This window comes from Thainema salinarum CENA647 (assembly GCF_057732415.1).
Genome location: NZ_JBYJZJ010000022.1, coordinates 3,853,365 through 4,084,050 on the forward strand (window position 1 = coordinate 3,853,365; position 230,686 = coordinate 4,084,050).

Sequence of the window (230,686 nt, forward strand, 5' to 3'; positions counted from 1 at the left end):
AACGATGCCGTACACAATTGCAGTGTGGATATTTTCCTCAGTGACCAAGAAGTCTGCCGCTTGAGGAATAGCATCACGGTCGTCATACCGGAGATAGCCAACGCCTGCAATTGAGTAACTATTTTGAATGATGCGATTGCGCAGAGACCGCTCTATAACATCCATCACCCGCCGCGATCGCGATGCTTGCAGCACAGCGCTCAGTAACTGGGTATCACAGTACTGACTGAGATAGGCAGCAGCCAAGAAATCCTCTTGGCGAGCCTGCATTAACCGATTCGTGTCCGTGCGTAAACCATGCATCAAGGCAGTAGCACATTTAATATGCTCGCGATTGTTGGGGTCTAGTGTCAGTAGACCAACTTCTAAATACTGCGTCAGGATTGTAGCTGTAGCGCGAACATCTGGACGCAGATCGATAAATTCGGGTTCTAAATTACCCTGGGGAGCATGGTGGTCAATAATTGCGACGACAGGCAAACCGCGATCGCGAATCGGAGCCGTCAACTGGCTGGTCGTGCCCTGATTGTCAATAAACACACAGCCACGGTACATGGAAAAATCGCGCTCAGCCAGCGATGGAACCGACCATCGCTGGACAGGCAGCGCCGTCAGTTTAACCAGCGCAATATTTTCCTGATGGCTTAGGGTTCCGGCATAGACAATATCACACTGAATATCGTACTGCTGAGCAATCAGGCGATAGGCCCAAGCGCTAGATAACGCATCTGGGTCAGGAAAATCCTGCAGAATAACAATCTGGCGCTCCCCAGCATGATTTTCCATCATGTTTTCTAGGGCTTTCGCCTTTTGTATAGTTGGTGGAATACCATTACCACCATTTTGCTCATTCGATTGAGAGCGAAATTGCTCAATAAGAGGATTGTCAGTTGGCATTAGATCCAAAAATAGTGATCAGCGAAGGATCGTGTTGAATTAACAATATAGAGGCAATCAGGGGTTAGATGGAAGTACGGGTACCTGGAGTAAAATTTGGGCAGCGTTGGTTACGTTCACTTCAGCTTACTCAGCCCAGTTACCGATGCCTCTCATATCAAATTTTGACTCAGTGGAACTGGATTGCACTCCACACTTTAAATTGTCGCAAAAATTTTCGAAATGTACCTGCCCTTGCGAGGGAGTTTACCCACCCAACTATTTACGGATCATGACATCTTCAATTTAAATACAGCCAGAAGTTAGATCCAGCTAGTTAAACGCAGCCACAATGAAGCGAGAACTGGACAAGGGGCTCTATGTTGCAGAACCCCTCGTTTAATTCGGCTGAAACGATTTCGATTGAAATTACTTCGATGCCATACCACGAGTTGTGCGGAAGGTGACGTTTACCCCTTCATTGGACTGTTCTAATACCAAAAGCGGTGTCGGCTTGGCCTTTTGGTCCCAGTGCATGGAGGCAATGCGCCCTTGAATCGTTGGTTGCCAGGTGTCGTGATCGGCATTGGGGCTGAGGTACGTTTCAATGCAGTCTACAATCTGGCTGATTGTAGTGGAAGTCGCCTGAGTCGGTAGCTTCATCAGTCGAATTTGAATCCGGAATAGAATACGCTTGGTGCCCTTTGGCATATCGCCCGGTTCGTATTCCACATCAAAAGTTTCGTCAATTTGTCGCCCTGTGCTGGCAATTCCAACAATTCCGCCAGAGGAAGGACTGGCACGCAGCGCCACGCTGATCCGCTGTTTTACCTTCATCTTGAGCTGATTCAGGATATAGAAGTGGAAAACTTCTTCATCCATTCGCATTCGCAAGTAATCGAGGTTGAACTCCCGTGAGTGGATCAGGTCGGGGTTCGTTTCCATCTTGGTGATGGTTCTCAATGCCAGCTTCAGCTTCTTTTTCAGCTCACGGTTTTTGAACTCTTCGAAGCGTGCCTGCTTTTTCACCTTCTTCATTTGAATATTGGAGAAGATCGCCAAGCCAACCAGCACCAGAAACAGTAGACCAGTACTGGCCATCCAAATCTGTGCGGATGAACCACCGGGTTCAGCGGCTGTTGCTTCAGGGGTTTGCGCAAGCTGTGGAGAAATCGAAACGATTGAGTTGGACATGGTTCTTTTGATAGCTCAATCTAATTAAGAAGGGATTGACAGCAGAAGGTTGATTAAACGCGATCGCAGTTTATATTGCCAACGTATCATTTTGGCCATTCAAATCAGGTTTAAATCAGAACAAAACGCAGAATAAGTTATAAAATCTGCATCACTTTAGGGAGTATCTGGCAATTACAAGAACTGTCAGCTTTGTCTGTCCTGTTTCTGTTGTTCTATTTATAGAGTTCCCACTTCCTGGAACAAATTCATCATTTACTCTGAGAGTCGTAATGTACGCTCAGAGATAAAGACCCAAAGCCAACGTACTTCCAGAGCCATAATGCGATCGCACCTGGAGTGAGATAGCTTATTATCTTGAAGCCGATAGTGGTCAATCCAGTTGATTCTGAGTCAAACTTTACATAGTCCGCACAAATAGCGTCTAGTCTTCTAGCTTTATTACTTTGGGAAGAAGCTTGAAGATTTACGTTGGTAACAACCACCCGATGGGTTAGGGCATCACCATTGAAGTGAGCTGACGTGAAATTGATGTGGAGTAGCTCTGCCTCATCCCCAACGTCCCAACCCTCAACGGCTAGCACCGTAACTGGCACGATTAACTGGCACTATAAGTCCACTGGCAGGCTAAAAAAGATGCCAGACTCAAAATGGTTGTGGTTAACCCCCATAATGCGAGGATCTACCTGTGACGCTGCACAATCCAGAGGGGCAATCTAAATTGAACCCAATACAGGACAATAATGCACGTCACACCTATCAGGTGCTCGAACAACTGACCGTTGGCGTTTACCATACCGATGCATCGGGTCACCTGATCTATGCTAATCCAGCCTTTTGCCGCTTTGTTGGCCTGGATTGGCCGCATCTATCTGGGCAGCTCGTTCAATCGTTTATTGATGCCAACTATCGAACCCAGTATGTGCAGCAGGTCAAATCACTCATTGCAGGGCTTATCTCAGATCCCCCTACCGGCCTACCCGCAGAACAGGCAGCAGAAATTCACTTAGAGCAACAATATGTGCGACAGGATAGTCAGCGCTGCTGGGCCAATGTTGTATTGTCTGCAGCTTGGCTGGAAACCTCATCAACCACCACTGATCGGCAGCATTGGGACAAAAGCCAATCAAGTCATCAAACCAGGCATGGCCAAACCGCCAGTATTTTAGTAGTGGTTCTGCCAAAGCACCAAAGTGTCGAAACAAGCCACAACTCAGAACTACGTCGTTCTGAAGAAAAATTTGCTAAAACATTTCGCTCAAATCCCGATGCTATTTCGATTTCCAAACTGTCTGACGGACGTTACATCGATATCAACGATAGCTTTCTCCACATGTTCGGCTATCAGCGCCATCAGGTGATTGGTCGTAGCTGTTTTGAACTGAACATTTGGTCTCATCCCGCCGATGCAGAAACCGTCCGTCAACTCTTAATTTCAAATCAAGTCATTCGCAGTCAAGAGTATCAATGTTGCACCCGTTCAGGTCACCAAATTCTAGTTCTTTATTCAGCCGAGCTGATTACTCTAGACGATCAGCCTTGTATTCTGGCGTTTCGCAAAGATATTACAGAATATCGGCGGACTGAGCGACTGATGGTGCAGCAGGCTGAACGCGATCGACTGTTAACTCAGATGACGCAGCGGATCCGTCAATCCCTTGATCTCGATGAGATTTTGAACACCGCCGTGTTAGAAATTCGGCAAATTCTGAAAACGGATCGGGTAATTGTATATTGCATACCGGATCAGGGAGATGGAGAGGTAATTGTCGAGTCAGTAGACCCGCAGTGGCCGTCTATGATGGGACAAATGATTGTTGACCCAGCGGGGATGGCAGATCAGAGCGCCTTAGCCATTGACCAAGAGGAACTGTACGGGAATGAGCTAGCAAGTTTAGGCAGTGAGCTGCCGGAACTGGAATATACCCATTTACTAGAGCAGTTTGATGTCCAGTCCAATCTAGTGATTCCCATCTTTGCTGGTGATGTTTCCTGGGGCTTTCTAGAAGTTCATCACTGTTCGGCGCGGCGACAGTGGCAGCCTTGGGAAGTCAACTTACTCACTCAGCTTTCCGATCAGCTTTCGATCGCCATTCAGCAGTCTCAGCTTTACATGAAGCTGAGGGAGGCAAACCATGAACTCCAGCGGATTGCACTGCTGGATGGCTTAACCCGTATTGCCAATCGCCGCTGTTTCAACACTCAACTAGAACAGGAATGGCGACGGTCAGCCCGTGAGCAGCAGCCGCTCTCACTTTTGTTGTGCGATATTGATTATTTCAAGCCTTATAACGACCACTATGGACATCCTGCTGGAGATCAGTGTTTGATTGATGTAGCACAGGCACTGGTTCGGGCTTCGCGGCGGCCAGCAGATTTGGTCGCTCGGTATGGAGGAGAGGAGTTTGCGGTCATCTTACCAAATACCAATCAATCTGGAGCGATTCGGGTGGCGCAGGCCATGAAAGCACAGATCAAACGGCTCAATATTCCCCATAAGTTTTCTCAGGTTTCGTCGCAAATCACGATGAGCATGGGCATTGCTACGATCATCCCACAACCGAACAGTTCTTACGAACCGCTGATTAAAGCAGCCGATGAGGCGCTCTACACGGCCAAACTACAGGGTCGCGATCGCATTTCTTGCTATCGCTGGCATAAAACAAAAAATGCGCTTACATCTGAATAGTTCGCCATAGTCCACCAGAATTTGCCATAATTCGTCCCAATTCCCATCAAAATTCGCCAAATCACGTGCAGCAGCCCGAATCATCCTGAACTTTGTCATGGCGTTGCGTAGTGTGATGCGTATCGGGCAATATATTTCCGGCGTACAGTCCCCATGACTTTAATCACCCAACTGAGAAGCAGGGCTGATTTATTGATGAGAGAAAAAAGATAATGAGATAGGTAACCATTTTTGCACAACAACTAAACCATGAGCCTCATCAGCCATCTCAAGCAAATTCCAGACTTTCGAACTCAACCGCGATATCCCCTGTGGGTCGTGCTGCTTTTGATCATCATGGCAACGATGAGTGGGTGCTTGGGTTACCGAGCGATTGAAGATTTCGTCGAACGGCATCAAACGGTGTTGCTGGACTGTTTAGAGCTGCCTCACACCCGACTGCCCGCCTACTCAACGATCCGCAAGGTGATCGTGCGAACCAACTTTGAACACCTGAGTCAAGCCTTCAATGACTGGGCAACAACGGCATTTGCGCCCCAAACCGGAGAACAACTGGCCACCGATGGCAAGAGTATCAAGGCAACCGTCACAGACTATGACCAAAGTTATCAAGACTTCGTCAGTGTCGTCTCTGCCTTCAGTGTGCAACAAGGGGTCGTGGTTGGACTCCAATCGATGCGAAACCAACAGCAAAGTGAGATTGTCACCGTGCAGACCTTGTTAGATGTCTTGCAATTCAAAGGAGTTTGCTTCAGTTTTGATGCGTTGCACACTCAAAAAAACGGTTGAGCAGATTATTGCCAGTGGCAATGACTACCTGATGGCCGTCAAGCCGAACCAACCTAAGCTGTTTGAGCATCTGCGAACCCAGTTTGAGCAATCGTTACCCACCAGTTCAGATTGCCAAGTTGAACGAACGCGTGAGCGCCAAACAAGTCGTACCGTCAGTGTTTTGGAATCAGTCGCAGGGATAGACCCCGGTTGGGTTGGAGTCGAGCGCATGGTTCGAGTCGAACGAGTCGGAACTCGTGACAACCAGCCTTACACTCAGACCATGTTCTACATCAGTTCACTCCCGTTGGATGCCGTAGGCTTTGCTCAGCACATTCGCTCTCATTGGCACATTGAGAATCGATTGCATTGGCCAAAGGATGTCGTGCTTCATGAAGATCACGCCCCTTTGTGTGATGGTCATGCACCGACCAATTTTGCGATTGTGCGAACGATTGCGGTCAATCTGTTTCGCCAAGCCGGATTTGCCTCCATCACCAAGGGACTGCGGCATTTAGCCCACGATATCCCCCGTCTATTTTCCTTTTTTCAATAAATCAGCCCTGCAACTGAGAAGGGGGATTGCCATATCATGTGTACTGTACGCAACCTGCGCAACCTGCTTTCGCAATCGGGTATTCAACCTCTATCAAGACGCACATGGAATTGATTAAATCGGCTCTCATCCTCCTTATCAAAACTGGAATCGGGATGAGTGGAATTGCCCTCCTCGGGTATTTAGGTATTTGTGGCTATTTGTACATTAGACAGGCACATTTCATCTTTTTCCCAACAGTTGGTCTTGCTGAAACTCCAGCCGATCGTAATTTGGCCTATCAAGATGTTTGGCTAACACCAGTTGAAGAACTAACTTCAGCAACTGGCTCCCGCTTGGGCTCTAAATTTAACTTGCCGGGTTGGGCAACTGCTCAAACTGCCAAACGCGATCGCATTCACGGCTGGTGGATACCAACCTCAACATCTGCCGATTCCCCATCACGCATCACCCAAACAGCTCCCGATGTTTTGCTCTATCTGCACGGCAATAGCGGCGGTGTCGATGTCAATTTGAACCATGCTGCCCGATTTCAGCGTTGGGGACTCTCAGTGCTGCTGATTGACTATCGTGGCTATGGACTCAGCACAGGCGCATTTCCATCCGAACAGCAGGTTTACCAGGATGCCGAAACGGCTTGGCATTATTTAGTACATACGCAAAATATTGCGCCCCACCGTATCATTATCTACGGGCATTCTTTAGGTGGTGCGATCGCAACTGAACTGGCTAGTCGTCATCCAGATGCCGCCGGGTTGATTGTTGAAAGCTCATTCACCTCAATCGAAGCGATGGCAACTGTGCGAGGACGGTACAGTCTAATTCCGGTTAATCTGATTCTGCACCAGCGGTTTGACTCGATCCAAAAAGCGCCAGCGTTAGAAATGCCGAGCTTATTCATTCATGGCCTACAAGATAGCGAAATTCCTTATCAAATGAGTGAACAGCTCTATCAATCAGCTCCAGAACCGAAACAGCTTTGGTTAGTGCCAGGGGCAGGGCATGCTGACACAGCATCGCTCTACGAAATGGCCTATCGCGATCGCATTCGCCAGTTCATTCACCTGATCCAGCAGCACCAAGCTCAACCGTTTGAATCTACCCCATTAGCTCAATAGCAATTCAATAGCAATAACGTCCACCCTTATCTGGACTTCCTTGGTTCTTGGCATCTCGCAGTGCTCCGAGCAAGGTTGACACAAAGACGCATCGTTTCAAACGTCCACCGTTATGCCCCGTAAACGTTAGCCGTCCTAGTTGCCCGTTCACATGTCCCTGATAATTGAAGCGCATACGGTAAACTCCACTTGCTTTTGGAAACGTTGTTTCCGCCGTATCGATCTTCACAACAGACGTTAACGGTTGCCAAGTTGCCTCTGCTGGAGGCAATGTAACAGCATGGCTGGCCCACTCCACCTGATCACCGACCTGCCGAAAACTTGCTTGCCAGGGTGTGCGGCGATGGATAGCTTCGAGTTGGGCTTGACGAATAATCTGATGGGCATCACTTTGCGCCACATTGAGCTGCTGACGTGTCAATAAGCCATTCCAGCTTGGAGCCACAATCAGCATCAAAATCCCCACAATGAACAAGACAATCAGGATCTCAAGCAGTGTAAAACCCGATGCCTGCGGCGCAGGACCAGGTGTACCATCAGCAACCCGATCAGACCAGAACCTACGAGACGAACGATTTCCGCACCAGCCCAACAGACGACGGCCTCCTTGCAGCCGCATCCTCCACTGCCGTTTCAACATAAAGTACTACACCCTTGATTCTGAAAAATTCACTGTGTATTCAACTGTTGAACAACAGTTGAGCCCAACACATTTCGCTTAACAGGCACGCTGCGGACACATTGCTTCGCGCAGCTGCGATATACCTGTTCTGAATGGGGACAAAAATTTGGACAAAACCAAACTTAGAACTGTTGATGTGGTGTTGCGATCGCAATTCAGCTAAACGATGGTCAGCCTGTTGAGATCTCGTTCAACGCACTCAGTCTATTTTTAAAATGCCCGTCTCTGAATTGCAGTTAACGTCTGACCATCGTCATAAGACAATTTTTTTGGCAGAGCATCTGAGTCTACGGAGTCTCAAACCGATAAACCCAGTAGCATTCACTACTCAGTCTTTCAATTAGCTGCATGATATTGCGCAAAAAACTCTTGCAGTTTTTCCCAGAATGGCGGTAGCTGATCCGCGATCGCGCAATTTTCGAAAAAATTTTCCGTCTTTTCCTGAATTCTTGAAAGCCTTACTAGTCAAAGGATTTAGAGGTATCGCAGCTTGACCTCTACTCGATTTTCTGGAAAAAATTGGTTGGGGGTGATCGATCTGGCTGAAAAGGTGGGCAAGTTATTCTCAGGAGTTAGAAATCAGCTATCCCACCTCTCAAGGAGATTAATTAAATGAACAGCGTATTTGCAGCAAAGTACATCGGCCAACTACTCAACAAGAAGCGTAACAACGAGGGTTTCACCCTAATCGAACTGTTGGTTGTTATCATCATCATCGGTATTCTGGCCGCAATCGCACTTCCTTCCTTCCTCAACCAAGCTAACAAAGCTCGTCAATCCGAAGCTCAAACCTACGTTGGTTCCATCAACCGCGCCCACCAGGCTTATTTTCTGGAGAACAACGAATTTGGCCCAGATCTAGGTGCGTTGGAGCTTGGTATTTCCGACTCTGATAACTATGCATATGAAACAGCAGGAGATGAGGATTCTGCTTATACAGAAGCAACCCCTGCAAATGATGTACTGAGGGGTTATGCAGGTACTAATGCAGTCGGTGATGCTGGCGATGGTAGTGCAACTACTTTCGCAAGAGTTTGTGCCGGAGAGCCGGGTGAAGTACCCGCTGAAGGTGATTGTCCTGCTGCTGAAGTTGTAGAATAATTGGTTAAAAGTTATTCATTTGGGAATAACTACTTAACTTTTGGCTCTATATAAGCTGGAATTACTTTGAGAAGGCTATGAAAATTTTCATAGCCTTCTTTGCTATTCAAACTCAGAAACGCCTTAATATTGAAGTACAGTTACCTTCTGTGAATTCATCTCAAGAATTGAGTTTGGATTCTGTCTAGCAACTTTTTCAGTTTATTAGACCTCCGAAAACAATAATTTCAGGTAGTGTAGGCACTATCTAAAATTGTTACCTCTTTACCATTACCTTTCATTTTTAGACATCAAAGATCTTTTTCTAGATGAAGCGAAAAACACTTCCCAACATTAGAATTGGCACCATGTTTGTGATCAGTATGATAGGTCTTTGGTTTCTCCAAAGACCTCAACTGAATAGTTTAATGTATCGAGACCAGGCTTTATCCGATGCTGAATATTCTGAGCAAGTTGCGCGCGAGGCAGCCCAGATTTCTCTACTAAGGAAGGTTCCTGTTTTTGGCTTCGAGAATTTATTTGCAGATTGGGTGTTTTTGCAGTTTGTTCAATATTTTGGCGATAAACCTGCTCGGCAAGCAACTGGATTTCACTTGAGTCCAGAGTATTTTGATGTTGTCTTAGAGCGCGATCCTCGGTTTTTACAGGCTTACTTTTTTCTATCTAGTGCCGGGTCTCTTTATGCGGGTATGCCAGAGCGCTCCGTCGAGATTATGAATCAACATTTGCCAAAGCTTGAGCCAACTGTTCCCAATCAGGCATATTATGTTTGGCGCTACAAAGGCATTGATGAGTTATTATTTTTAGGAGATACAAGTGCGGCCCAGGAATCATTTTTAACTGCAGCCGATTGGGCAAGTGTATACGATGATCCTGAAAGTCAATCGATTGCCAATTCAGCTCGTCAAACTGCACAGTTTCTAGCGCAAAATCCAGATAGTCGCTCAGCTCGGATTTCAACTTGGGTCATGGTGTATAACAACGCCTTCGATCCAACAACACAGCAATTTGCTATTCAACAAATTGAAGCATTGGGTGCCAGCATTTCTATTGATGAAAATGGCAATCCTACGGTTCGATTTTCTAATCAAGATTCTGCAAGCCAACCATAAAAAATAAGTAGAAAACAGCTTTTTATTGACTTAGCTGAGAATATAGTGGTCTTACGCAGGATCTGAACACAGATAAAGCTGAAACCCTTATCCAGCAGCAGTCTTGTTGCCAAATTTGTTCATATTCAGACTGTGACCGCTATATTACTCAAATGTTTAGCAAAAAGATGTGTATTGGTCGATAATTGTGAATATTCTTGCAGTTTACCTAGCACGATTGGCTGCGATAGGGAGAATTGCCCTAATAGTTACTTTAGAACGGTTCTAAGGAAAAAATTTGGGTAATGGTATTCAGGTAATGATTTTTGGATGTGTGGGCACCGCCCACACATCCAAAAATCATTACCTTTTGAGGACTATCGGAATTTGTAGTTTTCAGACTGCACTGTGAGACCTTGAGTTGGCGATCGCAGATCTAACGGCATGATCTTTCCTGAACGATATCGTATGATTGAGCTGCTTTACGAAGGCAGCAAGGTGATTGTCTATCGTGCGTATGACACTGAAACTCAGGAAACAGTGGTGCTGAAAACGCTGCGATCGCACCATCCTAGCCTGCACGATGTAGCCAAGTTAAAGCATCAGTATGAAATTCTGGTTCGTCTGGATACTCCCGGCGTGATCCGGGTTTATCGCTTGGACGAATATCAGCGGCGACACTGGCTGGTGCTGGAGGATTTTTGCGGTCAGCCACTGGATCAGTTGATTGCTCAGTGTCAAGAAAGTATCGCGTTTTTCCTCAATCTGGCCTGTCCGCTGGCGCAATCAGTTGGGGAAATCCATCGCGCTGGCATTATCCATCGTGATCTAAAGCCGCAGAATATTTTGTTTGATCCTAGCAGCGGTCAGGTCAAGCTCATTGACTTTGAGCTATCGCTCCCGTTCGATCAGGAAATACCAGCCGCGCAGGCAATCAATCAGTTAGAAGGAACGCCGCTCTACATGGCTCCTGAGCAAACAGGGCGCATGAATCGGGCAATTGACTATCGCTGTGATTTTTATACGCTGGGTGCGACATTTTACCATCTGCTGACGGGTCAGCCTCCCTTTAAGGCTCAAGATCCAATGGAGCTGGTTCACTGCCATATTGCCAAGCTACCACTGCCGCCTATGGTGCTAAATGCCCAAGTGCCAGCGGTTTTGTCGGATATCGTGCTCAAGCTGCTGGCTAAAATGGCGGAGGATCGCTATCAAAGCGCAACCGGTTTAGCGGCTGATTTAGAACACTGTCGGCAAATGATGGTTGAGCAAAGTGCGATCGCATCTTTTCCCCTCGCTCAACATGACCAGTGCGATCGCTTTGAGATCCCGCAAAAGCTTTATGGACGAGAAACCGAAGTTCAAACCCTACTGCACGCCTTTGAACGGGTGAGTGCTGGAGCGATTGAGCTGATGCTGGTATCGGGCTTTTCGGGGATTGGCAAAACAGCGCTGATTCATGAGATTCATAAGCCGATCGTGCGGCAGCGGGGCTACTTTATTTCTGGCAAATTCGATCAGCTTCAACGCAGTGTTCCGTATGCTTCGCTAATTCAGGCATTTCGGGGACTGATTCGCCAACTGTTAGCCGAATCAGATAGCCAAATTGCCCACTGGCAGACTAAGCTACAGGATGCCCTAGGTGCCAATCGTAAAGTGATGGCCGATGTTATTCCCGAAGTGGAATGCATCATTGGTGCATCCCCCGACGTACCGACACTTGGCCCAACGGAAGCCCGAAATCGTTTTAACCAGGTGTTTCAGCAGTTCGTCGAAGTGTTTGCTCAGCCAGAGCATCCGCTGGTGATATTTTTGGACGATTTGCAGTGGACAGATTCGGCTTCGCTGCAACTGATGCAAAACCTACTCACCTCTAGGCAAGGCAGTCACTTGCTGCTGATCGGAGCCTACCGAGACAGCGAGGTATCAGCCGCGCATCAGCTGATGACCACCCTAGAGGAACTAGAGCAAGCTTGGGTCAGGATAACTGAATTGCGGCTCAGTCCGCTGTCCCTAGAGGACATTCAGCGTTTAGTGGCAGAGACGGTACAGCATTCAGAATCAGCCGTATATAATCTGGCCCACTTGCTACAGGCCAAAACCCACGGCAACCCATTTTTTATCAAGCAGCTGCTGACGTATCTGCATGACGAACGGCATATCACCTTTTACTGGCCGACGGGTCAATGGCAGTGGTCACTACCGGAAATTGAGCAAGTACCTATCACAGATAATGTGGTGGATTTGATGATTACTCGGTTGGAACGGTTGGCGAAATCAACCCAGCAGTTACTCCAGTTGGCCGCCTACATCGGCAACCAGTTTGATTTGTTGACCCTGGCTGTGGTCGCAGAACAGCCTCCACTTGCGATCGCACAAGTTCTCATCCACGCCATTCAGCAAAAGTTTATTGTCACTCAGGGTAACGCGCATCAGCTATTGGTAGCGCTGGATACCCACGAAGCCGTTCAATTTCTACAACGCGGGGACTTTGAGCTTGCCTATCGGTTTGTGCATGACCGGGTTCATCAAGCCGCTTACGAATTGATTCCAGAGGGAGATCAGCAGGCCGTTCACTTGAAGATTGGCCGTCTCCTGCAGCGCAACCTAGCCCAAACAGCATTTGCTCAAGCGACTGATGATCGGATTTTTGAGCGGGTTAATCAGTTTAACCAGGCATTGCCGCTCCTAGTCAGCCCTGCAGAACGGCTGCAAGTAGCAGAATTAAATTTGATCGCTGGTCAAAAAGCCAAAGCAGCGGTGGCCTATGAAGTAGCCGTCCGCTATTTGCGACTAGGGCGGCAGCTCTTACCCACCGACAGCTGGGCAACACAGTACAAACTGACCTTTGACCTCTATCGAGCAGGACTAGAATGCGAATATTTAGGCGGCAACTTTGAGCAGTCAGAGGAACTGTTTCACGTGCTGATGCTGCGATCGCAATCGGTGATCGAAAAAGCGGAAATCTACAGTTTGCAGCTGGTGCTTTACACCAGTTTGGGAAAATTTGCCGAAGTGATTGCACTGGGTAAGGATGGCTTAGCATTACTGGGTTGGCAAGTGCCCCCAACACCAGCTGCCGTCAAGCGAGCGGTCAAGCTTACGGCAGCAGACATCCGGCTCAGACTGCTGCTGACTCGAATTCCCGATTTAGTTGATTTGCCCGTTTTGACTGATCCGCTTAAGCTGGCGCAGCTTAACCTGATGGCTCAGGTGATTCCGGCCCTCTACTATACGGATATCAATCTATCCAACCTGTTCTACTTGCAGATGTCGCTGCTGTCGCTAAAACACGGGAATGCACCCGCTTCGGCAGTTGCCTATCTAGGATTGGGCCGCTTTTTAGGCGAATACCATCGGGATTCAATCGCCCGCTATGACTTGGGCAAGCTAGCGCTGGCACTTGTGGAAAAGTTTAATTACCAGCCGCTGTTGTGTAAAACCCACTTCCTCTTTGGCGGATTTATCAACCACTGGACCCGCCACTCCCGCACCGATATTCATCATCTCCGAATGGCCTATCAGGCTGGCGTTGAACACGGCGACTTGAACTGGGCCTGCTATGCCAACAACGTTATGGGAATGCGCAGCTTTAGCTTGGGATTGCCGTTGCCCCAGCTAGAGCAGATGGCACAGCAGCATTTAAACTATGCCCAACAGGTAAAAGAGCAGTATACGCCCTGCTTTTTTGTCATAACTCGCCAGCTGGCGCACTGCTTGATGGGGAATACTCTCTCACCCTGTAGCTTAAGTGATGCTGAGTTTGATGCGGAGCAGCACTACCAAACCCTAGCGGCTCATCCGGGACTGGTAGGGCCACTGAACTGGTACACTGTCACGCAAACGTTCATTCACTATCTACATGGCGAGTGCGATCGCGCATTAGAGTTTGCTCGCCAGTCGGATGCAACCATTTATGCTGCCATTGGTTTAGTGCGAGTGGTTGAGCATACCTTTTACTACGCACTCTGTTTAGCAGCGGTCTATCCCAGCCTGGAGGAAACTGAGCAAAAAAAGTGCTGGTCGCAGTTGCAGGATCACGTTCAGCAACTACAGCGGTGGGCCAAAGACTGTCCCGATAACTACGACCATAAATGGCGACTGGTGCAGGCCGAAATCGCCCAACTGTGCGGGCGATCGGCGCAGGCCCAGCAGCGGTACGAACAGGCAATTGAATCGGCGCATCAGCACGGTTTTATTCACTATGAAGCTCTGGCCAATGAGCGCCTGGCTCACCATTACACCCAACGGGGAAATCAGGTCATCGCTCGGGCTTATTTAGCTGAGGCCCGTTATGCCTACCTCCAGTGGGGTGCGATCGCAAAAGTGAAAGCGCTAGAAACAGAGTATCCCTACTTGGTAACTGGGGGATCTACCTATCAAGCCATCAGTGAGCGCTCGACGGCCCAACAGGGATTAGGTAGTTCAACCATTGAACGCAAGGCAAATCGGCTCGACCTCTACAGCGTGATCAAAGCGTCTCATGCTATCACTCGTGAGATTCAGCTGGAGCAGTTGGTTAAGACACTGATGCAGGTGATCATTGAAAATGCAGGGGCACAACGGGGCTGCTTGCTGCTGCCAGAGGGCGAACAGTGGATCATCAAAGCCTGTGGCAGCACTGGTGAGGCCACCATTCCGGCAGCGCAAATTGGCACCATTCCCCTGCGGGAACAGGTGCCGCAAAGCGTTGTGAACTATGTGGCTCGGACAGCGGAAAGCCTGCTGCTCAATCAGCCTCATTTGGAAGACGGGTACGCCAATGACCCCTATATTCAGCAGCATCAGCCGCAGTCGCTCCTATGCTGTCCACTGATTCACCAAGGGATGGCGGCGGGTATTATCTACCTGGAACATGACACAGCAGCACATGTATTTACACCAGAGCGATTGGAGCTAATCCAACTCCTGTCGGCCCAAGCTGCGATCGCACTCACCAACGCTCGCCTCTACGCGCAGCTCCAGGCCAGTGAAAATCAGCTCACCCAGTTTTTAGAAGCGATGCCCATTGCAGTAGGTATCCTCGATCAATCGGGCAATCCTTACTATGCCAACCGTCGCGCCGTGGAGCTGCTTGGCAAAGGCGCTCTCCCAAGCGTGCCATCGGCTGATATTGCTCAGGCATATCAGATTTATCACACCCAGCAGCAGCGAATCTGCGAACCCCATGAGATGCCGATAATTCAAGCGCTGTCAGGGCAGACGAGTACAACCGATGCACTAGAGATTCGCCATCAGCAAAAACGGATTCCGATTGAAACCTGGGCTGCACCCATTTTTGACGAGCAGGGCAATGTTATCTATGCGCTGACGGCGTTTCAGGACATCACCGAGCGTAAACGAGCGGAGCAGATTTTGGCGGATTATAATCGCGTGTTAGAAACGCAAATTGCTGAGCGAACCGCCGCCCTACGAGAAAGTGAAGCGCTGCAGCGGGCGATGTTGAATGCAATTCCCGATTTGCTGATTGTGGTACGAGCAGATGGTACCTATTTGGACTGTCTGAGCCGTGGTCACTCAGAACTCTTAAGCCATGACTGTTCGGTGGTCGGTCGCCACGTGACTGATGTCCTGCCTGCGGCTTTAGCCCAACAGCGGATGTACCACGTTCAAGCCGCCCTGAGTTCCGGCCAGCTTCAGGTATACGAGCATCAAATTTTAATCTCTGTGGGTCTAATTCCCCGTGGCTTGCCACGTTAGTGGTAGCGCGGGAGTGCGTCCCGAAGGGCAAATTCCGTAATGCCCCGTCCGCTTGCGGCGGGGATAGGAATTTGAGCGCCCCGCGAGATTTACTTGACGATCAGCTCCACTATGAAGAAACTCGAATCGTTAAGCTAGCGGACAACCAGGCGTTGGTGATTGTGCGAGACATTAGCGATCGCAAATCGGCAGAGCTGTCTCTCCAGCAGGCCAACAAAGAGCTAGAACGACTGGCCAGCGTTGATGGGCTGACTCAAATTGCGAATCGTCGCCGCTTTGATGCCTATCTGGCGCAAGAGTGGAAACGGCTTCAGCGCGAACATCGACCGCTGTGCCTGATTCTGTGCGACATTGACTATTTCAAGCTCTATAACGACTACTATGGTCATCCGGCAGGCGATGCTTGCTTGGTACAGGTTGCTCAAGTGCTGCGGCAGTCACTGAAGCGTCCAGCAGATTTGGCAACCCGTTACGGTGGGGAAGAGTTCGCGCTGATTTTGCCCAATACCAGTGCAGCAGGGGGAATCACGATCGCGCAAACCATTCAGCAAGCGCTCTACGAGCTGCATCTGCCCCACGTTTACTCAACCGCGAGTCACCAAGTTACCCTCAGCCTGGGGATTGCCAGTTGGATTCCCCAACCGGATCAGTCTCCTGCCAATCTGATTGCAGCAGCAGATGCAGCGCTTTATCAGGCAAAACAGCAGGGCCGTAATCAATATGCGATCGCAGATGCCACCGAGTCCACCAACTAAAATAGACTTTATCGGAAATTGTTTTGTAGCGCGGCGGAGCCGCGCTACAAAACAATTTCCAACCCCAAAAACTTTATTTCCAATAAAGTCTAATCAACAAAATGGTTTAATTGTACTTTTACCTCAGCATATACTGCTAAAATCTCGCCAGGGTTACGCCGATTTTAGGGTTGGGATAAGTCATGGATTTTCTAACACGTTGCGATCGCAGTTCCCTCGGCAAGGTGGTCAAATCAAACTCCCACTGTGACTACGTCGTGCAGTTGCACGATGTCTATGACGTTGAGAATCCGCCAGCTCCTGAGGATTATGGCTTTGGTCAGTTTGTCAAGCTGGAAAAAGACGGTCGTCACTGGGCCGTAGGCTTGATCTACAACTCACAGTTGTTTAATCCGCTGTTTCTCAACAGCGGCCCTCGCCTATCTAGCGAACCCGATCCCGTCTTTACGCCCGATTTGATTAGCGAAGTGCGCACCATGCTCGGCACCGTCCTGGTCGGCAGCTTGGAAACCGATCGTGAATCGGCTCAATCTTATGGTCTGCAAGGAATTCCGCGCGTTGTCGTACCTGTCGATACGCCCGTCTACGCCATGACCCACGAAGAAATTTACCATTTTCACCTCAACCGGGCGGGGCGTCCCCAGTTTTGCTATTACAGCCATATCCTGCGCAGCGGCGGCGTCTTTGCTGCACAGCTAACGCAGCAGGTTTTGGATGAGCTGATCGACAGTAAGGTCTTTGATGGAGCAGACCAGCGGGCCTTAGAAATTCTCTGTAAAGAGCTGTCCTGGAAAAATACGATGGGCGCAATCCGATAGTTCAAACCTAGTTGCGCAAGGATTGGGCTCCTTGTGCAACTAGGTTGTATAGGGGTTCTAGATAAGAACGAGAGAAGAGAGTGCCTCATCCTGAGGCGCTCTCCTCTCTCGTTCTCTCACTCTTAACTGGAATCACTATATGACCAGACTAGAGAAAAATCACGACTGGAGAGGAATTACCAAATTCGCACTTGCGTGACGGCGATGTTGCCCGAAAAGCACACATCAACGTCTGCCCCCGGATCGCGATCGCGGTTGCCATATTCCCCGACATAGCGAAAGTTGCCGTCTTCAAATGAAAACTCTACAGGCAGAGGCTGGGTACAGGGTGAACAGAAAATCATCTCTGGATCCGGCTGATCGGGAGCTATATGGGGCAGATTGACGTTCCAAAATGACCCAGTAGGCAAAGACTTATCCAGCAGTACCGTCAAAACCTGAGCCGTTAAACGAGCTGCCACCGACCAGTCAATGGTTCGCCCCCGCTGAATATAATGGGATACCGCAATACCGGCTTTGCGTAGAATAGCCGCTTCCCGTACGGCTGCCACTGTACCCGAAACATGAATATCGGAACCGAGGTTACCTCCCGCATTAATTCCAGACAAGACAATTTTGGCGTCTGGACAAATCGGCCCAAGCCCCACCCGCGTACAGTCTACTGGCATGCCACTAACCGCATAGGCATTGTGCGATCGCGCTTCAACTGCGATCGGTGATTTGGTCATAAACTGATGGCTACAGCCCGAACGATGACTATCCGGGGCAACAATAATGCCGGATTCACCTGTTACCTGCTGCAAGGCCTCACGCATTGCCCAGATCCCAGGCGCATCAATGCCATCATCATTCGTCAAAATAAAAGACATGCCAGGTATGAAATCAATTAAGGTTTACAAGCCTAAGGTTTAGAGTGCAAAAGAGGTTAGAGAAACGAACACCGTTCGTTTCTCTAACCTCTTTCAGTCGGTTTATTGATGACTGGATAATGCGTGCGAGAGATACTCAGCAGTTGCTTCTACAACCGGAATCGCGCTGTCGTAAATCATCCGCGTCGGCCCCAGCACCCCCACACTCCCCACAGGCAGCGTTCCCCGGTAATAAGGCGACGACACAATAGCACAGGACTGCATCGGCTCTAGCGGATTTTCGGCCCCAATACGCACCGTCACCCGCCGCGTCAGCTGATTAATCTGCATTTCATCAAAAATCAGAGGCCAAAGCTGATCAGGCTCCTCTTCTAGAAGCTGAAGAATCGCTTGAAACTGCTGGGTTTCTGAAAATTCTGGCTGCCGCAGTACTTCTGATAGACCACTGATGAAAATTTGGGTCGTACTCGGAGTTTGCGTGCGGCGATTGAGCGCCTGTACGGCAACTTTGATCAAATCGGCGTAGCGCTGAAACTCCTGATCTAACTCCTGCCAGTCCAAATTAGCTACGTCCGATAGAGAGCGCCCTCGTAGTTGATGATTGAGGAAATTGGACAGCAACTGAAGTTCGCTATCAACCAATTCAGCAGACTCCAATTCTTCCCCATCCAGTTTGGGTAACTGCACCAGATTGGAATAGGACTCATAGGAATCCAAAACGACGATTAACAGCACCTGACCTGGGTTCACCTGCACGAGCTGAATATGCCGCACCTGAGACATTTTGAGCTGAGGCATCGTGATCAACGTGACATAACCACTCAGAGCTGCCAGCAGCTGAGCAGCACCTCGCAGGATGGCTTCCAAGCTCCAGTCAATCCAGTTCAATCGCCCTTCCAATAGTGGATCTACCTGACGCGCCAGAATATCAGATGGCTGCATCAGGCGATCCACATAAATCCGATATCCCGAATCAGATGGTACACGCCCAGCAGAAGTATGGGGCTGAAACAACAGGCCAGCCCGCTCTAAATAGCTCATAGCATTGCGAACGGTCGCTGGGCTTACGTCTAATCCGTACTCATCAGCTAAGGACTTAGAGCCAACGGGTTCAGCCGTGGCAATATAGTGGCGGATAGTCGCCCAGAGAATATGCTGTTGGCGATGACTAAGTTTCATAGCGATGAACGTTGACGCAGAATCATGCTGTATTCTCAGTTTGGTTGGCTAATTGCAACTAAGATAGCAGATCCAGATGGAGTATGAGGTCACTCCCAATAGCGTCAACCAATGTTGAGTCAGTGGGTTTCGGTAGTTAAGTATCACCCATCTGTTATATGCAGAGCTATTCTAGCCTACCAGTTCAGCCACACTTAGTTCGGCTTGCAGTACCTGAGCATTAAGCTGATCACTAATGCTGATCACTAATCAGGACTAACCGTGTCTGACGCGGTTCATCCGCTTGCTAAGCCCGTTCATAGAAATAATCAAAGCGATCGTCTATACCTTGAATCACCAGCCGCATCGCTCTATCGGGCACGGCAATGCGTCGTCCTTGATTATTTTGTAGCAGTGTAGCAGGTTACGCTCGTCTTACAGCGTGCAGAAAGCGTGGGCAAAAGGGCAGGCTCTATTGCTGTAACTGAATTAAGTTTTGCTGAACTTGGTTAGCCAGGGCTGGATTGTTTTGCACTTCTTGCGTCATCAGATTGAAGGTCGTAATCGACAGGCCATAGCGCTCAACAATCTCGACGGACTGGTTGCAATAGCGAACTGCGATCGCACGGGCTTGGCGATTCAGTCGAGACAAGCTGTTCGGTTGATGGCAGGCAATCGAGGGCACCTCATTTGAACCCAGCGCTACCTTGATTTCTTGATACGCTGATTGGCGCAGCGGCTCAATTTCTAGCACAGCTCGGGAATAGTTCATCAGTTGCTGAGCACTGAAATTTTGGGCAAATGCCGCAGTCTCAAAACTTGGCTGCCAAGAACTAGTCTGAAAGCTGGGTGCTAGCCCAGACACCACACCGGCCAGAGATAAGGCTCCGATCATCAGCGAGCGAGTAAAAGCAGACTTGATCATAGAACGGTGAGAATGAAAACGAATGCGGCTCATAATCAGTGTGTTCAATTGAACCCAGTAGGATAATGTTAAACAGACTCCAAATGAAGCTTGCCGTTTCTCATAGATAGAGCTGACTGGATGAAGTAGCTCATAGGGTAGCTCATGAAATGACCAGTTTGGGTCATCCAGCACTCAGTTGCCACTGTCAGAAATGAGATCTGGAAGTTTCAATGGACACATGGAAGAGGTAGAATTCTGGTCAACCGGCCCTGGGCAGATTGACACGCTACCCGATATACTGTCTGAACCCAATCAGGGATGAAAAGTTCCAGACTTCGCTGAAGATATCGCAAATCACAGGTGGTCTATTGTCACATTGCCACTTGTCTTCCACCTCCATACTTCTATAGATCTTGTATAGATTTCGATTAGATGCTGATAAACCCCACCTGGTCAGCCTTGATTGTATAAAATCCGGGCGCGAAATTTAGTTATGAGGGAGTAATACGGGAATTTGCGCAAAAGGCATGTAGCCAGTACTACAGCTATTTAGTTTGGCTTAAAAAATGAGCACTGTAAACAAAAATCAAGATTTGGTGTAGAGCAGCGTAGCCACCACGGAATGTCTTTCCCGCCTGACGAGTCAATCAATCCACCGCCATAACCAAGCGTCGAGACTCAGTTATCGCCTGCGCGTCGATATCTGCTGGGGCTGGCAAACCTGGCACAGCTCAATCACTTTGGTTTGTAAAGTGGCTTCTGGTTCACCGCCAAACTTAAGGCTAAATTCAAGTTCTAGCAAAATCGGTAACGTAGCCTGTAGCTGCTGCGATGTGAGAGACTGCACTTCTTTCCGCAGAAAATAGACCCGCTTGGGATTAGGAATTTCCGCCGCCTGTGCGATCGCACGTTCATCCCGCTCACCACTTTCCACCATCAGCTTTATCCAAAGCCAGGTGCGGAACTGGCGTACTAGAGTCGCAACAATCCGCAACGGCTGCTCATTTTGACTCAGCAGATCGGCCACTAAACCCAAGGCATCAGGGGTTTTACCATCGCGAATTGCCGCCGCAAGCTGAAGGCTGTTTTGATTCGTGGCTGTCACCAGCGTGGCAACGACATCGGCACCCAAGGGAGCAGTGGGTTGATCTGTGCTGCCTCGCAGAGAACCGCAGGCATACAAGCGCAACTTTTCCAGCTCGCTCCAGAGCTGGCGCGTATCGTTACCCACGGCTTCAGCTAATTGCTCAGTGGCTTCTGAAGTCAGAGCAACACCGACGGATTTGGCAGTGCGCTCCACCTGCTGAATCAACTGATCCGTATTCCAGGGCGGGATCGGCGAGAACTCACGCACTTCGGCGTATTTTTTCAGTAGCTTGGTAGACTTCAGCCGTCCATCCGGTTTATTGCGGCTGGTCATTAGGAAAACCGTTGTATCGGGGATCTCCGGTAGCGTTCGCTCCAGTTCAGCCAGTAGCGCCTCCGAACAGCGCTGAGCAATCGTCGCGTCCACCAGCCAAACCAACCGTTTACCCATGCCAAACGGTGGCGTCATCGCCTGATTCAGCGCTTGAATGGGGGCTTCAGCCGTTTCGGACGGGATCTTATCATAGTTAAAACTGGCCCATTGGGGATCAAGCGTGCGATCGCGCAGAGTTGTTACGGCCTGATTCAGGCTAAACTCGTCTTCTCCCCAATAAAAGTAAACTGGCATAAGGTCTTTTCCAAAGGAGCGTTAGGTTTGGACGACACCTATCAAGTGTATGTGAATCGATTGGCAGGAATGATATCTCGCGATGCCTATTACAGCCAAGCGCAGAATATTCAGTCCTCTAGCAAATATCAGCAAACTGACTCGGGACGGTGGCAAGCCGCTAGCTTTCCCGGTTACACCGTCATGACGCCAACTTGGCAGGATACGCCCGCCAATACCAATCAAGCGGTGTATCAACGGCTACAGGATCATCAAATTCGCTTAGTGGAAGCCGTTCCACCGAATCTATTCGTACCCGTGCCAGCCGAGAGCTTCCATATCACCATTGCTGACCTGATTTGGGACGATGCCTACCGCCATGCTAGCCAGGATGACAACTTTGCGACGCAGCTTAAAGAACGGATTACCGATTCGTTTCTAAAAAGCCAATCCCTCCGCAGCACCGAGCCAGTTGAATGGCAGATTCTGGGCTTGACGTTGAGGCAGCGTGCGATCGCAGTTGGCCTGGTTCCCACAAACGAAGCCTCCTATAACCGAGTCTGTACCCTACGTCGTCAGATTTATCAGAACCCCGATCTGGTTGCGCTGGGAATTGAGCAGCAGTACCATTTCACCGCGCACATTACACTGGGCTACTTTGCCGACGTTGAGGGCGCAAAAGCCTTCTGGTCAAAGAACGGGGCAGCGGGTGCCGGGGAAGAAGTGCAATCCCATCCCTTTGCGGCTGAGATGAGCCAGATTTTAAGCCAGTTCAATGACGAGTGGCTGAATCCCGACAATCCTGCCGTAATGACCATCAATCAAGCTCAGCTCTATCAGTTTGACAGCATGACTCAGTATCATCACCCGTCTGATTGGCCCGCGTTTGCATTCATGCAGGGGGTATAGTATCTCCCATGTCCGCACCGCCGCTGCTGCATCCCATTCTTCAGCAAAGTTTTGCCGTGATTGATCACGAAATTGGCGATCACAATTTTGACCCCCAAACCTATGCCATTGTGCAACGGGTAATTCACAGCACGGCAGATTTTGACTTCAAGCATCTGCTCTATGTCAGCTCAACCGCGATCGCAGATGGTCTGTTGGCTCTCACTCAGGGCGCACCGATCATCACCGACGTGACAATGGTGAAACAGGGCATTGTCGGCATGGCCTCCCGCACCTTTAGCAATCCCGTGCTCGCTGCCATCGACTATGCCCAGGAACCCGAACCGGATCAGACCCGTTCGGCCAACGGCATGATCCGCTGCTGGGAACAGCATCCTAACGGGATTTTCGTGATTGGCAATGCGCCGACTGCTTTGCTGGCATTGTGCGATCGCATTCAGCAGTCCCATATCAAACCTCCGTTAGTGATTGGCGCACCCGTGGGATTTATTGCCGTTGAAGAGTCCAAGCAGGTACTGGCTCAAACCGACGTGGCTCAAATTCGGCTAGATGGGCGCAAAGGCGGATCAGCGGCGGCAGCGGCGATTGTGAATGCGCTGTTGGTTTTAGGAGTAAGGAGTGAGGCGTGAGGAGAGAGGCGTAAAGAGAGTTGAGACTGTGAAAGGCTGTAGAGGAAATTGAGGTAGGGGCGAATGGCATTCACCCTACGCAAATGTGAAATGAGAATCACAAGTAGAGTGTGTTGAGTGAAACAAAACGTACTAATTAAAAATTTTGCCTCACGCCTCACTTCCTTACTCCTCACACCTCACCATTAGTAATGGAGTGAGCAAATTTTGAGTACTACGCAAGTGCAAACAACGCCGATCCAGGTTATTGGCATGGGTTTAGACGGCATGGCGGGGTTGCCGTTGAGTTTGCATGGGCGGATTGCTGAAGCGACGGTGCTGGTCGGGCATGAGCGGTATTTAGCTGGCATTGAGCAGTCCAAGGCGCAGCGGATTTGGCTGGATAGTTTTACAGAAGGGATACGTCAACTGCGCCAAATCTGCGATTCTCTGCGAGGTAACACAGCCGAACGCGCCGCTTCTAACTCTGGGCAAACGGATGATCAAGTTGATCAGATGGATGGCCAAACGAAGCTTCTGTCTGAACGAATTGTTGTCATTGCGTCCGGCGATCCCTTGTTTTTTGGTATTGGTCGCTTACTCCTCCAGCATTTTCCTGCCGAGTGGATCACGTTTCATCCCCATCCCAGCTCGATTCAGCTAGCGTTTAGTCGGATCAAACTACCGTGGCAGGATGCCCACATCGTCAGCGCTCACGGACGGTCGCTGGATGTATTGGTGCAAACGCTGCAAAAAGGAGCCGACAAAATTGCGGTACTGACCGACCCCACTCATACGCCGCGTGCGATCGCAAAACTCGTCCAATCGCTCCAGCTACCCAACCGCTATCGGCTGTGGGTCTGTGAAAACTTAGGCGGTGAAGCGGAGCAGGTGCAGGCATTTTGGCCAGAGGAACTTATCGCCCTGCCGGACGCGGCCTCTCTGAACGTGGTAATTCTGCACCGTCAAGCCCAAGCCGTTCAGCCCGTTGATCCAGCCCAGCTACCGCTGTTCGGTATTCCCGATCCGCTGTTTCTCAGCTTTCCAGACCGACCGGGTTTAATGACCAAGCGAGAAATTCGCCTGATGATTTTGGGCGAACTGGCGCTCCAGCCACAGCTGACAATTTGGGACATTGGCGCGGGTACAGGATCGGTGTCGATTGAAATGGCGCGACTGTCCCCTTCTTCCCAAATTTATGCCGTCGAGAAAACGGCGATTGGCCAATCTCTGATTCAGCAAAACTGCCAGCGTTTTCAAGTTGAAAATGTTGCGATCGCATCGGGTCACGCCCCGGATGCGCTAGTAACTTTACCCAATCCCGACCGAATTTTTATTGGTGGCAGCGGCGGTCAGCTAGCGGAAATTTTAGATCACTGCGGTGCGGCACTATCGGCCAACGGCATTATTGTGCTGGCATTGGCTACATTTGAGCACTTCAGTACGGCGATCCACTGGTTTGATCAGCAAACTGAGATACACTGGCAAACCCATCACACCCAACTGCAAATCGCCCGCTCAGTTGCTGTCCAGTCCCTCACCCGCTGGTCGCCGCTCAATCCGGTCACGTTAATTACAGCCCAAAAATTGCCCCCAAACTGATCCCCGTTCCAAGCAGCAACACCAGCGGCATCAGCCCAAACAGCGGCTGTTCTAGCGTTCCCGTCAACCAGGCTGGCCCTTTACCCGTCAATTGGTAAAGCTGCGCTGTGTCTAAACAGGCCAAGCTCCAGATCCAGCCGCTATGCAGTCCCCACGCTAGTCCAATACTGCCACCGTCTACCCAGCGAGCGGCGACTAGCACCATACCCATTAGCCACAGCCCTAGAAGCTGCGGCACTTGCTGTCGTCCTTCCCATAGGACATGGGACACTGCGAAAATGACGCTTGCGATCGCAGCCGCCCAGCCAACTGCAAACTGGCTTTGCAGATGAGTTTGCATATAACCACGGAAGATGAGTTCTTCTGTAAAGCCAATCCAACTGGCCAGGAGAAAAAGTGGAATAATAATTGCTCTCAACTGAGGGTGTGGTGCAGTGCTGGCCAAAGATGCTACATTACTGCCCTCAGATTGATCATAAGATTGTGCTTCAAACTGATCGCGAAACTCACTTTGATTTTCTAGATCGCTTTCTGTAGAACTCTGCGCTAAACGTTCAGTCGAATTTTCTGTCAGCAACGAGATAGAAGTTCTTTGCGCTCTCCAACCTAGCCCAACTTGTAAGCCGACCAAAGCCGCAATACCGATGACACCAAATCCCAAACCTTGACCAAACGATACAAAAAATTGCATCGTCCAGCTTAATCCATTTTGCTGAAAAGAACTATTCTCTACAGCTATAAATCCCCACAGTAAAAATGGCGCAATAATATAGAGCGAGGTTAACAGTGGGAGCTTTTGCTGAGGGGTAGCAGGTTGGAATGGTCGCCACTTTACTCGTCCCGCAATTGCGATCGCAATTGGCAACCATAAACCAAGCCAGCTCAGCAAAAAAAGAATCACCTGAACAAAAGCCGGTGATTCTTTCCAAAGATTAATTAAAAAATTCAATCTTGTCACAGCAACAAGCCGAAGTCACGATTTAACGTCAATTTGCACATCTACGATAGTATATCGTTGCAAATCGCCGTTGCAAATCATTATCCCTTGCCGTTTTCTTCTGATTTGTCGCTATCTAGCTGAATCAGATGAATGTGCTTATACCCTAGCTTGATTTCAAATTCATCGCCGGGTTTCAGATTCATCTCTTGGGTATAGGTTGAACCAATCACAATTTGTCCATTCTTGTGAACGCTAACGCGATAGGTTGGCTCCCGTCCCCGGCCATCTTTGGTGCCTTCTGGATTGAGGGAAACTCCTCTTGCCTCCAGCAAAGCATTATAGAACTCGGTCAAATTGACGCGAGTTTGGTTGTTTTTCGTAGTGCTGTAATATCCACAGTGTCTAGCGACTTCTCGCCGAGACAGATGTGAAAGTTCTTTTACCTTTTGAAGCAGCGCTTTTCCCGTAAGTGGAGCAGAGGATGTCTCAGCCATAAAACAGTCCAATTATTTTTCTAAACTCTAAGATAGCAAATTATAGATCGCTTTCATCGAGAATTTCATCGAGAAATATAACATTAAGTCTACAGATTAAAGAGTGAGTGATTGGCAAGATCAGATAATTTAATCGACTTAAAAAGGAAGCTACAGCTGTGCTGATAGGAGCCGAGGAAGAAAAAGTATCAGTCTATGCTGAGATATCTCTGAGTTATATCTCTAAATTTGAAGGAATCCATATTTTGCGGCTTATAAATCTGGATCGAAGAAAGAGCATTTTATCGCCAAATCGTAACGACAAAATATCTTTCGTGAGTTTGAGGTGGAAAATTTGAGGGTCTTACCCACCATTACCAAATTCACCCAATCCAATTAAGGCTGAGGCTACTCTCGTTTTCAGCGTGATCAGGATTTAGCTAATTTGAGATGTGCCCATTTTGCACTTTATATCGCAGCGGCAAAATGGTCATTTTGGATTTTCGGATAAACGGTAAGATAGCCAACTTTATTTTCGCCAGAGATGAACAAAATGCTACTGACGGGAAAAAAGCATTTAGGTTAAAGCACTTAGGCTACTAAGGAGCGTGAATTAAATAGCCTGTCAATCATTCCATCCGTAGGGACACGGCAATGCCGTGTCCCTACCCCAAAGATTTCACCTTATTAAATTCACGCTCCTAAGCGAATCTTGCTGTTGCGATCGCACATGATTTGTAAAAGAGCTGTCAAGCTGGCAGAGAAGGGGCGTTTTGTCGTTACATTGTGACGGCAAAACGCCCCTTCTGGGTTGAACACCGGATATGACTTTAGAGTTTTCTTTACTCACGCTTTATCAGTTTGTTTAGTTTATACGTGTATTTTCGGGCAAGAGTTGAGCCATGTTCATCAGCATGACTACGATGGGCGCAATGACTTGTCGTCACTGCATGTAACCCATGCTTAATCAGGCTTACATCAGTCGGAACAATCAGGCTGATGATGCTGTGCCATGCATTAGCTTCATGCATTAACTCCATAAAATCTGGGTTCGTTCTACTTTATGGACAGTTGGGTGTAAGAGATATGAGGCGGACTACCTTTTTAGGATTAGCTGCGATCGCAGCCTTAACAGCTTGTATCGTTATCTTCATACATGGAGAAGTTAGGTCGAATCAGCGAAATTATCCGACACCTGATGTCTCAGGCGCTCTCGAAACGTCCTTTGCGGAAGTCTGTTTGTCGCCTAATGCTGAACAGCGTCCCCCTTGGGAATGCTATGAAATCTCTGCTGCTGGAGAAGAGTATCAACCCGTTGAAATTCGCCACTCCGATGGAGAAGTGCATCGAGTTTTGACCTTCAAAGATGGAAATCAAACAAAGTTTCGGTTTACGCCAACCAAGCCAGGAATTTGGTCATTTAGTACCGGGGGAGAACTCACCATTGATGCTGAACGGCCCGACTATGCCAAAGGGTTTGTGGCAGCAGCAGGGCAAAAGTGGATTCGAACCGCCACTGGTGAAGCCTTTGTGCCGCAATTTGTTATGTATGACAAACCGGATCTGGATCAAGCACTAGACGAGTTTGTTGAGGGCCACGGATTTACCGGATTTCATCTGACAAACTTGCGTGATTTTCTGGCAAATCCCCAGTATTTTGAAGCGGTCGTTCTCAAAACTTATCGGCGGGGCGGTGTCACCCATTTCTGGATTTGGGGAGATAAACAGAGAAAGCAAACGCCTAAGACATACGGCATTGATAGCGAAAAGCTCTACAAAGAAATTGCTGCCCGTTTAGCCCCCCTGCCGGGTTGGACGTTCAGCTATGGCTTTGACTTGTTCGAGTGGGCCAGTGCTAGAGAGCTAGAAGATTTACGGACAAAATTGAGGTCTTACACCAGCTACACACATCTATTTGGTGCACGCGGCCACACTCACGAATACAAAGAAATCAGCTCGAATCTAGACTATGCCTCTTGGGAGTGGCGTCGTCCGGTATACGAAGACTACCGAGACCATCTCACGAAAGCAGGGGATCGTCCGGCCTTTTCAGAAGACCGCTTTCGGATTCGGACTCCTTCCCGCTATCCCGATAAGGATTATGACCCAGAACGCACCTATAAGGGGCTTTGGTATTCGATGATTTCTGGTGGCGTTGGCAATATCTGGGGGCATAAACCGCGCGATCTCGAATTTTCTGAACCCTATCCCAATAAAGATCAAATCAAAACCTACAGTGTGTTTACCCGCAAAAACTATACCGTTGGTATGCAGCCAGATAACAGCTTGATTAACGCAGGCTACTGTTTGCGAGATGGAGCGATCTCGGCGATGTGTTATGCCGAAAATACCCATAATATCCGTTTACAGCTTGATGCACTGTCGGCTCCAGTCCAAGTTTTAGCCGTCGATGCTAAAGCGGCCTATCAGGAAATTGAGCTACCGAGCCAAGGTGGGCGAATCGAATGGCAAGCTCCCCGTCGTTCTGACTGGGCCATTGCGATCGCACCGTTGGCATCGCCAGCAGCCAACTAACCCCAACTTCAGCACTCCCATCACGCTCATCCTTTCAGCCACTTCATTAACAAATTCGTATTAACTAACCGCCCAACTCTGGTGGAGCCGATATTAAGATGACGATATTTGATCAAACCAATCCTTCCAAAAATCAATCCAAGCTGACACTGCGATCGCAGATCACCCAGACACATTGGATTATTCCAGGCTTAATCTTTGGTTTAGCCACCATCTTGAGACTCTACGCTTTAGGCGAAGAGAATCTTTGGGTTGATGAAATGAATAGCCTAGAAGACTCCAAGTATTTCTCTTGGCTAAACCCTGGAGTCAGGCCGCTCTACTACAGCCTGCTTCATATTTGGATGCAGTGGTTCAATGATGAAAGTGGCTGGCGGCTTTTATCAGTGATCCTGGGCATTGGTTGCGTCGTCTTGACCTATGACCTGGGCCATCGGCTCTTTGGCAAGAATATTGCCCAACTGTCATCTCTTATGATGGCCATTTCGCCCATTTTTATTAATCACTCTCAAGAAATCAGGATGTATCCTCTGATGGTCTTTTGGGCGATTTTGGGATCGATTGCGCTACTAGAATACATCGATCGGCCGAGTTATTGGCGCGTTGCAGCTTGGACAATCTGCCGCCTGCTGGCGATTTTGGCCTTTCCAATTAGTATCGCGCTGCTAGTGCCCGATGGCCTGATTCTAATTGTCCGATTCCGCCAGCAGCGCCGTTGGCTGTTTTCCGCTGTCTCAGGCGTATTGTTTATTGGCGCAATGCTCTTGCCCATTGCGTTAACCCAGCTCGCGCAAAAAGCCCAAGACTACTACGCTCTACACGGAGATGGTGGGGATGAGGCTTCTTTCTCAGTGGTTTCTGTAATTGCCAAACTAACCAGTTTTACCGTGTTTTGGCCACTGGAAACCCTGAATGATCGTCCCAGCCTGCTGCTGTTCTACAAAGGCATAACGCTGCTTTTGCTTCTCGTGCTCGGTATTAGCCTACTGGGAATGCGGCGGAATAGGTCACTACAACTTGCGGCAACATGGACAATTGGTGGCCTCGGTTCCGTTCTTTTGGCGGACATTCTCGTTCTGGGTGGCAAAGCATGGATTACGCGCTATCTACTCTTTGCTGCGCCGTTTGTCTTCATTTTGCTAGCCGTAGGTTTATCACGGCTTTGGAGCTGGCATCGCTGGGTTGGTGGTGCGGTTGCTCTCCTATATATCTTGGCCGTTTGGCAAGGTTTAGCCTACTACTACAGCACGGCCTATCGCGATGACTGGCGCGGATTAGCACAAGCCATCCAGCCAACGGCTTCTCCCGAAGCGATTGTCTACTATGCACCGGATGACCATTTGCAATATTCGCTGCCGTTCTACTACGACGGTAAGGCTCCACTGCATATAGTTAGTCGATCGAATAAAGAACGGGAAGAAGCAACAGTACTAACTCCAGCAGATTTAGCCGATCTGCCCCAGAATCAAGAACGCCTCTGGTTAGCCTGCTGGTCGTTTTGCCACGACGAAGCCGGAATTGATCTAATCGCCCAAACAGTTTTGGGTACCGAGAGTACAATCAAATCTCAACAATCTTTTCGAGGTCATGCTCCGGGTTCCGCCCGACGACTTGAGCTACTGGTGATTGAACCTGAGGTTGCTCAATAACCTGACATCTGATTAATCAACCTATTGCTTCGTGGCCAAATCTAAGTTGCGATCGCAGATATACACATACATCCTCTTACCATCTGTGCCAAATAGAGTGGTCATATAGGCCACTGTCTCATCATTCTATGGTTATCTGTCATCTTGCACTCTGCAAAGCTTAAAACCCGAAGATAGTTATAAGACAGCCCTACTTTAGCTATGAAATAACCATCTTCAGGTTTTATAGTGATTCCAGTTAAGAGTGAGAAAACGAGAGAGGAGAGTGCCTCATCCTGAGACACTCTCCTCTCTCGTTCTTATCTAGAACCGCTATATAGCCTTTCCTGGGCTACTGAGGTACAAGCTGTGAACTTAAGAATCTGTACGGCGAATATAGCCCTGATCGTCAATCACCAAAGGCGTTTGTGGAAAATCGCTTTGAGTTAGTGTCCGGACTAGATTGACGGTTTGGAAATAATCATCCAAATAGGGAATACCGCTGTCGTCAAGTGCGATAGGAATAATCCGACCCATTTGGAAATCACCTTGTTTGTCAAGCTGGAACTGCAAGATCATTGAGTTGCCTAACGTACCCACGGTAGACAACGTGCGATAGCCCATAAAATTACCCAGCGAATAGGCAATCAGCTTGCCCTGATAGAGTTCCATTGCGCGGGGAACGTGGGGGCCATGTCCTAGTACGACATCGGCTCCGGCATCGATCATGGCGCGGGCAAACTGGACAGAATTACCGCGATTTTCAGAATAAAAATATTCGGTTTCGTTGCGAGTGTAAATGGCATCGGTTCCCTCTGCCCCTGCATGCACCGAGATCACCACGATATCAGCATTTTCAGACGCTTCCTTGACTAATGCTTGACCCGCAGCAATGTCATGCATTGAGTTGTGATCGTCCAAGTAGCTAAACGCGATGTAGGCCGTTTTGATGCCTTTGACGTCTTGATAGACGATTTGGTCTTTGCGACCCACAGCTTGCATCCCAGACTTTTCAATGTTTTCAATCGTGTCGTTAAATCCCTCTTCATAGAAATCCATTGAGTGATTATTGGCCACACTCAGTACATCAAAGCCTGCAGCCTTAAGAATTCCAGCGTAGTGAGGCGGCGTCCGGAAAGCGAACGTCATGCCCTGGCTGACATCTTTGGCGCTACTTGGATAGTCGGTTAGAGTACTTTCAAAATTGCCAAATACGATATCGGCCTCAGCCAGATAAGGCTGCACATTAGCAAACAGCATCCCTAAATCACTGGGCAAGCGAGTGTCAGGAAAGTTAGTGCCTGGAATAATGTCTCCCACGGCTTTGAACACAATCGTATCGGCGGCAATTGGATTAGCAGCAGCATCAGAACTGGCATCTTCAGCCGGAGCAGCGGCACTCGGTTGAGTCTTTGGCGAGGCAGCAGATTGAGCAGCAGCTTCTGCTTTCGGCTCTGTGTCTGATGCAGCCGGAGTTGAATTCGTGTCTGACTGATCAGACTCCGTTGCAGGATCGCTTGTCGTGTTATCAGCCGGATCTGCTGCTGGGTTGCTAGTGGGAGCAGCGGGTACACCAGAACTGCTGCCGAAATAGGGCAGGTCTTTGTTCAAAAGCGTTTCGTCCTCCTTCAGCGAAGGTGGAGGAGCGGGTTCGAGAGTCTCAATTGGGGTTGGTTCATCAGTCCCATTGGCTGACGCTCCGCTTTCAACCTGCACGTCTTCAGCAACGGGTTGAGCAGCATTATTGAGCTGTGTCCGCAACATTACACTCAAGCCTGTTCCCAAAACGAAACTGGCCGCAATTAAGCCTAAAATGCCGTAGCGCCAGACTTTTCGCTGCGATGGACGGCGAGAACGGCTGGGCGATTTTGGGGCTGACTGTTTGAGTGTTGCTCGTGGCGGGGCAACTGGAACAGGTGCAACTGGTGCGGGCTGAACATCTAATAGAATCTCCTCTTGCCAGTCTGGTTGCCCATCACCAGCCCGATGGCCGTAAATCTGCACCACACGAATGTTCGGTAGCCCCAAACAGAGCAGAACTGCACGGGTGGTATGGACATGTAGGGTTCGTTCTGGAACGTGACTAGACTCTAGATGAATATGCAGCCGATCGCCCTGTTTGGAGACAGTTGCCCAAACCTGCTCTAGGACAAAGGCTTGGTTGAGTATAGAGGCGATGGCCTGGGTGTTTCCCTGTCTGGCTTGAGCCAGAACCTGTTGCTGATCCGCTATCACTGCGCTCACACCATAAAATTTTTTCGCCTCTAATATTGGCGCTGACTCAGCAATTTGAGTCATACAAAATGTTAATAAAAACCATTTGCATCGGTGCAGTAAGCGGGTGAAACATGCTGATTCAGGTGCGATCGCACCTACACTCCCACCCACCGACTCAATATCAACAAGCCATGAAGTTGTGAACTAACGCAGCTTTTTCGCTGCTCGTCAAAGTAGAGCTGCCGATCGCTCAGCCAGTTTTGACCGCTCGCCTTTCAACAGCGTGACATGTCCCGCGAGCGGATCATCCTTAAAACGCTCAATCACGTAGGTCAACCCATTACTCGCCGCATCGACGTAGGGATTGTCAATTTGATCGACATCGCCCGTTAGCACGATCTTGGTGCCTTCGCCTGCACGGGTCAGAATCGTCTTCACCTCATGGGGCGTCAGGTTTTGCGCTTCGTCAATGACAAAGAACTGACGCGGGATCGTGCGGCCTCGAATATAAGTCAGCGGCTCGATTTGCAGCAGACCATGTTCAATCAGCTCTTCATGGCCCCGTCGCCAGTGAGCCGGTTTACCAGTTGTATCCTGAGTGCCAAGAATCAAATCAAAGTTATCGTACAGCGGCTGCATCCAAGGCGTCAGCTTTTCAGAGACATCCCCTGGTAAATAGCCGAGATCCCGCCCCATCGGCATAACGGGACGGGCAATCAGCAGCCGACTATAGACATGCTCATCTGCCACTTTACTCAGTCCAGCTGCGATCGCAAGTAGCGTTTTCCCCGTACCGGCCTTCCCCACCAGCGTCACCAGCGGAATTGAATCCTGCAGCAACAGTTCTAGCGCAAACTTTTGTTCCCGGTTGCGGGCGCGAATGCCCGACACCCCAATTGTTGGTAGTTTCAACAGCGGAACAGCTTGTTGAATCGTGCCATCAAACACCGCCAGTGCTGTGTGAGATGGATTACTCGTGTCAATCAGCGTTAACAACTGGTTGGCATAGAAGCGATTGGGGAGCTCAACCTGTCCGTCCTGATAGAACTGGGTAATCAAACCAGTTTCAACCCAAACTTCATCAATGCCTGTATAAAGCCCCTCAACATCCACCTTATCGGTTTCATAGTCTTCGGCATTTAGTCCCAAGGCATCGGCTTTGATCCGTAGATTGGTGTCTTTACTCACCAGCACAACCCGGTTATGACACTGCCGCTTCAGTTCCAGCGCTACCGCTAAGATCGAATTATCGGCCTGATCGCCTTCCAACTCCGGCGGTAGAGTCGCTAACGTCTCTCGGTGACACAGTGCGACGCGCAGTGTCCCGCCATTGCTCAAGGTAATCCCGTCAATCAAATGTCCTTGTTGGCGCAATTCGTCTAGCATACGCGACGTCTGACGTGCATTCCGCCCCGTCATTTCAGACTGCTTCTTGAAGCGATCCAGCTCTTCAATGATGGTAATTGGCAGCACCACATCATTATCTTCAAACCCCAAGAGTGCTTCTGGAGCATGCAACAACACATTTGTATCGAGGACAAAGACCTTTTTCATTACGTACGCTAACTAGATTGGCTGATCTCTATATTTTGGCATCAAAACCGAAGAGGTTATTTGACTACCGTTACAAGCTGATTTCTATCTTGGCAGACCAATAAAAAACCTGCTGGCTAGCACAAAAAATGTGAACTAACAAGCAGGCTACGGTGTGCAGTGTTTTCCAGCAGTCGCAAACCGGATGGATAGTCCGCTCTACGCTCTGGATAATGTCGGATGGATATTGAGATTGTGTGGATGAACGAACCAGTGGGATGAATCTAGTCGCAAATCTGGTGTGTGTGGGGTGCTAAAGCACCGTCCAGATTTAGCGCGACCAGATCCAAACTTTTGAAATCTAGTGCAGAAATTCAACGTGATCGGCAGCTACCCAGCCTCGGGCTGCGCCCGAGGAGATATAGTACCAATGCGAAACACTGTCATGGACAGTCACATGCGTCCCCGCACTGTACTGGCCGACTGTATCTGCATCAGAATCGGGTGCCGCATAGACATAGATGTGAGAACCACCTACTAACTTGGCGGCCCGACCGTCATGGTGGGGCTTGTAATGCCCTGGAGCATCTGCACGAACCGCTGGCACGATTTCATTCATGACAGCAGTCGTTGCCACAAATCCGGTTGCAGCAACTGCCATCAAAGCAAAGAACTTTTTGTTCATGACTGTATCCTCATCAGATGGTTAGATGCAGTCAGTTCTATGCCTGAAAATTGGCATTTAAAGTCATTCAGAATCGAACTAAAAATCTGTCACTCCTCACACCAATTTCTGGCAGACAAAACTGACCACTGCAATTAAGCAGCATCGAAATTTAGCGGAGACGATACTTTTAAGCATTTATTTGAACGGATAATTATTCAGTATGCTGAGTATGCCGTTGCACACCAATATGATGCAGCAGTGGCCGAGCTGGATGGATGTTTAGCTCATGCTGCTGCTAATCCATATACATCGCTAAAGCAACTCTTTTCAATCTAGCTACAATCAAGATGGATCTCATTCAAAGTGCTTAACAGCAACTCCAAATGGATATTCTGGCTGTAGTCTGAGCTGCCTAGATCAGCTTTAATCAAGTATTTTTTGCTCACGAAAAAGAGCAGACTCAAATAACTTAAATTGCCAGCAGCTTGCTCACTGAAATAGGACTGAGATCAGGAAATCCCAATCGCTTAAATACCAATAGCAGAGAAGAGCTGCAAGGAGCACCTAGTGGTCTACAAATTTTAGTTTTGCTTTAATCGCTCGATCAAACCGATTGCTATGCACAGGGACATCACGTCCAAATATTGCTTTATGACTTAAATGCTAAAAATGCTGCCGAGGAGGAGGACAGCGCTGCGATCGCACATAATAGCGAAGAATAAACATAGGTAAACCTCAAACGTTAGCTAATGAACAAACGCTTCATTCCCGCGATGTCATGCTCTATGGAGGACCTTGGAAACCACAGAACAATATGCTGGGAATAAAGTACCTGTTAGTGTATCTCAATATTCTCTGCACGGAACACTAATTTTCGATATTTTTGAAAAGATATGTGATGCATTTATGCCTTGCATCAAAATTTAAGTACGACGCTAATTTCAGCACATGACCCAATGGATGCGAACTCGAATAGCCCAACTGATTATTCAAACCGGACTGCATTGGCAACAAGATAACTGTTTAGAGATGGGTGCTGCGATCGCATATTACGCCTTATTCTCGCTGTTTCCCTTAATCCTGATTATTCTCAGCGTAGTCGGTTTCTTCGTTGGCCCCAACCAGTATGCTTCCGATCAGATTCTGCTGTTTGCACAAGCGGCACTGCCCCCGGAAGCCTACGATTTGGTAGCAGAAAACCTGACCCAGATGAACGAAAACAGCGTTACTGCTGGGATTATCAGCTTTGGATTGTTGTTAGTGACAGCCAGCGGCTTTTTCAGTGCACTGACCCTGGCCTTCGATCGCATTTGGCGCGTCAACCATTTTGCAGACGAAGAGAATAACTGGAGACGCGCCGTATTCACGTTTCTCAAACGACGCGTATTTGCGTTTGCGCTGGTGCTCAGTGCTGCACTGCTGCTCTTGGCTTCGCTCCTGTCTGAGCTATTTATCAATGTTTTAATTGAGGTGCTGAAAGTCTTTAGCGATCAAGTTCAGTTTGTGCAGCTTGATGATGTGGTGCTGTTGCGATCGCTTAACTTTGCCTCAGCATTTTTGATTTTGACGGTGGTGATGGCGCTGCTGTTTAAGTTTTTGCCTTCAACCCGCGTCCACTGGGGCGATGTTTGGCTGGGGGCGCTGATTACGACCGTTCTGTTTATGATTCTGCAGCAGCTCATCAGCAACAGTATCGTCAGCATCGGCAGCCGCTTCCAGTCCTATGGCGTGGCGGGTAGCGTCATGGTGCTGCTGCTGTGGATTTATCTTACCAGTCAAATTTTCTTTTTGGGCGGTGAATTCACCTACGCCTATGCCTTAATTTACGGCAGTCGTCGCCGCACAGACGAGGAACTAGCCGAACTAGCCGATCAGAGTGAGCAAGAAAGAGCACGTGGGCGCACCAAATCGTTCTGATATTCGATTGCCTAAATATTCAGCCCATATCCAGCCTGTGGATAATAAACCTTATTGAAAATTGTTTTGTAGCGCGGCTCCGCCGCGCTACAAAACAATCAGTTACCACTGCCAGGTATCGCGCCACTTAACAGTGCCCGTCTCAGCCACAACCCAGCGACGACAAGTCAGATTTTCGCGCAGCGGCGATTGTCCCTGCCGCCACATGGCATATTTGTAGGCAATCGGCTTCCCAGCACTCTCGTCAAAGGGAATTTCGCCAAACCAGGTGTTGTCGTTGATGTATTCCAGCGGATAGGCCTTGGCAATGTCCCAGTTGCCCAGTTCAGGACAGTCTCCCAGCACAACAATTGTTTCACCGGGCTGGGTTGAGACACCGTTGAGCTGGACACGAATGATGGTCTGCGCTTTCACCCGCTCACCAACATGGCTCAGCACAATCACTTCGCGATCGCCCAGTTCTAAATCAGCAATATAGCCATCCTGGGTTTGAAACTTGCGATGGGTCAAGATGCAGGTATGCTCACCATCGGGCATTTCAGTGTGAATGTTTTCAATGGTGGTGGCTAAGCCGCGATTCATGGCCACAAAACAGCGGGAATCCCGATACTTACGGGTATAGCAGTAGACATCCGGCTCTACATACTTTTGCCATTGGCTACCCAGAGCCACCGAAGGATTAAGGCGGCGCAGTCCTGACAGTAATCGCACATACCGATACACTTCGGTTTCCGTATCCCACTGCTGCATCATCGGGCGATTGTAGGGATCATTGCCGAAGTCAGTATCGTTATGCAGGTACTGCTCGGTGCCGTAGTAAAGACAGGGGATGCCCCGACAGGTCATGATCAGTGCGATCGCAATTCGCAGCATGTCTGGATCGGGGTTTAAGCTCTGGAAGCGGGGCATATCGTGATTATCGATAAAGGTAATCAGCTCCGTTGCGCCCGCGTAGCGATGGTCTTCGTCGAAGATGGTTTGAATTTCGTGAAAGCCAAATTCTGCACCTTGCCCCAGCACCGCCCGAATGGCAACCGCTAGGCCGAAATCCAAAATTGTCATGCCGGAAGAGTTGGCAAACTCCACCGACTGATCATCGAGAGGATGGCTAAAGATCCACTCGCCAAAGATAAAGATATCGGGCTTATGGGTCAGGATGTCGGCGTTGAACTCCTGCCAAAACCAAATCGGCATGTGCTTAACCGTATCGACCCGCAGCGCATCGACACCGCGATCCAGCCACTGTTTAATCGCTGCTTTGATGTAGTTGCGATATTCGGCGTTGTTTTCGTTGAACGTGGCAAGTCCCGCTAATTCGCAGTTTTGCACCTGCCAATCGTCTTCCCAGTCGGTCACTTCACCGTAATGGTGATACCAGTGGTTCACATCGTTGTTAAAATCGGCAATCAGCGTTCCATCGTCATATAGCTCGCCTTTGCTGCCGCCTACGTCGGGACTGCTATGGTTGCAAACGATATCCAGTACCAGCTTCATGCCGCGCTTGTGCATTTCTTCAATCAGTCGGTCGAACGTGGTGTTGCGCGTATCTTGCGTATTATTGAGCGAGGGATCTTCGTCCTTGCCAATAAAGCGAGGATTAATCCGCTTAAAATCTCGTGTCCAGTAACCGTGAATGGCGGCATTTTCGACAAACAATTCTTCCACTTGTTCAAACAGCGGCGTCAACCAAATGGCCGTCACACCCATGTTTTTCAGATAATCCAGCTTGTTAATAATGCCTTGTAAATCGCCGCCCCAGTATTTGCCCCAATCCTGCTGGTCTGGATCATAAAGTTCTGGATTTTCGCCTTCATTATTGTCGGGATCGCCATCGCAAAACCGATCCACCACAATAAAATAAATCGTTTCTTGGCGAAACTCGATATCGCGCGTGTAGAGAAACTCTAGATTAATCTCATCACTGGTTAAGGCATCGGTTTGAGTTTGGACAACGGTATCAAGCTTCTGTTGACTCGATTCAAATTGCTCTTTGGACTGAATCGATGAGGTTGCTTCTGTTTTTGTCATAGTTGTGGCTAAAAGTTAAAGGAAAAACGCTAAATGCACGATTTAGCGACACATGTAATTTCCAAACACAGCCCAAGTAAACGTGAAGACGAATGTTCTTTACCTAAACACGTCTTCTAATCGAGTTGCGATTGCGATTGGTTCGGATGGAACTTTGGCATCACATTAGATTATGTGGAGCGAAAAATCATCTTGTCCTGCCTCTGGAGGAGGAATTTGTGGGAACGATGCATTGGGTCAGCTTAGACTATGTAGAAAATTCGCGTAGGGGCGATGCATTTAAATCGCGGGTTTTGGTCAGAATCGAAACATATGCTTATAAAACCACGCTGCACAATCCACGTTCCTTAGTTTTGTGGTGGCACCTGGTTGAGCATCATCCAATAAAAACCGACTTGGCGGGTTATATCTACAAATTGCTGAAAATCGAGCGGTTTGACAATGTAGCTGTTTACTCCCAGCTCATAGCAGGCACTGAGATCTTGATTTTCCACTGAAGAAGTCATGACCACCACCACCAAATCCTGTGTACGGGGGTGGCTGCGAATCGTGCGTAGAACCTCAATTCCGTCAATTTTGGGTAATTTTAGATCCAGTAAAACCAGTCTGGGCAGAGGGCGGAGCGTACTATCGTCGGCTGAACCAAGCAAATAATTCACCGCTTGTTCACCATCCATGACGATATCCAGCTGATTGACAAAGTGATAAGTCTCTAGAGCCAACTGAATCAGCTCAATGTCGTTTGGATCATCCTCAACTAACAAAATCGGGGTCGGCTCTACATTCACCACGTTCATTCTTCATTGCACCACTGCCCAGATCGTAGTGGATGTAACCATGAACGACCTTTCATTCACGGACGGGTTCATCCAAACTTTTAAGAAATGTTATCAAGGGTAAAGTAAAATACCGTTTCTTGATGTGGCTCGCTTTCAGCCCAAATGATGCCGCCATGACGATGAATGATGCGCTGCACAATCGCTAGCCCAATACCTGTGCCTTCAAATTCAGTTTGAGCATGAAGGCGCTGAAACGCTCCAAACAGCTTATCCGCATATTTCATTTGAAAGCCAACGCCATTATCTTTAACAAAAATTGCTCCGTCTGAGGCTTGACCAATTTCGATTTGGGGCTGTGCCTGCTGACGACTAAACTTGACGGCATTGCCGATTAAATTAATTAGCACCTGTTGTAAAAGCGTTGCATCTCCCATGACAGTTGGTAGAGCGCCAATCACAAAGTTAACTGCATCTACAGTTTCCAAATTACCGTTTACAATTTCAATCGCCTCATCAACTAGCTGTCGGAGCGGAACCGGAGCGTAAACAATGGGTTTCCGGCCAATGCGAGACAGGGTCAGTAGTCCGTCAATGAGCTGAGCCATTTTCTGACTGCTGTTTTCGATGACCTGCAAATAGTGAGCGACTTTGGCATCGTTTAGCACCTCTTGTCCCTGTAAACGCTGCTGTAGCGCATTGACAAAGCCGTGAATATGGCGTAAGGGAGCTCGTAAATCGTGGGAGACAGAGTAGGAGAAGGATTCAAGTTCTTTGTTACTGGCTTCGAGTTGAGCCGTACGTCGCGTCAACTCAGCCGTCCGCTCGGCCACTAACCTCTCTAGGTCACGATTTTGCTGTTCCAAGGCTGCATTGAGCTGACGAATTTCTAACTCAGCCTGTTTGCGATCGCTAATATCGAGATTTGCTCCCACCAATCGAATTGAATTCCGCTCAGGTTCAGGCTGCATCAGAGCATAGGAAGCAATATAGCGGATGCTACCATCCGGCAGCACGATGCGGAATTCCATCTGATAGTTCTGTTGGTTGTCTAGGGCCTGCTGAACGACCGAACGGGCTCTTGATAGATCATCCGGATGCAATCGTGCTTCCCAAGCTGTCCAGACATTATTCAACTCTGAGCTTTGAATACCGTAAAGGGCACACATACGGTCATCCCAAACCAGGTAATCGGTCGCTGAGTCCCATTCCCAAATGCCGATATTGGCCGACTGGATGGCTAACTCTAGACGCTCCGTCAAACGGCGCAGTTTATCTTCCGCTTGTTTGCGCTCAGTAATATCTTGTGCCAGTCCTGCCCGTCGCGTAACGTTGCCGGATGCGTCAAAAATGGGAAAACCGCGATCGCGAATCCAGCGAATTTCACCACTCGGTTGCACAATCCGGTACTCAATTTCAAAGGGGGCCTGGGGATGACTCAAATTACTGACCACTCGTTGTCGATCATGCGGATGAATGGCATCAAGGAACGACTTTGGATCGGTATTGATGCTCTCAAGACTGCGTCCCCAAATCTGTTCGTAAGCCGGGCTGATGTAGAGAATGCGGTGAATGTCTACATCGGATAACCAAAAAACTTCTTGGACATTTTCTGCCAGTTGCCGAAAGCGAGCCTCACTTTCTTGCAGAGCAATTTCAGCTCGTTTGCGATCAGTGATGTCTTCAAGGGTCGCCACCACACCATCGATCTGCCCAGATGCATCAAAGGACGGTGCTGCATTAACGGACAACAGCAAGAGCTGACCATCTGATGTCTGAATGCCGTGCTGAACATTGAAAACTGGCTGTTTCGTCTGCATCACTCGGACAAAGGGAAATTCCGATTCTGGCAGAGGAGAACCATCTAAACTTTGAATTTGCCAAACGGGTGCATTATAGGTGCGACCAACGGCTTCATCTTTGGTCAGACCCAGAATCTGGGTGGCCCGATCATTGGCAAAGGTGATCTGCCCAGTTGGGTTCAGCACCACAATGCCGGCTGGACTCATGGCCATAATGCGGCTGAGTAGGTTTCGTTCTTGACGGAGAGCTTCTGCGATTTGATCCTGTTCCGCTTCTCGTCGTTTCTGTTCGGTGATGTCTAACCCAATTGACTGCAAATGAGTCAAATTGCCCTGTTCATCAAAAAAGGCTCGGTTAACCCAGTGCTGCCAGCCTCTACTCCCGTCAGCTTGCACGGTTGGATGTTCGTATACGGCAAAGGGAGCATCAGGGCTGAGGGACATGTACTGTGCTTGGGTCGCTGGCCGTTCCTCCTCTGGCAAAAAATCTAGAAACTGATGCCCAATTAAATCCTCTGGTCGCTGATTAAAGTACTCACAATAGGTCGAATTAACGTAGGTTAAGGTGCTGTCGGGTAAGAATCGACAAATTAAGGCCGGCATATCGTCTGCCAACTGCCGATAGTGCTCCTTACTCTGTTGGAGAGCCGCAATTTGTTGCTGCACATGGCTCTCCCAATTAGAACTGCGAGCTGGTGGATCAGGTTGGGTGCGATCGCAAATCTGGGGATCGCTCCGTTGAAGCGACCACCGTCCTATCCAGAAGCTTCCTAGCGTTAGCAGCAGGCCAACTACAAGCCATTCCAGCCGTAACGGCAAGACACTTAATAAGTCATCGGCTGCACAAACGCTGGTGTAAACCCCGCTCCAAATGCTCATAGTGTAAAACTGTTCATAGTGTGAACCGATGGTTGAACTTGAAGGGAAATCTCACATCTTGCCACCTCAACTCTTACCCTCAACCCAGAAACCACATTAACCGCCCCAAGATTTGCGGCAAGATGCAAGATATGAAAATCAAAACATTCATGTAAGCTAAGGAAAGAAACGTTACAGAAAGCATTCTAAACCGCTATGATTTTGCCAGGTTCTGCTGTTTGCGTCATTAATCCTGACGACACCTACTATCGATTTCAGGGGCAAGTGCAGCGCGTTGCAGATGGACATGCGGCTGTCTTGTTCGAAGGCGGCAACTGGGACAAGCTCGTTACTTTCCGACTGTCTGAACTTGAACTGGTCGATGCAACGGCTGGACGTAAAAAGAAAAAGTAATTTTCGGTAACTGCCCATGCGGCTTCCCCTGCCTCAGTTTGAGCGACAAGACCGACATCCCAATCACTTTGCAGAGGTGGTGGAAACCTCTACGGCTGAATTTTTGGCCCAGTGCCTTGAGCCAGAAGATTTGGGATTTCCGGTGATGCCGCCCTTTGGCAGTTGGGTGCAGGCGGTTGATGAAGAGTCCGGCAACCAAATTTTTGCGGTTGTCTACTATGCCACCACCTCACCGATTGATTCTGTGCATCGGGCGCGGGCGCTGGGCATGTCCCTTGCGGAACTGCGAGAGCAGCAGCCGCAGATTTTTGCCATGCTGAAGACAGAGTTCCGGGCCGCGATTGTGGGATTTCGGCCAACAACCTCTGGTCGCAATGGTCAGCGCCGCATGAGCGATCTGATCTATCAGCATTTGCCGCCCCGTCCACCTCAGGTGCATCAAGCTGTGCATCGGTGCGATCGCACTGACGTGATTCAGTTCACCGAAGAACTCGATTTCCTGCGAATTTTGCTGCAAGTCCCCGGCGCGCCTGTCGATAGCCTGGTTGCCGCCACCATCCGAGAGGTATATCAGTTGCGGAAGGCCGAACGGGCCTGGCTGGTGCAAACGGGCCGCATGCTCAACCTGTTGTTAAAGGATGATTACGATCGGTTGCGGATGATTCTCAGCCAGATTCACCCTTGAGTTACACCATTTAGATTTTGGACAACATCTAGTTTGACGCTGTCACAACGCTGTTACAGAGGTTGCGATCGCACGCGTTCGACTAAGGTTTGATTGCCGTTAATCATTAAGCGGCGCAAAATCTGAGGTGACAGTTAATTAACTTCAAGCGGGTGAGATGGATGACTGACTTTCAACCCAATCCTAAACCGTCTGAATCGTCCGCCTCTGCTGAATCGTCCGTACCCAAAAGTAACAACGTGTGGAAGTGGGTGGCGATTGGCTGCGGTGGAGCTTTCCTCCTATTTGTGCTGCTGATTGCAGGCACGACGTTTTTTGCCTTCCGCCAGCTCAACTTTTCAATGGATCCAGAAGAAGTCGAAGCCAAAGCCCGCACAGTCTTTGACTACGAAATTCCCGGTGGATCGCAGGGTTTACTAACCATAAATATGTTCGGCATCGAAATGATTCAGGTCACGGATACCAATCAGCCGCCGGAGATCATGCTGATGGTCGGCACTCTGCCGCCCGCTTTTCAAACCGAACAAACGCAGGAGCAGTTCCTGGAAGGGTTCCAAGACAGCCTGTCTGATCAGCAGCAGTTTGAAACCCAGGATCAGCGGATTGAAGAACGCCAACTCTGTGGTGAAACGGTTTCCGTCCTCATTCAAGAAGGCAGTGCATCAACTGGACAGTCGGCAGAACCTGCAACGACCTACTCTACCGTTGTCGCTTACGACGGAACAAGCCGCTTTGCCTGGTTACAAGCTAGTGGTGAGAATGCAAATGCACTGGCGGAGCAGGTGTTTACATCTCTCGAATGCCGCTAGTTCAGCTTAATTTTGGAACGCTGGCCAAGTCATAGCAGTCGTCACATCGGTTAGACCGTTGGAAAACTCTGATAACGTTCAAACGCTCAAGCGTTGGATTTCGTATTGGATTTCGTAACTGTCTCCATCAACGTGACGATGGCTATCAATTCAACCTGATTGAACAGCACCTGCTAAAGCGTTGCTAATCAACGAGCGCGGGTTTAAGTTGCTCAAATAAATTAGCGACTTTTACCAGATCTTTATCGCCCGGAGAACGCTCGACGCCGCTAGATAAGTCAATGCCGCTGGGCGAGAGCTGACGCAAAGCCGCTTGGACATTATCAGGGCGCAAACCGCCTGCCAAAAACCAGGGGCGGCTGGGTCGAAACGTCTGGAGCGTTTGCCAATCCAGCGTTTTTCCCGTGCCACCAAACAGATGAGGATGATAAGCATCCAGCAGCAACGCATCAATCACGGGTTCATAAGCTGCGATCGCACTTAAATCTTCACTGGAGCGAATCCGAAAGGCTTTAATCAGCTCAATATCGGGTAACGCTTGTCGAACTTGGGCGCAAACGTCCGGGGACTCATTTCCATGCAGCTGCACGCCATTGAGCCGCCCCAGGTTGACCGTCTGCTCAATCGTCGCCAGGTCAGCATTCACAAACACGCCAATTCGATCCACGGTGTAAGTTCCAGCCGCATTCAGCGGTAGGGCATCAACGATGGCCCCAATTTGCTCTGGTGTCACAAAGCGGGGCGACTTCGTCGCACAGATAAACCCAAGTGCCGTTGCTCCCAACTGTGCGATCGCAACTCCCTGATCCGGCTGAGTAATCCCGCAGATTTTAATTCGTAACATACATCCAATTGGCGATTAAGAACCCTAACGAATATTGAGCTGTGTGAACTCTGTTAAATAAATCATAGATTTGTGTGCCCGCTTTTTTATAATTCGGGTGACTTGTCTGGAGAATAAACCTCATGGATTTTGCACTACTTGCCGCTGTTGCCCAAACCACAGAATGGTCATGGAAAGTGGCTGCGGTCATGATCACCTGCAACGTATTTGCCATTGTGATTGGCTATTACGCAATTCAAAAACGCGGGGTTGGCCCATCCCTGCCCGTTGAACTTCCTGCTATTTTCACAGGTTTTGGCGTCCCCGAACTGCTTGCTACCGCTAGTTTTGGCCATCTGCTAGGCGCTGGCATGATTTTGGGCTTGTCCAATGCAGGTTTGCTCTAACGTTAACCGAGTTGACCTGTTGTCACGACATCCTAATTTACCGATCGCATCTGTTCATAAGAATTCCGGTTAACCAATAACACAAGACCCTCACCCCATTACTCTGGCAAAAAGCTCTGGGAAAGAAGTCGGGGGTGGGGGTCTCCAAAGCCCAAATCTGCGGTTATCCACACCCGGCCTTGCATTGAGAACTTCGATAAAATATAGACATCTGGCGGGTTAAGTGGGATATGTCGAACCTGCAAGTCAGAACCAGTTTTATTTTTTGTGGAAAGTTGGTGTAGCCGTTGCCATTGTGGTTGAGACATTTACAAAATCCAGCGTTTAAACGTGAACGTTGGAGCATTTTCAGAGTTTCCCAACGGTCTAACCAAGATGACTACTATATACGAGCTTTTCACAAAAAATAAATCATCGGTAATCCCCGCCCCATTCATCGGATTTAAGGACAGTCTCTATGCAATCTGGATGGCGAATAGGCTCCCTCTTTGGCATTCCATTTTATATCGATCCCTCTTGGCTGATCGTGGTCACGCTAGTGGCGTTTGCCTACGGTAGTGACTGGCAGTCACCTGCTGTTTTAAGCGAAATGAACTGGAGTAGCGGTATTGCCTGGTTGGCAGGCTTGCTGACGGCTTTGTTGCTGTTTGGCTCGGTGCTGCTGCATGAACTGGGTCACAGCTTAGTGGCGCGATCGCAGGGCATCAACGTCAATTCCATTACCCTCTTCCTGTTTGGTGGCATTGCCGCCATTGACCGCGAATCGAAAACGCCGGGTCAAGCTTTTCAAGTTGCGATCGCAGGCCCAACCGTTAGTTTCATCCTGTTTGCGCTGCTAGCTGCCGTCAGCGTGCTCACAATTACTCCCCCCAGCGTGCGGCTAATTGCCAGCAGCGTTGCTCAAATCAATCTCGTCTTAGGCCTATTCAACCTCATTCCTGGTCTGCCCTTAGACGGTGGCCAAATTCTCAAATCTCTGGTCTGGAAGATCACCAATGATCGATTTGCGGGTGTGCGATGGGCTGCTCGTACCGGATTGATTCTAGGCTGGATAGCCGTTGCCATTGGCGTTTCTAACTTCTTCATCTCCGGCAATATTTCCATGCTGTGGATTGCCTTTATCGGCGGCTTCTGTATCCGGAACGCCAGCGCCTACAGCCGTATGACCGATTTACAAGAAGCGCTGTCAGGCTTAACATCTGCCGATGCCATGATGCGCGATTTTCGCGTCGTTGATGCTGACCTGACGCTACGAGAGTTTGCCGACCAGTACGTGCTGATGGCTGACTCCCGACCTCCCATGTACTTTGCAGCATCCAACGGTCGCTACCGTGGAGCTATATCGGTCGATGATTTGCGGTCTATCGAGCGGAGTCAATGGGACGTTTTGCGAGTTGCCGACATCGCCCACTCTTTGACCGAAATCCCATCCGCGCGCGAATCGGCTCCCATTACTGAAGTGATCAATCGGCTGGATGAAGAGCAGCTCCAGCGCTTAACGATTCTCACACCTGCTGATGCCGTCGCCGGAACCATTGACCGGGGTGATATTGTTCGAGCATTGGCTCAGAAAATCAATCTCAAAGTTCCAGAAGAACTGATTCAGCGCATCAAAGAAGAAGGTGCTTACCCACCCGGCCTGAAGCTGTCTGCTCTATCAAAATCAATGGCAGATTAAGTTTAGTGTGAACATTAACCAAACAAAGGGCCGCGCGTCGCGCGGCCCTTTGTTTGGAATGGCTAATTTATCCCCAGTTAAACTCGTGCTTTTGCGACTTCCGGATCAACGGCTTGGCGCTGAGGATGGAGCGACTTGACCTGCTGAAGCGCTGCATAGAGCCGATTCAGTGCGTTCAAATAGGCATGGGTTGACGCCACAATAATATCGGTATTGGCGGCATGACCGGAGTAGACGCGATCCTCATGGCGTAATCGAATTGTCACCTCACCGATCGCATCGATGCCTGCTGTGACAGACTGAACCGAAAACTCAATCAGCTCATTCGGAATGTCTACGACGCGGTTGATTGCCTTATAAACCGCATCCACTGGCCCAGTCCCAATGGCTGCATCCGTCAGCTCATCGCCCTCTGGAGTACGCAGCGTAACAGTAGCCGTGGGCCGCGCGTGGTCACCGCAGGATACCTGCACCAGTTCCAACCGGAAATGCTCAGGGGCCTGCTGCGTTTCATCGTTGATAATCGCTTCCAAATCGCGATCGCTAATGTCTTTCTTTTTGTCAGCCAGTTCCTTAAAGCGAATAAACGCTTTATTCAACGCCTGCTCATCCATTTCAAACCCCAGATCCCGCAGGCGAGTGCGGAAGGCATTGCGACCGGAGTGCTTACCCAAGACAATTTGATTGGTGTTCACCCCAATCGACTGGGCATCCATGATCTCATAGGTCAGCTTGTGCTTTAGCACGCCGTCCTGGTGGATACCGGACTCATGGGCAAAGGCATTGGTGCCAACGATGGCCTTGTTGGGCTGTACCAGCATACCTGTCAGGTTAGAAACCAGGCGCGAGGTCTTGTAGATCTCCTGCGTGTTGATGCGAGTGAGCGGTTCCTCCGACTCCGGTGGACGACCGAGATAAGGATTATAAAACTGCCGCCGCACATGCAGCGCCATCACCAGTTCTTCCAGCGCTGCGTTGCCTGCTCGTTCGCCGATGCCGTTAATCGTGCATTCGAGCTGCCGCGCCCCATTCTTCACCGCTTCCAAGAAGTTAGCAACGGCCAAGCCCAAGTCATTGTGGCCATGTACTGAAATAATGGCCTGATCAATATTGGGCACGTTTTCCTTAATGCCGCGAATCAGGCCACCAAATTCACTGGGTGTCGTATAACCAACGGTATCGGGAATATTAATCGTCGTCGCTCCAGCTGCGATCGCACGTTCCAGCACTTCATACAGAAATTCCGGATCAGAGCGAGCCGCATCTTCCGGTGAGAACTCCACATCATTGGTAAACGACTTGGCAAAAGCGACCATCTCTTCTGCGATCGCAAGTACCTCTGGTCGAGTTTTACGCAGCTTGTATTCCAGGTGAATATCAGATGTGGCAATAAAGGTATGAATACGCCAGTGGGCTGCTGGTTTGAGGGCATTGGCCGCTGCTTCAATATCCTGGCGAGTGGCTCGTGCCAAACCACAGATTGTGGGGCCATCTTCTGTCCCCACCTGCTCGGCAATCCGCTGAACCGCTTCAAAATCCCCCGGACTAGCAAAGGGAAAACCCGCTTCAATGATGTCTACACCCAGCCGAGCCAGTTGACGCGCAATGGTTAGCTTCTCTTCAACATTAAGCGTTGCTCCCGGAGACTGTTCACCATCTCGCAGGGTGGTATCAAAGATCAGAATGCGCTCTGGACTTTGGGATGATGTAGTCATAGCAAACCAGCACTAACTCAGAATGATTTTGGATAACAGATCCATTCTAATGTGCAGACTTCGATTGATATCAACCGAGATCAACGGTTTATGTGGTTTATGTTGTGTTTTGTAGACGATCCTATTCCTCTATCCGTAGCTCATGGATATTCCATAGCGCTCCACCCAAGGCAGAATACTTAACACCTTGAACATCGTTACGGACGGCTGCTAGAGAAAGGGGATTGATTAAATAAATAAACGGCAAATACTCCTGGGCCAGAATTTGTGTTTGAGCATAGATGGCTTTGCGCTTTTCCTCATCCAGCTCTTGGGCTCCTTGCGTATACAAACGGCCAATCTCTGCCTCCCAGTCCGCAATGACCCGACCTTCAATCGGTTCTTGCCCAGGCGTTTCCTTTTGATTAAACGAATGAAGAGTACCATCTGGCTGCCAAACATTTGCACCATTATTGGGTTCAACTCCTCCTGTGAAACCAATTAAGTGGCAGTCCCAATCTAAGGTGTCTGTCAGCTTTGCCACTAGCGCATTAAACGCAAGCGGTTGAAAATCAACCCGTATCCCGATCGCTGCTAAATCCTGTTTAATCTGGGCACCCATCGCTTCTCGGATTTTGTTGCCCGAATTGGTGATCAGCGTAAACCGGACGCGATTGCCCTCAGCGTCCAGCAGTTCGCCGTCGCTGTTGTAGGTAAAGCCTGCGCTCAGCAACAGCTCCTTGGCCCGTTCTGGATTATGTTCATAAACTGGCAAGCCCTCTTCCGGGGGCAGGTAGTACGGACTTTGCACCGAAATCGGTGAGTTTTGGGGTTTTCCTAGCCCTTGATAGATATTGTTCAACATCTTTTGCCGATCGAGGCCATAGGCGATGGCTTGGCGGAATTCGAGCGCGTTGAACCAAGCCGACTTAATCGGATTAACTAGTGGTACGCCGTTACGGCTTCCTTTGTTCAAGTTAAAGCTGATAAACGTTGTGCCGGGTGCCGCACCACCCTCAAAAATTGTGAAATTACCTCGATCTTCTTCTCGTTTCAACAGAGAAAAATAGTCAGGTGCCACACTCGTCACGTCTAATCCTCCAGAGCGGAACTGGATCAGCGCAGTTTCGGTAGACTCCACGATTTCCCAAATCACGCGATCGATGTAGGGCTGAGGAGCACCTGAATCAGGAGAGCGCCAATAGTAGGGATTTTTCTCGAAGATGACTCGTTCACCCGTTACGTACTGGGCCAAACGATAAGGACCTGTACCGATAATCTGCTCAGCAGGTGTGTTAGTTCCCCACTTTGACAAAAATAAAGGATTGCCTTCAGCATCCTTGGTTAAGATGGATTCCCGCAATAGATGTGCAGGCAGGATTTCCAACCCTGTTGCGCGGAGAAACGGAGCAAAGGGTTCAGGCACCGTAAACTCTACCTGGCGGTCATTGAGCTTGCGCACGGCTGGCAACGCACCGCTTTCGCCAACCCGAAGAATATCTCTAGAACCCGTTGGGATCTCCTCATTGAGATATACCTCGTTGTAGCTAAAGATGACGTCATCAGCCGTCAAGGGTTCACCATCGGCCCACTTTAGATTCGGTCGCAGCGTATATGTAATTCGAAGATTGTCGTCAGAAATTTCCCAAGATTCAGCCAGAGCAGGCTGAATGTCACCCGTCAGTCCATCGGCTTCAATTAATCCATCAAAGGTTAACGGAAAGATATTGGGTGATTCTTGGCTCAGCGCTGGGTTAAACGTTTTAGGATCGCTGAGGTTACTATCAACTAATTGGGGAACCTGAGCCGCCTCGGTTTCAAAGGCTTCTAAGCTACAGCCTGCCAGAGGGAGGCTGAGCACCAAAATTAATAATCCGCATAACCAGCTACGCAACCAAGAGGGCATGACGATGTTCCTAAGTCTGTGAGCTTTACCTTATTCACATTTTGCACCAAAACCCAAAGTAGGCATGTTGCTGCACATTGTGAACGTAATATCCTGCTTCAATTTTTTGACCTATATCAAGATCCAAAATTGACTAATTTCTGGAATGTACGAGCGTGTACTGGCGTGTAGTTATTAACTAGTTAGTAACGGGTTTAGCGGGTTAACAAAGCCACTGCATAGGCAGCAATGCCTTCTTCGCGTCCAGTAGGACCTAATTTTTCGTTAGTGGTGGCTTTGATGCCGACTTGATCGGGGTCAATGGTTAAAACAGTAGAAATGCGATCGCGCATGGCCTGAATGTGTGGCTTCAGCTTTGGCCGTTCAGCAACCACCACCGTATCGAGATTGCCAATTTGCCAGCCTTTTTCCTGAATCAGTTGATGCACCTGGGCGAGCAGTTCGGTGCTGTCAGCTCCAGCCCAGCGCTGCTCAGTGGGCGGAAAGTAAAGGCCAATATCGCCTAAGCTCAGGGCACCCAGCATGGCGTCCATGATGGCATGGATCAGCACATCTGCATCGCTGTGACCGATTAAGCCCAGCTCATGCGGAATATGAACGCCGCCCAAAATGAGGGGACGACCGGAGCCGAGTCGATGAATGTCGTAGCCGTTGCCAATCCGAATGTTCATAGCGTGCGTAGCCGTCCCGTTAGAAATAAATTCCACCGAAATTCAGGCTACCTCACATCTTGCACCTTATACGCTGAGAGCCTGAAAAGGTTATTTTGCTGCCGCATCGCGGCAGCAAAATAACCTTTTCAGGCTCTCAGCGTATAAGGTGCAAGATGTGAGCTACCGTGTCTAGTTGCTCAATATGTAATTTGGGTTCAACCCCGAGATAGTTTTGCAGCGGCACGCAATGCGTGCCGCTGCAAAACTATCTCGCGATTTACGGGTCAGCATTTTGCTGCTGCCACTGTTCGTACAAATCAGGGCGGCGGTCTTTTGTACGCTGCACCTGTTGGTCGTGTCGCCATTGTGCGATCGCAGCATGATTTCCCGATCGCAGCACCTCTGGCACTTCCCACTCGCGGAACACGGCGGGTCGAGTGTATTGCGGATAGTCTAACAGTCCGGCTTCAAAGCTTTCGTATTTAAGAGAATCCACCTTACCAACCGTTCCAGGCCGCAGCCGAATCACGCCGTTGACGAGCGCCAGTGCCGGAATTTCGCCACAGGTCAAAACAAAATCGCCCAGCGACACTTCTCGATCAACTAAATTCAGAACCCGCTCATCTACCCCTTCATAGTGGCCGCAAATTAACACAAGCTGGTCATAGTTTTCCGCTAGTTCGCGAAACAGGGGTTGGCGCATCGGTTCACCCTGCGGCGTCATCAGCAACACCTGCCGCTGAGCCAAACAGGGCAGAGACTCCACTGCCGCAAAAATTGGCTCTGGTTTCATCAACATGCCCACTCCGCCCCCATAGGGTTCGTCGTCTACCCGATGATGCTTATCCAGCGCAAAATCGCGGGGATTAGTTAAATAAACCGACGCAATATCATTGGCTAACGCTTTCCCCAACAGCCCACTCTGTAGCGGCGATGTGAAGAAATCTGGAAATAACGTGACAATATCAATCCGCACAAGTGAACGCCTAAATTTTGACCTAAAGTTCAATACTAATCAGCCTTTGAGAAGTGAGGAGTGAGGAGTAGGGCTAGAAAGACCAACATCCAACACACAGTACCTAATACCTAGTACCTAGTACCTAACTCTCAATACCCAGAACCGACTCCTCAGCACTCAATTCTCAGCACTCAAACCGCGATTGCACATCCTCTAAACTGTTTTTGCCATGTTTTTGCCACAAAACGCAGCAAATTAGACGGTAGAGGTCAGCGGCAATCTGGTTCAATGTTCAATAGTAAAAATACTAAAACGTCATGAACCGTTAAACGATGTGCATGGAAAGTGGTTTGCATAGTTATCAATTTCAAGCTTGAGTAAAATGATAGGTTGCGTCTAGCTACTTAGCCTAAAAATTGCTCTCTCGCAATTCGTCGCTGATCAGAGTAAAAAACTGGAGCCAGCGCATATTTCAACGTAATCGCGATACACTCAATCATGCTGCAATTAGAGTCTCAACCTCTTTCGAGAATGCCTCAATCCACGAAAACCGCCGTGATGGTAATTGGCGGTGCTGAAGACAAGATCCACGGGCGAGAAATTCTCCACACCTTCTTTGAGCGAGCGGGTGGAACAGACGCGAATATCGCCGTGATCCCCTGTGCTTCCCGTGAACCGGTTGCGATCGCAAGTCGCTATCGTGACATTTTCACCGACATGGGCGCACGCACGATTGAGGTGCTGGATATTCGCGATCGCGATCATGGCGAAGATCCGCTGTGGAAAAGCCGAATTGAGGACGCGACGGGCGTCTTTATGACGGGTGGCGACCAGCTACGGCTGTGTGGCTTGCTGGCCGACACGCCTGTGATGGAGCTGATTCGCCAGCGGGCGCAACTGGGGCAAATCACCTTAGCAGGCACCAGTGCTGGAGCGGCTGTCATGGGCCACCATATGATTGCGGGCGGCGGCAGCGGTGAGTCACCGAATCGCTCTCTAGTGGATATGGCGACTGGGCTGGGTATTCTGCCCGATGTCATCGTGGATCAGCATTTTCACAACCGAAATCGGATGGCTCGCTTAATCAGCGCCATTGCTATGCATCCCGATCGCTGGGGAATTGGCATTGACGAAGACACCTGTGCCATGTTTGAGAATGACTCAGTTTTTCAAGTGATTGGCAAAGGCGTGGTCAGCGTGATTGATCCAGGGCACTGCACCTACACTAATCAAGCCGATATTGGCGCAGATGATCCGATTAGCCTGCACAACTTGAGCGTTCACTATCTGACCCACGGCGATCGGTTTGATCTGAAACACCGCAAATCAATCCCGCCGCAAAGCGCTTAAACGATTTCGGCGATTTCAGTTGCTTACTACACTTAAGCAATCTATTCCCCTACAAATCGACATGATCCTGCTGAAGATACTTGGTTGAGGAGATAACGCTTCCATAAGATGAGATCCAGAGCTAGAGTTTGCCCAAATCCCTAACTGACTATCGGTTTCGGCCTCACTGTTTCGTCTCTCCAAATAAAACTTCACGATAAAACTGTTTACTGTGAACAGATTAGAAACTTTTTGAGGTCTGAGACTAGGTAGGTGCTGCACCCTTACCCTCAGAAGACTGCTGGATATTGCACATGAAGATCCTTAAAACTCAGACTTTGCGTGGCCCCAACTACTGGAGCATCCGTTATCACAAGCTGATTGTAATGCGGATTGACTTAGATGAGCTGGCCGAAACACCCACCAATCAAATCCCCGGCTTCTACGAAGAAATGACGGATTTGTTGCCCAGCCTAGTTGAGCACTACTGCTCACCGGGCTGTCGCGGGGGCTTCTTCAAGCGGATTGAAGAGGGGACGATGATGGGGCATGTGATTGAGCACATTGCTCTAGAGTTGCAAACGCTAGCCGGAATGCCCGTTGGGTTTGGGCGCACCCGAGAAACCGCTACACCGGGTATTTATCGCGTCGTTTATGAATATTTAGACGAGCAGGCCGGACGCTATGCCGGACGGGCCGCTGTTCGCATGTGCCAAAGCATCATTGACTATGGGCGCTATCCTCGGGAAGAGCTAGAGAAGGATCTGGCTGATCTGCGGGAACTGTGGGCAGAGGCAGCATTAGGGCCTAGCACCGACAATATTGTCCAGGAAGCTGATCTGCGCGGGATTCCTTGGATTCCGCTCCAGAGCCGCGCTATGATTCAGCTCGGCTACGGCGTGCATCAAAAGCGCATTCAGGCAACCCTGAGCAGCAACACCAGTATTTTGGGCGTAGAGTTAGCCTGCGACAAAGAAGGCACCAAGCAGATTCTGCGAGAAGCCGCGATTCCAGTACCGCGCGGCACGGTGATCTACTATCTAGACGAACTAGAAGATGCGATCGCAGATGTGGGTGGCTATCCGATTGTGGTCAAACCGCTGGACGGCAACCACGGACGCGGTATCACGATTGACATCGACAAGTGGGAAGATGCGATCGCTGCTTACGATGTGGCGCGCGAAATCTCCCGTGGCGTCATTATTGAGCGGTACTATCGTGGCTCTGATCACCGAGTTCTAGTCGTTAACGGTTCTGTAGTAGCAGTGGCCGAACGAGTTCCCGCCCATGTGGTTGGTGATGGGCAATCAACCATTCAAGAACTGATCGACGAAACTAATCGCGATCCTCGGCGGGGCGAAGGGCACGACAATATTTTGACTCGCATCGAGGTGGATCGAAATACCTGGCAGCTGTTAGAGCGCAAAGGCTATACCCTGGAAACCGTTTTACCGGCAGGAGAAGTGTGCTACCTGCGGGCAACGGCCAACTTGAGCACAGGCGGCATTGCCATCGATCGCACCGATCAGATCCACCCCGAGAATGTCTGGCTGGCTCAGCGGGTCGCCAAAGTGATCGGCTTGGACATCGCGGGGATTGATATCGTTACGCCGGATATTTCAAAGCCGCTGCGGGAAACAGGCAGCGTTATTGTTGAAGTCAATGCCGCTCCGGGCTTCCGGATGCACTTCTCGCCCAGCGAGGGACTACCGCGCAATGTTGCAGCCCCGGTAATCGACATGCTGTTCCCACCGGGCAGTCCCAGTCGAATTCCCATCCTGTCCATTACGGGCACGAACGGAAAAACGACGACGACCCGCTTGCTGGCTCACATGTTTAAGCAAACGGGCAAAGTAGTTGGTTACACTACGACCGACGGCATCTACATTGGCGACTATGTAGTTGAAAAAGGCGATACCACTGGGCCACAGAGCGCTCAGGTTATCCTGCAAGATCCTACGGTCGAAGTGGCTGTCCTGGAAACGGCCCGAGGTGGCCTGTTGCGATCGGGGCTGGCGTTTAAGCAGTGCGATGTCGGCATCGTGCTGAACGTAGCGGCTGATCATCTGGGCATTGGCGATATCGAAACTGTTGAAGATTTAGCCTATCTCAAGAGCGTAGTGGCGGAAACGGCTTCACCCGACGGCTATACCATTTTGAACGCTGACGATCCGCTGGTTGTGGGCATGGCCAAGCGAGTGAAAGCGCAGATCGCCTATTTCAGCATGAACGCTGAAAATGAGCTAGTGAAGTCTCATATTCAGCAAGGGGGACTCGCCGCGATTTATGAAAACGGCTATCTCTCCATTCTGAAAGGTGACTGGGTGCTGCGGATTGAGCAGGCCGTCAACATTCCGTTGACAATGGGCGGCAAAGCACCGTTCCAGATTGCCAATTCCCTGGCGGCGAGCTTGGCCGCGTTTGCTCACGGTGTCGATATTGAAGCAATTCGTGCGGCCCTGCTGTCCTTTGAGGCATCTTCTAGCCGCACCCCTGGCCGCATGAACCTGTTTAATCTTGGCTCGTTCCATGCCCTGGTTGACTATGCCCACAATCCGGCTAGCTATGAGGCTTTAGCTAGCTTTGTGAAGAACTGGCCGGGTAAGCGCATCGGCGTCGTTGGTGGGCCTGGTGATCGGCGCGATGAGGATTTTGTCGAGTTGGGCAAATTAGCGGCTGACATGTTCGATCAGATTCTCGTTAAGGAAGATGATGATACGCGGGGTCGGCCTCGGGGTGAAGCAGCAGACTTGATCATGGAGGGAATCGAAAGCGTAGAAGCTGACTGCTCCTGTGAAACGATTCTGGAGGAAACGCGAGCGATCAATGTTGCTCTAGATGAAGCACCCGAAGGTAGTCTAGTTGTGATTCTGCCGGAAAGCGTGAGTCGCTCACTGCAATTGATCGAGGAAAAGGGCGGTAAGCCTACGTCCCTAAGCGGCTCGTCTAGTCATGCCAAGAATTCATCGGAGAAGCCGACTAGCGAGGCTGAGACAGATTCCGATTCCTCAGAGTATGTAGAGACGAATAGCTAAGTTAGCTAAGCCCAACGTTGGGTAAAGGCGGGTTTAGCAGTAGGTTATTGATTTCAAGCAGAGCTGATCAGCAAAAACCGCCCCTACCGTTGGTTTCCATCTTAAATGCCAAAAAGAGCAAGCCGCGCATACGCGCGGCTTGCTCTTTTTACGAAAGTTGATAAATAGTCCAACTAATCTCGCTGTTCGGGTAGTTCTTCGTAAACGGCGTCCTCTTCATCCTGGGTATTCATTTCCTCCTTGAAGCCTTTCAAGGTTTTACCCAAGGCACTACCTAATTCGGGAATTTTCTTTGGGCCAAAGATCAGGATTGCGACGATCGCAATGATGCCTACTTCCGGCCAGCCGAGTCCAAACATGCCAAGTCTCCCCAGTATTAAATACCGAATTCGCCATTGCAAACTAATTTTAGCGTTTTGCGCCAAGCAAACGTTGCTTACCTGGCGCAAAATGCTACTTGGAGATTTTATCAGCAGATTTCAGACTGCTTCAGTCTGGCAAAATTTAGCTAAATTACTCACGAGAAAGCTGGTAGCCAGACTATACCTCTGATATGAGCTGCAAGATGGTATCAAAGTCGTTGAGTGCGTCCTGATATTCGCGGTAGGCGATCGCACTATCCTTGATGTCCGCTGCCCCATCAATCTTAACGAGATGATTATTAAGAGAACGGGCCAATTCAGCCGCTTCGGCTTGTTCCGCAGGTAGCAGCGTCCGGGATAACCGGAATAAGCGCGATCGCAGATCTCCCAATGGCCCATGAATAAAGTTTTGGACGTTTGTCCAATCTTTCTGATCTAGATAAGATTGCAGTTCTGGCATGCGATCGCGCAATCGCTGTAGACCCGCACCGTAGGTCTCAATCATCTGCACCTGTTCGCTGGTGTAGGTCGGCGGTGGGGTGTTCACGTTGCTGCCACAGCCCGCTAGTCCAATGGTCAAAATCGCAACGGCTACTGCTAAAAGCGCCCGGAGTCGTCGCATTGTTAATCCTCCTTGCATTTAGTATTTCGTGAAAACGTGTGATTTTCTGAGTAAAACGCTTGCATTGCAAGCGTTTTACTCAGAAAATCATGTTCTTATTACTACGTTATCAGGGAAGCTCTTCGCTACTGTCTCTATATCGATTGATATATTTTGGATTGAGCTCCTGAAGGGGAGATTAAATGCCAAACTGCAGCGGTTTGGGATGGTATTCATGCTCCACCTCAAACACGTGAGCGTAAAGATTGGCCAGGATCTGTTTGCCCTCTAAGGTAAGCTGCAGATAGCCAATAGCGGGGCCAATGTAAGGATAAACGCTTTTCCAGTAAAACCTGGGATAGTTTTGCCGCAGTTCCTCTGGATTACGGTAGCCCAGAGTTTTATTGACGCCCGTTTCTTCAAATTCGTAAAACAGCGACGGAATTTTTTGCAGATAGCGCGGATCGGAGAGCTGACCAATCAAATCGGCGGCGCGCACCAGTCCAGGATAGTGAACCGTGTCTTGGTGATCACCATCCAGCGGCACTGGAAACCGGGTCAGCTCAATGTTTTTCTTAATCGTTTCGGCCTGAATCAGATTATGACCGCCAAAGCGCTCTTCAATGAACAGCTTGCCCCGGTCAACATGGAAAGCGGTAAGACTTGCATCCGTTGATCCCGGTGGCAGCGTCACCGTTTCATCAAATCGGCCAGTGGCGTAAATTCGAGCCAAGATATTGTCGCCCCGACAAACGCCTTTGACATAACCAATGTCATGACAAACCAGCGAAATCATGAAGTGCAGCCAGTCTTCACAGGAAACTCCACCTTCGCGAATATGCTTGCCTCGCAGCACTTCTTGGCCCACGAGGGAGACAAAGATGGTGTGTTCAACGTTGTGGTAGAGCGCGTTGCTGTTGGCAATATTTTCCAGCCCCATGTTGCCGACCCAGGCAATAATGTCGGCATAGTCAGGCTTAAGACCGCCATAGGTCAGCGAATATCCCTGCCGCAGGGCTTGGACAAATTCTTCAATTAGCAGCTTGTTGGGATTCAGCATCAGAGGCAGTCTGGGAACAATTTAGGCTGTGAATGAACTGTAAATAACTGAAGAACGCAAGATTCTAGGCGCATTTGGCAGCTTTGCTTTTGATTGTAGACAAACTCTCTCCCATCGCGCACTATTTGGTTGTCTGTTGATTACACAACTTGGTGACAAAATTCCGGCTATGTAACTGAATGACAAGCTTTTGCATGACAAACTGTGCGATCGCATTTCAACCTTGCAACCTTTCAACTACACAATTTGTTGGCGCAGGAACGGCACTAGAGCATCACACACCTTTTCCCACCAGTCTTCCTGGGCGTAGTGGCCCGTTTCTTCCATCTTCTCCAGTTTGCCGTTTTCTAGCGACTCAACAAACTGCTCAGCCATTTCGGTAGTCAACCACTTATCGGAGACGCCCCAAGCAACGAGGGTCGGCACTGACCACTGCTGAAAACCTGTTTCAATTTCCGCTGTGACATCCGCTAGATTCAACCGCTGCACGGTGCTCATCAACGAACGCCCAGCATCCGAACTTTTCAGAAATGGGCGACGATACACGTCTAAATCAGCGTCAGCAACCTGATATGGGCCTGCCCCTTCGAGCGTGCGATCGACTAGCAGCGGATCTTGACAGAGCATATCGCCGACAAGGGGAATGCCAAACTGGCGAATCTTCCAGGGCAGTTTAGCCGAAGTTGATAATGGGGTATTAAGGATGACCAGCCGATCAATGCGATCGCAATTTCTCAGCGCATAGAGCAATCCCGTTGATCCGACAAATCCCTGCACGACGAGGTGAAACTTGGGTAAATCCAGCGCATCAATAAATAGGCTCAATTCCTGCAAAAACGCTTCTGGGGTATAGCCAAAATCCCGCTTGTCAGGCTTTTCAGAGAAGCCGAATCCTAACCAGTCAGGTGCGATCGCACGAAAGCCTTTCTCAGCCAGCGTCTTCATCGTCTCGCGCCAGCTATAGCTCTGTGACACTAGCCCGTGCAGCAGTAAGACAGGCGGCTTATCGCTGGGATTCATGGGATTGGCCTCCCGATAGAACCATGTAAATTGCCCCGCTTTAATATTCTTTTCTTCAACTGTCATTCCAACGTTCCTATATAAACTGTTTTCCTCACATCTTGCACTTTGAAAACCGGAAGAGGTTGTTTTGCCGCCGCGATGCGGCGGCAAAACAACCCTTCTGGGTTTTAGTGCAAGATGTGAGTTTTCTCTATTCAGATCCAGCAGGTATTGGACCCACTGCCAGAAGGTAATTGGATTGAGCTTACCGTCCTGAGAGATTTCTAAGCAAGCGTTGTGAGGCTGTAGAGGGCTAAAGATCTCGTAGGGACACGTCATGCCGTGTCCCTACAAAAACGTTTTCCCTGAAGAGACACGTCATGCCGTGTCCCTACAAAAACCATTTCTAAATCTTGGTTTTCATTAACGTTCGTTCCCAAGCAGATGGGCCGCTCCCTATACTGGGCGTATGACTATGTTCAGCGGGATCAGGAAGATGTCCGAGATGTTCGATCGCTCGATGCTGCTGGAGTGGCAAGAGCGCGTTCAGCAGATGCAGGATGCAACGAGCCAAACCGTTGATCAGATGCGCGATCAGGTTCAGGCAACGACCGAAACGCTCAAAGCCAACACCGAACAGACGCTACAAACCGTGATGGATGGCACAACTCAGACCGTGAATTCATTTTGGGATCAAACCAGTCAAATTGGCCAAATGCCGCAGGCAGCCGTGAATGGATTTCAACATGCGATCGCAGATTCCATTCAAGCGTGGTTAACTGACCATCCCGTTGTTCACTGGCTGGTGAACCATCCAATTTGGGGCCTGATTCTGACGGTGACGAGTATCTTTCTCTTCTGGGGACTGCTGCAAGCCGTGGCGGATTTGACGCGGCAGTTTTGGCAGATGCTGATTCGGTTACCGCTGATCTTGGGCCAGTGGTTATCCAGTCAAGTGATTCGGTTGGGGGCTGTAGCTGTGGGAAAAGTGCGATCGCGCCTCTGGAAGCAGCCCAATTTCTCGATCCATGCAAACCTATCCAAACCCATCCCCTCAAAACATATCGCAGTCAATCGCTTACTTTTAAGCAGTACCACTCAAGGCGAAGACGTAATTTTGAACGGTGCAAAACCCATCAACTCAGACGCTGTTAATTCAGAGACCGTTAACTTAGACACGATCAATTTAGACACCGTCAATTCGGAGAAATTAACGCCTCTAAATAACAGTAAGGAGATCGTTCAACTCCTACATCGCCTGGAAAAACTAGGGCAAGAACAAAACCAAATCCTGCGCCAAATTGCCGCTCTCGCGGAGCGTGATGCGTTGGTTGAAAAGTAAGAAGGAAAAAGGGTTGTAAGGGGCTGTAAAGGGTTGTAGAGGGCTGTAAAGGAAGCTATTCACTTCAAGAAGTGAGGCGTGAGGAGAGAGGAGTAAGGCGTATTCGTGCCACTCCGTCCTCAGCACTCAGCACTTAAAAAGCATAGACCTTATACCAATCCAAATTGAAAATGAACAGAACAAACGCTTGTATAACAAGGGGCTTAAGCCCCTTGTTCAGGGCAGCTTCACAAAGGATTGGTATTACACTAGCCAAACAGCTTTTTAATCAGCTTAATCTTGTCGCCATAGGGCGCATACCGGAACTTTAGATCCAGCCAAAATGGGCGCTTCAGCACGCTTTTATAGTGAGAGAACGTGTCAAAACTCGCTTTGCCGTGATAGGCTCCCATGCCGCTGTCACCAACGCCGCCAAAGGGCAGGCCATAGGGGGCAATCTGCATAATCGTGTCATTGATGCACACGCCGCCGGACGAAGTTTGATGCAAAACCGTTTGCTGCTTGTCCGGATTGCGCGTAAACAGGTACAGCGCTAGCGGTTTAGGCCGCTGGTTGATAAATGCGATCGCATCTTCTAGATTTTCGTATTCCAAAACGGGCAAAATCGGGCCAAAAATTTCTTCCTGCATTAGCGGCGAGTCCAGCGCAGGCTTATCTAGCACCGTCGGGGCAATATAGCGATCGGCAGCGTCTGCGGCTCCGCCAGTCACGGCTTCACCATAGGGCAGCAGGTTTGATAAGCGATGGAAGTGCTTATCGCTGACAATGCGACCAAAATCTGGGCTTTCAGCCGGATTATCGCCAAAGAATTCACGAATCCGAGCTGTGAGCTGCTCCATAAACTGCGGCTTAATTGCCTGATCAACCAGGACATAATCAGGCGCAATACAGGTTTGGCCCGCGTTGATGAACTTGCCCCAAGCAATCCGACGCGTTGTCGTTTCCAGGTCAACATCAGCATCCACGATACAGGGACTCTTGCCGCCCAGCTCCAGCGTCACAGGCGTGAGGTGCTTGGCTGCGGCCTCCATGACGATTTTGCCGATCTGGGTGCTGCCTGTAAACAAAATGTGGTCAAACGGTTGCTCCAGCAGCTCTTGACTGGCTTCAACCCCACCTTCCACAACGCTGATATAAGCGGGATCAAACGTCGCCTCAATCATCTTGGCCAGCGCGGCTGAGGTATGAGGTGCAATTTCAGAGGGCTTGAGCATGGCGCAGTTGCCTGCTGAGATCGCACCGATCAGCGGCGAAATTGCTAGCTGTACTGGATAATTCCAGGGACTAATGATCAGCACCACCCCTAGCGGTTCTGGATAGATGCGCGCCGCAGCCGGAAAGAGCTGCAAAGATGTTGATGCACGGCGGATTTTCATCCATGACTTGAGATGCTTGATCGCGTAGTCAATTTCTTGAATTCCGGCAATTTCCGTCAGGTAGGACTCCAGCCGAGGTTTACGCAAATCCTGACTCAGCGCTTCGATCAACGCGTCTTGATGATCGAGAACGGCTTGCTTCAGTTGCCGCAACTGCCGTAATCGAAAATCAAGCGAGCGAGTTTGTTCTGAACTGAAGAAATCCCGCTGTTGCCGCAAACGCTCAGTCGCAGAGACTGCTGCCAGTTGAACCATTGCTCTTGTTTACTCCTGAACTGACTGTTAACGGTTATATGTCACCTGTGCATTGCTAACTTGTCACTGGCTGATCACTGACTGACACGGCTGGCCATATTGTTCGCCTGGTGGCTCGCGGGAATCTTGACCGTGAATGAGCTACCTTTACCCACTTCTGAAAGACAGCTCAGTTCGCCACCATGCGCCTCAACAATGCGGTGGGATAAGTACAGCCCCAACCCGCTGCCTGAGCGACCGTGCCGACCCTGCTGAAACCGTTGAAATAGATCGGCCTGAGATTCAGGTGGAATCCCTGGCCCCGTATCATTAACCGTTACTTTGACGATGGAGTTGGATTGACCAGAGTTAGACTGCCCAGGAGCCGTTCCCATCAGAAGCACTGTCACAGTGCCAGAATCAGTAAACTTGATGGCATTACCAACCAAATTAGTAATGATGCGATTCAGCTCTAGCCGATCGCCCTGCACAACGTAGGAATAATCTGATGGCGTTTCTTCCTCCAAAATCAGCTGCAAGCTTTTTTCCTGCGCCAGCGGATCGAGCGCCTGCAGCACTTCTTGTGCAACTTCCTTCAGATCAGTCGGTCTAAAATTCAGCGATTTACGGCCAGCTTCATACCGATAGACTTCCAGAAGCTGGTTAACCATCGCCAGCAGATTTTTGTTACTGCTAGCCATCGTCACGACCACTTCTTCCATTTCTTCGGACAATTCTCCTAAATAGCCTTGCTGCATCAGATCCAACATCCGATCGGCAGCAACTAGGGGAGTCCGTAAGTCATGGGTCAAACGAGAGACAAAATCTTCCCGCTGACGAGCAATTTCGTCACGCTCATCGACACTATGCTTGAGCCGAATCAGCGATCGCACTCGTGCGAGCAGTTCATCAAACTCAACTGGCTTGCGGATAAAATCATCGGCCCCAATATCCAAGCCCCTGGCAACACTCGGCTCATCGTAGGCTGTAATCAATAAGATAGGAATAAACGGCAGAGTTTCAGATTTTTGTTGTTCCCGAATAATGCGAGTCACCTCAAATCCATCCATTCCAGGCATCATCACGTCCAGCAGCACGAGCTGGGGTGGCGATTTTTGAATTAGATCAAGTGCTTTGGCACCGTTATCAGCGACCTCAACAATATATCCTTCGTCCTGCAAAATGGACTGAACCAGGAACAAATTATCTGGAGCATCATCAACAACTAAGATGCGATCACTCTGCTGCGAATGAGAAGAGTAAACCATATTTTCCAACAGCTAAGTCTTATAAGCGCTATACACAGTTTCAAGCAAGAAAGACAACCAATAGAAGTCACACAACCAACTCGATTGTGAGCTGCAATTGGATGGTTCACTTTCCTACTACGTTTTGAAGTATTTTGAAATTTATTTGCCTTTTCCACATTAGGTGAAAACGAAAAGCAAGTAAATTTCAAGCAACTTCTAACCAATTAAAATCTAGATAAATAATTGACAGAGCGCAGATTACTTATCTTGATGAGATACTAATACAAGACGCAAAGTGCTTCTTGCAAACTTTCAATTCGTTTGCTGAGCAACGGCGCATCAAATATTTTTGTCGATTGTTTTTTGGCTACGAGAGACAAAAAAGGACTCTGCCTCTATGCTCACATCCTAAGGAACTATATGCTCTCACTCTGAAGAGGGATTTTGACCCAAATTTGTATACAAAGGCTCGTTGCAGGTTTCCTCACGGATCTCAACTCACATTTTGCGCCAAAACCAGCAGGGTAATCGAGCTATCGCGATATATCAGCTAGTCACTTCTGCAAGTTCTTGACTGGCAAGATATAAGCAATGAGCTAGAACAAGAAATAACGCTGAGCCATCGGTAAAACCGTAGCGGGTTCACACGTAAGCAGCTCACCGTCGGCTCGCACTTCGTAGGTTTCCGGGTCAACCTCAATATGGGGTAAGTTATCGTTGAGCTTGAGATCTGCTTTACCGATATTGCGCGTATTGGCAACTGCGATCGCAGTTTTTTGCAGACCAAGCTGCTCCGGTACACCTAGATCCAGCGCCGCTTGGGAGATAAACGTCAGCGATGTAGTTGAGATCGCACCGCCATAGCTACCAAACATCGGTCGCATATGAATCGGCTGCGGCGTCGGGATACTGGCATTTGGATCGCCCATCTGCGCCCAGGCAATCACACCACCTTTAATCACCAGTTCGGGCTTGACGCCAAAGAAGGCGGGCTTCCATAGGCAAAGATCGGCTAGCTTACCCTCTTCAACTGAACCAACCTCATGGGCAATGCCGTGGGTGATAGCGGGATTAATCGTGTACTTGGCCACATAGCGTTTAGCCCGATTGTTATCGTTGAGATCGCTATCTTCCGCCAGTGCGCCCCGCTGCACTTTCATCTTATGCGCCGTCTGCCAGGTGCGAATGACGACTTCGCCGACCCGACCCATCGCCTGCGAGTCCGAGGCAATCATGCTGAATGCGCCCAGGTCATGCAGAATATCTTCCGCCGCAATCGTCTCCCGCCGAATCCGCGACTCCGCAAAGGCAACATCTTCTGGAATGCTGGGGCTGAGATGATGGCAAACCATCAGCATATCCAGGTGCTCGTCCAGGGTGTTAACGGTATAAGGCCGCGTAGGATTGGTAGACGACGGCAAAACGTTGGCCTGACCACACACCTTGATGATGTCCGGCGCGTGGCCACCGCCCGCCCCTTCCGTGTGATAGGTATGAATGGCCCGATTCTTAAAGGCGGCAATTGTATTTTCGACAAATCCCGCCTCATTCAGCGTATCCGTATGAATTGCAACTTGTATATCGTATTCATCGGCAATGCTTAAACAGGTATCAATCGTGGCCGGGGTTGTGCCCCAGTCTTCATGCAGCTTCAGCCCCATCGCACCCGCTTTCACCTGTTCCGCCAGACCATCAGGCTGACTGCTGTTGCCTTTACCGAGAAAACCTAAATTCATCGGAAACGCCTCAGCAGCCTGCAGCATCCGGTACATATTCCAAGCTCCGGGCGTACAGGTTGTCGCGTTCGTGCCCGTTGCGGGGCCAGTACCACCGCCGATCATCGTCGTTACGCCAGATGCGATCGCAGTTTCAATCTGCTGCGGACAAATAAAGTGAATGTGGGAATCAATGCCGCCTGCCGTGAGAATCATGCCCTCACCCGCAACTGCTTCTGTAGCAGGGCCAATGATAATGTCTACATTGTTTTGAATATAGGGATTACCCGCTTTGCCAATCTTGGCAATTCGACCGTCCTTGATGCCAATATCGGCCTTGACAATGCCCCACCAGTCCAGAATCAACGCATTGGTAATCACCATATCCACCGCGCCGTTCTCACGCGAAATCGGTGACTGCCCCATGCCGTCCCGGATTACCTTACCGCCGCCAAACTTAACTTCATCCCCATAGGGCGTAAAGTCTTGTTCAACCTCGATAATCAACTCAGTATCCGCAAGACGAATGCGATCACCCACAGTTGGGCCATATGTCTCGGCATAGGCGCGGCGATCCATGCGATACCCCATGCAGTGCTCCTCCTGGCAGTATTTAAATTAAGAGGTCTAATGTAGTGTACGAATTTTCGAGGAATGGTCAAGTAGCATACCATTCAAGATCTCAAATTAAGGCATCTACAAAATAGAGAAGCTTCAGGAAGAAGGTTATGCCAGAAATTCGATTTCAGATTGAGTGGCCTGATGGAGTACAAGAAACTTGCTACTCGCCCTCTTTGATCGTGAAGGAATACTTTGAGCCAGGAAACGCTTATTCCCTAGCCGATTTTTTAGAAAAATCTCAGACCGCTCTCACCATTGCCAGCGATCGCGTTGCTGCTAAATACGGCTTTCCCTGTGGCCGAGCATTAGGACAGCTCCAGCAAATTGAGGCCAAGGTGCAACACTACCAGTCGCAAACCCCAGCCTCAACCGTCAAGCTCATTCAATTTTTACATTGAATTTTTACAGTAGTGTTATTGAACGTGACTGTACCGTCCAACCGTAATTTCTTAAACAGTGCCTGCGAGTAGCACATCCAGCGGAGTTCCAAATCCAATAGCTGCACGAACGGCAACAACTAGTAGAATTACCCCGATTAATCCAGCCGTCATTTGCACATCCTGTTTCCAAAAAATGAGTTTTTCTCGCCAAGCACCGTACTGAATTGCTAGATAAGACGGCAAGTCGCTGACTGCAACGGCTGCGATCGCACCGACAGTTCCAGCCAGGTAAAACCCAAGCGGTAATCCTGCTGCTAATGTAATAAATCGTAAAAGGTTCGCTTGCGCACCGTAGACTGGTTTACCAACTCCCAATAAACAAGGACTCATGGTGTAAAACAGAACTGAGAACCAAACACCTAGAGAGAGAATAGACATCATCCAGGTTGCTTGCAAATATCGATCGTCATAAAGAATGCGAATTGCAATATCTCCAAAACAAACCAACCCAGCAACTAAACCCAGAAAGCTTAGCAACACAAACTTGCGCTTAGCTAAAATCTTCTTTCGTAGCTGATGACGTGGCAGTTCTGCGTTACCAGAAACAAGCGGGAAAATAACTTTCAAGCTAACTTTCTTGATGATTTGTCGGGGTAAATCTGCCAGTGCAAAAGCAATTGAATACACACCTAGTAAGGCAAACGTAAACAGAGAACCTAATATCAATCGGTCAGACTGTTCTGCTAAAAACATCATCGTTGTTTCTAGCCAAACCCAGCGACCGAATGAAAAGATTTCAGTACGTGCTGCTTTTTCCCAAGCGAACCAGTTGTTCCGACCCGGTAAAACAAAGTGGCTGCTTAGCGTCCAGAGGAATGTACTCACTAAACTACCAACGGCTAAAGCCCAAACAGTTGGATTAATTGCAGCCCAAACAATCATGACGAAGATGCCAGCGACTTGGGTGGCTAATCCCAAAGCAGTCATCAGTCCCAGCTTCATCTCGCGATTTAGCGTGAATAGCTTAGTTGAATTGAAACCATTAATGATAGTTGTGATGCCAACAACCGGAACGAGTTGAGCTAAGAGGGGTTCTTCATAAAAGCGAGCTAAGGGCACACTAACAGAAAGCAGTAATAGCCAAACTCCAAAGCCACGGATAATCTGCAACGTCCAAGCTGTATCTAAAAAAGCTTGATCGTTCCAGCGTTTGCTCTGAACGATGCTTTTGCCAACTCCAAAGTCAGATAGCCAAACTAATCCGATATATAGACTGTTAACAATAGCCATTAAGCCGAAGTATTCGGGCAGCAACAAGCGCGTTAAGACTAAATTGCTAATAAACCGTACAACTTGGCTTGATCCAAATCCACCGATTGTCCAGATTGCACCGCGAACCGCTGATCCTTTAAGAGCTGCACGTCCTTTAGAAATTGCGCGTCCGATCGAAAGAGAGGCCATGAGTTACCTTGTTTCTATACCTTACTTATTAGCAGCGTTTTAAGCTTGATGTACGATGAACAAGCTTTTATGAGCTTAGTGCCGCAATCGGCAAAGCTTGCGTTCTATCACGCCGAGATACAGTTGCAAAGCAGCGTTTTATAAAAGAGAATGTTTGACTTATTCCCGATTGAAGTCTTTGACGCTCATAGGCTGGAATTGCTACATCCTCAATAAAGGCTTGCCAGCGCTTGACGATAGCATCTGGCTCCGTTTCTTTGGCACGTTGAAAACCATTTTCAATCATGGCCCGTCGTAGTTCTGGTTCTTCTTTCAAGCGTTTAAGAGCTGCGATCGCATCATGAACCGTCGTCACCTTAATAAAATCAAGCTCGTTGTGAAACTCGGCTTGGAATGCGGAATCATTGCCAACAATTGCAGGTACACCGGTATGCCAAGCATTAAACAATTTATTTGCTGGCTTAGCCGAATAGGTTTGCTGGTCAAAGCTTCGCACAGCAAGCACCGCATCTATATTGCTGTAGTCAGACCACAGCTCAGGTTCATCAGATAAAATCCAACGCAGCCCCAAATCGCTTAACTGCTCTAACCACCAATCACTTTTCAGTTCGGGCGCTAGATTGACTTTCCGGCCAAAGAAGGCAATGTTTTCAAAGCGATTGCCTCTTTGAGAATCACGAGGGATCAGTCCTTGCTGCAACCAAAACGGTATAAAGTGAGCATTCCAACAACCACTTAGAAATCTTGCTTCTTCAGGATTTTGAACAACATGTATAGCTGCATAGGGATGGGGCGTTCGCTCCGCCTTAATACAAACAGCTAGTAGTTTAGGGTTGAGCAATTTAGGATGCTTAGGCAGCAAATCATAATGTGCAATTACAATACCTTCGGTAGGAAGCTGATCAATAATCTGGCATGGAAATCCACTCGTACTCAAACGCAAGTAGGTTTGTATGGTGTGGTCATATTTTCCAGCAGATGGCCATAGATTTGGATCAGTCCAGCAGGTAATTGGCGTTTGCGGGATACCCTGCTCAGGCCACTCTGAGCGAGGTACGTAAAAATACACAGGAACTTCGGGTTTTGACATGGTCATCGCAAAAACATGCACCAATAATCATGCACTAGCACTGAATGGGGCAAATGGGCAGTCTTCTCATCCCAACTCATCCTCAATCAGCAGTCCTACCTATAGTGCCATCTAGAATTAGCTAAAAAGATGGCATAGAGTGAGCCTTATGCTAAGTAGCAGAACAGCAGTTGTGTATTTTCACTGAAACACACACTGAATCCACAGAGATTCCACAGCATGCCACTGGTCACAGCATACGTTCAATAACTGGCTTTGTTGTCTGAATTGCCTATAGGTTTGCACAATCTACATCCAATTATGTTGGAATTTACTGAAATCAACAAAATCTGCGGCAACGATGGCCGCCCACCTTTACACCAACAGCGTGAACACTGTCACACTGAGACAAAAGGCTTTGGCTCCTGCTCAAGCCTTCATAGTTCCATGTAGGTGTCTCAAAATTAGACCTCCCCTCAGACGAGCATTGATGAGAATATCTGAAGACGCTACAATGCTCCAGCAAGAAGCGATTTCGCTTAAGAATCATTTGTCAACTACTTACAGGTCACACCTCTGTCAGCAGCGGGGTGATCCAATCAAAAGAGTATTGGCTACACAGAGCCTTCACTTTAACTATTGTGGAACTTTATCATTCCGTTGAACATCAAAACGATTGCACAGTTCAGCTTAACCGTGGAACCTACTCATCTGATGATTAAACCTTATGATCAAATGCCCTAACTTGGCTTTCTTATCATGCTAAGAGAATGTCAGAATTGTTCAAAATAGCCATCTGCTAGTTCAAGCTGGCTTTGCGAAGCTAAATCAACCTCTTAATAAAGTCTATATTGAACGCTGCCAAAATTTGTTGAAAGCACTAAGATTCAACGATTCTTTGGCATTCACTGTAAATTTGCTGATTTCATAGATAGAGTTGTTTGCAGAGAAGTGCTAACTTCAGGACTAGAACCAACTGTTTTATGTCTTAGTTCATACAAAAACGATATATCGACGTAACGGCTTGCCTTTGTGCAACCAATTGGATAGCGGGAATGTCTTACTTCAGACTTTTTGAAAAAGCGTTTGCTGTTTTTGGACTCATGTATTTCGCTGGCACTTTAGATATTCTGGTTCCAGAATCGGTGCTTTCTCTGATGCGATATACCGTTCTGCTGTTTTCCATTTTTTTTATTGCGTTGCGATTTAAAGGCGCTATACGATCGCTTCGCAAAGATCCGTTCCTAGTTGTACTGATCACTTTGACGTTTGCATCATTTTTATGGTCAATTGCTCCTGATTCAACTATTCTAAGTCTCAGAAGTCAGGTCATTCAAATGATTGGTTTCGGCTTGTTTTTTGCGACCAGCTTTACACTCAAAGAGCAGTTAGAGTTAGTAGCGTTTGGGCTTGGCTTATCAGCTTTGATTAGTACTTTTTACGCTATCGTTCAACCTTCTATTGGGAAGCACCTATCTGGTCCTTTTGCTGGTGCTTGGAAAGGGGTTTATCCTCAAAAGAACGTATTAAGCCGACTAATGGTGCTGAGCTGTATGGCTTTTGCTTGTTTGAACAATAAAAACTATAGTAAGCGCTATTTGTTTGCATTCGGCTTCTATTTTTCATTGACTTTAGTTTTATTGTCCACTTCAAAAAGTGGCCTTATCGCTTCGATTTTTCTGGTCGCTTTCTTATTCTTGTATCGACGATTTCGATGGCGAGGCGAAATTAGTGTGATCGCCATAGACTTAGCTTTTTTGGTCTCAGTTTTTTTAATTGGTGTCATCATTGACAATTGGGAGCCTATTCTAGTCGGATTAGGACGCGATCCGACCTTGACTGGAAGAACATTGATTTGGAATGCCTCTCTAGATATGTTATTTCAGGATCGATTCTGGTTGGGTTATGGAAGAGACGCGTTTTGGAATACTAACCTGCCAGTTGAAGTTGGTCAGTCAGTTGCTCGGGGGTATGTTCCTCCTCATGCTCATAACGGATTCATTGATTTGATGATTGACTTAGGCTTCATCGGTCTTTTTGTTTTTGCTCTAAGCCTTATCCACAATTTCATTAGAGCAATAAAAAAAGCCTATGCGGCGGAGCAGGGCGAAGATTTATGGCCACTTGCCTTTTTGGCATGCTTGACAATAGCTAACATCACTGAAAGCACGCTCATGCTACTGACCAACATCTTTTTTGTTTTATATGTTGCGATCGCATTTTCCGATTTTGCACCTAGCCAGTCGCAGATAGATCAAGAGTCAAAAGTATGAAATCTTGTTTTATATCCGCAAAATCAAGCAAAGTTTACCAGCATAAGAACTAAATTTACTGATTCCTCACAGAACGCCTGCCGTCTTACAGTTGGCATACATTACACTGGGTTTGAAGACTGGCTAAGTTTTGACGCACGAAGGCAATTAAAATGGTGACCTTAAACCATATTGGCATTGTTGTTATCGGACGCAACGAGGGAGATCGACTACGGCGATGCCTGAGTTCAGTTGTCGATAAGGTTGAGCATGTTGTTTATGTCGATTCCGCATCAACTGATGGCAGTTTAGAACTTGCGCGCAAGTTTGGAGTTGAAATTGTTGAACTCGATCCATCCAAGCCTTTTGCATCACCACGCTCTCGAAATGAAGGGTTTTACCATTTGATGCAGGTGGCTCCTCATCTCAAGTATGTTCAGTTTATTGACGGAGATTGTGAACTCAGCGACGGCTGGTTGGAGTACGCAGAGCAAACTCTGAGTGAAAGAAAAGATGTTGCTGTCGTCTGTGGTCGCAGACGGGAGCTATATCCCGAGGCATCTATCTACAATCTGCTTTGTGATATCGAATGGGACACACCTGTTGGAGAAGCCCGCTCCTGTGGTGGCGACTCGATGATGCGACCGGAGGCATTCAAACAAGTTGGTGGATTTAATCCAGGGCTGATTGGTGGCGGTGAACCCGAATTATGTGTCCGCCTTCGACAAAATGGCTGGAAAATTCTTCGGTTAGACGCAGAAATGTCACTTCATGATGCCGATATTCAACGTTTCCAGCAGTGGTGGAACCGTAATCGCCGAGTTGGTCATGCCTATGCTGAAGGCTCCTGGTTACACGGTCGGAGTCCCGATCGCCACTGGGTAAAGGACAGTTGGAGCATCTGGACGTGGGGATTAGTACTGCCACTAACTGCTCTACTTTTAGCGTGGCCGACACAGGGCTTGAGCTTGCTACTGCTCCTGGGATATCCGCTTCTAGTCGCCAAGATATACCTCAAAGAGGCCGCAAAGCTCGGCCATCGTCCTGCTATCATCTATGCCTTGTCTTGTGTAATTGGAAAGTTTCCATTGGCTTTAGGACAAATCCAATTCCATTGGAACCGCTTAAAAGGACGAGCTACTCGATTGGTCGAATACAAAGATGTAAAGTCAGTTGATGCTTAGGTTGTAAAGCCATAACCCACTCAGGGTGAGTAGTTGCATCAACAATTTTCATTCATCAAATAGCTCAACTTACTACATTAGACCTTATCGGCAATTGTTTTGTAGCGCGGCTCCGCCGCGCTACAAAACAATTGCCAACCCCAAAAACTTTATTTCCAATAAAGTCTATTGCATCTAGCAGCTAACTTCAGGACTTACCTGAAGTTAGATTGCCATGAGCACCACCGTAGATCGGGCTTCTACACAGTAACCCTTAGCGGGTACGCGAGGAGCCTTTTCCGGAATAGGTGACATATCATCAGGCGACGGCAGCGCTGTATCAATAATGCGATGCCAGTGTTCGTCTTGGCCCAGTGGCGGCAGTTCAAATTCAAGTGGCACCCAATAGGCATTGCACATCACGTGTAGATGTTCATGAAAATCGGGATGATAGAGCGTAAACGCCAGTACATGGGACTCATGCTCCCAGCCTGGTTTACCCAACTTCATGCCGTGCCAGATCAGATAAGGATGTAAGGGATCGTAGTTGACGGAGAGGATGCGCTCTTGCCGGAAGAGTTCCAGCGACTGCGTAAACTGAATCAGTCCTTGCACAAAGGCAAAAAAGTCAGCGTGTTCCTCTAATGCACTCCAGTTGAACCAGCTTAGCTCGTTGTCTTGGCAGTAGCTGTTGTTGTTCCCCTGCTGGCTGCGCCGAATTTCGTCACCCATCAGCAGCATTGGCGTTCCCTGAGACATAAACATCAGCGTCAACAGGTTTTTACTTTGCCGCAGCCGCAGCGCGTTGACCTTTGGATGATCGGTTACGCCTTCAACACCGCAGTTCCAGCTAAAGTTGTGGTTTGCGCCATCCCGGTTGTCTTCCAGGTTCGCTTCGTTGTGCTTTTCGTTGTAAGAGACTAAATCGTTGAGCGTAAAGCCGTCGTGGCAGGTGATGAAATTAATGCTGCGGTTGGGTTCGCGGTTCGGGTCAGGATAGATATCGGGGCTACCCATAATTCGTGCCGCTAGGATACCAACCATGCCTTCGTCACCCCGAACAAAACGGCGCACGTCGTCGCGGAATGGGCCATTCCACTCAGCAAAGCGATCGCCAATAAACGACCCAACCTGATACAGTCCAGCTGCATCCCAAGCTTCGGCAATGATCTTGCTGCCTGCCAATACCGGATTGGATTCAATCGACCAGAGAATGGGCGGATCTTGCAGCGGTTCACCAGAGCGACTGCGCGAAAGCACCGAGGCCAGATCAAACCGGAAGCCATCGACATGCATTTCGGCTGTCCAATAAATCAGGCTATCGAGAATCATGCGACCGACAATTTCATGATTCGCTTTTAGCGTATTGCCGCAACCGCTGTAGTTGCTGTATTCAGCCAGATTGTCTTCCAGCATGTAATAGGCTGAGTTCTCAAAGCCGCGAAAGGAGAAGGTTGGCCCATCTTGATTCCCTTCAGCCGTGTGATTGAAAACGACATCCAGAATAACTTCAATTCCGGCTCGATGCAGGGCTTTGACCATGTCGCGAAATTCATCAACTGGCCCTAGTGGATCTTGGCGGGAGCTGTAGCTGCGGTGGGGAGCAAAGAAGGCCATTGGGCTATAGCCCCAGTAGTTACTCAGATCGAATGGAGCATCTTGTTCATCAAACTGATGAATCGGCAGTAGTTCGACTGCTGTGACTCCTAGCTCTTTCAGGTAGGGGATCTTCTCAATCACGCCGGCAAACGTGCCTTGCTTTTCAGGCGCAACGCCAGAGTTGGGATTATGAGTAAATCCACCAACGTGCATTTCGTAAATGATCGTAGAAGAGTAGGGAATATTGGGCGGTTCATCTCCCTCCCAGTCGTAAGTACGGGTGTCAACAACGACGCTGCGGAGCGACTGAGCGCAGTTATCGCCGGGTTCAATCGCGGCTTCTCGACTGTAGTGCTGCCAGCCCATGACAGCGCGAGCGTAGGGATCGAGTAAAACCTTTTGACCGTCAAAGCGATGCCCCAGTTCCGGCGCATAGGGGCCATAGGCACGATAGGCGTAAATTTGCCCAGGCTTTAGCCCCGGAACGAAGACGTGCCAGTAGTAAAACGTTTTGTTGTTTTTGGCGTTGAGGCGAATCACATGGGCTGGTTTGAAGGCATCGTCATCTTCAAATAGCAGCAGCTCAATGGAGGTGGCATGTTTTGAAAAAACGCAAAAGTTAACGCCTGCTGGGTAAACCGTTGCTCCAATGGGAAAGCTTTTACCGGGAGAAATGTCTAACCCCATATTGTCTTGCCTCTTGCATCATCGGCGTGTTTACCGATACATACGCTTTATTTTGAATTGCGATCGCACGTGCAAACCGCAAACAGGATCACTCTTAGGAAATGTTTAGGTTTCTTAGGATGGGGTAGAGGAGTGGGCGGGTAGGAGGGTGGATGGGTAAGGGGTGGCGGTGATGGTTGTGGGTGGGGGAGTTAATGAATGAGGCGGGAGAGGAGAAACTTTATGATCTAAACGGCGGTCAAGTTGGTCAGAGCTGTTTAGAATAGACGGGTAAATTCAGAATCATGCTCTGGGCTGAGTTCGGAGCGCTGTCCTCAAACCCTTATCCTCGATAAGTTCTCGCCGTGACACATCATCGACTAGTTACTCGACTGCGCTATCTAGGATTGGCTTTTATTGCCGCCAGTTTGACGCTCTTTGCTGCATCACCGTTGCCTGCACAGCAAGCGCCGGAGCCTGTGATTGAGGTTGGTGTGGTACAGCGGTTTGGCGAAGCGGCTGACGATGAGATGACGCTAAATGCGCTGAATGGCGATCGCTTGACCGTTCAGTTTGAAACGGGCGGACAGACTGAGACGATTACCGCAAATCAAATCAAAATTGTCGTGGGACAGCAGGCATTGAACGCGCCTCGGATTCAGGAGCGGGTGGTGCTGAGTACGCACCGCAGCTTTGAGAGCGCTGAGGACAGCGCCAACCAGTGGAAACAGCGGGGGATTGAGACGGAACTGGCTCAGCCCAATAGCTGGCAGGTGTGGGCCAAGCGAGATGTATACAGTACGCCGCTGCTGCGTCGCTTGTTGCTGAAGAATTTGACCAAGCAGGGATATGGCGACGCGGTTTTTCTAGACACCAAGGTTGAACCTGCAATTCCCAGAACGGCATTTATTGCCAATGGCTACCGCTACAACCGCGATATATTCAACATCGCCTCCGGCTACCAGCGGATTCAGGTGCAGACGAAGGATGAAACGAAGCTCTATGCTGGCAGCTTGAGAGTTCAGCCGAACGCATACGGGACGTATACACTGGTCAACTTTGTGCCGATTGAGTCCTACCTGCGCGGCGTGGTGCCGCATGAAATTGGTCTAGGTGCGCCGATGCCAACCAAGGAAGCCCAGGCAATCCTGGCTCGCACCTATGCCCTGAGAAATCTACGCCGATTTGAAATTGATGGCTATGAACTCTGTGCCGATACCCAGTGCCAGGTTTACAGCGGGTTAGGAGGGACAGCCGAGAGTACCGATCGCGCGATCGCAAATACGCGTGGTCTAGTCCTAACCTACGACAACGAACTCGTGGATGCGCTGTATTCGTCTACCACTGGTGGCGTGACAGCTCGATTTACCGACGTGTGGAATGGGGCCGATCGGCCTTACCTGCAAGCGGTGGTGGATTCGGTGCAGGGCGTGTGGGATCTGTCTCAGCGCAGCTTAGCCTCGGAGGAAAATTTCCGCGCCTTTATTCAACAGGAACAGGGTTTTAACGAAGAAGAATGGGACATGTTCCGCTGGCGCTATGAGGGAACGCTGGAAGAAATTGCTGGCGGACTGCGTCAATATTTAGGACGGCAGCAGCACCCATTGGCCAACTTCAGCCAAATCATTCAAATGCAGGTCGCAGAACGAGCACCCGCTGGCCGGGTTCAAAAAGTGGATATCCAGACCGACATGGGCACAGTTACGCTGGAGAAAGACGAAATTATTCGCGCTCTCTATCCACCCCGCAGCTTGCTGTTCTACATGGAGCCCATGTATGAGCCTGCTCCACAGCCTGCACCTGCAAATACACCATCTGCAACACCGTCGGGAGCAACGGTTGACCCAGCAAACGTTATCAGTCCAATTCCAACTCCTTCGCCTGTTCTGAAAGGCTATGCCTTTATTGGTGGCGGTCTAGGCCACGGCGTCGGCATGAGCCAAACCGGAGCCTATCGGCTGGGTGACCTTGGTTGGACATATGAGCGGATTCTCCAGTTCTACTATCCCAATACGATGCTGCAACCGATCAGCGATGCGATCGTATTCTGGCGCGAACCTTCGCTAACAGAAGCTAATGCTGAATCATCTGGTGCAACGGACAATGTCGTATCAACGAGCAAGGAAAAACCAGCGTCAAATTCAGCATCGTCTTCTCCTAACGCAGAGAAGGAACAACGGGGCATAACGTTTACGCTACCCAAAGCTGAGAAATCGAAATAAATCTGCAATCAACCCTCTACCTTGCACCCTCGCTCCCGTTTTCCTTACATTGCGTTTTGCCAAAAAATTCCTGTGGGAGCAATCGCGATGCCATGATGAGGATTAGTTCGCTGAATCTATACATCATCTATGGTTCGCTCACAATCATCGGCCCAGTTCCCGCCCATTCCTGAGCTGATTGAAGGTTTACCGAATATTTGCGGCTGGGAAACCGAGGTTCAATCGGTTATTTCCCATGCCGATCCGGTATTTTTGCCCACCACAAATTTGGATCTGGGGCAAATTCAGGCAGCATTTGCGATCGCACTCCAGATGCATCAGCCCACCATTCCGGCAGAAACCGGAGGCAAGCTGATCAGCAACTTGCAGTACATGTTTGAGCACCCCTACGAAGGGGACAACTACAATGCTGGCCCCTTTTCCTACTGCTATGCGCGGATGGCCGATTTTATTCCAGAACTGGTGGGACAGGGCTACAATCCCCGCGCCATGCTGGTTTATTCGGGTAATTTGCTCTGGGGACTGCGGCAGATTGGCCGAGGCGAAATTCTGGAAAAGCTGAAGCGAATGACGCAAGACGCCACCTATCAGCCCTATGTGGAGTGGCTAGGCACGATGTGGAGCCATGCGCTGGTGCCGACGACACCCGTTATGGATCTAGAGCCTCAGATTCGAGCGTGGCAGCATCATTTTGCCGCCGTGTTTGGCTGGGAGGCCCTGGCGCGAGTGCGCGGTTTTGCGCCGCCGGAACTCAGCTTGCCGACCCACCCAGATCAGCTCTATGCCTTTCTCAACGCGCTGAAAAACTGCGGCTATCGCTGGCTGATGGTGCAGGTCAGTTCAGTTGAAACGCTGGTGGGAGAACCGATTCAGGATATCCATCTGCCCCACTGTCTAGTGGCTCGGAATGAAGCGGGGGCCAGCATTAGTCTGCCCGTCTTGCTGACGCCGCGCGGTTCGGACAGCCATAAGTTTGTGGGACAGATGCAGCCCTATCAAGTGGCCAAGACCCTCTCGCCGCAGGTACAAAACGGCATTTCAATTCCGCCCCTGGTGACGCAGATTGCCGATGGCGAAAACAGCGGCATCATGATGAACGAGTTTCCGAATGCGTTTCGGCGGGTTTGGCAGGAGTGTGCCCAGAACAATAGCGGCCAGTCAGGCGTAGTCGGGATCAACGGTACTGAGTACTTAGAGCTGCTGGAGGCCGCTGGCTTCACCAGCGATCACTACCCTACCTGTCAGGCCAAAGGCCACTGCCAAATCTGGCGACAGTTTGACGACCCCGGTTCTCCCACAGAGTCAATTGCGATCGCAGTTAAACGTATACAGCAGTCTTCACCGGAATTTCAGCTCGACCCCGTAGCCATACCACCCTTAGGGCAACGGTCTAACGCCCCCCAGAGTAATGGCGGTGACGACATCGCACCGATCTACCAGCTCAGCCGCCGATTTCACACGCTGATGGATTCCCTGAAAGCTGAAGCCGAAGCCAACTCAACCGATGAACCCCTCACCCGTCAATCCCGCTATCGACGAGCCTTACTGCATAATTTACTCCTGCAAACCAGCTGCTTCCGCTACTGGGGACAAGGCATCTGGACAGAACGAGCAAAAGATATCTATGCGCGGGGGGAGTCGATTTTGCGAACGGATTTTTAGTGGGTGTTGCCTAATCTTGGTGTGAATTGTGATGTGGGGGCGCTGCCCCACATCACAATTCACACTTGAATTCAAAACTCAACACTCAGCACTCACTCAACCTCGTGGTAACTCCCCCGACCAGTCCTGCTGGCGCTGAAACTGATAAGCGCCCATCATGGCTCCCCAAAGTCCCTGACCCGTCTCTGGATCAATACCGCGATCGCGGCTGTAAAATTCCTGCGGTGTGGCGGTGAATCCCAGTTCTACCTGCCGCGTTTGTCCAGCGTACTGAAAGCAGCATCTGGCTTCCGGGGGCATGGTGGCCTCAAATGTCCCGTTATTCTGACGCACGGTTAATACACAGCCTGACAAATGTTCAACATCATCTGAGGTGATGGCTGCTAGCCGTTCTGGATTAGTTCCAGCGCCCCGAAACTGGCTGGGGTCACGAAAGGCTAGGTACTGTACCTGTAGTATTTGAGGATCAGTATCCGGCTTTAAGAGCATCAAGCGCTGGCGATAGGGCTGATCCAAATGCAGCACGTTGACCTGTTCCGCGAATAGCGCAATGTGATTGGCGAACCGCTGGGGCAAGGGGCGATGCCACAGCCTTAGATGCACAAACCAAGCGGGTTGATCCAGCGCTTGCGATTGGTTGCTGAATTCGCCCGCGAGCCATCGAGCCAGAGTCCAAAGGGGTTCCGTCATGGGAATATAATCGGCAGAACAAGATAAGCGTGTGAATAATTTGCCTCAGTGCATCAAGCCTTAATGAATACAATGCACAACGGGGGAAATACGGTAGACCGCAAGTTTACAATAGCAGCGACTACCCAGGTTCGGCATCTCCACATTGAGCAACCATATATTTGGGGCGCTGCATCCTGATCTCAGGATCGATGCTTGTAAAGATCATAAATATATAGATCATAAATATATAGATTAAATACATGCTGCATCAGTGAATCAAGCACAGATACATGGTGCATTATGTCTAACTCCACTGCTCTTGGCCAATCTAACAGAATGTGAGAATCTGGCTTGGAACCATCTGAACCGCTTTCTGTGATATGAGCGTTGAGCGTTCTCAATTGCCCTCTAATTGCTCTCCAGCATTCGCGAACAAAGTTTATGGGTCGCAAAAGTCGAAAATTCGTCTCTTACGAAGACGATAAAATCTCGATTTATGAAACAGAAGATGGGTTGAGAATTCGCCGGAAGCGAGACTGGCGACGGATTCGCCAACCGCTGCTAATCGGTTTACGGGCAGCAGTTTTAGGAGCTGGCGTGGCTGGACTGGTTGGTCTAGGACTGTACACCGTGCAGCTGGTGCAGCTTAAACAGCGATCGCAACCATCGGAAGAGTTTCGTCTCGCCGTGAATAAAGCCACCAGTGCAGCCGAATTAACTCAAACGGCTCAGACCAGGCAAGAATGGGAGAAAATCGCAACCTGGTGGAAGGAAGCCAGTGAGCTGATGGCAGCGGTACCCAATGTGAATAACCAATCTGCGATCGCACATGACAGAGCTATTCAATATGATCAAAACCGCCAGTACGCAGCCAAACAAGCCGCCGCAGCCGACTTGGCTACACAGCCGATCAAAAGCCTTTGGCACATTGGCTCTAGCCGGGGACAGATGCTAGGCATTCAAGGCCCACCCACACGCACGATTACATATGACTCCCAGTGCCGAGAACTGCTCTATTTCAACAACAGTCGGGTCGATGTGCAAAACGGACGGGTTGTAGACTATCAAGATGTTGATAACAACCTGTTGGTCATCCAGCCTGCCGACTTGCCCAACATCGCGGCCATTCCAGCTGGCTTTTGGAGCTTGGGCTCAACGAAAGAAGCGGTATTGGCTATTGAAGGAACGCCGAGCCAGTTTATTCGCTACGAAGCTCTTAATCAAGAGCTGCTGTATTACGGTAGCAGTCTAATTGAGTTGAAAAACGACATTGTGACTGGCTACAACAATGCTGACAACAACTTAAATGTGGTTGTCATGCCCAGTGGAAGACAACGACCAAAGACCAACGCTTGGACACTGGACTCAACCCAAGAAGACATTCTGCTGATTCAAGGAACGCCGACTCAAATCGAGCGAGACCCATCCATTTGCCGAGAGCGCTTTTACTACGATAAAAGCATCGTTGATTTCAACAATGGGAAACTTGCTGGTTATCACAACTATAGTAATAATCTGAGAGTGCAATAGGCTTTATTGGTCAACGTATAGACAGGTATGTGAGCTGCGCTTGCATCCTTACCTATCTGTATGCTTACCCTTTGAACATGCAACTAAACGGATAACAGAACGAATGGCACAACCTCGTAAACGATTTGGCCAGCATTGGCTGCGCAGCGAAAAGGTGCTGCACCAGATTTTGACCGCCGCAGAGCTGACCGGATCGGATCGGGTGTTAGAAATTGGGCCGGGAACTGGAATTTTGACCCGTTGGCTGCTGCCACTGGTGGAATCAGTCGTCGCGATTGAAATTGATCGGGATCTTTGTAAGCGACTGGTGCAAACGTTTCGAGAGGCGCAGAATTTTCTGCTGCTGCAAGGTGACGTGCTGGAACTGGACTGGGATGCTCAATTGCAGTCTTTCGAAAAGTTCCAATCGCCCAATAAAGTCGTGGCCAATATTCCCTACTACATCACTGGCCCGATTTTGGAGCGGCTGTTAGGTACGATTACCAACCCAAATCCAGATCCCTTTAAGACAATCGTGCTGCTGGTGCAAAAGGAAGTGGCAGAGCGGATCTGTGCCAAACCGGGTAACAAAAGTTTTGGCGCGCTATCGGTGCGAGTACAGTATCTTGCCCAAGCTGATTTTATGTGTACCGTACCCGCTAAAGCCTTTCAGCCGCCGCCGAAGGTGGATTCTGCAGTTGTACGCTTAACGCCCCGATCCTTTCCCACTCCGGTTCACAACCCTCGCCAAATGGAGTCTCTAGTCAAAATTGGCTTTGCGACGAAGCGAAAAATGCTGCGCAACAATCTCAAGGGCATGTTAGATCGCGATCGCAGTTTAGACCTGTTTGAAAAGCTAGATATTTCTCCCCAAGCTAGAGCCGAAGATGTCAGTGTGGCACAGTGGGTCAGTTTAAGTAATATGTTGAGTAACGTCACGGATAACGCCGCCAAAAACCTGCATAGCTCCGTGTCCGGTCACGACATCAACGAGTCAAACCCTGATTCAGTGCCGCAAAATGAACTAGAGATGGAAGAATAAGAATCTGTAGCGCTAGCCGTTTAGGTTGAGACACTTTTTTTAGAAACTTAGGATTTAAATCGTTAGAACGTTGAAACGTTAGAACGTTCCAACATGCCAACGTTTTAGAATTTCCGAATGTTTCGCTCAGCGTGACGACTGGCTACGGTTGGTATGTACAACTGATGATGCAATCCCACCCATGCGTATTTATTCGCTCTTGGCCTATGCCAAAATCAATCTCTACCTAGAAATCATTGGCGATCGTCCCGATGGCTATCACGAGCTGGCAATGGTGATGCAGAGCGTCAGCCTGGCCGATCGAATTAGCCTGCGGGAGATCAGCGTCGATGACGTGCGGATTCAGTGCGATCATCCCGATGTGCCCACGGATCAGCGCAATTTGGCGTACCGGGTGGTAGAGCTAATGTGGGAGCAGTTTCCCGAAATGCTGCAGCGACATGGCGGAGTTGAAATCACAATTGAGAAGCAAATTCCGGTTGGAGCAGGGCTAGCGGGGGGATCAGCCGATGCAGCAGCGGTGCTGGTGGGTCTTAATCTGCTGTGGAAGCTGGGGCTGACTCATATTGAACTTCAAGAATTGGGGCAGAAACTAGGATCTGATATTCCGTTTTGCATTACAGGTGGAACTGCGATCGCAACCGGACGAGGCGAAAAACTGGCCCTACTGGACAATAACAACAATTTACATGTGGTGCTGGCCAAACACCGCAGCATTTCAATTTCGACCCCTTGGGCCTATGGCACGTTTCGAGAGCAATTTCGCGACACTTATGTTTCCGCTGCCGATGACTTGGCTGCACGCTGGCACCAAGTTCACTCTGGCACACTGGTTGCAGCTCTTGGCCACCACAACCCGGCTGAAATTGGTCAGCATCTCTATAACGATTTTGAAAGGATTGTGCTGCCAGCGTATCCCCAAGTTGGACAACTGCGAGATACGCTGGCCAAATTGAGTCCCTTGGGAGCGATGATGTCTGGTTCGGGGCCGACCGTATTTGCGCTAGCTAACTCGCGACAACAGGCTGAGCAGATTCAGCGGCAGGCTCAAGCTGAACTAGCCGATCCAGACATTGATTTTTGGGTAGCCCAGTTTTGCTCGTCCGGTGTGCAGATGAGTGATTAGTGCAATAACAATCAGCTTCGCTCCCCTCAAATCAGCCTTGCTAGGTCTGGGATTGGCGGCAAATGCCAAATACTGAGGTGTAACCATGCAGGAACGTTGTGCCTTCAACGGGGCCGATTTCACCATTGCAGAAAAAGCCACTGAGAGCTGTTGGACCAATGTAGCGATGGAACAGCTGCGAATCAAAGTTAGGAGCTTCATAGAGCTGTTCACCCCGTCCCATACAGGCAAACATTAAGGCACCCGCAGGCTGAGTGGCAGCATGATTTTGGGTGTATCGCTCAAGCAGCAGAGCCAAATCTTCCGCTGAGGTTTTTGCATCTCGGAGGTGGAACTGGATGCGCTGCCCAGACCGAATGCGATCGCCAATTGCGATCGCACCTGCTCGTGGATCAACCCCCAATAAATTACGAATCAAAAAGTCGCCTTGTTCCAGATTGCGCTTGAAGCTGCTTTGAGCCACGCCAATAAAGAGGGAATTTTGGGCCAGAGCCCGATCCTCTTCACTCAGTGTCTGAAAGAGTTCTTGCAGCACTTCCAGCGGTGAACGGAGTTGATCGGGATGGTCGGGATCTTCTAATTCCAACAGCACATTGCGCTCACCTTTCGCTACCCGATAGGGCTGACCAATGGGACGACAGCCCTGCGCCACAATCGTATCTAGCACCAGATTTCCCGACAGCGCTACCCCAATCGTCCCTGATTTGTAATAGGTTTGACCGCAAAACAGACCACTGTCCCCCACCATATCCGTACTGGCCAGCCCTCCCACTTTGACAGAACCGGGATAGGCAAAATCGAGTCCCTGTAGCAAATTACTAATGCCGGACGACATCGGTGCGCCCAACAGAATGAACTGAGGCTGGGATGCAGGCGATACTCCAACCTGATCAATCCACGCATCTGGGGGAGAATCTAAATCAGGCAAATTATCTTCGGCAATATGAAACGTCTGCACATCCACCTCTGGCATAGAGGCTAGACAAAGGCTGAGGGCTGGATTCGTTTCCACCTCTTGAGTTTGACCCGAACGGTCTCTACCAATGATGCCGCCACCGCTGCAGCCAATCAGGACGGGCAGATCGAGCTGCTCTTGTAACAGCGGCATCAGCCGAGAATATTCACTCGCAAATGCCGTCGAGATAAAAACCAGACCAAAATTTGCTGGTGCCGATAATGCTTGCTGCGTTCGTTCCACGACTTCCAACACAGCAGCTTCTAGAGACGGACGAGTTGAAAGGGCATTGGCCCACTGCATAGAATCCGGCACGGTGCCACCTTTGGATCAATTACGGTCTATCTCTTCAGTCGTGCCTCCCTCGACTGATTTTGTCATTAGTTTAGAATAAGGCATTCCGTAGTGAAGCGACAGCGAAACGGAGGGATGCCTTATTCGCGCGCGCGAAAATCCCCCCACCAGCGCGGGGCCAGCGGGCAGGGCTGATTTATTGAAAAAAGGAAAATAGACGGGGGATATCGTGGGCTAAATGCCGCAGTCCCTTGGTGATGGAGGCAAATCCGGCTTGGCGAAACAGATTGACCGCAATCGTTCGCACAATCGCAAAATTGGTCGGTGCATGACCATCACACAAAGGGGCGTGATCTTCATGAAGCACGACATCCTTTGGCCAATGCAATCGATTCTCAATGTGCCAATGAGAGCGAATGTGCTGAGCAAAGCCTACGGCATCCAACGGGAGTGAACTGATGTAGAACATGGTCTGAGTGTAAGGCTGGTTGTCACGAGTTCCGACTCGTTCGACTCGAACCATGCGCTCGACTCCAACCCAACCGGGGTCTATCCCTGCGACTGATTCCAAAACACTGACGGTACGACTTGTTTGGCGCTCACGCGTTCGTTCAACTTGGCAATCTGAACTGGTGGGTAACGATTGCTCAAACTGGGTTCGCAGATGCTCAAACAGCTTAGGTTGGTTCGGCTTGACGGCCATCAGGTAGTCATTGCCACTGGCAATAATCTGCTCAACCGTTTTTTTGAGTGTGCAACGCATCAAAACTGAAGCAAACTCCTTTGAATTGCAAGACATCTAACAAGGTCTGCACGGTGACAATCTCACTTTGCTGTTGGTTTCGCATCGATTGGAGTCCAACCACGACCCCTTGTTGCACACTGAAGGCAGAGACGACACTGACGAAGTCTTGATAACTTTGGTCATAGTCTGTGACGGTTGCCTTGATACTCTTGCCATCGGTGGCCAGTTGTTCTCCGGTTTGGGGCGCAAATGCCGTTGTTGCCCAGTCATTGAAGGCTTGACTCAGGTGTTCAAAGTTGGTTCGCACGATCACCTTGCGGATCGTTGAGTAGGCGGGCAGTCGGGTGTGAGGCAGCTCTAAACAGTCCAGCAACACCGTTTGATGCCGTTCGACGAAATCTTCAATCGCTCGGTAACCCAAGCACCCACTCATCGTTGCCATGATGATCAAAAGCAGCACGACCCACAGGGGATATCGCGGTTGAGTTCGAAAGTCTGGAATTTGCTTGAGATGGCTGATGAGGCTCATGGTTTAGTTGTTGTGCAAAAATGGTTACCTATCTCATTATCTTTTTTCTCTCATCAATAAATCAGCCCTGGGGCCAGCGGGGGGATGATGCTTGAATCATTGAAACTCTGCTCTAGCAGAACTGAATCGAAAGGGCTTTGAACAAATCTCGACTAACGCGAGATGCGGTCATCATAACTCGCTTGTTGCCAGGGAGCTTCTTGTCGAGCTGGCGATAGTAGGCGCGATGCGCTGCTAAATATTTTTGGTCGGTTAATCGGCTCGACTGAACAACTACCAGTACTTTGACGTGTTGCCATAGGGCAGTGCGAGCATAGGACGCGCCGCCAGCAGTCCACTCGGATTTATTGCCGCTCTGACTCTGGACCATACCCATGCCGAGCGAGAGTTTAAAGGCAGCTTCAGAGCGACGGCGTTTGGTCTTCTTGTTTTTACGGCGCGAGCTGTCACTATATACATACTCAACTATCGGTTTTCCATCGCTGCCAAGGAACTTCTCAAAGGGAAATATTCGGCTCAGGAGCACGGCCCGGATCTTTGGGCTAAAACCAAAGTCGTCGAACACCTCTTGGTAGAGACGAAAGCGATCGGCGTTGAGCATCTCGTCAATTGCCAGCTCTTGGCGGTACATCTGGCGATGAAGGTCGCACACCTGCGATGCGAGCCATGTTGTTGCATCACTCAGACCTGTACCAATAGATTCGCTTAACTTTTGCGATCGCACTTTTTGACCACGAACATCTTCACCTGCAATGAAGCGCCAGAGGTTTGGCGGATCAGGGTAGAGATACCAGCGAGGATTCTGGGGTTTTCTGCCGCTAGCGGTTCGGCAGACTTCAGGCCATTCGGTTGCCAGCTGTGCCCAGAGCCGGTTCGTTGTGCTGGTACAAAGTCGAGATAGGCTGTGACGGCTCAACAGCATCTCCCGCAAGTCTTCAGCATACAGATCGATGAATGCTGACTCATCACTGAAGTTTTCGAGGGTATAGGCTGCGATGCAAACTGGATCGTAGCGGTCTGACTTGTTGTTGAGTCCTTTATATCCGCGATACTTGCCAATTCGGTGAGTCGGAATAAGCCTGACGATTTTGTTAGCGCTGCGCAATTGGTCAATCCACGGCCTTGAGTAACGGCCTGTTGGTTCCAGCGCATAGCAATCGGCATCGAGTGAGAGTAGATAGTCAATCCCAGATCTATCGATCTGGATAGATTCGGTTTTATGCCGCTGGGCAAAGCGCTTCAAATCATTGGGCACTTCATCTAGCAGACACATGGAAACGGACGTTTTACCAACGTCTAAACCACAAATTACAGTCATAATGTTCTCTAGCTCAGTACTGCATTCTCGTTAAACCCGTCATCAATTGCAGGTCATCACCCCTTTAGAACCCGATCGCTAGAGAGTAGAGGCGCGATCCAGGCCGGATGTCAAACAAAACCCTTTTAGATACGGGGCGCGATTCAGGCCGCGTGTTCCGTAAACCTAAATAGGTCAATGCCTTATCAAGCCCGAATCGCGGTGTGATGGCTTTGGACACCACCACAGCGAGCGTTCGTAAACGCTCGGTGTGAGGGTGGTTACTGTTGCTGCTGGGCAATCTTGTGGGCGTGGGTGATGAATTCGAGGGTCACGTCCTCAATCTGTTCTGGATACAAAGAGCAATAAGACTCAAAAGCGTCTTTCAAATAAAATTCATAAAGCTCCTGTGGATCTTTTTCAGTCAGTAGTGCGATCTCCATTACGGCACTTCTTAGAGCCATGCAGTACTGAGCAGCAGCTTGTTGGAAGCAGGGGTTTAGAACGGAGATACCGGGGAATCTGGGGGAGTCTGTCATTAGTTGTTGTCCTGTCGGTTCAAACGTTTAACATGCATTTCAGCGGCTGTTAGAGAGCAATGTGCATCCCATTCGTCGGCTTTGGCCTTGTTCTTGATGGCGTCGATTGCCAGGAGCGCAGATTCGCCAGTGATGGAACATTTACCAGCGCCGGGATAGTAGAGGTCTATCCACATTGCTTCCTCATCCCATTCGGCATAGGCAATCTGATCGATGTTGTATGCGTTGCATCCAGTTTCTATGAGCATTTTTGCTGTGCCTCTCTCATGAGTTCAACGGGGTCAATGAAGACGACTTCATATTCATGTCTGCTGCTAGCTGAGATGCTGATTAGGCCGCGCGCGTAGATTTCAGCGTGAGAGCGGAATTTGAAGGCGGCGACGCAATGGGGATGACCGATGCAGGGACGGTGATAGACGCGATATTGGAAGCGGGAAACGATATGATTGGCGGTAACTTTGGAAGTCATTGGTTATCTACTCCTTTCTAGAATTTTCAAGTGGGCTTATTTCTCCACAGTGCGATCGCGGGGGTCTTGCGATCGCACTTTTTTCATGGGTCAATTCGGTTGCTCGTCATCAGCAGATTCAGATGGTTCAACGTGCACAAAAAGCTCTAAAACGCTGTCAACCAGCTCAATCGCATCAGATTTCTTCATTTCCAAAAGCTTCTTATTTCCCTTCTTCATAGCCTGAAGAAGTCGTTTTTCATGCCCTTCAGCCCCTGCAAACCCTCTCCCTGCTGTCAACTGAATGACGGCACAGGCCAGAGTACCGATGGCATATAAAGCTCTTTCGTATTCGTGGTAGTCAACTTTCTTCTTTTTCTGCATAGGCTCACTCTCGGGTAGTGGGTAAGTTGCGATCGCACTTCTCACGCGATCTGTTTTGTATTGTAATTACAATCTATACTCAATTGGCAAGCAATTCATTACAATCTTTGTAATGATTGTGAGTACAATATTGGAGAGATTGCAATGAATCACCATGCCAAAAGCGAATCACAGAGAACCGGGGGAACAGAAGAACGAGACATTGAATGCTCGCCTGAGCTCAATGGCGAAGGACGGCCTGAAAGCGCTGGCACAGCAGAGGGGAGTGTCAGTGTCAGAACTTCTGGAGCAGCTGGGCCGTCAGCAATTGCAAGTGACCCCATCACCGGGGGAATCCTGAGCCAGCTGATTAATCAGACCAAAAGTCAGCTGGCTAAAGCACGGGATTGTGTCACCTGGTACGAACAAGAGGTCAAAGAGTTTCAAGACCAGTTAGACCAACTAGAGCATCTACAGCAGCAGCTTGAACAACAGCAATCTGATGAATAAACAAAGGGGGAAGTACGTTCGTACTTCCCCCTTTGTGCTTTCTTATGGTGGGACTGATCCAATGGAAAAAACGGCAGCTGTAGACGGGAAAAACGGTTTTCCGATAGCTTCCGAAAGCAACGCAAAACCGTATGCTTTCGGAAGGTGGTTAGACGTGTATGAGTACAAGTCGCACGGCGTGACTTATTACAGATTTATGTGGGGATGTGGGCACACCCGATTAGGTGCTCGGCACATCCCTGGTGGCAATGTCAAAAATGCGATCGCAACTTCCAGAGCTGTGGAAGTTCGACGGTGGATCACACTCGGCAGATCACCGGATGAGATTTGCCAGTTGATCGACGGCTGGAGAACGCGCGGTTCTAAAGGTCAATCTGCACGGAACTAGATGTGTCGTATGTGTTGGTAAGCAACTGTTTCGGCTGAACATCAGCAGGGACATCAAACATCAGCAGCATCCTGACAGATTCACCAGCATCAAGCGGTGCTGAGTCATCATCGCCATACCACATAGATGAGCTGTCAACTTCGTACAGCTTGCCATCACTGCCAACTAATGTACTGAATAGGTCTAGCTCAAGCGCTTCATGGAGTTTCTGACGCTTACCCGTTGCGTTTTGGATGACAACTGGAATCACAACCCAACGGTCTACAGCTTCGTGAGTCATGAACTCATCAACTGTTAAATCACGGCCTTCGTCACGGGGTTCTAGAACACCAATCTTCCAGCCAGGTTGACGAGCTGCGAAAACTTGAGGTGTGCCAGTGTAGTAACTGGTTAAATCGACTAACGGTTCAACTTCAGCGGGACGGGAGCAACCAACGGTCAACAGCAGCACGGCTGTTAATAAAATTCGCTTCATAGTGCATCCTACAGTTATGGAACTTTAAAGCGCTGGCAGCGACACCAGCGCTTTTTTATAGGATGCCCAGACTATTGAGAGGGAGCGATATTCAACCAGCGCTGAATCGAGTTCTTCCACAGCTCTACAAGCTGAACCTTTTTCTCAAGTGAGGCGATACGGGCGATAAGACAGGAGTACTCTTGCTCCGTCAGGGTGATTTCGTTTTGGAAGTCGTGTGACATCGCTTATTCTCTATCCCTTGGGATGAACCCGTGTTTAGTCATGTAGCCCTGGAGCTGTTCAATGTGACTGCTGAGCCGTCGCACTTCTTCAGTTATCCGAGCGTGAATGTCTTTGTCAGCCGATTGAAATCGGTCGGTGCGATGGCCGATGAGATTGGTGTTCTCATTGGCGCGATATTCCAGCATTTCAATTTGCGATCGCAGTTCGGTATCTTTGACGCTCTGCGAGTGCTGGACACTCTCGATTCTATGAGAGAGCCGTTCAAAACGGCTATTCATCCAGTTCACCATCGCAATGATCGCGCCAACAGTTGGCAGTAGCCCAGCAATGAGCGCAAATAGAGATTCGTATGTCACATGAGGAACCCTCACTAGAGCCATTGTTCCACCGTGACTTGCCAATTCGTATCGGCATAGACGCGAGAGGACACAGGCATTTTGATTTGGATGTACCGAGCTGCACCCGTCAACTCTCGAATCTCTGGCGAGAGGGGAAATTCGAGTAGCAGGGGCTCAGGGTCGGGAAAAATAACTTTGATTTCGGCTGATCCGGCGCTGGCAAACAGATTGCGAATCAGCAGCTTACCGGGGTTTTCGCCGCTGTAAGTCTGAGTGATGCGAAACAGATTGGTGTCGAAAATAGCCGTGTCGAACGCTTGCCAATCATAGGACGGTGAAAGTGTGCCGATAGACGACCAACCCATAGTTAACCTGGCAGTAGTAATCCGGTCGGTGTTTCGTAAAACGTAATTCCGCTATCGACGACGTGGTTCATGTTTGCCGCTGCCATGTCCATCCATGCGATCGGGTCGATGCCCTGCTCTGCGAGGCAGTCAAGATAGGTGTCGATGTCCTCTTTCCCATCCATGACGTTCTCAAGGATGCGGTTGCGCTGGCCCAGCAGCTTAGCCTCTTCAATCTGATCGGCATAGCTCATGTCTGGGTCATCACGGCCAAACGTTACGATTGCGTCGATAGCGGAATACATAAGGCAGATTACGCGGTGTAGTCGATGTTTTCTTCAGACAGCGATACTCGGTTGACCTCTAGGTTAGGCTGAGATTTCAACACACCTTTGATCGCATTGAAGCTGTCATAGATGGTGTCGCCATCAGCATTACGACCAAAGGGACAGCTCAAACGTGTGGCTCTGTATTTGATGTATTGCAGTCCTGTGATCTGAGAGGTTGCCACCTCTCTGCTTTTTTCTGCATCGCGTTGCCAGATGACGCGAGCTGGCTTGAACTTGCCAAATGACACCAAGTTTCCGGCTGTGACGGTGTTTTCAACTTGCGCACCTGTTCCAGTTCCATTAATTAGCGGCGCAAGCACATCGTAATGCCCACTCTGCGCCCGACCTTCAACCCGTTCGGTTGTGCCGCCCAGGTCAGCGCCAAAGGGATAGACAAACACGCTGATGAAATTCATTTCGGGACGGGTCAGCAGTCGCCGGGGGCGCGTTGCGGCGGTCTGTAAGTAGTCGATGTAGTTTTGTAGTCCCTGGTTGTAGTATGCACCTTGACGGATGCGTGAAAAGCGTCGAGCCATAGTTAATTACCTTGATCATTTGCCTTATCCTGCTACCTTGATCGATTAGATAATATCGATACGAAAGGTGACACCTTTCTGGTAAACCTTATCGAATAAGTTGGACGGTAGATTCCCTCACACGGCGACCAATGGCTCAGGCCACGTTCCTGATCTATCTACCAAACAGATAGGATTCGGAAGCTTTGCGATTTTCATCAATGCGTACTGGAATCGCACGTCGGCAATCGGACGGCGGCGCGCGAGCTTGCGCGACTCGCCCAAAACTACATCTGAACCCGGCACGGTCGGATAGGCGACGCTCTCCGCTTGGTTCAGCTTCACATTCATAAATTCCGGCTGATAGGTGTCGTTTTGGATGCTCAACACTTTCTGAGTGAGTAGGACGGCATCCGATTCATTTCGACACAGCAGTTGCAGTTGGTAACCTTGCTCCCAGCTGGTGTACGTCCACAGTTCCTTACCTTTTCTCCAGACATAGCCGTTATTGGTGGCAAACTCACTGCGGATGTCGTTGGCATAAGAAGTTGCGATCGCAGTTGAGATCGTCTCGCTGGTGTAGTTCATCAGCCGAAATGAAATTCGGGCTGTAACGGGCGCGTATCCCGGTTCAATGTCTTCGTTGTCCTCTTGGAAATAGAGCAGGATTTGGGGCTTCTGTTTGCGGTAGATGCCCTTGCCGCCTTCCTCAAATCCCGGCAGTCCCACCAGTCGCTGATTTACTGCCAGGTCAAAGACGAGCATTCTGCCCAGCGTCATCAGAAAGCTATCGCCGTCAAAATGCTGCACTGCTGTTCTCAGGGAATCGCGCGATGTGTTGATATTGGGGCTCCAATCATCACCGCCTAAATCGTTGAAATAATCACGAACCGCGCGATTATAGATTTTCTTGATTGCATCTTGCAGATGTTCACTTGGGGAAAAATTATCCGGTAGAGTCATAACTGCTGTTAACCTCCCCTATTCATATCTGCTGGTGTAATCTCTGGCGACTGACTCGCTGTTGCAGCGGCGGCAGCGGCGGCAGCAACTTCTGCGTTATCAACGGGTTGCCGTGGCTCAGGCGGTAAGTAAGGCTGACCTGTGACTGGATCAATTTCACCGGTAACCATGCCGACAAATTGAGATGTGTTTGTGTTCAGCTCGCTGATTTCTTCCTGAGCATCCCTAACTGTACTGGTAACGGCATAGAGGGAACTGGCGGTATCCTCAAGCGACTCTAGACCATCCGTAACCCGTCCGATTTTGTTGCGCCATCTCTCCTGAGCACGCATTCTCTCGCTCATGTAGGGATAGGCAGCACGACCGACCACACCATATTTTTTGAGGGCGTTGCCAATCTTGCCTAAGTTCTCCGCTATCCATTCCTCGACTTCGGCTGTGCTGTCCATGATGCTGCGAACAGTCCAGATGACCTGCGAGCCTGCCTGCAAAATGCGGTTCGCTCTGAGCCATTGCAGCTTAACCCCTGCGTAAACTTCAGCTCCAAGGATGGAAATGATTAGATTCTCGAAAGTGCTGCCGATTAGCCCATTAACATCAAGGGCGTTACCGTTTTCGTCCCGTACTCCAATAACGTTAAGAACCTGTGAGGTGAGTTCTCCCAGTGTTTCGCCTAACTCTCTGGTGAGCATGGACGCGTTATGCAGCGTGACGACCAGAGTTAGAGCACTGACTATCTTATCCATACGCGTGAACTGCCACGCTTTCCGGAGAAATGTATCGAGCAAGTTCAGTTTTTTCTGAGTCTCGACTGCCACCTTGCGAGTGAGCAGCACCACTGGGGACATCACCTTACTCAGGCGATTGGTGTCGGTAGTGGTGCGATCGATCTTCCTGAGTAGAGCTTTGTCGGCTGCGTCCATCTCTCCATCCTTCCCATCACGTCCAGGTCTTCCATCTTTACCAGGTGCGCCTGCTGGCCCTCGGTCACCTTTCGCGCCAGCTCTGCCAGGTGCGCCAGCTCTACCAGGAGCGCCAGCAGCGCCAGGAGCGCCAGTTCTGCCAGGAGCGCCAGTTCTGCCAGGTGCGCCAGTTCTGCCAGAAGCACCATTTCTACCATCACGACCGGGGCGACCGGGCAATCCTCGCGGCCCTCTCTCACCTCTGCCAGCTCTGCGAGCGATATCAATCGCTCTATTTGCCGTACTCTCAGCCGTACCCGCTCGGTTCAACGCCCGATTGGCAATGCCCACAACTCCATTTACAGCAGCTTGAGCCGCATTAGCGACAACAACTGCTGAAGCAGCATCTCGCGCGGCCCTTACCGCTGTCTTCTCAGCATCCACTGCTGTTTCCTGCGCAGTTTTTGAACGCGAGAAGGCTTCAGCAGCCTGTCTTAGAGCGTCTGAAGCCCTACGCGACGCATCAAACGACCTATCTAGAGCACTATCGGCTTGCCGCCTAGCGCCCCTAGCCGCTTCCAATGCTCTATCGACCTGACTCTTAACAATCTGAATCAGACCAATCACGCGAGATAGATCAGCTTCCAAAACCCTCAAACCTTTCTCAATGGCCTGCATTCTCTTTCTTAACCCTTGCACCTCTGCCAGAGTCGCGAGCCCTGCAATTAAATCGAGAATGTTGAGAAGCATCCCCAGCACCCTAAGCGACACCCTCAAAGCACGCTTAGCAATCGGCGCTATGTCATCGATTAAAGCTAAAGCCTTGCGGCCTAAAGCACTTGATTCAAGCGCTTTTCTGAGAGCATTATTAGCTAGCCTAGTAACTTCAGTAATCTTGGTAGAAACAAAGTTTTTTAGGCGATTAAATGACTCTTCTATGCGCTCTAACTTCTGCCCCAAATTAGTCACAGCCCTACGCGCTGCATTAGCTTTAGTATCAGCAATTTGAGCTTTACGAATCGATAAATCCGCTTGTCTTAGGGCATCTTGAGCCATTCGCCGCGCGATTCTATCTTGATTTTGGGCGAAAGCTTTTATCTGGAGTTTAGACTAAAGAGCGAAAGAAAATCGCGGTCGTGCTAGGCACGAACCGCGTTATAGCAGAAGCTGAGACAATACCACTCACCTCAGCGACTACTATGCCCTACGATAGCCTGTACGGATTTCGCCAGCGCGCCCATCAGTATTTGGGACGAGCGCATGATGCGACCTTTGAACTCATTGACGCGGTGTTGACGACACGGCAAGCGCCCAGCTTTGTCGAGCTCTCGCGCTCCCCATTCTTTCGTCGCCAATGGCCGAGTATCTATAGCGCTGTACATGACAGCCGACCGCAGCGCCGCCGACTGATGCAGCTGTACCTGGAGCAACTGCCCCAGGAGGAGCCAGTGGTGTTGGCTGGCGACCATACGGCATGGCCCCGTCCAGACGCGAAGTGCTTACCCGAACGGACGTATGAACATCAGGCTCAGGGTGTGGGAGGAGGGGGGCCGATTACCGTCGGTCAAGGCTACAGTACGTTGGCCTGGATTCCACCCGAGTCAGGCAGTTGGGCCTTGCCTTTGCGGCATGAGCGAATTACCAGTTGGGAGAGCCCATTAAGCAAAGCTGCATTTCAACTGCGGCAAGTGTGTAAAGAGTTATCCTGTCGTCCCTTGACGCTCTGGGACAGTGAGTATGGCTGTGCTCGCTTCGTGCTGGAAACCGCTGATATTGCCGCCGATAAACTCATGCGTCTGCGCTCTAACTTGAACCTCTGGGGAGCACCGCCGCCCTACAGTGGACGAGGACGTCCCAAAGTCCACGGCGACAAATTCAAACTCAATGACCCCGACACCTGGTGGTCAGCCGATGAGACAGCAATTCTCGAGCATCCCAAGTTGGGGACAGTGCGGGTGCGCTGTTGGCACCAGTTGCATTTTCGGCAAGCCGCTGCTCATCCCATGCGGCTGATTCAGGTGCAACGCCTTGATGCCACCGGACACCCTCGCCCCGCTCGCCCCCTCTGGTTGGTGTGGGTTGGCGAGAGTCCACCGCCCTTAGACACCCTCTGGCAACGCTATCTGCAACGCTTTGCTATCGACCACTGGTACCGCTTCATCAAGCAGCGACTGCATTGGCTCTTGCCGAAACTGGCAGACCCCAAAGCGGCGGAACGCTGGAGTGACTTGATGCCCTTAGCCACCTGGCAGTTATGGTTAGCGCGTGATCTCGTCCAAGACCAACCCTTGCCCTGGCAAAAACCTCAAGCCGCTCTGACTCCTGGACGAGTGGCTGATTCCATCGCTCCACTTTTCGCTCAGTTGGGCACACCGACTGCACTTCCCAAACCCCGAGGAAAATCACCGGGCTGGCCGACTGGCACCCCTCGACCCCCCAAACCCTACTGCCCCACCATCCGAAAACGAGGAAAACGCTCTAAAAAACAAGCCACATCTGTCCCTTAACCCCGCCATTCGGCTCCTGTTACTCCAAAGTTGCGCCACTGTCACAGGTGGTGCAATTTGGCCTTAGTCTAAACTCCAGTTTTATAGACGATTGCACTTGCAGAAGTTCGGGGTGAGTGACAAATAACCCACCCAAAACACCAGCTCCAGTCAGCAACATCCCATTAAATTTTTGCTGAGTCAGCGGTTCCAAACGCTGAATCTCTGCTCTAAGAGCGGCTATCTCCTGCCTTAGTTGGTCGCACTCACTCATACTTTTCTATCCCGCTCTAGTAATAGCTTCCGAACGATTAAGAGACCTAACTTGACTGACAAGAGATTGAATATCGACTAAATATTCGCCACAGTCCAAACAGCAATCGCCACACTCAAGCGTATTAGGAGGGCAACCGCCTTCTATCTCCCACTCTGGACAACCTCCCTCCCTCACTTCCTCATACAAAAGCTGATCGGTGCTGCTGTAGACGCGAAATCGACACGAACCAGCCGTGCAATTATCGGTTGCATTTGCGATCTCATAGCTGATGATGGCTGGATTCGGCTTCGTCTCGCTCAACCGGCAGAATCGCCCTAGACCTTGGAAACGACGAAATGAGCCAGAAGGATAGTAACTGGGAATCCTCACAGCCCAGCTGCCGAATGACTGATAGGTTTCCGGTGGCCCCCAAGGCGCGTAGACCGTGACAGTCTCAATAAACGGCCCCGGTTGGCACACTCCGCTTTGTAAGTCAGCACCTATCGACACTCGCAAGTTGAACAGCTTCTCAGGACAATCGACGGGAGATTTGAACGGCTCAGTCTCAACACGAGGATTGGGATCTTCCACCTTGGTTTGATACCAAATCGGATCGTCAGGCCAGCGATAACGGACGATCCGCTCATCTGCTTCACTCATCAGCCCACCACATCATCCGGATCGATGACTCCACCAGCTCCAGCAGGTTCGTAGAGGTTGACGTTGTAACTGTGCTGGATTTGGGTGTCGGTACGGGCGAAGGATTTAAACGGATCGTCGATGGTCACGCCGATCGTTGTGTCATCGAGGGCGTTGGCTGGCTGGTTTGCTTTGTTGTGCAGGATGATGGCGGCCAGAATTTGATCGGCTGATGCTGTGGCGGAGTCGAGGCTATCGAGTTCGGTGATGGTGATGGAGAGGACTCCGGCAGACAGTGCAGCGCTAGAGCCAAATCGTTGTTGAAGACTTAAACCCATTGCATTTTTCCTCGGTTTACTGTTAGGAATAAATCAACTGTAAAAACTGATTTGAAGCGCGGCAATCACCAACTTCTCTGTAGAATTTGTAGATCTTCAGCAATTCCACGATGCTTATCTGATAAGGCTTAGAGCTATATTTGTCAGTAGTTAGCGGAGGAAAACCGCCAAGTTATTCGAGGATTCAACGAATAATTTGGAAGGATTTTAGAGCGAGAATTGGCAAAAAATAATCGGTCGGGGAAAGCTGCAATTTTGAGCGATCGGCAGTGGCAACATTTACGGCGCTCATTCCGATCACCGTCGCACCGCATGATTTTCGATATCGCCTATTGGACGGGTGAGAGATTGGGGGCTATCGTCCAGCTGCGAGTCGAGCATGTTTACACGCTGGATAAATGGCCGCGCGAGTCCATCACGTTTCCGGCATCAACCCGTAAAGCACGGCCCAATGGAGAGCGAGAGACGCGAGAGGTTTACGTGCATTCAAACTTGCGCTCTCTGCTCTGTGAATATCAGCAGCCGTTCTACGGGTATCTGTTCCCAGGTCTAGAAGATGGCTCACACCTGAGTTTTGATGCTGCCGATGATGCCCTCCGCCGTGCCGTCGATAAAGCTCGGTTAAATCATGTGGGCATCTCTACCCACTCATTCCGGCGCTCGTTTGCCAATGCGATCGCCAACAATGGCGCGTCGCTGCAGGAATTAATGAAGGTCATGGGATGGAGAGATCCAAAGGTTGCTATCGGCTATTTGGAAACTAATCCTGAACGGCTGAAGCAGGTTGTAATGTCACGCTGACCAACGGCGGGAAAGTTGCGATCGCAGATCTGCCGTTTGAAATATTTTGGGCTGTTTTTTACTAAGGGGTGTCAAACAACACGATACAATGCGGTAAGTATATTGACTCATTGCATAGCGACATAAAAAGTTATGGCTGATATTCAAGAACAGATTAACCAGGAACTAAAGCAAGCTCGTGAAGTTTGTGACACTGAAGGCAGCGATTCTAGCAACTGTGCGGCAGCTTGGGATGCAGTCGAAGAGTTGCAGGCAGAAGCCTCTCACCGTAAAGAGAAGAAGCCTGGTAAAACCTCGCTGGATCAATACTGCGACGAAAATCCTGATGCGGACGAATGCCGCATTTACGAAGACTGAATCTAAATTTATTATTTTATAGCCAAACCAAAAATCACCAATCTGTCGCCGTATCAGAAAGCTAAATCGGGGTCAAATTAGTGATTTTTGGTGTCTTTCAATTTAACTGAGACATTTACACCTTCGAATCGAGAGCAGAAAGAGGCGAGTTGCTGTTGTAATGCGACGGCACTCGCCTTTGCCAGCTTTTATGGCAAAATTTAGAGCGCAAAACGTGGCATATCAACCATCAAAACTAATTTGACACAGCACTCGCACATTCGTTTTAAGCATCTTCAGCTTCAAATTACCGACATTACACCATGACACACACGCCACACCTCACGCCAGAATTGGATTGCCGCAAAGTCATGCACTGTACATCGGACGTGCAGCTATCCTACTGGGACTGGGGAAATCCCGACGGAATACCGCTACTGTTGCTGCATGGCTTAGCCGATCATGGTTTCGTGTGGCGAGAGTTAGCTGGAGAATTGTGCGATCGCTATCGCTGTGTTGCTCCTGATCTACGCGGACATGGCGACAGCAGCAAGCCCACGACTGGATATAGCTGTCAGGACATTGTGGCCGATTTGAATGCGCTGATGCGTGAGATGGGTTGCAGATCAGCCCATGTAATTGCTCATTCTTGGTCAGCCAAAGTGGCGCTGATCTGGGCCAAGCAGCAGCCTGAGCGGGTACAAAGCCTAACGCTGGTTGATCCATTCTTCGTCAAGCAGTTACCCAAGGCTTTCAAACTAACGTTTCCACTGCTGTATCGGGTTCTGCCCTTTTTGAAAGTGATGGGGCCGTTCGATAGCTATGAACAAGTGAAGCAGGTGGCGCAGCAGTTAAAGCAATATCGAGGCTGGAGTGATTTTCAGGCGGAAGTGTTTCAGCGAGGCATGGAAGAAAAAGCAAATGGCCAATGGGGCAGCAAATTTGTCCAACCCGCGCGCGACGAAGTATTTATGGATATGCTGCTGGTGGATGGGTTAACAGAGACGCTAGATGTGCCCTGCACCTTTATTCAGCCGGAGCAGGGGTTGAATCGCTCCAATTTTCAAATTAATTCGTTTCGTCGTTATCTAACCCAGTTGCAATTTGTCACTGTCCCCGGCAATCACTGGCCATTTTTGGTGGAACCACAGGCATTTAATGCTGCGATCGCACAGGTTTTGGAAAAGTACGCCTTTTGAAGGTTTAGTACTCGACCCGTTTCAGGCAAGATTAGTTGAAATCCAAACTGCTTTTTCTTAAACGAAGAGAAAGTTTGCGATGCGAAATAGCCAGCTCTGGCTATGATAGAATTCTGAACAAGATTACGTAGGCAAGGATTACTAGGCATGTCAGCAGCCGCACAAGTTACAGATTCCACATTTAAACAAGAAGTACTTGAAAGCGAGCTTCCCGTTTTAGTCGATTTCTGGGCACCCTGGTGTGGCCCATGCCGAATGGTAGCTCCCGTCGTTGATGAAATTTCAGAACAGTACGACGGCAAGGTTAAAGTCGTCAAAGTCAACACCGACGAAAACCCCAGCGTAGCTAGCCAGTACGGCATCCGCAGCATTCCCACGCTGATGGTGTTTAAGGGTGGTCAGCGCGTCGATATGGTCGTTGGAGCTGTGCCAAAAACCACTTTGGCTAATACGCTAGAGAAGTATCTTTAACGCACATTCCACATCGCTATACTCAGAGCTAAATTAAGCAGCATCGATTGAGATGGTGCGATCGCAGTTTAGCTAAACTTTGGCTAGATTGAGGTTGCCTGTTCACTCAATAGCATTTACTTAAATCAGCGCCCTAGGTGAAATTTCATCTAGGGCATTTGTATGGGTGAAATCCAACTAAGAAGGTAGCAAACCCCGATAGAATAAAGATCCGCACTCACGAGGTCCTATGGTTTCGTCTCCCAATTCACTCACAGCACTTGAGGCAGAAGTCAGTCAACTGATACGAGACCTGCCGACGATGAAACACCGAGAGTTCATTCAGCAGGCACTCCTTACTTTAGTTCGGCTGGCAGAGAGTGAAGCGGATCGCCTGGATTGGAAAATCTTAAACTACTCGCTACAAGACATGGCGCAGGCGTTTGAGATGTTCTATCCCTATCGTCATGTGCGTAAGATTACCATTTTTGGCTCAGCCCGTACTCCAGCAGATCATCCTGAATATCAGATGGCGCTGGAGTTTGCCCGCCAGGTGACGAAGCAGGGCTTCATGGTGATGACGGGCGCGGGCGGCGGCATCATGCAGGCGGGTAACATGGGCGCAGGTGCGGGCAATTCCTTTGGCCTCAATATTCAATTGCCGTTTGAGCAGGGAGCCAACCCGTTTATCCACGGCGACCAAAAGCTGCTGTTCTTCAAATACTTTTTCACGCGCAAGCTGTTCTTCCTGCGAGAAAGTGATGCGCTGGCTCTGTTCCCCGGCGGTTTTGGCACACAAGACGAAGCATTCGAGTGCCTAACTCTGATTCAAACAGGCAAATCGGGGCTCGTGCCGCTGGTGATGATTGATCAACCGGGGGGAGATTACTGGAAGAGTTGGGATGTCTACATTCGACAGCATCTACTCGACAAAGGATTAATTAGCGTTGATGATCCGAGCCTGTATGTGATTACCGACTCGCTAGATGAAGCCTGCCAAGCGATCGCAGATTTTTATCGGGTCTATCACTCTAGTCGCTATGTGGGCGAGCGGTTTGTGATGCGGCTCAACTGCGAGCTATCGGATGAGGCCATTCATCAGCTAAATGAAGAGTACAGCGACATTTTGGTCAAAGGCAAAATCGAAAAGAGTAAAGCCCTTCCTCAGGAAGTCGGCGACGAAACGGAAGAGATGCCGCGCTTGGTGATGTACTTTAATCAGCGCGACTATGGCCGCCTGCATCAGTTCATTATGGGACTCAATCGGTTTAGCGACTCTCGCCCCGAAACGACTCATCCAGAGCATAAGTGAGGACTGTTTTTCTTTCCTTACTCCTTACTCCTCTCACCTCTCGCCTCACTTTCATGCTGAGTTGATCAAAAGCAAAATGGATACCGCTCATGAAAATTCCGGCACTGACAGACTGGCCTGAAACCGCTGAAGTTGCCGTCAAGATTCAGCAGGATTTGCGATCGCAGGTAATCACAATCGACCAGCTTGGTTCTGTACAGTACGTGGCGGGAGTAGACGCGGGATTTGAAGAGAACGGGACTATTACCCGTGCCGCAGTCGTCGTACTGAGCTATCCGGATTTAGAGCTGGTTGAGCATGCGATCGCACATGTGCCGACAACGTTTCCCTACATTCCAGGCTTTCTTTCGTTTCGAGAAGTTCCAGCAGTGGTAGCGGCACTGGCGCAGTTAAAGACAGAACCAGATTTAATTTTGTGTGATGGTCAGGGTATAGCCCATCCGCGTCGCTTGGGGATTGCTAGCCATTTGGGGTTATTGGTGGATGTGCCGACGATTGGGGTGGCAAAATCGCGGCTGATTGGTCGTCATCCAGACGTGCCACTGGAAAAAGGCAATTGGGTGCCGCTTAAAGATAAGGAAGAAACGATTGGAGCGGTGTTGCGATCGCGCACAAATACCAAGCCGCTCTATATTTCGGTTGGTCATCGCATCAGTTTACCGACAGCGCTGGATTATGTCATGGCCTGCACGCCCAAGTACCGTCTACCGGAAACCACGCGACAGGCAGATAAGTTAGCCTCGCAGCGTGGCATGAAGAAAAAGGCACCGTCAGCAACTAATCCATTATCCTCGTCACCAGCGAACGGAAAAGATAAAGATAAGAATGATGAGCAGATGAACCTGTTTTAGTACAAAGCCCGGTTAAAACCCAATGACGTATGTTTTGTAAAAAGCTGGCCAGGCCAGCTTTTTACAAAACATACGTTGGGCTCTTATACACAGATTGGGTATAAGTTCAAGCACCAAACAAGCACGCCGCCCAAGCAGCGCGCTTGTTACCAGCTATCGTGGGGGTTGCTTGATTCGGGCATGAAAGCGATGTGGAGGCACACCTCCTACACCCCTATTCATCCCTGCAACTAGCAATACCGCATCGTTATGCGAGGTATGTGATGCCTAGGACTCGACTGTGTGACCAGAAGCGACAATGGCTTCGCGGAACGATTCCTCGCTGGCTTTCGACTCAATGTTGACTTCTTTCTTCTCGATATCAACATCAACTTTCGCGTCAGAGTCAACCACTTTCGACGCCTCGGTAATAGTTTCTGCGCAACCTTTACAGGTAATAGTTGGCACTTTAAACGTCATCATAATTTGCGTCTCCTGTTAACAACACTAAAAAACTGAGGTGAAAATCGGTTCGCCTCTCCATTTGAAGACAGTAGAGAGACTAAGCCAAAAAGTCGTCACCTGAAGGGAAGAATCTGGATTAAACTCGCTCCAAATACGCAGCCCAATCGGGTAAAACAGGCTGCAGTTTTTCGGCACTCGGCATTTGCCCAAGCCGCATCAATTCTGTAATGGCCGCAATATCGCGATCGCGCCCACAGCCTGCCACAGCTTTAATCTGATTCTGCTGGACATAGAAGGCCAGAAACGACTGCTCATCTAAATCACCCTGAATGAGCAAATCGTCCCAGGTTTCAGCATGTCCGGCATAGCGCAATTTGAGATCAAACTGTCCTGTCCAGAAAAACGGCAATCCGGCAAAGGGCACAGACTGTCCCAACATATTGAGGGCAGCAATCCGTCCGTGCTGCATGGCTAACCGCCAGTGCTCAATCCGCACGGGTTGATGATTGTTGTAGGGATCAGGATACTGAGTAATGTCGCCCGCCGCATAAACTTGATCAGCTGCTTGCAGATACTCATTCACGACCACACTACTGTCATCGGCTAAATCGATATCTTGCAGCATGTCGGTCGCGGGCTGCACCCCGATGCCGACAATTACCAGCTCAGTCGGAATGCGTCTGCCGTTTTCCAAAACTACAGCCTTGACCTGTTGGTCGCCTTCAAAGCGAGCTGCTTTCTGCCCCAGACAAAATTCAACGCCGTGCTGTTCATGGAGGGACTGAAAGACGTAACCCACCTGCTCACCTAAGATCTTGGCGAACGGCACGCTGTCGGGAGAAATGACGGTTACGGCTAATCCCTGTTGCGCTAAGCTGGCAGCCGTTTCCATGCCGATAAAACTAGAGCCAATTACGACCGCTCGCTGAGCCGTTTGAGCGGCTTCTAAAATTGCGATCGCATCTTTGGCCTGCCGCAGCGTAAAGACGTTTTTTAGGTCAGCTCCTTCAATCGGTAGCCGATTGGGACGACCGCCCGTGGCCAACAGCAGCGCATCATAGGCCAGCGTAGAACCATCTTGAAACACGATCGTGCGAGCAGCGGAGCTGACCTGCTGCACGGGGCTGTCATACCACACCTCAATATCGTGCTGCTGATAGAATTCTTCCGATCTCAAGAGTTGCGGTTCGTCCGATCCATCGCTTTGTAGATAGCTCTTGCTGAGAGACGTGCGATCGTAGGGTGGACGGCTCTCCTGTGTGATCAGAATGATACGGCCTTGAAATCCTTCTTGACGCAGCGTTTCGACTGCTGTGCGACCAGCAGCTCCAGCCCCGAGTACTACAAACGTACGACTATCGGCGGCAGCATCGTAACCTACCATCGCTGGGCGTTGATAACCGTCATCATCTTCAGGCACGGTTACAACAACCTGACCATCCGCAATTTGGACATTATAAGAAGCGAGTTGATCCCATCCGGGTGGCTCTTGTTGAACTCCCGTTTTGGCGTTGAAGCAGGCATTATGCCAAGGACAAACAATCCGATCAGCTTTAATTGCCCCTTTAGCCAGCGGTGCACCGTAATGTGTGCAGTGAGCCCCAGTGGCATAAAACTGACCGTCAATTCGCGATAACAGCACGGGTCGTTTTCCAACTGTCACCGAATACATGTGCCCGTCTTGGAACTCATCAACTGTTCCAACTGCTGCTTCAACCATTTAAGCTTTTTACCCTCCGATATAACCGATGCATCTTGTTATGAACGCTATTCGTTTTGGCTATGAAAACTGATCTGGCATGGCAATTGTGCGTGGCTGCTGTTGACTAATGTGAAGACAGACGGCTCACGCATCGACTTTGCACCAAATGCTTTCCCTACCGTCTTAACTGTACAGAGAACTGCAAGGTACTACATCTTTCTCCCGAAACAAAATCTGTCGTCGGAGGAAAGACATGAGAAAGACATGGGTAAAGATATTGCGATCGCAGTCATCGCAATCATCGCTGTTAGAAAACTTGATGCTTCTAGGTGTAAAGAGTTTTGATCGATAGGATAATAGGAGATTGCACAGATTCAAAGATTTGCAAAGTCACAGGCAGAGGTTGTTAAGGAGAAAACGTTGGTTAGTACAGCACCTTTGAAAACCACAAAATCAGAAGAAATTTTTGCTGCCGCACAAAAACTGATGCCCGGTGGGGTCAGCTCGCCCGTGCGTGCATTCAAGTCAGTTGGCGGTCAGCCCATTGTCTTCGATCGGGTGAAGGGTTCCTATGTTTGGGATGTCGATGGCAACCAATACATTGACTACGTTGGCACGTGGGGGCCAGCAATTTGTGGTCATGCCCATGAAGACGTTATCCAAGCCCTACATGAAGCCCTCGAAAAAGGCACCAGCTTTGGCGCACCCTGCTATCTCGAAAACGTGCTAGCTGAAATGGTGATTGATGCCGTGCCTAGTGTTGAAATGGTACGGTTTGTCAACTCTGGCACCGAAGCCTGCATGGCTGTCCTGCGTCTCATGCGGGCATTTACAGGACGGGAAAAAGTCATCAAGTTTGAAGGCTGCTATCACGGTCATGCGGATATGTTCTTGGTTAAGGCTGGCTCAGGTGTCGCCACACTGGGACTGCCCGACTCACCGGGGGTACCGAAATCAGTCACCAGCAGCACCTTGACGGCACCCTACAACGATTTAGAAGCGGTCAAGAAGCTTTTTGCTGACAATCCTGGCGAAATTGCTGGTTTGATCCTCGAACCCGTTGTGGGCAATTCAGGTTTCATCGTGCCGGATGCAGGTTTCCTAGAAGGTCTGCGCGAAATCACTCAGGAAAACGGCGCGCTGCTCGTTTTCGATGAAGTGATGACCGGATTCCGGATTGCTTATGGTGGCGCACAGCAAAAATTTAACGTGACGCCGGACTTAACCACATTGGGTAAAGTCATCGGTGGTGGTCTCCCCGTTGGAGCATACGGCGGTCGCAAGGACATCATGGAAATGGTGGCTCCGGCTGGCCCCATGTACCAGGCAGGCACGCTATCAGGCAATCCGTTGGCGATGACGGCTGGTATCAAGACCCTGGAAATTCTGCGTCGCCCAGGCACCTATGAGCGACTTGAAACCACTACCAAAAAGTTGAGCGATGGACTACTTGCCGTTGCGCGTGAAACTGGCCATACGGTTTGCGGTGGCTCGATCAGCGCTATGTTTGGCATGTTTTTCACCCAAGGGCCAGTCCACAACTACGACGATGCCAAGAAGTCTGATCTCCAGAAGTTCGGTCGCTTCCATCGCGGCATGCTGGAGCATGGAGTCTACCTGGCACCGTCACAGTTTGAGGCAGGCTTTACCTCACTAGCTCATACGGATGAGGATATCGATCGCACGATTGAGGCCGCACGTGAGGTTCTGTCGGCGCTGTAAAGATTGGCAATTCGGTAGAACGGTGCGTTGTGGCTTCGCCTAATACCGAATCCGACTAGAAAAATCCAAACATTTTGGTGAAAGTTGTACTGCGTCTGACTTTCACCAAAATGAAAACTGGTTTTTACGATCGGATTTCGTATAGCACACCCTACAGAGTATGAAATCGGAGTGGAAGCGTTAGTGTAAGGGTAAATGTGTTGTGGCGATGCCCAATGCGTTTGCCCTTATTATTTTGGTTATTGTGAAGGGACAACACCCAAAAGGGGAACTGCATCATAAAACCGCATTATAAAAAAGCAGCATCAGAGAAAGAGAACAATTGACATGGATATTGCCCCAGATACTCCGGTTTACCAAGGCCAGTTTGGTGAGTTTACTATCACCGCTGAGGATCGACAGGAAGTGCGTATTTATCGAGGTGGGTTAGCTGTAGCCGCTCTCAGTTTTGCGATCGCAACTTTCCTGACTTTGCGTACTGACTTAACGCCCTTTGTGCTCAACATTATCACCACCCTCTACGCCACTTTCTGGATCGCGATGGGCGTAAGTCTAAAATTCATTCATATTTATTTAAAACCGCTGCACCGGACGCTGCAAGCGTTTTGGCTAATAGGTGGAATAGCTTCAATTGCGATCGCACTGGCCTATCCCACGCCGTTACCATTAACCATTTACCAACATCCCCTGACCATTTTGGGCATTGGTTTTACGTTTGCTGCCCTGACTGGAATCGCTTTCAAAGAGGCGTTTTGCTTTAACCGACTGGAAACACGCTTTCTCACGCCGCTGATTCCATTTGTACTGTTGGGGCACATGTTTAGCTTTTTGCCTATCCAATGGGAATCGATTCTGCTCGGTGTATGGGCTACGCTGTTCCTCATTTTTGCAGCGCGTAAAGTCATTCAGGAGATCCCACCTGATATTGGCGATAAGAGCGTTTTCGCTTATCTCCGGGGTGAAATCGAAGTTCCTGAACAGGAACTCGCAGCTCAGTAGTACCAAAACTTTGGGTCTTGGCTATACGCTTTGCCCCTCTGCTCCCTTGCTCCCTTGAGTAGTGATGACTAGAAGAGACGGTACAAATTGTAGGGGCGGGTCTAGCTAATCGCGTCTAGATTTGACCCAAATGTTTCGTCAAGACCCGCCCCTATAGGCGTTTTGGAGATAAGGGTTACGTTAACCTTCTTCCGAGATCGCTGCTTCCACCTTTTCTGGTCGCAACAGCGGGAAGGCAATCACATCGCGGATGCTGGCTGAATTCGTTAGCAGCATCACCAATCGGTCAATGCCGATGCCTAAACCTCCCGTCGGCGGCATCCCATATTCTAGTGCTGCCAGAAAGTCCTCATCTACGCCCTGTGCTTCCAGATCTCCGGCGGCCTTACGGGCGGCCTGGAGTTCTAGGCGCTGCCGCTGATCGATGGGATCGGTCAACTCAGAGAAGCTGTTAGCCGTTTCGCGACCGACCATGAATAGCTCAAATCGCTCTACCAAACCAGGCTTTGAACGATGGGGCTTCGACAACGGCGATATTTCAACCGGATAGTCAATCACAAACACAGGCTGAATTAAGGTTTCTTCTGCTTTTTGCTCAAAGGCTTCATTCAGCAGATGACCGATACTCTCGCAGCCGTCGATGTCGCGAATGCCTGCTTTCTTGACCACCGCTTTAGCCGCCGCTAAATCATCAAGCTGGCTGAAGTCAATCCCCGTTTTTTCCTCCACCAGCTCGTGCATCGTTACCCGTCGCCAAGGCGGAGTGAGATCAATAATTTCTTCGCCGTAAGGTATTTTGAGCGTTCCTAGAACCTCTTGCGCGGCTTTGGTGATCAGCGCTTCAGTCAGATCCATCATGTCGTTGTAGTCGGCATAGGCTTGATAGATCTCAATCGAGGTAAATTCGGGATTGTGCTTGGTGGAAATGCCCTCATTGCGGAAGATCCGGCCCAGCTCAAACACTCGCTCAAAGCCGCCGACAATCAGCCGCTTCAGGTGCAGTTCGGTGGCGATTCGCAGATAGAGGTCAATTTCCAGCGTGTTGTGATAGGTGACAAACGGACGGGCATCGGCTCCGCCCGCTTCCGATTGCAGCACAGGCGTTTCGATTTCAATGAAGCCGCAGTCTTCCAGATGCCGCCGAAACGCTGCCGTAATCTTGGCCCGCCGCCGAAACGTTTCCCGCACTTCAGGATTGACAATCAAGTCCACATACCGCTGCCGATAGCGCTTTTCCACATCGGTTAGGCCGTGCCATTTGTCGGGTAGCGGCAGCAGCGATTTGGTCAAGATGGCATACTCGTTCACTTTGATAGACAGTTCACCTTTATCTGTCCGCTTGATGGTGCCCTTAACGCCGATAAAGTCGCCGACATCGGTCAGGTTTTTCAAGTTGTTAAAGGCATTGGGCTGGTTTTCACCCATCTGCGCCTGAATCGTCTTCTTATCCAGATAGAGCTGGATGCTGCCTGTCTCGTCTTGAATGCCGAAAAAGGCCAGCTTGCCAAATACACGTCGAGCCATGATGCGACCTGCGATCGCAACTTCAAAGTCTTCTTCTTCGCCGTTGGGTAAGTCTGCAAATTTGGTTTGCAGATCGGCTGCCTTGTGGGTGATGTCCCATTTGTAGGCATAGGGGTTCAAGCCCAGCTTTTGCAGCTCTTGGGCTTTTTCTAAACGGGCAGCACGGATCTCATCAAAGTTAGAAGACATAGGAACGTAGATACGGCTAGAGATTATAGACACAAGCTCCCATTATAGATAGAAAGCGGGTATTCTGGCTGGCTGGCATTGCTCAAGCCTCGGCACTATCAAAATCATGTTAATCCACCTATGCAAGAGGTGCGATACCTAGCGTTAGGATTAAAGCAAGATGCCTAAGAAGATTCGAGAACTCAAGAAGATGCTGCGCCAGGCAGGTTTTGAATGTAAGCGCATACGGGGAAGCCACGAACGCTGGATTCATCCTCAACTTCCAGAGTTGCCAATTACCTTGGCTGGCAAAGATAGCCAAGATGCAAAGTCTTATCAAGAAAAACTGGTCGATGCTGCGCTGAAAAAATTAGAAGAGAAGGAGTAGAAAAGTGAGCCAACTAAAATATCGAGTCAACATCATCTGGTCAGTTGAAGATGACTGCTATTTAGTTGAACTACCGGAATTTGCGACGGATATTCAGCGCTATTTTACACATGGCGATACGTATGAAGAAGCGCTTAGCAATGCCCAAGAGGTTTTAGCGTTGTTGATTGAGAGCTATGAGGCAGAAGGTAAACCTTTGCCACAGCCGCAAACATTACAAGCTGCATAATCAAGATCCAATCCGAACGGTTACGCTTCAAATTGAAGCGACTTTGGCGCGCACGTAAGAGGGACAAGACTGAAAGCTTTATATGATGGTAACGATGTAAATCCCTTCTATTCCTTATCTTTAAGGGCTGATGCGCTCTTTGCTAGTCGCTCATTAGCATCTTTGACGAGTTGAAGGTGACAAATGCTGGAAATAACGCTGCTTGATGTGGCTACAGCTCCTTCGCTGGTTTTACCGGATAATAGCAGCCCAACACCTGCAAAGCTGATTACAGCACTTGCTCCAACAAGGGTTAGGGCTAGATTGAAGCTGCATTGAGCCTGCCTAAGATGTTCTAGAGCAATCTGGGTATCTACATCAGGCGATTGACGAGAGATTTTTGCAGATCCGTCGGGGAATTGGGTGTTGGTAGATGGATGTACGGTTGTGAGTAGCTGCCAGAGACGATTGAGCATTGGTAGACCTCAACGCAACATCGGATTTGCTCAAAGTCTCTCGCAATAAGACGAAAACGACCAGGGAAGAAGTGCAGAAGATCAAAATTTCCTATAGCCCAAACAGCAAAACGCCCATTTCCCCTAGTTTTCATGGTTGTGAGCTAATAATTTAGCCTTATCGCTGGATTGTGGGCACACTAGTCTTAACATCCACAAACTCACCTTGATTTCCTAGATCCGGAATTTAATATTTTCATGAGTACAGCCAAGCGAACCCGTATCCGTGCCCATAGATTAACTCCTGATGCCTTTCGAAGGCTCTGCAACAGCCTGCAAAAATGGCAGGTTGAAACCGGGCGTGAAGTTACTCAGGAGGAGCTAATTGAAATAACCGGCATAAAAGATACCAAAACAATTAGAAGAGTTTTAGATAATGAAGGGGTTGACAAACAAACCCTAAAAAAGTTCTTCACAGCTTTCAACCTAGAACTTTCCAATAAAGACTATCTCCCTGCCACACAAATAGATCCTAATTTTATAGGCAGGGAAAATGCAATTATTGACCTAGACAATATCATCAAAGAACAAAATGCTAAAGTTATAGTCATTCAGGCAAGAGGTGGTGTTGGTAAAACAACGTTAGCAAAAAAATATCTCCAGCTAAGATTTGATCAGATATTAGAGTTTCCGATTGCTACTGAGACGAGAAATATTGCCTCTGCTGAAAGCTTAGTGGAAGAGAAGTTGCAACAATTGGGAGAAGAGCTAGGTCGAGAATTTTTAGTATCTCTTGATCGACTCAAACGCAAGCTTCAAACTGAGGCTATTGGTATTCTTATAGACAATCTAGAACCTGCATTAGATTCAGCAGGCAAATTCATAGAAGCACATCGAAGCTATGTTGATCTGTTAAGAGTATTATCTGATCCGAATATACAGTCTACTACTCTTATTACGAGTAGAGAACGTATAAGCGAAGCTAGTGTTACAGTACAGCACTACTGTCTTAAAAATTTAGATTTCCCAGCTTGGCAATTGTTTTTTCAGAACAGTGGCCTTGATACAAAAAAACAATCTCTTGAAGCACTGCATAAAGCTTATGGTGGTAATGCGAAGGCAATGACTATCATTAGTAGTGCTATCCAAGAGGATTTTGCAAGTAGTATAGATGCTTATTGGCAAGCTAATCAAGATGACTTGCTAATTGAACGTGATTTAGCTGATCTTGTCAAACAACAATTTGATCGGCTGAAAAAAAATGATGTAGATGCTTATAAGTTATTGTGCAGGATGGGCTGTTATCGCTATCAAGATATCCCTAGAATTTCTATAGAAGGAGTTTGTCGTCTACTGTGGGATATGCCAGATAAGAGCCACAGATACATAATAAAGTCTTTAAGGAATCGCTCACTAATAGAATTTCATATAGATACTGATTGCGAAGAATATTGGCTACATCCAGTCATTCGCGCTGAAGCATATCAAAGGCTGATAATGGATGGAGGCTACGAGGAATGCCATCGAAAAGCCGCTGATTTTTGGACTCAAAATTCTATGTTAATCGAGGTAGCCGAGGACGCATTAGTTGCCTTTGAAGCTTATCATCATCACTTAGAAATACAAGACTTTCTGAAGTGTGCAGCAACTATGCTGCGAGATCGGAAAAGCCAAAATTCCCCTCAGACAGATTTATCTTCAATGCTGCAAGTATTCGGTCTCTTCGAAAAACTTATTTCATCAATCAATCTAATCATAGAAAGAGTAGATCTTAATAGCTATAAAGCAGAGCTATTCAATAGATTAGGTGATGCTTACTGGATGAAAGGAGATATTGTCTTAGCTATTAAGTCTCATAAAAATTCAGCGAAATCTGCTATTAGAGTAAAACCGCATGAATTGAGCTTGCTAGTTCGAGACAATAAGTCAAGACTTAACGATCTGCGAATTGTCTCCTGGGTTAATATTGGCCTTTGCAAAATAGACATTTTAGATTACAGAGAAGCTTTAGTTGATTTTGAAAAAGCTTACTTAATGGCACAGAAAATGCGTTGCAATGCGAGGTACGAGCTAACCTGTTGCTTTTGTATAGCTTTCCTATATTCAGCTTTGAAATATGAAAAGGAACAAATAATTGCCTTGACAGAAAAAGCTGAAATGAATGATTCAAATCTGGCTCTTTGGGGAATTACTAGCAAAAGAATTTTTTTGGGTCTGACGTATCAGAATTTAGGCGATAATGAAGCTGCATTAAGGAAATACAATGAAGCTCTTCACATTGCAGATTCAAAAAACTATATTCAAGCAAAGGTGAAAGCCATGAATTGCATTGCAGAAATATATAGAAGCTGGTGTAAAAACGATCAAGCTATTAAATTATTGGAAATCTCTTCTGAGCTTTCCCGTAAAATCGGGGCAAAATTTGACATGGCTGAATCCTCATATCGGCTAGGATTGACTTACCTAAGTATGGGAAAAGGGCAAAAAAGCATAGAGTATTTTGATGAATCTAAACATCTTTTCGCAAGCATGGATGCTCCAAAACAAGTTGAGAAAGTAGACAAGGAAATCCAGAAAGCGAATCAGATATAGTGTTTTCATCTAAAGAACATAAACCAAGGTGCTCTTTTAGAAGCGTAAGACCATTCTGATACAGAAAATCCAACAGCATACTGATAGCGATTAGATCGTTCCGGTGAATTGTCTGTAGCTCTATCATCCACTGGAATGACAAGTAAAGTGATCTTTGTTCTTGCTACTACAAGAACTTTATCTCCTGGCATTAAGGTTATTGACTGATTGACATTATATAGTTCGGCAGGCCAGTAGCTTCCCATTGCTGCTATTCGGCCTGTTTTTTGAGCTGTAATGATTTCTTTGACTACCCCGAATACTGGTTCAGGCAATTGGGGTGTCCTGTTTAGCAGGTTTGCTAAGTTCATACTTCAATCTCTTTTGCTCAACAAGATTTAGTATCGAGCAAGAGCTTGTGTGGAGCCAGGGAAAATCCGGACGTTTAGAATGAATTTAGAAGCTTTTTGAATTTTTCTTGAGAACCTCGCTATGTAAGGATTTTAGGCTACAAATACAATTGCCCAACGTCTCTCACCTCCGCCTAAAATCCATAAGAAATAGTCTATCTTCCCGCAACTACCTCTTAACTTCCGCTAAAGCAGTCGCAAGTCACTGATCTGCCGCAAAGTTATCCGGTATCTCATCAACAGATTGAATATTCAGAATCTGCATTAAAGCCTTCCACTGTTGCGGGGTCAGCTTTGCTTCGGTTGCACCCGATACCCAGCGCTGATACGTCCGCAGCGGAATCCCACAATGAACCGAAAACTCAGCTTGCGACAGATTTGTGCGCTGAATTCGCAGTTCTTCAATCGGTGAATTCGTTTCCTGGGGTCGCCTGTCTTTTTTCATCGAACCAAAATGACACGCCATATTGACGTACGCCCAATTGACACGTCATAATGGCGCATAAGTTTAGAAACATTGAGCGACCAACCAGAACGTAGGTCAGCTCTCGTTTTCGCATCTCATTTTACCCTCACAAGACCATGCAATATCACGACCAGCTTCATCCGTGGGTGGTCTATCGCCGCCTGCCCAATTGCCAGAACATTGCCATCGCCCGCTTTCGCCGCCGCAACGAAGCCGAAATGTATCAGATTGCCGTGCATCGCCTGATGCCAAATGCCTTATTCTTCGTTGCCTTTGCCGCTCCAGCCCAACAATTCGCGTCCCCGCCAGCGTCCTCCACTATCGAGTATCCAGAGTCAAACCTCGATCCAACTTGAACTTGCAGTCTCCCAATTCAACCTTCTGAACAAATCGAAACAAAACGATGCTGCCTTTCAGTAAAAAAACGAGGCTCCAACCCTGACTTAGCTAAAATCTATCCAATGGAGCATTGCAGATTCCGTATTTATTCTGATTTGAGTAGCGCGGAATCTTGAATTTGATCCAATTAATAAATATAATTTATACAGTAAGGAATTTGTAGACAACAAAATTAGGAGGTGTAGTGCCTATTCGGTTTATTCAGGCCGCTATCTTGACGTTCTTGCTGTATCTCACACTGGGCGTATCTTGGATTTCAGAAGATACTGTCTCCGCGACGAACAGTTCACTGCCAGTATCTTCTCAAATCTTAAGTTTTCTAGATTAGATTTCCTAATCGATACCCATACGTGAAGCCAGATAGCTTTTCTTCTGTGAGCAGTACACGACATGTGCTGCTCACAAATACTATCTGGGCTTTCTTAAACCATTCACCTCATTGCCAGCCTCATCCGAGCGCGCCCTGCCGGATCACTTGGCCAGTCGGCCCATTAATTGCTTCAGGTAGCTGAGACAGTAGCACCTCTTCTCCAGTCGTCATGTCATAGGTGGTATAGACAACTGAAGCCCCATTAGGTGCAGTCTCGTCAAACGTAATATCCATAATAGTTAATGTATGAATAGCGGCGGCGGTTGATCCCAACCAAGTGCGCGGCCCACTACCTAACGCTCCACAGTGCAGAAACTGGAGATTGCCCACCCGTCCCGGATAGTAAGCGTGATGATGGCCACAAATATAGGTGTGGACATTGTAGGATTCCAGTTGCGATCGCAACTGCTCAGCATCCGTCAGGAACTCTCCGGGCGTATCGCGTCCTTGTGAAATCGCATAAAACGGCAGATGTCCCAGCACCAGCCGCAGCTTAGCCTGCTGCGCCGCTTCACTCGCTAGGCTTTGTTCCGCCCAGGCAATTTCTTGTGGCGAGACAGTTGCAGAAGAAGCATCCCAAACCAGATAGAAAATATCGTTCTGCACGAAGCTGTAGTAGAACGGGAAGCCACTGCGGTCAACAAATTCAACGCCCAATTCACGATTCGAATCAGTCCAATATGCCTTGGCTAAATCCCGCTCCAAAGCATAGGCATAGCCGCCGTTACTGATCACGCTAGAGGCATCGTGATTGCCCAGCGTAAAAGCAAACGGCAGTCCAGCCTGCCGAATCGGCGCATAAACAAACTGATCGAAACCGTTCCACATGGCTTGAATTTGGGCTTGAGTTAGCGATCGCTTCTGCCCCGCCACCATATCGCCCGCACACAGTACCAAATCTGGCTCCCACTCTGGAATTAGGCGCACGGCATCAGTCACTTCTTGAATGTAGTCAGTTGAGCCATAAGCATTGTTGAGATCGCTAAAGACCGCCAGTCGCACATCACCTTTAACAGGCGCTTTCATGCCCACCGGAGCAGGAGAAGAACGGACAGGGGGAACTGCTGCGTCCACAAGAGATGACGATTCAGCAGCCGGAGTCGCTTGTCCTTCAGTTGCAGTCAAACGACTGCGGGTACAACTGGTCAAGCTACTGATTCCCGCCGCTGCAGTTCCGCTGAGCGTGAGGACTAAAAAGTTGCGCCGATTGAGAGGCATAATCGACAAATCCTGAAGTGAGAGATAAGGTCACATAATCCTTCAGCACTTTAGCACCGAGTCCGTTGAAATGTGAGCTGGATGTGGCAGTGTTTTGCACCAAGTTTTGAAACCAACGTCATCTGTTTACACAAGCTGCCCAATCGTTGGACTCTGTAACAGATATAGTCAAATCGCCCCTATCACTTGGGCTCCTGTGTTATAGTCAGTCGGTGAAGATGGTGCTCGGTTCTGAAACCTCAATATTTCAATCTCAATATTTGAAGGGGCGTTTCTCCGGATTTCCGCTTCTATAAACCCTTAATCTTGGAGATTCTCCATGTCGATCTACGTAGGCAATCTGTCTTACGACATTACTCAGCAAGATCTAGAAGAAACCTTTGCTGAATACGGCTCCGTCAGCCGAGTGCATATGCCCACTGACCGTGAAACCGGACGGCTACGGGGGTTTGCTTTTATTGAAATGAGCTCTGAAACCGAAGAGGATGCTGCAATTGAAGCTCTAGATGGAGCTGAGTGGATGGGGCGTGATCTACGGGTCAATAAAGCCAAGCCTCGCGAAAATCGCAATTCAAATTCTGGTGGTGGCAGAGGCAAACGTCGCTTCTAAACCAGTTCCACAGAAGATTGGCAAGGGTAGATCTTTATTCATTTTCGATAAGAAAAATAGAATTTTACGGTTAAGCCCGCTTTTTGTCACTCAATGCCCCGGCAAGCTTAGGTGATTGCCATAGCTGTCGGGGATTTCAACATTTATCGCAACAGGATGAACAGTCAACAACTTTGGAGATTTTGGCATCGATATGACTCAAGTTACTGTGGGCGAAAACGAAGGAATTGAATCGGCTCTGCGTCGCTTTAAGCGGCAAGTTTCACGGGCCGGCATCTTCCAAGACATGAAGAAAAAGCGCTACTTTGAAACGCCTGCAGAAAAAGCAAAGCGAAAAGAAATGGCTAAGCATCGCCAGCGCAGACGTCGTTCAAAGTAGTCACATTCACACTGGCACGGACTAAAATCACTTTGAGTTCTCAGTTTTTGGACTTGGAGTGGCGCGTCGGTCATCCTTTTGAGGATGATCCTAGATTTTAGTCGGTGCAATATATGAGAAAACTAACCCTATGTGTTGAAAGAGGCATGCCTCTTTCAACACATAGGGTTAGTTTTATAGTCGAATGATATATCAGATGCTGGCTGAGAACTTACTATGAGTCTTTGTGTTTATCTGCTCCGTCATGGGGAAACAACCGCTAGTCAGACAGGCGGATACTGTGGGGCACTTGACCCCGATCTGACGGCGGCAGGACACCAGATGGCGCAAGCGTTCGCTGACAAATATCGTTCATTTAACTGGCAGGCGATTTACGTCAGTCCGATGAAGCGCACCATTGCCACAGCAAAACCGCTCTGCGACGCCACGGGAATGAGCATGGAACTGCGCGACGGGCTGAAAGAAATTCAGTACGGCGAGTGGGAAGGAAAGACGCCGGAAGCGGTACAGGCAGAATATACAGAGGATTACGTCCACTGGCTAACGGAACCCGCTTGGAATCCGCCGACGGGTGGTGAAACGTCGATTCAGATTGCCAGTCGCGCTAATTTAGTGATGGCGGAAATTGAGGAAAAATACACGTCAGGCAACGTGCTAATCGTGTCGCACAAGGCAACAATTCGAATTATTCTGTGCAGCCTGTTGGGAATTGACATTGGCCGCTATCGCGATCGCATTAATCTGCCCGTTGCCTCCGTCAGCATCGTCAAGTTTGATGTTCACGGGCCGCTCTTGATGAAACATTGCGATCGCAGCCACTTGCCCCCAGAACTCGATCAGCGTCCTGGTACTTAAAAAAGGGATTCTCCGCATCGTGGGAGAATCCCTTTTGGGTTTTGTGGGAAGCGTTGAGATTGATTAGGAGTCTTCTTTGGAGAAGTCGCACTCGACGGTGATTTTGATATTGCAGCCGACGGTGCCAGAGGCAATGTAAGGCACACCGCCGACGCCGCTGAGGTTGACGCCAAACTCCAGCGTCACCTTCTTGACGGCATTCATGTCCTGGTCATTGCGAAACGCGCCCAGTGCGTACTTAGTGTAGGACTTAATCGTTTGATCCAGAGCTGGGTGCTGAATCGCGCTGTCAGAATCAGCGGTTTGCTCAGTCGTGGGCGGCATTAAGTCGGTCATCCGGCCCAAGGCATCGGTGCGTGAGGGCAGCCAACCTTTTGAGACGCGGCCCTGTTCGGGTTCGCCACCATTCAGTTCGGGATGACCATTGCTAACGCCGACGGGTGTGCGAGCGGGAACGACGTCAGGAACGGGAGTTGCAGCATCATTAGCTTCAATCCAAATCACGGTGTCTGGATCGATATGAACGGGTTTTAAATTTGACATAGTTTGGGATTTAGTAGATACACAAATGAACCTGATGGACGGCAAATTGCCGTTTGGCATAGAATTCCCAAATTGATCAAAAACTAACGTTGACATAACAAAAAAGTGATTGTGCGGCTGCAAGGCAGCCGCACAATCACTTTTTTAGATGTTTAGTTGCGGTGATTATTGCTGTAGCGAATTCGGGCCCCTGCCCAATCTAGCTTCTCGCGCAGAGTTTGATAGTAGGAATGATTTTCCTTCAGGATTATGAAGGAGGCCATGCAGTTGGCCATCCAGATATCCACACGCTGTCCTGGCCAGATTGCTGTTGCTAACACGCCATCCATCCACAGCTTGGTGTTGAGTTCCCGATCCGCTAACGGCCAAATACTGACCATGCTGCCGGGTGGAATCACGATTGGGCGGCTGGAGAGACTGAGGGGTGAGATGGGCGTAACTGCGATCGCATCCATGCCGGGGTGAATAATTGGCCCATTAGCGGCCACCGTGTAGCAGGTCGATCCGGTGGGGGTGCTGACGATTAGACCATCACCCTGATACTGATCCACCACTTCCTGATCAATTTCCATTTCCAAAATCGAGGTGATCATGCGATCGGCAGAAGCGGGTTTGACGCACATTTCATTTAACGCCAGATAGGTATCACTGGCGGGTTCTGCATCAATGCGATTGTTGCCTTCGAACAGCTGAGCTTTCAGCATCATGCGGCGCTGAACGGCAAAATGGTCAGATTCCAGTCGATTCCAAACGTGTTCGGTATCTAGAAAATACTCTGCCGACTCGGTTAGAAAACCTAGATGACCACCGATATTAACCGCCAGAAGAGGAATATTCTCAGGAGCCAAGTGGCGCGCGGCAGCTAAAGCTGTACCGTCGCCACCCAGAACGACGGCTAAATCAATCGGCTGCGGAGCCGAGGCCAAGAACACCGGGTAGGGATTATCCTTTGGCCCACTCGGCCCGACTAAGACACGGCAGCCGCGTGCCTCCAACTGCTGGGCGCAGACTTCCGCATAACGATGGCTTTGATGATCTCCGGCTTTGTGAACGATAATCGCTTGCTTAAGCTGCACGCCTTTCCCCCATCATGCTGTTTGGACATTTTTGGCACCAACCACTTGAAAATTATAGGCTGGACCCATTTTCTCGCATCCTACAGCCAGAAGAGTTTATGCAAACAAGGGAGGCTAGAATGCCACAGAGCTTAAAGGAGTGTAAGGAGTTCAGCTCAATCCCAAATTTGCAAGGGAAGATAGAAGTAGATCTCAACCTGTTCGCCACATAACGATTCAACAGAACGATTCATGAGTTTAACCTACGCCTATTTTCCCGGCTGTGTCGCTCAGGGAGCCTGCCGCGAGCTGTATTTATCAACGGGCGCTCTAGCCAAAGCCCTCGACATCAATCTAATCGAACTGAAGAAAGCCTCCTGCTGCGGCTCCGGCACGTTCAAAGAAGAGTCACGCCTGCTGGAAGACACCGTCAACGCTCGCAATATTGCCCTGGCCGAGGAACTAAATCTGCCGCTGCTGACCCATTGCAGCACCTGCCAGGGCGTGATTGGTCACGTAGATGAGCGCTTAAAAGACGCCCAGCAAAACAATCCCGATTACTTCAATCAGATCAACGGTCTACTCAAACAAGAAGGCTGTTCACCTTGCAAAGGCACAACGGAAGTGAAGCACCTGCTCTGGGCCTTAGTCAGCGACTACGGACTTGAAGAACTGCAAAAGCGCGTGGTGCGTAAACTCTCTGGCCTAAAATGTGCGGCGTTTTATGGCTGTTACTTGTTGCGATCGCAGGAAGTCATGCCCTACGACGATCCGTTTAATCCAGTCGCCCTCGAAAACGTCTTTCGCACCGTGGGAGCAACGCCTGTGAGCTACGAGGGACGGACTCAATGCTGCGGCTGGCCCATTTCCAGTTATGCAACAGAGCAGTCGTTCAAAATGGCTGGTAAACATCTCAAAGCTGCGATTGCATCTGGCGCAGACTGCATGGTTACACCCTGCCCCCTGTGTCATCTGAATTTGGACTCTCGCCAACCGGAAGTTGAACGGGTAATCGGTGAACCGTTGGGCTTACCTGTCCTGCACCTCTCGCAGCTCGTGGCCTTAGCCGTTGGAGTTCCACCGCAAGAGCTGGGCTTAGATAAACATATTGTTTCAACTCGATCGGTTTTGACAAAGCTAAATCTATAGATAATTAAGGATCTTTCCAATTGTTGGAAAGCCCATAAATCACTGAAAAAGCCTATCTGACAAAGCTTTGGCGAGGATGAAACACAAATGAGACATGTTACACCGTCACAACAGTCTTATTACGTTCCTTGAAGTTTTGTGCAAGTCTGGAAAAACCAGTAAAACCCTTGCTGTACACTGGACTCGTCTGTAGAACACAGTTGTTTGGTCTTTACCAAGGTTACGTTTGTACCTTTAAGATCCAACAGTTTACATCTAGTAGATTGGAGCTGTTATTCAATGTCCCATTCAGTCAAAATCTACGACACCTGTATTGGATGCACCCAGTGCGTACGGGCTTGCCCGACTGACGTGCTAGAAATGGTGCCCTGGGATGGTTGTAAGGCAGGTCAAATCGCCGCTTCTCCCCGCACAGAAGATTGTGTAGGCTGCAAGCGCTGCGAAACAGCTTGCCCGACGGACTTCTTGAGTATCCGCGTATACTTAAGCAATGCCGAGACCACTCGGAGTATGGGTCTGGCCTATTAATATCCATCAGATCCAAACATTTAGTATTGGTGTTCTGCAAACTTGGTGTACTTAAGCTGGCCGGGGGCAACTGCCCCCGCTTTTTTTGTGCAGTTATTCTCCTATGGTGCGTCGCTTTATTTGTCCGTGGCGTCAAATTGAATGTCACAGCGTCACTTTATTTGTCCACCAAAACGATACAGACCAGTTTACTGGCAGCCAAATAGTTTCAAAGATCTCAGCGAACGAGAAAAGATCCTTAATTTCTAGCCGAGTAACCATATTTGATTTTTGGTTCCCGGCCAGTTTAAGTACTTTCAACTCTCTGTAAAGACGATTTTAATCTCTGTGGGTCTAATTCCCCGTGGCTTGCCACGTTAGTGGTAGCGCGGGAGTGCGTCCCGAAGGGCAAATTCCGTAATGCCCCGTCCGCTTGCGGCGGGGATAGGAATTTGAGCGCCCCGCGAGATTTACTCTCATAGATTAATAGTCGCTTACACAATTGCTCTGTGTTTTCAATCCTTCCGTTGCCGGAAAGACGATCGCAACTCGGAAAAGCAGACACATGGGAGTAGGTCACCTTCTACAGAGAAAAACATCTCTGAGGTGAGAGCCTGCCGTTGAGGTAAGCACAACGATGCGCTAAAACCTGCGGCACCCGCTCAGCGTTCCAGGCAGCGCCAGGGATCTTCGTGCGTTGGTTAATTTGCTTCACCCAGGACTCAACATCCCCCGAGCCAATCGGCCACCCTTCTTCTTGGTAGTAACGATAATTGGGGATGCGGTCACGATGCCGCTCTAGATAGCCACAGAAGCGACGTGCTGCTTCCGACTCGCTCACCTCAAACACATTCATAGCAGCGTCTACTTGTCCCTGCCAAAGAAAGCTGCGAGCGGTTTCGAGTGCTTCTGGAGTGGCTTGGACTTGATGCAAATTTTCCATCAGGTGAAACCAATCGAGGATTTCGTGACGTTGGTGGTCGTTGCCAATCTGGGCATAGATGCCCCAAACCCCATCATGACCATCGCCCAGGCAGTCCACTATCGGGGCTAAGGGGAGGTCATTTGCCCACTCAATCAGGTGTTCGTTGTCTTTGAACCAGGCCATGCCCTGATGCTGCTCACCCAAATTCAAGGCTTTATATTCACGCCACTCAGCCGCTTCCCCCAGCGGCGTGCGCAAGCGAATCATGCCGCCATCCAGGCTCATTTGCTCAACCGGGACCTCACTCGTGGGCAGCTCGAAGTCATGGCGCGCCTCCAACCGCTGCTGCGTTTTCGCACTCACCCGTCGTCCCGTTTGCACCTCTACTTCAATCGCCGCTTGGGCATAAGAAACAATTGCGCTTTGGCGCAGACAGCACAGCTCTAAATAAGGGCTGACCTGTTGTCGGGGACGGACACCGAGTTGTTTGGCCTGTTCACTACTGAGGGATAACCGGCCCAGAATGCTCTCTAGTTGGCGGGGATATCCTTCGTCGGTGCCGGTAACGGTTTGGCAAAAAACTCCCCAATGACTGGCGTGACGTGTTCTTGCACTTGAGCGCGCACCGTTGATTCGATGGCTCCCAAATTTGCCATCGGCTGGTTTTGCTCACAGGCTTCCTGGTACAGTAGTTCCGCGATGCGTTGACTGCACTGTAAGAGTTCTTGGTGTTCCGCTGGCGTCATTAGAGCACCCTCAAAATATCGCTACAGTCTTACTCTAATTTTTCTCTCAAGAAAGTGACCTGCTCCCAGACACATTGCTTAGATGAACACGCTTTCAATCCTTCCGTTGCCGGAAAAACGATCGCAACTTGAGCGCTAAAAGGCGGGCGTGAGAAGCATTAGCGGTGGATTATACCGATACCGAGCAGGAAGTGAATGAAGCCTTGAAGCGTTATACCGAGCTGCAGTGTAGTGGAGCAAAAGATGACAAGGTAGAACTGGTCGCCACAGAGTTCGTGTTGAAGCTTTTAAAGAAACGCCTGTTTTCCTCCCCAGCCGCGTTTCTATCAACTCTACAGCAGCACGAAAAGACCGTTAAAGAAGGAAAATCGCGATCGCATCGACAGCTTTCAAAGCCTTCGGTCTCAATCCTGCGCCGTCAGTTGGATCAGATTGAGGAAGTCTTTGCCGATGACGATATTTATGAAGAGTCAACCAATGATGCGATCGCATCCAGCTCCCAGCTCTTTCATAGCCTCAGTGCAGAGGAACAAGATTTACTGCGCTTTATGCAAAGTTGGGCTGAGACGGCATCTACACGTCCAGATGCTAAGGCGCAGGCTTTGTTGGATTGGATTAACACTCACATCCGACCAGATGGAAAGTGGTCAGAACAACGAGTCATTATCTTTACCGAATATCGCACAACGCAGAAATGGTTGTTTGACCTGCTAGCAATTCAAGGATTGGCTCAGGATGAGCGCTTGATGACGCTGTATGGCGGTATGAATTCAGATGAGCGGGAACGGGTAAAGGCGGCATTTCACAGGCTGGGCCAGATATTTCCAATGTCAGGATTTTGCTGGCAACGGATGCGGCATCGGAAGGTTTAGATTTACAAAACCACTGTTCTAATCTGATTCACTACGAAATTCCGTGGAACCCAAATCGGATTGAACAGCGGAATGGTCGGATTGATCGGCACGGACAAAAAGCCAATGAGGTGATGATCTATCACTTTGTCGGCAAAAATTATTCTGGGCAGGATGCAACTGGTGTCCGTCCGGGTGACTTAGATGGTGATTTAGAGTTTTTGCTACGGGCAGCCTTGAAAGTGAACACTATTCGAGAGGATCTAGGCAAGGTGGGGCCAGTGATTGCGGCTCAGGTAGAAGAAGCCATGTTAGGCCGACGGACGATGCTCGATACGACGCAGGCTGAGCGGGAAAGCGAGCCGATCCGCCGATTACTCAAGTTTGAGCGTAAAGTACGAGATCAAATTGAACGACTGAAGGAGCAAATCCGGCTTGACGAGCAAAGAGATCTCGGTAGGCCGCCATCCCGGCTTCAATCGTGCTGGGTATCCCGACTAGTGGAAGCATCGGTCTCTGCGGTGTTTAACTCTACTATCTGCATCATCGCTGATTGCGATCGCTCCTAGAGACACATCTTCGGTTTATCTCACTAAACTTTGCCAAGTCGTGTAACTATCTATCTAATTTGACTACAGAAAGCTAGATTGATTCATTAATCGATGCCAAAACTGATACAAAAAAGCGCCCTATAACGGGCGCTGCAAGGTACTTTCCACAGATAGAGAGTGAATGAAACGGTAATGATAATGAGCTTTAGAGGAATCCTCAAACGTTAGGAGTCTACTGGTTCGGCATCGACTCTAACCGGGCCGAAAGCTCAACATCTTGCTGGTTGCGGCGAACATCAAGATTTAACTGATCGCCAACTCGCTTCTCGGATACCAACTGCTGGAGCGATTCTGAATCTTCAACCGCTTCACCGTCAATGCCCCGAATCACGTCGCCAGCGCGGATACCCGCTTTAGCGGCTGGCGAGTTCGGCATTACCTTCACAATGAGAACGCCCTCATCTTCATCAACAGACAGGTTACTGTTGGGATTGCTGTTGATCTCAGACTTCACCTGGGGATCGAGCGTGACCATTTGCACACCTAAGTAAGCGTGCTCAACCGTGCCATTGGTGATTAGTTCTTCAGCAATTTGCTTGGCTTCGTTGATTGGGATAGCAAAGCCAATGCCTTGTGCACCTTGGATGATGGCGGTATTCACGCCGATCACTTCACCGCGATCATTCAACAGCGGGCCACCAGAGTTACCAGGGTTGATGGCCGTGTCGGTTTGAATGAAATCGACTCGCTTATCCGGTACACCGACTTGACCGCTGGAGCGCCCAGTAGCGCTGACGATACCCACAGTTACGGTGTTGTCTAAACCGAGGGGATTACCAATTGCGATCGCCCATTCACCGGGCCGAAGCTGGTCGGAATTGCTCAACTTAACGATGGGCAGGTTTTCTTCGCCGTTGACTTTGATCACCGCCACGTCGGTTACCGGGTCAGTTCCTAATACTTCGCCATCTAACGTGCGGCCATCTTTGAGCGTGACGCTCACTCGATCTGCACCATCGATGACGTGGGCGTTCGTGATGATATGACCATCGTCACTGATGATAAAGCCGGAGCCGACGCCGCTTTGTACTCGTTCTTGGGGCGGCATGGGCACCTGAGAGCCAAAGAAGCGCTCAAAAAACGGATCACTGAAAGCTTCAGGCACCTGAGACTGCACCGTGCGAGTCGCATCGATTCGTACAACCGCAGGGCCAGTTTTCTCGACGACATCGCTAATAAAGTTGGAACCACTGGCTGCGATCGCACCTAATCCTTGACTCGTAGAGGGCACAGGAGCCACCTCAATTCCAGGTTCAGCCGTTTCAGGTTCAACAGCTTCTTGAGCTACAGCCACATTGGTGCCAGAGCTATATTCATTAGCGGCAATGCTGCCAGCCGTAGCAATGCCTGCCCCCATCAGCATCAACGACAGATAGGTTACAGGCTTTTTCCAAGCAGCAGTCTTACGGGAATGAATATCGTTAGTCATGTGTGTGTCCGGTTGCTTAATCACTAGGTAAGTAGGGGGCTATGGAATTGGTAGAGTGCGTCTTTGTCCTGCACTTTTTCCCTACGCTTCCTAGAATAAGCAGCCGAGTTGACAAACCTATGACAGAAGTATAAAACCTGAATGACAATTGACAGACGAGGAAATTCCTAAAACAGATTTTCGTTAGCAGATTCAGGCTGATTGTCGGTGGATGGCTGATTGGGCCGATTGGTTCGGTGATTAGTCAGGTGATCAGTTGAGTTGTCGTTGAAGTCTTCACTGAAATGGTCTAGATAGTCACTGGAGCGATCATTCACGTGATCAGCTGAGCGCTCATTGGCCTGCTCTGCTGGGTCATCAATCCAGGCATGGGTGTGCAGCGGTGAAGGCATCGTGTTTGAAGACAAGCCCCCTTGTTCGTCCTGCTCACGATCGGCAGCATCCGCTAAGGCAATGTCATCCAATAGTTCGGCCTCCAACACTAGGTCATCGGCTGATTCTTCTTGTCGCTGGATTTGAATGGTGTTTAGGCGGGGGCCGGTCGCCGATATGACGGTTAATTCTAGCGAACCGTAGTGCAGCGCTTCGCCTTCGTTGGGAATTTTTTGCATTTGGTCGATCAGGAAACCGCCCAGGGTTTGATAGTCTTCGGCGATCGGTAATTCGACGTTCAGCAAATCATTGACTTCTTCGATATCGATTTGAGCCTGCACGACGAAGGTGCGCTCGTCTAGCACTTTCACAACCGGTTCTTCATCGCTTTCCGGCTCCGAGGAATCGCCGATAATTTCTTCCACAACATCTTTAAGCGTGATTAAACCCGCCGTGCCGCCAAATTCGTCCACGACCATCACCATTGCCTGCCCTGAACGCTGCATCAGGTGCAGCAGTTCATTTAGCGGCGTATATTCTGGCACAAAGCGAGCCGGACGAACCCAAGTCTCGATCCTGACTGCGGGATTGAGTTCGCCTTTGGCCAACGGTTCTGCTAGCTCTTTGAAATGAATGATGCCGCAAACATCATCAAAGGATTCACCAATCACGGGATAGCGAGAGTGCCCTGAAGTGGCCACTTCCGTCAGCAGCGCTTGAAACGTCGCGTCTTTTGCGATCGCAATAATACTCGTCCGGGGTACCATCACCTCGCCAGCGGTGACTTCGCCGAACTCAAACACGTTGTTGAGCAACTGCCGCTCTTCCGCTTCCAAACCAATCGACTCGCTGGAGGTGCTGATGATCAACTGCAGTTCTTCCGGAGTGACGCGGGTATACCAACTTTGACCCGTGTATTGAACGCCTGCCAGTCGCAGCAGCCAGCGGGTGGACTGATTCAAAATCCAGATAAACGGATTGAAAAAACGTGCAATCGCCAGGCTGGGTGGCCCCAGAAATCGCGCCAACTGCTCGGAATACATCAGCGCCACCGACTTGGGACACAGTTCACCCAACACAATTTGCAGATAGGCAATCATGAAAAAGGCTAGCGGCAGCGCAATCGAGTGCGCCATGACTTCCAGCGTGGCTTGAGGCAGCGGCAGTTGGCCGATCAGGTACAGAATCAGCACCGCCATTGTGCTCTCGCCGATCCAGCCTAGCGCCAAACTCGATAGGGTAATGCCGAGTTGCGTAGTCGAGAGCAGCCGATCGATGCTTTGCTGGAGACCCTGCACCGTCTTTGCCTGCACATCGCCAACTAAAGCTAACTGGTTAATCCGAGTTCGCCGCACCGACACAATCGAAAACTCTGCCGTGACGAAAAACGCATTGATGCTAATCAGCAAAATGACGGCAAACAGGCGTGTGAGGATTTCTGAGCCTGTCAGTTGGGGAAACGAAGCTTGTGCGATCGCAGAAAAGGACGGGGCAATCATGCGTAATGTCAATCTTGGGTGTCACAGTCCAACGGTCGTGTTCTGCCAGCCATCATGTTTGGTGTTATCCCTCTGCTCATTGCGATACGTCAGCACGGTCGCTAACCGATTCATCTTTCCTCAACCCTATCGAAAAATTCGCCAAAATATCCATCCGTTCGTTTTGTATTTTGTTTTGCATCGGTAAATTTGTTTCAATTTGAACCGCTTTAAATCGCCTGTAAAATCTTGAAACCCAGACTATTGAGGGCTGAAAGACAAGCATTGCCTACCTCTCAGCCCTCAATAGTCTGGGTTAACGTTAAGTTCTTAAAACGATCCCTGATAAATGCGCCGAGCCTGCTCACGCGGCAACCGACTAATTCCGGGCAAAACTTTTTCATCTTCCGGCGTGATTGCTTTCTGTGCCGCTTTAGCCGCTTCTCGTTCTGCCTCTTTCGCTTGTCCCGATGGCGTCGTGAAATTCTTCTGCCACACTAAGAATTTCTCGCGGTAAGGCCGTTCATCCGCTGAATATTCTTCAATCTGGCTGAAGGGATAGGTGAAGGTATGAGTCTGCGGGTCGTAGGACAGAATCTCACCTGTTTCAATGCTGAAGATCCAGGCGTGTAGCGCCAGTTGCCCCCGGTGAATCTTGGAGCGCACCACCGGGTAGGTGCGAAGATTCTCAATTTGAGTCAGCACATTCTCAGCAATGGTCAGATCCAGCAGATCTTCGCCAGTGCGATCGCTATAGTTTTCGCGAATCAGCTTCAGCGTCGCTTCAGCATGTTTCAGCCACTGATAAACCAGTGGCATCTTTTCTTCCAGGCTGCTGCGCTTGAGTAGACCCTTCATGGCACCGCAGTGGGAATGGCCGCACACAATCACGTGTCGAATGTCTAAAGCCTGTAGCGCATATTCAACCGCTGCGCCTTCGCCACCATTGGCCGCCCCAAACGGCGGAATGATATTGCCTGCATTGCGGATGACGAACAGCTCGCCCACATTGGCATTGGTGATCAGGTTGGGGTCAATGCGCGAATCGGAACAGCAAATGAATAAAATCCGAGGATTTTGCCCTTGGGACAGCTCCTCGAACATATCCTTATGCGCTGAAAAATAGCCCTGCTGAAACTTCCACAACCCTTCAACTAATTTTTCCATGCCAGAATATTTCCCTATGCAGCAAGCCAGATTAATAAGTCAGGCTAATAGCAGACTTATTGAAGTATTCTACCGAGTCTTGTTACCGAATCGGGATCAAGTTCGCATTCAATTCCTCACAAATTGTGATGAATGGCTTTAGAAAAGGTTATTGAGCGCAACAAGAAACGTAAAGCTACCCTTTTTCACGTGCGATCGCACCTGTCTTCGCCTCGGTTGCCCGCAGATAATCATCCGGTGACAGGTACAGCATGCCGCCCCGCTTGCCGACGGAAACGGCGATTTTGTCGAATAAATACACCGTTTCGTCCACATAAGCTGGATAGTTTTTTTTTGCGCCCAGTACCGTCACGCCGCCGCGAATGTAGCCCGTCAGCGGCTGCACTTCTTTGAGCGAGACGGTTTCAACTTTGCGATCGCCCGTGACTTTGGCCAATGCCTTCAAATCGAGTTCCGTGTTGCTGGGAATGACAGCGAAACAAATCCCATTGCGATCGCCCCGCACAACTAGCGTTTTAAACACCTGCTCCGGTGGTAGTCCCACTTTCTCGGCTACGCTTTCTGCGGCTACGCTTTCTGCGGCTAGATCATCCGGATCGACTTCGTATTCGAGGATTTCGTATTCGATGCTGAGGGTGTCTAGGAGGCGAGCGGCGTTGGTTTTCATGAACTGATATCACTCTATGGCTAGCCGTAATTCTCCATATACTCGTTTCAAGTCGTCAAGTTGGTAGTGAGCATTGAGGCCGCTAGGATTGGGTAAGACCCAGATGATGGTGTCACCGATGGTTACATCTTGTTGTCCCATGACGGCTTTAGGCTGTTCAAAGGCGGCGCGGTAGGCGGTGATGCCCAGAATGGCGAGGCACTTTGGCTGATAGCGCTTGACTTTGGCCGTGAGCGTTTTTCGGCCCTGTTGAAAATCTTGCAGATCAAGCTGATCGGCTCTGGCAGTGGCGCGATCGGCCACATTGGTTAGCCCATAGCCCCAGGAGAGTAAATCACCGTCTTCCGCTGGGGACAACAGCCGATCGGTAAAGCCAGCGGCGTGCAAACTTTTCCAAAAGCGATTACCGGGACGACCGAAGTGATGCCCCACCGCAACGCTATATACACTAGGATTGATACCGCAAAACAACACGTTTAAGTTGGGTGCAATGATATCTGGCAACGTTTGACCATAGGCAGCAGCTAAATCGGCTTTAGTCGGTTTCGATAGCTTCATTATTGGTTTTTAGTAGCGGAAGATGTCTAACCAACGTTTTAATATGATGGACGGTGTTCTGCTAGTGACCTGTTGAATCAAAGCTCTATGTTATCCACCCTTGCGCTGCTGAAAAACCGGATTGAGCAAGCTTTAGTTGCGGCCTTTGGCGATGAACTGGCCGGAACCGATCCGATCTTGGTGCCCACTAAAGATCCTAAATTTGGCGACTATCAGGCCAACGTGGCGATGTCATTAGCGAAACCGCTGAAGCAAAAGCCACGCGATATTGCTCAGGCGATTGTCGAAAATCTCGATGTCAGCGACTGCTGCCAACCGCCGGAAATTGCGGGGCCGGGGTTTATCAATTTGACGCTCAAGACGGACTATCTGGTCAGCCAGCTGCAAAATCTGCTCAAGAGTGAACGTCTGGGCATTCCACCCACAAAGCAGCCGCAGAAGGTAATCGTAGACTTCTCTAGCCCCAATATCGCTAAAGAAATGCACGTCGGCCACCTGCGCTCGACGATTATCGGCGATGCGATCGCACGAGCACTGGAATTTGTCGGTCACGATGTTCTGCGGCTCAATCACGTTGGCGACTGGGGCACTCAGTTCGGTATGTTGATCACCCATTTGCGGGACGTGTGCCCGCAGGCATTGACATCACCGGAAGCCGTTGACATTGGTGACTTAGTTGCGTTCTACAAAGAAGCCAAGAAGCGCTTTGACGAAGATGAAGATTTTCAGTTGCGATCGCGGCAGGCGGTGGTTGAACTCCAGTCCGGCAACGAAGAAGCGAATCAGGCTTGGCAGATTCTCTGTGAACAGTCCCGCAAGGCATTTCAGGAAATTTACAACAGACTAGATATTGAGCTACAGGAGCGGGGCGAATCTTTCTACAACCCACTGCTGGCTGATGTTGTCGAGGATCTAGATCAGAAAGAACTGCTGGTAGAAGATCAGGGCGCGATGTGCGTTTTTCTGGACGGGTTTACTAATAAGGAAGGCGATCCGCTGCCACTGATTATCAAAAAGTCGGACGGTGGCTACAACTATGCAACGACGGATTTGGCCGCCATTCGCTATCGGACTCAGCAGGACGGTGCTGAGCGGATTATCTATGTGGTAGATGCAGGTCAAGCCAATCACTTTGCTCAAGTTTTCCAAGTGGCCCAAAAAGCAGGCTGGGTGCCAGAATCCGTTGAGCTGATTCACGTCCCGTTTGGTCTGGTGCGCGGTAAGGATGGCAAGAAGTTCAAAACCCGTGCTGGCGATACGGTGCGGCTAAAGGATTTACTCGATGAAGCCGTCGAACATGCCCTTCAGGATCTGCAGCAGCGGATCGAAGCTGAAGAACGCCAAGAATCGCCAGAATTCATCGAGCAGGTGTCTGAAACCGTTGGTATCGGCGCGGTTAAATACGCTGACCTCAGCCAAAACCGGACAACGGACTACATTTTTGACTATGACAAAATGCTGGCGCTCCAGGGCAATACGGCTCCTTATATGCTTTACGCCTATGCGCGAATTCAGAGCATTAGCCGCAAGGGCGAGATTGATTTTGCAGCGCTGCCAGAGGATTATCCGATTCAGCTAGAAGATGAAACTGAGTTTGCGTTGGCGCGGCATTTGCTGCAACTGGATGAGGTGCTGGCCTTAGTGGAAGAAGAACTGCTGCCCAATCGCCTGTGCCAGTATCTGTTTGAGCTGAGCCAGAAGTTTAACCAGTTCTACGATCGCTGTCCTGTCCTTCAGGCTGACGAACCGCAGCGCACCTCGCGTTTGGTGCTCTGTCACCTAACGGCAAAAACGTTGAAGCTGGGGCTTTCGCTGCTGGGCATTCCAACCCTGGAGCGAATGTAGAACTACCGAACTGGCTAGCGCTACAGAGCTGCACTGACCAGAGCGGGATACTCCACACAATTGTTAAATTGGCACAGATAAGATAAGCCGTCAGAGGAAAATCAGGGCATGATTGGGGGCACAATGTTCCCATTTGCTGACATATTTTGTCACATAATTGCCCTATGGCGTCCTCCTCAGACTCTTCCCCGCTGATTCGTTTGGAACTATCCGTAGAAGCCGATGATCCATCGCTGTTGGCTGGATTGGATACTTTGGTTCAGCTGAGCTGGATCTCAGAGACAGAGCTACGGCAACTGGCAGCTACGCAGCTATCCTGTCCTGTGTCAATCGCTCAAGCGGCAAGTGTCGAGGATGTCGATAACGTCTTAGTGCTCAGCGCAGCGGAGTTGGAGGCAGCAACGACAGTCGGTGGGCAATTTATTGTCGATGAGCCAGATCCTCAATCCGCCCGACGCTTCAGGCGTGACCGTCGCCGTCAGAAACTGATTGCTGGATCAACTGGTTCAGATGCTGGTGCAGAGCAGGCGCGATCGCAGATCCAGCCGATTCAACCACCCCGCTGGGCGCAGATTACCCAGTCCCTGATGGCTGAACTGAGCGTCGTGTGGCTGCTGTGCATTGGTGTGGTGCTGGTGGTGCTGTCTTCGGCTCTACTCGCCGCTAGTCAGTGGTCTCAGTTTAGTGCAGCGGGTCAGTACGCCGTCCTGCTGGCCTATAGAACCCATTTGAGATCTCAAGGAGAGGCAGCAAGGCGCTTAAGCATTAGCCTGACAAAGCAGAGGTTAATTTTGGTCGTGGCGTTGTCCAAGGTTCTCTCAAAGTTCTTAACCAGGATTTTACAGCGCTCCATCCAGGCATTGGAGCGTTCAATCACCCAACGAGCAACCGCCGGAACAAAACCAGATTTCCCTTGTGCGGCCTTTTCTTGCTTGGAGGGCTTAGTTGACAACTGAAACCGGATTTTCGTCATGATCTGGGGATAAATTTTCTCCAGTTCTGTAATGAGAAAATCGATATGATAGCCGTGGTCAAGCAGGATGGTGATCTTGGGAATATTGACCGGTTTTGACTTGAAATAGTCAATGTTCAAGGTCAGCATCTCAATCAATCCGACATCATCGGAAACATTGGCTTTGGTGCAGTGGGTAAAGAAGGGGAACCCCAGCGTATCGACCGCCAGGTGCCGTTTAATCCCATTGGTGGCTTTGTAGAAACAGAACCCTTTGGAGTCCACACTAGCGGTGCAGGTGTTCTTGACCGCTTGTGAATCAATGATGATCAGAGTCGTCCACTTCGATTTTTTTTAACTTGTTCACGGATCTGTTCATGGAGCACTCGCATCAACTCCTCAAACACTCCAGCATTGCGCCACTGTTTGTAGTGCCAATAGACCGTCGAGGAGGGGGGAAGGTCGTTGGGCAAGTCTTCCCAATTACAGCCATTTTTGAGTTGGTACAGAATGCCATCGACGATTGCCCGTTTGCTCCAATTGCACGGTCGGGTTCGCTTTTTCTGGGGTAACATCTGGAGCAACAGCGGTTCAAAAATCTCCCATTCTGTATCACTCAGGCTGCTCGAATAGCTCATCGTTGTTCGGTTTAAGAGGTTTAGCTTCTTCAAGTCTAATTATAAAGATGTCAAATCAGCTCTATACACTGGTGCTTGGAGGCAGCTACTACTGGACGAGCCGACAGGCTAGTTTGCAGCTCACGTCGCGCACGCTGTTGTTTCTAACGCTGCTGCTGGTGCCCGTCAACTTCTGGGCAATGGATCAGCTCAACCTCTGGCAGAGCATTCTTGGTCTGGGCACGATTGCGATCTCAACTGTCATCCTTGCCGCTGTGGTGATTTACCTGTATCGACACAAGCTACAGGCTCCTTTGGTCTGCACTATCGTCGTTCTGGGTCTTTGCCTGTTGCAGTGGGGCTGGCAGGTAGAGCGTATTCCCCTATTGGCCGTATACGGAGGTGCGATCGCAGGTACGCTGGCGCTCATTCGTACCGTCAGGCAAGAGCGCTCACCAACTGTCAGTATCGATACTGCAACGGAGCCGTTTGAACAGTCGAATGCTACCGTTTCGCCCCTCAATCGAATTACGCTGATCCTGCTCTATGCCCTGGGCCTGCTCGTGCTGCGTGTCCTATCAACTCAAGCGGTAGAGATTCAGCAGATTAGTCTCGCATTGGGCATTGTGGGCTGGGGGTTAGGCTGGCTGGTGCATCAGACGCAAGCGCTCAAGGTGATAGTAGCTGGAGTGGCAGGAGAGGCGGAAGAGAGTGCGATCGCAGCCTCAGCAACCACGACTCCTAGCGATACAGCTGAGCAGACCACTGAAAGTGCAACTCATGTTTCGCGGCGAGCATCCACTTCAATTCAAATCTGGGGCTTGATCGGCGGCATCATCCTATTACTGTCCTGGGGGATGGCGGTTGAAGAGTTACCTTGGCAAGCGGTTGCGATTAGCGGATTGGGCTTACATCTGGTCGTTCAATCGCTTCGCCTAACTTGGGCACGGCGGGATTTGATTTTCTTGCTGCTGATTGGTTTACAACTGCCGATCCTAATCTGGCAGTGCGTTCCTGATCCAGTTCAAATCAGCATCAGAGACACCCTAGTTGAACTAGCGCAGGTTGACTATGCCTTTGCGCTGCTGGGTGTGGTTTACTTGCCATACGTCGCGCTAATTGTCGGAGCAGGCCGCTGGCTAAAACGGCGGCAGCATCAGCATTTGGTTTCGGTGGCTGATTGGTTTGCGATTGGTTTGGGCGGGCTACTAACGCTCATCAGCCTGCTTGATCCGTTAACTCTAGCCATCAACTTAATTGTTTCCACACTGCTCCTGGGCATCATCACTCAGCGCCAAACTGCTGCCTATCAGCTTGGTATCTACACTACCCAGATTGTCGGTGTTCTAGCGATTATCAGTTTGGTGAACTATCTTGAGCCGCAGCTACCCGAGGTAGAGTGGATTGCCCTATACTTGAGCCTAGCTATCCTTGAGTGGATTTGGAGCCAAGGCCGCAACTATTTAGAGTGGCGACGCAGTGGCCGAGGAATTGGTGCTGCATTAGCTATCATCAGTTACCTATTACTGTGGGTTCGGCGAGAGATATTGCTATTAGCGACGGATTTAGCTCCCCAATGGCAACTTCTCTGGCTCGTGATTCCCCTTGGTTTGACGACATTAGCTGTGCGAGAAAGGCCAGAATATCGGCATCGCTGGGCATTAGCAAGCACATTGGCCGTTGTTCTGCTGCCGCTGCTGACGTTTGAATTTCCAGAAACGCGATCGCAATCTCTCCTCTTTGCCACAGGCTTGATGATTATGAACACCGTTTGGTTAGCCTCCCGCTGGGCGGCTGGATTGACGGTGGGCTTTGGCTTAGCCTTTGGTATCAGCGTTCTGTGGGATCAGATTACGGCTCGGCCAATCTGGGTATTACTGGGTGCGATCGCAGTTGGTTTCTTCTGGCTGATCTGGGCTGCGGTTCAGCGCTGGGCAATCCGTTGGGCTGAACGTCCGGTCGGTCTACAGCTACAGGTTTATGGAATCGCAGTTGACCTCTGGGCAATCGGCCTCAGCGGGGTGCTATTGCTCATGGGAACCGCCGATGTGGCTTGGCTGTATCTGGGTGAGCGTGGTGATTCGCTGACTTATGTGGCGGCGTTTCTAATCCTGCTAGTTGCGATCATTGGGCGTACCTGGCGGGAAACGTGGAGCGTTTCGCCTTACGTGATGAGCTGGGCGGGTGAACTGCTGCTGGCGGAACTGGTGCATATTGGCGGCGGCGACATACTGGATTTAGCGATCGCAAATAGTGCGTTGGGGAGCGTGCTATTTGTCGTTTTCTCTATTGTCGGGCGACAGGGAATGCGAATGCAAGTGCGATCTCGGTTTATTTCGCCGCTGCTGTTTGCGCTGATTGCGATCGCACTGAGGTCAGAAGATTTTACGGCCTGGACGGGTTTGCTCACCGTAGTCGCTGCCGTGATTGGCGTAGGCGTCGGACGGCAGTTAAACTACCGCTGGTTGAAGTGGGTGGCGCTGATTGGTCTGACGCTGGGCTGGTATGAATTGGTGTTCTACCAGCTTTCTTTGGCTGAAGGCGGTTCTCCTGCCGATGGCATGGTGATTCTGGCGTTAGTGGCAGTGGTCATTGTTGGCCTGTATCGTCTGCTGCAACGGGGCTTGGCGCGCTGGCTGGCAATGGAGCGAGCTGATATTCAATTGCTCACTCACCTGCACTGGGTCATCGGAATTCTGCTGATGATCCTGTCCGCCGGATTTGTGGTGGAATCTGGCATTAAACTGCGCGGACTTGCGATCGCAGTTGGTGTAGCTCTGGTCGTCTATGCACTGGAACAAGGCCGTTTGGTGCATCGAGCCGATTGCGATATCAATTCTGCCAATGCTACCGTTCCACCGGATGAACTCTGGGTCTATACCGGACTCATCGCCCTTGTGGGACTTGGTATTGACATTCGGCTGATGGCTCCCGAACTGCGGATTCTCCAGCCCTGGTTAGGTGCGATCGCAGGTGTGCTGGCCATTCTGATCTACAGCGGTAGCTGGCGGCGCTGGGGCTGGTCGGAAACTCCCTGGCGACGCTTTGCGCTGCTCTTTCCAGTTGGCATGGTGATCACCACGGCAGAGGTAATTCACTCGATTAGTTTAGCGATCGCAGCCGCTAGCTATGTCCTGCTGGCCCGCCAAGCGGAACGCATCCGGCTGACCTACTTATCGGTGGCGCTGATTGACTGGCTGATTTGGCGACAGTGCGATCGCGCTGCCATTGACGATCCGCTGGCCTATGTTTTGCCTGTCGGACTCTCGCTGATTTATGTCGCTCAAATTGATCCGGCCCTACAATCACCCGGTCGCCGTATCATACGCCACCTCCTGCGGCTAGCTGGCATTGGCATTGTCTTCATCACCGCATTCTTCAACGAACCCTGGAGCGGCCTGCCCCTCGGCATTGCTAGCCTATTAGCGGTATTTGCTGGCTTAGCACTGCGAACGCGGGCGTGGCTCTATGCGGGCACGCTGTTCCTGGGGCTAACGGTAATCGATCAGCTAATTGTGTTGAATAGCATCTATCCGTTTGTAAAGTGGCTGATTGGTATTGGGGTAGGCAGTCTGCTCATTTGGATCGCGGCAACCTTTGAGACACGCCGCGAGCAGGTGGCTAGCTTAGTACAAGACTGGGGTGAGGAGTTGGAAAACTGGAGTTAATTCAGGAGCGTGGATTCAATAAGGTGCAATATTTGGGGTAGGGACACGGCAATGCCGTGTCCCTACGGATGGAACGGTTTACAGGCTATTTAATTCGCAGTCCTAAGCAACCTACTGCCGCAGTGGAATGCGAACAACAAATTCCGTCCCTTCCCCAAGAGTTGAGAAACACTCTAGTTTGCCGTTATGGCGCTCGGTGACGATTTGGTAGCTGATTGACATGCCCATGCCCGTTCCTTTGCCCAGAGGTTTCGTCGTGAAAAACGGATCAAAGATGCGCTGCTGCACCGCTGCTGGAATGCCGCCGCCGTTATCTGCGATCGCAATTTCGATCCAGGTGGCATCCACAACTGATGTGCGAATGGTAATTCGACCCGGATGATCCTTCCGCTCTTGATAGGTACGTCGAGCAATCTGTTCGTCGATCGCATCAATGGCATTTACCAGGATATTCATAAACACCTGGTTGAGCTGTCCGGCATAGCATTCCACCAGCGGCAGCGGATCGTAGTCTTTGATCACTTCAATTTCGGGCCGTTCCGGGTGGGCTTTGAGGCGATGCTGCAGAATCAGCAGCGTGCTGTCGATGCCGTCATGAATATCAACCGCCTTATATTCTGCTTCGTCCATACGAGAAAAGTTGCGCAGGGACAGCACGATCTGACGAATCCGATCGGTGCCCAGCTTCATCGAGGCCAGCATTTTGGGCAAATCGTCCCGCACAAACTCCAGATCAATCTCCTCAGCCACTATGTCAATTTCGGGATCCGGATGGGGATTACGCTGCTGATAGAGCTGAATAAAACTAAGTAAGTCCTGGGTATAGGTCTGCACGTGGGCCAAATTGCCGTGAATGAAATTGACCGGATTATTGATTTCATGGGCAACGCCAGCCACCAACTGCCCCAGACTCGACATTTTTTCGCTTTGAATTACCTGCGACTGCGTCCGCTGCAACTCGGCCAGCGTCGTTTTCAGCTCTGCGGTACGCTCTTCGACCCGATCTTCGAGTTCTTCTTTACTGTGCTCCAGCGCGGTAAACAGCTCGTTGAGTCGCCCCGTCATGTGATTAAAGGAACTGGACAGGGTGTTGAGTTCCTGAATCTGGCTGGTTTCAACTGTTTGATCGAGATCGCCTGCTGCCATTGCTTTACTAGCTTGATTCAGGCGAAAGATCGGACGGGCAATCCAGCGGGAGGTAAACCCACCCATCACCGAAGCAACGACCAATGCCCCGATGCAGAGCAGGATGGTGGTGCGCGTATTGGCATTAATCTGAGCCATAAAGGCGCTTTCCGGCACGCTGGTCACCACTAGCCAATCAAGTCCATGCTGGTCTTGCCACGGATTTACCCGGACAAAATAGGGTTCTCCCTGCACGTCAATATGGAAGTCGGTGCCCTGAGCAATCGATTGAAAACCGTCAGAGCTTTGAATATGCTTGGCAATGGTTTGAATAACCGGATCGGGGCTGTCAACCGCCTGCAACCGCTGGATGTCTTGACCAATGAGTGTAAACGGCTTTTTTGTCCCGGCACTTGCAATTAAGTTGCCATCCCGCTCAACGATGAAGATCTGGCCCGACTGGCTCTGGTTGGTCGCTACGTTCTCTAGAAAATCGCTCAGCTTTAGGAGGTGAATATCCGTGGCGATCATGCCCAGCAGACGATTTTGTCCATCGTAGATGGGGCGACTCGCCGAGGCTGTGATGTAGGGGCCGGTGGGAAAGTTGGCCGTAACCACCTCGGCCCAAATCGGTTTACCTGCGGCTACGGGTTCGAGATACCAAGGTTCATTGAAATTATCCCAATCCCAGTTTCCGTTTACTTGAACCCGATTGCCCCGATCGTCAACGGCGTAGTTGGTCACGTTGTTGGGCAGCGTTGCCGTCCAGTCCTCAACTGTGATCGTTTTGCCGTCGTACCGGGCGGCTCCCAGTCCTTCACCCGTGGTTAACCCAATGCCGATGTACGTCAGGTCATAGGCCTGCATCTGATCCCAGAAGTATTGACCCACAGCTTCGCGATCGCGCACGTCCAGTAAACCTCTACGAATCGCATCAGCATTGATCTGATTCAGCGTTTGCGGAACGGCCAGATAAGACGTTAGGTGTTCATTGACGACATCGCTGGTGCGACTAATGAGCTGATCCGCCAAGTTATTAACCGCTTGCTGACTATTTTGGAACGACAGGAAGCCAACCAAAGCAACGACTGCAAAGGTCTGGAGGACGAAGGGAACAACCAGCACAAGCTGGAGTGGAAACGCTTTGTGTTTGGGAGACTGCTGTGGGTTCATGAGGGAAACGGCGGGAAATTTATTAAGCTCTAGCTACTGATAAAGTTCCCATGCCGTTTACGCCGCTAACTCCCATTACCATTGCCGTTTGCTTCACTCACTGAGGCGAGCTGATGCAGCCCGTCGCTAATGGAGCGGGGCCGGGGTGCCTTGCCCGAACCCGCAGGCCAACCCTCACGCTGACGCGTGCGATCGCCATCGGTTTCTTCGGTCTGGTCGTGGAAGAGAATTTGCTGCGTCGGGAAGGGCATGTCGATGCCGTTGGCCGTTAGCTTTTCTGCGATCGCAGTTAGCACCTGATCCTGCGCATCCAGATAGTCAGCGCGGCGCGGTGGCCGAATCCACCAGCGGGCTCGAATATTCATGGTACTTTCCGCTAGATCGACGACTAGGGCATCCGGAGCCGGATCGCTCAGCACATCTGGGGCGCTGCGAATCGCTTCTAAAATCAGTCGCTTAGCCGTGGCGATATCGTCTCCGTAGCCAATGCCGATGTCATATTCCAAGCGACGATTGTCGAATGCGGTGTTCACCGTGACGGAGTTGGTGAACAGTTCCGCATTGGGAATTACAACGCGGCGGCCATCATAGGTGCGAATCGTGGTAGCGCGAGTTTCAATATTTTCGACCGTGCCTTCAAAGTCGTTAAAAATAATCTGGTCGTTGATCTGAAACGGCTCAGTCAGCAGAATCAAAATCCCGGCCAGAAAGTTCTGTAGAATGTCGCGGAAGGCAAAGCCAATGGCGACTCCGCTAATTCCTAAAAGCTGCACCAAATCATCGGCGCGGAAGGAGGGAAAAACGATGGAGAGGGCAACAAATAAGCCAGCGAGTAGAATCAATCCCTGGCTAAGTCGCCCCAGTACTAATCCCAGGTTGCGTCCCTGCTGTCGCTGCCGGGTCAGCCGCCGAACCGCCCGCCGGATTGCGATCGCAATGAAAAAGAATAAAGCAAAAACAACCAGTGCAATGATGATGTTGGGCAAGAGCAGCACCAAACCATCAAACATGGCTTGAGCCTTGTCCCAAGCTGTTGTTACGGAATTTTCGGCATTCATACCTAAATCTGTGAGAATCGCCCCGATTGTAGGAAAAATGCCGTTTTGATGAATCTATCGCAGGTCGTTAACCAACAGATGCTGTCTCAGTTGACTCAATATTGTGATTAGGGGATTCAACAACTGGTGGCGGCTGCACGATAAACACTGAGCAAGGAGCATGATGCAGCACATAGTTGCTGACGCTGCCCAAGAAGACTTCGGTTAGACCACTGCGACCCCGCCGTCCCATCACAATCACATCGGCGTTCCACTGTTTCGCCATCCGACAGATCCAGCTACCGGGGTCGCCCATCTTGTAATCAAATTCCGCAATCAGTCCAGCATCCGTTGCAGTGCGCTGGTGCGATCGCAGGACATTCAGTGTTGCCTGCACCTGCTGCTCAACCTGAGCCGCGCGGGTTTGATACGCCTGCTCAAACAGATGAGGCGACATACCGAACTGCTCGGTTAGCCCAATCGAATAGGAGCTGAGTTCATCTTGAATACACTGAAAGATCAATAAAGCCGCATTGTTACTCGTTGCTAATTTCAATGCTTCTTCAAACACCGTCTGCGCTTGATTAGACTGGTCGAGCGCAACCAAAACCCGGTTGATTTCCATAATGACGTTACTCCCTATAGCAACATCAGCCGTGGCGAAGAGAGGGAGAATTCGACCCTCTAACTTAACGCTATCGCACGTTGCTGATAGATATTCACGCCGCTCTACAGTTCTTGATGATTAATCACAATCAGCAATCTCGTTAGACCAGCAGGCGCTCTAGGGCGTCGATATTTGGAATGCAGAGGATATCGCGATCGCGGGTGATTAAGCCTTTTTTCTCTAGCTTGCTCAAGACACGGGTGACGGTTTCGCGCGCTAGACCACTCAAGCTGCTGAGTTCACGGTGCGGCAGATTGGGAATTTCCACCCCTTCATTTCCCTGTTTGCCTTGACCATCCGCCAAAAACAGAATGATATCGGCGACCCGCGACATACTGTCCGATTCCCGCAGTCGTAGCCGTCGGTTGACCTGACGGAGACGACGCGCCATTAACTGAGCCAATCGAATACCGGCTAGCGGCTCCGAGTGAATGAGATGGACGAAATCTTGAGCGGGCATATTGCCAATCACCGTGGGAGCGAGGGTGATTACATCCGTTGAGCGGGGTACTTCATCTAGCGGAGCCATTTCGCCGAACAGCTCACCTTTACCAATAATATTAAGTGTGACTTCTTTGCCGTCTAGGTTATAGGTGCGGATTTTGACCCAGCCTTCTAGGATGAAGTAGACGGAGCTGCCCCAGTCATTTTCCAGCAGGATGACTTGGTTAGCAGGATGGCTGCGCATCACCACATGGAAAATTGCTCGCTCGACGGCTTCTTCTGGCAAGTCAGCAAAAAATGGAGCTGAGCGAATCAGCTCTTTACCGGAATTAGCATCGCGAGAATTATATCGATCGTCCATGAGGTGTTTGCACCATCAAGTCATATGGGTCAAAGCCCCAGTAACCTACTCAAATTCCACAAGCGGCGGAATTTAGGCAAATCTGGAGCATCTACTTTTATCTTGCCACTTTTGTCTCGTCTGTTGCCTCCGAATCAGAATAGCTAAATCTAGGTTACAAATTTGGCCAGACTTACAACATTCAAGAGCAGACACAGGATAGCATAACTCACTTTTTTGAAACACTTACATCTTGCATCAAAACCCAGATCGGGAAATTTGACCGTTTTAACCGTGGCGGTTTAGTAAACTGCCAGGTTTACTAAACTTGTTGGTTGGATTGTCCAGCTCTCAGTGAAAATTAGGAAAAATCAGCAGATGTTGATTCATCTTGATTAATTTGTGCTATCACCAATCACGGGTAGTGTTCAAACGGTAATTTTGTGTTGCGCGGGCTGCGCCTACACAACACAAATCATGCTCTTAATTACCCAATCACGTATCGCTGTGTTGAGATAACGATACCTTTTGCTCAATATTCGATATCATTCCGCTTCAACGGATCACATCCGCTAGGGCGTATTTAGTCGGAGACCGCAGTGCATTCAGGGGTTTTACGGTGACTTCCCAAGACAATCAAGTTCAAGCCATCATTCAAGAAATTGATACGCTGTTGAGTCAGGCGAGTCCACGCCTACCTTGGGTGGCATCCCATGAAACCTCGCAACAGCGTCAGCTTCTGGAGCGCACCCGTCAGTATTTGGTGGATCTGCAGCGCTCCCAAGGGGCCAGTGCTGCCTTGCCCAATGCCTCATCGTCCCAACTTGGACTGGCGGAGGTGCCTGCCGAAACCGCTCAGCAGGTGCTCCAAGCCGTGCTGCAAGAAGTGGAATATTTACGCACCAACGTCATGCAGCCGATGCGATCGCAGATCGACGATCTTCAGCGACAGCGACAGCGGCTGATGGGAGAAATTGAACAAGTTGCACCGTCTATTGTGTCTGCTGTACCGGAGACGAGCGCTGGCGCAATTTCGCCTGCTCGTTCTGCCAGTGAGCAGTCGATTGCCGAATTTTTGGAAGCGCTGATTAGTGAAATGCAGCAGTCGCTGTCGGCTCAGCTTCAGCACGCTGTTAGCCAAATTCAGCCCCAGCTCACGTCGGCTGCTACCCCCTTGTTGTCGGCGTCAGCGTCGGCGTCAGCGTCGGCTTCTGAACCAGAAACGGCAGCCCTTGCGCCGGAACAGCGTCTGGCCAAGCTTCAGCAGCTTCAGCAGCGGATTGACCAGTTGATGCAGGAGCTGGATGTGACGCTGACGACCCTTTCTGCCTCACTTCAGCAAAATGTGGAGAGTTACCAAACTTCTCTGGCGGAGGGTTTGGACACGGTGCAAAGCCTGGGTGCATCGGGTGAACCGTTAATTAATGTGCTGGTCAGTCATCTGGCGCAGCAGCTTGGTCGAGAAACCTCGGCCTATTTGCAGTCTGCGCTACCTTGGCAACCGACGGATGCGGACTTGGCGGATTCTGAGAATTTAGATGCGATCGCAACGCTATTAACCTCAGATGAGCCGACGGGAGACTTCCTAGGGACAGAGCCACGGGTTGATTTGAATGTGTCTGGTAGTGCGATCGCGGCAGCTGATGCTGATACCCCGGTCGTTCCGCTTGAAACCACAGCGAGTACCACTGCCGATCAGAGCAGCAGCCTAGATGAGGACATCGTCATTGCGGAATCTGTCCAAGCTCGGGCTCTGGAGTTTCTGAATTCTCTAGAATCTAATGATTTACAGTTTGATGCCCTGACCCATCAGGCACTGGTAATGCCCATACCGCCTGAATCGGCGGCTTTAGAGGATACGGGAAAAGCCTCACAAGCAACCAGTCTAGATTTGGCCTCACTCGATTTAGAGCTGCCGTCGTTGGAAGATGTATCGCCAGTTAATACAGAAGTTAATGAAGTTGATGAAACTGATACAAATACATCATTAACTGCATCGCCTGCGGTAGCTCCATCAGACGCGATATTTGAAGAAATAGAAGCAATATCTGAAGCAGAAGCAGACGCGGCGATCGGTGAAGCCGATGCGATCGCACCTGAAGCCGTTGATTTCGCTGAGGAGACTGAATCGACTGACCCATTCGATCAGCTCGAATCGTTTATCGGCACCGATACCGCACCGCAAATTCAGCAAGCGCTGGGCGAATTTTACGCCAGTCTCCTTGGCCAAAATAATGCTCCCAGCCTGGAAGAGGCAGTCTCTGCGACAGACTATGAAGCGACGGAAATGTTGCTGAATCAGGTGGACTTGGATACCGATCTGGAGCAGGCGATTGACGATGCTCTGCAGCAGGCAGAGTTATCCGCGTTGGAATATGCTCAGCAGGCTGATGTCGCTGTGCAGAATACGGCTGAGGAGCCAGCAGCTCCGTCAGTTGAACATGTTGAACCTATCGAGAACGCAGACTCAGCACAGGCCCAACCCAGTTCGGAATCTCGACCCGTCGAGCCAGGACTCGTTGAGCCAGTGGCCGAGCCGAGCCAAACCGATCAGATAGACCAGATAAATCAGGTAGATCAGATAAATCAAATCGATCAGGTGGCGGAGCAAACCTCTGAGAGCGATGCTGTTTTTGATTGGGCTGATGATGCGGATGCAGGTGTAACGGCAGAAACGGCACCTATTTCGGAAGAAACAATTGAAGAAATCGTTCGCGACGAGTCTGCGGTTGCACCTGTTGCTGAGGGTGATGGAATAAGTGCGATCGCAGATGAATCGGTAGACCTGATTCCAACCGATACCGAACTCTCATCTTTTACACCAAATCAGCCGTCTTCAGATCAGTCACCAGCTTCAGCAAGCTACATCGAAGACCTGTTGGCTGAGCCTGTTGCCAAGCCATCGGTGCAGCCGCTCGACTTTATTTTGGATGACGATACGCTACAGCAGTTGAGTGCCGATTTGTCGGAACTGGAAGGCGTTGAAAATCTGGAAGATGTCGATCCCGATGCGGCGTCGCTGGCCAATTTCAGTGCCGATTTTGATGTGTCAGATGATGCTCGTCGGCGGGAAACCGATGATACCGCTCAGACCAGGGATAGCAGCACTCGGCCTCATGTATTTGAGTCCTCAGCCGAGGCGGAAGCGGATGATACACTGGCCGAGTTCACAGCAGATTTTGATGATTCTCCTTTCACTGACGCGGAAAGCACTCCTGCAGCCCGCGTCAGTGAGCCAAGTGATATGGGGGACAATGTAACGCTCGATCGGTTCTGGGCTGATTTCCCAACCTCTGATGCTGATACGCCGATGCCAGTTGAGGATGAATCGGCCCGTCTGGAGGACTTTGCGGCAGATTTAGACGATACAAACGTCATCCCGTCTGGGCCAGCTCCCTCTGAGCCAGAGCCTACCGAATCGACGGAAACAATGGAGGTCATCATTGATCGATTGTTCTTCAATCTCAATCAGACGGAGCAGGAATCAGAGAATATCAATGTCGATATCAATGTCGATGATACCGATAGCGGCGTTACGCTAGACGAGTTTGGTCAAGCCATTGGCAGCAAGGCAGATGCGGCGGATGCCGCAAGGATTGATGCTGATGATGCTGATACGGATAGTGCGGTAAGCCCGGTAACTCCTCCGTCAGCAACCGCTAGCGAAAAGATTGACGCAGATGAGGGTGACGCAGAAAACGAATCCTTGACGGATCAGGTTTTAGATCGCCTGTTTCAAGACAGTGCTTCACCCAAGTCTGAAACCGATACCCAAACGCTGACGATTGATGGAGTCTTTGGGGACTTTGCAATACCGGATGCACCCGCTGTCTCATCGACGCCGACCAATCAGGCTAACGCCTCTGACTCCGCTACTGATCCGACAGAAGATACTCGTGCTGACGATGCGGCTAACGATGCTGATCGGGCTACAGATCAACCTGTTGATGCGACAGAGGACGATCCGACCGATTTGTTCAACGGGCTAGGGACTGAACAATCTGGGCATCACCGGCTGGATGAACTCGATCAGCATGAATCACTGGGTAAGATTGAGCCACTGGACTGGCAAAGCAACAGCGATGAGGAGTTGGCGGGCGATGTGGTTCCCGACCTCACATCTGACCTGTTGGACTCTAGTCTGCTGGATAATGACTTGAGTACAGATGCGATCGCACCTGTACTCAAAACTGACATCAAGCCTGTAACCCCGATTGATCATACTGAAGCGGTAGCCAATGAAGCCGCTACGGCCCTAATGACGCTGGATGAGCCAGAGCTAGAACCCGCGACACCCAAGCCGCTGACGCTTGACCCACAGGCCCAGGATCAAGAATGGTATCTCGGTTTGGATATTGGGGCGACGGGCATCTCTGCCGTGTTGCTCAATCGGCAGACCCAAGCGCAGCATCCCCTATTCTGGACAACGACTGAAACCCATCTGGCTGAGCGACCCCAGCGATATTTCCGGTTGCCGAATACCGTACAGTACATGGCTCCGTCTCACCAGGCAGCTAATCATCCGGATTTACAGCCCGTTGGCCTTTGTTTTGATCTGGCTGGACTGTCCGCTTCGTCTATTCAATCTGCGATCGCGCCTGTTGATTCCGCGCCATCTGCGCAATCGGCGGTTAAACTGCATCGACTCAAGCCGTTCCTAAAGTACGGTGTGCCCTATCTCAGTCCGGCTGAGCCGGAGCAGGGAGAAGCCGTTCTCACGCTGGAGCCGAGCGTTCGCTGGTCGGCGGAGCAAACGCTGCCGCTGGCTCACCTGCAACAGGGGCTACAGGTACTGCTGGAAACGCTGACGGTTCAATCGGCGGAAGCACCGCTCTGCTGTTCTGCGGTTGATCTGTCTCAGCACACGCTGTATACGGTGTTGCGGGTGCTGAGCGGCGTTATTGTGAGCTATCCAACGAACTGGCCAGATACCTACAGTTTCAATATCCGTGAGGCCATTCTGGAGGCGCAGCTTGTTGAAGATCCCGCTGAGATTTTCTTTGTCGATAATGCGATCGCAGCGTTGCTCTCGGCTTTGCCTCACCCCAACACGGCTCATCAGCTAGATGTGGGCGTGATTCAGGCCCATCCGCAAACCGTACAGTCAGGCAATACACTGGTGCTCAGTGCCGGGGCGCTCACGTCTGAGTTTGGGCTGGTTGAACTGCCCGATCCCCTGTCGGAGCTGAACTTTGACGCGTTTGATCTGCGCAGCATTGCCTACGGCGGTGACGCGTTAGATCAAGATATCGTTTGCTATTTGCTCTATCCGCAAGCCATGCAGCAAATTCAGCCGGATCAGCCGCTGCTGCCAGCTCTGACACCTACCAGACAGGTTAGCTCCAGTGCAGATGCGGAGGGCTCGGATTCAGGCAACGCTGAACTCAGCACCATGACCTCGGATTGGGATTTCCAATTGACCTACGATGGCGACCTCGTCTCCGCTTGGCAGGCTCTGGAGCTGGATCAGCTAGCGCTTCCCCGGCAGGGCGAACCGGATCTGCAGCATCGAGAGCAGCTCCGGCAGCGCCTCCAGTCGTCGCGGCTGGGGCAAAGCCTGCTACAGGCTGCTCAGCACCTGAAGATTTTGCTGCAACAGCAGGCACAAATGACGATTGCCATCAATAACATTCGCTGGGTGATTGAGCGGCAGGACTTTGAGCGACAGATTTTGCTGCCCTATGTGCAGTTGCTCAACCGTCATCTGAATACGCTGTTCAGTAAATCCGGCATTGCCACAGAAGGAATCCGGCAGGCGATTTGCACGGGCGGCACGGCATCTTTCCCTGCGATCGCACGTTGGCTACGGCAAAAACTGCCCAATGCCACGGTGATTCAAGACACCTATGCGGCCAACCGTCCGCCTAGTTGCAGCCGGATTGCCTACGGTTTAGTCAACTTGGTGTACTATCCCCAAGCGCTGGATATCGCCCGTCAGCAATATAACGATTACTTCCTGCTGCTGGAAATTTTGCGATCGTTCCCGCAGCAGCCGCTAACTATTCACCAAATGATGCAGCAGCTTGAGCGTTTTGGCATCAACACCCAAGCCTGCTATTTCCACATCATGGCGCTGTTGGAAGGTCACTTGCCGCCGGGACTGGTTCCGGCCATGAGTGCCCATTCTCCGTTGCAGACGCACGCTGCGGCTCAGGCTCGGCATAAAGCGCTGTTGGTGCAGCCTCTATTTCACAAGGGCAAAGGTCAGCAGTATATCCCTAATCCCGCTCAGCGAGAGCGTTTGCAGCAGTATTTGGACTTACTCCTAGCGGAAAAGCATCAAGCACTGACCGAACCACTGATTACTCAACTGCTAATGGATTAGTAGTCTGTCAACTTTGTTTTAATTTACTCATATCTTGCATCAAACCCGAAGAGGTGATTTTGCCGCCGCGTCGCGGCGGCAAAATCACCTCTTCGCGGTCTTTAGTTGGCAAGGTGCAAGATGTGAGATTTACAGATTCCTTAGGTCTAAAGTTGCATATTATTACGGGGCAGCCCTGATCACGGGGATCAAAAAGTTCAATAGTATCTCCGAACCGATTAAACCCACTTAACAGTTATCCCTGATACATAAAACATGTAAAGCTTGGGAGGACTTGCACGGCATGGACAGCTCTGTAAGTCAAAGTGGTTCAATTGGTTCCTATCTAAATAGCGACCCTAACATTGATATTCTGTGGCATCACTCTGGAACAGGCGCGAACTCAGCCTGGTTTATGGATGGTGCAACCAAAGTTGGTAACGCGGGTTTATCTTCTTTCCCCGGATGGGATCTGGAAGGAATCAACGACTTTAACGGTGATGGTGAAGCCGATATTCTTTGGCGCAACTATGCCACTGGCGAAAATTGCGTCTGGTTCATGGATGATGAAACCTTTGTCAGCAGCAGCAATCTAGCTGGAGTCAGCAGTCGTGCTTGGCAGATTGCAGGAACGGGCGATTTTAATGCCGATGGCGAAACTGACATTCTCTGGCGCAACAATCAAACCGGAGCCAACACGGTTTGGTTCATGAACGACACTGTTCGCATTAGCAGTAATCCGCTGCCGCTGGTTGGTGATGTCAATTGGCAGATTGGAGGAACGGGCGATTTTAATGCCGATGGTGCAATCGACATCCTCTGGCGCAACAATCAAACCGGAGCCAACACCGTCTGGTTTATGAGCGGCACGGTTCGTACAGGCGGTAGTCCGCTGCAAACGGTCGGTGATGTGAACTGGCAGATCAAAGGAACAGGCGACTTTAACGCTGATGGCCAAACCGATATCGTTTGGCGCAATGATGTTACTGGAGCTAATACCCTCTGGTTTATGAACGGCACAGCTCGGGCTAGTGGGAGTGCATTGCCAACCGTCAAAGATACAAACTGGCAACCGCTGGTTCAATCATCGGTTTTACCGATTGCAAATTCGGTTAGTTCCTCCAGTACAAGTACATCTCAGCCTCAATTTAATATCGAGATTGACTACCGTTTTGATACAAAAGGTTGGTTCACCCCAGCTCGTCGTGCAGTGCTAGAGGCCGCTGTAGACATCTGGGAAGCCATGATCCTTGATGAGTTCGAGGATGTTCCGGCTGGTACTGCCCTGCACATGCCTAATCCTGAAACGGGTCAGTCTGTAGACTTCAACTCTACTCAGAACATTGATGACCTGTTGATTTTCGTGGGCTCCCAAGATATTGCTTCTCTGGCTATGGCAGGGGCATCTGGTACGTGGTATACAGGCAGCAGTTTAGAAGCGCGGTGGAAAGGAACCGAGTTTGAACCCTGGTCTGGCTATATCAGCTTTGATCGGAATGCAAACTGGTTTTTTGACTCTACACCTAACACGGCTTATGACATACCCAATCAAGCGAATGATTTTCTTTCTGTCGCCGTACATGAAATTGGGCATGTTTTAGGTGTTTCATCTTCCTATCGTGCATTTGATCAGTATGTTAACAGTCAATATTTTTATGGCCCAAATGCGATCGCACGTAATGGTGGCAATCCCATTCCACTGGATTTCACGCGCAGCCACATCCGGGATGGATACAAATTTGGTAATTGGGGCGAAAACGCATTAGATCCAACTCTAACTGTAGGAACCCGTAAACTACCGACAGTCTTAGATCTGGCGATACTGGATGATGTTGGATATGAGGTCAATTACAGCCAAGCTTATTCTAATTTGGGATAAGGAGAGGCTTTGCCAACAATGGTAATTGCAGAAGGGAAGTAAAAATCTACATGCTATTTTGAGTTGCGATCGCAGTTTTGCGATCGCAATTTTTATTGATTGGTATTAACTCAAAATAGCCACAGATGGATCAGGATTCTTATATCAAGTCTGTGTATATGGCCTTTCCTGATCTACTGAGGTAAAAGTTATTTTTTGAAAGCCGCGCGGAGCGCGGCTTTCAAAAAATAACCTCCCCTTTATCAGCGCAAGAAGCGCTATAAAAATCCTATTTGTTTTTTGTGAACGGCAGGCTTAGCTAGCTGCTCACAAAAATGAATCATCGGGTTTCAACCAGGCTTCGTATCAGAATTTAACAAGAGAGCCTGGTCTGATTCAGACCAGGCTCTCTTGTTTTAGAGAATGTAGAACAATTTAGTGTTGGATGTCGCAGGTTAGGGGGCAGGAAGCATAAATAGGCTGATTGAGTGGATCAGCATCTGATTTTAACCAATCGAGCCAGCTTACTTCATGGGGATAAACGCCTCGGCTGACGAGTAACCCTGATGCAATAGATACGGCTAATAAATTAATGCCAATTAATCCAGTGGCAACAATCAGTACTGCGCTAGCCATGAAGGACTGAAGCGTTACAGCTAGTAATGCTGCTCCCGCTACGATGATTGTCACCAGCGGAAATCCAACCACTAGAAAGCTAACTTCTAGGATGAGAACCCACATCAAAAAGCTTTTAAGTGTGTCTAAAAGCGTTGTATTCTCAACGACTTGCTGATTAGCAAACGTCATAAGTTCTACTCTCCAAAGTTTCAAAGGTGTTAGAGGATTGCACGAATTAGAAAAAACAGCGATCACAAAATGAGCGACTGAGTTTTCTAGCTGCGAACTATTCGATTAAGTGATGAATTCTAAATTTGCATGGGGAGACATCCCAAATAGCAAGAGCGCTTTATCAATAACTCGACAATCACCTTGTCAATCTAATAAACAGCATGACAAAACACACTTAGCAGAACACACCACAGGATAGGAACTCCCCCGGTAATGTTAAATATAAGTGAATATATTGAGAATCAGTTTAAAACTTCATTGAAATTTACAAGGATTGTTGAGACTTATTGATTTTAGAGTTGTCGCTAATGCGAGCTTCTACGAGGTAGAAAATGATTGATAGCGTGTGCCTGTGGTGGCGGAACCGTCGTTTCCAGGCCAGTTTAGAGCTAGTGTTTGCCCGCATTTCTTGATAGGTCTAGATATAAGAAATGAGGCAGAAACTAACTTGATGAAGCTGTTTAGTCCATCCCTGCGAGAGATGGCAACTACGTTTGTCTGATGTAAGAGCTATCCCATAATCCGGCCCAGTTGGGGGGCGGCGGGCTTTGTAGAAAGTAATTAATACGCTCTAAATAGATTTGTGTTGGCCGATTGATGGGGTGCGATCGCAGACAGATTTCTAATAATTCCTGAGCTTGCTGCCAGTCTTGTTGTCGATACATTCGTAACGCCGCTTCGAAGGTATCTCGCCACTGCATCGTTGCATCATCAAGAGTACCGCCATAGCCTAATAGTTCATAAATTCGAATAGGTGTTCCTTTTTCGGGAGCTGCAATCCAGTCTATTTCGCGGGTTTCAATGACGTCTCCAGCTTGTTGCTTAGTTGCTTCAGTAATCAGAATTGTCGTGCCGTAGTGCTTATTGCTGCTTTCTAACTGTTCGGCCAGTTGTACTGGATAACCCAAAACGGTGTAAGACTTGGACTGCTCGGAACCGATGTTGCCGACGACTAATTCTCCGGTTGCAAGACCAATGCGAATGTTGATGTCGGGTAAGCCTTTGCGAATGCCCATGATGTCGGGCATCAGTCGCTGGAGCTTAGTGAGCTGAGCCGATTGTTCTAAGGCGGCGTAGCAGGCGAGTTTGGCATGGTCAGTGTCAGCTACAAATGGCGGCCCCCAGAAAGCGGTGACGGCATCGCCAATAAACTTATCGATTACACCCTGATGCTGCTGGATCGGTTCTGAAGCGAGGGTTAAGTACTGATTGATTAAGCGAACGAGTCCTTCGGGCGTCAGCAGTTCGCTAATGGCGCTGAAGCCAGCAATGTCGGAGAAGAAAACGGTCATTTCTTGCTTGCTGATTGGGTTTTCGCCCGATTGCTGCATGAGCGTATCAACGATACGCGGATCGACGTACTGACCAAAGGCAGCTTTGATGGCTTCTTTTTCCCGCACGTCGTTCACCATGGCGTTGAAGGCTTGGGTGAGGGTGGCGATTTCATCGCGGGTATCGACGGGAACTTGAATGGTGAAATCGCCCTGTTCGACTTGGCGAGTGCCTTTGACGAGGCGACGAATGGGCCGAATCAGGCCAAAGGTAACGAGCGAGGCAAAAACAGCACCGACGCCTGTGGCAACTCCGGCCAAAACCCAACTGGCGCGAACGGCTTCTTGCTCGTGGCGTTCGGCTCGTTTGGCGGAGGTTTCGGTATAAGCGCCGAGTTCAAATAAGATGCTTTGCACGCGCTGATCGAAGTCATCTTCATATTCTTCTAGGCGTTCATCTAGCAGCTCGGCGTTAGCTTTGTTGCCGGATTTGAGTAAATCAACGATTTGCAGGCTGTGGTCATGAAATTTTTGGTGATCGGCTGCGAGGATTTCCAGTAGGGGCTGAATGCGGGCAAATTCGATCACGTCTTCGGTGGTGCGGCCATTCTCGACAGCGGTTTGGGCAAGTGCGATCGCATGTTCGATATCTTGATCAACTTGCTGTCCTCGTTGTTCAAATTCGTCAATTTCTTGCTGAATCTGGATGGGGTTGGGGGTGTCCATTTCGTATTGTTGGAGGACACGTTCGAAGTGGATTTCTTGTTCGAGGACGTGGATGTTGATGGCGGCAACGGCTTCGGTGAGGGTTGTGAGGTATTCGGCGATGTCAATTAGTTCGTCGTTGACGCGTTTGATGCGGCTGTAGTTGAGGTAGGCGACGCTGAGGAGGAGGGCAAGCATGCTGGTAGCGACGCTGAAGATTTTGAGGCCGATGGGGATTTTTAATCGGGGTTGGGGGTGAGTCATGGTTTTTTGTAGGGTGAATGTTTTGGTCTTGTAGGGGCGAATGGTTATTCGCCCGATGCGGGATTTTGTAGTTTAAGAAAGATTGTGTGGTTAAATAGAAAGTTTGTTTAATTAGAGTTGGAAGGTTGCTTCTGAGGGGACTAGCCCCCTCAGACTCCCCCACTGGTGCGTGCCGTCGCCCCAGGCCCCCACGGACGAGGTGATCGGTGAGTGGTGTTGAATCGCTTCGCTTTGCTGGGGTGGATCCGGTGTTATTGTTGGGGTTTGGCGGAACGCCAAACCTATTGAACGTAACAGAGTGCTGTTGCAACTCAACACGTTAGCTTTTTGGGAGGGGGTCTAGGGGACGCAACCGTCCTCCATCGGGGGCGTGGGGGCAAGCGCCCCCACAAACGGGGTTTTCAATATCCTCACATCAAGCATGCTCACACTACTTGCTGGTTAATTGCCAAACACCGTCCCAATCTTCATCTGGTGGGGACTCGCGTAAAACGTACAGTCGTTCCAAATAGATTTGGCTGGGTTGGTCGGTGGGTTGGAGAGTTAGGCAGTGTTCGAAGTGCTGTTGGGCGGTGTCCCAGTCTCGCTGGCGGTAGGCGGATAGGCCGCTTTGGAATGCTTCAATTAGAGAACGTTGCTGATCGGTTACAGATTCGTTGGTGCCAAGAAGTTCATAAATCTGGACGGGTTCTTGTTTGCCGACGACTTGGATGCGATCGAGTTCGCGGGTGATGAACTCGTCTGTAAGCTGGTTGCGGGTTTCTTGGGTAATGAGAATACGGACGCCGTATTGCTTGCTGGCTCCTTTGAGGCGGGAGGCGGTGTTTACGGTGTCGCCCATGACGGTGTAGGACTTGGAGGAGTCTGAACCCATGTTGCCGGCGACGAGGGAACCTGTGGTGATGCCGATGTGCAGGTCGAGTGCATTGAGAATGGTGCTGTCGGGACAGAATTGGCTGACAAATTCGCGGAGTACAGGCAGCTTGTTGATTTGGGCTAAGGCGGTTTTGCAAGCTGCGATCGCATGTTCGGTTTCGCTGGTGAAGGGAGCACCCCAGAAGCCCATGATCGTCGTGCCGATGAATTTGTCGATGACGCCGGCATGATCTGAGATCGGCGCGGACATCAGGGTAAGGTACTGGTTGGTCAGCTCTACCAGTTGGGATGGGGATAGGGTAGCTGCGATCGCATCAAATCCTTCTACGTCTGCAAAGAACACGGTCATGATCTGGCGTTCGCCCTGGGCTGTTGTCAGGTCGCTGGGATTGACAAGGCGCTGGACGACGCGGGGGTCAACGTATTTGCCAAAGGTGTCTTGCAGATTCTGCTTCAGCCGCAGTTCTGCCACCATTGCTCTGAACGACTGGGCCAGGGTGCCAACTTCATCACGGGTCGAAATGGATAGGTCGGTATCGAGGTCGCCAGCCCGGATGTTTTGCAGGCTGTGGGTTAACTTCCGTACGGGGCGAACCAGGCCAAGCGTCACGGCGGAGGCGTAGAACAAGCCAAACACAGTGGCAATCATGGCGACGGACAAGCTGAGGTTTTGGACAATTTGCTGGTGAGACTGGCCGGAACGGGCCGCTTCAACGGTGAAGGCTTCTAGCTCCAGCAAAATTTCTTCAATTTCGCGGTTAAAATCGGCTTCCTCGGTTTGCAGTTGACTAATCAAAGCGCGAGCTTTTTCAGGTTTGCGGTCATAAAGCTTTAGGAGTCGAATGGCATGGTCGTGAAAGTCTTGATGTTCCTGCTCGATTTGCTCAATTCGAGGTTCTAGTTTGAGCCATTCTTGCCGATTGGTCGCTAGGTGGGAATGTGCGATCGCATCTTTCATCAAGGCTTCAGCTTTGGCTAATTCCTGATCAACAAGCTGTCCTCGCTCTTCAAACCGCTGACGCTCCATGAAAATATGCCGTCTGTGCCGCAGCGCTGCTCCGTCGGCTGGTTCAATTTCGTACAGTTTCAAGACTCGTTCAAAGTGCAGTTCTTGTTCCAGGGCATGTACGTCAATGGTTGCTACCAGATCCGTAATCGGAATCACGTAGTCAGCCATGCCAGAAATTTCTTCATTGACTCGCCGCAGCCGATTCGACGATACGTAAACCACCAGCAGCAACAGTCCTAAAAGACTGGTTGCAATACCAAAAATTTTGAGGCCAATGGAAATCTGCCGCTGCGGCTTGGCAACTACCGTCATGGCTCTAACTCCTAGCGTGATGGGGTATGCTGACCGATTGGGACTGACTGTCTAGATGAACCCGCGACATCAGAATTCCCACTAGCAACCGTAAAATCGCGGAATGTATCCCAAAATTTATTGATGAACAGAAAAGGGAGACTATCCCGCGATAGAGTTGCGATCGCAGTCAATCTCAGCACAATAGAAACTATTGCTGATATAAGGAAGGGCCAACATGGAACTGCGATCGCTGGGACAATCCGACATCCAAATCTCGCCGATTATTATGGGAACTTGGCAGGCGGGCAAGTCCGGCTGGGTAGGGGTTGAAGATCAGCCCGTGATTGATGCGATGAAGGCCGCGTTTGATGCGGGTGTCACCACCTTTGATACGGCTGAGGTCTATGGCGATGGCTATTCTGAAAAACTGGTCGCCAAAGCGCTGTCGGACGTTCGCGATCGCGTTGTTCTCGCCACCAAAGTATTTGCCAACCATCTCAAATACGACCAAGTGATTGAAGCCTGTGAAGGGTCGCTAAAGCGCTTACAGACCGACTATATTGACCTGTACCAAATCCACTGGCCCGCTGGCTCATTCAACAGCGACGTTGTGCCTGTCGAAGAAACCATGCGCGCCTTGAATAAGCTGAAAGACGACGGCAAAATTCGCGCCATCGGCGTTTCCAACTTCTCGCGCGATCAGATTACGGAAGCAGCTCAGTACGGCCAAATTGACAGCATCCAGCCACCTTACTCCCTGTTCTGGCGACAGTTTGAGCAGGATGCCATGCCCTACTGTATCGATCACGGCATCTCGATCATTGCCTACTCATCACTGGCGCAAGGCCTACTGACGGGTAAATTTGGCTCCGATCACAAATTTGAAAAAGACGATATCCGCTCCAAAAACAAGCTTTTCCAGGGCGAAACCTACCAAAAAGCGCAGCAGGCTTTGGATCAACTGCGACCTATCGCCGAAAAGTACGACACCAGCCTCACGTGTTTGGCTTTAGCTTGGCTAATCGCTCAGCCCAACAGCAATGCAATTGTCGGTGCCCGCAAGCCGGAGCAGGCAACCGAAAACGCAAAAGCGGCTGATATTAAGCTGTCTGATGAAGATTTGGCAGAAATGGATCGGATTAGCCGTCTAGTGACGGATCAGCTTGATCAAGATCCAGTCATGTGGAAGTTCGCGTCTTAAGCTAATTTCGCAAATCTAGTCAGATCGAAAGAGGATTTCTGATTTTTTGTTTACTAATCTTAATACTGAAGATTAAGCAACAATTCAGTATGAAATTTTTGACTCAAACAGCCGTAAGGCTAGCGATGATTGCAGGTGTGGCGGGTTCAGGTGTTCTGATGACTGCTCCTACCTTAGCCGACAATCATACGAGTCCATCTGGTTCATCCAGCACCATGCAGCAGATGGAGATGAATCAGTCCGACACTACAGCGTCTAACACGATCGTAGACGTGGCGTCTGGTAGTGAATCATTCAACACGCTAGTACAGGCCGCACAGGCCGCCGGACTAGTGGATACGCTATCCGGTGAAGGACCTTACACTGTCTTTGCACCGACCGATGAAGCCTTTAGCCAACTGCCGGATGGTGCATTAGACTACTTGCTCCAGCCCGAAAATCAAGACTTGCTCCAGCAGGTTCTTACTTACCACGTGGTTCCCGGTGAAGTAACGGCTAGCGAAATCACCAGTGGGCCAGTCGAGGCCGTTGGTGGCGGATTAGCTGTTCGCGTTACCGATGATGGTCGGGTCATTGTTAACAATGCCAGCGTTGTCAATGCTGATATCCAGGCAAGCAACGGCGTCATTCATGCTGTGAATCGGGTTCTCCTACCTGAAACACTGCAAAATGCACTTGCATCCCGCTTGGGTGTACAAGAAATCTATCAGTAATCTCTGGTAACGCAGTTGTGCAAAGCTATCGCAAAGATCACAGCAAATATCACAACAGTAGGGGTGAGCCGACAGGCTTGCCCCTAACGCGTTTAAATCGTTTGAACCAATTGTGTAAAAGTCTCAACCCCAATGACGATAGACTTTATCGGAAATTATTTTGTAGCGCGGCGGAGCCGCGCTACAAAATAATTTCCAACCCCAAAGACTTTATTGGAAATAAAGTCTGATGGCTATAGGTCTGCTTGTTTAATGGGAAAGATTACTGTAAAAGTCGAGCCTTGGCCGGATTGGGAGGACACCAGAATTTCACCCTGCATTAAATCCACCAGTTGTGAAACAACGGCCAGTCCTAATCCTGTACCCTGCTCATTTTCGGCCAGCGGAACGTCGCCCACGCGAAAATAGGGTTCAAAAATCTGTTTTTGCTCATCCTGAGTCAGACCAATACCGCTATCGCTGACGGCAATTGACCAGCGGTGATCCTCAAGGGTTTCAACAGAGACAGTGACATAGCCACTTTCGGTATAGCGGATGGCGTTACTTAGTAGATTGGTAAGAATTTGCTGTAGGCGCAGCGGGTCGGTTTGCACAATCTGGGGAGCGCGATCGCAGTTTACCTTCAGCTCTAATTTTTTATTGCGAGCCAGTGGCTCGACGATTTCAATCACCGACTGAATCAGATCGTTCGGGGCCATCGAAACGATCTTTAGCTTGATCTGTCCCGTAGACTGCTGGAGTTGCAGCGTATCGTTAATCAGCCGCAGCAGCAGCCGTCCACTGCGTAATACCCGCTCAATGCTTTCTAGATGGGTGTAAGACTCTTTCGGGTCAATTTCTTGCTGGCGCAGAAACAAGTCGGCATAGCCAATAATCGAGGCCAGCGGCGTTTTCAGCTCGTGGGTCAGCTTCAGCATGTTGTCGTGGCTAGCCCAGACCAGGCGAGTCAGTTCCTGATTCGTCAGCTGCAACTGGGCTTTCAGCTTTTCAAACTCTTCGATGCGGCCTTGGGTATAGCTGTTGAAACAATTTGCGATCGCTTCGTCAACTACCGTATCAATTAGCCGAGTTGCCCACAGCACATCCTCCGCAGACGCCTGTAGTAGATCAGCCTCCAGTTCTGAGAAAATCACAGACCGCAGCAGACGATACTCGCGAGCAATTTCGGCTGGCTCGAACCCCTGCTCGGCCCGCAGCACCCCATGTTCCAAACTTGCCTCATCAATGGCCTGAAAGGTCTCATGCTGATCGGGAGCTAGCATCATAGCCAGAGAATCCAACACCTTTGGCAGGCTATCCCGCACCGCATTAAAGGTTAACTCGTCGGTCGCTTCAATCTGTTGATCGTCAAAAACGGCCTCCACCCATCGCTCAATCAGCGTGTCACGCTTTTGATTCAGAATCGCGCTGAAATTCATTTTCATGGGTATAAAGCCAAGCCGTTTTTGCTAAAAGCAGGCTTTATATTATTGCCTAGCGAGAGGAAAGCGCATCTAGTAAAAGGTAGAAGGTCTGGAATGATTCCTCACAGTTTGAGTAGGAGCAAGATTCGCATTTATCTTGAAATCATGATCAATGCTGATGCTTTGGATCTTGAGCTGTCTCCGCTGGTCGTACTGAATCTAATGGGCTTGATACGCTGATGATGATGGATGCAGATGCGGTATAGCCGCTAGTGCGATCGCAGACGTATTCGATCAGTTTGAGCCGTATTCTGGCACGTTCAAGCTGGGCCTGGTAGTGGTTGTATGTGGTTCCTTTCCTTTCCTTTTCGTCTCTAATTGATGAGGTAGACTGTTTTCTTCTAAACAGTCGTTATGCCGCTTGTTCCTTGGCAAAGTTGTTACTTAAAGTTTGCCTGCCAATGTGAAGCAATTAAGATAGTCCGAGATTCTTAAGAAGTATTTTTATGGTTATTTCTGAGAAAGGCATAATCAATTTAATGTAGTTATCAAATAATCTTTTTAAATTGAAAAATAGGAGGTTTAATGCTGAAATTTTATTACAATCCGGTTTCTGTTAATGTTCGTCGGGTTTGGGTTACATTGCTGGAAAAGCAAGTTCCCTTTGAGCCAATTTTGGTTAACTTAAACGGAGATCAGTTTCATGACGATTTCACAGCAGTTAATCCGCTGCAGCGAGTTCCTGCAATCGTAGATGGCGGATTGCGAGTTGTTGAGTCACTAGCAATTTTAGACTATCTAGAGACAAAGTATCCAACTCCATCATTAATGCCTAGCGAACCTGAAGCAGTCGCTGTTGTGCGGATGATTGAAACAATTACAGTTGTTGAACTTCAACCTGCTACGATTCCTTTAACTCGGCCTTTGGTCGGCCTAGAAGTTGACCCTCAAAAGTTTGAAGTGGCCCAACAACGAGTAACAAGTATCTTGCATTTCTTTGAAGAGTTACTCAATGAACAGACGTACTTTGCAGGAGATAAGTTTACATTGGCAGAAGTTGTGGCTGGAACATTAGTGCCTTCCCTTCCTTTGGAAGATTATCCAAACTTAAAGGCTTGGTCAGAGCGGCTGACTGAGCGAAAGAGTTGGCAGCAAACGATTGCTAGTCCCGAAGCAATTGAAGCCGCTCTTCCTAATATTCGAAAGATTTTGGAACGTCGGTCGTAGCGATCGCAGCATAATGTAGTCTATACCTTCCGTTTATGTCTTATGAGAGAAGTAAGCGCGTAGGCATTTGTTTATGCTGCTGAAGTTGTATCCCTACAATTTCTGACTTCAATTTATTTATTTGAACGGTGGATTTTATGACAAATCAAGTATTTCTTTCATTACGAGCGATCGCCAAACGTTTTTTCGTGTTGCTGGCTGGCGTTGCCATGCTGTTTAGCTTCACTCAACCAGCCTCATTGGCCGCATCGTTTCATGCCGTTACTCCATCCATTGTGGTGTTGGGCGCAGCAGATACCACGTCCGATAATCCCTTGGGCAAAGAGGCGTACAGCGAAAAGATGGAGCAACGCCGCGAATGGCAAAGCCGTGTCTCTGGCAACCGTGAGGTTAATGGCGAAAATGCAGACAACGAAACGTTGCGAGAACGACTCAATCTTGATGAGATTACCGAAACGATGAAGGATAATTTGAATCTAGACGAAGATGCAGACGCGAAAGCGGCTCAACAAACCTATCCTCCATCGCGATAATCCATAAGGTTTTAATATTGTGGGGATAGGCACACTACGCCTATCCCCGTTCTATTTGTGCGATCGCACTTTCTTTTACCAATGAGTAAAGATTGGATAAGGTGCGATCGCACTTTTTCACAATTTCCAAATCTCAAGGCTGGTTATGCTGAACGTTTCCACCTAATCATCCCAATTTGTATGTTTAGGCTGACAAATTTCTACCTAAATTGCCAAAAGAGAATTGGTCACAGCAAGCATCTTCTGGAAAGTGAACAAGTGGCTGGAAGTCGCAACACAAACATCAGCTTGGTCATTCAGGATAGGATCGCTCATACTAGATAGTAAATCCCGTTGAATCTGGGAGCAGTCTATGTTGTCACCAGAACTAAAAGCACAAATTTTCAAGTTGCCGCCCAGCGATCGCCTCGCACTGATCTCTGCTATTGTTGAATCCTTGCAAGAGACAACTGTTGCTCAGCCTGACCGCTCTGATGCAATTCAGCGGATGAGGGGATTGTTAAGAACAGAGCAGCCTGCACCGACTGATGAAGAAGTGGCAGTGATGCTGGAAGAGAGACGGGTGGAGAAGTATCTTCAGTGAAGGCTTTAGTTGATACCAATATTGTTTTAGATTTTTTGTTGCAACGAGAACCATTTTTTCAGGATGCAGACCTGCTGTTTCAGGCAATTGATGTAGGCGAGATTGTTGGCTATATTACAGCAACAACGCTAACGGATATTTTCTATATCTCACGCAGACACACCCGTAGTGTTGAGCAAGCGCGGCAAGCAGTCTCAGAAATATTGACCGCCATGATGATTTGTCCGGTTGATCGAGTCGTTTTAGAATCGGCTTTCAACTCTGGCTTAGCTGATTTTGAAGACGCTGTTCAAATTTATAGCGCCGTCAACCAAGGATCAGAAGCAATTGTGACCCGTGATGCTCAAGGTTTTTTGAGTTCACCTATACCCGTTTTATCCATTCAAGAGTTGTTGCAGCAAGTCAGGCAGCAAAATGGTGCTTAGGTTAATGGAGAGGTATAGATTGCGATCGCACTTTTTCACTGGTTTCCAAACCTCAAGGCTGGTTATACTAAATGTCTCAACATAATCACCCCGGTTGGGATGTTTAACCTGACAAATTTCTACCTAAACCGCCAAACGGGTTTAGGTAGACTGTTTTCATCTAATCAATTGTTAGGCTTCAGCATCTCATCCGTTAGAAGAACAAAAAATAATTCTATGCTCAGTAAGGAAAAAGCTGTTGAAAAGTTACATCAACAAATTGCAGCCATACCTGAACTCAAGAAGAAAGTAAGCTTCTCCCCGGAATTTAGGAAGTGGCAGCGAGATACTCAAGTATTGATTCAGAAAATCTTTGGGGAAGGGAACCGGCATACGAAAGATTTTGATAATATTCACTTCAGTTTGGTAGCAGCATCAAATCTAACTCCTGACTCTGCATGGGAGGAAGCCTATCAGGACGGGCTAGATGACGCTAAATCAATTGGTTCTTCCGGGTTTAAGGTGAATTTCGTATACTAGGCGACAACCAGTAGACTGTTGCTGCAATGGACTTCCACCTAGATAAGCTCTTAAATTTACCAAACTTGACTGTAGAGAGTTGCGTTCAAGAAGGCAGAGAAGCCTTTCTAAAGCTACGTTGTTTGAATGAATTTGCCGCGTGTCCTCACTGCCAAGCTAGCAGCGATGAACTCAATCAAAATCGCTCCGTTTTGATACGTGATTTACCCATTTCGGGTCAAGCGGTTTACTTGCGGGTTCCGCGTCGCCAATTTTACTGTCGGGCATGCCAAAGATATTTTACCGAACGATTAGACTGTGTTGATTGGCAACGGCGTTATACACAACGCTATGAAACCATGATTTATGACCGAGTAAACGCCATGAGCATTGAACAAGTGAGTCGAGAAGAAGAATTAAGTTGGGACCAAGTACAGGGAATTTTTCAGCATAAGTTTACCCAAGAGAAAAAAAGACTGGGGAGCCGTAAAGCGAGTCAGCATTGATGAGATTAGTAAGCGAAAAGGGCATCGAGATTTTGCTACTGTTGTTTGCGATATTGATCGCAGGAAGTTGCTCGAAGTCATTGACAGTCATCAGCAGGACACGATCATTGACGTGCTTCAGCAGCAACCGATTGAGGTACGAGAACAAGTCACAGAAGTAAGCGTCGATATGTGGGGTGGGTTTCCCAAAGTTGTCCAGGCTGTCTTTCCAAATGCGATATTAGTTTTTGACCGTTTTCACGTCATACAATTGGTCAATCAAGAATTGAATAAAATTCGCAGACAGACCCGAATGACAGTAAAAGGTAGTCAGTTTCTTTTGCTTAAGAACAATGAAGATTTAAGCGGTGAAGAGCACGTTAAGCTAGCGCACATTTTGAAGCATTCAAGCCGATTGAGAAAAGCCTACCAACTCAAGGAAGATTTAAGGACTATTTTTGAAACAAACCATACTCCTGAAGAAGGCAAACGGAACATTTTAATTTGGCTCAAGAAGGCCAGGGCAGTCTATGGTGATGTCATACAAACGATACAGAATCATCTAGATGGTATTTGCAATTACTTTAAGACCCGGACAACGAGTGGCGTTATGGAAGGTATCAACAACAAGCTCAAACTCATAAAGCGAAGAGCTTATGGCTTCACAAACTTTGAGAACTTTCGCGCTCGTCTATTAGCTTGCTTTCCTGATTAGAAAAACTTATCACTATAATGTCAGAAGAGCCAATCAATTCTTCAATCTTTCATAGATGAAATCAACGATTATTGGGATGATAAGTTCATTAGTGCTGATAGAGACTGTTTATCGATTGTTGAACAGATTGGGAGCACGTCATCCGCTGAGGAGATGAAAATATAATGGAGTGAGTGCCCTTATCGGATCCTGACATGACTCCAGACCAGCGCGACCAAATGCAGCATCACGTCAACGCTTTAGCACAGATCCTCTATGACGACGCCAAGGAACAGGGGATGAGGATGACGAGCTTAGGCGAAATCGAGCAAACGGTCCGTGAGCAAGTGCACCGTCATGTGTCACCCAACTTAGGTCTTTTTTTATCGACACAAGCGTCGGCAAAGATGAAGGAGAAACCCGAAAGCTAACCAGCATCCTTGGCATATTGCAGGTTGGCCGACAGCAGGCCAAGCGGCTTGGAGTCAAGCCCAGAGTCCAGTTCAGCCCCCTGGTCGAGCTGTGTTGTCTGCAGATGGGAGCAACGGTGTCCTTCGTGCAGGCGAGTCGGGATGTTGAACTGCTCACCGGGGTCACCGTGAGCGCCAAGAGTGTCGAGCGCATCGTAGGGCGCAATCCGATTGAGTCATCGGCTCCAGAGGAGACAGTCAAGGAGATGGCTCTCGATGGCGGGATGGTTCGCCTAGTGACTCCGAGCGGAGAGCCCAGCGAGTGGAAGCAGTACAAGGCGGTGCGGCTGGACGGTGACGGTGTGGGTATGGCCTGGTTTGACGACAATGATGCGCTGTTGGCCTGGCTCAGGAGCCTTTGCTGGGCCAGTGTTGTGTTCTGCTTAGGAGACGGACACAGCGGCATTTGGTCGCTCTACCAACAGATGGAGAGGCTCACTCGCCAGGAGGTCTTGGACTGGTATCACCTGATGGAGAACCTGTATAAAGTGGGCGGTTCCCTTCAACGGCTCAACCAGGCCAGACACCTTCTGTGGCACGGTCAGGTCGATGAGGCCAGTGCCCTGTTTGCGGGGCTCAACTCTCAGCAGTCTCAACGATTTGGGAGGTATCTGGAGCGACATCGCGCTCGGATTGTCAACTACAGGTACTACCAGCAAGAGGGGATGCCGATTGGCTCAGGCCCGGTCGAATCACTCATCAAGCAGATTGATGCCAGAGTGCAGGTCGCAGGTGCGCAGTGGAACCCTCAGAATGTTCCTCAAATTCTGGCGCTCCGCTGCGCTTACCTGAACAACCAGCTCAACCTTTATTCTCTCGCCAGCGGATGACGTGCTCCCAACAGATTTGTGATCGATTATCACCTTGTCGTAAGGCAATTGCGTTGCCGTCATGATAATCGACATACTCTTGATGTAAACGATGAGTATGACGTCCAAGATTTACTCCATGCGATACTTATGCTGGAATTCAATGATATTAGACCAGAGGAATGGACACCGAGCTATGCTGGCAGTAGTTCACGTATGGATTTCTTGCTAAAACGAGAAAAGACAGTTATTGAGGTTAAGAAAACTCGTAATCGACTTGGAGCTAAGGAAGTGGGTGAACAACTGATCGTTGATATTAAACGTTATCGCATTCATCCTGATTGCCAAACACTAATTTGTTTTGTTTATGATCCAGAAGGTCAAATAGCCAATCCACGAGGACTTGAGAATGATTTAAACGGCGATAAAGAAGGGCTTAGCATTAAAGTAATCATTACCCCTAAATGGGGATAAAGCCTAACAACGCCCATACACACCGACCGCCGAGAGGTGCTCTGTGAAGGTCATGGCTATCTGCGGCGGGTGATGGGCATCGTTAGACCGCGAAACTGCCTTTCTCTACAACGAGCATGGGCGTGGAGTAAATCTCGCGGGGCGCTCAAATTCCTATCCCCGCCGCAAGCGGACGGGGCATTACGGAATTTGCCCTTCGGGACGCACTCCCGCGCTACCACTAACGTGGCAAGCCACGGGGAATTAGACCCACAGAGATTAAAATAGAAAAAATGCCGCCCATTTTCTGCATGAGTGAAACTGTCTACATTGAAACGAGCATTTTAGGATATCTCACCACTCGACCCAGCAGAGATCTTGTTGTGGCTGCCAATATTGAAGTAACAAGAGAGTGGTGGGATACGCGTCGTAATGATTTCCATCTCTACTCGTCTCAAGCAGTTGTGAAAGAAACCTCACAAGGGGATGCTCAAATTGCATCTCAACGACTCGAAATCATTCGTGCATTTGAATTGCTCGATTTGAACCAGTCTGTTCTTGATTTGGCTGAGCAGTTTTTGGAGCGTAGTAGCCTTCCTGCTAAAGCTGATGTTGATGCTGTTCATATTGCAGTCGCAACAGTTCATGGTATGGATTACTTGCTGACATGGAATTGCAAGCACATCGCTAATGCCCAAATTCAAAGAAGGGCGTTGCTGAATGGGCAGATGATTGTCTAAGGTGATCAGAGAAGACGCTTTGAGGACTCCCCCATGCAGTGTCCCCGATGTCACTCCTCTAATCTCCGTAAAAATGGTCATCAGTCCGGTAAACAACGCTACCAATGCAAAGACTGTCGTCGCCAGTTTGTCGACTGTTATTCACCCCAAGGATATAGCGATGAGGTCAAGCGTCAGTGTCTGGATGCCTACGTCAACAAGATGGGATTTCGAGCGATTGAACGGCATCATGGGGTGAATCACACCACGGTGATTCGCTGGGTGAAGCAAGTCGGTCAACAACGTCCCCAAGCACTCCCCATCGAGACTTCACCAGACGTGGCTCAACTTGATGAGTTGCAAACTTTTGTGGGGTCAAAAAAAACAAAATTTGGCTGTGGACGGTAACGGACAAAGCCAGAGCGGGCATTTGGGCTTGGACGCTCGGCGATCGCTCGGCCCAAACCTTTCGGGTACTGTGGGCGCAGGTCAAGTTTTGGCAGTGCTTCTGGTATGTGACTGACGGTTGGCCGGTCTATCCGAAGTTCATTGAGGCCGCCGACCACGTGGTCAGTAAGCCGCATATGACCAGAGTCGAAGGTGAAAACAGTCGCTTGCGGCACTATCTGGCCCGACTGAATCGGCGTACGTTTTGTTACTCCAAGTCGATTCAGATGCTGGGTTATTCAATCCGGTTATTGCTGCATTACCTGCATTATCGAACGGTTCCAATCCCCGCCTAATGATTCATCGATTCAGCAACGCCTCCATTTGCAGCTTATCTTGTCTATTCAAAGTCAACCATCAGCCCAATCAACTAAGCCGATATAAAGTCGAGGGCTGGAGAGAGGTTATTTCCAGCACCACTGACGACTCTTGCGATTGAATCACTCAGATTGGAGTTGTGGTAGATCAGAGCATCATTGCCGGAATCGATGACTGTGTAATCCGTATGCGACCCCTTAACTTGAATCTTATCTCCTTCTTCCCAGCTAAAATCTTGGATAGAAAGAGTACCGTTATTTCCTGAATAAAAAACAGAAGTCGTACTTCCTAAAACAAAGATATCAGCTCCGGCTCCGCCCCACATATCATCGTATTCATTATCCGTGCTGGATTCAGAAGAGCTATATCCGTAGGCAGTTAATGTATCGTCACCATCCATACCGAACAGTTGATCAGATCCATCACCACCGGATAAATAGTCATTGCCCGCTTGACCATAGAGATTATCGTTACCACCACCAGCGTTAAGAAAATCGTTACCATCCCAACCATCTAGAAGGTCATCGCCATCACCGCCGCTGAGATAATCATTTCCCCATGAGCCGTATAGTAAATCGTCGCCCTCTCCACCATAGAGTTGGTCGTAACCATCACCACCGTTGATGAAGTCATTACCACCTAGCCCGTACAACACATCGTTGTCCCCTTGGCCAAAAATGATGTCATCTTTCTCTCCACCTGTGAGGGTGTCATTACCATCATTACCAGATAGGGTCCATGATCCCCACTGTTGGAAATACCCATAACCTTTTTTGTAGGCTGCAAAAGCGTCATCTCCGACAGTTCCGTTATACGTACCGTCAAAATAAAACATGATTTGCTATCCTCCTTACGTCATTGAAGCGTGCAGACCCTGAACAAACTCTGGAGTGTAATGAGTCTGTCTAGCAGGTGTTCCCACAGCAAATAGGCAGACTTGCTATAGGAACAAGCTGTAGTCATTCATCAACATCGCTTCTGCGGAACTGCCGCTAGCTTATCGAGGTATAAAAATTAGATCAACCAACAGTGTTGGGTATTTCGTTGGTTATTGGTTGGCAACTTGATCCAACATCAGTAGCAAGCTACTTTCTAAAGTTGAGATCGCAATCGTCAATTTTGGGCATAACGCTTCAACAATAGTGATATGGGCCTTCTTTAATTGGAACAGGTTAGGCTGACCTGCGACCGTTAAATTCAATAATCAGAACAAAAATACTGATGGCTCTGTATAGGCTCACCAGGGCGAAAGTGCGATCGCACTTCCCCTACGATTGGCCTCGAAAGCCAGCGTAAATCGACATGACGTTTAAAAAAGCGGAAGACTCGTGCCAAAACTGGGTTTAGCCGTTATATTTGTCACTTACGCATACACCCGTACGCAACTTCTTTGAACAAAGTTCATGGTGACATTTTCGGATTTTCCCCCATCGGTTTCTCTCTCGCGTCGCACTCTGCTCAAACTGGCTGGCCTGGGTGTTCTGGGCGGACTCGTTGGCTACTCCCGCTTCGTTAAACCCAAACCCGCCGTCTTCCAGGAAGATGCGATCGCACTTCCGTTCCTCGTCAACCAACCCAAAACCGCCGTCGTCGTGGGCGGAGGTTTGGCCGGACTCGCAGCAGCCTATGAGCTGAGTCGGCGCGGCGTACAGGTCACACTGTTGGAAAAATCCCCCCAGCTCGGCGGCAAAATTGCCAGTTGGGATATTGAGGTAAACGGCCACCCTTTCCGGATGGAACACGGCTTCCACGGCTTTTTTCCCCAGTATTACAACCTGTTCAGCCTGGTGAATGAGCTAGAGATTCGCCATAATTTCAAATCCCTGGAGTTCTACTCCGTGGTCTACAAGGGGGAGCAGTACGAGCCGGAAGTCTTTCGTCCCAGTCGGTCTTCTTTTCCTTGGAACGTGGTGGATTTGGCGATTAATTCGCCCAATCGTTTCCAATGGGGGATTAATCTACTCAAGCTCAAGCACCTGGAAGTGTTTCGCGAAATTGGCGGCTTTCAGATTCCCTCCAGCTTTCAGCGCTTAGACGACATTTCAGTTGCAGACTGGGTGAAGCGCGATTTTCCTCAGGGCTTGTATGACCTCTACTTCCTGCCCTTTGCCAAATCCAGCCTCAATGCGCCCGACACCATGAGCGCGGGCGAACTGATGCAGTTTTTCCACTTTTACTTCTTTGGCAATCCCGAAGGTCTAGCCTTTAACGGTACACGGCAGGACATGGGCCGCAGCTTGGTCGATCCGATTGCCAACTCGATTCAGGCCCACGGCGGCAAAGTTCTTACCGATGTCACCGTCACTGGACTAACCTGGCAGGACGGCAAAGTTCACTCGCTCCAGTACGGTACAGGCGACAACCAAAGTGCCCCCTTCTGGGTGGAACGCAATCCGCTCCTGAGTACCGACGAAACAGAATACTTTGGCGCAGGCGATCGGCTCTTTTATCTGCCCCGCGATCGCACCGAGGCTCTTTCCCTCACCTGCACCCACCAAGGCTGTAGTGTGCATCCCAGTGACGAGACCGGCGGATTTCTCTGTCCCTGTCACGGTGCCGCCTATGCCGCTAACGGTAAAGTCACCAGTGGCCCCGCCCAGCGAGACTTAGCCAAATATCGCGTATTGGATCGGCAGGGCGATCGGGTTCAACTGGCGCTCATCCCAGCGGCAGGCACAACGGCAACCCAGACCCTAGAAGCAGATTATTATGTATTTGCAACCGATGTTCTTGGCGTGAAGTCATTACTAGCGCTGTCGGACGATCAGGCTCATCCAGTGGTCAATCAGCAAATTGAGCAACTTGCGATCGCAGATCCGTTTGCCGTCTGTCGCTTCTGGTTTGATCGCGATTTTGAGTGGGAGCAGAGCGATTTCACCTCTCTCTCGGGCTATCGTTTGACTGATAGCATCACCCTGTATCACCGAATTCAGGACGACTACAAAGCCTGGGCCGACCAGACTGGCGGCAGCGTAGTGGAACTCCATGCCTACTGCTACAAGGAAAAAGAGTTTCCCTCCCAGCAGGATTTGCTGGTCACGTTTGAGCAAGAGCTTTACGACATTGTGCCTGCGCTGAAAACTGCGACGCTACTACACCGTGAGTTGGTAAATCAGAAAAACTTCTCTGGCTATCCACCCAATAGCTACGACAATCGGCCTATGACCCAAAGCGCGGTACCGAATCTCCTGTTTGCGGGCGACTGGGTAAAAATGCCCTTCCCCTGCGGCCTGATGGAACGCGCCGTCAGCAGCGGTCTGCTGGCAGCCAACACCGTCTTACAACAAGAAGGCGTCCAGCGTCGCCCATTATATTCAGTTAAACCCAGCGGTTTACTGACAATTTAAACTCGGTAAAATTGGCCTATGGAAAAAAACCATCGCCGCTGTATTAGCTGTCGTCGAGTTGCACCCAAGTCGGAATTTTGGCGGGTTGTCCGCTGTCATCCCGATGCGCGGATTCAACTCGACGAGGGCATGGGTCGTTCTGCGTATCTGTGCCCCAATGAGGAGTGTTTGAAGGCTGCTCAGAAGAAAAATCGGCTGGGAAGGGTGTTGCGGACTCGCGTTTCAGACGAGATTTACGACGCACTGTGGCAGCGACTGCGTCAAAACGCAGAGCCTTTACCTTGACGTCACAACACAAAACATCCTGGAACTTAAATCACACCAGCACAACGGATCGAAGCGCTACGGCAATTTTAATTCCAGGATGTTTTTCTTTAGCCTTAAAGCTGATAGCGGTTTAGCTAGCTAAACCATCTAACTGTAGATCGGTTTACTGCTCAGCCGCAGCCAGTTCGTTTTCGGTGCTGCCGCGACGGCGATTGCGAGTCAGCGAATTGAACAGCATTTGACCAATCGCCTTGATCAGGTTGCCTTCTAGTTCCTTGAACATCTTCATGTTGACGCCAAAGGCTGCATTGGCTTCATCGACAATCCGATCGGCGGTTGCCTCGTCAATCGGCGTTTCGTTGAGCGCTTGACGATACTTGTTCTTGAATGCCTTCTCATCAGAGATGGTGGCGAACTCGTAAAAAGCCGTACCCTCGCCCTCATTCAAATTCATTGCCCGTACAGCAATGTTCTTGAGGATTTGACCACCGGAGAGGTCTCCCAAATAGCGAGTATAGGAGTGGCTAACCAGCAGCTCGGGAGCCGTTTCCGAAATTTCGCGAATCCGCTTAACGTACTCTTCGCCAGCCGCAGAAAGCTGAATCTCATCCTGCCAGTTTTGACCGAAGTAGTAGGTCAAATCTTGCTCTAGAGCCGCTTTGCGATTTAGCTCAGGAAAATAGATTTTAGAGACAACAGGATGGTTCTGGTGACGAGCCATTTCTTCTTCCATCGCGGAATACACGAAGTAGAAGTTGGCGACCAGTTTCCGATAGGAGTTCTTTTCAACAACTCCTCTTAAAAAACAGCGCACAAAGCCGACGTTTTCAGCCATTGTGTGTGCTTTTTTGGTTCCTTCTTTTAATTTTGTTGCTAAATCGACACTCATTCTAAAATTCCTGCTAGCGATTTCAACTAAAACCGATTCTTGTATTTGCTCAGGCAATCGGCCATGCTAAGGCTATCTAGATTGTTACATTAGACTGATTTGATGAGAGTTTTCATTAAAAAACGTTACGGATAATGTGGGATATCAACGATAAAACAGGTCAAATTGGTATCGCTGGTGACGTGAATTGAGCCCTTGAGATGCTCAACTAGCTTTTTAACTAATGCTAAGCCAAGCCCCGTACCGCCCCGCTTCCACGGATCGGCGTTAGGCACACGATAGAACTTATCGAATATATGGGGAAGTTCTGTGGCGGCAATCGTAGCTTGATTACTAATTATGAACTGCACACTATTGGGAGTTGATTGAGCCGTTGAGCGGTTACTGACGAGCTGAGCTGGATTGCGGTTGATTGGAGAGTCGCTAGGTGAGATGGATGAGTAGGGTTGCGATGTAGCAGAAGGTGGGGATGCGATCGCAGATTCTGTTGTGTTCAATTGGTCGTGTCGAGGGCGCGTGATCGGCTCATCCATCCGCGGCTTGGCAATGAGAGTTGAAGTGAGTGGGACAGTTTGAACTTGGAAATAGATTGCGCCTCGCGGGGGCGTGTATTTGCAGGCATTGTTCAGCAGTTCTGCCAGAATGCGCTTCAGCGCCGCCAGATCCGACATCAGGATGGGCAAATCGACAACTGGCTCAATTTGAAATGTTTGCTGCTGTTCCTGGCAGCGCGACTGAAAGGGCTGCAAGAACGTTGGCAACCAATACGCCAGGTCAATCGGTTCAATTTCCAAATCAAACGCCTGGGCTTCTAACCGCTGCAAGGGTATGTCAAATAGATTGTGTCAAAGGTAAAAACTCAAGTTGGAAAGCGATCGCTGAATTCAATCGCGAAGCGGTTGAGAGCGGGTTTCCAGTCGCGAATGGGCATGGTCCACTTTTTGGCAATATTTTGAATTGCCAAGTAGATAACTTTTAGGGCAGATTCATCGGTTGGAAAAGCTCGGTGGTTTTTAATCACCTTTCTAAGAGTCATATTCATCGATTCAATCGCATTGGTCGTATAGATTGCTTTACGAATCTCCGGTGAAAAAGCAAAGAAGGGAATAATCCGCTGCCAATGATGAAGCCAAGACCTGCTAATGGTTGGATATTGCTGGTCCCACTGCTCGGCAAACTCAACTAAGCGCTGCTCTGCTTCAGTCTCAGTGCTGGCCGTGTAAATCAGCTTGAGGTCTGCTGCAACCGCCTTACGGTCTTTGTAGGACACATAGCGGAGTGAATTTCGTACCATGTGAACAATGCACAACTGCACCTGGGTTTGAGCAAAGACCGCTTCAATGGCATCGGGAAAGCCAGTGAGGCCATCACAGCAAGCGATGAAGATGTCTTTGAGACCCCTATTTTGCAGCTCTGTGAGCACTTGAAGCCAAAATTTGGCAGACTCGTTCTGGGTCATCCACATCCCCAAGAGTTCTTTGGTGCCAGACAAGTTAACCCCAAGCGCCAAGTGAATCGCTTTGTTGATCACCCGCCCGTCTTGTCTGACTTTGACCACGATGGCATCAAAATAGACGATGGGATAAACCGGGTCGAGCGCGCGATTTTGCCAAATTTTACGCTCCGTTTCAACCGCATCCGTGACGTTCGAGATCAGCCCGGCTGAGACCTCAACGCCATACAGGTCTTGCAGTTGAGCCTGAATGTCACGGGTACTCATGCCCCTGGCATAGAGGGACAAGATCTTGTCATCAAAGCCCTCGAAGCGGGTCTGCCCCTTCTTGACGATGATGGGTTCAAACTCACTGTTGCGGTCACGGGGAACATTGATTTGAGCTTCTCCAAACTCCCCTTTGATGGTCTTCTTGCTGTGGCCGTTGCGGCGGTTACGAGTTGGCTTGACGTCGCTTTCAGGCTCCGCCTGTTGCTCGTCCAGATGGGTTTTCATTTCCGCATTCAAGCAGCGTTCCACCAAAGCCGCCGTGAGCTGCTTAAGAATCCCTCCATCCCCCAGCAGGTCTTCGGGATTCTGATAGCCTTTAAGCAATTCATCCAGGAGTTCAGGTCGAAAAGTCATAGTACGAGTCTCTTAGGTTCAATAGTTCATTAGATCTCATCTCTGACCTTTGACACAATCTAATTTACAATCCCCGCTGCAAATCAAGCAGGCTATTGATAAGCTCAATTTCGCGATCGCACTCGGTGCGCAAAATGTGCAGATAGGTAGACAGACGATTTGCCGGAGCCTTATCCAACATGTGAAGCGCCATATTCATATTGGACATAGGCGTTCTCAGTTCATGAGACACCGTACTGAGAAAATCATCCTTTAAACGATTCAGCCGTTCTAACTCTTCAACCTGAGCCTGAGCCGCTTGGTAGAGCCGCGCCTGTCGAACTGCGATCGCGCATTGATTGGCCACCTGCTGAATCAAACCGACTTCTGATGCCTCAAACCACTGATCAGCTGGTTTAAATAGCCATAGCGCACCTAGTGTTTGCTGGTTATCCACAATTGGCACAACCAGCGCTGCCGTTCGACTGAAGATTTGGCAATTAGTCTGTTCGCAAAACTGTAGCGGTTCACCCTGCTGAATTTGCGCTTCGATTGTGGCGATGGGCATCATGTCAACCACAGCACATTGAGCTAGGCAGAGCTGTTCACTACCTCGATTACAAATCCGCACATACGCCTGCTGACCCAAAAAGCGAGCTTCGCAATATTCAATATTTAGCAGTTGCACCAGTTCTTCCACAGCGGTTTGGACAATTTGTTGTTCATCCAAACTGTCGCGAATCTTTTCCGTTATCCGCTTGAGCAGCGCTTCAGACGCTAATGCTTTCCGGAACCGATTTTCGCTCTCTCTGAGCGTTCGTTCAACCTGTTCCCGCTCCTGAATTTCCTGTGTCAGCGCCAGATTGGCAGCTTCTAGCTGAGCTGGACTCGGCAGTGCCAATGCTTGAGGAATCAAGCCAACCAATGTGTAAGCTGTATAGAGCGAAATACTAGCTGTCATTAGCTTAATCGTGCCAGACAGCCAGTAAACGGGATGCCAAAGCGTCACAACCTCCATGACATGGGTTGTGCCACAGGCCAAAATGAACGCACTAAACAGTAGAAAAACCCCTTGAAACGGTACGTCCTGCCGCTTACGGACAAAGTAAAGCAGCATCAAGGGAATGGAATAATAGGCAACAGCCGTAAGCGTGTCGCTCACAATATGCAGCCAGACCAGTTCTGGCTGCCAAAGGTAGCAGTGACCGTGGGGGATATACTGCCTTGAAACCTCAAATAGAGAAGATAGGTAGAGCATTAGGTTTTATCTGACGATCGCCACATCAGTCAGCGAGGACATCAGCTACGAACAGGACAATGACAAGCAATATCAAGTCTGTGTATAAAAAACCAATTTATTGTTTATGAAATGTTTGCTCCGCAAGCATTTCATAAACAATAAATTATGGGTTTTCAACCAGACTTGATATAAGAGCATGACAATCAGGAGGATGGCACTAAAGAAACAATTAAGTTGGTTTAGTATTCCCCAGAATGATCGCGTCACTGATACTTTCCTTAGATAAATATCAATCTTATAAGTTGTTTACATTGATTTTTGTTTGATCAATCCGGCTAAATTCGGCTGAAGACGCGGAGCAGATGCGATGTAGCATTATGGTCTGACTCTGCACTGAACTGTGGTGACGGGTGCCGTTGATGATGAGTACGATTGGTGCGATTAAAAGACTGGCGATCGCACATCAAATCGTCACTGAAACCCATATAGGGTCAACTCAACTGTTGCCTCAGCTCCCGCTCAAGGCAGCGAATTTTGCATCCGATTACCAATCACGACTCAATCTAGCTACAGAGAATCTACGTAGAGTTATTTAGCGATTTCTCTGGGCATCCTAAACACCAGAAACGCCACATGCGTAATTGCGTCACCAAAGTAATTCTCTAATCACCGAGCACTTATGAATACCCAAATTGGATGTCTCATCCTGCCCGTTCAAATCGCTGGCTATGATATTGTTGAGAAACTCTATGAGGGTAGTCGAACAGTTGTCTATCGAGCAGCCTGTCAAGCTGATCGGCAACCCGTCATTATTAAGCTGCTCCGGGATGAGCATCCAAGCTTTAACGATTTGGTGCAATTTCGCAATCAATATGCGATCGCAAAACACCTTGATGCTCCAGGTATTGTTCGAGCCATTAGCTTAGATCCTCATGTCAATGGCTATGCATTGGTGATGGAAGATTTTGGTGGCATCTCGCTACGCCGCTTCACCAAAAACCGACCACTGCCAGTCGAGCAGGTTTTTCCCATTGCTCTTCAACTGGCAGATATTTTGCATCAGCTTTATCAACAGCGGATTATTCACAAAGACATTAAACCGGCCAATATATTGATTCAGCCCGAAACAGGGCAAATCAAGCTCATTGACTTTAGTATTGCCTCTCTACTGCCGCGCGAAACCCAAGAAGTTCAAAACCCCAATGTGTTAGAAGGCACACTGGCCTACTTGTCACCGGAACAAACTGGCCGCATGAATCGCGGCATTGACTACCGCAGCGACTTCTACTCCTTGGGCGTTACGCTTTTTGAACTCCTGACCGGACAGTTACCGTTCCAGGTGACTGAGCCCATGGAGCTGCTGCATTGCCATCTGGCTAAACAGCCGCTTTCCGTCTGCGACGTTAACCCTGAGTTGCCGTTAATGCTGGGCGAAATCATTCGCAAGCTGATGGCCAAAAATGCAGAAGACCGTTACCAAAGCGCTTTGGGGTTAAAGCATGACTTACTCAAATGTCAGACAGAGGCATACGGTGATGACAAGCATCGCTGGTTCCAGTTGGGAGAACGCGATGCCTGCGATCGCTTTTTAATTCCGGAAAAACTCTACGGTCGAGATGCCGAAATTCAAACGCTACTTGATGCCTTTGGTCGAGTGGCCAACGGGGCATCAGAGCTGATGCTGATTGCAGGCTTCTCTGGCATTGGCAAAACCGCCGTCGTCAATGAAGTCCATAAGCCCATCGTCCGCTGGAATGGCTACTTTATTCAAGGCAAGTACGATCAGCTCAATCGCAACAGTCCCTTTTCTGCCTTTGTGCAAGCCTTTCGGGGCTTGATGACACAGTTGCTGAGTGAAAGCGACGACCAACTGGCCCAGTGGCGCAGCAAAATTCTGGAAGCGGTGGGCGAAAACGGCCAAGTCCTCATCGATGTGATTCCGGAACTCGAAGCGTTGATTGGTGCCCAGGCTGCCGTTCCAGACTTGTCGGGCAGCGCTGCCCAAAACCGCTTTAACCTGGTCTTTCACCAGTTCATTGCGGTGTTTGCCACCCCCCAGCATCCCCTCGTCATCTTCCTAGACGATTTGCAGTGGGCAGATTCTGCCTCTCTCGACTTGCTGAAGCTGTTATTTACTGAGGCGGCACAGGGCTACCTGTTCATCATGGGTGCCTATCGAGACAACGAAGTTTCCCTAACCCATCCGCTGATGACGACGCTGGAGGATATTCAGAAAGCTGAAACCGTTGTCAACACAATATCTCTAGCGCCCCTCAGCCAAGCTGATGTCAACTATCTAGTCAGCGATACATTAAACTGCAGTTGCGATCGCGCTTTACCGTTCACAGAATTGGTCTATCAAAAGACCACGGGTAATCCATTCTTCATCACGCAGTTTTTGAAGACATTATCCGAAGAAGGGTTAATTACGTTTGACTGGGAAACGGGTTCCTGGCAGTGTGATTTAGCCACAGTCAAAGCCGTGGCCCTCACCGAAGATGTGGTAGAGTTTATGGCCCTGCAGCTCCAGAAGTTGCCAGCCGCGACCCAAGAGATGCTCAAACTCGCAGCCTGTATTGGGGCACAGTTTGATCTCGAAACGCTGGCCATCGTCTCTGGCAAAACCGCCGCCCATGTCGCCATTGATCTTTGGAAGGCACTGCAAGAGGAATTATTGCTGCCCGTCGGCAAAGCGTATCAGTTCTATCAGCCCGCCGCCGCTTCAGATTCAGCCACTCCGGCACAAGACATTGATTTAAAGCAAACTTTCAACTCGTCCTGCCGCTTTCTACACGATCGGGTTCAACAGGATGCCTATTCGCTCATTCCAGACGATCAGAAGCAGGCAACCCACCTCAAAATCGGCCAGCTTCTCCTCGAGAATACCCCTCAAACAGAACGAGAAGACAAAATCTTTGATATTGTCAATCATTTCAATGCCGGGATTGAATTAGTTACCGCTGTCGATCAACGGCATCAGTTGGCCGAACTGAATCTTCTAGCTGGCCGCAAAGCACGGGCATCCACTGCCTATGCTGCGGCTGCCCGCTATTTTGGCGCTGGGATTAACTTGCTATCAACAGAGAGTTGGCAAAACCAGTATCACCTTACCCTAGCGCTGTATGAAGCTGCGGTGGAAGCCGAATATCTGAACATCAATTTTGCGGAGGCCCAATCCTTAGCCAGTGTTGTGTTGCAGCACACATCGAATCTGCTGGATCGGGTAAAGATTTACGAGCTGCAAATTCAGATGTATATGGCTCAGGCCGAAATGCCCCAAGCCCTGGAAGCCGGACTATTGGCCCTCAAACTGCTGGGCGTGGACTTAGATCAGGCTCCTTCGCTGCTGGATGTTCAACTGCCCACAATGGCAGAGATGGAATCCATGCCAGTGATGACCGATCCCCATCAACTAGCCATCCAACAGATTCTGATGGCCCTTTTTCCGTCGGCCTACACCACGCAGCCCGAGCTGCTGCCGCGTATGGTGACCACGATGATCGCCTTAAGCCTAGAAAATGGCCAAGCCTCCGTCACGGCCCTTGGCTATATCTACTATGGTCTCTTGCTATGCGGGCGCGAACATCTCGACACAGGCTATTTCTCTGGCTTACTGGCGTTGAAGATACTAGAGCAGTTTTCCGCCAAGGAACTAGAATGCAGAGTCACTAATTTATTCAACAGCTTTATTCGACCCTGGAAACAGCCCATTCGAGAGACTCTCGCGCCACTGGCACGGGCTAGCCACATTGGCTTTGAAACCGGCGATATTGAGTATGCCAGCTACGCAACTGCTCACGGCTGCACGCACTACTTTTTGAGCGGAGAGCCACTGGAAGACGTACAGACAAAACAAGCGATCGCACTTGATATTCTGCAAAAAACCAAACAAGATCACGCACTCTACAATGCCAAAGCTTGGCAGCAGCTGGTTGCCAACTTACTCGGAGAAGCACCGAATTTACTGCAGTTAACGGGCCAGCATTTGGATGAAGCGGAGCTGCTGCCCGTGTTCTGTGCAGGCAACGACCGGACGCTACCGTTTGCGACTTACGTGGCCAAGTGCATCCTCAACTATCTATTTGAAGAGTATTCTGCCGCTGCTCATTATGCTGCTCAAGCCAGCGATTATCTAGATGCAGTACCTGGATTCATCACCGTTAGCACCCATAATTTCTACCAGTCCCTGGCGCTGCTCGCACAGTGCAGTGAGTGGCCACAATTTGCCAGCCACCCTAGAGATGCGGCACAGGCAACTTACGCCGAACATCTCCAGCAGGTTGAGCACAATCAAACCCGCATGCATCAGTGGATGACGGATGCACCTGCCAATTTTGAACACAAGTACAACCTAGTCGAAGCAGAAAAGGCCCGCTTGCTGAAGCAGTGGTCGTTAGCCATTGACCTCTATGATCGAGCCATCGCAGGTGCTAAAGCCAACGGATATCTTCAGGAAGAAGCACTGGCGAACGAACTGGCGGCAAAGTTTTACCTGAAATGGGGCAAAGAACGTATCGCTCAGGACTATCTGATCGAAGCCTACTATGGCTATGCCCGCTGGGGAGCCAAAGCGAAAATTACCGACTTGGAAACTCGCTATTTCCAACTGCTGGCCCCCATTTTGCAACAGCAACCCCACGCATCTCTTTCCATTAACGAAACTGTTTTTGCGAGTGGAACCGCCACGTCTACAAGTACATCCTCTAGCAGTGTGGCAGATGTTCTCGACCTATCAATTGTTCTCAAAGCCTCCCAAGCTCTGTCTAGTGAAATTGAGCTAGAAAAATTGCTGTCGTCTCTCCTGTCGCTTGTAATTAAAGAGGCAGGAGCTAGTAAGTGTGTGTTGATGCTTTTCCGAGGTCATCGCCTACTGATTAAAGGATTAGTGACTTTAACAACAGAACCAGTTGTTTTGCAAAGTATTCCTGTTGAAGAGAGTCAAGACATTCCCCTAACGCTCATTCATAAAGTTAAACATCAACAACAGATGATTGTGCTAGTTGATGCAACTGCAGATCCTTTCTTAGCTAACGACCCGTATGTGGCGGATCAGCAACCCAAAAGTATTTTGTGTAACCCAATCGTACATCAAGGAAAATTAAAAGGCATTTTATATCTGGAAAACGAGTTAGTCGTGGGAGCATTCACTAAAGATCGGGTTGAATTGCTCAACTTACTCTGTACTCAAGCCGCTATTTCGCTCGAAAATTCCCGGTTGTATGAGCAGGCTCAACAATATGCCCAACAGCTCGAAGCATCCCAACTTCAGATTGTGCAGAATGAAAAGATGGCCACGTTAGGCAATTTAGTAGCAGGTGTGGCCCATGAAATCAACAATCCAGTTGGCTTCCTCAACGGCAGCATTAACAATGCTAAAGACTATGTGCAGGACTTACTAAAACATCTGGAGCTCTATCAGCAGCACCATCCCAATGCGGCTGACCCCGTCCAAGACAATGCCGAAGACATCGATCTGGAATTTTTGGTCGAAGATTTGCCCAAGTTACTCGACTCGATGCGGGGCGCAACGGATCGCATAAAAGGTATCAGCACCAGTTTGCGAACTTTCTCGCGAGCGGATACAGAACACAAAGTTAGCGCCAATCTGCACGATGGCCTTGATAGTACCCTATTGATTCTCAAATATCGGCTAAAAGCTAATGAGCATCGTCCGGCCATTGAAATTATCCAAAATTATGGCGATCTGCCTGCAATTGAATGTTTTCCAGGCCAGCTCAACCAGGTGTTTATGAACGTTTTGGCTAATGCGATCGATGTGTTTGACGAAATGGCCCAGCAGTCGTCCTTTGCTGAGCTACAGGCTCATCCGCAACAGATCACGATTCAAACGGCTATGCTGCCTGAGTATAACAGGGTTGAAATCCGGATTCGGGACAATGGCAAAGGGATGAGGGACGATGTGAAAAGCCGCATCTTTGATCACTTGTTTACCACTAAGGATGTGGGTAAGGGAACAGGGTTAGGACTGGCTATTGCCCATCAAATTGTTACCGAGACTCACGGTGGGTCTTTATCTGTCGAATCAGAATTGGGTCAGGGTAGCGAATTCTGCATCCGATTACCGATAACGGCGCAATAACTATAAAAGCGAAGGAATCGCCCTGTGGGGGCGATTCCTTCGCTTTTATAGTTATTGCATCAACGCGGGATGAATATATTAAATATCTAGATCTGCAAAATCTAAATGCGAGCCGTAGGTTTCAATAAATTCCCGTCGCGGTGCAACACGGTCACCCATGAGGACAGTGAAAATGCGATCGGCTTCGGCAGCGTCCTCAATCTCTACTCGCTTGATCGTTCGGGTGGCAGGATCCATCGTCGTTTCCCAGAGCTGCTGCGGCATCATTTCACCCAAACCCTTAAATCGCTGAATGTTGTAATTCGCGTTATCGGGAAACTCATTGCGAATCAGGTTATCTAATTCGCGATCGCTATAGCAGTAGTAGTGATTGCGTCCCCGCTCTACTTTATACAAGGGCGGACAAGCAATATAGATATAGCCCTGATCCACTAGTTCTCGCTGATAGCGGTAGAAGAACGTCAGCAGCAGCGTCCGAATGTGGGCACCGTCTACATCCGCGTCGGTCATGATGATGATCCGGTGGTAGCGCAGTTGGGTCGAGTCAAACTCTTCCCCTTTGATACCCAAGCCCAGAGCTGTAATCAGCGCCTGAATCTCAGTGTTCTTATAAATCCGAGCATCATCGGTTTTCTCAATGTTGAGAATTTTACCCCGCAGCGGCAAAATCGCCTGAAATCTGCGATCGCGACCTTGCTTGGCGGAACCGCCCGCTGAATCCCCCTCAACGATGAAAATCTCAGATTCAGATGGATCACGAGAACTACAGTCAGCCAGCTTACCGGGTAGCGTAGAGGATTCGAGCACCGACTTACGGCGCACCAGTTCCCGCGCCCGTCGAGCCGCTTCTGCTGCGTTGAATGCTTGAATCGCTTTTTCGATCACTGAATCAGCAACGCTAGGACGAAATTCCAAATACTCCGTCAGCGTCTCGCCAACTAGAGAATCGACAATGCCGCGTACCTCAGTGTTGCCCAGCTTAGTTTTCGTCTGACCTTCAAATTCAGGGTCGGGCACCTTAACGGAGATTACACCCGTCAGACCTTCCCGTACGTTTTCGCCACCCAGGTTGGAATCGCTGTCTTTCAGCTTATTCCGCTTGCGGGCGATCACATTCATCGTTCGGGTCAAGACTGTTTTTAACCCTTCCAGGTGGGTACCGCCATCAATCGTCCGAATATTGTTGGCAAAGCCCAGCAGGTTATCGTTGTAGGCATCGGAACACCACTGTAGCGCCACCTCAACCTGGACATTATCCCGCTCACCCTGCACGAAAATAATTTCGTCATGAATCGGTTGCTTGTCCACATTCATGTAAGCGACATATTCGCGAATGCCCCCCTCATAGTGGAAGGTGTCGCTGCGCTCGGTTTCCTTGCGCTGATCGGTGATCGTGATATTGACGCCAGCGTTCAGATAGGCCAGCTCTCGCAGTCGTCCAGCCAGTGTGGCATAATCAAACTCTGTGCCAACTGTAAAAATTTGGGCATCTGGCTTAAAGATAACCGTCGTGCCTGTCTTGCCATTGGCGCCCGGTTGCGCTTTTAAGTCGCCTTGGGGAACGCCGCGCTCATAGCGTTGGGTAAAGCGCTTACTGTCACGGGCAACTTCCACTTCCACCCATTCAGACAGGGCGTTCACAACGGAGATGCCGACACCGTGCAAACCGCCGGATACTTTATAGCCACCGCCACCGAACTTGCCGCCTGCGTGCAGCACGGTCATGACGGTTTCCAAGGCTGATTTGCCCGTGCGGGGATGGATGTCGGTCGGAATACCGCGACCGTCATCGCTGACAAAAACTGAACCATCCGGCTGAAGCGTGACCTGGATATTCGTACAAAACCCGGCTAATGCCTCATCGACGGAATTATCAACGACCTCGTACACTAGGTGGTGGAGACCGCGTGATCCCGTACTACCGATATACATGCCGGGTCGTTTGCGTACAGGTTCAAGCCCTTCTAAAACCTGAATCTGATCCGCACCGTAATCTGTTGCCATGTATGAAGCGCTCCTGTAACGGTCTTTAAGCCTCGTAAGCCGTCAAATAACAAATCTATCAAAATTTTAGCACAAACTGGCTTGAAAGCGTTCCTAGCCTATGCTGGAATCGAGTTTTGAAAGAGGGTATATCAAATAATATTTAACGAATCATTAATTAATAGTGATAGCGGCTAAACGAGAAATGAAACCAGTCTTGAATAATACAATTGTACCATTTTTGCTGGTCATCTGTGGGCCAACAGCAACGGGTAAGACCGGGCTTTCACTAGCAATCGCAGATCGCCTGACGGCCAACCAGCAACCAGCGGTCATCCTCAGCGCTGACTCTCGCCAAGTGTATCGCCACTTTGATATCGGTACTGCCAAACCTGCGATCGCAGATCAGCAACACGTCCCTCACTACCTGATTGACATCTGTGAGCCAACAGCGACTCTAACGTTAGCGGAATATCAGCAAGATGCTCAACATTTAATTGCAAAGTTTCATGCCGAAGGCACCGTTCCCCTGCTGGTCGGTGGCACAGGGCTTTACATCCGTTCTGTGATTTGGGGATTGAAAATTCCTGCCGTGCCCCCCCATCCAGAGTTGCGATCGCAGCTCGCCGACCTCGGCCAACCCTTGTGCCACCAGCTCTTGCAGCAGATTGATCCACTATCCGCTCAGCGCATCCATCCTAACGATCAGGTACGTACCCTGCGCGCCCTGGAAATCTACTACGTCACGGGCCAAACCATGTCCGACCAGCAGGGCGAGAACCCGCCAGATTACCCCATTTTGCAGATTGGCTTAGACTGTTTTGAGCCGGGACGATTGCGCGATCGCATTGAGCAGCGCACCCGCGAGATGATGAAAATGGGTTTTGTAGACGAAGTGAGATCGCTCCAGCAGCGCTTTGGTGCTGATTTGCCGCTCCTAAATACGCTAGGCTATCAGGAAGTTGCTCAGTATCTTGCCGGAGACATTGGTTATAAAGACGCGATTGAGTTAACGGTGCAGCATACGCGTCAGTTTGCCAAGCGCCAGCGCACGTGGTTTCGCGCTGATGATACGATTCACTGGTTTGACTCAGAAGATCCCAATTTAGTTGAACAAGTCTGGACAACGATTCAGGACTTTACGTCTGATGGGCTCTCGGGGTGTCCAGCTGCCGCTCAGCTCCCTACTCCACACTGCGGGGACGACCATCGGGTTTAGCGGCTGGAATCAGCGGTTTAATATTCTCCATCCTTATTTAAACATCGTCTAAACTGGCATATTTTGATGACAAGAGCCACAGCGCCAGGCAAGTTTTCCTAAATGAATATGGCGCAACAAAACATCAGAACAGCAAAGACAAACATGCCTATTTGTCATTGATCCATGAGCTGCTGGCAGAACAGCCTGTGACTGTAGGCGAGTCAAAACTTGCATTAAATTTATACTAATCTCGTGAGTATTTTATGTTCAATTAATTAACCATCACACCATCTTTAATTTTTTAGAAAAAAGATATTTAGCCATCACTCATCAAGAGTAATCAGCTTATTCTTATTCAATCTCTTAATTCAATGAATTGATGTAGGCTATCTGGATCAACATAATGACATGTCGCATCATCCAGACAAATGAGTGCCCAACCAAATTTGTCTACTCGAATCAGCTTATAGAGTGCATCTTGTACAAATGTCCCTCTATGATTTCGAGTGTTGGCTTCAACTTCAATGTTGTAGATATTATTAGCAATCATTTTAATTTTCCTTGTGAAGGCGAAATTCGCCAAGAATCAATCGATTTTGAATCAATACTGAATTAAATAAAAATCCCAAACAAACAAAACGTAAACTAACGAAACTCAATTTCATTTGTTGATTTTTTAACTAACTTAATCTTATCTTTAAAATCAGAAACATTTCATCAACTTATATGAAGCGCTATCGCAGAGTTATTCGAGCGACAGAACAGTAAAGAGAGCAAGATTATAAAATTGGAGTTTTCAGTAAGGTCATCAATGCCAGATAGCTTGTCTCTTCAAATGCCTATCTTAGAGTGGTTCCAGCGCCAGAGCTGGCAGCCGCTACCGTTTCAATTAGCCGCATGGCAGGCATACTGGCAGGGACACAGCGGCTTAATTCAAGTTCCCACTGGATCAGGTAAAACCTACGCCTCGGTCATGGGTGCGATCGCAGAAATTCTCTCCCAGCCAGAGAACCCAAAAGGCTTGCAGATCCTCTACATCACACCGCTGCGGGCGCTGTCGCGGGACATTGAGCAGGCCATCCGCCGACCGATTGAGGAGATGGGCTGGGGCTTACAGGTGGAGTCGCGCACCGGGGACACCAGCTCCTCACGTAAATCGCGCCAGTTAAAGCACATGCCGCATATCCTGATCACGACGCCGGAATCGCTGACGGTGATGCTGTCTTATAAGGGTGCAGATCAGCTCTTCAAATCCTTACGGGCTGTGGTGTTAGACGAATGGCATGAACTGCTCAGTTCCAAACGGGGCACTCAGGCAGAGCTGTGTATGTCGCAGCTAAAGCTGATTCAGCCGCAGGTGAAAATTTGGGCCGTGTCGGCCACTCTGGGTAATTTGGAGGAAGCTGCTCAGGCCGCAATTGGCACTGATCGGCAACCGCAGATTATTCAGTCCAACATCAAACGAGAAACGGTAATCCGCAGCGTTCTGCCAGAGTCAGTTGATAGTTTCCCCTGGGCCGGACATCTGGGTTTGCGGCTGTTTGAGGAGTTGGTCGCAGCGCTGGATATCAACAAGTCCACGCTGATTTTCACCAATACGAGATCGCAGGCGGAACGCTGGTATCAAGCGTTGGAATATGCCCTGCCGGAAATGTGCGATCGCATTGCCCTGCACCACGGTTCCATCGACGTGCAGAACCGGGCGGCGATTGAAGCTGGGGTGAAGTCCGGCGAGATTAAGTGGGTGGTGTGTACGTCCTCACTGGATCTGGGCGTCGATTTTCAGCCCGTGGAGCGGGTGGTGCAGATTGGCAGTGCTAAGAATGTGGCGCGTCTGCTGCAACGGGCAGGGCGCTCTGCTCACGTACCAGAAGGCACGGCAGAAATTTTCTTCTTGCCTACAAATGCGCTGGAACTCCTGGAAATCTCAGCGATTCGACGGGCACTTAAAGCCGGAGCAATTGAAAATCGGCGGCCTCGGCGCAAGCCCTATGACGTGCTGCTTCAGCATTTAGTGACCCTCGCTTGTGGGGATGGCTTTGAGCCAGAGCAAACGCTAGCTACAGTTCGCAAAACCATAGCCTATCAGGATTTAACGGAACAGGAGTTTAGCTGGATGCTAGATTTCCTGGCAAACGGTGGGCGCTGTCTTCATGCCTATCCTCGCTATCGCAAGCTAGTTCAGGTAGACGGGCGCTATCAGGTCACGGACGCCCAAATTACCAAGATGCACCGGATGAGCATCGGCACCATTAGCTCGAATCAGGTGGTGTATTTGAATTACTTGAAAGGTAAACGCATTGGCACCGTTGAGGAGGGTTTTGTCTCCAAATTGAAGAAAGGCGACGTGTTTTTCTTTGCCGGACGACAGCTTGAGTTTTTCATGATGAAAGATATGGTGGCCTATGTTAGGAACTCCACCAAAAAGTCTACGGTGACACCGAGCTGGGGCGGTGGCAATTTAGCGATATCGGACAATCTGAGCCGCTATTTACGAGCAGAAATTCAGCGGGCGGTTCAGCTTAAACGGCGCAATGACGAATTAACGTGCGTACAGCCACTGATCAGAATTCAGGACAAATTATCCAGAGTGCCAGCCGATGATGAACTGCTGATTGAAACCTGCAAAACCCGCGAGGGCGAGCATTTATACGTGTATCCCTTTGAAGGTCGGTTTGTACATGAGGGATTAGGTTTCCTATGGAGTTATCGGTTCGCCAATCAAAAGCAGGCCACGTTTACGGTTTCAGTAAACGACTACGGATTTGAGATCCTAGCGCCCAAAGGTTATCCCTTTCAAGAATTATTTAGCGCTGCCTTTTTTGAAACTGATAACTTACTTGCCGATTTAGAAGCTGGCTTAAATATTTCAGAACTAATGCAGCGCAAATTTCGCGGCATTTCTCAAGTTGCAGGTTTAGTTTTTAAGGGCTATCCCTCTAGCCGCAAAACGGCAGGACAACTACAAATTAGCTCATCGCTAATTTATGACGTATTCTCCAAATATGAATCGGATAATCTGCTGCTGCAACAGGCCAAACAAGAAGTTTTGCAAGAACAGCTAGAGTGCGATCGCATTTCGCAAACGCTGCACCGTCTCAGTCAGCTCTCGGTCGTGTGGCAGAAAACCCAGCGACCATCGCCCTTTGCTTTTCCGCTCCTGGTCGAGCGACTGGGCGCACGGCTGTCCAACGAAAGCCTGATGGATCGAATTGAGCGACTGAAGCAACAGTGGGAAGTCGTGTAATTCACCGCACCTTGATTCCCTTCATCGGCATTACGTTGCGGCTCTAATCTAACGCTGGATATTGGCTCAGGCATGGAGCTGTTTCGGCGAAACCTGCGTGACCAGCGCCGTGATCTCTTGAAAAGCTGACTGCATGCCCCGTTCTGCCGTTTCAGAAGTTTGACAGCCATCGCCAAATTCGGTCGCCGGCCCTTCCAGCCACCAGGCTTGCGGATGATGACCATATACGGAATGAGTCAGCGCCAACAGCGATCGCGGATCGCAGGAATGGCCAGAGCAGGGCACAGATGATCCCGTCGTTTCACTGCCCACTGCATTCAGCGGCTTCACCCTAATTTGATCAGTAGAGGGCATTTTGCAGGCATCCACAAAAATCGCATAGTCAGCCTCGGCCAGTTTGCTAGAGAGTTCTGGCGTGAGTCGAGTCACGGCATAAGCTTTAATACCCGGCAGGTTTAAGGTTTCGACTAACCTGGCCAGTTCCGGCCCAATGCCATCATCACCGTGCTGCTGATTGCCATAGCCAATTAGTACAACGTTAAAAGCTGAGGACTGTGTAGAGGTTGTCATGCTGGTTCCTCCTTGTATGTAGGGATTCCTTATGTGTAAGGGTTAAGGAGAGAGGTTTCTATGTTTAAACCTACTGGTGCGTCAACAAATAGATGACGGCCAGCTAAAGTAAGAAAAACACCTCTTACTTTCGGTCATGGTCAAGAAATACATCGTGGATTTGAGTGCTGAAGAACGGACTTACTTAGAACAGTTCGCGACAACGGGCCGTCGCGCGGCGGATCACATTACCCGTGCGCGCATTCTGCTCAAAGCCGACTGCAATCAACCCAACGGCAGTTGGTCAGATCAGGCGATTGCGACGGCCCTCGACGTCGGGGTTCGCACGGTCGAACGCGTCCGCCGTCGCTTTGTGGAGTTCGGGCTGGAGGCATCATTAGTGCGACGCACCGGGGGTGGACGCAAACCAAGCTGCTTGAATGGCGAACAAGAAGCCCATTTGATTGCCTTGGTCTGTAGTGAGGCTCCGGCGGGTCAGGCACGGTGGACATTGCGCTTGCTGGCAAGTCACATGGTGCAACTCGGCCATGTTGAGAGCGTGAGTCATGAAACCATTCGGCAAACGCTGAAAAAAACGAATTACAGCCTTGGAAACAAGACTGCTGGGTAATTCCGCCAGAACAGAATGCCGAATTTGTCTGCCAAATGGAATCCGTGCTGGAAGTTTACCAGCGCCGCTATCACCCTGACTTCCCCATCATCTGCCTTGACGAAGCGATGAAACAGCTCGTCAAAGAAACCGTCGCACCAGTGCCGGCACAACCGGGACAGCCACAGCGACAGGATTTTCAATATGAGCGCAACGGCACCGCCAATCTATTCATGTTATGTGAACCGATAGCGGGGTGGCGACACGTTGAGGTGACGCGACAGCGCACCGCTGTTGATTATGCTCATTTGCTCAAAGATGTTGTCGATCTGCATTATCCCGATGCCCTGCTCATCACGGTGGTGCAAGACAATCTCAACACCCATACACCCGCCTCTCTCTACAAAGCCTTTGAACCGGCCGAGGCGCGTCGCATTCTCAATCGCCTGGAATTTTGCTATACCCCTAAGCACGGCAGTTGGTTGAATATGGCCGAGATTGAGTTGAGCATTCTGGCTCGTCAATGTTTAGACCGACGCATCGCTGAATTTGAACCCCTGCAACGTGAAGTTTCAGCCTGGGTAGAGACCCGCAATCAGCAGCAAACGTGGATTGATTGGCGCTTCACCACCGAGGACGCACGCATTAAGTTGAAACGACTTTACCCGTCAATTAATTCTTGACTAACCACTACTGCGATTTGCGGTGTGACATCTAGATTTAGCTCAAAAAGCTAAGAAAATATACTCAGGCTAGTCCGATTGAGATTGAATAAGGAGATGGGTTATAGCCCATCTCCTTATTCAGTTAGGAGCGTGAATTGAATAAATCCGCAAACTGTAGAGGCGGGTTTAGTAGACCAATCTGCACCGTGTCATCGATTTGACGGCAAAACCCGCCCCTACTCAAATCGAACGCTTAATCGTTTACCGCACAGGAATCAAATCCTGGCCATTTCCAGTTCGTATACTCATCTTTATCTTTACCGTATTCATGGGCATAGGTAAGGCATTCGATGATGTTGTTTTTCATGCGCTCCTTCACATGGGCAGCGGCTGATCCCAGTTTTGGCACGCGGTTAATCACATCAATAACCAAATTGAACCGATCAATCTGGTTATTGATCGCCAGCTCTAGCGGCGTGTTGATATTGCCCACTTCCTTGTAACCGCGAACGTGAATCCGATCTTGATTGGCGCGACGATACACCAGCTTGTGAATCAGCCAGGGATAGCCGTGGAAGTTAAAGATCACGGGCTTATCGGTGGTGAACAGAGAGTTGAAATCCCAATCGGATAAGCCGTGGGGATGCTCTCCTTCAGACACCAGCTTGAACAAATCGACGACGTTAATAAAGCGGATTTTGAGATAGGGAAACTCCTCCCGCAGAATCGCCGTTGCAGCCAGAGACTCCATCGTTGGAATGTCACCGCAGCAGGCCATGATCACATCAGGAATATCCGGTTCTGTGCCGCAGTCGTCGTTGCTGGCCCAGTCCCAAATGCCGATGCCCTTGGTGCAGTGCTTCACCGCCTCATCCATTGTCAGATATTGCAGGTGCTTCTGCTTGTCGGAAATGATCACGTTGATGTAGTCCACGCTGCGGAAACAGTGATCGGCAACGGACAGCAAGCAGTTAGCATCCGGTGGGAAGTAAACCCGCACCACGTCTGGATTTTTATTGGTCACCAAGTCGATGTAGCCCGGATCTTGGTGGCTGAATCCGTTGTGATCTTGCCGCCACACTAGGGACGACAGCAGGATATTCAGTGATGAAATCGAGCGCCGCCAGGGAACGTGATGCTTACAGATATCCAGCCACTTAGCGTGCTGGTTAAACATGGAATCCACTACATGGGCAAACGCTTCGTAGGTATGGAATAGACCATGCCGTCCGGTGAGGAGGTAACCCTCAAGCCAGCCCTGGAGCGTATGCTCACTCAGCATTTCCATCACCCGACCATCGCGCGACAGTTCGCTGCCGTCCAGGTCTTCGGGATACATGTCAGCCATCCAGGCTTTCTTGGATACTTCATAAACCGCCTGGAGACGATTCGATGCCGTTTCATCCGGCCCCATCAGGCGGAAGTTATTGGGATTGTCCCGCATGATATCCCGCATCAGGAGGCCCAGCACCATGGTGTTTTCGAACATCACCGTACCGGGCTGCGGAATTGCGATCGCATAATCACGGAAGTTCGGCATGTGTAAATCACGCCGCCGCAGCCCACCATTGGCTTGAGGATTGGCGCTCATCCGCCGATTGCCTTCAGGGGCAAGCGCTTTTAGCTCTGGGATGAGAGTCCCGTTTGCATCAAACAGCTCTTCCGGTTTGTATCTGCGCATCCAGGCTTCCAGCATTTGCAGATGCTCGGGGTTGCTGTGCATATTGCCCATTGGCACCTGGTGCGATCGCCAAAATCCTTCGACTTTGTGCCCATCGACTTCCTCTGGGCCAGTCCAACCTTTGGGTGTCCGCAGGATAATCATCGGCCAGCGGGGACGTTCAATATTGCCGTTGATCCGAGCTTCCCGCTGAACCTCTCGAATGTGGGTAATGCACTCTTCCATGACAGCCGCCATTTTCTGGTGCATGTCAGCCGGATCGCTGCCTTCCACGACATAGGGCGTATAGCCATAGCCTCTAAATAGATATTCCAGTTCTTCGGAGGAAATGCGGGCCAGGATCGTGGGATTGGCGATCTTGTAGCCGTTCAGGTTTAGGACTGGCAGGACAGCACCATCTCGCGCGGGATTGATGAACTTGTTAGAGTGCCAAGCCGTCGCGAGCGGACCGGTTTCGGCCTCGCCATCACCCACAACACAGGTAGCAATTAGATCGGGATTGTCTAACACCGCACCATAGGCGTGGGACAGACTGTATCCCAGTTCCCCCCCTTCATGGATCGAGCCAGGGGTTTCCGGTGTAACGTGGCTACCAATGTGACCGGGGAAGGAAAACTGCTTGAAAAACTGCTGCATTCCCTCCGCGTCTTGGTTGTTGGTAGGATAAATTTCTGAATATGTGCCCTCCAGATAGACTGGGCCAAGTACACCCGGTGCGCCATGACCCGGCCCAGCCAGAAAAATCATGTCCAGGTCGTACTTCTTGATCAGGCGGTTGCAATGAATGTAGGTAAAACTGAGAGCCGGTGATGATCCCCAGTGACCCAGTAGACGGTACTTGACGTGCTCCGGCTTGATTGGCTCTCGCAGCAACGGATTATCCTTTAGATAAATCATGCCGACAGCAAGATAGTTGCAGGCACGCCAGTAGGCATGAATCTTTTGTAGTTCGTCATCTGATAACGGCTTGGTTTGTGGTGAAGGGGCTACTACCATACGTGGCTTCCAGATTTTAATGACATCAAATTGAGAATTTTTGATTATTTAAGGATTGGGATCACAGCTTGATCGCTAGTCATGTTTGCCCCCAGTCTGATTATTCAGACGAAAGCCAACATCTACCCTAGAGTTTAAATTGGCTCAATTTATCTCATCGCTGGCATTGAACAGCAAGTCGATATAGAGATATAGAGCTGATAAACCTTAACACGGTGGAATTAAGGCTTCATAATCACTCTAATGCTCAACATTATTTGTACCTGTAGGCTGTTATTCCATTTGTAGTTACTTAATGCTTTTTTAATGGCTTAAGTAACTTATGTAGGATTGCCAACTAATTCGATAGCCTCTTTGTCTTGCCTGATACTAATTCGCCCACGTTGCCCCATCGGCCTCAAATTACCATTGCCTGCGGCAGTTCTGCTGGTTCTATATCATCTTCAATGATGGGTACAACAAGTAACGTTAATCCTTGTCGTCCAACTACTTCAACAAGCTCACCCGGTTGGCAACAAATGGCGTGCGACTGAGCAAACTTTGCGGGCCAAGACGTGCCTTGAAAATAAATGCGACCGGGATATTTGCCTGAAATTAACTGCTCTACCCGTCCTTGCCCTGCGAACGGATTGAAATCTGGACTGTCAAACAATTTTGCCCACCGAAACATATTGAACCCATGCCTCAAATCTGGTGTTGATATTAAATCGATGGCAGATACACCAACTTGAGATCCAAACCCATGTGACATTCGCTACTTGAATGTCGTTTGACGCACTTCTGAATAGGACTAAAAATAGATTTGGACGGTTCCAGCTTTTTGCTACTTATGGGCAGTTTAACAATTGTCCTAGGGCGTGAGATCCGCGATATCTGCGATCGCAACTCCAAGAATTAACAAATGTAGTTTCTCTTTAACGACCGCTACACAGAAAAAACAGTAGAAATACAAGAGCGGATTAAAAGCTTTGATAAATCCTCTGTGTTTTCACTAGATTTCTTCGATGCTAAGTATCGCATCGAACATTAGAATTAATGCAACTACAGAGTGAGATGACTAATTGTTTAATCTCCGCAATAATGCATTGATACTATCGAGCCAGACTGATAGTATCTGTGAACTAGATAAAGCGGTTTCGACTCAGAAACTCCATTGTCTGGTGGGGGTATTTTAATCATGATTTTGGGTCGTATGCGTTGGTGTACCGAACCCCAAATCATGACTCTTGAAAGACTACCCGCTATCTTCCTAAAACACACCTGGCCTGATATTTGCCCTGACGGCCTGACCAGATGGCGTTAGAATCATTAAGAACTTTTGACCTCTGCGATCGCAACCTCTGGTATGTCCCAACCTGTTGATCTGTCTGATTCGCTGCCAGCCCGATCTGCCCACAACGGCAATGGCAAAGCTTCGATTGCCAATCCGCAAAATACCATTCGGATTCGGGGGGCGCGGCAGCATAATCTGAAGAACATCGATCTTGATTTACCGCGCGATCAGCTGATTGTCCTGACCGGGGTGTCGGGTTCGGGTAAGTCTTCGCTGGCGTTTGATACGATTTTTGCCGAGGGACAGCGCCGCTACGTGGAATCCCTCAGCGCCTACGCCCGCCAGTTTTTAGGCCAGGTAGACAAACCTGACGTGGATGCGATCGAGGGTTTGAGTCCCGCGATTTCGATTGACCAAAAATCTACGTCACACAACCCCCGCTCCACGGTGGGAACAGTGACGGAAATCTATGACTATCTGCGACTGCTGTTTGGTCGAGCAGGTGAACCCCACTGTCCAGAGTGCGATCGCTCCATTGCGCCCCAAACCATCGATCAGATGGTGGACATCATCTCCGAACTCCCCGAACGGACGCGGTTTCAAATTCTCGCGCCAGTGGTGCGAGGCAAGAAAGGCACGCATAAGAAATTGCTGTCCGGCCTAACCGCTGAGGGCTTTGTGCGGGTGCGGGTCGATGGCGAAGTGATAGATCTGAGCGACAACATCGAGCTGAATAAGAACCACTTCCACGATATTGAGGTGGTCGTGGATCGCTTGGTGATGAAAGAGGGGCTGCAAGAGCGCCTAGTGGACTCGCTGTCTACTGCCCTGCGTCGCGCCGACGGAATTGCCATTGTCGATCTTGTTGCCACACCGGATAACGTGGTAGCCCTGCCCGTTCAGAAAGCGGATACCACCAACGGTAGTGCCTCCCTGCGAGCGGCGGAAAAAGGTGGTCAATATGGTCAAACCGCTACCGCTGAGCCAGAAGCTTTGCCCAAAGAACTGGTCTTTTCTGAAAACTTTGCCTGTCCCGAACATGGCGCAGTCATGGAAGAACTGTCGCCGCGTCTGTTCTCCTTCAACTCGCCCTATGGTGCCTGCCCCAACTGTCACGGTTTAGGCAATCTGCCCACGTTCTCGCCCGATTTGGTAGTGCCCGATCCGTCGCTGCCTGTTTATGCTGCGATCGCACCTTGGTCAGAGAAGGATAACACCTACTATTTCTCACTGCTTTTTAGTGTCGGCCAAGCGTTGGGCTTTGAAATCCAGTCAGCCTGGGATAGCCTCACCCCCGAACAGCAGCACACGGTGCTTTGGGGAACCAAGCATGAAATTTATATTGAGACGGACTCGCGCTATCGCGATAAGAAGGGCTACCACCGCCGCTACGAAGGCGTGATCCCCCTGCTGGAGCGGCAGTATCACGAAACCACGTCCGATACCTATAAACAAAAGCTGGAGAAATATCTGGTCAGCCAGCCTTGCGAGGTCTGCCACGGCAATCGCCTCAAGCCCGAATCTTTAGCAGTACGAATTGGTCAATATACCGTCACTCAGTTCACGGGCGTTTCGATTCGCGAATGTCTGGAACGAATCGAAAATGTGCAACTCACGCCCCGGCAGGCGCAGATTGGCGATTTGGTTCTGAAAGAAATCAAGGCGCGATTACGGTTTCTGCTGGATGTGGGACTCGACTATCTCACCCTCGATCGACCCGCCATGACCCTCTCCGGTGGTGAAGCGCAGCGGATTCGGCTGGCAACCCAGATTGGTTCCGGTTTAACGGGGGTTCTCTACGTGCTGGACGAGCCGAGCATTGGTCTGCACCAGCGGGACAATGGGCGACTGCTTAATACCCTAACTAAACTGCGGGATCTGGGTAATACACTGATCGTCGTGGAGCATGATGAAGACACTATGCAGGCGGCTGATTACCTAGTCGATATTGGCCCTGGTGCGGGCATCCACGGCGGCAGCATTGTCGCCCAAGGCGGCATTGAGGACATCAAAAAGTCAAAAGCATCCATGACGGGGGCTTACTTATCGGGACGACTTGGCATTGCTACTCCGGCGGAACGGCGGGCGGGCAACGGTCGCAGCCTCACCCTATGCAGTGCAACGCGCAATAACTTGAAAGAAATTACGGTCAAGATTCCGCTGGGCAAGCTGGTTTGCGTGACGGGCGTGTCCGGCTCCGGCAAGTCAACCCTGGTCAACGAATTACTCTATCAGGGCTTGCGCCATCACTTTGGCCACAAGGTTCCCTTTCCCAAAGACCTGAAGGAAATCAAAGGACTAAAATCACTCGATAAAGCGATCGTGATTGACCAGTCGCCGATTGGCCGTACGCCCCGCTCCAATCCAGCTACCTATACCGGCATCTTTGACGTGATTCGGACGCTGTTTGCGGAAACCGTAGAAGCAAAAGCGCGAGGTTACAAACCGGGACAGTTCTCGTTCAACGTCAAAGGCGGACGCTGTGAAGCCTGCGGTGGCCAAGGCGTGAACGTGATTGAGATGAACTTTTTGCCGGACGTGTACGTGCAGTGCGAGGTCTGCAAAGGCGCGCGCTACAACCGCGAAACCCTGCAGGTCAAGTATAAGGGTAAAAATATCTCCGATGTGCTCAATATGACCGCTGAGGAAGCGCTGGACTTTTTCCAGAATATTCCCAAGGCCGCTTCCCGTCTGCAAACGCTGGTTGATGTGGGACTAGGCTACGTGCGTTTAGGCCAAACCGCCCCCACCCTTTCCGGTGGAGAAGCCCAGCGGATGAAGCTGGCTTCTGAACTGTCCCGCCGCGCCACAGGCAAAACCCTTTACCTGATTGACGAGCCGACGACTGGTCTCTCGTTCTACGATGTTCACAAGCTACTGGATGTCGTGCAGCGGCTGGTGGACAAGGGTAACTCAGTGCTAATGATTGAGCACAATCTAGATGTGATTCGCTGTGCCGACTGGCTGATTGACCTGGGGCCAGAAGGCGGCAACCGAGGCGGCGAGGTGATTGCCGAGGGCACACCGGAAGAAGTGGCAAACTGCAATCGCTCTTACACGGGTCAATACCTCAAGCCTGTGCTGGAACAGCATCCACCAATGGCATCATCGGCCTAAATGTCTTCACCACGTGTTTCGCAATGTAGGGGCGGGTCTAGCCAATCACGCCTAGATGTGACTCAAACGTTTCGTCAAGACCCGCCCCTTGTATATGAGGGAAGATAAAAGACAAGGAAACCCCAGACGAAGTAGTGACTCTGGACCCGCCCCTGAGCGAATAGCTCGCGAGGTAGATTATAGTAGCCTGCGATGGAGTTTTCCTTGTCTCTTCCCTGCTTATCGACGAATCTGAACCCAGTATCAAGGGGACTGTCAGTAGAACAGCCACCCCGCATTGAACAAGGACAGTATCGTTGGATGGAGGGTTAACGGTTGAGGAACGAGTGATGAATCAGACTGGCTTGCCGATTCTCGGCATTGACGTGAGCAAAGCGAAATTGCATGTGGCCCTGCAAGTGGATGGTCAGCATCGGCCTAAACGCAAAGTGGTGACCAACAATCTAGCGGGCTACCAGCAGTTGAGTGAGTGGTTGGAGCGACAAGGAATTGAGCGGGTGCATGGTTGCCTGGAAGCGACCAACACCTATGGACAGGGAGTGGCGACCTACCTGTATGAGCAAGGCCATCAAGTGAGCATCATCAACCCCCTGTGCGTCAGTGGGTTTGCCCAGAGTGAATTGCAACGCAGCAAAACCGATGGAGCTGATGCCGCTCTGATTGCTCAGTTTGGCTGGCAAAAGCGTCCGGCCCCGTGGACACCACCGCCCGCTGAACTGGAGCAGTTGCAAGCGCTGAGTCGTCGCTTAGAAGACCTGCAGCAGATGATCACTCAGGAACGCAATCGGCTCGATACGGTGCATGAGGCGCTGCGCGAGGAGATTAAGTCTCATCTGCGCTTTCTCCATCAACAGGTCGATGCCCTAAAAAAGTCTATCCAGGAGCATCTTCAGCGCCACCCAGCGCTGGCCGCTGAGGTGAAACGCTTAGAGACCATTGTAGGCATTGGGGCTCTCTCTGCAGCCTGTATTCGAGCTGAAATTGGTTCGCTTGAGCGCTTTCGTTCTGCTCGGCAACTCGCTGCTTTCAGTGGCCTTACTCCTCAAGAGCATCAGTCTGGCACCTCCGTGTGTGGCAAGGTGCGCCTCTCTAAACTGGGCAATGCTCACTTGCGCCATCACCTCTATTTCCCCGCTTTAGTTGCGATTCGTCGCTCCACAGCGATCGCACACTGGCGCTCTGAGCTTCTCGCTCGCGGTAAAACCAAGATGCAAGTCGTCGGCGCGGTCATGCACAAACTGCTTCGCATCTGTTTTGCTGTTCTCAAGTCGGGCCAATCCTTTGACCCAGCTTTGCTGGGCCAACGTTCTTGACTTCAGCTAGACAAAACAGTATCTACAAAATCATCGCAACCAATTCGATAGATCCCGCTGGAGTAAATCCTGGGTTTTCAAAATGTCGTCTCGATAGATCTCAATGAGCTGCTGGCGATGTTCCGGTTGTAGCGTGGGGCGAGAGAGATTTTGTTTGATCAAGCGCGATCGCAGATTTTGACGAGCGTCTACGGGTAAAAACAGCTTCAGAACCGTAGCGGCTGCACTGCGGAGGGGATTCTTTTCTTTAAGTAATCGGTAAAGTGCTGCATTTTTTGGTGCGCCAGATACGTTGTGTCGCTTTTCCGTATCGGGCTTGAAATTTGGATCAACACCAATAAACGTGAACAGATCCTGCATTAGTGCATCAGAATCTTTGACCAGATCATCAAATAAATAAATCTTGATTTGCTCTGTTGGAAAACGGTCGTAGTAGCGCTTCAACTGCTCGTAATAAAAGCCAATTTGTACGAAATAGCCGTCTTTTTTAACAAAGTGCTCAAAATCTAAAGGCTTGTTACCTGCCTCATCCATGACTGACGGATGTAAGTTCCGCACATGAAAGAGATAGTCTGAAAATGCTCGCTCTGCCGGATGCCGCAAAATCGCAATCAGTTTAGCATTTGGCACGTAGTGATGAATGCGCTCAGCCGCTTTAGGCCGAAATAAATAAATACTGGAAACTTCGCCGATGACTTGATCAGTTGGAGCTGATGCAAACATCGTTTTGTACGTCTCAAAATCGGTGACGCCTTCCCGATCTGGTTCACCTTCAAATGCGAAAAAGTACAGCTCTTTGGTTGTGGGCAAAAAGATTTGTGGATGCTCTTCTAGATAGCGATAAATGGAGGTAGTTCCCCCTTTACCGGCACCTAAAATAATAAAATCAGGAAGTTTCACCATTTTTGCTCTAGTACTATTTGTATTATTTGTAGGTTGGGTTTAGCGTTAGCGTAACCCAACCTTTAAGGATGTGTTGGGTTTTATGCTTCAACCCAACCTATAAGCCTAAAAGCATCTGATAACTGTGAAAATCACGTTTTGATGGCTTTTTTGAGTTGGGATTTCAATCTAGACCACAAGGTAGTTTGAGACTGAAACTGTGGATAGTGATCCGGAATTTCTTCGCCGAGATATCGGTAATGCTGCCAAATCTCCCAGTAGGGACAACCGGATTTGATTTCAATCCCGGCCCAGTGTAAATATTGCAGCGGTTGATTCACGCTTGGATCAAGCAAGCGGTGATCATCTAATGGCTGAAAATGGGGACTGCCAGCCCAGTTACCCGGAGCACCACCGGGACGCTTGACGATATTGAACCGTCGCGGAATTCGCTTCAGCAACATGTAATTAATAATTGGCTGGTCAGAAGTTTTTTGTGAGAAATCAAAGTACTCTGGCTGGCTGGCACATTCAGCAAACACATCATACAGATCTTGCTCAGTCATCAATCCTTTTTTAGACGCCCAGAAGCCGCCGTTGAAGATATCTTGAATTTCTGATTGAGTGAAAATTCCCTGCTCTAAAACAACCGAATTAAACACATTGGTAATGCCGCCCAGATGCTGATAATCGCAACAGAGGAAATCGTATTCACTAAAGTAATTGAGATTATCAATAATCTTTTCAAAAACAACAATATCCGTATCAATATAAAGAAATTCATCAAAGGGGCCAAACCAGCAGGCTTGCTTGCGAAACTGATTGGGACGAGCAAAAAACTGCTCTCCAAAGGTCTGCTGAAGCCGCTGAGAAAGTCGCTGAATAAACTCTAAATCATCATAAACTTCAACCCCGAATCGTTCCCCTAAAACTTGCGCGATCGCACCATAGTTTTCGTCGTAGGGAATCATGATTACGGGCGTATCGGCATCGTAGGTACGAATGCTGTTCAACAGCGCGATCGCATGATCGGTGACGTTGTCGTTGGCGATGATGTAGATACCGCGAGTCATGGTTAGGTCGGGGGTGGATGGGTAGGAGGGTAAGAGGGTAGGAGAGTAGGAGGGTGGATAGGTGAATGGTGATTAGGAGAGTTGAAATTGTTGTTTAAGCTTGCGGAGGCCGCGTTGCCAGCGGTTGGGTGGACGTTGGGGGTGGATTTCGGGGCCGTTGAGGGCAGAACGCTGCTCGGGTTCGTGTAAATAGCGATAGTGCAGAAACAGATCGCGATAGGGGAAAGGGACGTTTTGGTCGGCACAGACGGCTTTGAAAAGTTTAGAGGAAACACCAATGTAGTGCAGATAGGTGAGGCGATGCCCCCGGTCATACAAAACGCGATCGCGTTCTTCAAAGTGGCTGGAGGTGACGCAGCAGCCTGTGCGTTTGTCCAGGGGCGGGGTCTGTGCTAGATTTTGAGCCGGAATACCGAGTCGCATCACCATGTAATTGAGCAGCGTTTGGTCGGGAGCCATCGGGTAGAGAACTTCGGCGTCCTGTTGCAGATAATCCAAGACTTTGGCTCGCTGGTCTGCCGCGAATACCCCTCGTTTTGAACCGTAAAAGCCAGAGCAAAAGATTTCTGTATCCAAACGCGACTGGGGAAAGACCTGTCGCAACTTGGCCGATTCTGCCGCGTACACATGGGTCAAATCCTTGTGCTGAAAGTCATAAACGACCCAGTCCACCTCATCCAGCGCTGCAAAAATGGGGTCAAGCGATCCCATCAGCAGCGTATCTGCATCCATGTAGACAAACCGATCGAATGGCCCATCAAACGCACAGTAGCGGCGATGGGTGCCGACACGGTGGTAGCCGTCGCTGCCTGCCTTTTGCCAAATCTGCCGCGCCGTCGGATGCAAGTCCCACGCCTGCCGCACCCAATCATCCCAAGTTCGCATCGAATCTACGTCATCATAGATTTGCACCTGGGGTCGATCTGCGATCGCAATTCTCAACTGCTCAACCTGATCATCATAGGGATAAATGCAGACGGGCATGTCGCTGCCATAAATCGCCTCAATGCTATTGAGCAGGGCAATCACCTGATCGGCGACGTAGTCATTGGCGAGGGTGCAGATTCCGTCCATAGGAGAGTGGGGGAGTGGGTAGGTAGGAGGGTGGATGGGTGAATGGGTAGGAGAGCTTGGTAGGGTGTGTTAGGCGCTAGCCGTAACGCACCAATTTATTTTTATGAGGTCGTCAAGGTAAAGATAAGGTAGGGGCCATCTACCCATCCACCCATTTACCTCAATGATTGGCGACAAACTCTGAGAGCCAGTTCACCAAGTTGAGCTTGTGCAGGATAATTTGACGGGCTTCTGCGATCGCATCTTTGGCTTCGTACCAGGCATCGGGGGTGGTAGTGATGTCTTGAATGTAGGCAAGTCCTTTTTCATCCAGACTCGGTAAGCGGAGAAAGCTGCCGGGGGGCAGGAGTTTGTCCGCAGCCGCTCCGCCGTAGTAGATGGGTAAACACCAGGACAGCAGAGCATCCCAGAGCTTTTCGCTGACGTACCAATTGTTATCGGCGTAGTTTTCAATCGACAGGTTGTAATAGTAGGGAGCCATGCCGTACCATTTGTTGCCCAGTTCACCGACGGGTTTTGACCAGGCGGGTAGATCGCGTCCATAGAGGTCGAATTCCAGATTGCTGTCTCGCAGTAGCTGTAGGAAAGCGAGCCGATGACGGTGATTTTCGGAGCGGTCAATCCCGGACGTAATCCAGCTACAGGGCTTGATCTTCGGCGGCGGCGGCATTTCATCCAGTTCGCGGAACGGATTGAGGACATACCAGATGGCAGGCATGTAGTCGGGCACGGGCGCAAAATCATCTGGCCCAGAAACGTAGCCGCAGTAGGTTTGGGCTTCGGCATAAAACCGCTTATGCTTCTCGACCACTTCATCTAAAGGTGGTTCACGCAGCAGATACATCGTGCGCTCCTTCGGTACGCCGCGCAGCATAGCCGGATCAAACGTGTCCTTAGACTGCTGGGTAGACTGCCAAAATTTAATGCGATCGCGCCAAGAGGGTTGCGAATTATCTGCCGCAAATTTGACTTGATACATCAGCAAATAATCCGGCTGTGGCGCATTGGCAATCAGTTGAATGTTGCCCCACTGCCCCAAGGGATACGGCGTTTGATGCCACAGCCAGCTCGCATCCTGGGAACGAATGCCGCTATAGCTCGTAATCATGCCAACCGTGGCTCGCGTCATAGTGTGATTCCTGTTAGAGATAACGACGGTTACATGCTGTCTTTAACGTGCCCAAAAGTGGCGGCACAGTCACGGTCATGGATGTTGAAAGCTTAATGAACCGACCTGAACGGTTCACCCCATTGTTGCCCTGACTTTATTCGACGGTTTGTTCTGCCATCCGATGAGTGTCTGGATCGATCGCTTGAGATGCTGAATTTGGATTCGTTGGCTGATCGGTCGAAGGGTTGTGCTCATCGCAGATACAGGGCGGTGGCGGCATGGGAGATAGCCGATTGCGCTCGATCAGTTCAACCAGTTTGAGTAAATCCGCCGCAGACTGATAGGCTTCTCGGTTCAGCTCCATCTGCTCTTTGGAATCGGAAACCAAACCATCCACTTGCATTTGCAGCACGCCCAGTAGAGCCGTTAAATGGGTACGGATATCGTAGGACAAGCGAGTAATCATGGCCTGACGCCCTGCTGATATCCCCGGTTCAGGCGTATCAGAAAACTGCATGGCATGCAGCCGCGCGTAGTAATCGCCTTTTTCCAACAGTTCACTATGGGTGCCTACTTCAACGACCCGTCCGCGATCTAGCACGGCAATTTGGTCGGCATTTTGAATGGTTGAAAGGCGGTGAGCAATCACCAAGATAGTGCGATCGCGGCTCAGTTCATCCAGGGCCTGTTGCACCAGCCGTTCCGATACCGTATCTAGCGCACTGGTGGCTTCATCTAAAATTAGGATTTCTGGATTTTGCAGCAGAGCCCGTGCGATCGCAAGTCGCTGCCGCTGGCCACCCGAGAGCATAACGCCGCGATCGCCAATCATCGTCTCGAACCCATGCGGCAGATCCTGAATAAACTCGTGGGCATTGGCTCGCTTCGCCGCTAGAAACACCTCCTCGTCGGTGGCATCCAGTCGAGCATAGGCAATGTTGTTGCGGATCGTATCGTTGAACAGAAACGTATCCTGACTGACAATGCCGACTTCGCGCCGGAAGCTTTTCAGGTCAAACTCCCGCAGATCGCAGCCGTCGATTTCAATCGAGCCCGCCAGCGGATCATAAAAGCGCGGTAGCAGATCTGCTAGAGTCGATTTGCCTGCACCAGATGAACCGACCAGCGCAAGTGATGTCCCTTTCGGCAAATTGAGCGTGACATCTTTTAGCACTAAATCATTGTGACCAGGATAGGCAAAGCTGAGCTGATTGAACCGAATGCCCTGCTTTAGCCCAGTATAGGGCCGGGTGCCGTCGGCCATAAAGGGCTTGTTATCACGCCGTAGGAAGTCATGCACAATCTCTACACTGGCAGCACTGTTGGCAAACTGGTTACGAGCGGCATTGATCTGGGACACCACCGGCAGCAGGCGAAACAGCAAAAACAAGTAGGTCAGCAGAACGGTTGATAGCGCTTCCAGTTCCTCGGCAAAGAACAGTCGCCCCAGCCCCACAATCGTCAGTAGCGCAATAATTCCAGCAACTTCACTGAGAGGACTGACTGCCGATGAGTTCATCTGCGATTTAAAGCTCATCGACTCGCGATCGCGAATTAGCTGTTTCAGCAGCTTAAATTCTCGCTCCTCGCTCCCCACCGCCCGAATCAGCCGCATGCCGTTTAGCGCTTCCAGCACCCGAATCGAATAATCCCGTGAGGTGGACGACAGCATTTGGCCAAAATACTTGGCTCGATGAATCAACTGCTGATTTACCCAAGCCACAAAGCCCAGCAGCAGCGTCGATGCAATCGTCAGCTTCCAAGAAATTGACAACAGCAGTGCAATGAAAACTAGAATCGTCAGTCCGGCTTCCACCATTCGCAGACTGGTGTTGACGGCTCCCGCCGCACGATTCACCTCATTATTGAGGCGGTTAATCAAGTCACCAATCCGCATCTTGGCAAAGAAATCTAGATCCACCGTCAGCAGCAGATCAAGTCCGTCTTCCCGTAAATCCCGCGTCAGACGACGAGCCAAGATACCCGACACCAGTGACCCCAGATAACCCGTGGCGTTTTTCAGCACAATGGCTAGCACGATCGCGCTAATCATGGCCAGTAGCCGATAAGGATTCGGAATATCCTCAAACGGTTCAAACAAGTTTTGGATAACTGGGGGAAACGCTTTGGTGTTGACTGGCTGTCCTAAAAAATCCAGCAGCACTGGGGCAATCAGCGCTGTGCTGACCCCGTTGAACAATGCTCCAGACAAACCCAGCAGTACTTTACAGACAATCAGAATGGGATAGCGCTTGGAGATTTGAAGCAGGAGCCGATTGGAGTTCATAGAATCTGTCCTGAAGCAATGAGTCTAGCAGTTTTACATCTTGCACCAAACTTAGAAGAACGATTGGGCCTCTGCCATGCAGTGATCCATACAACCGCTTTCTGTTCTAAATCGGTCAGATGCGAGAATGATAAGCAATTTGAGAAGTGAAATAGTTTGAACACACCCAACTCAACATACCCATTTGGGCTGTTCAAATTCGCTATAGGGCTGATATTACCTTGAATAGCGTGTTGGCCATCGTCTGAACACTGTAATGCTGGACACACTTTTCGCGAGCCCGCTGTCCCCTAGCTTCTGCCTCTGCAAAGTTGTTAAAGATGACCTGTAACTGTTCCGCAATTTGCTCTGGGTGACCGGGATCGACCAGGTATCCAGCCTGATCGGCCAGGATAGTTGGAATGTCGCCCACGCGGGTAGATAACACGGGTTTTGCCATAGCCATGCCGTCTGTGAGCTTGAGTGGAAACTGAGCTTGGGCCGTCAGCGTATCTCGCTGCGGCACTACCACCACATGGGCAGCCGCTAGGACTTTCGGCATTTGCTCCACGGGTGCGCGGGGCAGTTTAATAATCCAGCGACCCCACTGTTCGATCAGGCGATCGTCGTAGTCGTCATAGGGACTACCGCCGACGATTACCAAGCGCATTTTCGGGTCGTCGAGCTGATCCAGCGCCATCAGCACATCTTCCACACCCTTATGGGGACGCGGCGCACCGGGAAACATTAAGACGCGATAATCCGCCAAGCCATACTTTTGCCGACTTTGCTCTGCGTCGTAGGGAGTCGGATCAAATAAATCCGTATCCTTACCGTTGGGCAGATACACCCCACCAAACCGCTGCTGCAAAAACTCAGTGTCAATCGTCACTGCATCGGCAAACCGCACCAGATGTTCCGACCAGCGGACGTAGAGGGGATGATCCGGATCTCTCAGCTCTCCCCCTGGTTTCAACACATCGCGGCCAAACTGCTTGAGCGACGGTCGATAGCGCCACGCATCGCCACCATGCCAGCTCATTTCCCAATCGTCCATATCCAGCAAAACCGGACGGCGATCAACCCTCAACTTTTCCAGCAGCGCCACTCCAAAGCTGGTCGGCTTCGGCTTTACCGCATACAGAATGTCGCCATCCAGTTGCGATCGCAACTCCCGCACCGCCGACCAAAACTTGGGATAGGTTGCACCCGGAATCGCTACCACTTCCATTCCCTGCGGCGGCTGGGCATAGAGTTCGGCCCCAAACTGAAAGCCAATAATCTGAACAGAATAATCCAGCTTGTGCAAAACCTGACCCAGGAGAAACGCCCGCACCGCGCCTCCACCCGATAAATCGCTAACAATCACCGAAACTCGACCATTCATGGCAATCTTTGGGAGCAACAAAGGGGACATTCAAACGCCAAACACAGTTAGCCTATTAACCATTAACCACGAACCATTAACCATTAACCACGAACCATTAGCCATTAACCAACAACTATCAACCATTAACGACTAACCGTTCGATGAGGATGGATTGGATAATGGCCACAATCGATGCAGAATCTGAAACACCTTTTGCGATCGCGGTCCTCGATATTTCTTATAAAACATAAATCGCGGCAGGCTGAGCCGCAGGGCACGAAATAGGTTGAGCAACATGCCATTGTCAATTCGCAACGTGCCGTCCAGTAAATGTAAGGGATAGGCGGCAATCCGGCGCAGGCGCTGCAAATCGTCGCGATGATCTTCGCGGATGGCTTCGTCGAGCAGCATACTCATGCCCGCGTGGCACTGCGGCATCCGTTCAGGATAGTGAGCATGAACGGTTTCGTAAAACAGAATGTAGTAGTCCCGCATGTAGGGCCATTTGTTGGTGCGGTTGCGCCGATGCTTAGTATAAAAGGCTCCCACCATCGGTGTGTAGATAAACTGTGCTCCTTGGGCCAAGATATCAACCGCAAAAAAGCGATCGCCCAGAGCCTTCAACTGTTCGGGAAAGGAATGCTGTTCAACCACGCTGCGATGCATCAGCATCGCCTGTTGCAGAGCGGGATGCGGCGTATTGGTCAAAAAATCGGGGGTGAGCAGTCGCGGAATTAGCTGCTCAGTCGTCAATGGCCCAATCACATGATCCTGGTGCTCGGCGATTGAATTATCCGGCTCCAGATAAACCCGCTGATAATCGCAGTACAGCACCACGTTCTGAGGTGACTGCTGGAGTTGAGTAAAGTGATCTAACTGGAAGCGGGTTTTGTCGGGGTCGATCCAATCATCGCCATCTAGGCACTGAATCCATTCGCCCCGCGCCTGCTGAATGCCGTAGTTGCGCGCAGCAGGCAGTCCCCCATTGGGCTTGGGACAGAAGCGCACCCGACTATCGGCAGCGACCAATCGTTCAGCCACCTGGGCCGTGCCGTCGGTTGAGCCATCATCGACAATAATGCATTCCAAATCGGTGAAAGTTTGCTCCAAGACACTGCGGACAGAGCGTTCTAGACAGTGCTCTTGGTTGTAGCAGTTCACAATAATCGAGACGGTTGGCAGCATGGGGGTAAGATTAAGCCGAATTCACCTTGAATCAGACTTATAGTTCCCTAGAATGCTGTCGATGCGACCATCGGATAGCGAAATAGGTTGCGCCGGAGCTAATTAGCAGCAGCGGCGTCAGCCAGTCGCCCCAGCGGACGTAGGGCGGACGGGTTTGCCGCTGATAAATCGTCGCGGCGTGGATTTGATAGGCATTATGCTCCGCCATCCACAGTGTTTGACCGTGGGAATTCACCACTGCTGATAAACCCGTATTCGTTGCCCGAGCGGCCCAGCGGTCATTCTCAATTGAGCGCATCACGTCTTGGGCATGGTGCTGCATCATCATGGAGCGGGGATAGGGGTCGTTGTTGGAAGCCGTTAGGATAAACTCGGCCCCCCGCGCCACCTGCACGCGAAACCAGTCACCAAAGGCGGACTCGTAGCAAATTCCCACCGCCGCTCGGCCAAACGGCGTGTCAAAGATCTGCTCAGTATCCCCCGGTACCATACTGAAATCTAGTGAAGTCAGCCGATTGATCACAGAACCCAAGACGGACTCAAACGGCAAATATTCGCCCAGCGGCACCAGCTTGATCTTGTTGTAGCGACTCAGCGGGTCAGCCTCAGTGCCCGTCAGCGTAATCAAACTCTGGGTGATGTGTGAAGGCAGCGGTGCCGGATTGGGATAGGGTACGGGCATAAACGTCCCTAGCCAGATGGGAACCTGATAATCTGCGATCGCACGGTAGATTGGACTGCGCTTCAGCACATTGCCCCAGACAAAGGGAATCGCCCCTTCCGGCGTCAGCACCACGTCTACGCCCTGATTGACAAGCTGTTCGTATCCGGCGGTATAGCGCTGCTGGGCCAGTCGCAACCCTTGGGCATCGAGCTTTACCTCGTTGGGAATATTGCCCTGTACAATACCTACGCGCAACGCTTGGTCAGGACTGTCCGCCGGTGAAGATTGCCAGATGCCCCAGCCGAGGAGATGGGTGCTGATTAGAACGGTCAGAGCGGTGAGGAGGAGTTTGGGAGATTGGGAGGGAGGGTAGGAGGGAGGAAGGGGAGTGCGATCGCGGTTGAATCTAAATTTTCCAAATCTTGGCCATGCCAGCAGCGCTTCGGCAATCAGCCCATTCACGGCCACAATGACTGCCGTGATTGTAAATGCGCCGGACAGTCGCCCCAAATGCAAAATCGCCAAGTTATGCGGGCTTTGGGTATACGACAGCGATGTCCAGTAGAGTGGCCCCAGTCGCCAGAGAAACTCTAATCCGCACCAGATTGCCGTCCCAAACAACACTCGCAAACCTGATGCAATGGCGGGTCGATTGAGAATAAAATCCCTGAGTGATTGGCTTTTGCCGTTCAAGGGCGTGGCTCCGAACGAGGGCTGTGAGCGCTGATCGGGTTCTAAACTCTGCCATAGCCAGCGGGTTACAGTAGCCCAAGCTGCCATCATAACCGCACCCCAGAAGATGATAAACAGCCAACATCCAGTTGCGATCGCAAGACTGGCTAACCACGGTACACCGAGCCAAGTTAACGGGTGCAGATGAGTGATCCAAAAGAGAGCCAAGCCGTTATAGCCCATACTCCAGCCAATCGCAAATTCCAGCCACTTTTTTTGTAGGGGTGTCTGAGGATTTAGGGATAGTCGCAGCCAGAGCCAGAGGGGAATAACGGCGACCCAAGCCAGCGGCCAAGCACCAACTGGAGCAGGCGTAATCCCCATCAGCACGCCGCTGAGCAGCCCTAACCCCAAACTAGAAACAACACGCGGAATCGATCGCTTCATCTTCTAAACGGTGGCAGCAAGATTTGGAAAAGTGAGGCGTGAGGCGTGAGGCGTGAGAGGGTAAAGGGGCTATAAAGGCTGTAAAAGATTTTCAATATCACGTCTTAACTCCTCACTCCTCACTCTTCACTCCTTACCCAAATAAGCAAAAAAGAAGGGGCGGTTGCCCCTTGCTCATCCTAGACGGAACGCTTGTGCTTATTCCTCGCCCTCTTCGTCAGCGCCATCGACGGGTGGCACCAGTGCAACAGCTGCGATCGCATCATCGTCATCGAGCCGCTGCACCCGAACTCCGGTTGCCATGCGGGATTGAATCGGAATCGCGTTGACCAACTGACGAATGATAATCCCACGAGTCGTCACCATCATCAGCTCATCATCGTCCCCGACAATCCGCAGTGCCGCTAAGCGATCGCTCTTCTTGCGGAACTTAATGGAAACTAAACCCATACCTGCCCGATTTTGCAGCCGGAAACGGGAAACGGGAACGCGCTTACCTTGTCCACCTGTAGTCACCACCAGTACCCACGGCCCCTGATTCTGGGGCGAAGCGGTGTCTAAATCCTCGGCTTCGTTCTCATCAGTTTCAGCATCAGGATTCGCATTGGTATTAGCAACTACCTGCTCCACCACCTGCGAGGGCAGCACGTCCATGCTAATCAGCTGGTCGCCATCCTTCAGGTTCATAGCCTTGACGCCCCGCGTCGGTCGGCCCAATGGCCGGAGTTGGGTGCCGTCGGCCTTGAAGTGAATCGTCATGCCCTTATGGGAACCAATCAGGATGCTGTCTTCCGAACGAGCCCGCCGCACCCAGCGCAGTTCGTCGCCTTCTTCCAGAGAAATAGCAATCAGGCCGTTGGCGCGAATATTGCTAAAGGCCGACAGCGCCGTCTTCTTGACGTAGCCACCCTGAGTCAGCATCACCAAATATTCATCATCGGCAAACTCACTGACGGGAATAATCGAGGTGATTTTCTCCTCGCGGGGAATCGGCAGCATTTGCACAATTGGCATCCCTCGTGCCGTGCGCGAGGCCACCGGAATTTGATAGGCGGGGAGACAGTAGGCCACACCGCGATCGCTAAAGAACAGAATGCTGTCGTGGGTGCAGCAGGTGAGGAAATGCTGAATCGCATCATCCTCCTTCATCTTGGCTCCGGCTTTACCTCGCGTAGCCCGATTCTGCGCCTCAAAGCTGCTGACCAACATCCGCTTCATGTAGCCCTGCTCCGTCAGCAGAATCAGGACTTGCTCATTGGCAATCAGGGAAATATCCGTCAGCTCACCTTCAGCCTGCTCAATCACCGTGCGACGAGGATTCGCGTGGGCGGTACGAATGGCCACCAGCTCTTGTTCAATAATTTCCAGAATCCGCTCGCGGCGTTCCAGAATATCTCGCAGGTCAGTGATTTGAGCCAGCAGTTCTTCGTGCTCTTTGAGGATTTTTTCAGTTTCCAGAGCGGTAAGACGACGCAACTGCATTTGCAGAATCGCATCAGACTGCTGAGCAGACAATCCATAGGTATCTATCAGCTCTTGCTTTGCCGTTGGTGCATCTGCCGCATGGCGAATCAGGTTGATAATCGGATCAAGATTGTCGAGGGCAATCAAGTAACCCTGCAACAGATGATCGCGCTCTTCCGCCTTGCGAAGCTGGTACTGCGTCCGGCGCGTAATCGTCTCGATCCGGAAGTTGAGGAAGACCTCCAGCATGGATTTCAAATCCAAAATCTGGGGTTCACCATCCACCAGCGCCAGCATGTTGACGCCGAAGTTATTTTGCAGCGGCGTCTGCTTGTAGAGATTGTTCAGCACGACGCGCGGATAGGCATCACGCTTCAGCTCAATCACAATCCGCATACCGTCGCGATCGCTTTCATCGCGAATGTCAGCGATGCCATCAATCCGGCGCTCGTTGACCATTTCAGCGATTCTTTCAATCAGGGCTGCCTTGTTGGTTTGGTAGGGCAGTTCGGTGATAATAATCGCTTCTCGATCTGGACGACCTCGCTGCTCCACCGTTTCAATTTCAGCAACGCCGCGCATGGTGACGGAACCACGCCCTGTTTCATACGCCTCACGGATACCGCTAGTGCCCAAAATCTGGCCGCCTGTAGGAAAGTCGGGGCCAGAAATGTGATTCAGAATCAGTTCCCGCACGGTAATGTCGGGATTGTGAATCAGCGCAATTACCCCGTCGATCAGCTCACCCAGGTTGTGCGGTGGAATATTGGTGGCCATGCCGACGGCAATTCCAGAGGAACCGTTAAGCAAAAGCTGCGGCAACCGAGAAGGTAAAACAATCGGTTCTTGCTGTGAACCATCGAAGTTATCGGCAAAATCGACTGTGTCTGCTTCGATGTCTTGCAGCAGCGTATCGCTCGTCAGCGCTTGCAGGCGACACTCGGTGTATCGCATAGCCGCTGGCGGGTCGTTGTCTACTGAGCCAAAGTTGCCGTGACCATTAATCAGTGGTGCCCGCATGGAAAAGCTTTGCGCCATCCGCACCAGTGCGTCATAGACGGCAGTGTCACCGTGGGGATGATATTTACCTAGTACTTCCCCAACCACACGAGCGCATTTCCGGAAGGGGCGGTCTGCGGTTAAGCCCAACTCGTGCATTGCGTATAAAATGCGGCGATGCACAGGCTTCAGTCCATCCCTCGCGTCTGGTAATGCTCGCCCCACAATTACGCTCATCGCGTATTCCAAGTAGGATCGAGACATTTCGTTCCGCAAATCGGTCGGAACAATCCGCTCTTGAGGAGTACTCATACAGAAAAAAACCTCAAAAAATTAAGCTTTTAGTAGCGAAAACGCAGTAAGACAAAATTGCTTACTGCATTGGCCTGAAAACGTTGAAAATTCGTTGTTTCAGCGTATTCAATTTTAACATATTTCCTAAAAGTTGGGGTCTGGGAGGTCAAGCGAGAGGTAGGAGGCGAAATTCTAGAAAAATCCTAGAACTGACCTTGATCAAACCTCGCCCCACTCATGGTTTGAAAAGAAGTTGGCGGGTATCTCACGTTAATCCACCTTCATTTAGGCAGCATGAGCGCCAACAACTGCTACTTTTGCCTGCTCCAACGTTGATAAATGATGGCGGTTGTTAATGTTGCACAAACACTAACACTGCGGTTTCATCAGAGTCCTAGCTTTACAATTGAGAGGATTTCACTATGCAAAGCTGCGAAGCTCATATCTTTTCAGGAAACTAACAGAGTGGTTCAAGATCAAACGAATAGATCCTTTCCAATCGTGGGAATAGGTGCCTCAGCGGGAGGATTGGAAGCCTTTACGCAACTGCTGAGTCATCTACCAACCGATACGGGAATGGCCTTTGTGCTGGTGCAGCATCTTGATCCCGATCAGCCCAGTTTGCTCAGTGAAATTATAAGTCGCACGACCACAATGCCCGTGCGGGAAATACAGGATGGCATGACGGTAGAGCCAAATCAGGTCTATGTGATTCCGTCTAACACCGTTCTGACGATTGCGGATGGCTGTTTGCACATTCAGCCTCGTCCACAGTCCCATAGACACATCCAGGTGATCGATACATTTTTCAATTCATTGGCAACAGAACGGGGAAATAAAGCGATTGGGGTGGTGTTATCGGGTGCGGATGCAGATGGCACATTGGGTTTAGAGGCGATTAAAGCAGCAGGAGGCATTACGTTTGCTCAGTTAGAGTCGTCGGCTCGGTTCAACAGTATGCCCCATACTGCGATCGCAACTGGGCAAGTTGATTTCATTCAACCCCCGGCGGAAATCGCTCAAACCTTGATTAATATTAGTCAGCATCCCTATGTCAGCCATCTCAGTTCGACCGAATCCGTCGAATCCGTGGACAGCACGGCTGGAGCGCAGGATACGCTGGCCGACATTTTGGCCTTAGTCAAGCGCACAACCAAAGTCGATTTTTCGCTATATAAGCCCACAACGCTGAAGCGCCGGATCTTTCGTCGGATGGCGCTGCACCATCTGGAAACGTTAGAAAGTTACCACCTCTACCTGCAAGATAATCCGGCAGAGGTGCAGGCACTTTATCAGGAAATACTGATTAGCGTCACTAGCTTTTTCCGCGATTCAGAGGTGTTTGAGGCGCTAGCCAGAGATGTTTTTCCAGCTTTATTGCGCGATCGCAACCGCGACCAGCCAATTCGCATTTGGGTGGCTGGCTGCTCGACAGGTGAAGAAGCCTACTCCATCGCGATTTGTTTGTTGGAGTATTTGACCTATCATCCCTTTGGTTTGCCGATTCAAATCTTTGCGACTGATGTGAATGAACGAGCGATTGAGACAGCTCGACTGGGCTGGTATTCTGCGGCTCAAGTCGCAGCAGTTTCGCCCGAGCGGCTACAGCGCTTTTTTTCGCCGCTGCGCGGTGGCTATCAAATCAGCAAAACGGTGCGGGAGCTATGCATTTTTGCGCGACAAAACCTGATTGGTGATCCACCCTTTTCGCAACTGGATATGATCAGTTGCCGCAACGTTTTAATTTACTTTGGGATGACGCTCCAGCGTAAAGTCCTGCCCATGTTTCACTATGGACTCAAGCCCAATGGCTTTTTGCTGCTGGGATCGTCCGAAACCGTGGGAGAGTTCACTGACTTGTTCTCACTCATTGATGTTAAATATAAGCTTTACACTAAGCAGCTTTCGGCACTGCGACTCAATCTAGACTTTAGTTCTGCTAGCTATACTGCTGATTTTTCTGCACCACGACCCACCATTCCCCCTGAAGTTATAACCAATGTGGATCTCTACGGCATAGCGGATCAAATTGTGATTAGTCGCTATGGCCCCGTTGGTGTGTTGATTAATAGCCATCTTGATATTTTGCAATTTCGGGGGCAAACCGGAGCCTATCTACAACCCTCTCCGGGGCGGGCTAGTGGTGCGTCAACAAATAGATGACGGCCAGCTAAAGTAAGAAAAACACCTCTTACTTTCGGTCATGGTCAAGAAATACATCGTGGATTTGAGTGCTGAAGAACGGACTTACTTAGAACAGTTCGCGACAACGGGCCGTCGCGCGGCGGATCACATTACCCGTGCGCGCATTCTGCTCAAAGCCGACTGCAATCAACCCAACGGCAGTTGGTCAGATCAGGCGATTGCGACGGCCCTCGACGTCGGGGTTCGCACGGTCGAACGCGTCCGCCGTCGCTTTGTGGAGTTCGGGCTGGAGGCATCATTAGTGCGACGCACCGGGGGTGGACGCAAACCAAGCTGCTTGAATGGCGAACAAGAAGCCCATTTGATTGCCTTGGTCTGTAGTGAGGCTCCGGCGGGTCAGGCACGGTGGACATTGCGCTTGCTGGCAAGTCACATGGTGCAACTCGGCCATGTTGAGAGCGTGAGTCATGAAACCATTCGGCAAACGCTGAAAAAAACGAATTACAGCCTTGGAAACAAGACTGCTGGGTAATTCCGCCAGAACAGAATGCCGAATTTGTCTGCCAAATGGAATCCGTGCTGGAAGTTTACCAGCGCCGCTATCACCCTGACTTCCCCATCATCTGCCTTGACGAAGCGATGAAACAGCTCGTCAAAGAAACCGTCGCACCAGTGCCGGCACAACCGGGACAGCCACAGCGACAGGATTTTCAATATGAGCGCAACGGCACCGCCAATCTATTCATGTTATGTGAACCGATAGCGGGGTGGCGACACGTTGAGGTGACGCGACAGCGCACCGCTGTTGATTATGCTCATTTGCTCAAAGATGTTGTCGATCTGCATTATCCCGATGCCCTGCTCATCACGGTGGTGCAAGACAATCTCAACACCCATACACCCGCCTCTCTCTACAAAGCCTTTGAACCGGCCGAGGCGCGTCGCATTCTCAATCGCCTGGAATTTTGCTATACCCCTAAGCACGGCAGTTGGTTGAATATGGCCGAGATTGAGTTGAGCATTCTGGCTCGTCAATGTTTAGACCGACGCATCGCTGAATTTGAACCCCTGCAACGTGAAGTTTCAGCCTGGGTAGAGACCCGCAATCAGCAGCAAACGTGGATTGATTGGCGCTTCACCACCGAGGACGCACGCATTAAGTTGAAACGACTTTACCCGTCAATTAATTCTTGACTAACCACTAGCCTCAATCTGCTGAGTATGGCCAAGGAAGAGTTACGGCTAGATTTGCGGACGGCCATTCACCAGGCTCGACAGTCTGGACAAGCTGTTTATCGAAAACCTGTTTGGCTGAGAGAACGCGATCGCACTTACCCGATCCGAATTGAGGTGGTGCCATTCAGCCTGGGCATAGCGGACGATGATTATTACCTTATCTTATTCAAAGAGTTATCAACCGATCCTTCAATCGCGGAGACAGAACCGATTGACGATGGCAATCAGCTGGCCTCCGCCAATGAAGATTCGGACGACGGACGAGAAACCAGCCAATACCGTCAGCAAATTCAGCATCTCCAGCAAGATCTAGAAGCCACGCGATCGCATTTGCAGTCGATTATTCAAGAACAGGAAGCAACCAATCAGGATCTACGCGCCGCGAATGAAGAAATTCTCTCCAGCAACGAGGAACTGCAAAGCACCAACGAAGAACTGCAAACCGCCAAGGAAGAAATTCAGGCCACCAATGAAGAACTCAGCACCATCAATGATGAGCTGTTCCGCCGCAATGCTGAAACGACGCGCATCAGCGACGACTTTCAAAACCTGCTCAGCAGTATTAATATCCCGATTCTGATGCTAGAGGGCGATTTGCGAATCCGTCGCTTTACTCCCACCGCCGCCACGCTGTTTAATCTGATTCCCAGCGATATTGGGCGACCGCTCAGCAACATTAATCATCGGCTCAGAATTAATGATTTGGAGGCGCAAATTCTGAACGTGATTAACACGCTGGAGCAGACGGCTCAAGATATACAGGATGAGGAAGGTCGCTGGTACGACCTGCGAATTCGCCCCTATCGTACCCTCGATAATCGCATTGATGGAGCCGTTGTCGTGCTGGTTGATATTAATAATCTGAAGCGCAGCACGGAACAGATCCGCCAGGAGCGAGACTTTACCAATGCGATTGTGCAGACTGTGCGGGAACCGTTGGTCGTACTGGATGCTAATTTGAGCGTGATCATGGCTAACCACCAGTTTTATCAGGTGTTTCAAGTTAGCTCCAACGATACAGAACAGCGATTGATTTTCGACTTAGGCAACGGTCAGTGGGATATTCCCCAACTGCGATCGCTGTTGCATGATCTGCTGCCCCAAAACTTGCAGATCAGTGATTTTGAAGTGACTCACGATTTTGAAACTATTGGCCGCAAACACATGCGGCTGAATGCCCGCAAGATGGTTCGCCCGGATGGCGACGATTTAATTTTGCTAGCGATTGAAGAAATCCAATGAAGAAATCTGCGATCGCGCCAGCGATTTATAATCAATGTGGCACTACACCCATAGGGTAGGATGTGGTCATATTGAGCTTTTTATGACCGATGAAAGCGGCATGAACTTGTTTGCGATAATGAAATTATATTAAGAATGTTTTCAAGCAATACTTAGGTTGCTGGTAATCAACTGCCGACTGCCTGATCTTCATTCAGAAAGGGCTTATTGATGAACATTTCTCAGCAGATCAAAGCTGTCTACCAGCGAGCTTTAGTACTGCGTGAGCAGGCCACCGCCGTTCCTGTTCATACAGATTTGCTCGAAGAAGCACTTAAAGAACTCTATTTTGTTCTGGAAGAGTTGCAAACAGCAGACGAAGAGTTACACCATCAAAATCAGCTCCTAATCGCCACTCGCTACAAAGTTGAAGTCGAAAAACAACGCTATCACACCTTATTTGAACTTGCCCCAGATGGCTATTTGGTCACCGATCTAAAAGGTAAAATACGCCACGTCAACCAATCTGCTGCGACGTTATTTGGCCAATCCCAAGAGAGCTTAGTTGGCAAACCCCTGATTGTGTTCATTGCAAAAGCCGAGCGGCTCGAATTCCAACAGCGGCTCACCTATCCTGATCTTCCACAAAATTGGGAGCTAACTCTGAAGCCGCAACAGGCTGGAGCGCCTGAACCCATCACTGTTACCGTTGAAATTGCTACAACCGCTCTAAAAGAATCCCTGAGCGGCGAAACAATGATTCTTTGGTGCCTGCGAGACATCACGGAACGCAAGCAGATGAAGCAGTTGTTACAAGCATCACATGACGATTTAGAGAATCGAATCGCTGCTCGTACCGCTGAACTGGCTGAAGCTAACGCTAGCCTACAACGCGAGATCAACGAACGCAATCAAGTTGAACAGACAGTGCGCGACCAGGCGGCTTTAATCGATATTGCGACTGACGCTATCTTTGTCCAAGATCAGCAACGCCACATCATATTTTGGAGCCGAGGAGCCGAAAAGCTCTATGGCTGGAGCACTGATGAGATATTGGGTCAAGACAGTAGTGTTTTGTTAAGACCCACATCTGCCCCGACTGATTCAGGCGCAAGCCAAGACAGTAGTTTCAACGATTTGGATCGGCTCCGCAGTAAGCAAGAGGATCATTGGCAGGGAGAAGTCCACCATCAAACAAAAGCAGGCAAACCCATCACCATCTTTAGTCGTCAAACCTGGATGTACAACGACACGGGCGAACCCGAAAAAATGTTGATAGTCAATACAGACATTACAGCCAAAAAGCAGCTAGAAGCTCAGTTTTTTCAAGCTCAGCGACTAGACAGTTTAGGAGTTTTGGCTAGTGGTATTGTCCATGACCTGAATAATATTTTGGCCCCCATCTTGGCTATCCCCAAAATCTTGCTCGATCGTTTACCAGAGCTTGATAATACCAGCCGAAGATTACTAGCCACCCTCGATGTTTCAGCTACAAGAGGTGCAGCACTGGCTCAGCAAATTTTGGCGTTTTCCGGGCAGCATCAAATAAAACCCTCTGTCCTGAAGGTAACCAATCTGATTCAGGAAGTACGAGAACTTGCTCGGCATACCATTCCGGGTACGATTGTGGTACAGGTTGAAATTCCTGACAATTTACAGACGGTATTAGCTGATGAAACATTGCTGTATCAGGTTCTAATCAATCTTTGCATCAATGCCCGTGATGCCATGCTAGATGGAGGCACACTTACAATTTCAGCCCAAAATGTTCAGATTGATCAAGCCAATCGTCATATTCATCTAAATGCCCATGAGGGTTCCTACGTAGTCATTACGATTGCCGATACGGGATTTGGCATGGCTCCGGAACTGATTGACCACATTTTTGACCCGTTTTTTACAACTAAGCCCGCTGGTCAGGGAACTGGGTTGGGGCTATCCACTGCCGCTAAAATCGTCAAAGACTACGGTGGTTTTGTTTGTGTCTCTAGCCAGATAGGAATAGGCAGTCAGTTTCAGGTTTATCTACCCGCAACCGAGACGTTACAGAGAAAGAGACCAAACCAGTTGTTCGGATCGGTAAATAGCCTTTCTACAGGGAGATGATGTCGGGCGAGAAGGGCGCGAACGACTGTCGGGTCAAACTTGCGGGAAATTTCGGTGCGAATGACTTCTCCTTGGGTAAATTTGACCTGGAAATCAAGCTCCTGAAGCTGCACCGTCTGATCGGTCAAACTGTGTAGATACATCTCAATTTGATGATCAACGTCGTTATAAATAGCTTGATGCTTGAATTGAGAAAGGTCAAAATCGCCGTCAAATCGTTGATTGAGGTGACGCAGCATATTTAAGTTGAATTCAGCCGTTACGCCCTGCGCGTCGTTATAGGCCGCTTCCAGTATGGCCTTGGGCTTTTGTAGGTCTAGACCCAAGAGGAAGTAATCACCAGGATTGAGAGCATTAGCAATTTGAGCCAAAAAGCGATCGCACTCTGCGGGATTCAAATTCCCCAAGCTGCTGCCAATAAACATCAGCAGCCGAGCGGGTAAGTGGGCGGGCTGCAGATTGGCGAGCCCCATGTTGTAGGTGGCCGCAATGCCATGCACTTGAATAGAGGTGTATTCGCGCCGTAACTGCCGCGCACTTTTCTCCAACATGCCCGCACTGACATCAATTGGTACATAGTGCAGGGGTGTTTCCTGCGCTTGGTAGGCATCCAGCAGCAGTCGAGTTTTAGTTGAACTGCCGCTACCCAGTTCAACGAGTTCGCAATCACCCGTCAAGTATGCAATATCAGATGCAAATTTCTCGAGAATCTGGGTTTCGGTGCGAGTCAGATAGTATTCCGGGAGCTGACAGATTTGCTCAAATAGTTCAGAGCCACGATCATCATAAAAATATCGGGCTGGCAGCGTTTTCGGCTGTTGGATCAATCCGCTGATTACATCCTGCCCTGGATCGGCTTCCTGGGTTGAGCCTGTCAGGTGGCGAATGGTAATCCCTTGTTGATAAGGCAAAATTGCCGAATCAGTTGTCGTTTCTACCTCGACTGGTTGCGATCTCATATCCGCTTGAGCATTCGGCAAGGCAAAAGAAGAATGCTCAGCGGAAGAAGGCGTCATATTCATTCTGAATATCGTCCCCAATGGTTAGCTACTGGCAGGATCGCAGTCCCACGAAGGCATAGTAACGCAAGTCGGCTTAAAATCGCGTTAAATTTGGGTTTAGCTGCCCAATATCTAAGCCTTATTCCGCAAAGGTCTGCACTGCTCCATCCGGCTTTAACACTAACCGAATTTGGGCTGCACTACCATCTGGCGACGGGGAGATAAACGGTTCGCCGCGCAATGGGATACTGGTTCGATCTAGATAAATTTCTGATGACTGCCCCAGCGGAGTCACCTGTTGTAGTGAACCGTCTGGAGCAAGAGTCAATCGATATTCCAGCGTGTCTTCCAAACTATCAGGCGGTGTCCAACGACCCTGAAAATACTGTCGAACCTGAGCAACCTGGGGCATTGTGTCAAAAGCGGTTTTAGGTGCCTCTGAACGAGCCGACTCCGTAGCCTCTGACGACAAAATTGAAGGCGCGGCTCCAGCAGAATCGGCTGCGGCTGGTGCTGAGGCAATAGAATTTGCCGAATCCGCTGTTGGATTATTGGGGCTTTCTAGCTGAGGGGCAATTTCTAGCTCAACTGTGTCGGAAGGTGCAGATGATGCCGCGCTGGGTGGATTGGATGAACTGGGTGCACTCGGCGCAGGTGGAACAGCTACGCCCGGTCGCGGTGGCGCAACGGGCTGCTGCACGATGCGAGGACTCGATGTAACGGGCACTCGCGGCAGGGTGGCGGGTGCATTGGGCTGTACTGAACCAGCGGGTGGCGGCGGCGGCAGGGTTTCCAGCGCATTGGGATCGATCGGTGTGTCTCCTTCCATGATGGTGTTGGAGTCGATCCGAGCTACGGTTTGCTGCTGCTGATCGAGGCTGGTGGCATTTTCGCTGTTGGTGGGCGCTTCGGAAACCACCGTACTCCCTTCCCAAATATTGGCAATCGACGGAGTTAGCGCCAGTGCAATCAGAACGCCAGCGGCTATTTTGCCCCAGGAAGAGGGACGCTGAATCCACCGCTGTTGATTGAGTGCCGGAAGTGCCAATCCTGCTGTGCGATATTCATCTAGCGCGGTCGCTAAATCAAAGAGCTGAGTAGTGTTGAGTACCAGCGAGTCAGCGGACTGCGCCATCGCCAGCGGGCCAAGCCACAATCTGTGGTGAAGTAAACCTTTTGGTTCTAAAAAGATCGTACGAGTATTGCTGGTCGGAACCGTTCCGTTGGTGGCCGGAGCCGGGAACCGATTACCCAGTTCAGATCGCTGACGTTCAGGCGCGATCGCATCTACCCTATCTATTCCATCTTCCCTATCTCTCCCTGCAACCTTATCTTCCCTATCTGTGTGATTGGTAGACAAATCTGCCGGATCAACCACTGATGTTGCCAAAGCCAAACGCGCCATATCCGCCCAAGAGGTCGATTCAATGTGATGCAGATGCTCTAAATAATTAAATGAGGTTGAATCTGCTGAATCGGGCGCTGAATCAGCAACCGAGGAGCCAAAATTGCCCACAGCAACGGGACGAGACGGTGTGGCGTGTAAAAACCGCTGCACGTAGTCTCCCACTGCATCTGCCAGTTTTTCGAGCTGAATGCGATCGCCCTGGATCACCACATGATTTTCGGGCAGCACGCGCGGATCATCGAGGCGCAACTGGAAGCGAACGTGTTTCCAAACAGGACGATCGCTCCAGCGGGAGAGCGGAGACACTCGCGCCGAAATCTCCAGCGTGCAGGTTGGAGGGGTAAATCGTCGAGAGACGGTAGACGATAGAGGCATACAGCGTTAATCGATCCGCGTACTAATACGTCAACTAATAACTAAGTCCATATATTAAGAACCCAATTTATTTTTCGTAGAAGATTGGCTGAGCCAATCTTCTACGAAAAATAAATCATTGAGTTTTAACCGGACTTCGTACAAGGCATAGGTGAGAGCAGGGGTTCGGAACGGTCAGAATAGATAAAACTCGCTAGCGCTCCAGCTTTGATCTTAAAACCCAAATCATAATCTGGGGCAAATGGGCTGATTTTATCGAGTTGCAGGGCATATCCAAAGCTTTTTGTAGGTTGAGTTGAGCAGCGCGAAACCCAGCACTTAACCGAGCTATAAACTCACTCGTTGGGTTTCGATTTCACTCAACCCAACCTACTTAACTGCCCAATCAACATAACTAAATTAGGCGGCTGAAGCACTGGCCCGATCAAATAGAGCTAACCAAAGGCGACGGACACCGCCGGGATTGCTGTAGAACAGCAGATCGATTAGTAGCTTGAACGCTAGATAGGTCAGGCTACTGGGCGATGCATCATCTCCATCTTCCATCCGTTCCTGATACAGATTACAGAAGTTATCTAAATAGTCTCCCAGGAGGGCAACCCGGTGGGGTTCTTTATCCTGTTCGCTAACCTGCTCTAGGAGTGTCACCGCCCGCCGAATGAGCTCCTGCTGCTGGTTTGCCAAATGGCAAATAATCAGCACCAGCGATCGCGCTTCTTCCACGTCCATTTTTTTGCGACCCTGACCTTTACGCAAGGGGCTAGACTGACGCAGTCGCCAGAGGGCAACGCGGTCGGCCACGACTGATTCCAAATGCAAATCGGCAGCAGCTTTTAACATGGCATCTGAGCCAATATCGGCCAGAGCCTCTAGCGCCAGTAAGACTAAGTCCAACTGCGCTTTGATGTTGTCAAGCTGCTGTGAATTCGGCTCTTGGGGAATCGCTAGGCTTTCCCAAGGCGGGGAAGATGGAGGCGATGTCATCGTTGGAGACATACTTTTATTAAACGATTCAAATAGAGATGTATATAGCGGGTTGCAAGTATTGAAACAGGACGAACGACAAAGGAGTGAAGTTTCCCAACTTAACATCTTGCACTAAAACCGAGGGAGGTTATTGTGCAGCAACCTGGCGGCGGCACAATCGCTGCTAAACACACATATTTGGCTAGGCCAAGTGTTTACAAAAAATTATCGGGTTTTAGCCAGACTTCGGATTAAACTTCTTTTACCAAAGACCGATCTAGAGTTCTAGCTCCGGAAGGTACAAATTTTGGACGGTCTCATCAAAATATTGGCATTCTAAGCTTGATCGAACTTGATCCCGGTAGGTTTCCAAGCGAGTTGTGGATTAATCCGAAATAAGCATGACATTTTGGCGGACAGCGCCTACAATTGCGCTACCACAATTGTTATCGAGAAAAGCAAAGGCGACTCATGGTTCAGTCTGAGCAAGTTCGCGTTCCTCCATCAGAGCTATTTTCGGTCAATCCTCCCCCCGCAACCGGTGGGATTCTTCATCCTGGATTTTGGCTCTATATCGTGCAGACTCGTCCCCTCTGGGTACTAGGCTCGATTTGGTTGGCTACTGCGATCGCAGCTTTGGTTGCCATTAACGGCCTGTTGAAACCAGCAGAGTTTAATACAACTCAAATCACCGAAAATCCAGATGGCACCGTGGAAGTAATCCCAGTTCAGCCGAATGAGGAACTGCCGCTGTGGACGTTGGGCGTATTACTCGGAGGCTGCATGGCTGGATCCGTGGTCGTAACTGCGATCGCAAATCGCCCACCGAAATCACCCGCTCAAAAAGAATACGAAAAGCGGCAAAAAGCTCTGTCGAAAGCCAAGGCTAAAGCCCGCCGGGCCAAGCTAGCCGCTAAAAAGGCAAAGGCCAAGCCCGTTGTCGAGCAAGGGCCGAAAAAACTGAAGCCATTTTATGAAGTTGAAGTCACTTCACTGTGGCCCGACGGCACCCCCTTAGACCTGCCGATAGCCGATCAGCCCATGATGGAACCGCTGGTGACTGAACAGGGAGTTGTTCCGGCTCCAGTTGCCGCGCAGGTTAGCGCTCAAGTTGCGATCGCACCTGAACCCACTCAACCCCAACCTAGACCGATCAATACCCATCGACCCTCAACGGCGTTTACCCGACCCATCGCCCATTCTCCTCAACCCTCAGCCGCCGCTCGTTCACGTCAGCCCGTCGCCCAATCTTCTCTGCCCGTTCCGTCAGCGCAACCTGACATTACCGTATTACCTGCCGACACCGTTCACCCGCTCGACTGGTCCGACGACGGACTCGCCCAAGCCTTCGACATCCGCAAACAAGTCCCCCTCTCCGCCTGGCTCTAACCCCATCACCACTAACCATCCCCCCTGTTCACCCTCCCCACTCATCCACCCTCCTACCCACTACTCCTCTACTCTCCTACCCATCCACCCTCCCACTCCATAAGACAATTCAAAATGTCTGCATCCGTCTGCGGGACAGTCCGATATAATCGCTTCAGCAGTTCATCATTCATTTCTTGAGCGTGATCGCAGTTTATCCAGGCAGCTTTGACCCAATTACTCTTGGCCATCTTGACGTTATTGAGCGGGGCTGTAAACTGTTCGAGCGTGTCGTTGTCGTCGTTCTGCGAAATCCCAACAAGACACCGTTATTTGATGCTTCCAAGCGGATGGATCAGATTCGTTATTCAACTCGGCATTTATCCAATGTTGAAGTGGATAGTTTTGACGGGCTGACCGTCACCTATGCTAGAAAGCGGAATGCTCAAGTGCTGCTGCGTGGACTGCGTGTTTTGTCGGATTTTGAAAAAGAGCTGCAAATGGCTCACACCAACAAAACCCTGTCGGATGACATTGAAACCCTGTTTGTAGCAACTTCAACTGAATACGGCTTTTTAAGCAGTAGTTTAGTGAAAGAAATTGCTCGATTTGGGGGACCCATTGACCATCTTGTTCCTCATCATGTCGCTCAGGATATTCACCAATGCTACGCCAAGGCGCACCCAGCACTAATCAAGACGGAAACCCCATCGCCAACGGAATGACCAACAGTAGCTCTAATGGGATCGACATTCAGCAGGAGTTAAATCGGCTGGAGGAAATGCTGCTGGACAGCCCTCGCTTGCCGTTTAGCCGCCGGACGCTCGTCGATGAAGAACAGATTCTCGATCAGCTCGATCTGATTCGGTTGAACTTGCCGACCGCTTTTCAAGAAGCCACGCAAATCGTGCGGCAAAAACAAGAAATCCTAGCCGAAGCGGAACAGTATGCCCGCGAAGTGATTGCCGTGGCCGAACAGCAGGCGGCGCAAATCATGGATGAGATGGGCATTGTTCGCCAAGCAGAAATGCAGGCGGAACAGATTCGTCGCCAAGTGCAGCAGGAGTGCGAGACGGTACGCAACCAAACTATCGACGAGATTGAACGCGCCCGTAATCAAGCCCGCGACGAAGTCGAAACGATGCAGCAATCTGCGATCGCAGAACAGATGCAAATTCAGCAAGATGCTGATGTCTATGCCGATCAGGTTTTGCAGGGCTTGGAGAAGCAGCTCATCGAGGTAATGCGCATCATTCGGAATGGTCGTCAGCAGCTCGGCCCAGATGTTGCAGTTTCGAAATCGACACAGCCCAAGTCGCTACCCCACGGAGCGCAGCGCATGATGGGCAACCGCAATCCTCGTCAAGATCGGCCACAACGATAAAGTCCATAGATTCCATCGACAGCAGATATCAATTGGGTATTCAGTAGGGATCAAACGTTGCGTAGGGGCAGGTTTAGCTACCTCATTGCGGGTCTCAACTGATTAAGACTTACGCATTTTAATGATGTTTTACGGATTGCAAGATCCCCCCGGCTATCGCCACCCCCCTTATCAAGAGGGGCAGGGGAGATCGTAACGCCGCTGATAGTGTTTGTTAGGTCGAACTGCGTAGGTTTCAATTGATATTGATCAACAAAACTTGCCCCTACAACTTTTTAATCTGGCATAGGATATCTTTACGAGCCACAGATGTGAATGCCACGGTAAAAGAGTCAAATTTTACCCGGGTCGTTATCGCTACTTGAGAACGACCTCACTAATGGGAGATGAGTTCCAATGGTCTCCGAGAAATTTCGCCGCCAACTGCGAGATGAGGCGCAGGCTTGGCAGGCAGAAGAATTGATTACCCCATCCCAGTATGAACAGTTTGCCCAGCGCTATCAATTTGGCGAGCTAGACACCGAATCGCGCAACCGCTTTATTGTAATTTTGCTCAGTCTAGGCGGCGTCCTGCTTGGACTAGGCGTGATTACATTTGTTGCCGCCAACTGGCAGGTGTGGCCACGCGGGGTCAAATTTGGTCTGCTGTTGAGCGTTTTTCTTGCCGTTAACGCTGCCGGATTTTATCTTTGGCAGTCAGCAGATCGGCAAGCTCCCACCGCGCGATCGCGACTGGGTCACGCTTTACTACTCTTTGGTGCCGTCACGCTGGGCGCGAATCTGGCGCTCATGGGTCAGCTTTTTCACCAGAGCGGGCCAGCCTACGGACTCTTCCTCTCTTGGGGATTGGGCGTTTGGCTGATGGCGTTCGTCCTGTCGCTTACCTCGTTGGGCCTCTTCTCGATTGCCCTGCTGGGGGTAGGATACTGGATGGGCTACGGTGAACTGATGGATATTGGCGTTGCGCCACCGTGGCTGTGGCTGATTGAGCTGATGCCAGTTATTGCCAGCGGTTTGTTCCTTTCTCTAGCCTATCGCTGTCAATCGCGCTGGATTTTTGGCGCAGGTGCGATCTCAATTCTCTCGTCCTTGGCGGCAGTGATGATTGACCTCTACTGGACGCTAGATGCTGCTTCCGGCTGGGTGGTTGCGCTGTTCCTGATGCTGCCACCGCTACTGCTTTGGGGCTATGATTCTCGTCTGTGGCAGCGGTTGAGCCGCATGAGCCGTCTACTCACCGAAACGGAAATAGCCTTTCAGCCGCTAGCCCAAAATTTGGCGCTTTTGGTCTTAGCGGCTCAGTTCTACAGCCTGTCCTACCACTGGTCTTGGGATGACTCGTTAGAAGCAATCTCGCTGGCGCAGCAGTGGCGCTTGTGGTTAGAAGCCGGATGGCCATTTTATTTGGCACTGATGATTTTGGGTTTTGCTCTATTCGCTGTACTGGAGTGGATGTATCTCAGTTGGTCAGCCCAGCGGCGGCGCTGGCGACTGGATCAAACCTCGTCAGTGGTGCTCTTCTTGATTGTGGCCCAAGCTGCGATCGCAGTTTGGCACTGGCAAATCGCACCCATTCAGGCTATCGCCACCCTTCTCTTTAACGTTCTATTGTTCCTACTGGCAGTTGGCCTCATGCGGGAAGGCCTCGGTCGCGGTCAGCGCCGCGCGTTTTGGAGTGGGATGCTGCTGCTGATTCTGCAAATCGTCAGCCGCATGTTGGAATATGACACGGCTCTGGTGTTCAAGGCGCTGGTCTTTGTTCTCTGTGGCGTCGGCGTAATTCTAGTAGGACTCTGGTTTGAATACTACGTCCGCCGCTTTGGTGGCATTGATCACCCCGCATTACCGTCTCAGGAGGTGAACTAGAATGGCTGATGCTAATCATCCAACCCATCATCCCGCTGCTAATCCCGTAGCGCGACCCGCTCGCACTAAGCTGTTGGCATTGTTCAGCTTCGCCCTAGCCGTTCAAACGCTGCTGATTTTGCTGCTGCCCATTCAGTCCGCCCGCACCTACTTCACAGGTGAGACCGTGATTTTGCAAACGGCTCCAGTTGATCCCTACGACATTATGCGTGGCTACTACGTCACCCTCGGCTACGACATTTCCCGTGCGGATGAGTTGCGATCGCTACCGGGTTGGGAGCAGTTTGAGCCGGAATCAACCGACTACAGAATGCGATCGCGCTTTGCCCAAGCCGACAAAACGCCCTATATCTACGTTGTGCTAGAGCAGCCCCAGCCGTCTGAGCAGGCGGAATCTTCAGATTCTCAGCCACCCGCTGCCTGGGAACCCGTACGGGTTAGTGCAACCCTGCCGTCGGATTTGGCCGCAAACCAGGTCGCGCTGCGGGGCAAACTTCAATACGGATGGATTCGATATGGACTGGAATCCTACTATATTCCCGAAGACCAGCGGCTACAGATTAACGCCGAAATTAGCGATATCCAGTGGCAGAACCAGTCAAAAGGATTCGTCGTCGAAGTGCGCGTCGATGACCAGGGTGACGCGGTACCCACTAGCCTTTGGGTTGGCGAGACGGTTTACAAGTTCTAATCTCTGCAAGTTCTAATCTCTGCAAGTTCTAATTTCCGTTCTTCATTCATTAGACTTTATTGGAAATAAAGTTTTTGGGGTTGGAAATTGTTTTGTAGCGCGGCTCCGCCGCGCTACAAAACAATTTCCGATAAAGTCTAGTAAAGATTGCCAGCATTGCCTTGACATTGACATTGATGTCAATGTTTATCCTGAAACGGTTGATTGATGGATTTTAGACGGTATGGCTTGCAGTTTTCCAACTTTGGGACAGCGGCGGTTGCGGGATTGGGTGCAAACCTATGCAGATGCGATCGCAGCCGCGACGTGTGGGCTGCTCACCCTGTTGGGATGGTTGGCCCTAGGGGGCAACTGGATTAGCTTGGGAATTTGGGTTTTACTGGCGGCTTACGTGATCGGCGGATTTGATAGCGCCCGTGAAGGCTTGACCACCCTCTGGCAGGAACGGGAACTGGATGTTGACCTGCTGATGATCGTTGCGGCAGTGGGGGCGGCAGTGCTTGGGCTGTGGCAGCAGGAGTATTACCTGCTGGTGGACGGAGCAGTCCTAATTTTGATTTTTGCCATCAGCGGGGCACTGGAAAGCATTGCCACGCATCGGACGGAGCGGAACATCCGCAGTTTGATGCAGCTTACGCCAGATACGGCGAGGGTAATCGCGCAGGGACAAGAGCAAATGGTGGCAACCCAGCAGTTACAGGTGTGCGATCGCATTCTTGTTAAACCGGGTGAACTGATTCCCACAGACGGTTTGGTTCAGGAAGGATACAGTGCCGTGAATCAGGCTCCCATTACCGGAGAATCGATTCCGGTGGAGAAAACAGTGGGTGATGAGGTGTTTGCCGGCACCATCAACGGCAATGGAGCTTTGACTATTGACCTGCACAAGCCGCCGGAGAGCAGCCTGATTCAGCGGGTGATTCGGCTGGTGGAGCAAGCTAAAACCTCTGCGCCGCCGTCTCAGCAGTTTCTAGAAACCTTTGAGCGAGGCTATGCCAAAGTGATTGTGGGAGTGGGTCTGCTGTTGGCGACTCTGCCGCCCCTGCTATTGCAGTGGGACTGGGAGACAACTATCTATCGGGCGCTGATTTTTTTAGTGGTGGCCTCTCCCTGCGCGCTGATGGCGGCGATTATGCCGACGCTGCTGTCCGGAATTGCGCGAGGGGCACGGCAGGGCATTTTGTTTAAAGATGGGGCGCAGCTAGAAACAGTGGGGCAGGTGCAGGCGATTGCCTTTGATAAAACCGGCACACTGACCACGGGTGTACTTCAGGTGAGTGATCTGTTCCCGGCACCTGGTGTCGATGCGAATCGAGTGCTGCAGATTGCGGCATCTTTAGAAGTTTATTCAGAACATCCCATTGCGGAAGCCGTGGTACAAGCTGCGCAGCGGCAGCAACTGCCATTGATTGCAGCTCAAGCGGTGCAAGCGGCAGCCGGCCAAGGCATTTCTGGCCTGATTGAAGGAGCCGCTGTTCGCTTAGGGAAGCCTGAATTTGTCCTGATTAACCGAGCAACCGCAACCCTTACTAAAGGCTCATCACCACAACGCTTGGAGGCTGATCCCGCGATCGCACCTGATCTGTTCCAGACTGGCCAGCGACTTGAACAGGCTGGCAAGACAGTAATTTGGGTGAGTCAACAACAGCAGGTGCTGGGCTTACTGGCAGTTGCGGATCAGGTGCGTCCCACGGCCCCAAATTTACTTGAAAAACTACGGCAATTGGGCATTGCTGTGACGGTCATGCTCACAGGAGACAATGATGCCACGGCTCAGACCGTGGCTCAATCCGTCGGCGTCGATACCGTTTACGCCAACCTGCTGCCAGAGGATAAAGTCAGCGTGATTCAACAACTTCAGCAGCAGTATCGGACGGTTGCGATGGTAGGAGATGGCATCAATGATGCGCCCGCTCTGGCTCAAGCGTCCGTGGGCATTGCAATGGGGAGCGCAGGCAGCGATGTGGCGCTGGAAACCGCTGATATCGTGCTGATGGCTGATCGACTGGAAAAGCTGGAGCAGGCCATCCAAATTGGTAAAAAATCTCAGCGCATTATTCGGCAAAATATTGCGATCGCGCTTACGTCTATTGCTCTATTAATGGTGGCCAATTTCCTGGGCGAACTAACTCTGCCAGCTGGTGTTTTGGGCCATGAAGGCTCGACTCTGTTGGTGACGCTGAATGGGTTGAGGCTGTTGAAGGGCTAGAGGGCTAATACCGAGTTCGTGCCAAAATCTAGATTGTAATGTTGTAAAAGCCGCGCTGAGCGCGGCTTTTACAACATTACTCGGCTACTTTGTCGCTTATTTTGTTACTGAACTTAACTATTTACTGAGGACTTCACTTGCCGCAGCGATGCCTGCGCCGGAGGTAAAGCCATCGTGACCTAGTTCAAACAGAGTGGCTTCTAAAGCTGCGATCGCAGTTAGGATGTCGCGATCGTTAACAAAGCCCAGATGACCAATCCGGAAGATCTTGCCTTTCAGGTGATCCTGGCCGCCCGCCAGGGCAATGTCGTACTTCTTCTTCATGATGCCGCGTACGGCTTCCGCGTCTACGGACTGGGGCATCACAGCCGTAATGGCAGGGCTAGCGCAGTCGTCACCACCAAACAGCGGTAGGCTCATGGCTTTCATAGCGGCACGGGTCGCGGTCTTATGGCGAGCATGACGCGCAAAGATCGACTCTAGTCCTTCTGCCTTCATCATCTCTAACGCAGCGTGTAGACCGAAATAGAGATTAATCGGCGGTGTAAACGGTGTGGAATTCTTAGCAGCCGCTTTGCGGTACTTGCCCAAATCAAGATAGAACTTAGGCAGCGTAGCAGTTTCATAGGCTTGCCACGCTTTTTCGCTCACGCTTACGAAACCGAGTCCTGGCGGCATCATAAAGCCTTTCTGCGAACCGGAACCGACTACGTCTAAGCCCCACTCATCGATGGGGATGTTATAAGCGCCCAGGCTGGTAACTGCATCCACGATAATCAGCGCACCGTGGGCTTTCACATAGCTATTGATGGTTTCCAGGTCGTTCAACACACCCGTTGAGGTTTCGCTGTGGGTGATGATGACGGCTTTGATGGATTTGTCGGTGTCGGCTTCTAGGGCTTGACGGAATGCTTCTGGATCGAGCGGTTTGCCCCATTCGGCGGAAATGACTTCGGTGTTCACACCGTAGGCTTGACAAATCTTGGCCCAGCGATCGCCAAATTTGCCATTGACGCCGACCAATACGCGATCGCCTGCACTCAAAAAGTTAATAATACCGGCTTCCATTGCGCCAGTGCCGCTAGCGGCCAGCGTCAGCACGTCGTTCTTTGTCTGGTGAAGCCACTGCAGACTGGCGTTAATCTCGCCAATCATGGCACTAAATTCACCGCTGCGATGGCCAATGGGGTGTTTTGAGATCGCACGCAGTACTGTTTCGGGCACGGGCGTGGGGCCCGGAATCATCAGCATCAGCTTGTCGTCCATGTGTCTGTCCTGCTTGTACAATTGTGGGTCAAATTTTTGGCGTACTATCCAGGATCGCACAAGTTGCTCAGGTCAGACGACTGAGATATCTGCTAGATGTCAACAAGGCATGAGTAAGCTGCGATCGCGCTGCAATCTCTGCGGTTTGTTGGCAAAGTTCCAATAGCATCGACTGCTCAGCCATCATGTGTAGAGAATAGGCGAGTAGCTTACAACGTCTAAGATTCCTAAATGATTGCCGTTTACTGCATCGATTAACGTATGTGAGCATTCGCAATGCATAACATCGATTGACCTGGGGTAAGAGCCGATAGGATAGTTGACAGTGCGTTTTACTCAATAGCCAGGACAAACTATGACGCCTGCCACTTCTTCTGCGATCAATCTCGACCCGTTTTGGATGCCGTTTACCGCCAATCGGCAGTTTAAGGCCAAACCCCGTATGCTGGTGGCAGCCAACGGCATGTACTACACCAGTGACGATGGTCGTCAAATTTTAGACGGTACGGCTGGATTGTGGTGCGTCAATGCGGGGCACTGTCGTCCCCGGATTGTGGAAGCGGTGCAGCGGCAGGTGTCGCAGATGGACTATGCGCCGACGTTTCAGATGGGGCATCCGGCTCCGTTTCAGTTGGCGGAACGCTTGGTGGACATGCTGCCGGAGGGCTACAGCCAGGTATTCTATGCCAATTCTGGGTCAGAGGCAGTGGATACGGCGCTGAAGATTGCCTTGGCCTACCACCGGGTTCGGGGTGAAGGTGCGCGTCAGCGGCTGATTGGGCGTGAACGCGGCTATCACGGGGTTGGGTTCGGCGGCATTTCAGTGGGCGGCATTAGCGGCAATCGTAAGCTGTTCGGTAGCTTATTGACTGGAGTAGATCACCTGCCGCATACGCATAACCTGGAACAGAATGCCTTTAGTCGGGGGCAGCCTACTTGGGGGGCGCACCTGGCGGATGAGCTAGAGCGGATCATTGCGCTGCACGACCCGTCAAATATTGCCGCTGTGATTGTGGAACCTGTCGCGGGTTCGACAGGCGTGTTAATTCCGCCGAAGGGATATTTGGAACGGCTGCGCCAGATCTGCGATCTCACAGGTATTCTATTAATCTTTGACGAGGTAATCACCGGATTTGGCCGCTTGGGAGCTGGCTTTGCGACAGATTATTTTGGCGTGAAGCCGGATTTGATCACCGTCGCTAAGGGGATTACCAACGGCACGATTCCGATGGGCGCGGTGTTTGTTCGGGAAGGAATTTATGAAGCGTTTCTAGAGAGTACGGCGACCGGGATTGAGTTTGCTCACGGTTACACCTATTCGGGGCATCCGGTTGCCTGTGCAGCGGCGATGGCGACACTGGATGTGTATGAAGAGGAGCAGCTTTTTCAGCGAGCGGCGGATCTGTCGGACTATTTTGCCGATGCAGCCCATGCGCTGCGGGGTTTGCCGCATGTGATTGACATTCGCAATATCGGTTTAGTAGCGGCAATTGAGCTAGAGCCAATCCCTGGGCAACCATCAGTTAGAGCGATGACGGCCCTCCAGCGCTGTTTTGAGCAGGGGCTACTGATCCGCACAACCGCTGACATCATTGCGCTCTCGCCACCGCTGATGATTGACAAGTCACAAATTGATCAGATGTTCGATACGTTGGCCGCAGTGCTGCGGGATTTACCTGCTGATTCCGATTGAGGCTTTAGGCTGATTGACTGACAAAACTCTTGTTCCTCCTGTTCTTTCGTAGGTTGGGTAGAGCACTAGCGGAACCCAACAAAACCCGGATTGATGTTGGGTTTCACGGTGTTCAACCCAACCTACGTGGGAACTTGTGTCAATCAACCACGGCTGTAGGAGTGGCTGAATGTGTATCAACTTCAACTGTTGCGGTGCATGTAATGTAACCGACTGTATGAGGCAATCCCGAATTTGAGCCAATCAGGAGATAATCGGAACAATCCAGCAGCGATGCTGATTACGTTCTCCTGACTCTCCTCAGTCCTATGAATCGCTTTTTGCTCTCTCCACCGCGACTCCGAATTGGCGAAACGGCTGAAAATCAGCCGCGTCATGCCACCTGGCTTGAACTGTTCTACGATTTGGTCTTTGTAGTTG

182 protein-coding genes and 2 pseudogenes (2 of these 184 only partly in view) are annotated in these 230,686 nt (G+C 50.0%); 89 read left to right on the forward strand and 95 right to left on the reverse strand.

The window, feature by feature from the left end; translation table 11 throughout:
- The 3 genes from AC286M_RS23735 to AC286M_RS23745 form a co-directional block, all read right to left on the reverse strand.
- Window positions 1-897, reverse strand: partial view of a DHH family phosphoesterase gene (locus tag AC286M_RS23735; protein WP_488206743.1) — the 5' portion only. Its footprint begins 291 nt before the window's first position; only the first 897 of its 1,188 coding nucleotides appear in the window; its start codon is at window positions 895-897; its stop codon lies off the left edge, out of view.
- A 408-nt stretch (window positions 898-1,305) separates the two neighbouring features.
- On the reverse strand, window positions 1,306-2,070 hold the full coding sequence (locus tag AC286M_RS23740; protein ID WP_488206744.1) for a hypothetical protein: 765 nt from the start codon (window positions 2,068-2,070) through the stop codon (window positions 1,306-1,308).
- A 251-nt stretch (window positions 2,071-2,321) separates the two neighbouring features.
- Window positions 2,322-2,666, reverse strand: coding sequence for a hypothetical protein (locus tag AC286M_RS23745; RefSeq protein WP_488206745.1), 345 nt, complete (start codon window positions 2,664-2,666; stop codon window positions 2,322-2,324).
- A gap of 92 nt (window positions 2,667-2,758) precedes the next feature.
- Here AC286M_RS23745 and AC286M_RS23750 point away from each other — a divergent pair, with 92 nt between their 5' ends.
- The 3 genes and pseudogenes from AC286M_RS23750 to AC286M_RS23760 all read left to right on the forward strand — a co-directional run bounded on the left by AC286M_RS23750 (window position 2,759) and on the right by AC286M_RS23760 (window position 7,204).
- Window positions 2,759-4,759 carry a diguanylate cyclase domain-containing protein gene (locus AC286M_RS23750; RefSeq protein WP_488206746.1) on the forward strand — a complete coding sequence of 667 codons (2,001 nt, stop codon included), beginning with the start codon at window positions 2,759-2,761 and terminating at the stop codon, window positions 4,757-4,759.
- A 249-nt stretch (window positions 4,760-5,008) separates the two neighbouring features.
- Window positions 5,009-6,086: pseudogene (locus tag AC286M_RS23755) on the forward strand (ISAs1 family transposase).
- Between the two features lie 155 nt (window positions 6,087-6,241).
- Complete coding sequence (locus AC286M_RS23760) at window positions 6,242-7,204, forward strand: alpha/beta hydrolase (protein ID WP_488206747.1); 963 nt, start codon at window positions 6,242-6,244, stop codon at window positions 7,202-7,204.
- Between the two features lie 4 nt (window positions 7,205-7,208).
- Here the strand turns inward: AC286M_RS23760 and AC286M_RS23765 are convergent, their stop codons facing one another.
- Window positions 7,209-7,844 carry a GspH/FimT family pseudopilin gene (locus AC286M_RS23765; protein WP_488206748.1) on the reverse strand — a complete coding sequence of 212 codons (636 nt, stop codon included), beginning with the start codon at window positions 7,842-7,844 and terminating at the stop codon, window positions 7,209-7,211.
- A gap of 654 nt (window positions 7,845-8,498) precedes the next feature.
- On the opposite strand from AC286M_RS23765, the gene AC286M_RS23770 reads away from it, so the two are divergent.
- The 5 genes from AC286M_RS23770 (at window position 8,499) to AC286M_RS23790 (ending at window position 17,351) form a co-directional block, all read left to right on the forward strand.
- The gene (locus AC286M_RS23770) at window positions 8,499-8,987 is read left to right on the forward strand and encodes a type IV pilin-like G/H family protein (RefSeq protein WP_488206749.1); all 489 of its coding nucleotides are present in this window, start codon (window positions 8,499-8,501) and stop codon (window positions 8,985-8,987) included.
- A 308-nt stretch (window positions 8,988-9,295) separates the two neighbouring features.
- Window positions 9,296-10,099, forward strand: a complete 804-nt coding sequence (locus AC286M_RS23775) for a hypothetical protein (RefSeq protein WP_488206750.1) — start codon at window positions 9,296-9,298, stop codon at window positions 10,097-10,099.
- 423 nt (window positions 10,100-10,522) lie between these two features.
- The gene (locus AC286M_RS23780; protein WP_488206751.1) at window positions 10,523-15,778 is read left to right on the forward strand and encodes an AAA family ATPase; all 5,256 of its coding nucleotides are present in this window, start codon (window positions 10,523-10,525) and stop codon (window positions 15,776-15,778) included.
- Between the two features lie 71 nt (window positions 15,779-15,849).
- Window positions 15,850-16,533, forward strand: coding sequence for a diguanylate cyclase (locus AC286M_RS23785; protein WP_488206752.1), 684 nt, complete (start codon window positions 15,850-15,852; stop codon window positions 16,531-16,533).
- A 182-nt stretch (window positions 16,534-16,715) separates the two neighbouring features.
- Complete coding sequence (locus AC286M_RS23790) at window positions 16,716-17,351, forward strand: DUF8166 family protein (protein WP_488206753.1); 636 nt, start codon at window positions 16,716-16,718, stop codon at window positions 17,349-17,351.
- A 176-nt stretch (window positions 17,352-17,527) separates the two neighbouring features.
- Here AC286M_RS23790 and surE read toward each other — a convergent pair whose 3' ends face one another.
- The 4 genes from surE to holA all read right to left on the reverse strand — a co-directional run bounded on the left by surE (window position 17,528) and on the right by holA (window position 21,999).
- Window positions 17,528-18,220 (reverse strand): 5'/3'-nucleotidase SurE, encoded by a 693-nt coding sequence (gene surE, locus AC286M_RS23795; protein WP_488206754.1) that lies wholly within the window; start codon window positions 18,218-18,220, stop codon window positions 17,528-17,530.
- 102 nt (window positions 18,221-18,322) lie between these two features.
- Window positions 18,323-19,399, reverse strand: coding sequence for a heat-inducible transcriptional repressor HrcA (hrcA, locus tag AC286M_RS23800; RefSeq protein WP_488206755.1), 1,077 nt, complete (start codon window positions 19,397-19,399; stop codon window positions 18,323-18,325).
- Between the two features lie 451 nt (window positions 19,400-19,850).
- On the reverse strand, window positions 19,851-20,303 hold the full coding sequence (locus AC286M_RS23805; protein WP_488206756.1) for a DUF4168 domain-containing protein: 453 nt from the start codon (window positions 20,301-20,303) through the stop codon (window positions 19,851-19,853).
- Window positions 20,304-20,967: 664 nt separating this feature from the next.
- Entirely contained in the window at window positions 20,968-21,999 is a 1,032-nt protein-coding gene (gene holA / locus AC286M_RS23810) for a DNA polymerase III subunit delta (RefSeq protein ID WP_488206757.1), read from the reverse strand.
- 27 nt (window positions 22,000-22,026) lie between these two features.
- Between holA and AC286M_RS23815 the strand changes: the two genes are divergently transcribed.
- The 3 genes from AC286M_RS23815 (at window position 22,027) to cbiE (ending at window position 25,097) form a co-directional block, all read left to right on the forward strand.
- Window positions 22,027-22,887, forward strand: coding sequence for a DUF1868 domain-containing protein (locus AC286M_RS23815; protein WP_488206758.1), 861 nt, complete (start codon window positions 22,027-22,029; stop codon window positions 22,885-22,887).
- Between the two features lie 8 nt (window positions 22,888-22,895).
- Window positions 22,896-23,516: a precorrin-8X methylmutase gene (locus AC286M_RS23820; protein WP_488206759.1), complete on the forward strand. Its 621-nt coding sequence runs from the start codon at window positions 22,896-22,898 to the stop codon at window positions 23,514-23,516.
- A gap of 207 nt (window positions 23,517-23,723) precedes the next feature.
- On the forward strand, window positions 23,724-25,097 hold the full coding sequence (gene cbiE, locus AC286M_RS23825; RefSeq protein ID WP_488206760.1) for a precorrin-6y C5,15-methyltransferase (decarboxylating) subunit CbiE: 1,374 nt from the start codon (window positions 23,724-23,726) through the stop codon (window positions 25,095-25,097).
- Here the strand turns inward: cbiE and AC286M_RS23830 are convergent.
- Complete coding sequence (locus tag AC286M_RS23830) at window positions 25,069-25,986, reverse strand: CPBP family intramembrane glutamic endopeptidase (protein WP_488206761.1); 918 nt, start codon at window positions 25,984-25,986, stop codon at window positions 25,069-25,071. The two genes, cbiE and AC286M_RS23830, sit on opposite strands and share 29 nt — an antisense overlap.
- A gap of 149 nt (window positions 25,987-26,135) precedes the next feature.
- The gene (locus AC286M_RS23835; RefSeq protein WP_488206762.1) at window positions 26,136-26,531 is read right to left on the reverse strand and encodes an AbrB/MazE/SpoVT family DNA-binding domain-containing protein; all 396 of its coding nucleotides are present in this window, start codon (window positions 26,529-26,531) and stop codon (window positions 26,136-26,138) included.
- Between the two features lie 1,065 nt (window positions 26,532-27,596).
- On the opposite strand from AC286M_RS23835, the gene AC286M_RS23840 reads away from it, so the two are divergent.
- Both AC286M_RS23840 and AC286M_RS23845 read left to right on the forward strand, forming a co-directional pair.
- Window positions 27,597-29,045, forward strand: coding sequence for a hypothetical protein (locus AC286M_RS23840; protein ID WP_488206763.1), 1,449 nt, complete (start codon window positions 27,597-27,599; stop codon window positions 29,043-29,045).
- Between the two features lie 98 nt (window positions 29,046-29,143).
- Window positions 29,144-30,694, forward strand: a complete 1,551-nt coding sequence (locus AC286M_RS23845) for a glycosyltransferase family 39 protein (RefSeq protein WP_488206764.1) — start codon at window positions 29,144-29,146, stop codon at window positions 30,692-30,694.
- Between the two features lie 354 nt (window positions 30,695-31,048).
- Here the strand turns inward: AC286M_RS23845 and AC286M_RS23850 are convergent, their stop codons facing one another.
- The 3 genes from AC286M_RS23850 to AC286M_RS23860 form a co-directional block, all read right to left on the reverse strand.
- Window positions 31,049-32,917, reverse strand: coding sequence for a CapA family protein (locus AC286M_RS23850; protein ID WP_488206765.1), 1,869 nt, complete (start codon window positions 32,915-32,917; stop codon window positions 31,049-31,051).
- Window positions 32,918-33,118: 201 nt separating this feature from the next.
- Entirely contained in the window at window positions 33,119-34,444 is a 1,326-nt protein-coding gene (locus tag AC286M_RS23855; protein WP_488206766.1) for a PhoH family protein, read from the reverse strand.
- Window positions 34,445-34,784: 340 nt separating this feature from the next.
- On the reverse strand, window positions 34,785-35,108 hold the full coding sequence (locus AC286M_RS23860) for an SH3 domain-containing protein (protein ID WP_488206767.1): 324 nt from the start codon (window positions 35,106-35,108) through the stop codon (window positions 34,785-34,787).
- A 942-nt stretch (window positions 35,109-36,050) separates the two neighbouring features.
- Here AC286M_RS23860 and AC286M_RS23865 point away from each other — a divergent pair.
- Entirely contained in the window at window positions 36,051-37,007 is a 957-nt protein-coding gene (locus AC286M_RS23865) for a YihY/virulence factor BrkB family protein (protein ID WP_488206768.1), read from the forward strand.
- 102 nt (window positions 37,008-37,109) lie between these two features.
- Here the strand turns inward: AC286M_RS23865 and AC286M_RS23870 are convergent, their stop codons facing one another.
- The 3 genes from AC286M_RS23870 to AC286M_RS23880 all read right to left on the reverse strand — a co-directional run bounded on the left by AC286M_RS23870 (window position 37,110) and on the right by AC286M_RS23880 (window position 42,492).
- Complete coding sequence (locus AC286M_RS23870; protein ID WP_488206769.1) at window positions 37,110-39,035, reverse strand: alpha-amylase family glycosyl hydrolase; 1,926 nt, start codon at window positions 39,033-39,035, stop codon at window positions 37,110-37,112.
- A gap of 347 nt (window positions 39,036-39,382) precedes the next feature.
- On the reverse strand, window positions 39,383-39,832 hold the full coding sequence (locus AC286M_RS23875; RefSeq protein ID WP_488206770.1) for a response regulator: 450 nt from the start codon (window positions 39,830-39,832) through the stop codon (window positions 39,383-39,385).
- An 80-nt stretch (window positions 39,833-39,912) separates the two neighbouring features.
- A complete protein-coding gene (locus tag AC286M_RS23880) occupies window positions 39,913-42,492 on the reverse strand; it encodes a PAS domain-containing sensor histidine kinase (RefSeq protein WP_488206771.1) in 2,580 nt (859 codons plus the stop codon).
- 195 nt (window positions 42,493-42,687) lie between these two features.
- Here AC286M_RS23880 and AC286M_RS23885 point away from each other — a divergent pair, with 195 nt between their 5' ends.
- The 3 genes from AC286M_RS23885 to AC286M_RS23895 all read left to right on the forward strand — a co-directional run bounded on the left by AC286M_RS23885 (window position 42,688) and on the right by AC286M_RS23895 (window position 44,379).
- On the forward strand, window positions 42,688-42,885 hold the full coding sequence (locus tag AC286M_RS23885) for an NAD(P)H dehydrogenase subunit NdhS (RefSeq protein WP_488206772.1): 198 nt from the start codon (window positions 42,688-42,690) through the stop codon (window positions 42,883-42,885).
- Between the two features lie 16 nt (window positions 42,886-42,901).
- On the forward strand, window positions 42,902-43,570 hold the full coding sequence (locus AC286M_RS23890; protein WP_488206773.1) for an HAS-barrel domain-containing protein: 669 nt from the start codon (window positions 42,902-42,904) through the stop codon (window positions 43,568-43,570).
- A 161-nt stretch (window positions 43,571-43,731) separates the two neighbouring features.
- A complete protein-coding gene (locus AC286M_RS23895; RefSeq protein WP_488206774.1) occupies window positions 43,732-44,379 on the forward strand; it encodes a hypothetical protein in 648 nt (215 codons plus the stop codon).
- A 184-nt stretch (window positions 44,380-44,563) separates the two neighbouring features.
- Here the strand turns inward: AC286M_RS23895 and AC286M_RS23900 are convergent, their stop codons facing one another.
- Window positions 44,564-45,223 carry a phosphoribosylanthranilate isomerase gene (locus AC286M_RS23900; RefSeq protein WP_488206775.1) on the reverse strand — a complete coding sequence of 220 codons (660 nt, stop codon included), beginning with the start codon at window positions 45,221-45,223 and terminating at the stop codon, window positions 44,564-44,566.
- Window positions 45,224-45,345: 122 nt separating this feature from the next.
- Here AC286M_RS23900 and psaK point away from each other — a divergent pair, with 122 nt between their 5' ends.
- Both psaK and AC286M_RS23910 read left to right on the forward strand, forming a co-directional pair.
- On the forward strand, window positions 45,346-45,609 hold the full coding sequence (gene psaK / locus AC286M_RS23905) for a photosystem I reaction center subunit PsaK (protein ID WP_488206776.1): 264 nt from the start codon (window positions 45,346-45,348) through the stop codon (window positions 45,607-45,609).
- A 457-nt stretch (window positions 45,610-46,066) separates the two neighbouring features.
- On the forward strand, window positions 46,067-47,287 hold the full coding sequence (locus AC286M_RS23910) for a site-2 protease family protein (RefSeq protein WP_488206777.1): 1,221 nt from the start codon (window positions 46,067-46,069) through the stop codon (window positions 47,285-47,287).
- 77 nt (window positions 47,288-47,364) lie between these two features.
- Here the strand turns inward: AC286M_RS23910 and AC286M_RS23915 are convergent, their stop codons facing one another.
- The 4 genes from AC286M_RS23915 to trmD all read right to left on the reverse strand — a co-directional run bounded on the left by AC286M_RS23915 (window position 47,365) and on the right by trmD (window position 52,516).
- On the reverse strand, window positions 47,365-49,002 hold the full coding sequence (locus AC286M_RS23915) for a 2-isopropylmalate synthase (protein WP_488206778.1): 1,638 nt from the start codon (window positions 49,000-49,002) through the stop codon (window positions 47,365-47,367).
- Between the two features lie 121 nt (window positions 49,003-49,123).
- Window positions 49,124-50,887, reverse strand: a complete 1,764-nt coding sequence (locus AC286M_RS23920; RefSeq protein WP_488206779.1) for an ABC transporter substrate-binding protein — start codon at window positions 50,885-50,887, stop codon at window positions 49,124-49,126.
- 194 nt (window positions 50,888-51,081) lie between these two features.
- Window positions 51,082-51,558: a 2-C-methyl-D-erythritol 2,4-cyclodiphosphate synthase gene (gene ispF / locus AC286M_RS23925; RefSeq protein ID WP_488206780.1), complete on the reverse strand. Its 477-nt coding sequence runs from the start codon at window positions 51,556-51,558 to the stop codon at window positions 51,082-51,084.
- A 259-nt stretch (window positions 51,559-51,817) separates the two neighbouring features.
- On the reverse strand, window positions 51,818-52,516 hold the full coding sequence (gene trmD / locus AC286M_RS23930) for a tRNA (guanosine(37)-N1)-methyltransferase TrmD (protein WP_488206781.1): 699 nt from the start codon (window positions 52,514-52,516) through the stop codon (window positions 51,818-51,820).
- A gap of 513 nt (window positions 52,517-53,029) precedes the next feature.
- Here trmD and AC286M_RS23935 point away from each other — a divergent pair.
- On the forward strand, window positions 53,030-53,848 hold the full coding sequence (locus tag AC286M_RS23935) for a cyanophycinase (RefSeq protein WP_488206782.1): 819 nt from the start codon (window positions 53,030-53,032) through the stop codon (window positions 53,846-53,848).
- Between the two features lie 293 nt (window positions 53,849-54,141).
- On the forward strand, window positions 54,142-56,862 hold the full coding sequence (gene cphA, locus AC286M_RS23940; protein ID WP_488206783.1) for a cyanophycin synthetase: 2,721 nt from the start codon (window positions 54,142-54,144) through the stop codon (window positions 56,860-56,862).
- Window positions 56,863-57,035: 173 nt separating this feature from the next.
- Here cphA and tatA read toward each other — a convergent pair whose 3' ends face one another.
- The 4 genes from tatA to AC286M_RS23960 form a co-directional block, all read right to left on the reverse strand.
- Complete coding sequence (gene tatA, locus AC286M_RS23945) at window positions 57,036-57,221, reverse strand: twin-arginine translocase TatA/TatE family subunit (RefSeq protein WP_488206784.1); 186 nt, start codon at window positions 57,219-57,221, stop codon at window positions 57,036-57,038.
- 181 nt (window positions 57,222-57,402) lie between these two features.
- On the reverse strand, window positions 57,403-57,846 hold the full coding sequence (gene psbQ, locus AC286M_RS23950) for a photosystem II protein PsbQ (protein WP_488206785.1): 444 nt from the start codon (window positions 57,844-57,846) through the stop codon (window positions 57,403-57,405).
- Between the two features lie 178 nt (window positions 57,847-58,024).
- Window positions 58,025-58,885, reverse strand: a complete 861-nt coding sequence (locus AC286M_RS23955) for an Npun_R2479 family HD domain-containing metalloprotein (protein ID WP_488206786.1) — start codon at window positions 58,883-58,885, stop codon at window positions 58,025-58,027.
- Between the two features lie 237 nt (window positions 58,886-59,122).
- Window positions 59,123-59,971, reverse strand: a complete 849-nt coding sequence (locus tag AC286M_RS23960) for an alpha/beta fold hydrolase (protein WP_488206787.1) — start codon at window positions 59,969-59,971, stop codon at window positions 59,123-59,125.
- Between the two features lie 412 nt (window positions 59,972-60,383).
- Here AC286M_RS23960 and AC286M_RS23965 point away from each other — a divergent pair, with 412 nt between their 5' ends.
- Entirely contained in the window at window positions 60,384-61,229 is an 846-nt protein-coding gene (locus AC286M_RS23965) for a hypothetical protein (RefSeq protein ID WP_488206788.1), read from the forward strand.
- Window positions 61,230-61,477: 248 nt separating this feature from the next.
- On the opposite strand, the gene AC286M_RS23970 is transcribed toward AC286M_RS23965, so the two are convergent.
- The 3 genes from AC286M_RS23970 to ureC form a co-directional block, all read right to left on the reverse strand.
- Window positions 61,478-62,860 (reverse strand): aldehyde dehydrogenase, encoded by a 1,383-nt coding sequence (locus AC286M_RS23970; protein ID WP_488206789.1) that lies wholly within the window; start codon window positions 62,858-62,860, stop codon window positions 61,478-61,480.
- 74 nt (window positions 62,861-62,934) lie between these two features.
- Complete coding sequence (locus AC286M_RS23975) at window positions 62,935-64,107, reverse strand: ATP-binding response regulator (RefSeq protein WP_488206790.1); 1,173 nt, start codon at window positions 64,105-64,107, stop codon at window positions 62,935-62,937.
- A gap of 578 nt (window positions 64,108-64,685) precedes the next feature.
- A complete protein-coding gene (gene ureC, locus AC286M_RS23980; protein WP_488206791.1) occupies window positions 64,686-66,395 on the reverse strand; it encodes an urease subunit alpha in 1,710 nt (569 codons plus the stop codon).
- Between the two features lie 137 nt (window positions 66,396-66,532).
- Here ureC and AC286M_RS23985 point away from each other — a divergent pair, with 137 nt between their 5' ends.
- The gene (locus AC286M_RS23985; RefSeq protein ID WP_488206792.1) at window positions 66,533-66,823 is read left to right on the forward strand and encodes an MSMEG_0570 family nitrogen starvation response protein; all 291 of its coding nucleotides are present in this window, start codon (window positions 66,533-66,535) and stop codon (window positions 66,821-66,823) included.
- Between the two features lie 51 nt (window positions 66,824-66,874).
- Here the strand turns inward: AC286M_RS23985 and AC286M_RS23990 are convergent, their stop codons facing one another.
- Window positions 66,875-68,266: an oligosaccharide flippase family protein gene (locus AC286M_RS23990; RefSeq protein ID WP_488206793.1), complete on the reverse strand. Its 1,392-nt coding sequence runs from the start codon at window positions 68,264-68,266 to the stop codon at window positions 66,875-66,877.
- A gap of 67 nt (window positions 68,267-68,333) precedes the next feature.
- Window positions 68,334-69,356 (reverse strand): glycosyltransferase, encoded by a 1,023-nt coding sequence (locus AC286M_RS23995; protein ID WP_488206794.1) that lies wholly within the window; start codon window positions 69,354-69,356, stop codon window positions 68,334-68,336.
- Between the two features lie 1,034 nt (window positions 69,357-70,390).
- On the opposite strand from AC286M_RS23995, the gene AC286M_RS24000 reads away from it, so the two are divergent.
- Both AC286M_RS24000 and AC286M_RS24005 read left to right on the forward strand, forming a co-directional pair.
- Window positions 70,391-71,608, forward strand: coding sequence for an O-antigen ligase family protein (locus AC286M_RS24000; RefSeq protein WP_488206795.1), 1,218 nt, complete (start codon window positions 70,391-70,393; stop codon window positions 71,606-71,608).
- A 152-nt stretch (window positions 71,609-71,760) separates the two neighbouring features.
- On the forward strand, window positions 71,761-72,771 hold the full coding sequence (locus AC286M_RS24005; protein ID WP_488206796.1) for a glycosyltransferase family 2 protein: 1,011 nt from the start codon (window positions 71,761-71,763) through the stop codon (window positions 72,769-72,771).
- Window positions 72,772-72,975: 204 nt separating this feature from the next.
- Here the strand turns inward: AC286M_RS24005 and glgX are convergent, their stop codons facing one another.
- Window positions 72,976-75,036 carry a glycogen debranching protein GlgX gene (gene glgX, locus AC286M_RS24010; protein ID WP_488206797.1) on the reverse strand — a complete coding sequence of 687 codons (2,061 nt, stop codon included), beginning with the start codon at window positions 75,034-75,036 and terminating at the stop codon, window positions 72,976-72,978.
- Window positions 75,037-75,380: 344 nt separating this feature from the next.
- Between glgX and AC286M_RS24015 the strand changes: the two genes are divergently transcribed.
- Entirely contained in the window at window positions 75,381-77,237 is a 1,857-nt protein-coding gene (locus AC286M_RS24015) for a SpoIID/LytB domain-containing protein (RefSeq protein WP_488206798.1), read from the forward strand.
- 129 nt (window positions 77,238-77,366) lie between these two features.
- Window positions 77,367-78,899, forward strand: coding sequence for a polysaccharide deacetylase family protein (locus AC286M_RS24020; protein ID WP_488206799.1), 1,533 nt, complete (start codon window positions 77,367-77,369; stop codon window positions 78,897-78,899).
- Window positions 78,900-78,995: 96 nt separating this feature from the next.
- Here AC286M_RS24020 and AC286M_RS24025 read toward each other — a convergent pair whose 3' ends face one another.
- A complete protein-coding gene (locus AC286M_RS24025) occupies window positions 78,996-79,589 on the reverse strand; it encodes a chromophore lyase CpcT/CpeT (protein ID WP_488206800.1) in 594 nt (197 codons plus the stop codon).
- Between the two features lie 423 nt (window positions 79,590-80,012).
- Here AC286M_RS24025 and AC286M_RS24030 point away from each other — a divergent pair, with 423 nt between their 5' ends.
- The 3 genes from AC286M_RS24030 (at window position 80,013) to ispE (ending at window position 83,248) form a co-directional block, all read left to right on the forward strand.
- Window positions 80,013-81,101, forward strand: coding sequence for a hypothetical protein (locus AC286M_RS24030; RefSeq protein WP_488206801.1), 1,089 nt, complete (start codon window positions 80,013-80,015; stop codon window positions 81,099-81,101).
- Window positions 81,102-81,204: 103 nt separating this feature from the next.
- The gene (rsmA, locus tag AC286M_RS24035; protein ID WP_488206802.1) at window positions 81,205-82,122 is read left to right on the forward strand and encodes a 16S rRNA (adenine(1518)-N(6)/adenine(1519)-N(6))-dimethyltransferase RsmA; all 918 of its coding nucleotides are present in this window, start codon (window positions 81,205-81,207) and stop codon (window positions 82,120-82,122) included.
- Window positions 82,123-82,303: 181 nt separating this feature from the next.
- A complete protein-coding gene (gene ispE / locus AC286M_RS24040; RefSeq protein WP_488206803.1) occupies window positions 82,304-83,248 on the forward strand; it encodes a 4-(cytidine 5'-diphospho)-2-C-methyl-D-erythritol kinase in 945 nt (314 codons plus the stop codon).
- A gap of 40 nt (window positions 83,249-83,288) precedes the next feature.
- Here ispE and AC286M_RS24045 read toward each other — a convergent pair whose 3' ends face one another.
- From AC286M_RS24045 to AC286M_RS24075, 7 genes and pseudogenes are all read right to left on the reverse strand, one after another.
- Entirely contained in the window at window positions 83,289-84,518 is a 1,230-nt protein-coding gene (locus AC286M_RS24045; protein WP_488206804.1) for an FIST signal transduction protein, read from the reverse strand.
- 175 nt (window positions 84,519-84,693) lie between these two features.
- A pseudogene (locus AC286M_RS24050) lies at window positions 84,694-85,771 on the reverse strand (ISAs1 family transposase).
- 112 nt (window positions 85,772-85,883) lie between these two features.
- Window positions 85,884-87,089, reverse strand: a complete 1,206-nt coding sequence (locus tag AC286M_RS24055; protein WP_488206805.1) for an IS110 family transposase — start codon at window positions 87,087-87,089, stop codon at window positions 85,884-85,886.
- A 260-nt stretch (window positions 87,090-87,349) separates the two neighbouring features.
- Entirely contained in the window at window positions 87,350-87,607 is a 258-nt protein-coding gene (locus AC286M_RS24060) for a hypothetical protein (protein WP_488206806.1), read from the reverse strand.
- Entirely contained in the window at window positions 87,607-87,855 is a 249-nt protein-coding gene (locus AC286M_RS24065) for a hypothetical protein (protein WP_488206807.1), read from the reverse strand. The genes AC286M_RS24060 and AC286M_RS24065 overlap by 1 nt, the downstream gene beginning before the upstream one ends.
- Complete coding sequence (locus tag AC286M_RS24070) at window positions 87,846-88,076, reverse strand: hypothetical protein (protein ID WP_488206808.1); 231 nt, start codon at window positions 88,074-88,076, stop codon at window positions 87,846-87,848. The genes AC286M_RS24065 and AC286M_RS24070 overlap by 10 nt, the downstream gene beginning before the upstream one ends.
- A 90-nt stretch (window positions 88,077-88,166) precedes the next feature.
- A complete protein-coding gene (locus AC286M_RS24075) occupies window positions 88,167-88,439 on the reverse strand; it encodes a hypothetical protein (RefSeq protein WP_488206809.1) in 273 nt (90 codons plus the stop codon).
- Between the two features lie 144 nt (window positions 88,440-88,583).
- Between AC286M_RS24075 and AC286M_RS24080 the strand changes: the two genes are divergently transcribed.
- Window positions 88,584-88,928, forward strand: coding sequence for a hypothetical protein (locus AC286M_RS24080; RefSeq protein ID WP_488206810.1), 345 nt, complete (start codon window positions 88,584-88,586; stop codon window positions 88,926-88,928).
- A gap of 362 nt (window positions 88,929-89,290) precedes the next feature.
- Here AC286M_RS24080 and AC286M_RS24085 read toward each other — a convergent pair whose 3' ends face one another.
- The 7 genes from AC286M_RS24085 to AC286M_RS24115 all read right to left on the reverse strand — a co-directional run bounded on the left by AC286M_RS24085 (window position 89,291) and on the right by AC286M_RS24115 (window position 94,157).
- Window positions 89,291-89,791, reverse strand: coding sequence for a DUF4352 domain-containing protein (locus AC286M_RS24085; RefSeq protein WP_488206811.1), 501 nt, complete (start codon window positions 89,789-89,791; stop codon window positions 89,291-89,293).
- 227 nt (window positions 89,792-90,018) lie between these two features.
- Window positions 90,019-90,372 carry a hypothetical protein gene (locus tag AC286M_RS24090; RefSeq protein WP_488206812.1) on the reverse strand — a complete coding sequence of 118 codons (354 nt, stop codon included), beginning with the start codon at window positions 90,370-90,372 and terminating at the stop codon, window positions 90,019-90,021.
- 14 nt (window positions 90,373-90,386) lie between these two features.
- The gene (locus AC286M_RS24095) at window positions 90,387-90,719 is read right to left on the reverse strand and encodes a hypothetical protein (RefSeq protein WP_488206813.1); all 333 of its coding nucleotides are present in this window, start codon (window positions 90,717-90,719) and stop codon (window positions 90,387-90,389) included.
- 2 nt (window positions 90,720-90,721) lie between these two features.
- Window positions 90,722-91,003 (reverse strand): hypothetical protein, encoded by a 282-nt coding sequence (locus AC286M_RS24100; RefSeq protein WP_488206814.1) that lies wholly within the window; start codon window positions 91,001-91,003, stop codon window positions 90,722-90,724.
- A gap of 8 nt (window positions 91,004-91,011) precedes the next feature.
- Window positions 91,012-91,563: a hypothetical protein gene (locus AC286M_RS24105; RefSeq protein ID WP_488206815.1), complete on the reverse strand. Its 552-nt coding sequence runs from the start codon at window positions 91,561-91,563 to the stop codon at window positions 91,012-91,014.
- Between the two features lie 117 nt (window positions 91,564-91,680).
- Window positions 91,681-92,505, reverse strand: a complete 825-nt coding sequence (locus AC286M_RS24110; RefSeq protein ID WP_488206816.1) for a hypothetical protein — start codon at window positions 92,503-92,505, stop codon at window positions 91,681-91,683.
- A gap of 8 nt (window positions 92,506-92,513) precedes the next feature.
- Entirely contained in the window at window positions 92,514-94,157 is a 1,644-nt protein-coding gene (locus AC286M_RS24115; RefSeq protein WP_488206817.1) for a collagen-like triple helix repeat-containing protein, read from the reverse strand.
- Window positions 94,158-94,606: 449 nt separating this feature from the next.
- Between AC286M_RS24115 and AC286M_RS24120 the strand changes: the two genes are divergently transcribed.
- On the forward strand, window positions 94,607-95,914 hold the full coding sequence (locus AC286M_RS24120) for an NF041680 family putative transposase (protein ID WP_488204827.1): 1,308 nt from the start codon (window positions 94,607-94,609) through the stop codon (window positions 95,912-95,914).
- Between the two features lie 259 nt (window positions 95,915-96,173).
- Here AC286M_RS24120 and AC286M_RS24125 read toward each other — a convergent pair whose 3' ends face one another.
- On the reverse strand, window positions 96,174-96,809 hold the full coding sequence (locus AC286M_RS24125) for a hypothetical protein (RefSeq protein ID WP_488206818.1): 636 nt from the start codon (window positions 96,807-96,809) through the stop codon (window positions 96,174-96,176).
- Window positions 96,809-97,126 (reverse strand): hypothetical protein, encoded by a 318-nt coding sequence (locus AC286M_RS24130; protein WP_488206819.1) that lies wholly within the window; start codon window positions 97,124-97,126, stop codon window positions 96,809-96,811. Before AC286M_RS24130 ends, AC286M_RS24125 begins: the two co-directional genes overlap by 1 nt.
- A gap of 219 nt (window positions 97,127-97,345) precedes the next feature.
- On the opposite strand from AC286M_RS24130, the gene AC286M_RS24135 reads away from it, so the two are divergent.
- The 6 genes from AC286M_RS24135 to nfi all read left to right on the forward strand — a co-directional run bounded on the left by AC286M_RS24135 (window position 97,346) and on the right by nfi (window position 102,075).
- Entirely contained in the window at window positions 97,346-97,927 is a 582-nt protein-coding gene (locus AC286M_RS24135; protein ID WP_488206820.1) for a tyrosine-type recombinase/integrase, read from the forward strand.
- Between the two features lie 132 nt (window positions 97,928-98,059).
- Window positions 98,060-98,284, forward strand: a complete 225-nt coding sequence (locus tag AC286M_RS24140; protein ID WP_488206821.1) for a Calvin cycle protein CP12 — start codon at window positions 98,060-98,062, stop codon at window positions 98,282-98,284.
- Between the two features lie 302 nt (window positions 98,285-98,586).
- Window positions 98,587-99,462, forward strand: coding sequence for an alpha/beta fold hydrolase (locus AC286M_RS24145; RefSeq protein ID WP_488206822.1), 876 nt, complete (start codon window positions 98,587-98,589; stop codon window positions 99,460-99,462).
- A gap of 147 nt (window positions 99,463-99,609) precedes the next feature.
- Window positions 99,610-99,933, forward strand: coding sequence for a thioredoxin (gene trxA / locus AC286M_RS24150; RefSeq protein ID WP_488206823.1), 324 nt, complete (start codon window positions 99,610-99,612; stop codon window positions 99,931-99,933).
- 229 nt (window positions 99,934-100,162) lie between these two features.
- On the forward strand, window positions 100,163-101,224 hold the full coding sequence (locus AC286M_RS24155; protein WP_488206824.1) for an LOG family protein: 1,062 nt from the start codon (window positions 100,163-100,165) through the stop codon (window positions 101,222-101,224).
- Window positions 101,225-101,313: 89 nt separating this feature from the next.
- On the forward strand, window positions 101,314-102,075 hold the full coding sequence (nfi, locus tag AC286M_RS24160) for a deoxyribonuclease V (RefSeq protein ID WP_488206825.1): 762 nt from the start codon (window positions 101,314-101,316) through the stop codon (window positions 102,073-102,075).
- A gap of 267 nt (window positions 102,076-102,342) precedes the next feature.
- On the opposite strand, the gene AC286M_RS24165 is transcribed toward nfi, so the two are convergent.
- Together AC286M_RS24165 and AC286M_RS24170 are read right to left on the reverse strand one after the other, a co-directional pair.
- The gene (locus AC286M_RS24165; protein ID WP_488206826.1) at window positions 102,343-102,537 is read right to left on the reverse strand and encodes a heavy-metal-associated domain-containing protein; all 195 of its coding nucleotides are present in this window, start codon (window positions 102,535-102,537) and stop codon (window positions 102,343-102,345) included.
- Between the two features lie 118 nt (window positions 102,538-102,655).
- A complete protein-coding gene (locus tag AC286M_RS24170) occupies window positions 102,656-104,239 on the reverse strand; it encodes an FAD-dependent oxidoreductase (RefSeq protein WP_488206827.1) in 1,584 nt (527 codons plus the stop codon).
- Window positions 104,240-104,641: 402 nt separating this feature from the next.
- On the opposite strand from AC286M_RS24170, the gene hemL reads away from it, so the two are divergent.
- Both hemL and AC286M_RS24180 read left to right on the forward strand, forming a co-directional pair.
- A complete protein-coding gene (gene hemL, locus AC286M_RS24175; protein ID WP_488206828.1) occupies window positions 104,642-105,943 on the forward strand; it encodes a glutamate-1-semialdehyde 2,1-aminomutase in 1,302 nt (433 codons plus the stop codon).
- A 327-nt stretch (window positions 105,944-106,270) separates the two neighbouring features.
- A complete protein-coding gene (locus AC286M_RS24180) occupies window positions 106,271-106,942 on the forward strand; it encodes a DUF2301 domain-containing membrane protein (RefSeq protein WP_488206829.1) in 672 nt (223 codons plus the stop codon).
- A gap of 180 nt (window positions 106,943-107,122) precedes the next feature.
- Here AC286M_RS24180 and lysS read toward each other — a convergent pair whose 3' ends face one another.
- Entirely contained in the window at window positions 107,123-108,655 is a 1,533-nt protein-coding gene (gene lysS, locus AC286M_RS24185) for a lysine--tRNA ligase (protein ID WP_488206830.1), read from the reverse strand.
- Between the two features lie 160 nt (window positions 108,656-108,815).
- On the opposite strand from lysS, the gene AC286M_RS24190 reads away from it, so the two are divergent.
- A complete protein-coding gene (locus AC286M_RS24190; RefSeq protein ID WP_488206831.1) occupies window positions 108,816-109,022 on the forward strand; it encodes a type II toxin-antitoxin system HicA family toxin in 207 nt (68 codons plus the stop codon).
- A gap of 4 nt (window positions 109,023-109,026) precedes the next feature.
- Window positions 109,027-109,251, forward strand: coding sequence for a type II toxin-antitoxin system HicB family antitoxin (locus AC286M_RS24195; protein ID WP_488206832.1), 225 nt, complete (start codon window positions 109,027-109,029; stop codon window positions 109,249-109,251).
- A 107-nt stretch (window positions 109,252-109,358) separates the two neighbouring features.
- Here AC286M_RS24195 and AC286M_RS24200 read toward each other — a convergent pair whose 3' ends face one another.
- On the reverse strand, window positions 109,359-109,706 hold the full coding sequence (locus AC286M_RS24200; protein ID WP_488206833.1) for a TRADD-N-associated membrane domain-containing protein: 348 nt from the start codon (window positions 109,704-109,706) through the stop codon (window positions 109,359-109,361).
- A 237-nt stretch (window positions 109,707-109,943) separates the two neighbouring features.
- Here AC286M_RS24200 and AC286M_RS24205 point away from each other — a divergent pair, with 237 nt between their 5' ends.
- Window positions 109,944-112,277: a hypothetical protein gene (locus AC286M_RS24205; RefSeq protein ID WP_488206834.1), complete on the forward strand. Its 2,334-nt coding sequence runs from the start codon at window positions 109,944-109,946 to the stop codon at window positions 112,275-112,277.
- Window positions 112,278-112,282: 5 nt separating this feature from the next.
- Here AC286M_RS24205 and AC286M_RS24210 read toward each other — a convergent pair whose 3' ends face one another.
- On the reverse strand, window positions 112,283-112,627 hold the full coding sequence (locus AC286M_RS24210) for an NfeD family protein (RefSeq protein WP_488206835.1): 345 nt from the start codon (window positions 112,625-112,627) through the stop codon (window positions 112,283-112,285).
- Window positions 112,628-112,868: 241 nt separating this feature from the next.
- Complete coding sequence (locus AC286M_RS24215; RefSeq protein ID WP_488206836.1) at window positions 112,869-113,132, reverse strand: helix-turn-helix domain-containing protein; 264 nt, start codon at window positions 113,130-113,132, stop codon at window positions 112,869-112,871.
- Window positions 113,133-113,248: 116 nt separating this feature from the next.
- Here AC286M_RS24215 and AC286M_RS24220 point away from each other — a divergent pair, with 116 nt between their 5' ends.
- On the forward strand, window positions 113,249-113,488 hold the full coding sequence (locus AC286M_RS24220) for a hypothetical protein (protein WP_488206837.1): 240 nt from the start codon (window positions 113,249-113,251) through the stop codon (window positions 113,486-113,488).
- A gap of 227 nt (window positions 113,489-113,715) precedes the next feature.
- Entirely contained in the window at window positions 113,716-113,859 is a 144-nt protein-coding gene (locus AC286M_RS37480) for a QAALIT motif small membrane protein (RefSeq protein ID WP_510177999.1), read from the forward strand.
- Window positions 113,860-113,979: 120 nt separating this feature from the next.
- Here the strand turns inward: AC286M_RS37480 and AC286M_RS24225 are convergent, their stop codons facing one another.
- Window positions 113,980-115,119: a metallophosphoesterase family protein gene (locus AC286M_RS24225; RefSeq protein ID WP_488206838.1), complete on the reverse strand. Its 1,140-nt coding sequence runs from the start codon at window positions 115,117-115,119 to the stop codon at window positions 113,980-113,982.
- Between the two features lie 319 nt (window positions 115,120-115,438).
- On the opposite strand from AC286M_RS24225, the gene rbp reads away from it, so the two are divergent.
- The 3 genes from rbp (at window position 115,439) to AC286M_RS24240 (ending at window position 116,963) form a co-directional block, all read left to right on the forward strand.
- A complete protein-coding gene (rbp, locus tag AC286M_RS24230) occupies window positions 115,439-115,729 on the forward strand; it encodes an RNA-binding regulator (RefSeq protein WP_488206839.1) in 291 nt (96 codons plus the stop codon).
- Window positions 115,730-115,922: 193 nt separating this feature from the next.
- A complete protein-coding gene (gene rpsU / locus AC286M_RS24235; RefSeq protein ID WP_488206840.1) occupies window positions 115,923-116,108 on the forward strand; it encodes a 30S ribosomal protein S21 in 186 nt (61 codons plus the stop codon).
- Window positions 116,109-116,324: 216 nt separating this feature from the next.
- On the forward strand, window positions 116,325-116,963 hold the full coding sequence (locus AC286M_RS24240) for a histidine phosphatase family protein (RefSeq protein ID WP_488206841.1): 639 nt from the start codon (window positions 116,325-116,327) through the stop codon (window positions 116,961-116,963).
- 63 nt (window positions 116,964-117,026) lie between these two features.
- On the opposite strand, the gene AC286M_RS24245 is transcribed toward AC286M_RS24240, so the two are convergent.
- Window positions 117,027-117,506, reverse strand: coding sequence for a CU044_2847 family protein (locus AC286M_RS24245; RefSeq protein ID WP_488206842.1), 480 nt, complete (start codon window positions 117,504-117,506; stop codon window positions 117,027-117,029).
- Between the two features lie 152 nt (window positions 117,507-117,658).
- Window positions 117,659-118,582: an NAD(+) kinase gene (locus AC286M_RS24250; RefSeq protein WP_488206843.1), complete on the reverse strand. Its 924-nt coding sequence runs from the start codon at window positions 118,580-118,582 to the stop codon at window positions 117,659-117,661.
- Between the two features lie 231 nt (window positions 118,583-118,813).
- Between AC286M_RS24250 and AC286M_RS24255 the strand changes: the two genes are divergently transcribed.
- Both AC286M_RS24255 and psaC read left to right on the forward strand, forming a co-directional pair.
- Window positions 118,814-119,710: a CoB--CoM heterodisulfide reductase iron-sulfur subunit B family protein gene (locus tag AC286M_RS24255; RefSeq protein ID WP_488206844.1), complete on the forward strand. Its 897-nt coding sequence runs from the start codon at window positions 118,814-118,816 to the stop codon at window positions 119,708-119,710.
- Window positions 119,711-119,989: 279 nt separating this feature from the next.
- The gene (gene psaC / locus AC286M_RS24260; protein ID WP_015189585.1) at window positions 119,990-120,238 is read left to right on the forward strand and encodes a photosystem I iron-sulfur center protein PsaC; all 249 of its coding nucleotides are present in this window, start codon (window positions 119,990-119,992) and stop codon (window positions 120,236-120,238) included.
- A 562-nt stretch (window positions 120,239-120,800) separates the two neighbouring features.
- Here psaC and AC286M_RS24265 read toward each other — a convergent pair.
- Window positions 120,801-121,888 (reverse strand): ISKra4 family transposase gene (locus AC286M_RS24265; RefSeq protein ID WP_488202786.1). Its coding sequence is split into 2 segments (ribosomal slippage): window positions 120,801-121,717 and window positions 121,717-121,888, totalling 1,089 coding nucleotides; the frame shifts between segments, so codons are not numbered across the junction.
- Between the two features lie 164 nt (window positions 121,889-122,052).
- Here AC286M_RS24265 and AC286M_RS24270 point away from each other — a divergent pair.
- Both AC286M_RS24270 and AC286M_RS24275 read left to right on the forward strand, forming a co-directional pair.
- Entirely contained in the window at window positions 122,053-122,760 is a 708-nt protein-coding gene (locus AC286M_RS24270; RefSeq protein WP_488206845.1) for a hypothetical protein, read from the forward strand.
- Entirely contained in the window at window positions 122,727-123,308 is a 582-nt protein-coding gene (locus tag AC286M_RS24275; RefSeq protein WP_488206846.1) for a helicase-related protein, read from the forward strand. Before AC286M_RS24270 ends, AC286M_RS24275 begins: the two co-directional genes overlap by 34 nt.
- A 214-nt stretch (window positions 123,309-123,522) precedes the next feature.
- Here the strand turns inward: AC286M_RS24275 and AC286M_RS24280 are convergent, their stop codons facing one another.
- The 5 genes from AC286M_RS24280 to mug all read right to left on the reverse strand — a co-directional run bounded on the left by AC286M_RS24280 (window position 123,523) and on the right by mug (window position 129,021).
- The gene (locus AC286M_RS24280; RefSeq protein WP_488206847.1) at window positions 123,523-124,779 is read right to left on the reverse strand and encodes an HhoA/HhoB/HtrA family serine endopeptidase; all 1,257 of its coding nucleotides are present in this window, start codon (window positions 124,777-124,779) and stop codon (window positions 123,523-123,525) included.
- A 167-nt stretch (window positions 124,780-124,946) separates the two neighbouring features.
- Window positions 124,947-126,650, reverse strand: coding sequence for a hemolysin family protein (locus AC286M_RS24285; RefSeq protein WP_488206848.1), 1,704 nt, complete (start codon window positions 126,648-126,650; stop codon window positions 124,947-124,949).
- Between the two features lie 309 nt (window positions 126,651-126,959).
- Window positions 126,960-127,796 carry a carbonic anhydrase gene (locus AC286M_RS24290; protein WP_488206849.1) on the reverse strand — a complete coding sequence of 279 codons (837 nt, stop codon included), beginning with the start codon at window positions 127,794-127,796 and terminating at the stop codon, window positions 126,960-126,962.
- A gap of 175 nt (window positions 127,797-127,971) precedes the next feature.
- Complete coding sequence (gene ybaK, locus AC286M_RS24295; protein WP_488206850.1) at window positions 127,972-128,463, reverse strand: Cys-tRNA(Pro) deacylase; 492 nt, start codon at window positions 128,461-128,463, stop codon at window positions 127,972-127,974.
- A 9-nt stretch (window positions 128,464-128,472) separates the two neighbouring features.
- A complete protein-coding gene (gene mug / locus AC286M_RS24300) occupies window positions 128,473-129,021 on the reverse strand; it encodes a G/U mismatch-specific DNA glycosylase (RefSeq protein ID WP_488206851.1) in 549 nt (182 codons plus the stop codon).
- Window positions 129,022-129,108: 87 nt separating this feature from the next.
- Between mug and argS the strand changes: the two genes are divergently transcribed.
- Window positions 129,109-130,866, forward strand: a complete 1,758-nt coding sequence (argS, locus tag AC286M_RS24305; RefSeq protein ID WP_488206852.1) for an arginine--tRNA ligase — start codon at window positions 129,109-129,111, stop codon at window positions 130,864-130,866.
- A 736-nt stretch (window positions 130,867-131,602) separates the two neighbouring features.
- On the opposite strand, the gene AC286M_RS24310 is transcribed toward argS, so the two are convergent.
- Together AC286M_RS24310 and AC286M_RS24315 are read right to left on the reverse strand one after the other, a co-directional pair.
- The gene (locus AC286M_RS24310) at window positions 131,603-132,103 is read right to left on the reverse strand and encodes a transposase (RefSeq protein WP_488204684.1); all 501 of its coding nucleotides are present in this window, start codon (window positions 132,101-132,103) and stop codon (window positions 131,603-131,605) included.
- Window positions 132,104-132,147: 44 nt separating this feature from the next.
- Window positions 132,148-132,456, reverse strand: a complete 309-nt coding sequence (locus AC286M_RS24315; protein WP_488204683.1) for a transposase — start codon at window positions 132,454-132,456, stop codon at window positions 132,148-132,150.
- Window positions 132,457-132,503: 47 nt separating this feature from the next.
- Here AC286M_RS24315 and AC286M_RS24320 point away from each other — a divergent pair, with 47 nt between their 5' ends.
- Window positions 132,504-136,103: a hypothetical protein gene (locus AC286M_RS24320; RefSeq protein ID WP_488206853.1), complete on the forward strand. Its 3,600-nt coding sequence runs from the start codon at window positions 132,504-132,506 to the stop codon at window positions 136,101-136,103.
- Window positions 136,104-136,214: 111 nt separating this feature from the next.
- Here AC286M_RS24320 and AC286M_RS24325 read toward each other — a convergent pair whose 3' ends face one another.
- From AC286M_RS24325 to AC286M_RS24340, 4 genes are all read right to left on the reverse strand, one after another.
- Complete coding sequence (locus AC286M_RS24325) at window positions 136,215-138,401, reverse strand: ATP-binding protein (RefSeq protein WP_488206854.1); 2,187 nt, start codon at window positions 138,399-138,401, stop codon at window positions 136,215-136,217.
- Between the two features lie 65 nt (window positions 138,402-138,466).
- A complete protein-coding gene (locus tag AC286M_RS24330) occupies window positions 138,467-139,459 on the reverse strand; it encodes a mechanosensitive ion channel family protein (RefSeq protein WP_488206855.1) in 993 nt (330 codons plus the stop codon).
- Between the two features lie 67 nt (window positions 139,460-139,526).
- Entirely contained in the window at window positions 139,527-140,063 is a 537-nt protein-coding gene (locus AC286M_RS24335) for a universal stress protein (RefSeq protein WP_488206856.1), read from the reverse strand.
- 142 nt (window positions 140,064-140,205) lie between these two features.
- Entirely contained in the window at window positions 140,206-140,910 is a 705-nt protein-coding gene (locus AC286M_RS24340) for a Crp/Fnr family transcriptional regulator (protein WP_488206857.1), read from the reverse strand.
- Window positions 140,911-141,508: 598 nt separating this feature from the next.
- Between AC286M_RS24340 and AC286M_RS24345 the strand changes: the two genes are divergently transcribed.
- Window positions 141,509-147,214: a hypothetical protein gene (locus AC286M_RS24345; RefSeq protein WP_488206858.1), complete on the forward strand. Its 5,706-nt coding sequence runs from the start codon at window positions 141,509-141,511 to the stop codon at window positions 147,212-147,214.
- A gap of 283 nt (window positions 147,215-147,497) precedes the next feature.
- Window positions 147,498-149,072: an FG-GAP-like repeat-containing protein gene (locus tag AC286M_RS24350; RefSeq protein ID WP_488206859.1), complete on the forward strand. Its 1,575-nt coding sequence runs from the start codon at window positions 147,498-147,500 to the stop codon at window positions 149,070-149,072.
- Between the two features lie 414 nt (window positions 149,073-149,486).
- Here the strand turns inward: AC286M_RS24350 and AC286M_RS24355 are convergent, their stop codons facing one another.
- The 3 genes from AC286M_RS24355 to AC286M_RS24365 all read right to left on the reverse strand — a co-directional run bounded on the left by AC286M_RS24355 (window position 149,487) and on the right by AC286M_RS24365 (window position 154,337).
- A complete protein-coding gene (locus AC286M_RS24355) occupies window positions 149,487-149,858 on the reverse strand; it encodes a hypothetical protein (protein WP_488206860.1) in 372 nt (123 codons plus the stop codon).
- A gap of 530 nt (window positions 149,859-150,388) precedes the next feature.
- Window positions 150,389-152,140, reverse strand: coding sequence for an adenylate/guanylate cyclase domain-containing protein (locus tag AC286M_RS24360; protein ID WP_488206861.1), 1,752 nt, complete (start codon window positions 152,138-152,140; stop codon window positions 150,389-150,391).
- A 430-nt stretch (window positions 152,141-152,570) separates the two neighbouring features.
- Window positions 152,571-154,337: an adenylate/guanylate cyclase domain-containing protein gene (locus AC286M_RS24365; protein WP_488206862.1), complete on the reverse strand. Its 1,767-nt coding sequence runs from the start codon at window positions 154,335-154,337 to the stop codon at window positions 152,571-152,573.
- Window positions 154,338-154,554: 217 nt separating this feature from the next.
- Between AC286M_RS24365 and AC286M_RS24370 the strand changes: the two genes are divergently transcribed.
- Window positions 154,555-155,520, forward strand: coding sequence for an aldo/keto reductase (locus AC286M_RS24370; RefSeq protein WP_488206863.1), 966 nt, complete (start codon window positions 154,555-154,557; stop codon window positions 155,518-155,520).
- Window positions 155,521-155,609: 89 nt separating this feature from the next.
- The gene (locus tag AC286M_RS24375; protein ID WP_488206864.1) at window positions 155,610-156,233 is read left to right on the forward strand and encodes a fasciclin domain-containing protein; all 624 of its coding nucleotides are present in this window, start codon (window positions 155,610-155,612) and stop codon (window positions 156,231-156,233) included.
- Window positions 156,234-156,466: 233 nt separating this feature from the next.
- Here AC286M_RS24375 and AC286M_RS24380 read toward each other — a convergent pair whose 3' ends face one another.
- Window positions 156,467-157,657, reverse strand: coding sequence for an ATP-binding protein (locus AC286M_RS24380; RefSeq protein WP_488206865.1), 1,191 nt, complete (start codon window positions 157,655-157,657; stop codon window positions 156,467-156,469).
- A gap of 564 nt (window positions 157,658-158,221) precedes the next feature.
- Here AC286M_RS24380 and AC286M_RS24385 point away from each other — a divergent pair.
- From AC286M_RS24385 to AC286M_RS24435, 11 genes are all read left to right on the forward strand, one after another.
- A complete protein-coding gene (locus AC286M_RS24385) occupies window positions 158,222-158,863 on the forward strand; it encodes a glutathione S-transferase family protein (RefSeq protein ID WP_488206866.1) in 642 nt (213 codons plus the stop codon).
- A 137-nt stretch (window positions 158,864-159,000) separates the two neighbouring features.
- A complete protein-coding gene (locus AC286M_RS24390) occupies window positions 159,001-159,396 on the forward strand; it encodes a hypothetical protein (RefSeq protein ID WP_488206867.1) in 396 nt (131 codons plus the stop codon).
- Between the two features lie 352 nt (window positions 159,397-159,748).
- On the forward strand, window positions 159,749-159,979 hold the full coding sequence (locus AC286M_RS24395) for a hypothetical protein (RefSeq protein ID WP_488206868.1): 231 nt from the start codon (window positions 159,749-159,751) through the stop codon (window positions 159,977-159,979).
- Window positions 159,976-160,404 (forward strand): type II toxin-antitoxin system VapC family toxin, encoded by a 429-nt coding sequence (locus AC286M_RS24400; RefSeq protein WP_488206869.1) that lies wholly within the window; start codon window positions 159,976-159,978, stop codon window positions 160,402-160,404. Before AC286M_RS24395 ends, AC286M_RS24400 begins: the two co-directional genes overlap by 4 nt.
- Before the next feature lie 99 nt (window positions 160,405-160,503).
- Window positions 160,504-160,923: a hypothetical protein gene (locus AC286M_RS24405; protein ID WP_488206870.1), complete on the forward strand. Its 420-nt coding sequence runs from the start codon at window positions 160,504-160,506 to the stop codon at window positions 160,921-160,923.
- A 26-nt stretch (window positions 160,924-160,949) separates the two neighbouring features.
- Window positions 160,950-161,408: a transposase family protein gene (locus AC286M_RS24410; protein ID WP_488206871.1), complete on the forward strand. Its 459-nt coding sequence runs from the start codon at window positions 160,950-160,952 to the stop codon at window positions 161,406-161,408.
- Between the two features lie 4 nt (window positions 161,409-161,412).
- Window positions 161,413-162,102 (forward strand): ISL3 family transposase, encoded by a 690-nt coding sequence (locus tag AC286M_RS24415; RefSeq protein ID WP_488208861.1) that lies wholly within the window; start codon window positions 161,413-161,415, stop codon window positions 162,100-162,102.
- Window positions 162,103-162,296: 194 nt separating this feature from the next.
- Window positions 162,297-163,381, forward strand: a protein-coding gene (locus AC286M_RS24420) for an ISKra4 family transposase (RefSeq protein ID WP_488203071.1) whose coding sequence is annotated in 2 segments (ribosomal slippage) — window positions 162,297-162,483 and window positions 162,483-163,381 — 1,086 coding nt in all. Because the reading frame shifts where the segments join, the coding sequence is not laid out codon by codon here.
- 18 nt (window positions 163,382-163,399) lie between these two features.
- Window positions 163,400-163,834, forward strand: coding sequence for a PD-(D/E)XK nuclease domain-containing protein (locus AC286M_RS24425; RefSeq protein WP_488206872.1), 435 nt, complete (start codon window positions 163,400-163,402; stop codon window positions 163,832-163,834).
- A gap of 290 nt (window positions 163,835-164,124) precedes the next feature.
- The gene (locus AC286M_RS24430; RefSeq protein ID WP_488206873.1) at window positions 164,125-164,553 is read left to right on the forward strand and encodes a type II toxin-antitoxin system VapC family toxin; all 429 of its coding nucleotides are present in this window, start codon (window positions 164,125-164,127) and stop codon (window positions 164,551-164,553) included.
- Window positions 164,554-164,586: 33 nt separating this feature from the next.
- A protein-coding gene (locus AC286M_RS24435) for an IS1 family transposase (protein WP_488206874.1) occupies window positions 164,587-165,275 on the forward strand; the annotation gives its coding sequence in 2 pieces (ribosomal slippage) (window positions 164,587-164,908 and window positions 164,908-165,275; 690 coding nt in all).
- 74 nt (window positions 165,276-165,349) lie between these two features.
- On the opposite strand, the gene AC286M_RS24440 is transcribed toward AC286M_RS24435, so the two are convergent.
- Window positions 165,350-166,132 carry a calcium-binding protein gene (locus tag AC286M_RS24440; protein WP_488206875.1) on the reverse strand — a complete coding sequence of 261 codons (783 nt, stop codon included), beginning with the start codon at window positions 166,130-166,132 and terminating at the stop codon, window positions 165,350-165,352.
- A gap of 568 nt (window positions 166,133-166,700) precedes the next feature.
- Between AC286M_RS24440 and AC286M_RS24445 the strand changes: the two genes are divergently transcribed.
- Window positions 166,701-168,644, forward strand: a complete 1,944-nt coding sequence (locus AC286M_RS24445) for an FAD-dependent oxidoreductase (RefSeq protein ID WP_488206876.1) — start codon at window positions 166,701-166,703, stop codon at window positions 168,642-168,644.
- An 18-nt stretch (window positions 168,645-168,662) separates the two neighbouring features.
- Window positions 168,663-168,929, forward strand: a complete 267-nt coding sequence (locus AC286M_RS24450) for a YlxR family protein (RefSeq protein WP_488206877.1) — start codon at window positions 168,663-168,665, stop codon at window positions 168,927-168,929.
- A 145-nt stretch (window positions 168,930-169,074) separates the two neighbouring features.
- Here AC286M_RS24450 and AC286M_RS24455 read toward each other — a convergent pair whose 3' ends face one another.
- From AC286M_RS24455 to AC286M_RS24470, 4 genes are all read right to left on the reverse strand, one after another.
- Window positions 169,075-169,800, reverse strand: coding sequence for a biliverdin-producing heme oxygenase (locus AC286M_RS24455; RefSeq protein ID WP_488206878.1), 726 nt, complete (start codon window positions 169,798-169,800; stop codon window positions 169,075-169,077).
- A gap of 125 nt (window positions 169,801-169,925) precedes the next feature.
- Window positions 169,926-170,624, reverse strand: a complete 699-nt coding sequence (locus AC286M_RS24460; RefSeq protein WP_488206879.1) for a sensor histidine kinase — start codon at window positions 170,622-170,624, stop codon at window positions 169,926-169,928.
- A gap of 35 nt (window positions 170,625-170,659) precedes the next feature.
- Window positions 170,660-171,877 carry an IS256 family transposase gene (locus tag AC286M_RS24465; protein WP_488202914.1) on the reverse strand — a complete coding sequence of 406 codons (1,218 nt, stop codon included), beginning with the start codon at window positions 171,875-171,877 and terminating at the stop codon, window positions 170,660-170,662.
- A 64-nt stretch (window positions 171,878-171,941) separates the two neighbouring features.
- Window positions 171,942-173,114 carry a GAF domain-containing sensor histidine kinase gene (locus tag AC286M_RS24470; protein ID WP_488206880.1) on the reverse strand — a complete coding sequence of 391 codons (1,173 nt, stop codon included), beginning with the start codon at window positions 173,112-173,114 and terminating at the stop codon, window positions 171,942-171,944.
- A 661-nt stretch (window positions 173,115-173,775) separates the two neighbouring features.
- On the opposite strand from AC286M_RS24470, the gene AC286M_RS24475 reads away from it, so the two are divergent.
- A complete protein-coding gene (locus tag AC286M_RS24475; RefSeq protein WP_488206881.1) occupies window positions 173,776-179,196 on the forward strand; it encodes a trifunctional serine/threonine-protein kinase/ATP-binding protein/sensor histidine kinase in 5,421 nt (1,806 codons plus the stop codon).
- A gap of 78 nt (window positions 179,197-179,274) precedes the next feature.
- On the opposite strand, the gene gyrB is transcribed toward AC286M_RS24475, so the two are convergent.
- On the reverse strand, window positions 179,275-181,200 hold the full coding sequence (gene gyrB / locus AC286M_RS24480) for a DNA topoisomerase (ATP-hydrolyzing) subunit B (protein ID WP_488206882.1): 1,926 nt from the start codon (window positions 181,198-181,200) through the stop codon (window positions 179,275-179,277).
- Between the two features lie 196 nt (window positions 181,201-181,396).
- Between gyrB and miaA the strand changes: the two genes are divergently transcribed.
- Both miaA and AC286M_RS24490 read left to right on the forward strand, forming a co-directional pair.
- Window positions 181,397-182,398 (forward strand): tRNA (adenosine(37)-N6)-dimethylallyltransferase MiaA, encoded by a 1,002-nt coding sequence (gene miaA, locus AC286M_RS24485; protein WP_488206883.1) that lies wholly within the window; start codon window positions 181,397-181,399, stop codon window positions 182,396-182,398.
- A gap of 793 nt (window positions 182,399-183,191) precedes the next feature.
- The gene (locus tag AC286M_RS24490) at window positions 183,192-185,627 is read left to right on the forward strand and encodes a ligase-associated DNA damage response DEXH box helicase (protein ID WP_488206884.1); all 2,436 of its coding nucleotides are present in this window, start codon (window positions 183,192-183,194) and stop codon (window positions 185,625-185,627) included.
- Between the two features lie 66 nt (window positions 185,628-185,693).
- Here the strand turns inward: AC286M_RS24490 and AC286M_RS24495 are convergent, their stop codons facing one another.
- Window positions 185,694-186,197: a hydrogenase maturation protease gene (locus AC286M_RS24495; RefSeq protein WP_488206885.1), complete on the reverse strand. Its 504-nt coding sequence runs from the start codon at window positions 186,195-186,197 to the stop codon at window positions 185,694-185,696.
- A gap of 136 nt (window positions 186,198-186,333) precedes the next feature.
- Between AC286M_RS24495 and AC286M_RS24500 the strand changes: the two genes are divergently transcribed.
- Window positions 186,334-187,469 (forward strand): IS630 family transposase gene (locus AC286M_RS24500; protein WP_488204529.1). Its coding sequence is split into 2 segments (ribosomal slippage): window positions 186,334-186,766 and window positions 186,766-187,469, totalling 1,137 coding nucleotides; the frame shifts between segments, so codons are not numbered across the junction.
- A gap of 235 nt (window positions 187,470-187,704) precedes the next feature.
- On the opposite strand, the gene AC286M_RS24505 is transcribed toward AC286M_RS24500, so the two are convergent.
- Both AC286M_RS24505 and AC286M_RS24510 read right to left on the reverse strand, forming a co-directional pair.
- On the reverse strand, window positions 187,705-190,128 hold the full coding sequence (locus tag AC286M_RS24505; RefSeq protein WP_488206886.1) for a phosphoketolase family protein: 2,424 nt from the start codon (window positions 190,126-190,128) through the stop codon (window positions 187,705-187,707).
- A 397-nt stretch (window positions 190,129-190,525) separates the two neighbouring features.
- The gene (locus tag AC286M_RS24510) at window positions 190,526-190,798 is read right to left on the reverse strand and encodes an NfeD family protein (RefSeq protein WP_488206887.1); all 273 of its coding nucleotides are present in this window, start codon (window positions 190,796-190,798) and stop codon (window positions 190,526-190,528) included.
- A 675-nt stretch (window positions 190,799-191,473) separates the two neighbouring features.
- Between AC286M_RS24510 and uvrA the strand changes: the two genes are divergently transcribed.
- Window positions 191,474-194,518, forward strand: coding sequence for an excinuclease ABC subunit UvrA (uvrA, locus tag AC286M_RS24515; RefSeq protein WP_488206888.1), 3,045 nt, complete (start codon window positions 191,474-191,476; stop codon window positions 194,516-194,518).
- Window positions 194,519-194,814: 296 nt separating this feature from the next.
- Window positions 194,815-195,831 carry an IS110 family RNA-guided transposase gene (locus AC286M_RS24520; protein WP_488203685.1) on the forward strand — a complete coding sequence of 339 codons (1,017 nt, stop codon included), beginning with the start codon at window positions 194,815-194,817 and terminating at the stop codon, window positions 195,829-195,831.
- A gap of 30 nt (window positions 195,832-195,861) precedes the next feature.
- On the opposite strand, the gene AC286M_RS24525 is transcribed toward AC286M_RS24520, so the two are convergent.
- From AC286M_RS24525 to gyrA, 9 genes are all read right to left on the reverse strand, one after another.
- Window positions 195,862-196,734, reverse strand: a complete 873-nt coding sequence (locus AC286M_RS24525; RefSeq protein WP_488206889.1) for a sulfotransferase family protein — start codon at window positions 196,732-196,734, stop codon at window positions 195,862-195,864.
- Window positions 196,735-196,865: 131 nt separating this feature from the next.
- The gene (locus AC286M_RS24530) at window positions 196,866-197,786 is read right to left on the reverse strand and encodes an Npun_R2821/Npun_R2822 family protein (RefSeq protein ID WP_488206890.1); all 921 of its coding nucleotides are present in this window, start codon (window positions 197,784-197,786) and stop codon (window positions 196,866-196,868) included.
- Between the two features lie 72 nt (window positions 197,787-197,858).
- A complete protein-coding gene (locus AC286M_RS24535) occupies window positions 197,859-198,860 on the reverse strand; it encodes an Npun_R2821/Npun_R2822 family protein (protein ID WP_488206891.1) in 1,002 nt (333 codons plus the stop codon).
- 160 nt (window positions 198,861-199,020) lie between these two features.
- Window positions 199,021-199,989, reverse strand: a complete 969-nt coding sequence (locus tag AC286M_RS24540; RefSeq protein WP_488206892.1) for a glycosyltransferase family 10 domain-containing protein — start codon at window positions 199,987-199,989, stop codon at window positions 199,021-199,023.
- 136 nt (window positions 199,990-200,125) lie between these two features.
- Entirely contained in the window at window positions 200,126-202,258 is a 2,133-nt protein-coding gene (locus AC286M_RS24545; protein ID WP_488206893.1) for an ABC transporter ATP-binding protein, read from the reverse strand.
- 202 nt (window positions 202,259-202,460) lie between these two features.
- Window positions 202,461-203,624 (reverse strand): glycosyltransferase family 4 protein, encoded by a 1,164-nt coding sequence (locus AC286M_RS24550; protein WP_488206894.1) that lies wholly within the window; start codon window positions 203,622-203,624, stop codon window positions 202,461-202,463.
- A gap of 132 nt (window positions 203,625-203,756) precedes the next feature.
- Window positions 203,757-204,791, reverse strand: coding sequence for a glycosyltransferase family 2 protein (locus tag AC286M_RS24555; RefSeq protein WP_488206895.1), 1,035 nt, complete (start codon window positions 204,789-204,791; stop codon window positions 203,757-203,759).
- Between the two features lie 37 nt (window positions 204,792-204,828).
- Complete coding sequence (gene lnt, locus AC286M_RS24560) at window positions 204,829-206,574, reverse strand: apolipoprotein N-acyltransferase (RefSeq protein ID WP_488206896.1); 1,746 nt, start codon at window positions 206,572-206,574, stop codon at window positions 204,829-204,831.
- 198 nt (window positions 206,575-206,772) lie between these two features.
- Entirely contained in the window at window positions 206,773-209,349 is a 2,577-nt protein-coding gene (gyrA, locus tag AC286M_RS24565) for a DNA gyrase subunit A (RefSeq protein WP_488206897.1), read from the reverse strand.
- A gap of 447 nt (window positions 209,350-209,796) precedes the next feature.
- Between gyrA and AC286M_RS24570 the strand changes: the two genes are divergently transcribed.
- The 4 genes from AC286M_RS24570 to AC286M_RS24585 all read left to right on the forward strand — a co-directional run bounded on the left by AC286M_RS24570 (window position 209,797) and on the right by AC286M_RS24585 (window position 216,039).
- Window positions 209,797-211,494, forward strand: a complete 1,698-nt coding sequence (locus AC286M_RS24570) for a chemotaxis protein CheB (RefSeq protein ID WP_488206898.1) — start codon at window positions 209,797-209,799, stop codon at window positions 211,492-211,494.
- Between the two features lie 40 nt (window positions 211,495-211,534).
- Window positions 211,535-212,670, forward strand: a protein-coding gene (locus AC286M_RS24575; protein ID WP_488204529.1) for an IS630 family transposase whose coding sequence is annotated in 2 segments (ribosomal slippage) — window positions 211,535-211,967 and window positions 211,967-212,670 — 1,137 coding nt in all. Because the reading frame shifts where the segments join, the coding sequence is not laid out codon by codon here.
- Window positions 212,671-212,697: 27 nt separating this feature from the next.
- Window positions 212,698-213,954: a PAS domain-containing protein gene (locus AC286M_RS24580; protein ID WP_488206899.1), complete on the forward strand. Its 1,257-nt coding sequence runs from the start codon at window positions 212,698-212,700 to the stop codon at window positions 213,952-213,954.
- Between the two features lie 210 nt (window positions 213,955-214,164).
- Window positions 214,165-216,039 (forward strand): PAS domain-containing sensor histidine kinase, encoded by a 1,875-nt coding sequence (locus AC286M_RS24585; RefSeq protein WP_488206900.1) that lies wholly within the window; start codon window positions 214,165-214,167, stop codon window positions 216,037-216,039.
- Here AC286M_RS24585 and egtD read toward each other — a convergent pair.
- The 3 genes from egtD to AC286M_RS24600 form a co-directional block, all read right to left on the reverse strand.
- Window positions 215,955-217,055, reverse strand: coding sequence for an L-histidine N(alpha)-methyltransferase (egtD, locus tag AC286M_RS24590; RefSeq protein ID WP_488206901.1), 1,101 nt, complete (start codon window positions 217,053-217,055; stop codon window positions 215,955-215,957). The genes AC286M_RS24585 and egtD overlap by 85 nt on opposite strands.
- Before the next feature lie 124 nt (window positions 217,056-217,179).
- Window positions 217,180-218,823, reverse strand: a complete 1,644-nt coding sequence (locus tag AC286M_RS24595) for a DUF4335 domain-containing protein (protein WP_488206902.1) — start codon at window positions 218,821-218,823, stop codon at window positions 217,180-217,182.
- A 399-nt stretch (window positions 218,824-219,222) separates the two neighbouring features.
- Complete coding sequence (locus AC286M_RS24600) at window positions 219,223-219,819, reverse strand: DUF3038 domain-containing protein (protein WP_488206903.1); 597 nt, start codon at window positions 219,817-219,819, stop codon at window positions 219,223-219,225.
- A gap of 441 nt (window positions 219,820-220,260) precedes the next feature.
- Between AC286M_RS24600 and AC286M_RS24605 the strand changes: the two genes are divergently transcribed.
- The 6 genes from AC286M_RS24605 (at window position 220,261) to AC286M_RS24630 (ending at window position 227,307) form a co-directional block, all read left to right on the forward strand.
- A complete protein-coding gene (locus AC286M_RS24605) occupies window positions 220,261-221,178 on the forward strand; it encodes a hypothetical protein (protein ID WP_488206904.1) in 918 nt (305 codons plus the stop codon).
- Between the two features lie 182 nt (window positions 221,179-221,360).
- On the forward strand, window positions 221,361-221,882 hold the full coding sequence (gene coaD, locus AC286M_RS24610) for a pantetheine-phosphate adenylyltransferase (protein WP_488208862.1): 522 nt from the start codon (window positions 221,361-221,363) through the stop codon (window positions 221,880-221,882).
- Window positions 221,822-222,541, forward strand: coding sequence for an ATP synthase subunit B family protein (locus AC286M_RS24615; RefSeq protein WP_488206905.1), 720 nt, complete (start codon window positions 221,822-221,824; stop codon window positions 222,539-222,541). The genes coaD and AC286M_RS24615 overlap by 61 nt, the downstream gene beginning before the upstream one ends.
- A gap of 396 nt (window positions 222,542-222,937) precedes the next feature.
- Entirely contained in the window at window positions 222,938-224,407 is a 1,470-nt protein-coding gene (locus AC286M_RS24620; protein ID WP_488206906.1) for a DUF2157 domain-containing protein, read from the forward strand.
- A gap of 1 nt (window position 224,408) precedes the next feature.
- Window positions 224,409-225,098: a GDYXXLXY domain-containing protein gene (locus AC286M_RS24625; protein ID WP_488206907.1), complete on the forward strand. Its 690-nt coding sequence runs from the start codon at window positions 224,409-224,411 to the stop codon at window positions 225,096-225,098.
- A gap of 223 nt (window positions 225,099-225,321) precedes the next feature.
- Complete coding sequence (locus AC286M_RS24630) at window positions 225,322-227,307, forward strand: heavy metal translocating P-type ATPase (RefSeq protein WP_488206908.1); 1,986 nt, start codon at window positions 225,322-225,324, stop codon at window positions 227,305-227,307.
- A gap of 117 nt (window positions 227,308-227,424) precedes the next feature.
- On the opposite strand, the gene AC286M_RS24635 is transcribed toward AC286M_RS24630, so the two are convergent.
- A complete protein-coding gene (locus AC286M_RS24635) occupies window positions 227,425-228,573 on the reverse strand; it encodes a pyridoxal-phosphate-dependent aminotransferase family protein (RefSeq protein WP_488206909.1) in 1,149 nt (382 codons plus the stop codon).
- 355 nt (window positions 228,574-228,928) lie between these two features.
- Between AC286M_RS24635 and aptA the strand changes: the two genes are divergently transcribed.
- Both aptA and AC286M_RS24645 read left to right on the forward strand, forming a co-directional pair.
- Entirely contained in the window at window positions 228,929-230,266 is a 1,338-nt protein-coding gene (aptA, locus tag AC286M_RS24640) for an omega-aminotransferase AptA (RefSeq protein WP_488206910.1), read from the forward strand.
- Between the two features lie 308 nt (window positions 230,267-230,574).
- Window positions 230,575-230,686, forward strand: partial view of a low temperature requirement protein A gene (locus AC286M_RS24645; protein WP_488206911.1) — the start only. Its footprint extends 1,079 nt past the window's final position; 112 of the gene's 1,191 nt are visible here — the first part of the coding sequence; it begins with the start codon at window positions 230,575-230,577; its stop codon lies off the right edge, out of view.

Excerpts from the sequence above, each read along its gene's own strand:
- AC286M_RS24535 (WP_488206891.1), bottom strand. The coding sequence starts at position 198,860 with ATGGACGGAATCTGCACCCTCGCCAATGACTACGTCGCCGATCAGGTG.
- AC286M_RS23985 (WP_488206792.1), top strand. The coding sequence starts at position 66,533 with ATGCCAGAAATTCGATTTCAGATTGAGTGGCCTGATGGAGTACAAGAA.
- nfi (WP_488206825.1), top strand. The coding sequence starts at position 101,314 with ATGAAAATTCCGGCACTGACAGACTGGCCTGAAACCGCTGAAGTTGCC.
- AC286M_RS24025 (WP_488206800.1), bottom strand. The coding sequence starts at position 79,589 with ATGACGGAACCCCTTTGGACTCTGGCTCGATGGCTCGCGGGCGAATTC.
- AC286M_RS24335 (WP_488206856.1), bottom strand. The coding sequence starts at position 140,063 with ATGGAAATCAACCGGGTTTTGGTTGCGCTCGACCAGTCTAATCAAGCG.
- AC286M_RS23770 (WP_488206749.1), top strand. The coding sequence starts at position 8,499 with ATGAACAGCGTATTTGCAGCAAAGTACATCGGCCAACTACTCAACAAG.
- AC286M_RS24390 (WP_488206867.1), top strand. The coding sequence starts at position 159,001 with ATGACAAATCAAGTATTTCTTTCATTACGAGCGATCGCCAAACGTTTT.
- AC286M_RS24615 (WP_488206905.1), top strand. The coding sequence starts at position 221,822 with ATGCTACGCCAAGGCGCACCCAGCACTAATCAAGACGGAAACCCCATC.
- AC286M_RS24140 (WP_488206821.1), top strand. The coding sequence starts at position 98,060 with ATGGCTGATATTCAAGAACAGATTAACCAGGAACTAAAGCAAGCTCGT.
- AC286M_RS24430 (WP_488206873.1), top strand. The coding sequence starts at position 164,125 with ATGAGTGAAACTGTCTACATTGAAACGAGCATTTTAGGATATCTCACC.
- AC286M_RS24505 (WP_488206886.1), bottom strand. The coding sequence starts at position 190,128 with ATGGTAGTAGCCCCTTCACCACAAACCAAGCCGTTATCAGATGACGAA.
- AC286M_RS23920 (WP_488206779.1), bottom strand. The coding sequence starts at position 50,887 with ATGCCCTCTTGGTTGCGTAGCTGGTTATGCGGATTATTAATTTTGGTG.
- AC286M_RS24145 (WP_488206822.1), top strand. The coding sequence starts at position 98,587 with ATGACACACACGCCACACCTCACGCCAGAATTGGATTGCCGCAAAGTC.
- AC286M_RS24105 (WP_488206815.1), bottom strand. The coding sequence starts at position 91,563 with ATGGCTCGACGCTTTTCACGCATCCGTCAAGGTGCATACTACAACCAG.
- AC286M_RS23775 (WP_488206750.1), top strand. The coding sequence starts at position 9,296 with ATGAAGCGAAAAACACTTCCCAACATTAGAATTGGCACCATGTTTGTG.
- ispE (WP_488206803.1), top strand. The coding sequence starts at position 82,304 with ATGCGTATTTATTCGCTCTTGGCCTATGCCAAAATCAATCTCTACCTA.
- AC286M_RS24410 (WP_488206871.1), top strand. The coding sequence starts at position 160,950 with ATGGACTTCCACCTAGATAAGCTCTTAAATTTACCAAACTTGACTGTA.
- AC286M_RS24290 (WP_488206849.1), bottom strand. The coding sequence starts at position 127,796 with ATGGAAAAATTAGTTGAAGGGTTGTGGAAGTTTCAGCAGGGCTATTTT.
- AC286M_RS24130 (WP_488206819.1), bottom strand. The coding sequence starts at position 97,126 with ATGGGTTTAAGTCTTCAACAACGATTTGGCTCTAGCGCTGCACTGTCT.
- AC286M_RS24325 (WP_488206854.1), bottom strand. The coding sequence starts at position 138,401 with ATGAACCCACAGCAGTCTCCCAAACACAAAGCGTTTCCACTCCAGCTT.
- AC286M_RS24220 (WP_488206837.1), top strand. The coding sequence starts at position 113,249 with ATGCAATATCACGACCAGCTTCATCCGTGGGTGGTCTATCGCCGCCTG.
- AC286M_RS24100 (WP_488206814.1), bottom strand. The coding sequence starts at position 91,003 with ATGTATTCCGCTATCGACGCAATCGTAACGTTTGGCCGTGATGACCCA.
- AC286M_RS24245 (WP_488206842.1), bottom strand. The coding sequence starts at position 117,506 with ATGTCAAATTTAAAACCCGTTCATATCGATCCAGACACCGTGATTTGG.
- AC286M_RS24005 (WP_488206796.1), top strand. The coding sequence starts at position 71,761 with ATGGTGACCTTAAACCATATTGGCATTGTTGTTATCGGACGCAACGAG.
- AC286M_RS23935 (WP_488206782.1), top strand. The coding sequence starts at position 53,030 with ATGCCTCAATCCACGAAAACCGCCGTGATGGTAATTGGCGGTGCTGAA.
- AC286M_RS23845 (WP_488206764.1), top strand. The coding sequence starts at position 29,144 with ATGACGATATTTGATCAAACCAATCCTTCCAAAAATCAATCCAAGCTG.
- AC286M_RS23955 (WP_488206786.1), bottom strand. The coding sequence starts at position 58,885 with ATGCTGAATCCCAACAAGCTGCTAATTGAAGAATTTGTCCAAGCCCTG.
- AC286M_RS24285 (WP_488206848.1), bottom strand. The coding sequence starts at position 126,650 with ATGATTGCCCCGTCCTTTTCTGCGATCGCACAAGCTTCGTTTCCCCAA.
- holA (WP_488206757.1), bottom strand. The coding sequence starts at position 21,999 with ATGCCAGTTTACTTTTATTGGGGAGAAGACGAGTTTAGCCTGAATCAG.
- psaK (WP_488206776.1), top strand. The coding sequence starts at position 45,346 with ATGGATTTTGCACTACTTGCCGCTGTTGCCCAAACCACAGAATGGTCA.
- AC286M_RS23870 (WP_488206769.1), bottom strand. The coding sequence starts at position 39,035 with ATGACAAAAACAGAAGCAACCTCATCGATTCAGTCCAAAGAGCAATTT.
- AC286M_RS23835 (WP_488206762.1), bottom strand. The coding sequence starts at position 26,531 with ATGGCTGAGACATCCTCTGCTCCACTTACGGGAAAAGCGCTGCTTCAA.
- AC286M_RS24000 (WP_488206795.1), top strand. The coding sequence starts at position 70,391 with ATGTCTTACTTCAGACTTTTTGAAAAAGCGTTTGCTGTTTTTGGACTC.
- AC286M_RS24630 (WP_488206908.1), top strand. The coding sequence starts at position 225,322 with ATGGCTTGCAGTTTTCCAACTTTGGGACAGCGGCGGTTGCGGGATTGG.
- AC286M_RS24080 (WP_488206810.1), top strand. The coding sequence starts at position 88,584 with ATGAATCACCATGCCAAAAGCGAATCACAGAGAACCGGGGGAACAGAA.
- AC286M_RS24495 (WP_488206885.1), bottom strand. The coding sequence starts at position 186,197 with ATGACAACCTCTACACAGTCCTCAGCTTTTAACGTTGTACTAATTGGC.
- argS (WP_488206852.1), top strand. The coding sequence starts at position 129,109 with ATGTTATCCACCCTTGCGCTGCTGAAAAACCGGATTGAGCAAGCTTTA.
- AC286M_RS24020 (WP_488206799.1), top strand. The coding sequence starts at position 77,367 with ATGGTTCGCTCACAATCATCGGCCCAGTTCCCGCCCATTCCTGAGCTG.
- AC286M_RS24625 (WP_488206907.1), top strand. The coding sequence starts at position 224,409 with ATGGCTGATGCTAATCATCCAACCCATCATCCCGCTGCTAATCCCGTA.
- gyrB (WP_488206882.1), bottom strand. The coding sequence starts at position 181,200 with ATGGCAACAGATTACGGTGCGGATCAGATTCAGGTTTTAGAAGGGCTT.
- surE (WP_488206754.1), bottom strand. The coding sequence starts at position 18,220 with ATGTCTTTTATTTTGACGAATGATGATGGCATTGATGCGCCTGGGATC.
- rpsU (WP_488206840.1), top strand. The coding sequence starts at position 115,923 with ATGACTCAAGTTACTGTGGGCGAAAACGAAGGAATTGAATCGGCTCTG.
- AC286M_RS24530 (WP_488206890.1), bottom strand. The coding sequence starts at position 197,786 with ATGACTCGCGGTATCTACATCATCGCCAACGACAACGTCACCGATCAT.
- AC286M_RS24370 (WP_488206863.1), top strand. The coding sequence starts at position 154,555 with ATGGAACTGCGATCGCTGGGACAATCCGACATCCAAATCTCGCCGATT.
- AC286M_RS23960 (WP_488206787.1), bottom strand. The coding sequence starts at position 59,971 with ATGACAGTTGAAGAAAAGAATATTAAAGCGGGGCAATTTACATGGTTC.
- AC286M_RS23840 (WP_488206763.1), top strand. The coding sequence starts at position 27,597 with ATGAGGCGGACTACCTTTTTAGGATTAGCTGCGATCGCAGCCTTAACA.
- psaC (WP_015189585.1), top strand. The coding sequence starts at position 119,990 with ATGTCCCATTCAGTCAAAATCTACGACACCTGTATTGGATGCACCCAG.
- egtD (WP_488206901.1), bottom strand. The coding sequence starts at position 217,055 with ATGACGCCTTCTTCCGCTGAGCATTCTTCTTTTGCCTTGCCGAATGCT.
- AC286M_RS24510 (WP_488206887.1), bottom strand. The coding sequence starts at position 190,798 with ATGTTTCGGTGGGCAAAATTGTTTGACAGTCCAGATTTCAATCCGTTC.
- AC286M_RS23740 (WP_488206744.1), bottom strand. The coding sequence starts at position 2,070 with ATGTCCAACTCAATCGTTTCGATTTCTCCACAGCTTGCGCAAACCCCT.
- AC286M_RS24580 (WP_488206899.1), top strand. The coding sequence starts at position 212,698 with ATGGCCAAGGAAGAGTTACGGCTAGATTTGCGGACGGCCATTCACCAG.
- AC286M_RS24490 (WP_488206884.1), top strand. The coding sequence starts at position 183,192 with ATGCCAGATAGCTTGTCTCTTCAAATGCCTATCTTAGAGTGGTTCCAG.
- AC286M_RS24125 (WP_488206818.1), bottom strand. The coding sequence starts at position 96,809 with ATGAGTGAAGCAGATGAGCGGATCGTCCGTTATCGCTGGCCTGACGAT.
- AC286M_RS24330 (WP_488206855.1), bottom strand. The coding sequence starts at position 139,459 with ATGAATGCCGAAAATTCCGTAACAACAGCTTGGGACAAGGCTCAAGCC.
- aptA (WP_488206910.1), top strand. The coding sequence starts at position 228,929 with ATGACGCCTGCCACTTCTTCTGCGATCAATCTCGACCCGTTTTGGATG.
- AC286M_RS24205 (WP_488206834.1), top strand. The coding sequence starts at position 109,944 with ATGAGTACAGCCAAGCGAACCCGTATCCGTGCCCATAGATTAACTCCT.
- AC286M_RS24180 (WP_488206829.1), top strand. The coding sequence starts at position 106,271 with ATGGATATTGCCCCAGATACTCCGGTTTACCAAGGCCAGTTTGGTGAG.
- AC286M_RS23975 (WP_488206790.1), bottom strand. The coding sequence starts at position 64,107 with ATGGTTTACTCTTCTCATTCGCAGCAGAGTGATCGCATCTTAGTTGTT.
- AC286M_RS24365 (WP_488206862.1), bottom strand. The coding sequence starts at position 154,337 with ATGACGGTAGTTGCCAAGCCGCAGCGGCAGATTTCCATTGGCCTCAAA.
- AC286M_RS23900 (WP_488206775.1), bottom strand. The coding sequence starts at position 45,223 with ATGTTACGAATTAAAATCTGCGGGATTACTCAGCCGGATCAGGGAGTT.
- AC286M_RS23760 (WP_488206747.1), top strand. The coding sequence starts at position 6,242 with ATGAGTGGAATTGCCCTCCTCGGGTATTTAGGTATTTGTGGCTATTTG.
- psbQ (WP_488206785.1), bottom strand. The coding sequence starts at position 57,846 with ATGCGACGACTCCGGGCGCTTTTAGCAGTAGCCGTTGCGATTTTGACC.
- AC286M_RS24215 (WP_488206836.1), bottom strand. The coding sequence starts at position 113,132 with ATGGCGTGTCATTTTGGTTCGATGAAAAAAGACAGGCGACCCCAGGAA.
- AC286M_RS23780 (WP_488206751.1), top strand. The coding sequence starts at position 10,523 with ATGATCTTTCCTGAACGATATCGTATGATTGAGCTGCTTTACGAAGGC.
- AC286M_RS24120 (WP_488204827.1), top strand. The coding sequence starts at position 94,607 with ATGCCCTACGATAGCCTGTACGGATTTCGCCAGCGCGCCCATCAGTAT.
- AC286M_RS24585 (WP_488206900.1), top strand. The coding sequence starts at position 214,165 with ATGAACATTTCTCAGCAGATCAAAGCTGTCTACCAGCGAGCTTTAGTA.
- AC286M_RS24210 (WP_488206835.1), bottom strand. The coding sequence starts at position 112,627 with ATGAACTTAGCAAACCTGCTAAACAGGACACCCCAATTGCCTGAACCA.
- AC286M_RS24450 (WP_488206877.1), top strand. The coding sequence starts at position 168,663 with ATGGAAAAAAACCATCGCCGCTGTATTAGCTGTCGTCGAGTTGCACCC.
- AC286M_RS24350 (WP_488206859.1), top strand. The coding sequence starts at position 147,498 with ATGGACAGCTCTGTAAGTCAAAGTGGTTCAATTGGTTCCTATCTAAAT.
- AC286M_RS23990 (WP_488206793.1), bottom strand. The coding sequence starts at position 68,266 with ATGGCCTCTCTTTCGATCGGACGCGCAATTTCTAAAGGACGTGCAGCT.
- AC286M_RS23895 (WP_488206774.1), top strand. The coding sequence starts at position 43,732 with ATGACTGACTTTCAACCCAATCCTAAACCGTCTGAATCGTCCGCCTCT.
- ureC (WP_488206791.1), bottom strand. The coding sequence starts at position 66,395 with ATGGGGTATCGCATGGATCGCCGCGCCTATGCCGAGACATATGGCCCA.
- AC286M_RS24545 (WP_488206893.1), bottom strand. The coding sequence starts at position 202,258 with ATGAACTCCAATCGGCTCCTGCTTCAAATCTCCAAGCGCTATCCCATT.
- mug (WP_488206851.1), bottom strand. The coding sequence starts at position 129,021 with ATGAAGCTATCGAAACCGACTAAAGCCGATTTAGCTGCTGCCTATGGT.
- uvrA (WP_488206888.1), top strand. The coding sequence starts at position 191,474 with ATGTCCCAACCTGTTGATCTGTCTGATTCGCTGCCAGCCCGATCTGCC.
- AC286M_RS23970 (WP_488206789.1), bottom strand. The coding sequence starts at position 62,860 with ATGGTTCAACTGGCAGCAGTCTCTGCGACTGAGCGTTTGCGGCAACAG.
- AC286M_RS24555 (WP_488206895.1), bottom strand. The coding sequence starts at position 204,791 with ATGCTGCCAACCGTCTCGATTATTGTGAACTGCTACAACCAAGAGCAC.
- AC286M_RS24315 (WP_488204683.1), bottom strand. The coding sequence starts at position 132,456 with ATGAGCTATTCGAGCAGCCTGAGTGATACAGAATGGGAGATTTTTGAA.
- rbp (WP_488206839.1), top strand. The coding sequence starts at position 115,439 with ATGTCGATCTACGTAGGCAATCTGTCTTACGACATTACTCAGCAAGAT.
- AC286M_RS23890 (WP_488206773.1), top strand. The coding sequence starts at position 42,902 with ATGCGGCTTCCCCTGCCTCAGTTTGAGCGACAAGACCGACATCCCAAT.
- AC286M_RS23915 (WP_488206778.1), bottom strand. The coding sequence starts at position 49,002 with ATGACTACATCATCCCAAAGTCCAGAGCGCATTCTGATCTTTGATACC.
- AC286M_RS24455 (WP_488206878.1), bottom strand. The coding sequence starts at position 169,800 with ATGAGTGTCGATTTAGCAACAAAATTAAAAGAAGGAACCAAAAAAGCA.
- AC286M_RS24320 (WP_488206853.1), top strand. The coding sequence starts at position 132,504 with ATGTCAAATCAGCTCTATACACTGGTGCTTGGAGGCAGCTACTACTGG.
- rsmA (WP_488206802.1), top strand. The coding sequence starts at position 81,205 with ATGGCACAACCTCGTAAACGATTTGGCCAGCATTGGCTGCGCAGCGAA.
- AC286M_RS24595 (WP_488206902.1), bottom strand. The coding sequence starts at position 218,823 with ATGCCTCTATCGTCTACCGTCTCTCGACGATTTACCCCTCCAACCTGC.
- AC286M_RS24465 (WP_488202914.1), bottom strand. The coding sequence starts at position 171,877 with ATGACTTTTCGACCTGAACTCCTGGATGAATTGCTTAAAGGCTATCAG.
- AC286M_RS23995 (WP_488206794.1), bottom strand. The coding sequence starts at position 69,356 with ATGTCAAAACCCGAAGTTCCTGTGTATTTTTACGTACCTCGCTCAGAG.
- cphA (WP_488206783.1), top strand. The coding sequence starts at position 54,142 with ATGAAGATCCTTAAAACTCAGACTTTGCGTGGCCCCAACTACTGGAGC.
- AC286M_RS24620 (WP_488206906.1), top strand. The coding sequence starts at position 222,938 with ATGGTCTCCGAGAAATTTCGCCGCCAACTGCGAGATGAGGCGCAGGCT.
- AC286M_RS24115 (WP_488206817.1), bottom strand. The coding sequence starts at position 94,157 with ATGCTTCTCAACATTCTCGATTTAATTGCAGGGCTCGCGACTCTGGCA.
- AC286M_RS24060 (WP_488206806.1), bottom strand. The coding sequence starts at position 87,607 with ATGACAGACTCCCCCAGATTCCCCGGTATCTCCGTTCTAAACCCCTGC.
- AC286M_RS24605 (WP_488206904.1), top strand. The coding sequence starts at position 220,261 with ATGGTTCAGTCTGAGCAAGTTCGCGTTCCTCCATCAGAGCTATTTTCG.
- AC286M_RS24200 (WP_488206833.1), bottom strand. The coding sequence starts at position 109,706 with ATGCTCAATCGTCTCTGGCAGCTACTCACAACCGTACATCCATCTACC.
- AC286M_RS23855 (WP_488206766.1), bottom strand. The coding sequence starts at position 34,444 with ATGAAAAAGGTCTTTGTCCTCGATACAAATGTGTTGTTGCATGCTCCA.
- AC286M_RS24255 (WP_488206844.1), top strand. The coding sequence starts at position 118,814 with ATGAGTTTAACCTACGCCTATTTTCCCGGCTGTGTCGCTCAGGGAGCC.
- AC286M_RS24170 (WP_488206827.1), bottom strand. The coding sequence starts at position 104,239 with ATGGTTGAAGCAGCAGTTGGAACAGTTGATGAGTTCCAAGACGGGCAC.
- AC286M_RS24085 (WP_488206811.1), bottom strand. The coding sequence starts at position 89,791 with ATGAAGCGAATTTTATTAACAGCCGTGCTGCTGTTGACCGTTGGTTGC.
- AC286M_RS24395 (WP_488206868.1), top strand. The coding sequence starts at position 159,749 with ATGTTGTCACCAGAACTAAAAGCACAAATTTTCAAGTTGCCGCCCAGC.
- AC286M_RS23765 (WP_488206748.1), bottom strand. The coding sequence starts at position 7,844 with ATGTTGAAACGGCAGTGGAGGATGCGGCTGCAAGGAGGCCGTCGTCTG.
- AC286M_RS24600 (WP_488206903.1), bottom strand. The coding sequence starts at position 219,819 with ATGTCTCCAACGATGACATCGCCTCCATCTTCCCCGCCTTGGGAAAGC.
- AC286M_RS24240 (WP_488206841.1), top strand. The coding sequence starts at position 116,325 with ATGAGTCTTTGTGTTTATCTGCTCCGTCATGGGGAAACAACCGCTAGT.
- AC286M_RS24355 (WP_488206860.1), bottom strand. The coding sequence starts at position 149,858 with ATGACGTTTGCTAATCAGCAAGTCGTTGAGAATACAACGCTTTTAGAC.
- AC286M_RS24475 (WP_488206881.1), top strand. The coding sequence starts at position 173,776 with ATGAATACCCAAATTGGATGTCTCATCCTGCCCGTTCAAATCGCTGGC.
- AC286M_RS24375 (WP_488206864.1), top strand. The coding sequence starts at position 155,610 with ATGAAATTTTTGACTCAAACAGCCGTAAGGCTAGCGATGATTGCAGGT.
- AC286M_RS23885 (WP_488206772.1), top strand. The coding sequence starts at position 42,688 with ATGATTTTGCCAGGTTCTGCTGTTTGCGTCATTAATCCTGACGACACC.
- AC286M_RS23805 (WP_488206756.1), bottom strand. The coding sequence starts at position 20,303 with ATGATCAAGTCTGCTTTTACTCGCTCGCTGATGATCGGAGCCTTATCT.
- AC286M_RS24525 (WP_488206889.1), bottom strand. The coding sequence starts at position 196,734 with ATGGTGAAACTTCCTGATTTTATTATTTTAGGTGCCGGTAAAGGGGGA.
- AC286M_RS24055 (WP_488206805.1), bottom strand. The coding sequence starts at position 87,089 with ATGACTGTAATTTGTGGTTTAGACGTTGGTAAAACGTCCGTTTCCATG.
- AC286M_RS23860 (WP_488206767.1), bottom strand. The coding sequence starts at position 35,108 with ATGAACAAAAAGTTCTTTGCTTTGATGGCAGTTGCTGCAACCGGATTT.
- hrcA (WP_488206755.1), bottom strand. The coding sequence starts at position 19,399 with ATGAAACTTAGTCATCGCCAACAGCATATTCTCTGGGCGACTATCCGC.
- AC286M_RS24155 (WP_488206824.1), top strand. The coding sequence starts at position 100,163 with ATGGTTTCGTCTCCCAATTCACTCACAGCACTTGAGGCAGAAGTCAGT.
- gyrA (WP_488206897.1), bottom strand. The coding sequence starts at position 209,349 with ATGAGTACTCCTCAAGAGCGGATTGTTCCGACCGATTTGCGGAACGAA.
- AC286M_RS24165 (WP_488206826.1), bottom strand. The coding sequence starts at position 102,537 with ATGATGACGTTTAAAGTGCCAACTATTACCTGTAAAGGTTGCGCAGAA.
- tatA (WP_488206784.1), bottom strand. The coding sequence starts at position 57,221 with ATGTTTGGACTCGGCTGGCCGGAAGTAGGCATCATTGCGATCGTCGCA.
- AC286M_RS24445 (WP_488206876.1), top strand. The coding sequence starts at position 166,701 with ATGGTGACATTTTCGGATTTTCCCCCATCGGTTTCTCTCTCGCGTCGC.
- AC286M_RS24380 (WP_488206865.1), bottom strand. The coding sequence starts at position 157,657 with ATGAAAATGAATTTCAGCGCGATTCTGAATCAAAAGCGTGACACGCTG.
- AC286M_RS24075 (WP_488206809.1), bottom strand. The coding sequence starts at position 88,439 with ATGCAGAAAAAGAAGAAAGTTGACTACCACGAATACGAAAGAGCTTTA.
- ispF (WP_488206780.1), bottom strand. The coding sequence starts at position 51,558 with ATGAACATTCGGATTGGCAACGGCTACGACATTCATCGACTCGGCTCC.
- AC286M_RS24030 (WP_488206801.1), top strand. The coding sequence starts at position 80,013 with ATGGGTCGCAAAAGTCGAAAATTCGTCTCTTACGAAGACGATAAAATC.
- AC286M_RS24385 (WP_488206866.1), top strand. The coding sequence starts at position 158,222 with ATGCTGAAATTTTATTACAATCCGGTTTCTGTTAATGTTCGTCGGGTT.
- AC286M_RS23820 (WP_488206759.1), top strand. The coding sequence starts at position 22,896 with ATGTCCGCACCGCCGCTGCTGCATCCCATTCTTCAGCAAAGTTTTGCC.
- lysS (WP_488206830.1), bottom strand. The coding sequence starts at position 108,655 with ATGTCTTCTAACTTTGATGAGATCCGTGCTGCCCGTTTAGAAAAAGCC.
- glgX (WP_488206797.1), bottom strand. The coding sequence starts at position 75,036 with ATGGGGTTAGACATTTCTCCCGGTAAAAGCTTTCCCATTGGAGCAACG.
- AC286M_RS24360 (WP_488206861.1), bottom strand. The coding sequence starts at position 152,140 with ATGACTCACCCCCAACCCCGATTAAAAATCCCCATCGGCCTCAAAATC.
- AC286M_RS24340 (WP_488206857.1), bottom strand. The coding sequence starts at position 140,910 with ATGGACGATCGATATAATTCTCGCGATGCTAATTCCGGTAAAGAGCTG.
- AC286M_RS23875 (WP_488206770.1), bottom strand. The coding sequence starts at position 39,832 with ATGAACGTGGTGAATGTAGAGCCGACCCCGATTTTGTTAGTTGAGGAT.
- AC286M_RS23965 (WP_488206788.1), top strand. The coding sequence starts at position 60,384 with ATGTCCGAGATGTTCGATCGCTCGATGCTGCTGGAGTGGCAAGAGCGC.
- AC286M_RS23865 (WP_488206768.1), top strand. The coding sequence starts at position 36,051 with ATGCGAACTCGAATAGCCCAACTGATTATTCAAACCGGACTGCATTGG.
- AC286M_RS24065 (WP_488206807.1), bottom strand. The coding sequence starts at position 87,855 with ATGCTCATAGAAACTGGATGCAACGCATACAACATCGATCAGATTGCC.
- AC286M_RS24225 (WP_488206838.1), bottom strand. The coding sequence starts at position 115,119 with ATGCCTCTCAATCGGCGCAACTTTTTAGTCCTCACGCTCAGCGGAACT.
- AC286M_RS24190 (WP_488206831.1), top strand. The coding sequence starts at position 108,816 with ATGCCTAAGAAGATTCGAGAACTCAAGAAGATGCTGCGCCAGGCAGGT.
- lnt (WP_488206896.1), bottom strand. The coding sequence starts at position 206,574 with ATGAAGCGATCGATTCCGCGTGTTGTTTCTAGTTTGGGGTTAGGGCTG.
- AC286M_RS24110 (WP_488206816.1), bottom strand. The coding sequence starts at position 92,505 with ATGACTCTACCGGATAATTTTTCCCCAAGTGAACATCTGCAAGATGCA.
- AC286M_RS24440 (WP_488206875.1), bottom strand. The coding sequence starts at position 166,132 with ATGTTTTATTTTGACGGTACGTATAACGGAACTGTCGGAGATGACGCT.
- AC286M_RS24470 (WP_488206880.1), bottom strand. The coding sequence starts at position 173,114 with ATGCTCTACCTATCTTCTCTATTTGAGGTTTCAAGGCAGTATATCCCC.
- AC286M_RS24070 (WP_488206808.1), bottom strand. The coding sequence starts at position 88,076 with ATGACTTCCAAAGTTACCGCCAATCATATCGTTTCCCGCTTCCAATAT.
- AC286M_RS23790 (WP_488206753.1), top strand. The coding sequence starts at position 16,716 with ATGGATTTTCTAACACGTTGCGATCGCAGTTCCCTCGGCAAGGTGGTC.
- AC286M_RS23880 (WP_488206771.1), bottom strand. The coding sequence starts at position 42,492 with ATGAGCATTTGGAGCGGGGTTTACACCAGCGTTTGTGCAGCCGATGAC.
- AC286M_RS24635 (WP_488206909.1), bottom strand. The coding sequence starts at position 228,573 with ATGGACGACAAGCTGATGCTGATGATTCCGGGCCCCACGCCCGTGCCC.
- AC286M_RS24405 (WP_488206870.1), top strand. The coding sequence starts at position 160,504 with ATGTTTAACCTGACAAATTTCTACCTAAACCGCCAAACGGGTTTAGGT.
- AC286M_RS23910 (WP_488206777.1), top strand. The coding sequence starts at position 46,067 with ATGCAATCTGGATGGCGAATAGGCTCCCTCTTTGGCATTCCATTTTAT.
- ybaK (WP_488206850.1), bottom strand. The coding sequence starts at position 128,463 with ATGAAAACCAACGCCGCTCGCCTCCTAGACACCCTCAGCATCGAATAC.
- AC286M_RS24540 (WP_488206892.1), bottom strand. The coding sequence starts at position 199,989 with ATGACGCGAGCCACGGTTGGCATGATTACGAGCTATAGCGGCATTCGT.
- trxA (WP_488206823.1), top strand. The coding sequence starts at position 99,610 with ATGTCAGCAGCCGCACAAGTTACAGATTCCACATTTAAACAAGAAGTA.
- AC286M_RS24280 (WP_488206847.1), bottom strand. The coding sequence starts at position 124,779 with ATGACTAACGATATTCATTCCCGTAAGACTGCTGCTTGGAAAAAGCCT.
- AC286M_RS24550 (WP_488206894.1), bottom strand. The coding sequence starts at position 203,624 with ATGAATGGTCGAGTTTCGGTGATTGTTAGCGATTTATCGGGTGGAGGC.
- AC286M_RS24095 (WP_488206813.1), bottom strand. The coding sequence starts at position 90,719 with ATGGGTTGGTCGTCTATCGGCACACTTTCACCGTCCTATGATTGGCAA.